The sequence below is a fragment of the Kribbella koreensis genome (assembly GCF_039525325.1).
Taxonomy (GTDB): domain Bacteria; phylum Actinomycetota; class Actinomycetes; order Propionibacteriales; family Kribbellaceae; genus Kribbella; species Kribbella koreensis.
The window spans coordinates 426,990-657,137 of the sequence record NZ_BAAAHK010000017.1 but is presented as its reverse complement, the minus strand read 5'-3'; the positions used below and the strand labels follow the sequence as shown (position 1 = coordinate 657,137).

Here is a 230,148-nt window from a genome sequence, read left to right as displayed (position 1 = left end):
ACGTAGACGGCGGCTTCGATGCCGGCTACTTGGAGGGCCAGGGCTTCGTGGGCTGCGGTTACGCCGGAGCCGCAGTACGCGCCGACCGCCGTCGAGCCGTCGGCGCCCAGGGCGGTGAAGCGGGCCTGGAGGTCTTCGGCGGAGAGGAAGTGGCCGTCGGGGGTGACGTTGGCGGTGGTGGGGGCGTTGACGGCACCGGGGATGTGGCCGGCGACCTTGTCGATCGGTTCGGTTTCGCCGGCGAAGCGTTCGGGGGCGCGGGCGTCCAGGAGGACACCGGTGGAGGCGAGTTTGGCGGCGCTCTCGGCGTCGAGCATCGGGACGTGGCCGGGCGAGGCGGTGAAGGTGCCGTTGCCGTCCGCGGGTACGTCGGTGGCGACCTCTCCCCCGGCGGCCCGCCAGGCCGCGAAGCCGCCGTCGAGGACACGGACGTCGCGCACACCGAAGTACCGGAAGATCCACCAGGCGCGGGCGGCAGCCATCGAGTTCGCGGCGTCGTAGACGACCACCGGGGTGTCCTCGCAGACACCGGCCCGGCGCAGCGCCGCCTCGACAGTTGTTGCTGAGGGCAACGGATGGCGTCCGCCGTCGCCGGGCGGGCCGGCCAGCTCGGCGTCGAGGTCGACGTAGTACGCGCCGGGGAGGTGACCGGCTGCGTAGGCGTCGCGACCGGGAGGCGCGGGCGGGCCGGACGGTACCGAGAGGTTCCAGGTGACGTCGATCAGTACCGGCCTGGTGGTAGCCGCGAGCAACGAGTCGGCAGAGATCAGCGGGTTCACAGTGCGCCTCCGAACGGGAGTACCTCGGGTGACAGGGTGGCACGAGCACGCGCGGCAGTCAGCCGGCGCCGGTGATGGCGACGGCAGAGCACCTCGTAGGCGACCTGGGCCGCGTTGGTGACCATGTCCCCGACGACCAGTTGCTCGCCTTCGGTGACCATCTCACCACCGACCGTACGGGCGTTGTGGGTGGCACGCTCACCGCACCAGCACAACGCCTCGACCTGCAACAGCTCCATCCGGTCGGCCAGCTCGACCAGCCGGGCCGAGCCGGGAAACAGAGTCGCCCGGAAGTCGGTCAGGATGCCGAAGCAGAAGACATCGATCTGCAACTCGTCGACCAGCCGGGCGAGCTGATCCACCTGCTCCGCCTGGTAGAACTGCGCCTCGTCGGCGACCACGTAGTCGATCCGGCCGCCCTGGGTCAGCTCGTCGACGACGTACTGCCAGAAGTCGAAGTCGGGTTTGACCTCGATCGCCTCGGCCTCCAGCCCCAGCCGCGACGACAGTACGGACTCGCCGGCCCGGTCGTTGCTGGTGAAAATCCTCCCCAGCCGCCCACGGGCCGCGTGGTTGTGATCCATCTGGAGCGCCAGCGTCGACTTGCCGCAGTCCATGGTCCCGGTGAAGTAGAGCAGCTCAGCCACGAGCGCTCATCCTGCCAAAGTCGAATGCCGGGCAGGTATGCCGGGGTGCGTCGGCTTTTGTTCTGCGGGGTCGGCGGGGTCTACTTGGGCGTGCGCAAAGCTCTGGTTCTGGTTCTTACGGTGTGGCTGACTCTCGCTGGTACGGCCGTTCAGTCGATGGCGGCTCCACTGCGGGTCGAGGCGGGGCTGCGTGCGTACTTCGTGATCACCGCGCCCAAGCAGACCGCAGCGGTGGCGGCCGGGGTAGCGGCCAACGCGGGGACCATCTACGCGGCGTACGACGCCATCGGCGTGCTTGTCGTGCACTCGGCCAACGCCGGGTTCGCCGGCGCGATGCGGACGGTGAAAGGTGTGCAGAAGGTCGGGGCGACCCGTACGTCGGATCTCCCGCCCGCCGTCGCCAATCCGGCGATCCCGCCGGCGCCGGTCGAGCATCCGGACAACGCGCCCGACCAGGTCCGGCCCGATATGGCGATGATCGGCGCCGACAAGGCCTGGGCGGTGAACCCGGGATCGAAGTCGATCACCGTCGGCGTGCTCGACACCGGCGTTGACGACCAGCACCAGGATCTGAAGGCGAACTTCGACGCGAGCAAGTCGGCGTCCTGCGCCTACGGCAAGGCCGACACCAGGCCGGGTGCCTGGCGGCCGGTCGCCGAGCACGGCACCCACGTCGCCGGCACGATCGCCGCGGCCAAGGACGGCAAGGGCATGACCGGCGTCGCGCCGGGTGTGAAGGTCTCGTCGATCCGGGTCGCCGAGCCCGAGGGGCAGCAGCTGTTCTTCCCCGAGAACACCGTCTGCGCGTTCGTCTTCGCCGCCGACAAGGGCGTCTCGGTCACCAACAACAGTTACTACGTCGACCCGTGGATGTTCCTCTGCCCGACCGACCCCGACCAGGACGCGATCCAGGAAGCGGTACGCCGCGCTGTCGCGTACGCCGACTCCAAGGGTGTCGTCAACGTCGCGGCCGCGGGCAACGAGAACACCGACCTCGCCAACAAGACCACCGACTCGAGCAGCCCGAACGACTCGACTCCCGCCGCCCGCTCCGTCACCACCCAGTGCATCAGCCTGCCGACCGAGCTGCCGGACGTGATCGTCGTCTCCGCGCTCAGCCCGCAGGGAACCAAGGCGAGCTTCTCCAACTACGGCGAAGGCAAGATCAAGATCGCGGCGCCCGGCCAGGACGTCTACTCGACCGTCCCAGGCGGCGGGTACCAGTCTCTGGACGGTACGTCGATGGCGTCGCCGCACGTCGCCGGTGTGGCCGCGTTGCTCCGCAGCGCGAATCCCAAGCTGACGCCCGAGCAGGTCCGCGCCAGACTCGCCGCGCAGGCCGATGACATCGCTTGCCCGGCGGCAGCAGGAGCTGTCTGCAAGGGACCCGACACGCTGAACTCGTTTTACGGCGAGGGCCTCGTCGACGCGGCCAAAGCTGTCGGCGCGTCGAGCAAGGCACCGGCGTCAGGCGTGACCATCACCAAGCCTGGCGAGCAGATCGGGTTCGGCGGCGCACCCGCGGTTCCCTTGCTGCTCAAGGGGATGAGCAGCAAGGGTTCGATCAGCTACACCGCCACCGGCTTGCCGCCCGGCCTCAGCATCGACCGCGAGCGCGGCTGGATCGTCGGCGTCCTGACACCGGGCGCAGGGCGGTACAAGGTCACTGTGACTGCTCGGGATGCCGACGCGAAGACCGCGGAGGCGACCTTCTACTGGAACGTGTGGAGCTTCTAGCCCGCGTCGATCAGCAGCGGGATGAGCATCTCGTCGTCGGTGAGCGATCCGTGCAGGCCGATCAGTCCGGCCTCCTGCGGATAACGTCGTCCGGCGACCAGCGCGATCGGTCCCAGTGAGGCGACGATGACGTCGCCGAGCCGTGGCTCGACACGCTCCTCGACCTTGCCGAACCAGCCGCGTCCGACCGCTTCGTCCCGGCTGAGCACGAGGGCTTTGTCACCCACGCGCTCCCGGTAGGTCGCCAGTACGTCGTCAGCCGCGCCGTCGACGCAGTACAGGTGTCTGAAGCGGGACTCCCCGCCGATGACGCGCACGCCATCCGTCAGCGCCGGCTCGGAGTCGAGGTCGACCCGGTTCTCCGGAGCGACGTCGATCATGCCGTGATCGGCGACGACGACCAGTACTGCGTCACGCGGCAACGCCGACCTGACCTGGCTGGCGAAGGCGTCAGCCGCAGCGAGCTCCTTGCGCCACTGCCACGACTCACTCCCCTGCCCGTGCCCGGTGTAGTCGAGTTGCGAGTCGTAGACGTAGACGAGCGAGGAAGAGCCTTCGCGGCTGGCGAATCGGGTCGCGTCGAGGCGGTCCTCGATGGTGTCGGCGCCGCGATGCTTGCTGCCCCGGAACGCTGCCGCGGTCAGTCCGGAGCTGTCGAAACGCGCCTTGCTGACGTTACGAGTCGCGACACCAGCCGCTGCGACCCGCTCGAACACGGTCTGATGCGGCTGCCAGCGGCGTGGGTCGACCGGAGCGTCCCACTGCAACGCGTTCAGCAGCGCACCCGTCTCGGGCACGATCGACGTGTAGCCGACGATTCCGTGCGCGCCCGGTGGGAGTCCGGTGCCGAGGCTGGTCAGGCTTGCGGCCGTCGTCGACGGGACTCCGGCGGTCAGGCTGCGGGCAGCCAGCGACGAGAGATAGGGCGCCGTCTCCGCGTTGCGGCGGAGGAGGTTCCAGCCGAGGCCGTCGAGGAGCAATACGGCGTACCGGGGTGAGGGTGGCAGGTCGAGCACGTTCTGCTCGCCGGGGACCGCGAGGGCACCGGCGACGGAGGGCAGCACGTCTGCGAGGGACCCGCCGCCGTATGCAGGGAGGACGGGCGTCGGGTCGGCCACTGCACTACCTACTGGTCGTCGCGAACGACAGCGCCGAGGCGAAGTCGAGCACCTGCTGGATCCCCGCCGGGCCGTCCGCGGCGGCCGAGATCCGCAGCGAGATGTCGTCGGCGGCGACGGAACCGGTGTAGCCGTGGTCGGCCTCGCAGTTCGGGTCGGCACAGACGGCCGGCTCGAGGTCGATCCGGTTCACCATGCCCCAGCCGATGGTCAGTACGACCTCGCCGCCCGCCACCGGCTCGCCCTTGCCACCGGCGGCGCCGTAGCCGGCCGGATTCGGCACGACCCGGTTCACCACGACCGCGTTCACCCGGTTGAGCGGGATCGCCTCGGTCGAGGTGGACGCGTAGGGCGCCCGGATCAGGTCGTCGGCGGCATGCTCGTCGGTATGCCCGACGATCAGCCGGCTCGGGGTCAGCGCCAGGATGGTGATGTGGCGCCGGACCTCGTCGCGGTCGAAGGTCGGCTCGTGTTGCAGCACGAAAGCCCGGATCGGTTCGCCGGCGATGGCCACGGCGAGAGAGTCCGTCACAACGTCTGGGTAGTAGCCGCACCGGTCGATCGCGTCGCGAAGGTCGGACGCGACGTCCACGAGCTCCGGGACCGGCGCATTCAGGTCACGCATGACCTCATCCTTGCATGCGCCGGGCCCGGAGCCCGATTGGTGGCTGTGGACAGTTGTGCGTCCGGGGTCAGCCGACGCTGGCTTTGCGCAGTACCGGCGCGCCCGCGGCACCGGCGACGGCGACCAGGACGAGGCCGATGATCACCTGGGCACCGAGCAGGATGACGCCCGAGCTCCCCTTGGTGAGCACCTCGCCACCGCTCAACGCGAGCCCGGTCAGCGCTCCGAATCCGACGACCGGGAGACCGACCCCGATGACCGGTACGACGGCCGCGAGGCGGGCGGATCGTTCGATCACCTTGAGTGGTACGCCGGACCGCCTGAGGGCCTTCGCAGGGCCGGCCTGGTCGAGTGCGGTGCCGACTGCACCGGCCGCTGTGGATGCTGCGCCGGTGACGAAGACCAGGCCGAGCAGGAGGGCGACGCCGAGTCTCAGGTCCTTGTACATCCCGGCGTCCTGCTCGTCGCGCTCGGCGTTGGTGAGCGGGACTTTGCCGGGTACGAGGTTGTAGAGGGCTGTGCGGGCCTTCTCATGGTCGGCAGGTGGGATGGAGATGATCACCGAGTGGTCGTCGGTGGTGACCTTGCCGCCGATCTTCGCGTCTGCCAGCAATTGTCTGGCGTCCTTGGCGACGGCGGCTACTTGTCCTTGCTTCGGGCTGAACTCGAAGGCTTGGTCCGCGGCGGTGCTGTTCATTCCGTACGGCATGAACAGGGCGAGGAATCCGGTGACGAAGCCGCTCAGGACCAGCGCGGCGACCGGGCGGAACGCTGCTTTGGGGTCGTCGGCGAGGCGTCGGCCGGCCAGAAGGGTGACGGGGCCTTTCGCAGTACGGGCCATGAACTTGCCGATGAGCTGTACTGCGAACGGGCCGACGATTCGGACCGCCAGGGCGGCCAGGCCGATGCCGATCAGCAGGGGGATGATCGCGCCGCCGGTGCCGAGGATGGCGAGCATGATGGGGCCGACGACCAGCAGGCCTAGGCGGAGTGCGCTCGTTGCCTTCCTGGTCTGACCGCGGACTACGCCGAGCGGGGTGATGCTGACGCGGCCTAGGCCGATCAGCGCGCTGATCACTGAGAGGACCGGTACTGCGGTCAGGACGATCAGTGCGACCCACCAGCTGGGGGTGAGGTCGTGGACGTACCAGCGGCCGCCGCCTAGCGGGATGCGGGCGATGAGCGGGGTGAGCAGGGTGTAGCCGATCAGGCCGGCGATGGCGCCTAGCAGGCCGAGTACTGCTTGCTCTACTGCGCTCAGCCAGAGCACCTGGCTGCGGGTGGCGCCCGCGAGTCTTAGTGCGGCTAGGCGGTGTTCGCGGCGTTTGGCGGCGACTCCTGCTGCTTGGCCGACCAGGCTGAGGAGTGGGAAGAGGACGAGGGTGATGCCGAACGCCACGAGGACCAGCAGGATAGCCATGCGCTCGTCGAGGGCCTTGCCGTTCCAGGTGTCCAGGTACTTCGGGTGGTCGGTTGGCGCGACGCCGGGTGAGTTCTTCTCGACGCCGTGGATGATCACCCACTCGTTGGGTGAGGACAGCCCTTTGTCGGTGATGACTCCGGTCGGCGTCTTCGTGTTGAAGCGCTCGGCCAGGTCGTCGGACCAGTGCTTGGCGACCTCGGGCGAGACGAACACCTCGCCGGGTTTCGGCGCGGCGGCCAGGCCGGGTGGTGGTGCGACCTGCTTTTGCGGGTTGTTGATGGCGACGTCGTACCGGGTGATCGGGATACCGCCGGCCATGTCCTCGATCTCGTTGACGGCGCCGACGGCGGTCTTCTGGTCGCCGTCGTCGGTGGTACGCCAGCCGATGCGGTCGGAGCGATGGGTCAGGCCGAGCGATCCGGCGATGAGGAAGGTGACGAGGAGAGCGACGATCGCGGTCGCGCCAAGGGCCGCCAAGTTGGCCGCGCGTCCGCCGGGGCCTGGGCGGCGTACGAACCGCAGGCCCAGATCAGTCATCGGATTCATCGGTCGCTCCCTTTGCCGTCGATCCGCAGGTCGGCGCGGCGGCTCATCGGTCGCTCACCCGGCCGTCGACGATGCGGAGTACGCGATGGCAGCGGGCGGCTACGGCGTCGTCGTGGGTGACGACTACGACCGCCGCGCCTCGGTGGGTGGCTGCGCCGACCAGGAGGTCGATCACCTGGGCACCGGTTGCGGCGTCGAGGGCGCCGGTGGGTTCGTCGGCGAAGACGGCTTGGGGTTCGCCGACGAGGGCTCGGGCGATGGCTACGCGTTGGGCCTGGCCGCCGGAGAGTTCGCCGGGGCGGCGGCCGGCTTCGCTGGCGAGGCGGACCTGGGCGAGGGTGGCGCGGGCACGCTTGATGGCCTCGCGGCGGGAGACACCGTCGACCATGAGCGGGAGGGCGACGTTCTCGTCGGCGGGCAGCTCGGCGAGGAGTTGGTTGTCTTGGAAGACAAAGCCCAGGCGGCGACGGCGCAGCACGGTGCGGGCTGCATCGTTGAGCTGATCCACTCGATCGTTGCCTAGCCAGACCTCACCCTGGTCGGGGCTGAGGATGCCGGCCAGCACATGCAGCAGCGTGGTCTTACCGTTGCCGGACGGGCCCATGACCGCCAGGGCTTCCCCTGCACGGACCTGAACGTCAACGCCGGCTAGGCCGACTACGTCGCCGTAGTACTTGACGAGTCCACGTCCGGCAAGCACCGGCGGCTGGGCAGAGTACTGGTCGGCCTGCGGCGCCGGATGGTGGTTGCCCTGGCGAGCAAGCTGCTGCGTGGCTGACTGCCCAGGGTGCGGGTGCTGAGTGGATGCGTCCGCCGCCACAGGCAGGTGCTGGCTGGACGCGTCCGCCGGCGCGGCAGTCTGCTGGTGCGGGGATTGGGGAGTTGCAGCGGCTGCACCGGCGGGCGGTTGAGTGGTTGGGCGTGGGGCTGGGGGCCGGCCTGGGATGGGCTGGGGGTTCTGGTTGGTGCTGGGGACGCCTGGGTAGCTCATACCCGGTAGCTTTCCGGGTTCTGCCTGCTGGTACGTCGGCCCCGGGACCGGTCTTCCCTGCGCCTTTCGGCGCCAGCGAGCCCCGTTCCGTAGTACCGGAGTCGTACACGGCCGTACCCGATGAGCTGTGGCGACCTTGAACACCAACTGGTGGGCGTGAACACGCTATTTCATGTCCGCAGTCACCGGATGGTGTTCAAGGTCGCCAGCGTTGGTCGCCGTCGAGGGGGTGAGGGCTAGGTGGTTGGGAAGGCTGACGGGTAGGCGTCTCGGTAGCTGAGGGTGCGGGCGGTGGGGGTTTCTACCGTTTGGGCGGACAGGACCGCGTGGGCGATGGCTCGGGTGAGGGTGCGGGCGCCGGCGGCGAAGATGGTTTCGAGTTGGAGCAGGGTGGTTGGGTCGGTGACGGCGAGGCGTGGTGTTGCTTTGCCGGTGGACAGGGCGAAGATGCTGTCGCCGTCGACCAGGGTGTGGATCGGGTCGATCGCGCGGGCCAGGCCGTCGTGGGCGATCATCGCCATGCGTTTGGTGGCGGCCTTGTCCAGGGAGGCGTCGGTGGCGACTACGGCGATGACGGTGTTCATGCCGGGCATGCGGCCGGGGAGGTCCGGGGGCGGGTCGGTGGGGGTTCGTAGTACGGGGAATTCGCCTGGGAAGCCGTAGCGCTCGGCCGAGAGGCGTCCTTGCGGATCGACGGCTGAGCCGGCGGCGTTGACGATCACCAGCGCGCCGACCGTCGTACCGTCCGCGAGGCGCACACTGGCCGAGCCGACGCCGCCCTTGAGCCCGCCGACATACGCCCCCGCCCCGGCGCCATAGTTGCCTTGAGCAACCGGCCCGTCGGTGGCTGCCTCGAGCGCCTGGCGTCCCCAGTCCGCGGTCGGCCTGGCCTGGAATCCACCGCCGCGACCGAGGTCGAAGATCACCGCGGTCGGGACGATCGGTACGACGTCCTTCTCCCCCGCCCCGACGCGCACGCCCTGCCCGCGCTCTTCGAGTGCCGCCATCACACCGGTGGCCGCGTCGAGCCCGTACGCGCTGCCGCCGGTGAGCACGATCGCGTTCACGCCGGCATTGGAGTTGACCGGATCGAGCAGGTCGGTCTCGCGAGTGCCGGGGGCGCCACCGCGGACGTCGACGCCGGCTACTGCGGTGTCGGGGACATGGATGACCGTAGTACCGGTCAGGTATGGCGCGTCGGTGCGCTCGACCTGACCGACCAGTACGCCGGGGACGTCGGTGATCGCGTTGTGCGGACCGGGCTGCGGCTGCTCACTCGTCATGGGAACTGTCTAGCACCACAACGAAATTCAGTTGCTGCCGACATTACGTTGGACAGTATGAATGCCGACCTGCTCTGTGGTTCCTTGGCCGAACCGTCTCGCTTGCGCACGTACTCCGCCGTCGTCCTCGGCGCCCGTACGCCGGACCAGATCGCAGCAGCCACCGGCCTCTCCCCCGCGGTCGTCGGCAAGTCGGCCCAGCGCCTGATCAAGACCGGCTTGCTCACAGCGACTGCCGATGGGTTCCATGCGGTCGAGGACGTCTTCAAGGAGGTCGCCCGCAGCGGTCGCCGCGAGGTCGAACCACTCGACCCCGATCCGGCCCGCGACGCCGTCCTGCGCGCCTTCATCCGCGACGGCCGGCTGACCCACTTCCCCACCTTCCCCGCCAAAACCCGCATCGTGCTCGAGTACTTGGTGCAGTCCTTCGAGCCGAACCGCGCCTACCCGGAGTCCGAGGTCAACACGATCCTCAACACGTGGCACGAAGACCACGCAGCCCTCCGCCGCCTCCTGGTCGACAACCGCCTCCTCACCCGAACCGACGGCATCTACCACCGGCCCACCGGATAACCCCTCGGTCGGTGATGTCTGGTAGCTGGCTGGCCTAAAGCTGCTATCGGGCGTTTGCGGGGGTAGGCAGGCGGTTGACTTCGGGGATGGAGAATTCGGCGGGTGTGTCGGGGCGGTTGGTCTGGCGCCGGGTGGTGGTGATCGGTATGGCTGGGCTGTGTCTGCTGGCGATTGGTGGGGGGTTGTATGTCGGGCTGTTCGGCTTGGGTGAGCGGCAGGTCCATACCGTCAGCTACAACGGCACGCACGAGGTGATGTGTACCGACAGCCGTCACCTTGTCTTCAAGGACGGCGGCACCATCTCGCTGTGCGAGGGGAGCGGGTTTGTCGGTGTTGACGGGTTCAGCGGTGACGAGCTCGAGGAGGCCGTCAACCTGGTCACGGAGCTGGCGAGCGATGGCACCGTCGACAAGGCGGACCAGCGTCGGCTGACGGACCTTTCGGAGCGCATCAGCCGGAACCACGGGGAGAGCAGCAAGCCACACAGCACCGCGGGGTTGATCACGATGGCGGCCGGTCTGTTCGTTGGTGGCTGCTTGGTGATCGGCGGATTGATCACCCGCAGCCTCCGTCGCCCCGACGCCGCGGCCCCGCAGGGCTAGGTGGAGCGGACCACGCCGGCGGCTTGCTCGAGCAAGTCGAGGGTCGGTAGCGAGATGAGCAGGTCAGCGACCTGACGAGCAGCGAATGCTCGATGCTCGTCGGCCAGGCCGACATCCAGCGCCGCGCTTGCCTGGCCGTGGAGGAAGTTGAGGGAGATCGCCACGCCGGTCGCGAAACCGGCCGGGCCGTCGAGGTTTGCGGGGCCGCCGGCGGTTCGGTAGGCGATGATGATTTGGCGGAGGTTCTTGGGCTGGTCGAGGTGGTGCATCAGCAGTGCGCCCAGCTCTCGCCAAGGGGCCAGGGTGCCGACGTTGTCCCAGTCGACCAGGTAGTTGCGGGTGGCGGAGCGGAGCACATTCGCGTTTCTGAGGTCGCGGTGACACCAGACCTGGTCGCCGATCGGCGCGGTGTTGACGAGAGCGGTGAGTTCGTCCAGTCGTGGGTGCAGTTTGGTGAGGGCCGCCGCCCACTCGACCTGTGCGGTCTCCGCCGCATCGAACAGCGACGGCCAGTCAACGTCGACCCGGTGGTACCAGGGCACAACCTCAGTTGAGCCTCCGGGCCAGTCGAGAGCGTGGATCACCGCCATCTGCTCGGCAAGCCAAGCGGCTGTCTCGGCATCCTGCCAGTGCGGGACCTCGCCGTCGACCCACTCGTACATCCGCCACCGCTCATCACCGACCTGTACGACGTACTGCCCGTCGACCGCCACCAGCGGCAACGGACTCCGCACTCCAGCCTCCGCACACGCCGCCCGGAAGGCCACCTCGGTCTGAAGAGACGCCGCATCACCTTGGGCCCAGAACAGGTTCTTCGCAGCGAACACTCCGGCTGACGTTTCCAGCCGCCAGATAGCTCCCATCGCTCCACGCGCGACCTCATGCCACCCTGTCACCCATCCGATCTCGAATGACTCGGCAAGGTGAGCGGCGATCTCCACACCACTACCTTCTTTCGTGGCAGGGTCACTCGCCCGGGTGCGGGACGTATCGTGACCGGACCATTGCTCGAATACGCCGGGGGTTGGGTGAAGCGCCACACATGGCAGCACGCGTTGCCGTTGAGGTTTCTCCTGGTCGCCGTCGACGCTGACGACGAGGAGCAGCTTTGGGCGAGTTGTACGGCCGCCGAGGGCCTGTTCGTCGAGCCGCCGTCGCCGCCACGCGAGGTACTTACCGTGCGGGGATGCAAACCTGACGGCGCGTTCAAGGAGGCGCTCGCCGCCGCGGAGGCTTCATACCAAGGACTCGGCGACGTCGGTGTCGATGTCTGGGATGGTGACCAGCCAGTGCAGTGGTGGACGCTCAAGGACGTTGCTGTGCTGGCTCAGCTGCCGGATTCAGGCGACTCGGGCTTGTACGACCTTGTGATCGGAGCGGGCGTCGTTCCCGACGCCGACTCCTGCCGACCGCCGAAGGCCCCAGGTTTCGAACTGTTCGCCCCGGGCCAGACGGTTGGTGGCAGCCGCTGCTCCGCTATCGATGGTCTGTTCAGGTCACGTCCAGATCCGGCGGCTGTGCCGCTGGAACTCATCGGCTGCGAACCGACTGAGTTGCTGCTTGGCCGAGCAGACACGTCGGGTTGGGGTCGTCTCCTGGTGCTGGACCGAGACGGTGCCGTGATGGCAGCCGTCGCCCTGGGGCTGGACATCGCCGAGGTGCGGCCGTCCGTGATCGGAGCGGCGTTCGTCGACATCACGCTCACCGACGGCGGTGATGAGCGGCCGCTGCCGGCGGTTCGCCCGATCTGGGACCGGTGGTACGAGAGCCCACCGGCGGAGCCCAACCTCTGGGCACCGTACGACTCGCAAGGCAGATCCGCGTGGATCGAACTCAGCACCCATGCCTGGCGGACACCGCCGCCAGGTCCCGATCTCTCCGGCGGCGAGTACCACCTCGATGGCCGCTTCGTCACGGATCACCCCGGGCTCCACTGCGCGATGGCGGAAGCTCTGCTCGGACCTGGCAGCTACTTCGGCCGCGAGCGGAACGCCTTCAGCGACTGCCTCTGCGGTGGATTCGGCGTGGTGCCGCCGTTCACGCTCAACTGGCATGACTCCGATGTGGCACGGCAGGCGTTCGCAGGTGGCCGGGGCGAGCGCCTGACCTACTTCGAGGAGGTCGTGCGGCTTCTCGAACGGTACGGCGTCACCGTCGTGCTCAGGTGAGGCGGCGGGCGGGGGTGTCTTGGCGGGGTTTTTCGTTGGGGGCAATGCGGATGGTGGTGTCGAGGACGGTGGCGCCTTGGGCTGCTACCAGGACTGAGCGGAGGTCGCAGCGGACTACCTCTTCGAGTTCCAGGGTTAGGCGGGAGACTCGGTGGAGGAGGTTTTCGATGGCTGGGATGTCGACCGGGTCGGAGCCTCGGTAGCCGTAGAGGAGGGGGGCCGCGCGGACCTCGCGGACCATTTCGGCGGCGTCGGTGGTGGTGAGGGGTGGCATGCGGTAGGAGCGGTCGCCGAGTAGGTCGGTGGCTACTCCGGAGAGGCCGAAGGTGACCACCGGGCCGTAGGAGACATCCTCTAGGGCAGAGATGACTACGGGGACGCCGGGTGGAGCCATCTTCTGGACGACGAATTGGGCTCGGGCCGGGTCGGAGGCTACGCCGAAGGTGCGGGTCATTTCGGCCCAGGCCTCGCGCATGTCGTCTTCGTCGTGGATGTGGCGCCAGATGTCGGCGAGGTCGGGGCGCATCCGCCATTGCTCGGCGGTCGCTTTGAGGATGACCTCGAAGCCGAGGTCGGCGGCGCGGTCGACCGCTTCGTCGGCGGACAGGACGGGGAAGGCGGGCAGCACGCTGATGTCGTAGAAGCTCAGGAGGCGCTGGCGGTCCGCATCGTCCAGGTCGGCGCCATGAGGGTGCCGTTGCAGGAACTCGGCGACGAAGTCTTCCGCGCCGGCCGTGTCGATACCGGGCAGATCGGGAATCCGGCTGTCGGCGCGTCGTCGCCACTCGGCGTACGTCGTCGCCTTCGCCAGTGCGCCCACCGCGTACTGCGGTGAGGAGAACGACGGAATCGAGCCGCGAGCAGCGCCACCGTGCTCATCGGGCACGCGAAGCTGCTCGGGAACGCTGCGCGACGCGAGGAAGGTGGATACGACAGGCTTGTCGGACCCAGCAGCCGCCGCGGCGAGGACGCGCGCGACCTCGGCACCGTTCGACTGGACCGGCGGCGTGAAGATCACCACGACCGAGTGGACCCGGTCGTCCGCGAACACCTCGCTCAGCGCCGCACCGAAGTCGGCCGCCGTCGCCTCGGCGTTGAGTGTCCGCGGCTCCCCCGCCACGGCGAGCCCGCACGCCGCGACCGAATCGAGCGCGAGCAGCGTCAGCGCGTCCGAGTTGCTGACGATCGCCACCCGGCGACCCTTCGGCAGCGGCTGGTGCGCGAGCAACTGGGCGACGTCGAACAGCTCCCCCGGCGTGTCGACGCCGATCAGCCCGCTCTGCCGGAACAGCGAATCGACCGTTGCCGGGGGCAACGTGCTGCGACGGACCGTGTGCCCGAGCGGCACGCCCTGAGTGGCCCGGCCGGACTTGAGCGCGACCACCGGCTTGCGGCCCGCCAGCCGCCGCGCCACCCGGCTGAACTTGCGCGGGTTGCCGAGCGACTCCAGGTAGAGCAGGACGACCTCGGTCGCCTCGTCGGAGTACCAGAACTGCATCAGGTCGTTGCCGGAGACATCGGCACGGTTGCCGGCCGAGACGAAACTCGACAGCCCGAGCCCGCGCCCGACCATGTCCGCCAGGATCGACACGCCGAGCGCTCCGGACTGGCAGAAGAAGGCGACCCGGCCCCGGCTCGGCATCAACGGCGAGAGCGTCGCGTTCAGGCTGACGCCGGGCGCCGTGTTGATCACGCCGAGCGCGTTCGGGCCGATCACGCGCATCCCGTACGACCGGGCGAGGCCGACCAGGTACCGCTGTCGCTTGCGCCCCTCGTCACCGATCTCGGCAAACCCGCTCGAGACCACCACCAGCCCGCGCACGCCCTTGGCCGCGCAGTCCAGGATCACGTCGGCCACCATCTCGGCCCGCACCGCGACCACGGCCAGGTCGACCGGCCCGTCCACGTCCCGGATCGTCGGGTACGCCGGTACGCCGTCGATCTCACTGGCCTGCGTGTCGGTGTTGACCGCGTACAGCCGACCCGGGAAACCCCCGTCCCGCAGGTTCCGCAGCAACGCGTTGCCGATCGTGCCCTCACGACGCGACGCGCCGATCACCGCGACCCCGGCCGGGGTCAGCAGCCGGGCGATCGAGAGCGCCTCGGACCGCTGCTCGCGCGCCTGCATCACCCCGAACGAGGTGTCGGTCGGCGCGATGTCGAACTCGACCATGATCACGCCGTCCTCGAACTCCCGGGCGACCTTGTAGCCGGCCTCGGTGAAGACGGTGATCATCTTGCGGTTGTCCGGCAGCACCTCGGCGATGAACCGGGCGATGCCGTGCTCGCGGGCCGCCTGGGCGAGGTGCTCGAGCAACAGTTGCCCGAGGCCACGGCCCTGGTGCGCGTCCTCGATCAGGAACGCGACCTCGGCGGTCCGCCGGCCGGTGCGCTCGTACCGGCCGACGCCGATCATGTCGTCGCCGACCGTCACGATCAGCGCGAGCCGGTCCACGTAGTCGACCTGGGTGAAGCGCGCCACGTCGCGGTCGGACAGCTGCGGGTACGGAGCGAAGAACCGGTAGTACTTGGACTGCTCCGAGACACGGCCGTAGAACGCCACCAGCAGGTCCGCGTCACCAGGCGTGATCGGCCGCAAGTGCGCTGTCGCCCCGTCGCGCAGCACCACGTCCGCTTCGTACACCGCTGGATAGCCCTCTGGGTACTCCAGGACATACTGGGCCGGTCGCTGAGGCTGGTCCGGCACTGTCACGCGGCCAGCGTACTCACTCACCGGACTTCGGAGGATGGCAATTCCATGTGGTGGCTGAGTGCGCTCGGTGGCATCGTCGCGCTGGCCACCGGTCTGCTGGGCCCGTCGGACGCGCTCGACGTGATCGAGCGGATCGCGCCGGTGCTCGTCTTCCTGATAGCTGTCACGGTGATCGCCGGGCTCGCCGACGCGGCCAAGGTCTTCGACGTGGCGGCACGTGAGGCGGCCCACCTCGCTCGCGGCCGGATGTGGCGGCTCTGGCTGCTCGTGGTCGTGCTCGCGACCGCGCTGACCATCGTTCTGTCGCTGGACACCTGCGCCGTGCTGCTCACCCCCGTGGTGCTCGCGATGGCGCGCCAGCTCGAGATCCCGCCGAAGCTGTTCGCGTTCACGACCGTCTGGCTGGCCGGCACCGCTTCGATGCTGCTGCCGGTGTCGAATCTCACCAACCTGCTCGCGCTGCACCAGTTCGACCGGCTCGGTCTGGGGCTGCGCGACTACGTCGGCCTCAGCTGGCGACCGGCGATCGCTGCGATCCTGGTCACGGTCGCCGTCCTGGCCGGGCTCTTCCACAAGGATCTGCGCCGGTCGTACGACGTGCCGCCGACGCCCGCCCTCGACGACAAGGTGCTCTTCTGGGGCTCCGCGGCGGTCTGCCTGGCGCTCGGCCCCGCCTTCGTCACCGGCATCGACGTCGCCTGGCCGGCCGGCGCCGGCGCGCTCATCCTCGTCGTGCTCTTCGCCGTCCGCCGCCGAACACAGCTCACCTGGGCCCTGGTGCCGTGGCGCCTCGTCATTACGGTGGTCGGACTGTTCCTCGTCGTCGGCGCGCTCACGGCCCACGGCCTCGAAGGCCTGCTCATCGACATCGCCGGCAGCGGTGGAAACCTGGCCGCACACCTGCGACTGACCGGCACGGCAGCGCTCGGCGCGAACGCCGTCGACAACCTTCCGGCGTACCTGGCGATGGAGCCGGTGGCCTCGGCGGACGGCACCCGGATGATGCTGCTGCTGATCGGGGTCAACTGCGGCTGCCTGCTCACCCTCTGGGGCTCGCTCGCCACCCTCCTGTGGCGGGATCGCTGCCGTGCCGCCGGAGTCCACATCTCCTGGTGGTCGTTTCTGTGGCGCGGCCTGATCCTGACCCCCCTCGTCCTCACCGGAGCAGTGCTGGCCGTCAGCCTCGGCTGACGGCGGACAAAGCCACGGGAAAGACGCTGGATCGAACATGCGTTCGACTTTAGTCACTTCGGGGAGCGTTGCGCAAACCGGATGTCGCGTTGCCGATCTCGGTGCGCTCGGCAATAGTGCGGACCATGAGCGAGGAACAGAGCACCTCGGACAACACCCGCACGTTCCGTGAGGCGCGCGACTTCCTGGTCGCCCATCGCGAGGACTACGACACCGCGTACCGCGAGTTCAACTGGCCGACGTTCGATCACTTCAACTGGGCCCGCGACTGGTTCGACGCGCTGGCCGTCGAGCAGGCCGAGGTGGCCGCGCTGACCATCGTCGAGGAGGACGGCGAGGTCAACTCGCTGACCTACGCGGAGATGGCCGAGCGCTCCCGCCAGGTGGCCGGCTGGCTCACCGAGGCCGGGCTGCAGCCAGGCGATCGGGTGCTGATCGTGCTCGGCAACATCGTCCCGCTCTGGGAGGTGATGCTCGGCTGCATCCGGGCCGGCGCGGTGATGATCCCGGCGACCACGCTACTCACCGACGCCGATCTGGCCGACCGGATCGCGCGCGGCGCAGTACGGGCCGTCGTCACGACCGCGCAGGACGCACCCAGGTACGAAGGTATCGCCGACCACTGCCTCCGGGTCAGCGTCGGCGGAGCTGTGGACAACTGGCTCGACTACGAGGATTCGAAGACCTACAGCGGCCCAGTTCCCGCGCCGGACACGAAGGCCGACGACTCGCTCCTGCTCTACTTCACCTCCGGTACGACGAGTCAGCCCAAGCTCGTCGAGCACACCCAGGTCAGCTACCCGGTCGGCCACCTCTCCACGATGTACTGGATCGGCCTGCAGCCCGGCGACGTGCACCTCAACGTCTCGTCCCCCGGCTGGGCCAAGCACTCCTGGAGCAACGTCTTCGCGCCCTGGAACGCCGGCGCGACCGTCTTCCTCTACAACTACACGCGCTTCGACGCCGAGAAGATGCTGCAGGTCCTGCAGACGTACGGCGTGACGACCTTCTGCGCGCCGCCGACCGTCTGGCGGATGCTGATCCAGGCCGATCTGTCGGTGGTGGACATCAAGATCCGCGAGTGCATCTCGGCCGGCGAGCCGCTCAACCCGGAGGTGATCGATCAGGTCCGCCACGCCTGGGACATCACCATCCGCGACGGCTACGGCCAGACCGAGACGACCGCGCAGATCGGCAACCCGCCCGGCCAGCCGGTCAAGCTCGGCTCGATGGGCCGGCCGCTCCCGGGGTACCGGATCGCCTTGGTCGACCCGACCACCGACGAGGTCGGCGACGACGGCGAGATCTGCATCGAGCTCGCGCCCGCGCCGGTCCCGTTGATGCGTGGCTACCGCGACGCCGAGGAGATGACGGCGGAGGCGATGCGCGGCGGTTTCTACCACACCGGCGACGTCGCGAGCCGGGACGACGACGGCTACATCACCTATGTCGGCCGCTCCGACGACGTGTTCAAGGCGAGCGACTACCGGATCTCGCCGTTCGAGCTGGAGTCGGTGCTGATCGAGCACCCGGCCGTGGCGGAAGCAGCCGTCGTACCGTCACCAGACCCGGTCCGGCTGTCGGTGCCCAAGGCGTACGTCGTACTGGCGGCCGGGCGTGAGCCGTCGCGGGAGCTGGCCAAGGAGATCCTCGAGTTCTGCCGCGAGCACCTGGCGCCGTACAAGCGGATCCGGCGGATCGAGTTCGCGGAGCTGCCGAAGACGATCTCGGGCAAGATCCGCCGGGTCGAGCTGCGCGCGGACGAAGCCGCCAAGGTCGAGAACGGCCGGCCCACCGAGCACGCCTACGACGAAGCGGACTTCAAGACGGGCTGATCCCGGGGTTTGTCGGTACGCCGTGCTGCAATGGCCCAATGTCTACCGACACGGGCCTCGGCATCGCGGCCGTCGTGGTGCTGCCGCTGCTGGTCGCGATCGCGGTGGTGGCATCACGGCTGGCCTCCCTGCGCCACGAGAAGGGCATCGTCACAGCCGCCCTGCGCGCGCTGGTCCAGCTGGCCGCGGTCGGTGCCGTCGTCGGTTTCGCGCTGCAGTCGATCTGGGGCACGCTCGGCTTCGTGCTGCTGATGATGGTCGTCGCCACGATCACGAGCGCCCGCCGCCTGCGCCACGTCGCCGTGGTCCCGCGTCAGTACCTGTACTGCGCAGCCTCGATCGCCGGTGGCGCAACCCTGGTCCTTCTACTGCTCGTCCTCCCCGGCGTGGTGCCGCGCAATCCCGGCAGCATCCTGCCCATGGGCGGCATCATCGTCGGCGGCGCGATGAACGCGACCACGCTGGCCGGCCGGCGCCTGCTCTCGGAGTACGGCAGCCGGTACGGCGAGTTCGAGGCCGGTCTGTCGATCGGCCTGATCCAAGCCGACGCGTTCAAACTCGTCGCCGGCCCGGTCGCCGGCGACGCGCTGCTGCCGTCCCTCGACCAGACCCGCACGGTCGGCCTCGTCACGCTCCCCGGCGCGTTCGTCGGCATGGTCCTCGGCGGCGCATCACCGACAGCTGCCGCGGCGTTGCAACTCGTAGTACTGATCGGGCTGCTCGCCGCGGGCTCGATCGCCATCCTGACCACAACCGAGCTCCTTGCCCGCTCATCCCTTCCGGACGGGCGTACCGTTTCCACATGACCGACGACAAGAGCCTATTCAGCCGGATCGACGAGCTTGTTGCCGAGGAGCACGAGCTCCGCAGCAAGCACGCGGCCGGTGAGATCAACGACGCCGACGAGAAGGACCGCCTGCGCAAGCTCGAGGTCGAGCTCGATCAGTGCTGGGACCTGCTGCGCCAGCGCCGCGCCAAGCGTGAGTTCGGCGAGAACCCCGAGGACGCCCAGGCCCGCTCGGGCGAGATCGTCGAGGGCTACCTCAACTAGGACAACACCGGGGTGGGCCCCACCAAGGCCCACCCCGGTGACGAAGTCAGAAGCCGCGGAGGCTGTCCGGGCGGATCCGGATCAGCACCGAGTAGTCGGCGTGGAACGCGTCCGCGGTCAGATCGAGGCCGGACAAGCCGTCCGCGTACTTCGCGTTGTACGCGGCCAACTCCTCGTCCGTGGCCGGCTTGCCGTCGAGCACGGCCTCACCGGTGATCACGCCGACGTCGCCGCCGGTGTGGGTCGCGTTGAAGTTGAGGGCCACCCGGGACTGCCCGGCGATGTTGTGCACCTTCGCCTTGCCGGGCTGACTGAAGACGAGGATCTCCGAACCGTTCCAGCTGAACCAGACCGGGTTGGGCTGCGGCGTACCGGACTTGCCGACGGTGGTCAGCCAGATGACCAACTCGTCGTTCAGTTGGCGCTCGATCCGCGCGCCGAACTCGGTGGAGTTGTCGATGGTGAACATATGGGCCCCTCAGGTCTCGCCGGAACGGGTCAGGACGGACCCAGCCGGCTCCACTCGATCGCCGGGCAGCGGTTCATCACCATCGTCAGACCCGCGGCCGTCGTCCGGGTGTAGGCGTCCGGATCCACCACATCCAGCTGGAACCAGACCGCGCGCGCGTTGATTCCCACCGCCTGGTCTGCCACGGAGCCGGCCAGCTCGGACCGTACGAAGACATCCACGCAGTCCACCGGGAACGGGATGTCGGCCAGCGACGCATACCCCTGCTCGCCGTGCACGGTCTCCGCCGCCGGATGCACCGGCACGATCCGCTTGCCCCGGCTCTGCAGGAACCGGGCCACCCCGTACGCCGCCCGCTGCGTGTTGTTCGACAGTCCCACCACCGCCCACGTCTCGCAGTCAGCCAGCACCTTCCGGATGTCACTCTCATCAGCCCACGTCACGGCACAATCCTCCCCCGCCGGACAAGCCGGCCCGCACCGGTCAGCACCGGCAGATCAGCACCGGCAGGGTCAGCTCCGCAGATAGGTCAGCACTGCGGATACCCGCCGGTCCCGCCCGTCGTCCAGCCGGAGTTTGGCGAAGATGTTGCCGACGTGTTTGCGGACTGCTGCTTCGCTGACGACTAGTTCTGAGGCGATCGAGGAGTTGACTCGGCCCTCGGCCATCAGGGCCAGTACTTCGAGTTCGCGCGGGGTCAACGCTGAGAGCGGACCGTCGTCGCGGCGGCGAGCGAGGAGCTGGCGGACTACCTCGGGATCTACGACGGTTCCGCCTTCGGCGACCCGGTCGAGGGAGGCGAGGAACTCGGTGACGTGGCCGACCCGGTCCTTGAGGAGGTAGCCGATGCCGCCGGTCGTTGTCTCCAGCAACGAGGAGAGGTAGGCGTCGGCGACGTACTGCGAGAGCACCAAGATGCCGATCTGCGGCAACTCGGCCCGGATCGCGGCTGCCGCACGCAAGCCTTCGTCGCTGTGGCCGGGTGGCATCCGTACGTCCGTGATGACCACGTCCGGCGGCTCCTTGCGGACGACGGCCAGCAACGTGTCCGCGTCGCCGACGGTGTCGCGGACCTCGTGGCCGGCCCGGTCCAGGATGCTGGCCAGCCCTTCGCGCAACAGCAGTGAGTCTTCAGCCAGGACGATGCTCAGTCGTCGAGCCGGCACGGGCACTCCATCCTCAGTCGAGTCGGCCCACCGGGTGGGCTGGACAGGTCGAGTGTGCCTCCCAACGCATCCAGCCGCGTCACCAGCCCGGTCAATCCAGTCCCCTGCTTGTCCTCGAAGCTCGCGCCACCGATCCCGTCGTCGGTGATCGTGACGACCAGGCGGTCGCCGGCGATCCAGCCCTCCACCTCACATCGCGTCGCCTGGGCGTGCTTGGCGACATTGCCGAGGGCCTCGCTCACCACGAAGTACGCCGCCGCCTCGATCGGTGTCGGGAGCCGGCCCTCCAACGCCATCCGCACGCTCACCGGCAGCGGGCTACGGTCGGCAACCTCTCGTACCGCAGCCTCCAATCCGTGGTCGACCAGGACCCGTGGATGGATCCCGCGCACGGCCTCGCGCAGATCCGCCAACGCGGCCTCGGCCTCGGCATGCGCCTTGATCACCAGCCTGCGGCCCTCCCCCTGGGGCAGGTCAAGTTCAGCGAGTCCCAACGTCATCGTCAGCCCGACCAGGCGCTGCTGTACGCCGTCGTGCAGATGCCTCTCGATCCGCGCCCGCTCGGTCTCGAACGCGTCGACCAGATCGAGCCGGGACCGGCGCAGCTCGGCCACGTTGCGCCGCAGCTCGTCCTCACGCGGCCCCAGCAGTGCCTTCGCCAACTCCGCCTCAGCCCCGGCGAGCGCACCGAGGATGTACGAGCTGACAACGTAGAAGGGCGGAGCGAACAAGACCAGGAACAGCCAGCCCTCGCCAGCGGTGTCCAGCGTCCACGGCCCCATCCCCATCTCTTCGTGCGCGGCGATCCAGGGCGCGCCCAAGGACAGGACGAGAGCGGTCGCGCTGATCCCGGCGAACATCGCGCTCAACGGCCAGACGAAGACGCCCAGCAAGAGCCCGTACCCGAGCGCCCGCACCGACGCCTGTTCCCGGCGGCGGAAGGTCAGCCGGGCCCGGACCGTGAATCCCGGCGGAATCACAGCATGCGGCGACCGCACCCCACCCGGGATCATCAACCGGACCCGCCACCGCTCGACAACGCCGATCAGGGTCCCGGCCAGCGGGAACGCCATGAGCATCATGATGCCGATGATCAGTGGGCTGAGCAGCAGGCTCAGACCAGCTGCAGCCATCAGCAGGACGATCGTCACGGCACCGAAAGGAACCGAACTGAGCAGGTAGGCATAGCTGCGCCACGGCCAGGACGAGACGAGGAACCGGCTCGATGCCAGGGCGGCCCAGGCCGTTTTCGGTTGCTCCACTTGCTCAACACTAGGTCCGCAACAGGCCCCAGGTCGGTAGCGTGCGCGCTACTCCAGGTGTCCCGCGCAGGCCAGGGTGCAACGGCTGCCGACCACGTTTGCTGGAACCATGACCAGCACCGCGCCGATGCGCCCCTCCGTCGTACCGAGTGAACCGCCCGCCCTGCTCCTGGACGGGATCACCAAGACGTACCGCTCCAAGGCCGGCTCGGTCGAGGCGCTGCGGGGCGTCACGTACCACTTCGTCCGCGGCTCGTTCACCGCCGTCATGGGGCCGTCCGGCTCCGGCAAGTCGACCCTGCTTCAGTGCGCGGCCGGGCTCGACCAGCCGACCTCCGGCAACGTGATGCTGGGTGGGAACAGTCTGCGCGGGCTCAACGAGGTAGCGCTCACCAAGCTGCGCCGGGAGCAGATGGGCTTCGTGTTCCAGGCCTACAACCTGCTGCCGTCGCTCACCGTCTACGACAACATCGCGCTGCCGCTGCGGCTGACCGGACGCAAGCCGCGCCGCGACGAAGTACACCGTGTACTCGACCAGGTCGGCCTGGAAGGCAAGGCCCGGCGGCGCCCGGCCGAACTCTCCGGCGGCCAGCAGCAACGCGTGGCGATCGCCCGGGCCCTGATCACCCAGCCCGCCGTCTTCTTCGCCGACGAGCCGACCGGGGCCCTCGACAGCAGCACCAGCCGGCAGATCCTCGGGTTGTTGCGCGAGGCAACCGATCGCGCGGGCCAGACGGTCGTCATGGTCACTCACGACCCGGTCGCCGCGGCGTACGCCGAACGCGTCCTCTTCCTGTCCGACGGCCTCGTTGCCGGATCGATCGACCGCGGCACGCCCGCGCAGATCGCCGCGGCCATGAGCGAGCTGGAGCGCTGATGTTCTTCCTCAGCCGGCAGACGGTCCGCCGCCATCTGTCCCTGTACGCCGGATCCTTCGTCGCCCTGGCCGTCGGCGTCTTCCTCCTCGGGCTGGCCGCTACCGCAACCGCCGCCACCATCGCCTACCACGGCCCGGGCATGGAGACCATCACCGTCAACCTGCCCAACGCAGACCCGCCGACCACCGCGAAGGTGCTCACTTCGGGTGCGGACGCGTCCGGGCTGCAGGTCGTCCTGAGCATGGTCGGAGTGATCTGTGGCTTCATCACCGTCTTCGTCATCGCGAGCACCTTCGCCTTCGCCGTCGCGTCGCGGCGCTGGGAGGTCGGCCTGATCCGGCTGATCGGCGCGACTCCGAGGCAGGTCAAGCGGATGGTCCTCGGCGAGGCGTTGGTCGTCGCGCTCGCCGCGTCGATCACGGGCGCGATACTGGCTCAGCTGGTTACTCCTCTGGTGCTGGCCAAGGCGTCCTACACGGAGTTGGCGCCGGTGAAGCTCGAGCCGGCCAGCCCGTGGGTGCCGTTGGCGATCGCCGTCGCGGCCGGGCTGATCGTCGCGATGCTCGGCGCCCGGTCGGCGGCCAGGCGCGCCGGCCGGGTCGGTGCCGTGGATGCCCTGCGTGAGGCGGCCCTGGAGCCACCCCGCATCGGACCCGTCCGGGTGGTCTTCGGCGTACTGGTCCTGGCCGGAGCCATCGTCCTGCTAGCCCTGATCCGCCCCGGCACCGGCGACGCGGTCGTCCCGCTGGCCATGTTCACGCCGATGCTGCTGGTCGTCGCGCTGACCCTGCTCGCACCCCTCGTCGTTCCGCTGATCGCCCGGCTGCTGGCGACGCCGTTGATCGCCTGGACCCAGGTGTCCGGACGACTCGCCCGCAGCAACGTGGTCGCCGCACCCCGCCGCAGCGCGTCACTCGCTGCCCCGATCCTGGCCATCTCGGCGATCGCCGGCTCGATGGTGCTCACCCTCAGCTTCGCCGCCGACGCCTCCACCGCGACGATCCGGGAGACCGTTCGAGCCCCGATCGTCATCACCGCGCCGCCGGACACCCCGGCAGTCGGAGACCAGATCCGCCGTACGCCGGGAGTCGCGCTGGCCGACGGCGCGATCCCGGTCCAGCTCATCCGCACCGACACCGACAGCGCCGAACTCGAGGAGGCCGAAGCGATCGACCCGGCCGTCGCCACCAAGACCCGGGCTATCATCCCGATCACCGGGGACCTGACGAAGCTGACCGGCAAATCGGTTGCCGTGAGCAATGAGTCGGACGGCCACAAGTACCGGGTCGGCGACAAGATCGGCGTCACCTTCCTCGACCGGAGTACCGACCAGCTCGAGGTGGTCGCGATCCTCAAGGCCGCCCCAGAGGTGAACCCGCTGATGTTCGTGTCGACGGACCTGGCCCGGGAGCACGCTGCGCAGGCCACGCCGGCCCGCTGGTTCGTTCAGCCGGCTGACGGGGTCGGGGCCGCCGCGCTGATCACAACTCTCGGCGAGAGGCTCACCGGCACCGGCGCGGCCGTAGTACCGGCTGCCGACTGGGAGCGGACCGAGAGCGAGGGCCTGCGCAAGGGCAACCAACTCGGCCTGATCCTCCTACTGGGCCCAGCCGCGTTGTACAGCGCCATCGCGATCGCCAACACCCTCCTGATGGGCAGCCTCCAACGCCGCCACGAGTTCGTCACCTCCCGCCTCCTCGGCGCCACCCCCGCCCAGATCCGCCGCATGGTCCTCTGGGAGTCCACCCTCGTCGGCGCCGTCGCCCTGACCCTCGGCACGGTGATCACCGCCACGGTCGGCCTGCTGATCCGACACGCCATGACCGTTGACCTGTCAGCAGTCCCGGTCACCGTTCCCTGGGCCACGCTCGTCAGCATCGGAGTCGTCTGCCTCGCACTGGCCGTCGGAGCCGCGCTCGTGCCGACCGGCTTCATCCTCCGCCGGTCTCACCCGTCCGGCGCCGTCGACTAGGCCCGGTACGGCGTACTCTGGGCGGTCAAATCCGGTGGATACCCGGGTCGGTGCTGGGTTCCGGTGCCCGGGACAGTGACAATGGCCCCAGCCGCCAAGCAGCTCGATCGTGAGCTGAGTCGATGAGGAGTACGTAGACCCGCATGGCACGCCGTACCAGCAGCACCGCCGAACCCGAGGACTTCGAGGAGCACATCCTCGATGTCGACGTCTCCGACGAGATGCGCAGCAGTTTCCTGGAGTACGCCTACTCGGTGATCTACTCCCGGGCCCTGCCGGACGCCCGCGACGGACTGAAGCCGGTCCAGCGCCGGATCCTGTTCTCGATGGCCGAGAACAACATCCGGCCCGACCGCGGTCACGTCAAGAGCGCCCGCGTCGTCGGCGAGGTGATGGGTAAGTACCACCCGCACGGTGACGGCGCGATCTACGACGCGCTGGTCCGGACCGCGCAGCCGTGGTCGATGCGGCTGCCGCTGATCGACGGCCACGGGAACTTCGGCTCGCTCGACGACGGCCCCGCCGCGATGCGGTACACGGAGTGCCGGATGGCCCCGTCCGCGATCGCGATGACGAACGGCCTGGACGAGAACGTCGTCGACTACAAGCCGAACTACGACGGCCGCGAGGAAGAGCCGTCCGTACTCCCGGCCGCCTTCCCGAACCTGCTGGTCAACGGCGCCGCCGGCATCGCGGTGGGCATGGCGACCAACATGGCCCCGCACAACCTGGTCGAGGTGATCCAGGCGCTGCGGCACCTGATCAAGACGCCGGGCGCCGATGTCGACGACCTGATGCGTTTCATCCCCGGCCCGGATCTGCCCACCGGCGGCAAGATCGTCGGCCTGGAAGGCATCAAGGACGCCTACCTGACCGGCCGCGGCAGCTTCAAGATGCGCGCCACCGCCCGGATCGAGAACGTCACCCCGCGGCGCAAGGGCATCGTGGTCACCGAGCTGCCCTACACGGTCGGCCCGGAGAAGGTGATCGAGAAGATCAAGACGCTGGTCCAGGCCAAGAAGCTGCAGGGCATCGCCGACGTCAAGGACCTGACCGACCGGGCGCACGGCACCCAGCTGGTGATCGAGGTCAAGAACGGCTTCGTGCCCGAGGCGCTGCTCGAGCAGCTCTACAAGATGACGCCGCTGGAGGACTCGTTCTCCATCAACGCCGTCTGCCTGGTCGACGGCCAGCCGCGCACGCTCGGCCTGAAGGAACTGCTCGAGGTCTACCTGGGCCACCGCTACGACGTGACGCGCCGGCGCACCGAGTTCCGCCGCAAGAAGGCGCAGGACCGGCTGCACATCGTCGACGGTCTGCTGGTCGCGATCCTCGACATCGACGAGGTCATCCAGATCATCCGGACCAGCGACGACGCGGCCGCCGCGCGGACCCGGTTGATGGACATCTACGACCTGTCCGAGGTGCAGACCAACTACATCCTGGACATGCCGCTGCGCCGGCTGACCAAGTTCTCCAAGCTCGAACTGGAGACCGAGAAGGGCGAGCTCGAGCGCGAGATCGAGAAGCTGTCGGCGATCCTGGACGACGAGACGCTGCTGAAGAAGACCGTCTCCGAGGAGCTCGCCGACGTCGCCAAGACCTACGGCACTCCCCGGCGGACGGTCCTGCTGGAGTCGTCCGGCGCGACCAAGACCGCCGCCGTGCCGCTCGAGGTCACCGACGACCCGTGCTGGGTGCTGCTGAGCTCCACCGGGTTGCTCGCGCGGACCAACGGCGTCGAGCCGTTCGGTACCGGCGAAGGCCGCGCCAAGCACGACGCGATCGTCTCCGCGATCAAGAGCACCGCGCGCGGTCAGTACGGGCTGATCACCAGTGCCGGGCGGTTGATCCGGTTGGAGTCGCTCGACCTGCCCGGGATCCCCACGACCGCCTCCGCGCCGAACCTGCAAGGCGGTGCGCCGGTTGCCGAGTTCATCTCGCTGGACGCGGGCGAGAAGGCGCTGGCGCTCACCACGATGGACCCGGAATCGGTCGGCGTCGCGCTCGGTACGGCGACAGGTGTCGTCAAGCGGGTCACTCCGGATCACCTGAGCAACCGCGACTCGTGGGAGATCATCCGGCTCAACGACGGCGACGAGGTCGTCGGCGCGGTCGAGCTGACCACGGGTGAGGAAGAGCTCGTCTTCGTCTCCAGCGACGCGCAACTGCTGCACTACAGCGCTTCCGCGGTACGTCCGCAGGGCCGGACCGCGGGCGGTATGGCCGGCATCCGGTTGGCGGCCGGCCAGAAGGTCGTGTACTTCGGCGCCGTCGACCCGGCCAAGGAGTCGGTCCTGGTCACCATCTCGGGCTCGTCGTCGGCGCTGCCGGGCACCGAGGTCGGCCAGGTCAAGGTGACGCCCTTCAGCGAGTACCCGGGCAAGGGCCGGGCGACCGGCGGTGTCCGGTGCCACCGGCTGCTCAAGGGCGAGGACGGGCTGCTGCTCGCCTTCGCCGGCGCGGCCCCGGTCAAGGCCAGCGCCAACAGCGGCGCCCCGGTCGACCTTCCCCCGCTGGACCCCCGCCGCGACGGTTCCGGCGTACCGGTGGCTCAGCCGATCGCGGCGGTTGCCGCAGACCTGGCAGGCTGACCCCATGAAGAAGCTCGTCGCGCTCGGCGCGGCCCTCGTGCTGACGGTGTCACTGGCCGGCTGCAGCGACAAGAAGGACGATGCCGGGGCCAAGACCGGTGACGACGCGGTCTCCCTGCTGACCGACGTCAAGAAGACGATCGACGACGCCGCGAGCGTGCACATCGTGATCACCGGACGGGATCTGCCGAGCACCGGTCAGGTGCTCGCCAGCGGCGACGGCGTCGCCACCCACGCTCCGGCGTTCAAGGGCAAGCTGACGGTACGGACCGCAGGCTCGCCGATCGATGCGGAGGTCGTCGCGGTCGGCAGCAAGGTCTACGCCAAGCTGCCGTTCCTGCCGAAGTACACCGAACTACCGCCGTCGCAGCTGGCGGGTCTGGGCGCGCCCGACCCGGCCATCCTGCTCGACCCGGCCAAGGGCCTCACGTCGGTGCTGCCGACGCTGAAGGACGCCAAGATCAAGGGCGAGACCCGCGACGGCGCGAAGGTGCTGACCGAGGTCACCGGCTCAGTCGAAGGCAAGACGCTGCAAGGCATCTTCCCGAAGGCGCCGGGCGACCAGGACTTCCCGAGCACCTTCAAGATCGACAAGGACACCAAGCAGCTGGTGTCGGCGACGATCACCGGCCCGTACTACGACGGCGCCACCAGCAGCTACGACGTGACCTTCGACAAGTACGGCGAGCAGGTAGAGATCACCAAGCCGTGACGGCGAGCCCCAGGGCGCGGCTGACTCTCGCGTCGGTCGCGGTCGCCTTCGCGGCGGCGGACACCTACGTCGTCGTCCTGGCATTGCCCGACATGATGTCCGGGGTCGGCCTGTCTGCGGACGAACTGCAGCGGGCCGCCCCGATCCTGTCGGGCTTCCTGCTCGGCTACATAGCAGTACTCCCCCTGATCGGCCGGATCGCGGACATGGTCGGCCGTACGCCGGTACTGGTCGGCGCGCTGGTCCTCTTCGCAGTGGGCTCCCTCATCACCGCCAGCGCCTACGACCTGTCGTTGGTGGTCACCGGCCGCTTCCTGCAAGGCGTCGGCGGCGGTGGTCTCGTACCGGCGACGCTTGCCCTCGTGGCCGACCTCTGGCCTGCGGAGAAGCGAGGACTCCCACTGGGCATCGTGGGAGCGGTCCAGGAGCTCGGCTCGGTCCTGGGTCCGTTGCTGGGTGCAGCCGTGCTCGCTATCGCCGACTGGCGCTACATCTTCTGGCTCAACCTCACAGTCGCCGTCGTCCTCGCCCTGCTGCTCCGCGGGCTCCAGCGACCGCCGCTGTCGGCCGCAGTCGGGTTGCTGGCCTGCATAGCGCTCGGGCTCACACTGACGGCACCAGAGCGACTAGCCACCGGCATCACATTAGGCCTGCCCTTCGTACCGTTCACTGGCGACTCCCGGCTGCTTACGCCCATCGGTGTCGTCTCACTCGTACTGCTGGTCCTGTGGCTCGCTCTGATCCTCTTCAAAGCGCGCGGGAGCCTGAAGGACCTGGTGAAGCGCGTGGATCTGCTAGGCGCGCTCCTCCTCGCCTGCGCGTTGGCGGGCGTCGTGCTGGCCTTCGCTACCGCTGATCCTGAGCGTGAGGTCATGGCACCCGCCGGACCGTGGCTACTGGCCGGCGCTGCAGTCTTCGCCGGCCTCTTCGCGCTCTGGCAGCGCCGCAGCCCACTGGCGATCGTCCCGCCCGGTCTGCTCAGCGCCAGGCCGGCCTGGGGTTCACTGGTGGTCAGCTTCCTCATCGGATCGGCCCTGATCGCTGCATTGGTCGACGTCCCCGTCTTCGCCCGTACTACGCAGCGCGGCGGCCAGCTCGCGGCCGCGCTCGTCCTGCTGCGCTTCCTGATCGCCTTGCCCATCGGCGCAGTAGTCGGCGGCTGGCTGACCCGTCGGTACGGACTAGGCCTCATCACGGGCGCAGGACTCAGCCTGGCCGGGGCCATGTTCGTCCTGATGGCGTTGTGGGACAAGGACGCGCTCAAGCACGCACCGGCCACCATCGCGCTGCTCGTCTGCGGCTTCGGCTTCGGTCTCGCCCTGTCACCGGTCAACACCGCCATCCTCGGCGCCACGAGACCAGACAGCCACGGACTCGTCAGCGCCCTGGTCGTCGTCGCCCGGATGGTCGGCATGCTGATCGGAGTCTCGGCGCTGACCGCCCTCGGGCTACGCCGCTACTACACGATCGTCGACGACCTGCCGGCACCGAACGACCTGTGCCCGGGCAAGGCCCCGACCAGCTGCCGTCCGTTCATCGACGCACTGCAGGACGCCGCCATTTCACAAGTTCACACGATCTTCACCGGAGCGGCGGTCTGCGCGTTCGCAGCCGCGGTATTGGCCGTCCTTCTGCTCGGGCGGCGCGGCACTGTCCACAGGTGACGGTGGTCATGGGGACAAGGTGTCCGCTCGCGTACCGTGATGCTTGTGAGTGCAACAAACAGCGGTAGACCGGGCCTGTGCTCGACGTTCTGCCGTGACCTGCGGGAGCCGATGCCCGGTACGGCGGTGGTCGCCACCGGCTGGCTGGTCGTCGAGCAACCGGGCCCGTGGGGTAACAAGGCACCCACCCAGAGCCACCTCGATCCGGGGTTCGGCGCCAAGATCGACGCCGACGCCAAGAAGGCGGACCTGCGCTTCGGGCTGATCCGCTCCCCCGGCAGGCACGCGGACGCCGTACCGCGCTCACACCAGGTGTACGTCGCGAGCACGGTGCCGGGCCAGACCTGGCTGCTCGGCGGCTGCGTCGCCGACCCGAAGCAGCTCCTGGCACTCGACCTCCAGGCCGTCAGCCGCGGCGACCGCGACGCGGCGATCCGCTCGCTGCCAGAGCTTGCCCCGGTCAACGAACCGATCCTGCTGGTCTGTACCAACGGCAAGCGCGACGAATGCTGCGCCCTGCTCGGCCGGCCGATCGTCACGGCGCTGGCCGCCCAGGCGCCCGGCCGGGTGTGGGAGGCGAACCACCTGGGCGGGCACCGGTTCGCGCCGACCGCTACTCTGCTGCCCGCAGGGATCATGTACGGCCAGCTCGACGTGGAGACGGCCGGAGCCATTCTCACCGCGGCCGACCGCGGTGAGACCGTCCTCGAGAAGCTGCGCGGCCGGTCCACCTGGACCAAGCGCGGCCAGCTCGCCGAGATCACTGTCCGCGACCTCATCGGCGAGGCCGGACTCGACGCCCTCCGCGTCGTGGCGGAAGACCTGGAGACCGTGACGGTCAGGCACCGCGACGGGCGGCTGTGGACCGTCGAGGTGATCAGCGAGTCCGCCGATCCACCCCGCCCGGAGTCCTGCGGAAAGGAACCCTTCGCCATGTCGATCCTGCGTGCCGCATCTGTCACCCCCGGACCTGCCCGATGAGCCCGACGCCCCGCGACTTCGACGATCTGCTGGCCGCCAACGCGGAGTACAGCAAGAACTTCCAGTACAGCGGTTTCGACGGGATCGCCCACGCGGGCATCGGTTTCGTCACCTGTATGGACTCCCGGATCCCGCCGCTGGAGCTGCTCGGCCTCAAGCCGGGCGACATGAAGGTACTGCGCAGCGCCGGCGCCCGGGTCACCGAGCTGACCCTGACCGGCCTGGTGCTCGGCGTCCAGCTGCTCGGCGTGAAGCGGATCATGGTCGTGCCGCACACCCGCTGCGCGATGGCCTCGATGACCGAGGACGAGATGCGCGCCAAGGTCGAGCTGGCGGCCGGCAAACCGGCTGGCTACCTGCCGCTCAACGTCATCCCGGATCAGCTCGAGGCGCTGCGCCACGACGTCGCCGCCGTCCGCGAGCACCCGCTGATCGGCGACGACATCCTGGTCGGCGGTTTCATGTACGACGTCGACACCGGCCTGCTCGACCAGATCACCTGATTCCAACGCTTAGACCTGGCTCGAAACGCCTCCCACGCATCCGGACCAGCTGGTTACAGTCTGTCGACTTCCCAGCTGGAAAGGTGCATAGGTGGATTCCCAGGTTCTAGCGGCGCAGCAATGGCTCAACCAGACCTACGGCGGCGTCGATGGGTGGGTGACCCTGGACCAGGACGGACAGACCGGCTGGCCCACGATGTACGGGCTGACCCGCGGCTTGCAGCACGAGCTCGGCATCTCGCCGGTCACGTCCGGGTTCGGGCCGACGACGACCGCGCGGTTCAAGTCCCAGATCGGCCGGATCGACGGCGGGACGACCAACGAGAACGTCCTGCGGCTGCTCAGCGCGGCGCTGTGGTGCAAGGGCTATCCGGGTCTGCCCGGCACCACGGTCAGCTGGGGGCCGCTGGCCCAGTCGGTCGGCTGGGTCCGTGACGACATCGGTCTCGGCGACTCGAACCCGTACGTCGACGTGAAGCTGATGGCCTCGCTGCTGACGATGGACGCGTACATCAAGCTCGGCCCGGGCAGCGCCTCGGTGCGCGACGTCCAGCGCTGGCTGAACGGGACCTACCTCGATCGGGCCGACTTCGCGGTCGTGCCCTGCGACGGGATCTACGGCCGCGCGGTCCAGACCGCGATGCTGTACGGACTCCAGTACGAGATCGGGATGGCCGACGGTGTTGCCAACGGCAACTTCGGGCCGGGGACCCGGGAAGGCATCCGGACCAAGGCGACCGTCACCCCGGGCGCCACCGACGGCCCCAAGCGGTTCGTCCGGCTGTACCAGGCGAGCCTGCGGTTCAACGGGTACGACAGCCCCTTCAACGGGACCTTCGACAACGCCACCCTCGAACACACCCGCAGCTTCCAGTCGTTCATGGAGTTGCCCGTCACCCTGGCCGGCGACTACAGCACCTGGTGTGCGCTGGTCGTCTCCTCCGGCGACACCAACATCGCCACCAAAGGGTTCGACACCAACCAGCAGCTCACGCCGTCCGAGGCGGTCGGCGCCGTGCAGGCCGGGTACACCACGGTCGGGCGCTACACCGTGGGAGCGGGCAAGTTCATCACCGCGGCCGAGCTCGACGGGCTGCGCGACGCGGGCCTCACCCTGCTGCCCATCCACCAGCGCTTCAACGACTCACCCGCCGAGATGAACTGGATCAACGGCCATACGCACGGCATCGAAGCGCTCGAGCGCTGCCGCACGCTCGGGCTGCCGGCCGACAGCCTGGTGTTCTTCTCGGTCGACTTCGATGCCCTGGGCGAGACGATCCACGGACCGGTGGCCGACTACTTCCAGGGCGTCAACGACGCCTTCGAGACCTCGCTCAGCATGCACCTGCGGGTCGGCGTCTACGGCACCCGGAACGTCTGCTCGATCATCATCGATGACAAGCAACTGGCCGAGGGTGCTTTCGTCGCCGGGATGTCCACCGGCTTCTCCGGCAACATGGGCTTCCCGATGCCGGCCAAGTGGCACTACAACCAGATCGTCGAGATCGACAACAACTTCCCGGGCAGCCGGCCGTTCGGGATCGACAAGGACGTGGTGTCGAACCGGGCCACCCCGATCAACCTGTCCTCGGTCGTCTCACCCCCGATCGAGCGCGACGGCTCAGCCAGCCCCACCGGCTTCGACGCCTTCTTCGAGTGGGTCTGCCGCGCGGAGGTCGCCTGCGAGCGCGCCCTGATCGAGGGCAGTACCCCCGGGCAGGACATCAAACAGTTCGCCCACCGGATCCACGACTACATCGCGCACTGGATGCAGAAGCCGCGGTACTGGGGCGGCGCGCTCTGGCCGGTCTACACGGCGACCCAGGACGACGGCCTCGAGGTGCTCGCCCGGTCCGCGTGCGAAGCGGAGCTCGGCCGGCTCAGCCCGAACAAGCCGGCCACGGCCCGCGATTTCGAGCATTTCGCGGCGACCCTGCGTGGGTACACCAACTGGGGAGTCTCCACTGCCAAGGACGACTACAGCTATGGCGACCTGGGCGGCTGGCCGCTGGATCTGCTGCAGGTCTGGGGATCGTACGACCGGGACCGGAAGACAGACCCGGGCCTCGACCTGGCGCAGTATCTGACGGCACGGATCGGTGTTCCGAAGGGCGCCGGCGGGTTCGAGTGGGCGGACGTCGTCGCCGATTGCGACGCGTACCTGATCGGCCGCCCGATCGTCGAACACAGCCAGGGGTTGTCCGCGGCGTCGCGCGAGGTGCTGAAGCTCGGTGCCGGCGCCCGGGTCGCCAAGTTCTACGCCGATCGCTTCGACCGGTCGGAGGCGAACGTGATCGCCGCCTTCAGCAAGGTGGCCGACGGCATCGACCTCATCGGGCACAACTTCCCGGTCACGGATTTCCTGCTGCTGCAGGCCGCCGGCGCGGACTCCCTGCCTACTCCCGAGGAAGCGCGGATCTGTGGACAGGTGTTCGCGCGGATGCTGGCGGCGCAGGGATGACGACGACGATCCACACGGAAGGCTGCTGATGACTATTTCTACCGATGGAGTCCAGCGCCGTACGGTTCTGGCCGGCGCGCTGGCTGGTACTGCGGTGGTTGCCGTGCCTGTGCTCGAGCCGGCGCTCGCCGCGGCGACGGCTGTTGCGGGGCCTGGCGTGAATGGCCTTGGCTCGCAGGCTGCGGCGCTGGTTCACAGCAAGGACGGCTCTGCTGTCCGGATGCCGCCTGAGCTGGGGGCATTGCTCACGGTTGGCGCGAGTGGTGTAGCCGCGGGCACGGCCCTCACGATCACGTACGACAGCCGCCTCTACTCCGCCGCGCCGAGTGCCGTCCTCGTCAGTGGTGAGCGGGTCATCCCGGTGCGGGCTCACCCTGTTGCTTCCAGCACGGCCAGCGGGCAGCTTGAGCTGCGTCTCCCTGAGTTGTCGGCGGGTATCTACACGGTCCGGGCCGGCGGGCTCGTTCGCGACCGGTACCCCACCGACCTGATCACGGACCCACGGCCAACCGCTGTCAAGCTCTCTGAGCCTGGTGGCGCCGTCACCGCCCAGACCCTCAGCAAGCCAGCAGCCAAGGCCGGGCTGCCCTGGGGAGTTCAGCTGGGCGCCGGCTGGCTGCAGGCGACTTGGAGTGACCAGTACTACGCGTGGCACCCGGCAACAATCACCGTCCACTCGGTCGGCCCGGGTGCGATCCCCGCCGGTTCCCGGATTCGCGTCACCCTCGACGGCGCCGTCTTCGAGTCGGTTTCGGTCAGCGCCGCGAGCGATTCACTCGGGCGCAGGGTCAACGGGCTTCCCCGGCGTACCGAGGTGGTCGGCCGTCCGGTCGCCACCTGGACCGCGCCTGCTGCGATCCCGGCCGGCGCACGGATCACGTTGACCTGCACCACGGTCGCCCGCAAGTTGACCGGTGCCCTCGACTGGGTGGAGCCGCCCCTGGTCGACTTCCTGCCACCGAAGGCGGGCAGGGACGCCCAGCGACTCACCACCCAGGAGTCGCTGACCCGGATGGACGACGTGTACTCGGCGGCGACCAGGGCGCGGTTCGGGCCTGTCAGCTGATGATCACCTTGCCGGTGTCGAGTTCGTAGTACGCGCCGGCGAGTTTGAGCTTGCCCGACTTCTCCAGTGGGCCGATGACGGTGGACTTGCGGAGTTGGGCAAGCACGAGTTCTACGTTGGCGTGGATCGCGTTGGTGAGCCGGTCGCCCGGGCGGCCGGCGGCTTGCTGGACGGCCGGCTGGAGTGCTTTCACGAGGTAGCTGATGTCGCCTTCGGCGTCGAGGGCCTTGATGGTGGCGTCGACTGCACCGCAGCGTTGATGGCCGAGCACCAACAGGAGCGGTGTACCGAGCTCGGCGACACCGAACTCCAGACTGCCGGTGACCGAGCGGTCGAGTACTTCGCCGGCGCTGCGCACCACGACGAGATCGCCGAGGCCACGGTCGAAGACCAGCTCGATCGGCACCCGGGAGTCGACGCAGCCGAGCACCGTCGCGAACGGGTGCTGGGCCTGACTCACGGCGACCCGGCGCTCGGTGCCCTCGTCGTCATGTCCGGCCTGGTCGGAGACGAATCGGGCGTTGCCCTCCTGGAGCCGTTCCAGGGCTTGCTCGCCGGTCGTGACCGGTGGCTCGACGGCCGGTCCACCACCTCCGGCGGGCGCTGCAACCGCCGGGGTCTGGGTCGTGTTGCTCTTGGCGCCTTGGTCGTTGGCGGCGCACGCGGTGAGGGCGGCGGCGCCGAGCGTCGTACCGGCGGCGGCCAGGGCGGTTGCCGTCAGGAAGTGGCGGCGGGTCGGGGCAGGTTCGGTCACGGAAAGCTCCTCACAGGACACACGGCGTTGGGCGACGCCATCTCAGACGGTAGTGCGTTGCATACTGTCTGCCATAGACAAGTCTGTTCGGATCTCTCGGTATCGCTCCCGGAATCTGATAGACATCACGTATGAGACTCCGCCCAAGCTCTCTTCCCCGCCTCGTCCTGCTCGGCGCGCTGGCCCTCACGACCGCGCTGACCACCGCTCCCGTCGCCACCGCGACCCCGGTGGCCGACCAGACCCTCAAGCCCACCTGCTTCGACTCCGGCACCGCCGGGACGGTCGAGGAGCAGCGCCTCGGCCGCGGTGTCGCCGGTGGCCCCTCGGTACCGGCCGAGATCCTGGCCCGGTCCGGATTCGACCGCCAGGTGGCCTTGTTCAGCAAGCTGCTGTGCGCAGCGCCGAACCGTGCCGCCGCGAGCGCTCTCGTGCGCGTCCAGGGTGAGGTGCTGTGGCGCACTGCCACCCACCGAGCCCAGCACCCGCAGGCTGCGCCCGCCCTGCCGTCCACCGACGACCGCGGCCTGTACTGGGCCCGCATCTCGATGGCGCTCGCACTCCGCCAGTGGCAGCCGGACCACTTCACCCTCGGTACGGCGGAACGCGCGGAGCTGATCCGCACCCTCGAGTACTCGTCGCGTGGCATCACCAGCACGCGGTTCTCCCCCGGCGTCCAGAAGATCCTGGTCACCGGGTTCGATCCGTTCACGCTCGACGCGGACATCCGGATCGGCAACCCGTCCGGCGCGAACGCGCTCACGCTCGACGGTCAGCGCTGGAAGGTGAACGGCAAGACCTACGAGATCCAGACCGTCGTCTTCCCGGTCCGCTACACCGACTTCGACGAGAACATGGTCGAGAACGCGCTCGCCCCGCACTACCGCGGCGGTCCCCAGCACGCGGATCTCGTGGTGACGATGAGCCAGGGCCGGGTCGGGATCTTCGACCTGGAGGCGTTCAACGGGCGTCGCCGCTCGGTCAGCTCGATCGGCGACAACAACAACCTGTGGGGTGGCGGCACGATCAACGCGCCGGTCGTCTCACCGAGCATGCCGGCCGGACCGGAGTGGCTCACCTCGAGCCTGCCGCTCGCCCGGATGGCGGGCGCGACGGTGCCGGCCCAGTTCCGGACCCGCGTGAACACCTCGGTCCTGGAGATCCCGGCCGGCGAGACTCTCCCGGTACGCCGCCCCGACGGTCCGACCCCGGGCTCGATCGCCTCCGAGGGCGCCGGTGGTGGCTACCTCAGCAACGAGGTCGCGTACCGCAACACCCTGCAGCGCGACCTTCGCGATCCGTCGATGCCGGCCGGTCATCTGCACGTACCGGTGCTCAAGTTCGACGCCGCCAACACGACGGCGATCACCGACCCGACGTACGAAGCCAACCGCGACCAGATCGTCGAAGGCGCCCACGCGGTACTGCGCGCCGCCCTCGGCTAACCCCCGGCGAAACTCGCCTTCGCGGCGTCCAGGGCCTCCTGCCCGACGTCGCGAAGGTGAGTGGCCACCGACCAGCGGATGCCGAAGGGATCGCGCAAGGTGGCGGACCGGGCTCCGAAGAAGGTGTCGGCCGGCGGCTTCTCGATCACCGCGCCGGCCTTCTCGGCAGCGGCGACCGTAGCGTCGACATCCGGGACGTACAGGTTCAACGCATAGGTCGGCAGGCTGTCCGTGGCAGGTGCCTCGACACCGGCTTCGGGGTAGCTGTCGGACAGCATGAAGGCGGTCCCGTCGATCTCCAGCTCGGCATGACCGATCCGGCCGTCCGCACCGACGAACGGCGTCTCGGTCGGCCGCGCGCCGAACACCTCGCCGTACCAGTCGATCGCCTTGGCAGCATCGCGGCAACACAAGTACGGCGTCAGCACACGCCCATGCGGCGGCAGGTAGCTCATGGCGGACATCCTGTACCAGCCGGGCCGCCCTGGGCCACGGCTCAGGACGCGAGAATCACCGGGAACGCCTGCAGCACCGACGCGAAGTGATGCGTGGGCACCCGATCCGGCGTAGCCGCTGCCGGATGATGGTTGCCGATCAGGATCGTGGACAGCCCAGCCGCGATCCCGCCGGCGATGTCATACGCGGGGTGGTCCCCCACCATCCAGCCATCGGCCAGCGTCGCGCCCGTCCGAGCGGCGGCGATCTTGAAGATCCGCGGATCGGGCTTCCGCACCCCGACCGCCTCGGAGATGCAGCAGTAGTCGACGACCGCCGCGATCCCGGTCCGCTCCAGTTTGATCGACTGCTGAGCAACGCCGCCGTTGGTGATCACGGCGACGCGCCACCCCGCAGTACGGAGCGAGGCCAGTCCCGGCACCACGGCAGGGTCGATCGAGGCGAACACCGGGTAATCGCGGTCGTAGGCATCGACCAGCGTGGCGATGTCGGCGTCGAGCCCGAAGCGTTCCTTCACGCTCGCGAACAGTTCTTCGCGCGGCCGGTATCCACCGCCGTCGTGCTCGTGCAGCCAGTCCACCGCCTCCGGCCCGAGCCCTTCGCGCCGCACCCACCACTCGACCCAGTCGCGGAAGGCCCGATCCCGATCGATCAGCGTGTTGTCCAGGTCGAAGCAGGCGAGGCGGGGCACCTGCTCAGGGTTTCACACTCTGTTTCGGGAGGAGCAGGGAGAGTAACGCTGCGACGGCTGTGAAGCCGGTGGCCCACCAGAAGGCTGTGCCGTAGGCATCGGAGAGTCTGGCGGATGTGGTCGCCGCGGTGGTGAGGATGACGGCCAGGACTGCGGTGCCGAACGAGCCGCCGACCTGCTGGGCGATCCGGGTGATGATGCTGGCGTCCGGCATCTCGTCGTGGTCGAGGCCGACGTACGCTCCGGTCATCAGCGGGATGACGACTGCTCCCAGGCCCAGGCCGCGGACGAGCAGGACCACCATCAGGAACCAGGTGTTCGTCTCTTCCGACGCGAAGGCGAACGGCACGGTCGCGATCGTCATCACCACGAAGCCGGTGACGGCCACCCAGCGTCCGCCGATCTTGTCGGTCAGCCGGCCGGCCAGCGAGCGAGAGGCCAGCGCGCCGATCCCCTGCGGCACCAAGAGGAGGCCGGCGCCCAACGCGTCCTCGCCCCGGATCTGTTGCCAGTACAGCGGGAGCAACAGCATCGCGCCGTACAGGGCGATGCCGGTGAGGAACAGCAAGGCGGTCGAGACGGCGAGCGCGCGATGGCGAAACAACTGCAGGTCGATGAGAGCCTGCTCACCACGCCGAGCAGCCCACCACCAGAACGCCGCCAGCAGAGCGACCCCGGCGATCATCGGCACCAGTACTTCGGAATGGCCGAACCCACCGCTCTCGCCGACCTTGCTGAGCCCGTAGATCACCCCGACCACACCCGGCGAGACCAGCAAGAGCCCGACGACGTCCAGCCGCACCCGCCGGCCCGGCTCCCCCGCCGGGAACAACCGGAGCGCGAGCAGCAGACCGGCGACCCCGAGCGGGAGGTTGACGAGGAACATCCAGTGCCAGCTGACGTAGTGCAGGATGATGCCGCCGACCACCGGACCGAGGATCGGGCCGATAGCGGCGGGCAGGCTGACGGCTGCCATCAAGCGACCGAGGTTCCGGCCCTTCGCCGCCTGCATCAGGATCGTCGACATCAGCGGCAGCATCACGCCGCCACCGACGCCTTGCAGAGCGCGGAACACGATCAGGCTCGTCACATCCCAGGCCAGCGCGCACAGCAGCGAGCCGATGGTGAAGACGCTCAGCGCGATCAACCACAGCCGCTTGCTGCCCAGCCGGCTCTGCGCCCAGCCGGTGATCGGCATCGTGACGAACATCGCGATCAGGTACGCCGTACTGACCCACTGCAGGGTCGACACCGACGCGCCGAGCGCGGCACCCAGGTCATGCAGCCCGACGCTGACGATCGTCGTGTCGAGGATGACCGCCATCACCCCCGTCACGAGGGCGATCGCCAGCTTCTTGAGCTGTGGATCGATGCCGGTGGTGGCGGTTTGCTCGGACACGTGGCGGCCCCTATTAGATACGCGACTGTTTCTTATCTCCACGATAGGTCGATGCGATAAGATACGCAAGTGGATCTTGAGACAGAGCCGGTACGCCGCCGCCGTGGCGCCGAACTCGAACAGGCGCTGCTGGCGGCAGCCTGGGACGAGCTCATCGAGACCGGGTACGCCGCGCTGACCATCGACGCCGTGGCCCACCGGGCCGGCACCAGCCGCCCGGTCATCTACCGTCGCTGGCCGACCAAGGCCGACCTGGTCCGCGCCGCCGTCGACCACAGGATGCTGCGCGACCTCCCACTGCCACCCGACACCGGCTCGCTGCGCGGAGACCTGATCGAGCTGATGCATTTCGCCAACCAGCACCGGGCAGGCTTCACGGTGTTGCTCACGTACTACCTCGGCCCGTACTTCCAGGAGACCGGCACCAGCCCGGCCGACCTGCGCGAGAACGCCTTCCAGGACAGGGCGACCGGCACGGACGTGATCCTTGACCGTGCGGCCGCCCGCGGCGAGCTGGACCCCGCCTGCCTCACCCCGCGGATCCGCTCCCTACCCTTCGACCTGTACCGCCACGAAGCCCTGATGACCCTCAAACCGGTCCCGGACGACGTGATCACAGAGATCGTGGACGAGATCTTCCTTCCCCTAGTCCGGTCCATCGAGCGAGAAAGATCCCGATGACTCCCACCTGGAAGCCCGACGTCCTCGGCGACGACTATCAGCAGCACACCATCGCCCTCGGGGCCGACCCGGACGGCGAAGGCGAGGTCGAAGCAACCCTGGTACGACGCACGCCACCGGCCGAGCCCAACCGCGTGGTGCTCTACGTCCACGGCTTCGCCGACTACTTCTTCCAGACCGGCCTCGCCGATTTCTTCACCGACCGAGGTGCGGCCTTCTACGCGCTCGACCTCCGCAAGTGCGGCCGGGCCCGGCGCCCGGGCCAGATCGCCCACTACGTCTCAGACCTGGCCCTGTACGACGATGAGCTCGACCAAAGCATCGAGCTCATCACCAGCGCGCACCCCGAACTGCCGATCACGGTCGTCGCCCACTCGACCGGCGGCCTCATCGTCCCGCTCTGGCTGAACCGCCGACGCCGCAACGGCCGCCCGGCTCCCGTCGACTCAGCGGTCCTCAACAGCCCCTGGCTCGACCAACAGGGCAGCCCGATGCTCCGCGGCCCGATCACCTGGGCACTGATCCCCCTGGCCCGCGTCATCCCGAAGCGCGTCCTGCCCGCCCCCGTCGGCGGCGTCTACGGAAACTCGATCCACGTCTCCGGCACCGGCGAATGGGACTTCGACACGGCCCTCAAACCGCTGATCGGCTTCCCGGTCACCGTCGGCTGGCTCAACGCCGTCCGCCGAGGCCACCGCACGGTCCACCAAGGCATCGACACCGGCGTGCCGACCCTCGTCCTGCACTCCGACAAGACCCACTTCACCAAGTCGTACACCGAGGCCGCGGACCGGGCCGACCTCGTCCTCGACGTCAAGCAGATCGCCCGCTGGGCACCCAGCCTCGGCCCGCGGACGACCGTCGAGGTCGTCCCCGGCACCCGCCACGACGTCTTCCTCAGCCAGCTGGAAGCCAGACAAGCGGCATACGGCGTCGTGACCAGTTGGCTCGACGCCGCACACCGCTCCGAAGACAACGCCTAGGCGTCGATCCGGTTCTCGTCCAGTTCGTAGGCACCCTGGACGATGAACTCCTTGCGGGGGGCCACGTCATTGCCCATCAGCAGGTCGAAGACACCGGCTGCTGCTTCGCCGTCGTCGACGGTGATCCGGCGCAGCGTGCGGTGGCGGGGGTCCATCGTGGTTTCCGCGAGCTGGTCGGCGTCCATCTCACCGAGACCCTTGTAGCGCTGCGGGGGCTCTTTCCACTTGACGCCCTTCTTCATCAGCTCGGCCGACTTCCGCTGGTACTCCGCGTCGGAGTACGTGTAGATGTACTTGTCCTGCCCCTTCTTCGGGTTGGTCAGCTCGAAGCGGTGCAGCGGCGGTACGGCGGTGTAGACCCGGCCCGCGTCGACCAGCGGGCGCATGTAGCGGAAGAACAGCGTCGCCAGCAGGCAGCGGATGTGCGCGCCGTCGGAGTCGGCGTCGGCCATGAAGATGATCTTGCCGTAGCGCGCCTGCTCCAGGTCGAAGCTGCGGCCCGAGCCGGCGCCGACCACCTGGATGATGGAGGCGCACTCGGTGTTCTTCAGCATGTCGCCGACCGAGGCCTTCTGGACGTTCAGGATCTTGCCCCGGATCGGCAGCAGTGCCTGGAACTCCGAGCTCCGGGCCAGCTTCGCCGTACCGAGGGCCGAATCACCCTCGACGATGAACAGCTCGGACCGGTCGACGTCGTTGCTGCGGCAGTCGGCGAGCTTGGCCGGCAGCGCCGACGACTCCAGCGCCGTCTTGCGCCGCTGCAGCTCGCGGTGCTGGCGGGCCGCGACCCGCGTCCGGGAGGCCGCGACGACCTTCTCCATCACCGCGCGCGCCTGGGCCTTCGCCGCGCCCTTGGTCGAGCTGAGGAACGCCTCCAGCTCGGTCTGCACGACCTTCGCGACGATCCGCGAAGCGGCCGGAGTACCGAGTACTTCCTTGGTCTGGCCGTCGAACTGCGGCTCGGACAGCCGGACCGTCACCACCGACGTCATGCCCTCGAGCACGTCGTCCTTGATCAGCTCCTCGCCGCTCTTCAGCAGCCGGGTGCCGGTGAGCGCGCTGGTGAACACCTTCGGCAGCGCCCGCTCGAAGCCGGCCACGTGGGTGCCGCCCTTGGGCGTCGCCACGATGTTCACGAACGACCGCAGCTCGGTCTCGTAGCCGTCGCCCCAGCGGACCGCGATGTCGACCTCGAGGTCGCGCTCGACGTCGGTCGGCGTCATGTGGCCGGCGTCGTCGAGCATCGGCACGGTCTCGGTGAAGTGACCGGTTCCGGTCAGCCGGACCACCTCGGTGACCGGCTGGTCGGTGGCCAGGAACTCGCAGAACTCGCTGATCCCGCCCTCGTGCTTGAACGACTCCTCGGTCGGCTCGTCGCCGCGCTCGTCCCGCACGACCAGCTCGAGGCCGGGCACCAGGAACGACGTCTGCCGCGCCCTGGTGACCAGCTCGTCGTAGTTGAAGGTGGCGTCCTTGGTGAAGATCTGCCGGTCCGCCCAGTACCGGATCCGGGTGCCGACCGAGCCCCGCTTGGCGCGACCCGCCTTGCGCAGGCCGACCGACGGAGTGAAGCCCGCGTTCGCGCCCTCGCCGTCGAACTCGCCGGCCACACCACGGCGGAACGAGGTGGTCCAGGTGACGCCGCCGCGGTCGACCTCGACGTCGAGCCGCGCGGACAGCGCGTTCACGACGGAGGCGCCGACACCGTGCAGACCACCGGAGGCGTTGTACGACCCGCCGCCGAACTTGCCGCCGGCGTGCAGTTTGGTGAAGACCACCTCGACACCGCTGAGCTGCGTCTTCGGCTCGATGTCGACCGGGATGCCGCGGGCCTTGTCGCGGACCTCGACCGAGCCGTCGTTGTGCAGCACCACGTCGATCCGCTCGCCGTGACCGGCCAGCGCCTCGTCGACGGCGTTGTCGATGATCTCCCACAGGCAGTGCATCAGGCCGCGACTGTCGGTCGAGCCGATGTACATCCCCGGCCGTTTGCGGACCGCCTCCAGGCCTTCGAGCACCAAGAGGTTGCGGGCGTTGTACGTCGGGTCGAGCTCGGTACTGCGAGGCGTCGGGGCGGCCACAGGGCTCCTTCTCTGGTTCACAAGCAGAACAGCGTGCGCGGCCCGGGAGCCGTCGCACGTGAACAGCCTACGCAGCCGCGCCCCCAAAATCCGGGAGGGTCACCTTGTGGCGGCCGGTGTATCGGGCCAGTCTCCTGGGTACTGACCCAGCACCAGATACGGTGGGCAGAGAAAGGTGTTACAGCAGATATCGATCCGGACTCGATCGACGTGTTTTACGACACTCCGCTCATGCGCACGCAGTGACGAAGATGTAGCGCACAGTGAAAGAAGACACGCCCGACACCCGTTGGAAACAGCAGATCACCCGAATCCGAAACGATTCCCCGTCAATATGCGTCATAAGGGAACAGGTGGTTCGTCTCACATACGGACACGCTGGCCCTACCGGGAAGCGAACCGCATGTCAGGATGTTGCTATCTGGTGAGTACGGAACTAGATGAGATGAGGCCTCAAGTGACTACAGCACTCGCCCCGAGTTCGACCCTGTCGGCTGCGGACCGTTGTGACCGCTGCGGCGCGCAGGCCTACGTTCGTGTGACCCTGACCTCCGGTGGGGAGCTACTTTTCTGCGCCCACCACGGACGTGAGCACGCGGACAAGCTGCGCAACATCGCGATCACCATTCACGACGAGACGGGCAAGCTCGAAGACAAGCCCGCCGAGTCGGTCCCTGCGGAGGGCGACCGGTAACCCGGCCTCGCGGCGCCAACGAGGGCGCTCCCAACGACTAGTCTTCGATGGCGGTCACCCGGACAGGGTGGCCGCCATCCGTCATTTCTCAGACGATCTCCGGTACTACGTCCGCCGGGCCGTGCCGGCGCAGCTCACGCCAGGCGGACGCCAGCCGATCGACCGCCTCCGACATCACCTCGGCGGAGTAGCTGAACGGCACCCGCAGATGGTCGTCGTGCTCCCCCGTCGGATCCATCGCCCGGCCGGCCACCACCTCGACGCCATGCCGCAATGCGACCTGGGTGAAGATTCGCGCATCGGTATCCGGCAACCGGATCCACAATGCGGACCCGCCGACAGGTTCTTCCCAAACCCATTCCGGTAGGCGCTTTGTCAGCAACTGACCCATCAACTGCTTTCTCACCGTGGCCATTGTCGCGCGGGCCGCGGTGAGTTCGGTGAGCCTCGGCAACAATCGCGCGGTGAGTGCTTGCTCGATCACCGGACTACCGAGATCGGCAAGTGCTTTGTGTCGCGCCAGTCGTTCGGCCAATGGGCGCGGCGCCCGGATCCAGCCGATCCGCAGGCCGCCCCAGACGGCCTTCGACACCGACCCGATCGTGAGGACCTCGGCGTCCTTCGGGGCATACGCGGCGAGCGGCGCCGGTACGTCGGGACCGGCCGGGTCCCACGCCGAGTACGCGTTGTCCTCGACAACCACCACGCCATGCCTGGCCGCCAGCTCGGCGACCTGGCGACGCCGGGCCGACGACATCAATCGACCGGTCGGGTTGTGGAAGGTCGGCATCACGAACAGCATCGCCGGCTGATGTTCCCGGAACGCGGCCGCCAGCAGATCAGGCCGCACGCCGGCATCGTCCAGCGGTACGCCGACCACGCGACCGCCCGCAGCCCCGAACAGGTCGAAGCAGCCCGGCCAACTCGGTTGCTCGATCACGACGGCGGCACCCGTGCGCAGATACATCTGGGTGACCAAGGCAATCGCCTGATGCGCTCCACTCGTCACCACGATCTCGTCGGGGGTGGTCGGCAGACCTGACTCCGCGAAGTGGTCGGCGATGCGCTCACGGAGTACCTGCAGGCCGCGGGGGTGGTAGCCGACTCCTTGGAGGAGCAATGGGAGCTCGGTGCGGGCGAGGTCTTCCACTTCGGCGGCCAGCTCGGGGATGCCGGGGTCTACGGCGTACGTCATCGCGATCACTTCGCTCGGGCCGTGGGCGATCCGGTGGAAGAGCGATTCGCCGTACCCGGTGGGCATCCGTTTGTCGGCGCGCGATCGGCCCTTGGACGCGGCCGGCGCGACCGTCGTACCACTGCCTCGGCGGCTCTCGACGAGTCCGCGGGCGCGCAGTTCGTCGTACGCCGCGACGACCGTCGACCGGCTGATCGCCAACGCCTCGGCCAGCGGCCGTTCAGCCGGTAGCCGTGCACCGACCGGCAGCTCCGCGGATCCGATCAGCGCACCGATCGCGTCGGCGAGGCGACGGTAGAGCCCGCCCGAGTGCTCGGTCAGCTGATGCCCGATCAACGACGCGAGAGCGGCCGGGTCGCCAGAACGGTCCACTTCTCTCCTCATTGGCTCGGGTGGACTGCTGTCGATCTGGTCAGGCTAGTCGCAGGCAGTCCAATTCGAGAGCGGAGGTCAGTGGATGGGGATCGGGCAGGCGCTCGGGTTCGTCGGAGCGACGGTGGTACTGGTCGGGATGCCGGGACCGAACAACATCTACATCTCGCTGCGCAGTCTCACCCAGGGCCGGCGTGCGGGGGTGGTCTCCGCCTTCGCGATCGAGACCGGCTCGATCGTCTACATCCTGCTCGCCGCGCTCGGCCTGGCCGCCGTGGTGCAGGCATCGCCGCTGGTCTTCACGATGATCTCGCTCGCGGGCGCCGGCTATCTGGCGTTCCTGGGAGTGCGGACCCTTCGAGCCTCCGAGTCGCAGGGTGTGGGCGGGATCAAGGTCACCACGCTCGGCCGGGTCTTCCGCGACGGCGTGCTCGTCAATCTGCTGAATCCGAAGGCCGCGCTGTTCTTCCTTGCCTTCCTCCCCCAGTTCACCAGCCGTGGCGCCGGTACCGGGCAAGTGCGCGACGAGATGCTGCTGCTCGGCCTCGCCGTCCTGGTCATCGGCCTGGCCCTCGATCTCTGTTACGCCCTCGGAGCCGACGCCATCGGTCGCCGGATGCGGACCGGCGGACGGTTCGCCGGCCTGCGCAAGTACGTTGTGGCCGGCATCTATCTGACGATCGCCGCGATCGCCGCACTGGGCGTCCTGCGCTAGGCGACCGTCAGTACGCCGTCGTTGAGCTCGATCGACAGGGTGTGGTCGCCGACGCGTACTCCCTTGAGCTTGATGCGCCTCCATGGCAGGACGGTGGCGGGCGTCAGGTCGAGGGTGCACGCGGGGACGTTGGGTTCGATGCCCAGCGCTGCGACGACGACGGCGATCGCTGAGGCGGCGGCCCAGGCTTGCGGACGGCAGGAGAGCGGGTAGGGCGTCGGGGTCAGCTCTTGGCCGGTGCCTTCGCCGCCGTACAGCTCCGGCAATCTGTAGTCGAAGGCTTCGGCGGCGGTGAGCAGGCCCTGCACGTACGACGTTGCGGTCGCGGCGTGGCCTGCGGCGTACAGGCCCTGGACGGCCATGGCGGTGTCGTGGGGCCAGACGCTGCCGGTGTGGTAGCCGAGTGGGTTGAAGTGGGTCATTGCCTTGGACAACGTCCTCAGCCCGAAGCCACTGTTGAGGTCGAAGTCTGCGAGGTGCTCGGCCACTGCGGTCTCCTCGGCCGGATCGAGGAGACCAGTGCCGAGCAGATGGCCCATGTTGGAGGCGGGGCCGGCGGCTGGGCGCTTCTCGGAGTCCAGGGCGATCGCGGGGTAGCCGTCCACCCAGAAGGATGCACGGAAGCGCTCTTTGAGGGTCGCGGCCCAGTCCCGCCAGTCAGCTCCGCCTTCGAGGTCGAAGGCGTCCAGCAGGTCGGCGCCGGCGATCGCGGCGGCATAGGCATAGCCCTGTACTTCGCAGAGCGCGATCGGCGCGGTCGCGATGGTGCCGTCGGGCCATTGGACCGAGTCGCTGGAGTCCTTCCAGCCCTGGTTGGCCAGGCCGTGGCCGGTCTCGTCGATGTACTCGAGGAAGCCGTCGCCGTCGGGGTCCGCGTAGTCGCGGATCCAGGCGAGCGCTCTCTGCAGGTTGGGGAGCAACGCCTGCACTTCGTCCGCGGGCATCCCCCAGCGCCAGGCTTTGTGCAGCGTGGTGATCCAGAGTTGGGTGGCGTCGTGTGTCCCGTAGTACGCCGCGGGCAGGACCAGGCCGCCGCCGTGATCGGCGACTTCGGACCGCAGCTCGTGCGGGATCTTGCCAGGCTGCTCGGCCGCTGCAGGGTCGACCCGGGTGCCTTGGTGTGCGGCGAGCGCTCGCAAGGTGCCGGCTGCGAGTTGCGGGTCGACCGGGATCAGCATGCCGGCGGAGATAAGCGAGTCGCGGCCGAAGAGGGTCAGGTACCACGGTGGGCCGGCGCCGAGATAGCGCTCTCCCCCATCGGCTGACAGTTGCAGCCCGGCGACGTCGTCCAGTGAGCGGCGGATCCAGCGGGTGATCCGCTGGTCGTCGCAGTCGAGTTCGACCTCGTCGTACGCCGGCCTGCTCGCGGGCGGTTCGATGGTGAAGCCTTCAGTGGCCGGGAAGCTCGCGGTCAACCTGAGCGTCACGGTTGCCGACTGGCCGGGCTCGACCTTCAACCTCCAGCTCTGGTTGAGGCCTGGAGCCGGGTCGAAGGTGACGTTCACCCGCGTCCCTGAGCCGTCCTCCCACCGCAGACCGTCACCGTCAGCCAGCGGCTCGAGGCGCGGGAGGTCGGCGGCGGCTCCGGAGCGGACGGCCGCCGTACCGGCCAGGTCGGTGCCTAGGGCAACGACCAGTTCGCAGTCGACGGTCTCGTGAGAGCGGTTCACGAGCGTGATCTCCTCGGTGAGACCGGCGCCGTCCACCTGCCGAGTACGTCGCAGCGTCACCGTCGGGTCGTGGCCGGCGTCGCCCAGGCCGTCGAGCACAGCGCCGTACCGGGTGGTGCCGGTGGCCGGCTCGTCCACGTGCACCGGCTTCGGCGGGCGGCCGTCGACAGTCACCTCCAGCCGCGACAGGATCCGGCGATCGCGGGCGTACACGCCTTCGGCTCCGGCACCGGTCAGCTGCCCCGATCGTGGTGACAACACCACCCAGGGAGCGGCGAGCGTGGTGACGAGATCGTGAAGGTCAGGCATAGGTCCACCCTAAGACCGCCCGACTACGGCAGAGTGGGGGCCGTGAACAGCGTTGCGACGTTCCTGGTCGGCGTGGTGATCTTCGCCGGCATTCTCGGCATCGTGATCCCGGTGCTGCCCGGCGCCATCCTCAGTCTCGCCGCGATCCTGGTCTGGGCGCTGGAGGTGCAGAGCGCGACCGGCTGGATCGTGCTGGCCGCCGCGGTGGTGCTGATCGGGGCCAGCCAGGTGGTCAAGTACATCGTCCCGGAGCGGCGGCTGCGCGAGTCCGGCGTACCGCGACGATCGATGCTGGTCGGCGTGGTGCTCGGGATCGTCGGGTTCTTCGTGATCCCGGTGGTCGGCATGTTCGTCGGCTTCCCGGTCGGTGTGTACCTGTCCGAGCGGCAGCGCCTCGGCACCCACGACCAGGCGTGGACGTCGACCAAACACGCTCTGCGAGCGACCGGTCTCTCGATCCTGATCGAATTCGTCGGTACTTCGCTCGCGGCCGCCGTCTGGCTCGTCGCCGTGCTCTTCCTGGTCTGAGCCCAGGTCCCGGGTTGCCAGGGTTTTGCCAGGTACGGCCAAGGCTCGTCTCAGGTCCGGCGCGGATCGTGGGATGACCAGTGCCAGGTGATCAGCCTGGTACGCAGTCTCGGGAGGCAGTACACACATGGCGTCGAAGCAGAAGCTCACCGACCACCGCTGGCGGCTGGTCGGGACCGTGGCGGCGATCGTGGTCACCACCGGAGCCGGTGGAGTCGCCTGGGCGGCCACTAACGCCGATCCCACCCCCAGCCCGTCCACCTCGCCGTCGGCGCCCGCCGACCCGGCGAACCCGGCCAAGCCACCGAAGCCCGAGGGACCTGGTGGCCCTGGCGGATTCGGGCGGCACGGTGAGTTCGGGTTCGGGAAGGCGCTCCACGGCGAGTTCACCGTGGAGAAGGACGGCGGCGGCTACCAGACCGTCGCGACCCAGACCGGCACCGTGTCGGCGGTCAGCAAGGACTCGATCACGGTGAAGAGCGCTGACGGCTACAGCAAGGAGTACGTGGTCACCGCCGACACGCTCGTCAACGCGACCCGCGACGGGATCACCAGCATCAAGACCGGCAACACGGTCAACATCTCGGCGATCGTGGCCGACGGCAAGTCGACGGCGACCAGCGTGTCCGACGGCACCCAGCGCGACGCGTCGCACAAGAAGTTCGGCTTCGGTCAGCGCGGGCCGCGCTGATCCACGCTGACACTCACAGTCGATTGCCAGGAATCTCCCAGGGTTAGGCAGGGTGCCGGGTTAAGACTGGGACCATGAGCCCGCACCTGCTGGTCGTCGACGACGAACCGAACATCGTCGAGCTGCTGTCCGCGAGTCTGCGCTTCGCCGGGTACGACGTGACCACGGCGACGCACGGCGCCGAGGCGTTGCGCAAGGCCCGCGAGGTCGAACCCGACCTCGTCGTGCTGGACGTGATGATGCCCGGCCTGGACGGCTTCGAGGTGGTCCGCCGGCTGCGCGGTGAGGACCGGCACGTACCGGTGCTGTTCCTCACCGCGCGCGACGCGGTCGAGGACAAGGTCCTCGGCCTGCACACCGGCGGCGACGACTACGTCACCAAACCGTTCAGCCTCGACGAGCTGGTCGCCCGAGTCCGCGCCCTCTTGCGCCGCTCGGGCCATCGCGAGCAGACGACGACAGAGCCCGCCGTACTCCGGTACGCCGACCTAGAGCTCAACGAAGACTCCTACGAAGTCTTCAAAGCAGGCGAGGCCGTCCAACTGTCCTTGACCGAGTTCAAACTCCTCCGCTGCCTCCTCGAGAACGCCGAGCGCGTCATGTCCAAGGGCCAGATCCTGTCGGCCGTCTGGAACTACGACTTCGCCGGCGACGCCGGAGTGGTCGAGTCCTACATGTCCTACCTCCGCCGCAAGGTCGACACCGGCGACCAGAAACTCCTCCACACAGTCCGCGGCGTCGGCTACGTCCTCCGCACCCCCCGAGGCCCCAACTAATGCACCCCCACCGCCGCATCACCGACCGGTACCCGCTGCGCGTCACGATCGTGCTGGTGCTGGCCGCGTTGGTGACGGCCGCGCTGCTCGCCTCCGGTCTGGTTGCGACGACGATCATGCGGGGCTACCTGATCGACCGGGTCGACGGGCAGTTGCAGGACGCCGCGAAGATACTCAGCAAACCTCCGCGACCGTGGCAGAACGAGGCACAACAGCCCGGCCCGCGCGGCCCGAGACTTCCCAGCGTCTTCCTGGTGCAGCGCTTCGACTCGACCGGTGCCCGGATCGACGATCCGATCCGTGAACCGCTCAACCAGACCGCCGCGCTACCGCAGTTTCCGACGCTGACGCTGACCCAGGTCGAGGGCATCGGCACCAAGGCGTTCAATGCCGCGGCGACCTCCGGCGACGAAACCTTCCGGGTCGTCGCCACGCCGACTCAAGATGGCGGCTACCTGATGGTCGCCCAGAGTCTCGGCGACATGAATCAGACCCTGCAGAAGCTGGTCGGGGTGCAGATTGCCGCGGGGGTGATCTTGCTGATCTTGCTGGCCGGGGTCGGGACGTACGTAGTACGGCGGAGTCTTCGGGGGCTTGAGGATGTGGAGCATACGGCGGTGGCTATTGCGGGTGGGGATCTCAGCAGGCGGGTGCCTCAGCGGGATCCCCGGACTGAGGTGGGGCGGTTGTCGTTGGCGCTGAATCAGATGTTGGGGCAGATCGAGGGGGCGTTCGCGCAGCGGACTGCTTCGGAGTTCGCGGCTCGGCGGTCGGAGGATGCCGCTCGGCGTTCGGAGGAGAACGCGAGGCAGTCGGAGGAGCGGATGCGGCGGTTCATCGCCGACGCCAGCCATGAGCTGCGGACGCCGTTGACGTCGATCCGGGGATTTGCGGAGCTGACCCGGCAGAAGGGCGCGGCGGCTGATCCGGCGACGATGAAGCGGATCGAGGACGAGGCGAAGCGGATGGGGTTGCTGGTCGACGACCTGTTGCTGCTCGCGCGGCTTGACCAGCAGCGGCCGTTACAGCACCAGCCGGTGGATCTGCTGACGTTGGCGGGTGACTCGGTGCACGACGTACAGGCTGTTCAGCCGGGTCGCGAGATGAGGCTGCAGATCCTGCCGGACTCCGGCGCGCCGGTCGTCAGCGGCGACGAGGCTCGCCTCCGGCAAGTACTCGGCAATCTCGTCAGCAACGCGCTGCATCACACGCCGGTCGACGCACCCATCACCATCTCGGTCGGCACCCGCGCCGGCGAGGCGATCGTCGAGGTCGCCGACACCGGTCCCGGTCTCAGTGAAGAGCAGAAGGTGAAGGTCTTCGAACGCTTCTACCGCGCCGACTCCGCCCGGACCCGCTCCACCGGCGGCTCAGGTCTCGGCCTCTCCATCGTCGCCGCCCTGGTGGCAGCGCACGGCGGCAAGGTCACCGTCACGGACACTCTCCCCCACGGCGCCACCTTCACCGTCCACCTCCCCATCATCACCTGACGACAGGGAGGCCGACGCTCCCCACCATCGCCTAGCGGCGGAGAGGCCGGCGTTCCCCGGTCATCGTCTGGCGACAGGGAGCCGGTGACTACAGCCGCGGGAACTGGCGGTTGGTTGACTCGCCGTGTTCGAAGATCTGGGCAGCTGGGCCGAGGATCTTGGGGTCAGCTTGGGCGACCAGCTCGTGGTCCTTGTTGTCGTACTCATAGAGGCTCAGCACGTGGCGCATCGCCTCTAGCCGGGCGCGCTTCTTGTCGTTGCTCTTGACCACGGTCCACGGCGCGTGCGGCGTGTCGGTGTAGTGGAACATCGCCTCCTTCGCCTCGGTGTAGTCCTTCCATTTGTCGAGCGACGCCAGGTCCGTCGGCGACAGCTTCCACTGCCGGACCGGGTCGATCTGCCGGATCATGAAGCGGGTCTGCTGCTCGGCCTGCGACACCGAGAACCACAGCTTCACCAGGTGCGTGTCCGACCGCACGAGCATCCGCTCGAACTCCGGCGCCTGCCGCATGAACTCCTCGTACTGCGCATCGCTGCAGAACCCCATCACCCGCTCGACGCACGCCCGGTTGTACCAGGAGCGGTCGAACAGCACCATCTCGCCGGCCGCCGGCAGGTGCTCGACGTACCGCTGGAAGTACCACTGCGTCTGCTCGCGGTCGGTCGGCTTCTCCAGGGCGACGATCCGGGCGCCGCGCGGGTTCAGGTGCTCCATGAACCGTTTGATCGTGCCGCCCTTGCCGGCCGCGTCCCGGCCTTCGAAGATGATCACGAGCTTCTGCTTGGAGCGCTTCACCCAGTACTGGAGTTTGAGCAGCTCGATCTGCAGCAGCCGCTTGTCCCGGTCGTAGACCTCGCGGGCCAGGCGTTCGCCGTACGGATAGCCCTCCCGCCAGGTGTCGACCGGCGTACCGTCGCCGCGCAGCAGCACCGGGTCGTCGTCTTCCTCGTCCAATACTCGGAACCCGAATTCCTGGACCAGATCAGGGGCGCTCATGGCCCCAACATTCGCCGGACCAGGCGCGTCGTCGGTGAACTTGGACTGGCCGCGGGATGAACACCCACTCCCCGGCGGTGCCTCAGCCCGGCAGACGGCGCGCCTTCACCGTGGAGTCACGACGGGTCAGTGTCTCGCCGTCGACGATCTGCTCGCGGTCGTGGGCACGGCTGACCAGGATCTCCCAGCGGCCGTCGTCCAGCGACAGATCGGAGATCACCTCGTCCGGGGTCGGGAAGTGCACGTCCGGGTGGTCGGTGTGCCGGAGCGAGTCCGGCCAGTCGAGGTGCCCTTCGATCAGCAGGATCCCACCAGGCGCCACCGCCCCGGCCGCCGTCCGCAAGATCTCCTCGCGGGGCAGCTCGACGGTCGAGTGCAGGAACTGCGCCGACACCAGATCGAAGGTGCCCTCCGGGAACGACTTGCCCAGCTCGTGCTGTTGCCAGTCGATCTGCTCCGCCACGCCCGCTTCCACCGCGTGCCGCTCCGCCCGCTCCAGCGCCACCGCCGACACATCGACAGCGGTCACCCGCCAGCCCTGCTTGGCCAGCCAGATGGCGTCGCCGCCTTCGCCGGAGCCGAGGTCGAGAGCGGTCCCCGGCGTCAGCCCGGAGACCTCTTTCACCAGCTCCACATTGGGGTTGCCGCTCCAGATGCGGGTGCTCTCGCGGTAGCGGTCGTTCCAGTACTCTTCGGCGGTTCTGTCGTCCACGGTCATGACTCCAGCATCTGCGGTCGGCTCCGGTCTGACAAAGAAGATTGCTATTCCAGCAACTGCTCGCGGGCGGCCGCGATGATCCCGAACAGCTCGTCGCGATCGCCGGGCTCCTCGGCCAGTTCGGCATTGAGCACCCGCTGCACCAAGGTGTTGACCCGCGCCGTCCCGATCCGCAGCGGGACGGCGAACATCAGCTCGTCGATCGTCGTCCCGGGCAACGGCGGCTCCGGCGGATACTCGGCGTACCAGTCGAGCAGTGCTCGCAGGTCGTCGAGCGATCGCACCATCTCGGTCGTCGCCAGGTACTGCGCGTGCTCGGTGGGGATCCCGGCCATCGGCGCGCCGATCGCGTCGAACCAGACCCAGCCCAGCCCCGACAACTCCTCGGTCACCAGCCACTCTTCGACGGCAGGCGCCGCTTCGAGCCCGATCCGCAGCAGATAGCCGAAGACCGTGTTGAGCACCGCGCCATGCACCTGACTGCCCAGCCGCACCAACTGATACGCGAACTCCAGCGGATCAGCCTGCTCGAACCAGCGCTGCACACTCCACGCCTGCTCGACCAGGCACAGCTTCGACGCCGCGGTCATGAACGCGATCAGATCCTCCGACCGCAGATTCGCCCACCACTGCCCCGGGTCGAGCAGCCAGTACTCCGGATCCGCCCACCTCCCCCGCGTGAACAACCCCCGTACGCCGATCGCCGTCAGCCCCAGTCGCCCTTCGACGACCGTGACCGCCCCCAGCCGCTCGAGCTGCTCAGTCCCCTCCGCAGCAGCCGCCGTGCCATCGCGAAAGGCGGTCAACAGCACATCGATCAACGAGGGCGACTCAGTGAGCACCACCCGATACGTCTCCAGCCAAGCGACCAGCGGCCGCGCCGGAGTGAGCTCCGGGTCGTCGGGAGACCACGCGTGCATCGACGGCCCGTATTGCGGGCTGACCGGGCTCGGGCAGATCCACCCGGCCAGCACCGCGATCCGCCACAACCTGTGCTCGGGCTGCTCCTTCTTGGTCCGGTAGACCTCAAGCGCGAACTCATGCAGATCGCCGAGCAGCTCCGATCCCGCAGCGGCGGCCGCCAGGCGGCTGGGCATCAAAGCAACCGGCGTCGGCGAACCAGGCAGCGGCTCCACTGGCAGTTCGGCCCGGCGCTCCACCGGCAGTTCGGCCCGGCCCTCGACCGGCCCGCCCGATGCGTTCTGCCGGCGGCGGTACCGGCACCAGTCCACCGGATCGGTCCGGCCGAGGCCCGGATCGTTGAGTGCGGCCTCGGCCTCGCCCTCGAGCAGATCCGCCAGCTGGAGCCGCCCGGTCTGGCGGAGGATGGTGACGAACTGCGGGAACGCGGCCCGCAGTTCGTCGATCCAGCCGGGCCGGACGCTGCCGGAGTACGGAAGCAGGTCGTACAGGACGGTCGTCAGCTGGCCGGGCTGCCAGTTGTCGAGGTCCGCCCCCAGCTCGTCCTTGGCCAGGCCGAGCAGCAACTCGATGAACTCCTCATCCACCCCAGCAACGTACAGGCCAACTCACCCAGGCTGGATGTTGTGGTTGCCGGCGAACAGGTTGCCGGCGTCGTACTGCGCCTTGACCGCCGCGAGCCGCTCACGGGTGGTGGCGGGATAGACCGTCCCGACGGCCTCGTCGGTCGCCGAGCTGAGGAAGTTGGCGTAGGCGCCGCTGACGTGCGGTGCGAGCCTCACCCAGATCGCGACCAGCCCTGCACTGGCCGCCTCGATGGCCGGCTTCGGGCCGATCACGGTGGTCGCGAACATCAGCTCCGCTTCCCGATGCGCGAAGGCGGTGGCGTCGTCGGCAACCCGTGCCACCGCGCCGCCGACACTGCGAACGGACATGATCGGCGACCGTCCCATCGCTGCGGCCTCGGCGAGGATCGACAGCACCTCGGGCACCGACTCTGTGTTCACGAAGCCGCTGCGAGTCACGACCTGGATGCCCGGCGGCGGAGTCATGCCATCCACCAGGACGTCCAGGTACGGCTTCAACGTCACTTCGTCGCTGAGCACCGTGCCGAGCCGGCGGATCGGGTCGATCGCCTGTGCTGCCAGCTCCGGATCGTCACCGTCGTACGCGACGCTGATCTCGACCGGCGCGTTCGGCCCGCCGAGGAACGGATTGGCGAAGTCCACGATGCTGGTCAGCTCCTCGGGCGCCGTCCGCAGGTAGTCCGCCCAGCCCTGCAGCACGGTCGTCAACTCCGTTGCAGGGAAGGAGATCTTGCCGAAGAACACGTCCGTGGTCGGATGCGCCGTGAACTCGAAGGAGGTGACGATCCCGAAGTTGCCGCCGCCACCACGGACCGCCCAGAACAGTTCCTGATTCTCCTCATCACTCGCCCGCACAACCTCGCCGTCGGCAGTCACCAGCTCCACGGCGACCAGGCTGTCCAAGGCCAGTCCGTACTTCCGAACCTTCCAGCCGATGCCGCCACTCAAGGTCAGCCCGCCGACGCCCACACTCTTCGTGTCGCCCGACGAGATGGCCAGGTCGTGCGGGGCGAGCGCGGCCGCGACCTGACCCCAGACGGCGCCACCGCCGATTCGTACCAGGTGCCGTTCCTTGTCGACGACCTCGACGCTCGCGAGCCGGCTCAACTCGATCACCACGCCACCGTCGTTGGTGCCGAATCCCGCGAACGCATGCCCGCCACCACGCACCGACAACTTCAGCCCGGTGTCGACAGCGAACCGGACCCCGGCCTGCACATCCTGAACACTCACCGGCCGAAGCACGTACGCCGGGCTCCCCGGCACCAGCACCGACCCACTGACCGCCTCGTACTCGGCCCCGCCCGGCTCGACGATGTCCCCACCAAAGTCCTGACGGAGTGCTTCCAGCGCTGAACTCATGACGTCCTTCCTCACATCTAGAGACCCATTCACACCCCACTGACGATGTAGGCCGGCCAGATGTGACGAAGGGCTAGGAGGTGGTGAGCCAGGTCCTGAGTGCCCACCAGTCGCGAGCTACCTGCAGCGGGCCAGGGTGTGATCCGTCCGGGGACCACCCGGTAAGAGCGGTCAGGCGGCTGAGGCGGTAGCGGACCGTGTTCGGATGCAGATGGAGGGCGGCGGCGGTCTGGTCGAGGCGTCTGCCCGTATCGAGGTAGGTGAGGGCGGTGCTGACCAGCTGGCGGTGGTAGCGGTCGGCAGGGTCGAGTACGCCCATCAGTTCCTGCGCGAGGATGGTGGCCAGGACGGGTTGGGTCGCCAGCGCGGTCTCCACTGCCAGGTCCGTCAGGTTGTGCAGACCCCGGCGATCGCCTGCTGCGGCAAGAGCCGACCGAGCAGTCGAGTAGACCTTCGGGATCTCTCTCAACGGTGCCGGGGGCGCGACAACGACCAGTTCCCGGGTGGTGACCTGGTCGGTCGACGGGCTGCGCGTCACGAGTCCGGCCAGCTTTCCCTCGACGAGTCCGAGGAGTCCGTCCGGGCAGGCGAGGCGTCGCTCGACTGCCTGCGCGTGGCCTGGATCGGCGACGTCGGTCACCAGGCAGCAGTAGGTCCGATCGAGTGACAACCCGGCACGGCCGAGTTCCTCCAGCGGCAGGTCTTCGAGGAAGAGCCGGCGCAAGAGGCGGATGCGGGTGTCGCGTGGTGTGCGGGACAGGCGGAGCTCGGCGGCGTGGTAGCCGCTGACCACGTGGCGTTCGAGCTCACCGGCGTACCGCTCGAAGTCGAGCATCACGTCGACCAGCAGGCCGGCCGGGACTCCTGACGCCCGGCTCCGCTCCATGGTGAGTGCGATGGCCCGGCTCCGTCCCGCGTGCACGCCGCGGAGCAGCTCGGTCAGGCCGATTCCCTGGGCCGCGCGGTCGGCACCCAGTTGGACAGCAGCGGCGAAATCCTCCGACCGTAGGCTCGCCCGGTCGGCGAACGCGGTCAGCCCCGCGGTGACCATCAGCGCGATGTGCCGGCGGTTCTCGGCGATCGGCAGCCCAGCCACCGCCGGCGAATCACTTCTGGCCGCCTCGACAACCGCCTCGATCACCTCCGCGTCGCTCGCCATCGCGCGGACGATCTCCGTGAACAGGGCGCGCCCCTGCTGATCGATGGCCATCGCGACCCCTCACTGTCGATCGGCCCTGTTTGTCGACGAGCCACAATCACGCCCGTCCTCGTTGGCGGCTGCGGCCTAGCAACCCAACGCTACTCGTTGGTTACCTGGTGCCATGCCGAAGCCTCGCCGTACCGCCCTGTGGCTCACCGTCGCCGCCCTCGCCACCACCATGCTTCCGTCCGCCGCCGCCTCCACGGCCGTAGCAACCAAGCCCGTCTTGTTCGTCGGCAACAACTGGGAAGGCACCGCCGATGTGGTCGCGCCGACCGCCGACCTGACCAAGCTCGGCCGGATCAATCTCATCCCGGACAAGGATCAACGCTTGGCCGAGATCTACGCGGACCCGATCCGGCTCGGCTACTTCCTCGGCATTCGCGCCTCGGTCGGCGAGGGCCACGACCAGTACGTCGACGACCTGTACACGACTCCGGACGGCAACTGGGTGGTGGTGTCGCGCCCCAGCTTCGCCGACGTGGTGTCGGTCAACCTCACCACCGGCCAGGTCGGCTGGCGGTTCCCCGTGTCCGGCTATCGCGCCGACCACATGGCCGTCTCCCCCGACGGCGAACGCGTCGCCGTCTCCGCGTCGACCTCGAACACCGTGCACGTGCTCGACATCCGCACCGGACAGCAGCTCGGCTCGTACCAGACCGGCGACAAGCCGCACGAGAACACCTTCACCAACGGCGGCCGGTACCTGTGGACCAGCGCCATCGGTGAGGTCAACACCGCCCTCGACGAGCCCTGGCTGGACTGGACCAAGGGCGACCGCAAGATCACCATCGTCGACACCACCACCTTCCAGAAGGTGAAGGAGATCGACATGCGGCCCCGGCTGGACGCGTTCGGCCGCAAGGACCTGTCCGACTCCGTCCGGCCGGTCGCGTTCACCCCGGACGAGTCGAAGCTCTACTTCCAGGTCTCCTTCTTCAACGGGCTGATCGAGTACGACGTGGCCACCGACAAGATCACCCGGATCAAGACGCTGCCGAAGAACCCCGCCACCACCGAGGACCGGACCAAGTGGGTGAACGACTCCCGCCACCACGGACTGTCGATGAGCCCGGACGGCCAGAAGCTCTGCGTGGCAGGGACGATGGACGACTACGCCACCGTCGTCGACCGCTCGACGCTGCAGGAGGGCCCATTGGTCACGGTGTCCAAGCCGTACTGGGCGACGGTGACCGGTGACGGAACCGCCTGTGTCGTCTCCGAGAGCGGCTCGGACCGAGTCACCTCGATCAGCTTCGCCACCGGCCAGAAGATCGCGTCGATCGTGGTCGGCGATCATCCCCAGCGGGTCCGGATCGGCAAGGTCCCGACCACCTGGACCGGACCGACCGGCTGACTCAGGACACTAACGTTGCAGGATCGTGCGTTCGAGGACGGTCCAGGTGGTTGTCGTCAGCAGGTAGATGCCGGCCGCGAGCGGTACGAACGCGACAGTGAGGATCGTGCCGTACGGCAGGAGCTGCGCCAGCCGACGAGACAGTGGCGTTGCTGTCTCGTCGAGCTGGCGCAGTGCCAGGCGGGCGGAGAACCAGGCGACGATCGCCAGCAAGACGGCCAGCACGAGGAAGGCCGGCGTACCGGTGACGACCGGCCAGTGCAGGCCGAGCTGGGCGCCGAAGAGGTTGCCGCTGATGAGTTGGTTGGACTCGCCGCCGACGACAGCGCGGGAGAACAGCGTGTACATCAGCCAGAAGAACGGCAACTGCGCCAGCGTCGGGAGGAAGCCGGCGAAGACGGTGGTACCGGAATCCGCCTGGAGTTTTGCGATTTCGCGTTGGAGGCGTTCGGGATTGTTGCGGTGTTTGTCGGTCAGCTTCTTCAGTTCAGGCATCAGGACAGCGCGGGCGCGCAGACCTCGATGCGCGCGGAGGCTGAGTGGGATGAGCAACGACCGGACGGCGAGCGTGCAGACGACGATCGCGAGCACGGCCGCGTAGCCGCCCACGAGGGGCTGGATGGCGTCGACGAGGGACGTGAGCAAGTGATAGGCACCGGCGACCGGTGCCTCCAGGAAGGAAGGCACAGCAGGACTCCACGAGTGAGAAAGGGATGGGTAGCGAGAAGAACTCGGCTACCTTCCCGGTGCTCGTGGGCGCGCCCTCCCGGCGGCGTCAGGGTCGCGGAGCAGGAGATACGCGGTACGGCGCGAGTTGGCGCGGGTGGCGCTGGCACGCGCGGGCAACGGCGACGAGAGCGGGCGTTGCGACGCAGTACCGGAGAGCTGGACGACAGCAAGCAAAACGGCCGCCGCCGTGAACACGGCGACGGCCAGTAAGCCGGAGTCCTGACCGAGGACGGGCATGACCAGCATCCAGATGCCGGCCAGTGCCCTCTCGATCATTTGTCCATCATGCCAGGTGATCAGTCCAGGTAGTCGCGGAGCACCTGGGAGCGCGACGGGTGCCGCAGCTTCGACATCGTCTTCGACTCGATCTGCCGGATCCGCTCGCGGGTGACGCCGTAGACCTTGCCGATCTCGTCCAGCGTCTTCGGCTGGCCGTCGGTCAGGCCGAAGCGCATCGAGACGACGCCGGCCTCACGCTCGGACAGCGTGTCCAGGACGGCGTGCAACTGCTCCTGGAGCAGGGTGAACGAGACCGCCTCGGCCGGCACGATCGCCTCGGAGTCCTCGATCAGGTCGCCGAACTCCGAGTCGCCGTCCTCACCCAGCGGGGTGTGCAGCGAGATCGGCTCACGACCGTACTTCTGCACCTCGATGACCTTCTCCGGGGTCATGTCGAGCTCCTTGGCGAGCTCTTCCGGAGTGGGCTCGCGGCCCAGGTCCTGCAGCATCTGGCGCTGGACGCGGGCCAGCTTGTTGATGACCTCGACCATGTGCACCGGAATACGGATCGTCCGGGCCTGGTCGGCCATCGCGCGGGTGATCGCCTGCCGGATCCACCAGGTCGCGTAGGTGGAGAACTTGTAGCCCTTGGTGTAGTCGAACTTCTCGACCGCGCGGATCAGACCGAGGTTGCCCTCCTGGATCAGGTCCAGGAACAGCATGCCGCGGCCGGTGTAGCGCTTGGCCAGCGAGACGACGAGTCGCAGGTTGGCCTCGAGGAGGTGGTTCTTGGCGCGCCGGCCGTCCTCCGAGATCCACTCGTACTCGTCCTTGACCTTCTCCTTGAGCTTGGTCTCGGCGTCGCCGATCTGCTCCTCGGCGAACAGGCCGGCCTCGATCCGCTTGGCGAGCTCGACCTCCTGCTCGGCGTTCAGCAGCGGGACCTTGCCGATCTGCTTCAGGTAGTCCTTGACCGGGTCGGCCGTGGCGCCGGCGACCATCACCTGCTGCTCGGGCTCGTCGGTCTCGTCGGCCTCGGAGACGATGAAGCCCTGGTCCTCGGTGAGCTCCTTCTCCAGCGGCTTGACGGCGTCGGCGGAGAAGTCGGACTCGTCGACCTCGTCCAGCGCGCGCGGCTTACCGGTCTTCGGGTCGATCGCGAGACCCGCCTCGGACACGGCCTTCTTCGCCGGCGCCTTCTTCGCGGCGGCCTTCTTCGCGGGAATACCGTCCTCCTTGGGGGACACAGCAGCCTTCTTGGCGGGAGCGGCAGTCTTCTTCACACTGGCCGTGGTCCGTTGAGTCGTACTGCGGGCGGTGGCGGCCACCGCCCGAGTGGACTCGTCGGGGAGATTCTCGGACGAGCTGGACGACACGAATTACCTCTCGTCTGACGATTCAGTCTGCAGGGTTCTGATACAGCAAAAACGGTGGTGCGGGCACTGCGAGTCGGTGGCCCCGCGCTCATCGGGCGGCAGCAACACTTCATTGTAATCCGGCCACCAAGTCCGGACCTCCCACGACCCCCTCAACGGCGCGCCCAACCGGTACCAGTCCACTCTCCGTACTGGTACCGGTAGTACACAAAGTCCAGTGTTCAACTGTTCCTGGTCTGCCGCAGCGGCCTCGCGACGACCCGCTTCTCCACCTGCTGCTCCTGCTTGAACTGCCGCACCTTGACCAGCGAGGCCACGTCGATCACGTCCGCGACCGACTTGTACGCGCCGTCCTCACCGTACGGTTCGGACGCTTCGCGCCAGCCGCGCGGCCGGACCTTCAGCTGCTTGCCGAGCAAAGCGACGAAGATCTTCGCCTTCTGCGCGCCGAAGCCCGGAAGAGCCGACAGCCTGGCCAGCAGGTCGTCGCCACTCTTCACATCGGCCCAGACCGCCGAGGCGTTACCGCCGTACTCCTCGTCCAGATGCTTGGCCAGCGTCTGGATCCGGGCCGCCATCGCGGTCGGGAACCGGTGCACGGCCGGCGGACCCGCCACCACCTCGACGAAACCGTCCGGGTCGTAGGCGGCCACCGTGGACGGATCGAACGGGCCGTCCATTCGTTGCGCGATCGCAACCGGACCGGCGAAGGCCCGCTCCATCGGGATCTGCTGGTCGAGCAACATGCCGACCAGCAGCGCGAACGCGTCTCTGCTCAGCATCTCGTCGGCGTCGGGCTGCTGTGCGAGGCACAGCTTCTTGCTGCGTGTCGAAGTCACCTCAGTCCTCCCCTTCCTCGGCCTTGACGGCCAGCACCGGACACGGAGCATCGAGCAGCACGCGCTGGGCATTGCTGCCGAGGATGAGCTTGCCGACCGGTGACCGGCGCCGCAGGCCGATCACGATGAACTCCGCGTGCACCTGCTCGGCGACGGCCACCAGGTCCTCCGCCGGATCCAGTCCACGCACCAGCTGCCGCACCTCGTAGGGCACGCCGGTCGGGTCGAGTTGCTCTCGTACCTCCGTCAACGCGGCGTCACTCGCCGCGGCCTCGTCGCTGTCGAAGCTGCGTCCACCCCGGTGCGAGTTCACCACCACCAGCTTGGCGTCGCGCAGCTTCGCCTCCTCTGCCGCCCGCCGGAGCGCCGCGCGCCCTTCGGCCTTCGGCACATAACCCACGACGATGGTCGTCATCGACTTGCCTCACCTCCGGGTGTCCATCACCTGAAACGGTCGACCCGTTCCGAACGATACTGCCCTGAACCCGCTCCGGCATCTGTGGAAATGCACGATCTGTGTCGCGACCGTGACGCATTCGCAGTTGCGCCCGCAATACGGCCGTGGCCGGATCGATGCTCAGCTGCCGGACACCGTCCCCCAACGGTTCACGTCTCCATACCCGCCCTGTCCCGGTCTAACCTTCGTGGCGCACACCTTTGCAGGGTTGCGACCCGGCGCGCCAGCCCCCTTTTTCTCCGCCGGGCAGCAGCCGGTACGCCGTTGCCTTGGGCAAGGGCGTCCTTGGTTCCGCCGGGCTGACCCCGGTTCCGCCTGTGTCCTTCGTTGTCTTGCGCTGACTTACGCGGTTAACCCGCTCAGTCGATCGGCCATTCGTGAACCGGCAGGTTCTCGTGCATGTGGTCGCGGTACCGCCGCAACATGCCCCGCAAAGCGTCCTTGCGACCATGAGAGCCCTTTGTATACAGACGGTGGAACTCGTCCGCCTGCCAGGAGGCTCCGTTGCGATTGGTCAGGCACCGCTGCTCGATGATGCCCAGCAGCCGGTCCCGGACGGCGGAGTCGACACCCCACGAGTCCAGCCCGCGCGATGCCAACGGCAACAGCCGCCGCAGGACCAGCTCGGTCGCCCGCGCCGTACCGACTCCTGGCCAGAACACCTCGGCGTCGATGCCCTGCCGGGCCGCCTCGTGGAAGTTCTCCTCCGCGGCGCTGAACGACATCTGCGACCAGATCGGCCGCTCGTCGTCGGCCAGGGCCCGGACCAGGCCGAAGTAGAAGGCCCCGTTGGCCATCGTGTCCACGACCGTCGGGCCGGCCGGCAGCACCCGGTTCTCCACCCGCAGGTGCGGCTTCTCCCGGACGACGTCGTACACCGGGCGGTTCCAGCGGTAGATCGTCCCGTTGTGCAGCCGAAGCTCCGAAAGAGCTGGCGTGTCGCCGCGATCCAGCACGGCGATCGGATCCTCGTCGGAGGTGACCGGCAGCAAGGCCGGGTAGTAGCGCGAGTTCTCCTCGAACAGGTCGAAGATCGAGGTGATCCAGCGTTCGCCGAACCAGACCCGCGGCCGGACGCCCTGGGTCTTCAGCTCGTGCGTGCGGGTGTCGGCGGCCTGCTCGAACAACGCGATCCGGGTCTCCCGGTTCAGCTCCTTGCCGAACAGGAACGGTGAGTTGGCACCGATCGCGAGTTGCACGCCGGAGATCGCCTGGGCCGCGTTCCAGTACCGCGGGAACGCCTCGGGCGTGACCTGCAGATGGAACTGCGTCGACGTACAGGCCGCCTCGGGCACGATGCTGTCGGCGGTGACCTGCAGCCGCTCGATCCCGTCGATGGCGATCTGCACGTCCTCGCCGCGGGCCTGGAAGATCTGGTCGTTCAGCAGCGCGTACCGCGGGTTGGTGCTGAGCGCCTCGCGGTGGATGTGCTCGGTCAGCAGGGTCGGCAGGATCCCGACCACGACCATCGACGAGCCGGTCCGCTGCGCCTTCTCCTCGGCCGCGTTCAGGCTGTCGCGGATGGACTCCTCCATCCGGATCAGGCCGGAGCCGTCGATCTTGCCCGGCGGCACGTTGATCTCGATGTTGAACTGGCCCAGCTCGGTCTGGAACGCGTCGTCCTCGATCGCGCTCAGCACCTCGGTGTTCTTGAACGCCGGGTCGCAGTTCTCGTCGACCAGGTTCAGCTCGATCTCGATCCCGGTCATCGGCCGCTCGGCCTCGAACCTCGACTCGCGCAGCATCCGCGCGAACGCGTCCAGGTTGCGATGGACCTGGTTGCGGAACGCGGTCCGATCCGCCCGGGTGAACTCGACCCGGTCGACTTCCTCGCCCATCAGCGCCTCCCCTGTCAGGTTCCCTTGCCTCAGTCTGCCCGAAGCGCGCTTGATCGGGGCCGCTTACGGCGTCGCTGTTCACCGGCTGGAACGCCGGTGCGGCTGCTCAGAGCGGTTCCCCGGCCGGCGAGAGCGGAAACACGATGAAGTGGTCGCGGACGATCCGGTGCGGCGTCTCCCCCGCCGCCGCCATCACGTCGGCCAGCTCGGTCAGCACCGCGGGATCCAGCTCGAGCACGTGCTCGCCGGGGTGGACGTCCGACCCGAGACCGAAGTCGACGCCGGGCTCCCGCGTCATCTCGATGTGGGTGCCGAGCACCAGGTCGACCGGATTGCCCGCGGCAACGAACCCGTGCAGCCGGGCGACGCTGGCCCGGAACGCGGGCCAGTCGAAGACGTACAGCCGGCCCGCGTACAAGGAGTCACCGGTGAGCAGCAGCCGGGTCGAGCGGTCGTAGTACGCGACGTGCGAGGGGTGGTGGCCGGGGATCGCGATGATGTCCAGCACCCGATCGCCGAGGTCGAACTCCACGATCTGCTCCGGCCAGGCGGTGATCCCGAAGTACTCCGCGACCGCTTCGGCCGACTTGCCGACGACGGTGTCGAACTGGTCGTCGCCGCCGACGTGATCGCCGTGTCCGTGCGTGTGGGCGACGACCAGCTCCAGGTCCCGTCCGGCCAGCAACCCGTCGACGATCCCGCGCAGGTCGATGTGGCCGGTGCCGGTGTCGAGCAGCAGGGCCCGCTCGGAGCCGAGCAGCAGGTAGATGAACGGGCCCTCGAAGTTGGTGTGCAGGGCTTGCCGGATGATCGCCGTCCGGTCGTCGTACCAGTGGATCTGGTGATCGGGCGTGGTCGTCGTGGTGCCGTCGTCCCAGGCGGGGAAGGTGGTCATGGACCGATCGTGCCAGGGCGGTGGGCCGAATTGTCGGTGCCGCCGGGGAGACTGGGTCCGTGCGTACCGATCCGTCCGTCCTGCACGTCGACCTGGATGCGTTCTTCGCAGCGGTCGAGCAGCGGGACAAGCCCTCCCTGCGCGGCAAAGCCGTCGTCGTGGGTGGCATCGGCCTGCGCGGAGTCGTCTCGACGGCGTCGTACGAGGCCCGCAAGTACGGCGTACGGTCGGCGATGTCGACCGCGGAGGCGCGCTCGCGCTGCCCGCACGCGGCGTACCTGGGACCGCGCTTCGAGGTCTACCGGGAAGTGAGCAAGGCGGTGATGGCCCAGATGCGCGCGTTGTCACCGCTGGTCGAGCCGCTGTCGCTGGACGAGGCGTTCGTGGATCTGGCGGCGGCCGGACTGAGCAACCTGACGGTCGACGACGTCGAGGCGATCGCGAACGATCTCAAGGCGGCGATCAAGGAGGCCAGCGGCGGACTGACGGCGTCGGTCGGGGCCGGCACGTCCAAGCTGATCGCGAAGATCGCGAGTGATCTCGACAAGCCCGACGGAGTCGTCGTCGTGCCGGCCGGCACCGAGGCGGAGTTCCTCGCACCGATGCAGGTGACGGTGATCCCGGGTGTGGGACCGGCGACCGCGCAGCGGCTCAGCATGGCCGGGGTCCGGACGGTCGGCGATCTGCAGCAGCTCGACCAGGACGAGCTGATCCGGCAGGTCGGCTCGGCGCACGGATCGAGCCTGCACCGGTTGGCGACGGCGTCCGACGACCGGCCGGTGGTGAGCGATCGGGAGACCAAGTCGGTCAGCGTCGAGGACACCTTCGAGACCGACATCATCGACCGGGCGTTGCTGGCGGCGATCGGCGACCGGATGGCGCAACAGGTCTCCCAGCGGCTGCAGAAGGCGCAGCTGTCCGGCCGGACCGTGACGGTGAAGACGCGGATGCACGACTTCACCACGCACACCCGCTCGTCGACGCTGGCCGGGCCGACCGACGATCCGCGGGTGATCGGCCGGATGGCCCGCCGGTTGCTCGAGGACAGCGACATCTCCGGCGGGATCCGGTTGCTCGGTGTCGGGGTGTCCTCGCTCGCGGACTGGATCCAGGACGACCTGTTCACGGAGAGCGAGCACGCGGCGGAGATACCTGTCGAGGTGATCGAGTTGCCCGACCGGCCGCGGGACCGGAGGTCGGCCGGGTACTACCCGGGGCAGGACGTCGTGCACACGGAGCACGGGGAGGGCTGGGTCTGGGGTTCCGGGCGGGGGCTCGTGACGGTCCGGTTCGAGACCGCGCTGACGCCGGCCGGGCCGGTCCGGACCTTCGCGGTGGACGATCCGGAGCTCACCAAACGTGCCCTTTCAGGCGGCGAGGACGACAAACCGGGCGAAACCGGCCAAGATGGGCCGAATGACTGACGTCCGCGGCGGGGTGTACCCGTTCTGCCGAGCCTGCACCGCGTCGTCGACAGCCTGGCGAGCGCCGGATGCGGCGACCCGGCTCAGTGGCATGGGCAGTCGCTTCTACGGCCATCGAGACGTCTGCCCGGACTGTGGTTCGTCGGTGCGGACGCTCTACTCGACCTTCCTGCTGATCCCGGTCGCGTTCCGTGGCCGGTTCCGGATCATCAGGACCGGCGGCCGCAGCTTCGTCGGCCGGCGGTTGCTCGACCGGCCGGCTGCCGTCCCGGCGTACTCCGAGGAGCCGCCGCCGTCGGAGTTCAAGGATCACCCCGAGCTGGTCGACGCGACCTACGAGCAGGCCGAGGCGCACTGGGCCGCTCGTGACTCGGCCGGGGCCTTGCCGTTGTACGAGACCTCGCTGGCGGCCTGCGAGAAGGTGCTGCGGGCCGATGATCCGGCGACGCTCCAGGTCCGGCTCCGGGTTGCGCAGGCACTGCTCGCGACCGGCGACTACGCCTCGGCGATCGGCTGGTTCGAGCTGATCACGCCGCAGCTGAACCGCGTCTTCGGCGCCGACCACAAGCTGACCCGGATCGCCGTCGAGGGCGAGACCGGCGCCCAGCTGATGGTCGGCGGGCCGAGAGCCGAGATGAAGCTGCTCAGCGAACTGGTCGAGCAGGACGAGCAGACGCTCGGCCGGCAGAACCCGAAGGTACTGCGGACCCGCGCGGCGCTCGGCCGGGCGACGATGTTCGCCGACCAGCTCGGCGCCGCGGTCCAGGTGCTGGAGATGACGCTTGCCGACAGCATCGAAGGCCTCGGCAACAGTCACCCCGACACCGAGACCTACCGGTCCTTCCTGCTGGAGGCGTGTGAGGCGGCCGACCTCCGCGGCAAGCGGAAGGATCGCGAGCTGTCAGCCGCCGCGCGGCATCGCAGGACGCTAGCTCCGAAGGCGGACTGACAGGCAGGTCACGCAGCCTTCGAGCTTCTCGAACTCGCTGATGTCGACGACGACCGGGGTGTAGCCGCGCTCGCGGAACAGTTCGGCGGTCTTGGGGGCGGAGGCGGCCATCAGGAGCCGGTCCTCCCCCAGCAGGACGACATGGGCGCCGCCTTCCTCGGGTACGGCGAGGAACTCCGGAAAGGCGGCCGGATTGTCGGTCAGCGGTTCGTAGCCGATCACCGTGCCGTCGGGCAGCGCGGTCACCGCCGACTTCAGGTGGAGGACCTTCTGGACCGGTACTGCGACCACCTCCGCACCGAGCGGCTCGAGGTGCTGACGCAGCTGGTCGATGCCGGCCTGGTTGGTGCGGCCGCCCAGCCCGACGTACACGGTGGATCCCACCTTGAGGATGTCGCCGCCGTCGAAGGTGCCGGGGTCGGCGACGTGTGCGATCTCGTAACCCTGCGCGGCCACGGCACGCTCGGCCTCGGCTGCTTCCGGACGGCGCTCGTCGGCGCCGGCCCGGGCGATCACGGCGAGGTTGCCGTAGACAACCATCGTGTCCTCGACGAACACACCGTCCGGGCAGTCGTCGGCCGGCGGCACCTCGACGGTGCTCCAGCCGGCGGCCGTCAGCGCGTCGACGTACTGCTGCCACTGGCGTCGGGCGAGCTCGAAGTCGACGGGGACGCGCTCGAGGTGGGTGAGCAGGCCCTCGGCGAGGCGTGGGCTCGGGCGGCGGACGAGTGCACGAACGGTGACCATCCGGGCAGGCTAACCCGGCCGCGCATGAACGCGGCAGATGCGGGTACCGGGGTCCCACACCAGCTTGGACTTGGAGGATGTGAGCATGCCGAAGATCCTGCAGCAGACCGGCGGCGATGTGGTCGAGATCATCCTCGCCGACCATCGCTGGTTCGAGGAGGCCTTGCGCGAGCTGCGCGACGTAGAGGCTGATCGGGCAGCGGTGCCGGCGGATCTGGCGACTGTGCTGATCGCGCATGCCGAGGCCGAGGAGTCGAAGGTCTATCCGTCGCTGCGCAAGAAGGACGCGATCGACGCCGAAGAGGTCGAGCACTCCGAGCACGAACACGACGAGGGCAACGAAGCGCTGCTCGCGCTGATGGAGGTCGAGGACACGGCGAGCGAGGAGTTCGGCGACAAGACGCACGAACTCTCCGAAGCGCTGTCGCACCACCTCGACGAGGAGGAGCGGGACGTTCTCAACCCGGCCAGGACGGATGTCGATGCGGACGACCGGGCCAAGCTCGGCGAGGCGTTCGCCGCCGAACGCGCCCGGTTGATCGACAGCGGTTGCGGCTCGATCGAGAACGTCCGCAAGCTGGTCGAGAAGGCCAAGAGCTAGCCCGGCGCCCACCGCCGGCTCGGCGGGGTGCCGCGGTGGAGCCTGCCGGCCTTGAGCACGGGCCAGTCGCCAGAATCGGCGTCAGTGCGACTGGCCCGTGCCCAAGGCGGCGGGATCGTCCCATAGGGTCTGCGGGATGGGGCGTCGCCGGTATCCGTTGCTCGAGCATCCCGGGTATGTGCGTTTCTGGACCGCCGACGCGGTGTCGATGGCAGGGTCGGCCTTCACGGCGCTGGCCGTGCCGATCATCGCGAAGCTCACCCTGCACGTCAGTACGACCGAGCTGGGCATCCTGCGCGCCGCTGCCTGGCTGCCCTACCCACTGCTCGGGCTGCTTGTCGGCGTGTATGTCGACCGGCATCGCCGCCGGCCGCTGCTCATCGGCTCCGACTTCGCCCGGGCTGCCGTACTCGGCATCCTTCCGCTCGCGGCCGCCCTCGACGCGCTGACCTATCCCCTGCTGGTTTGCGTCACGCTGGCCTTCGGGTCGCTCTCGATCGTGTACGACGCGGCGCATCAGTCGTTCCCGCCCGTACTCGTGCCGAAGCCACTGCTGACCGCGGCCTACGCCCGGCTGGAGCAGAGCGCGGCCGTCGCCCAGAGCGCCGGTACGCCGCTGGCCGGCGTGATCATCGGCATCATCGGCGCGCCGCTCGCGATCCTGCTGGACGCGATCTCGTACCTCGTCTCCGCCGTCCTGCTCAGCACCGTCCGAACCCTCGAGCCAGAGGTTGCCCTAGGCAAGGACCAGCCCCGGCACCTACGCCGGGAGATCCGCGAAGGACTGAACTGGGTCTACCGCAACCCCGCCTTCGGCCCGGTCACCTTGACCTCGCACCTGTGGTTCATCGGCCAGGGCCTGCTCACCACGGTCTACCTGGCCTACGTCCTCGGCTTCGACCACGGTGCCGTAGTACTCGGTATCACTCTGGGCTTCACCGGGATCGGCTCGGTGCTCGGGGCCGGCGCCTCCAGCTGGTACGGACGCCGCTTCGGTGTCGGACCCGGCATCATCGTGTGCCGCTGGCTCAGCCCGCTCGCCTACCTCACCGTCCCGCTGGCCGGCGACTCCCTCGGCGGCACAGCCCTGCTCTGCGCCGGCCAACTGCTGTTCGGCATCTCACTCGGCCTCGATGGCCCGATCGAGATGGCCTACCGCCAGTCCATCACCCCGTCCGGCCTGCTCGGCCGGATGAACGCCACCACCCGCTCCCTCAACCGGGCGATGATCGTCATCGGAGCCCCACTGGGCGGCGTCCTCGCCGACCACTACGGCATCCACCTGGCTCTCTGGACAGGAGTCGCCATCATGGTCGTCCAAGCCCTCTGGCTGAACCTCAGCCGCTTCCGCCACGCCCGCCTTCCAGACTGAGCCTCATCGAGTGGCGAAGGGCTGGTCCGAGGGGACGATCTCCTTGCCGAGCGGGAGCAGCGAGATCGGGATCAGCTTGAAGTTGGCCAGGCCGAGCGGGATACCGATGATCGTCAGGCAGAGCGCGATGCCGCTGGCCAGGTGGCCCAGCGCCAGCCACCAGCCGGCGACGATGACCCAGATGATGTTGCCGAGGACCGAGCCGGCGCCCGCGCTGCGCTTGTCGACGACGGTCCGGCCGAACGGCCAGAGCGCGTACCCGGCGATCCGGAACGACGCGATGCCGAACGGGATCGTGACGATCAGGATGCAGCAGATCAGCCCGGCGACGACGTAGCCGACGGCCAGCCAGAAACCGGCCAGCACCAGCCAGATCAGGTTCAGAATCGTTCTCATGCCCTCCAGCCTGCCACCCGCCGGGTGTGCTCGAGGGTCAATCGGGCCACCAGTCCGGGATCATTCCGGGGCATCCAGTGGCCACCCCTGACCACCTGCACGCTGAGGTTCGGGGCCCAGCGCGCCACGTCGGTCTGCAGCGGCGTCGTCACGAAGGCATCCCCGTCCGGCGACACAGCAAGCACCGGTACGCCGGTACGCCGCTCCCGCGGCCGCGCCAGCCGCTGGAGCACGTTCGCCCGATACAGGTTCAGCCCGTTGACGTAGTCCCCCAGTGAGCGCTCTCCCTCGGCAGAAGCCGTCCCGCCGGCGCTGCGCTCGAGCCGGCCGAACACGCGATGCGCCCACCCCTTCCGCCAGCCACGCTCCGGCAGCCACGGAAGCTGGAAGTAGAAGACGTACCAGGAGTGCATGAGCTGCTTCAGCCCCTCCCACGACCGCCAGCGGCTCCGCAGGAAGTAGCCCACGTGATCCAGCGACGGCCCGGAGATCGACACGAACGAGTCGATCCGTCCCAGCAACCGCTCACTTGTGACGAAGTGCCACGACTGGATCGATCCCCAGTCATGTGCGAGCAACTGCACCGGCTGCTCCGGCGATACCGTATCCAGCACCGCCGTGAAATCCTCTTCGAGCCGCTCCAACCGGTACGCCGCCCGCTGCCGCGGTTGGTCCGACTCCCCCGCCCCGCGCACGTCGTACGTGATCACCCGGAAGTGCTCGGCCAGCCTGAGCGCGACCGGCTCCCAGAGCGTCGCGTTGTCCGGGTAGCCGTGGACTGCGATCAGCACCGGAGCGGTCGGTTCGCCGTACTCGTAGACGGCGATCCGGGTGCCGTCGGCGCTCGTCACGTACGGCATGGGCTCAGTAGTCCTCGACGCCGAGGATCTCGAACTTGATGCCTGCAGCAACCAATCGCCGACGGAGCGCCGGGCCCATCGCCGAAGCCGTCGTCACCTGACCGGACGTCTCAGGGAGTGAGTCGAGGGCCAGCGAGAGCGCGCATTCACCCAGCATCTTGGCCGTCTCGCCGTAGCCGGGGTCGCCACCGGAGACCTCGGTGACGACGCGCTTGCCGCCGCCTTCGCCGATGAAGCGAGCCTTGAACCAGGACTTCGCGCGGCGTTCCTCGCTCGGCCCCTCGCCGGTCTTGATCCGGCTCAGGATCGCCTTGCGAGCGGGCGGGATCTGCGCGGCGACGGCGAGCAGGCCGATACCGGCGATGCCACCCGCGACCATCGGCAACTGCTTCACGGCCGCGAAGTGGGAGTAGCGGAAGTCGGGTCCGTACTCGTCGAGCAGCACGGCCGAGTTCGCCACGATCTGCGGGTCGACGGTCGGCAGCGGGACGGCCCAGAACCCTTGGCTGCGGTGGATCCTGCCGGTCACGACCTGGACCGACCGGCCCGTGGGACGCGGCTGGGTCCGACGCCGGGCGCGGTGCGCGTCGAGGTTCTGCTTGCCGCGGGAGAAGGCGGTGATCGCGGTGTGCAGGGTGCCACCCGACGGCTTGCCGCCGGCCCGGATCAGGCCGTCGACCTTGATCGGGACGTTCTTCGGCAACTGCTCGACGGTGTACTGGACGCCCAGGTCGTACGGGATCGAGTCGAAGCCGCAGCAGTGGACGATCCGCGCGCCGGTCTCGACCGCCTTCGCGTTGTAGGCGACATACATCCGGTCGACGAACTCGGATTCGCCGGTGAGGTCCAGGTAGTCGGTGCCCGCCTCGGCACAGGCGGCCACCAGCGGTTCGCCGTACCGGACGTAGGGGCCGACCGTGGTGACGACGATCCGGGCGGCCTCCGCGACGGCCTTCAATGAGGCAGCGTCCTCGACGTCGGCGATGAGCAGGTCGACGTCGGCGCCGAGTTTGGACCGGACAGCCTCCAGCTTCGCGCGATTGCGGCCGGCCAGCGCCCATTTCAACTCGGCCGGGGCGTTCTTGGCCAGGTACTGGGCGGTGAGTTCGCCGGTGAAGCCGGTCGCGCCGAAGATGACTACGTCGTACGGGCGGGTCATCGGTTGGCGGCCTTCTCGGAGTCGGCCTTGCCGCCGGCGCCCGAAGCGCGGGAGGAGGCTGCGGCGCCACGGGCCTCGATGTCGGCCAGTGCGGCGCGGTCGGCCTTCGGGACACTGAAGCGGGCGCCGGCCTCGATCACATGCGGCGTCAGCCAGCGAAACACCTTGAGCGCGCCGATCCAACCGGGGACGTGGACAGTGCGAGAGCGCTTCCTGATGCCCTGGGTGAACTTGTCGACCGCGAACTCCAGCGGGTACGTCTTGCCGACCAGCGGGATGCCGGTGCGCACCTTGCCGAACACGGGGTGCTCATCGACACCGCGAACCATGTCCGTGTCGACGAAGGTCATGTGCGCCACGCCCACGGCGACGCCCAGGTGCTTCAGTTCGGGGCGGAGGCTGTCGCCCATCGCTTCGACTCCCGCCTTGGCGACGTTGTACGACGCGAGGCCGGGGATGCGGACGACGGCGGCAAGGGACGAGACGAGCAGCAGGTAGCCCTTGCTCTCCAGGAGGTGCGGCAGCGTCAGCTGTACGGTCCGCCAGACGCCGTACAGGTCGACGTCGAGAACGCGCTCCCAGACGGCCGGGTCCATGCTCCTGGTGAAGCCCGGCGCCGCGATGCCAGCGTTGGCCACGACGACGTCGATCCGGCCGTAGCGCTCGGCGATCGCCTCCACCGCGGTCCGCAGCGAGTCGGTGTCGGTGACGTCGGCCTCCCACCAGCCGGCGTCGGGGCCGCAGTCCTCGGCGACCTTCTTCAGTTCGTCAGGCTCCAGGCCGACCAGCGCGAGCGTGTCGCCCTCGCCCGCCAGCCGGCGTGCGACGGCCGCTCCGATCCCGCGGGACGCGCCGGTGATGAGTACGACCTTGCCAGCCATCGTGACCTCCGACTGTTGAGTGGATACTCAACAGTAAGTGCTTATTGACCTATTACTCAATACACTGGCGCCTGTGAGCCACACCTCGTCCGCCCGGCTGCAGCCCGCCGAGCGCCGCACCCAGATCCTCGACGCAGCGCGCCGGGTCCTCGAGGCCGACCCGCACCGCGAACTGAGCGTCGAGCTCGTCGCGGCCGAGGCGGGCGTCTCCCCCGCGCTGCTGTTCCACTACTTCGGCTCGAAGAAGAAGTTCCAGTACGCCGTGATCGAGGCGGCCGCCGCCGAGGTGATGCTCCGGACGGCTCCTGACCTCTCCCTGCCGCCCGCCGAGCAACTCCGCAGCGGCATCCGGGCCTTCGTCCGGGCCGTCCTCGAGGCGCCCCAGCTCTACCGCGCGACCCTTCTCATGTCAGCGGCCGGCGACCCCGCCGTACGGGCCCTGCACTCCGAGCTCCGCCAGGTCTTCAGCCAATGGGTGATCAACGCGGTCGCCGAGCGCGGGATCGAGATCACCCCGTCGGTCGAACTCGCCTGCCACGGCTGGCAGGGCTACGTCGAGTCGACCCTGTTGAGGTGGATCGACAACCCGACGGTCTCACCCGGCGAACTGGAGAGTCTTTGCGAGCGCTCCCTCGACGCGATCCTGGGTACGACCAGCGAGTAAGGGCCGTCGATTCGAGGTCGGCGCGCCACGACGACTGGGCCACCACCAACTCGGGGCTTGGGGAGGATTCTCCAGCAGCCGGGGAGGAAAATACCCCCGCTCAGGGGCAAAATCCGCCCCAACCCACCGCGACCAGCCCACAACCACGGGATCCCGTCGTTGGCGGCGGGCTGCGGCTACTGCGACACGCCGGGCTTCAGGCCGGTCAGTGCCTGCAGGAGCAGGCCGGCCAGCTGCCCGGCGCCTTCGTTGCCGATGGCATCGAGCAGGCGGCGGTCGGCGGCTCGCAGTACGGCGCGGCCCTTCTCGAGGAGCGCTTGACCAGCCTCGGTGACCTGGAGGTCGGCAGTTCGGCCGCGACCGGGCTCGGTGAGGAGCTCGACGGCGCCGAGGTCCTGCAGCCGGCGCAGTGTGGCCTGCATGCTCTGGGTGGTGATGCCGTCGCGACGGGCCAGTTCGCTGTAGGAGAGGCCGGGCTGGTGGGCGAGATGGCCGAGGGCCGAGAAGTACCGCATCGAGAGTCCCTGCTCGCGGAGCTCGGCCTCTGCCTGCTCGCGGAGCTGACGCCCGAGCATCATCAGCAGCAACGCCGGACTCGTGGCGGCACCGGCCGGCGGCCCCTCTGACGCGTCTGTCACCCGGCCATCATCGCAGGACCGGTTTCAGCCGGACTGACAGTTGAGTTACAGTCTGGCTGAAACTCACGTCCTCAGGGAGAGCGATGAACAAGTTCCTGCTCAGCGTGCACGTGCTCGCCGCCATCATCTTCATCGGCCCGGTGACGGTCGCCGCCAGCATGTTCCCGCCGATCGCCCGCCGTGAGCTGGCAGCCGACCAGCCGCAGACAGCGGTACTGCGGACTCTGCACCGGATCAGCACCGTCTATGCGATCGGGGGGATCGCCGTGCCGGTCTTCGGGATCGCCGTCGGCGCCGGGCTCGGCGTACTCGGTGAGGTCTGGCTGGTCATCTCGATGGCGTTGACCGCCGTCGCGGCCGGGGTTCTCGTGGTCGCGGTGCTGCCGGTTCAGGCCGAGGTGATCGCCGCGGCGGATCAGGATGGCGCTACGCGGACCGCTTTACTGCCGCGGGCTCGCAGGCTGTCGATGACGACGGGGATGTTCGGACTGCTGTGGGCGACCGTCACCGTGCTGATGATCGTCCGGCCCGGCTCGACGACCGGGGTGTGACGAGCAGCTAAGGTGCCGGGGTGCTGAAGGTTGCGACGGTGAACGTGAACGGGATCAGGGCGGCGTACCGGCGAGGGATGGCGGGGTGGCTCGAGCAGACCGATCCGGATCTGTTGCTGCTGCAGGAAGTCCGGGCGACGGATGAGGTACTGCGGGATCACCTCGGCGCCGACTGGCAGATCGCGCATGCGGAGCCGGCGCTGGAAGGGCACAAGGGCCGGGCCGGAGTGGCAGTCGCGAGCCGGCGGCCGATCAAGCAGGAGAACGTCGAGATCGGGCCGGAGCGGTTCAGCGGGAGCGGGCGCTGGGTCGAGGCGGATGTGGTGCTCGACGACGGGTCGACGCTGACGGCGATCAGCACCTATGTGTTCACGGGCGAGTTCGAAACTCCGCCGCGGCAAGCGGAGAAGTACGCCTTCCTCGATGCCTTCACCGAGCGGTTGTCGGTACTCCGCGCCGACGGGCGGCACGTGCTCGTCTGCGGCGACCTCAACATCGCGCATCGCGAGGTCGACCTGAAGGCCTGGAAGGCGAACCGGAAGAAGAGCGGCTTCCTGCCCGAGGAGCGCGCCTGGCTGGATCGTTTGTTCGAGGCCGGCTGGGTCGACCTCGGCCGGCGGTTCGGCGGCGAGGGACCCGGGCCGTACTCCTGGTGGTCGTGGCGTGGAAAAGCCTTCGACAACGACGCCGGCTGGCGGATCGACTACCAGATCGCCTCCCCCGAGCTGGCCGGCAGTGCCACCTCTTGTGTGACCCATCGGGCACCGACGTACGCCGAACGCTGGAGCGACCACGCACCGGTCGTCGCCTGCTACCAGATCTGAGTTAGTCTCCGGACATGTCCGAGTTGAAGCCGCCAGTAGCCGCCCGTAAGCCGATCGAACGCACCCACCACGGAGACGTTTTCGTCGACGACTACGAGTGGTTGCGGGACAAGACGAACGACGAGGTGCTGGACTACCTGCGGGCCGAGAACAGCTACACCGAGGCCCGCACCGAGCACCTGGAATCGTTGCGTGAGGCAATCTTCTCGGAGATCTCGGACCGCACCCTGCAGACCGACCTGAGCGTCCCGGCCCGCAACGGCGGCTTCTGGTACTACGCCCGCACGATCGAGGGCAAGCAGTACGCGCTGAGCTGCCGGGTCAAGGCGACCGGCGACGAGCCGCCCGCGACCGACGGCGAGATCCCCGGCGAAGAGGTGCTGCTGGACGGCAACGAGCTGGCCGGCGACTCGGAGTTCTTCTCGCTCGGCACGGTCGACGTCTCCCCCGATGGCCGGCTGCTCGCGTACTCGGTCGACCTGACCGGCGACGAGCGCTTCACGATGCGGATCAAGGACCTCGACAGCGGCCAGCTGCTGCCCGACGAGCTGCCCGGCGTGCACTACGGCTCCGCGTGGTCGACCGACGGCTCGACGATCTTCTACACGAAGGTCGACGACGCGTGGCGCCCGCACCAGGTCTGGCGGCACACCCTCGGCGCGTCCGACGACGTGCTGGTGATGGAGGAGCCGGACGAGCGGTTCTGGGTCGGTGTCGACCTCACCCGCAACGAGCAGGCCATCATGATCTCCCTCGGCAGCAAGCTGACCAGCGAGGCCTGGCTGCTCGACGCGTCCGACCCGACCGGTACGCCGGTTGTCGTGGCACCGCGGCGGGAAGGCGTCGAGTACGACGTCGAGCACGCCGGCGACCAGCTGCTGATCGTGCACAACGCCGACGCCTCCAACTTCTCGCTGGCCACGGCTCCGCTCGACTCCCCCGGCGACTGGACGACGCTGATCGAGGGCGACGAGTCGAGCCGGCTGCTCGGTGTCGACGCGTTCGCCGATCACGTCATCCTGTACCGCCGTCGCGACGCGCTCACCGAGCTGGCGATCATGCGGCGCGAGGGCGGTTCGTTCGGCGCTCCGGAGGCACTGACCTTCGACGAGCCGATCTACACGGTGTCGCCGGGCCGCAATGACGAGTGGCAGGACACGCGGTACCGGTTCGGCTACACGTCGCTGGTGACGCCTGGGTCGACGTTCGACGTGGACGTGGCGACGGGTGAGCGGCGACTGCTCAAGCAGCAGCCGGTGCTTGGCGGGGTCGACCTCAGCGCCTATACGCAGTACCGGGAATGGGCGACCGCCCCGGATGGCACTCGGGTGCCGATCTCGCTGGTGGCGCGCAAGGACGTGGGCAAGGACGGGAACGCGCCGATCGTGCTCTACGGCTACGGGTCGTACGAGAGCTCGATGGACCCGTGGTTCTCGATCCCGCGGCTGTCGCTGCTGGACCGGGGCGTGGTGTTCGCGATCGCGCACGTGCGCGGTGGTGGCGAGCTCGGGCGGCACTGGTACGACGACGGCAAGATGCTCACCAAGCGCAACACGTTCACCGACTTCATCGCGGCGGCCGAGCACCTCGTCAAGGACGGCTGGACCAAGCCTGAGCGGATCGTCGCGCAGGGCGGGTCGGCCGGCGGGCTGCTGATGGGCGCGATCGCCAACCTGGCGCCGCAGGCCTTCGGCGGCATCGTGGCCGAGGTGCCGTTCGTGGACGCGCTGACCACGATCCTCGACCCGTCGCTGCCGCTGACCGTGATCGAGTGGGAGGAGTGGGGCAACCCGCTCGAGGACCCCGAGGTCTACAAGTACATGAAGTCGTACGCGCCGTACGAGAACGTGACGGCCCAGCAGTACCCGCGGATCCTCGCGATCACCAGCCTGAACGACACCCGCGTCTTCTTCGTCGAGCCGGCCAAGTGGGTGGCCAAGCTGCGCGCGACCGCGAGCGGCAACGTCGACGTGCTGCTGAAGACGGAGATGGACGCCGGCCACGGCGGCCGCAGCGGCCGGTACGACGCCTGGCGCGAGGTCGCCTTCACCCTCGCCTGGGAACTGGACACCCTCGGCCTGGCCTGAGCTCCGGGAAGGCCGCCGGCCTCTCCAGCGTTCTAATCCGTGAGAGCGACTGATGCGTGTGTCCTGTGACACATTCATCGGCCCCGAATGATTGATTCAGCAGGCATTCGGGGCCGTTCGAGGAGAAACCTGAGAATTGTTTCAGGTGCCTTTTCGGGCCGGAAACCCCACGAATCAAGCCGATTGTGCGCACACCGCGTGTGCGGTGCGCAGAACCTGGGCACTGAGCGTGCAGCAGGGGGCGGTTTCGGTGCGGTGAGGGTGCCGGGAAATCTCAGGGAACGTTCAGGCTGTTTACACACTCATCGTGGAATCTTGAACCTCACTCGAGCGTTGCTCTCCATGTAACGACGAAGGGAGTTTCGGTGGCTCGCATGGCTCGTGTCCGGTCCACGGACGACGGTATCGACGGTAAGGACAGCGTCGGTCTCTACCTGGAAGAGATCGCTCGCACTCCTTTGCTGACCGCGGAAGAAGAAGTCGAGCTCGCTGAAACGGTTGAGGCAGGTCTCCTCGCGGAGCAACTGCTGGCCGAGGGGCGGGTTGGACGCAAGAAGGGCGGAGCGCCCAAATATGCGACGGAGGAAGAGCTCGAGTGGCTGGCCGAAGAGGGCCAGCGCGCACAGCAGCGGTTCGTGACCGCGAACCTCCGCTTGGTGGTCTCGATCGCCCGCCGCTACGGACGGTCCCAGATGCCGCTCCTGGACCTGGTCCAGGAAGGCAACACGGGCCTGATCCGCGCGGTGGAGAAGTTCGACTACCGCAAGGGATTCAAGTTCTCGACGTACGCGACCTGGTGGGTGCGGCAGGCCATCACCCGCGGTATCGCGCAGCAGGCCCGAGTGGTCCGGCTGCCGGTGCACGTGGTGGAGCAGCTGAACCAGATCGGGTCGGCCCGGCGGACGCTGGAGCGCAAGCTCGGGCGTGAGCCGGAGATCGCCGAGATCGCCGAAGAGCTGGACCTGGACCCGGAGCGGGTGACCGACCTGATCCGGATCGGCCGGGACCACATCAGCCTGGACAACCCGATCGACGACGAGGGCGAGACCTCGCTGGGCGACCTGATCGCGGCCGAGACCGCGCCGGGGCCGGACCAACTGGTCGCGGACGCCTCGGACCGGTCCGGACTGTTCAGCCTGGTCGACCAGCTCGACCCGCGGTCGGCGGACGTGATCCGTCGCCGCTACGGACTGCACGACGGCCGCCAGGCCAAGCTCGCCGACATCGGCGCGGTGCACGGCATCTCCGCCGAGCGCGTCCGCCAGATCGAGCGCGAGGCCCTCGGGCGCCTGCGCCTGCTGGCAGACCCGACACTGGCCGCCTGACCCGCACCACCAACTCCCCCAAGAACCCCCGAGCCCACCACCGCGGCCCGGGGGTTCTTCACGTCTCCCCCCGGAGTCCCCAGGCCCGCCACCGGTTCCCCGTGGTTCTTCACGTCTCCCCCGAGTCCCCGGTGGCTGCACCGGCTTACGCGCCCCGGCTTACGGCCTCCCGGCTAGCGGGCGTTCCAGGTGTCGACGAGTGGGATGAGGTCGGCGAGGTTCTGGATGGTGGCGTCGGGGACGCCTTCGGTGTGGCCGATCTGCTCTGTGGGGATCGCGCTGTGCGGGATGTGGGCGGCGCGCATGCCGACGTTCTGCGCGCCCCAGACGTCGTCGAACAGCCGGTCACCGACGTACAGGGCGCTGGCCGGCGCGTCCACCTTCACGGCGCGCAGGGCGGCGTGGAAGGCCTCCGGGTGCGGCTTCGAGTACGGGATCTCGCTGGTGTAGACGGCGCCGTCGAGCAGTTCGAGCACGCCGTCGCGGGCGAAGATGTCCTCGTGGCGTTGCCGCGACCAGATCGTGTTGGACAGCACGCCGATCCGGAGGCCGCGGTCGCGGAGCGCGCGCAGGGTGTCGAGGGCGTCCGGCGCCAGCTCGGTGTGCGGTTGCCAGCGCCGCTCGTACTCCGCCAGGGCCGACGGCGTCATCGCCACGTCGGCCAGCAGGCAGACCTCCTCGAGCGTGCTGCTGAGGTGCTCGTCGCGGGATCGCCGCCAGATCGAGTTCTCCGCGTCGAACAGGCGGGTGGCGAGTTCGTCGGCGCGGGGCTCGTCGATCAGGGCGGCGACCGAGCGCCATACGTCGTACAGGTCGATGTCGTGCCAGGTGGCGAGGGTGCCGCCCCAGTCGAACAGGACGGCTTCGAGCGGTTCAGGATGTGGGTTCGTCACGGCGGACACCTTGCCAGAGGCGGCCGACAGAACGCGCCCGGTTTATCGGCTGACCTGGGCGATGTTGTTGCGCTTGGCGAGCCAGAGGACGCCGGCGGCGTACAGGGCGATGCAGGGGAGATCGAGGACGAAGACCGACCAGTGCGCGCCGCCCTGGTCGGACCAGTCGGACAGCTGGCCGAGTGCCGCGGGGATCATGAACGCGATGATGTTGTTGATCGAGTGCAGCGCGATGCCGGTCTCGAGTCCGCCGGTTCTGATCGTCAGCCAGCCGACGGTCATCGCGAACAGGAAGATGTCGGCCATCGCCCAGCCGGTGTACCCATGCCCGAAGACGAACGCGACGCTGCTCACGACGAGCGCCGGCCACGGGGAACGGAAGAGTCGCTTGAGCTGCCGGACGAACGGCCTGCCGTCGGTGTTGTCCGGGCCGTAGGCGCCGACCGCTTGGACCAGCCAGCCGCGGAACACGAACTCCTCGGCGGCCGACTGGAACGGTACGAGGACCAGGATCACCAGCGCCGGTACTACGAAGTGGGCCCAGCCGACCCAGGAGCCGTCGTCGCCGGTGTCCGTGCCGGTGTCGGTGTTCGGGAAGAGGGCGTCGAAGGCGTTGCCGAGGGCGATGTTGAGGACCAGGTAGGCAAGGCCGGGCAGGCAGCACAACGCGAGCCAGCGCCAGCGGATCTTCTGCAGGACGGACGCGACGCTGAAGGCTGGGCGGCGCTGGATCCAGCGGACGGTGAGCAGGACCAGTGGGGTGAGGACGCCGAGCAGGACCAGGTTGGAGGCGATGTCCTCGGTGGGGTTGTTGAAGAAGACGCCTGAGTCGTCGTCGGTCACGTCGTTGGGCGAGATGATGTCCCAGACGACGATGATGAAGATGGTCGTGAACATCGCCAGCAGCCCGAGCACGATCGACCCGACAACCGGCCGCCACCACCGGTGCGCCGGAGTCCGCGCCATCCGGTGAAACGGCGTCCCCACCGGAGCCGGCACCACCCGAGGCTCCTTGACCCCGAACTGCGGGTGCCCGTACGGCTGCGGCGGATACGGCTGATACCCCTGCTGCCCGTACGGCGGGTACCCCGGCTGCCCGTACGGCTGCGGCTGCCCAGGCGGCGGATAGCCAGGTCCCGGCCCGTATGGCCCCACCCCCGGTGCGCCGTAAGGCGGAGCCCCCGGATAAGGCTGACTCCCCGGCGCCGGCCCATACTGCGCCGGCCCCGGATACCCACCCGCCGCCCCCGGATACTGCGCCGCCCCCGGGTACTGCTGTGCGCCCGGGTATTGGGCCTGCTGGCCCTGCGGCGGCGCGCCATACGGCGGCGGCTGCTGCGGCGACCACCCAACCGGCGGCTGCCACCCACCCGGCTGCACCGGCGGCTGCCCCGGCGCCTGCCACCCCACGGAGTCCTGCGGCCGCTCCCCCGGCATCTGCCAACCACCAGTCGGCTGCTGCTGGCCACCATCCTCTGCCGACCGCTGCCTCGGCGGCTGCCAGCCACCAGCCGGCGGCTCTTGCGGACCAGCCTGGTCGGCTGTCGCCTCGGGATCTGGGAGCTCCCGCGGGTCTGCCGCGGCTACGGGCTCGGGAGTGGTGGGCGAGGGCGTGTCCGCGGGGGGCGGGTCCTGGTGGGGATCCATGGGGAGACTCTATGAGATTGGGGCAATGGCGGGTGGGGGCTGGCATGCTTCGGGGCATGGGTGTTGTGGGGGTGCGGGTTCGGGTGGGGTATGCGTTGGGGTCGGTGGCCACCGGGTCCTTCGGGACGGTACCGGGGTTGCTGCTGTTGCCTTATCTGACGGACACGTTGGGGATCGCGGCGGTGGTCGCGGGGGCGATCGTGTTGTTGCCCAAGGCGCTTGATGTGGTGCTCAATCCGGTGGCGGGGCGGATCTCCGATCGGCATCAGTCGCCGCGCGGGCCCCGTCGGCCGTTTCTGCTCAGGGGCGGCCTGTCGCTGGCAGCCTGTTTCGCGTTGCTGTTCGCGGTACCGGATCTGGGTTCGAAGGTGTTCGACGCCGCCTGGGTGCTGCTCGCGTTCGTCGGCTGCGCGACGGCGTACGCGTTCTTCCAGGTGCCGTACATCGCGATGCCCGCCGAGATCACCGACGACTACACCGAGCGCACCCGGATGATGAGCTGGCGCGTCGCCGTGCTGACCATCGCCATCCTGATCAGCGGCGGCAGCGCCCCCGCCATCCGCGACGCGATCGGCGGCCGCGACGGCTACCGCGCGATGGGCCTCACCGTCGCCCTCCTCCTCGCCATCGGCACCTTCGGCGCGTACTACGGAACGCGCAGCGCCCCAACAGGCGCCGTCCGCGAGACCACCGGCACTCTGCGCGAGCAACTCCGCGTCGTCGCGCAAGCAGCCAACTTCCGCTGGCTGCTCATCACCCTCGTCCTGCAGGCGCTCGCGATCGGCTCGATGCTCGCCGGCATCGACTACCTGGCGCGGTATGTCCTGCGAAACCCCGGCGCCGCCACCATCGCCTTCGTCTGCGTCGTCGGCCCGGCGCTGCTCGTCAGCCCGCTCTGGCTTGCCATCGGCAACAAATTCGGCAAGAAGACCGGCTTCCTCCTCGCGTCGGCCGTCCTCGGCCTGGGCGCCATCGCAGTCGTCCCCGCCCAGCACGTCCCCACCTGGTGCGTCTACCTCGCCACCGCGATCGTCGGAGTCGGCTTCACCGGCGTACAGGTGTTCCCGCTCGCCATGCTCCCCGACGTGGCCGCAGTCGACGCGGCGCGAAGCGGCGTCCGTCGAGCCGGCGTCTTCACCGGCATCTGGACAGCGGGCGAGACACTCGGCCTCGCCCTCGGTCCAGGTCTGTACGCCTTGGTGCTGGCCGCCGGCGGCTACGTCTCCTCGACCAACCGCGACGCGAACCAGCCCGGGTCGGCCCTGACGGCGATCGTGATCGGAATGTCGGTGGTCCCTGCTTTGCTCATCGCCGTCAGCTTCTTTGCCCTGAAGCGCTATCGGCTGACCGCAGAAGAAGTCCTGGAGGCCCGATGACCGACGTACTCGCCCGCCTGCGCGCCTTGCAGCAAGGCGACCTGCCGACGCACGGCGGCAGCACGCTCGCATACGTCTATGACTCCGGTCTGGCCGAGGCCGACGAGCTCGGCCGCCAAGCGCTCGCCCTGTACGGCGCGACGAACGGCCTCGACCCGACCGTCTTCCCCAGCCTCCGCACACTGGAGAACGACCTCGTCGCCTGGGCCGCTCGGCTGTTGCAAGGCGACGAGGCTGTCGGCACGGTGACCTCGGGCGGCACCGAGTCGATCCTGCTCGCTGTGCAGACCGCGCGCGATGCGGCACCTGGGATCGCCCAACCGAGCATGGTGTTGCCGTCGACCGCGCATGCCGCGTTCCACAAGGCGGCTCACTACTTCGGGGTCCGCGCGGTGGTGGTCGAGGTCGATGAGGCGACGTACAAGGCGGACCCGGACGCGATGGCCGCGGCTTGCGACGACACGACGGTGCTCGTGGTGGCGAGTGCGCCGTCTTATGCGCATGGGGTCGTCGATCCGATTCCTGAGCTGGCCGCGGTGGCCAGTGCGCGGGGAATTCGGTTCCATGTGGATGCGTGTATCGGTGGTTGGGTGTTGCCGTATCTGCGGGCCGGTGGGGTCGAGGTCGCGCCGTTCGACTTCGTAGTACCGGGGGTGACGAGCATTTCGGTTGATCTGCACAAGTACGCGTACACGCCGAAGGGTGCGTCGATCCTGCTGCACCGGACGGCCGGGCTGCGGCGGCCGCAGTACTTCGCGCACGCGGACTGGCCGGGCTACACGATGCTCAACTCGACGATGCAGTCGACCAAGTCCGGCGCTCCCCTGGCCGCCGCGTGGGCCGTCGTCCAGCACATCGGCGACGAGGGGTACCAACGACTGGCCCGTACTTCGTATGACGCGACGCTCCGACTGGCCGACGCGGCCGAGGCGATCGACGGGCTGAGTGTGCTCGCTCGCCCGGAGACGACGCTGGTCGCGCTGAGGAGCGATGAACGGGCTGATGTGTTCACGATCGCTGACGAGATGGTCGCGCGCGGGTGGTTCGTGCAGCCGCAGCTCAGCTTCCGCGGGCAACCGGCGTCGCTGCATCTCTCGATGAGTGCCGCGACCGCGCCGAGGCTCGATGAGCTGATCGCCGCGCTGCAAGCGGCCGTCGCGCAGGCGCAGGCAGCCGGTCCCGTGCAGGTCGCGCCCGAGCTGGCCGAGGCAGCCAAAGCGATCGACCCCGCGCTGCTGGATGACGCGGCCTTCGACGGGTTGCTCGAGATCGCCGGGCTGGGATCGGGCGAGACGCTCCCTGACCGGATGGCGCCGGTGAACGCGCTCCTCGACGTCGCTCCCCCACGCCTGCGCGAGGCGCTCCTGATCGCCTTTCTCGACCGCCTGATGCGCCCCAGCTGACCACGCTCGGCGAGTGCCTGACCTGCCCGCCTGACGCGCCCTGGCTGACCACGCTCGGCGGGTGCCTGACCCGCCTGCCCGGCCGACGGATGTGACCCACCTGAGCGCCGACCGGAGTGCTTGTTGCATGCTGGCTGCCGTCCGATGACTTTGTTTGGAGGATGTGCTCGATGGTGACCGATCCGACGCCTGGTCCGACCGCGTCGACCCGTGCTCTGCCGCAGTCCGTGCTGACGCCGCTCACCGGGTCGGCGATCTTCCTCGTGGTCCGGATCGATCCGGGCGGCGAGGAGCAGGCGCGTGATCTGCTGGAGCGCGTCACCGGACTCACCCGCGCGGTCGGCTTCCGCGTGCCGGCCGGCAGCCTGTCCTGCGTCACCAGCATCGGCTCGGACGCCTTCGACCGTCTTTTCAGCGGTCCGCGCCCCGCCCAGCTGCATCCGTTCATCGCGCTCGAGGGTGCCAGGCACAAGGCCGTGTCGACGCCCGGCGACCTGCTCTTCCACATCCGCGCCGCCCAGCTGGACATGTGTTTCGAGCTGGCCCAGCAGATCATGAAGGAGCTCGACGGCGCGGCGACGGTCGTCGACGAGGTACACGGCTTCAAGTACTTCGAGATGCGCGACCTGCTCGGCTTCGTCGACGGCACCGAGAACCCGACCGGCACCGAGGCCGACGAGGCGGTCCTGATCGGCGACGAGGACCCGGACTTCGCCGGCGGCAGCTACGTGATCGTCCAGAAGTACCTGCACGACATGAAGGCCTGGAACGCGCTGACCGTCGAGCAGCAGGAGCTGGTGATCGGCCGGACCAAGCTCGAGGACATCGAGCTGCACGACGACAAGAAGCCGACGAACTCGCACATCGCGCTGAACGTGATCGAGGACGAGGACGGCAACGAGCAGCAGATCCTGCGCGACAACATGCCGTTCGGCACGATCGGCAGCCAGGAGTTCGGCACCTACTTCATCGGCTACGCCAAGGACCCCGGCGTCACCGAGCTGATGCTGCGCCGGATGTTCCTCGGCGAGCCCGAGGGCAACTACGACCGCATCCTCGACTTCTCCACCGCCGTCACCGGCACCCTCTTCTTCACCCCGACCGCCGGCTTCCTCGACGACCTCCCGCCGGCGCCCTGACAGCTATTCGCCGAAGGGCGGGATGTCGTAGCCGGCCGGAGCCGCCCAACTGAACAGGATCGGGTCCTTGAAGGTCGTCGGCACCTTGCCGCGGTTCTGGATCACCGTCGATGCGCCGGTCGCATGCCCAACGGCGTACAGATATCCGGCGCCGCTGTCCTTGTCGATGGCGAGCAGCAGTACGCCGTACTGGCCGCATCGCTGTGCCTGGAAGGACTCGAAGCCCTGCCAGGTCGAGGCTCGGAGGTTCTTCACCACCGGCTTCATCGGCAGCGTGGTCGGGATGTGGATCGTGTACAGCCCGCCGCTTCGGGTGTTGGCCAGGAAGGTGTCGTACGTCGGCGTCTGGCTGATCAGCGTGATCGCCTTGACCGAAGCGAAGCCAGGCGCGAAGCCCGCGCTGTGCCACTTGCCGTAGACATCGATCGTCCACCGGTAGAGGTTGCCGTCACCCCGCAACCCGTACTCCGTAGTCCTGGCGTGCCCGCGGTTGTCGTCGAACCGGGAGGTCTCGACGGCGGTGAAGGCACCCCAACCGCCACCGACCTTGGTGGTCTTGAAGCTACCCGGCTCGACGTCGTAGGTCCCGTCGAGGACGAACCAGCGCACCGAGTACATCGCGTCGCCCAGCACCATCCACCCGTACCGCGACGAGCCGTTCTCGTAGTCGGCGTCATAGGCCACCGAGCTGGTGAGCCGTACCTGCCCCGGGCCGAACAGCTCAGGCGTCTCGGTCCGGTCGAGCGTGGTCGTGGGCGGCGTCGTCGCGGTGAGATCCCGCACTTTGACCGAGCCATCAGCCGTCAACGCACCAGACAGAACACTGCAGGCCTGCGTGGTCACCTTGGGCCCGGTGGCGCTCGGCGAGGTCGTCGCGGCGTGCGCGACGCCGACGCCCGGAACCGTGAGAAGCACGGCTGCCAGCAGGAAACCTGTCTTCATTGCTGATCACTCCCCATTGAACTGATCGAGGTCGGAGACGTAGCCCCAGCGGAAATACGTGGACGGATTGAAGGTGCCCGGCAGCTTGCCGCGGTTCTGGATCGGGGTGGCCGTGCCATTGGCGTGGCCGACGGCGTAGAGGTAGGCCACTTGGCTGTCCCGGTTGATGCCGACCAGCAGGACGCCCTTGCCGCAGCCCTGGGCGAGGAGCGTGTCGAAACCCTGCCAGGTCGACCTACGGACCACCTTCACGACCGGCTTCATCGGCAGCTTCGTCGGGAGGTGGATCGTGTACAGCGCCCCGCCGTGGGTGTTCGCGAGGAAGGTGTCGTACGTACGGGTCTTGCTGATCAGCGCCATCGCCTTGACGGCCGAGAAACCGGCCGCCGTCCCGGTTTTGCGCCAAGCGCCCTTCGCGTCGACGGTCCAGCGGAACAGCGTGCCGTCGTTGCGCAGTGCGTACTCGTTGGTGCGGTCGAAGGAGTCGTCGACGTACTGCGATTCCTCGAACGCACGGAACATGCCCCACCCGCCGCCGATCCTGCGGTAGACCGGCCGCCCGACGAGCTGCTGGTTCTGGTCGGTGTCGTACTGACTCCGGTACATCCCGTCGCCCACGGCCACCCAGCCGTCGGCATGGCCGCCGGACGCCGGGCCCGGCTCGTACTGGAACCGGCTGCTCATCCACGGCCCGCCCGCCGTGTAGACGTGCTCGGTGGTCCACGTCGGCGTGACCGACGGCGGGACCGTTGCCCGGATCTCCTGGCGATTGTGCTCGCCGAGCGCACCGCCCGAGCCCAGGCTCAGGCTGCAAGCGGCCGCGGGAGTGGCCGACCCCTCCGTGGCCGCTCCCGCCGCGCTCGTCGTACCCAGGCCCGCCGTCAGCAGCGTCAGCCCGACAACAGCTGAGACGCCCCGAAGTCGCCTCTGCTCGCTACGGATCATGGTCGCTCCCCTTACCTGAACCGGTCTAGACCTGGGCTACGTAGTCAACCCTGTACGAGGAGCTAGATGCGGACGGCACGGCGAAAGTTGCGGCCGGAAATTGTCGGTGCCGTGGGTGAGACTGGAGCCATGTTGCTCGCAGATGTGGTCGCCACCTCGACCTCGCTGAGTCAGACCAGGTCGCGCCGGGCGAAGGCCGACCTGATCGCGACGTTGCTGACCACCGCGACCGAGGCGGTGGAGACGGAGATCGTCGTGACATATCTGTCCGGCGAGCTGCGGCAACGGCGTACGGGCGTGGGCTGGCGGACGCTCGCCGACGCGCCGGAGCCGGCCGCGGAGCCGACGCTCACGATCGAGGAGGTCGACCAGGCGTTCGCCGAGCTGTCCGAGTTCGCCGGGGCGGGCTCGCAGGCGCGGCGGCGGGAGGCGGTCGACGCGTTGTTCGGGCGAGCGACCGCGGAGGAGCAACGGTTCCTGCGGCTGCTGGTCAGCGGTGAGCTGCGGCAGGGCGCGCTGGACGGCGTGATGGCGGATGCCGTCGGCAAGGCGACCGGGATCCCGCTCGAGAAGATCCGGGCGGCCACGATGTTGCGTGGTGCGGCGGCGCCGGTTGCGGTCGCTGTGCTGACCGAGGGCGAGGCCGGACTCGATCAGTTCGGGCTGGAGGTCGGGCGCGGGGTGCAACCGATGCTCGCGCAGTCGGCGACGAGCATCGCGGAGGCGCTCGCGAAGACGGGCTCGCCGGCCGCGATCGAGTGGAAGCTGGACGGGATCCGGATCCAGGTGCACCGGGACGGATCGGACGTCGTGGTCTACACCCGCACGCTCGACGACATCACCGACCGGGTGCCCGAGGTGGTCAGCGCGGTGCTCGACCTCAAGGCCGACAAGATCGTGCTCGACGGCGAGCTGATCGCGCTGCGGGCGGACGGTCGGCCGGAAGCCTTCCAGGTGACCGGTTCCCGGACGGCGACGCGCGCGGCCACCGGGCCCGAGACGGTTCCGCTCACGCCGTACTTCTTCGACATCCTGCACCTCGACGGGCACGACCTGCTCGGGCTCGACTCGACCGAGCGGCACGAATGGCTGAGCAAGGTGGTGCCCGAGGAGCGGCGGATCCCGCGGTTCGTGACAGCCGATGCCGAGGCCGGTGAGGCGTTCTTCACCGACGCGGTGAAGCGTGGGCACGAAGGCGTGATGGTGAAGTCGCTGTCGGTGCCGTACGAGGCCGGCCGGCGTGGGTCCGGCTGGGTCAAGGTGAAGCAGACGCACACGCTCGACCTGATCGTGCTCGCGGCGGAGTGGGGGCACGGCCGGCGTACCGGCTGGTTGTCGAACCTGCATCTGGGCGCGCGGGACGAGGAGACCGGCGAGTTCGTCATGCTGGGCAAGACGTTCAAGGGGCTGACCGACGAGCTGCTGCGCTGGCAGACGGAGAAGTTCCAGCAGATCGAGGAGCGGCGCGACGACTACACGGTCTATCTGCGGCCGGAGGTCGTGGTGGAGATCGCGTTCGACGGCGTCCAGACCTCGACGCGGTATCCGGGCGGGATGGCGTTGCGGTTCGCGCGGGTGCTGCGGTATCGCGAGGACAAGACCCCGGACCAGGTGGACACTGTGCAGGCTGTCCGCGCGATCCACCAACCCAGCGAAGGACCAACCGATGACGAGTGAACCCGTCGACCCCGACCTCGCATCCCGCCGGCTGGCCCACGAAGCACTGGAGCAGGACGACCCGACCGGTTGGTTCGAGCGCCTGTACTCCGCTGCGTCGGAAGGCGCGGCCGTGTTGCCCTGGGATCGCGGCGCCGCGCACCCGTTGCTGCTGGACTGGGTCGCGACGGCCGAGCCGCACGGCGCCGGCCAGCGGGCACTCGTCGTTGGCGCAGGTACTGGCTGGGACGCGGAGCTGGTCGCCGACCAGGGCTATGACACCACCGCCTTCGACATCTCCCCCAGCGCTGTCGAGACGGCCGAGCGCAACCACCCGGACTCGAAGGCGACGTACCAGGTAGCCGACCTCCTCAACCCACCCGCCGAGTGGCACCGCGCCTTCGACCTGGTCGTGGAGATCTACACCGTCCAAGCGCTACCAATCCCTCTCCAACCCGAGGCGACAGCCCACGTAGCCGACTTCGTCCGCCCCGGCGGCACCCTCGTGGTCATCGCCGCCGCCCGCGACGACAACACCCCCGACTCCTCGGTCGACGGCCCACCCTGGCCACTGACCCGCGCCGCCATCGACGCCTTCACCACCCCCGACCTCAAACTGATCCAGCTGGAACGCACCCCCAGCCCCAACGACCCAACCCTCCACCGCTGGCGAGCCGAATACCTCCGCGACTGACGGAGCACGGCGACCGCATGATGCCGGCGGCTCTGTGGTTGCGGGGGCGCTGCTGGACTGCGGATCCCGTAACCGGGGCATCGCGTCACCCGCCCGGCCAGTGGCAGGTTTTGGTGCCGCTGGCGTCAAGCATCAGGCCAGTGGCACGAAANNNNCACCCGCCCCCCATCAGACTCGATGTGCCCATCCGCGCCGATCCGTCGCCGCGCGACAGCACCGACCCCGCCGACACAGCTGTCGCGCCGCGGCCGAGGGCACCGGCCGGATCGCCACGCATACACAACTCTCGCCGGCCGCCCCGGCGCGCCGAGGGTAAGCGATTACCCGCCGAGTTAGGTATGCGCCGCCGTCCGCGATCCCGCCCGAAGCCCGGCTACCGGGCTACCGGGCTACCGGGCTACCGGGCTACCGGGCTACCGGGCTACCGGGCAAGCTATTCGTCGCCGGGTGCGCTGTTACCACTCAAAGCTCTCCGACCCCCGAACCCGGTTGCCTGAGGCACCTAATGCTCCGTCTGAGTATCCGCGGGCGCAGGATCTACTGACGTCGAGCACAAAGTTGGCTGAGAATCACACCAGCATCCGTTGGCCGGAGGTTTCTCAGGGGCGGTACGGGCGGAAGGTGTTGCGGAGGTCGGTGGTCCACTCGGTGGGGATTTCCCAGGGGATGAAGTGGCCGCCGGTGGGGTGGGCGTTCAGGTTGACGTGGTTGTACCAAGGGGCCCGGTCGCTGTCGAGGAAGTGCTGGACTCGGCGGTCGGTGGTGACGCCGGGCGGGTTTTCGTGGGCGACGAAGGTGATACCGGTGGGGGCCTCGATCGTGGGGTGACGGTCGTGCGACGGCGTCCACGGGTAGCGGTTGTTGTTGGAGTAGGTGCGGATCGACGTACCGATCGCGTTGTTGACCCAGAAGATCATCGCGTGGGTGAGCAGGTCGTCCTTGGAGAAGACCGTCTCCAGGTCGCCACCGTTGTCGCTCCAGCTCCGCCAGCGCTGCAGGATCCACGCGAGCATGCCCGCGGGCGAGTCGGACAGACCGTACGAGAGGGTGCTCGGGTCGAGGACGTGCACGGCGAGATGAGTGGCGAAGCGCTTCTCCAACTCGACGATGCGCGCATGGACCGCGGGCGGCAGGCCTTCGGGGATCGGGTGACCGCCGCTGAGGTCCCAGCCACGGTCTCCATTGAAGAGGGTGAGCTTCTGGCCGGAGCCGATATGGATCGCGTAGAGCTCGTCGGCGTACTTGTGACCTAGCTGCCCGGTCACCATCGCACCGACATCGCAGCCGGCCGCGGCGTACTTCGAGTAGCCGAGCGTCTTCGTCATCAGCTCGTGCCAGAGATCGGCGACCTTCCAATAGTTCATGTCCGGGTTGTCCGGCAGCGGCGTCGAGAACCCGAAGCCGGGGAACGACGGCACGATCACGTCGAACGCGTCGGCCGGATCGCCGCCGAACGACGCCGGGTCGGCCAGCGGGTCGATCACCTTGGCCCAGTGCCAGAAGGTCCACGGCCAGCCGTGCGTGAGGATCAACGGGATCGGGTTCGGTCCGACGCCGGGCTTGCGCAGGAAATGCACCGGTACGCCGTCGACCTCGACGCGGTAATGCTCATAGGCATTGATCGCCGCCTCAGCCTTCCGCCAGTCATACTCGGTCCGCCAGTACTCGACCAGCTCCTGCAGGTAGTCGCGGCGCACCCCGTAGTACCAGTCCTCGTTGCCGGCGTCCTGTGGCCAGCGGGTCAGTGCCAGTCGCTGGCGGAGGTCGTCGAGTACTTCGTCGGAGACGTGGATCTGCGTTGTTTCCAAGGGAAAGTCGTTCATTCGTCACCCGATGCTCGATGGAGTTCGACCAGGCGGGTCAGCGCGGGCAGCGCGGCCTGGATCCTGGATCGTTCGGCCTGCGTGAGCCGCTCGGCGAGCTCGGTCAATCGCACCATCCGCTCCTCTTGCCGTCCGCGTACGACGGCCGCCCCCGCCCCGGTGATGTGGACGAGCACAGCCCGCCTGTCCGACGGATCAGCCCGCCGCTCGACCAGCCCTTCCCGCTCCAGCTTGGTCACGATCTGCGTGATCGCCGGCTGCGTCACCTGCTCGCTGGCGGTCAACTCACTGAGCCGCTGAGGCCCAACGGTCGCCAGCGTGTGCAACACGGACAAGGTCGTAAAGCTCAGCCGCTGGATGGCAGGCAACCGGATGTTCATCCGGGTGAACTCCCCCATCACCTCGACCAGCTCACTGATGCTCAGTTCCTGGGCCACACACCTGACTATATAAGAAACTTAGATAAACATCTCATCTATTTTCCCGCCCCGCCCGTACCCTTCGGCGAGTGGACCTCCAGACCTTGATGACTCGCTTCGGCGCAACCAGCGCCGACCCGATCGAGCTCGGCCACTCCGACGCGACGGTGGTGCGGTTGGAGCGCGGCAGCGAAACCCTGTACTACAAGGCGGGTCCGGGAGTCGCGGCCGAGGCCGACCGACTCGGCTGGCTCAGCACGACTGACATCCCGTGTCCGCGAATCGTCGACCGGGGCGAGGGCGTCGAAGGCGAATGGATGCTCAGCACGGAGCTTGCCGGCCGAGATGCCTCGCAGCCTTGGCCGGCCGCCGAGCGTCCCGCCGTACTGGCTGCGATTGCGGATGGGATCAGGCGGCTGCATGCGCTGGCCGAGTGCCCGTTCGAGTCGCCGTATCCGGGATCGCGGGGCGCCGTGACGCATGGCGACTTCACCGCGCCGAATGTGTTCGTCGATCCGGTGACGTTGCGCTTCAGCGGGTTGCTCGATCTGAGCCGGCTTGGGCTGGGTGAGCCGTACGTCGACTATGCGTTGATGCACAGGAGTTTGGCCGGGCCGCTCAATCCGCAGTACGGCGGGACGGCGGCGGCGCGGGAGTTCGTCGTACTGGCCGGCGGGGATCCTGATGATCCGCAGCTCGCGTACTACACCAGGCTCGGTGTCACGGGCGAGTACTAAGCTTCGGCAGATGTTTCCGATGGGGCTTTCGATGCTGTGGGAATCGGCCGAGCCGCGGGAGGCCTTGCGGGAGAGGTTCGGGCTGGAGAGCTTCGGCGATGCGGTCACCTGGCTGACCAAGGTGCTGGCTGAGCGCTGGGCGCTCGAGGTCGAGGCGTGCGAGCGGATTCTGATCAGTGACCAGAACGCGATCGCCTGGGTCGGTACGGACCAGGGCGCCTTGGTGATTAAGTGGTCCCGGGCACAGGAGCGGTTCGCGAAGTTCACCGCGATCGCGGAGCTCCTGCCTGCGCTGCACGAGCAAGGCGTGCCCGTGGCGGCGCCGATTCCGGCTGTCGATGGGCAACGCCGAGTGATTGTTCATTCGGGAGCATTGCCACTGTCGATGACCGTGCAACCGCAGGTCATCGGCGAGCTGTTGGACATCGCTGGCCCGTCGGCGGTTCGCGAGGCCGGCAGTTGTCTGGCCAGGTTGCACGACGCCTTGGCTGAGCGGGATGACAGCGTCCTGCGCGGGGCGAGTCAGGCGCTGGATCTGCGGGAGCGGATCGAGAGTTGGTTGGCGCATGAAGACAGCGGGACGGTGCCGGCTGCGTCGGCGAGGTTGAGAGAGCAATCGGCGTTGCTGCCGCCGATCGACGCCGAGCCTCAGCTGATTCACAACGACTACCGGGCTTCGAACATCCTGATGGACGGCTCGGAGGTTGTCGCGGTGATCGACTTCGACGAGGTCGGCTGGGACTATCGCGTTCGCGATCTGGCCAATTCGTTCGTGGTGCTCGGTACTCACTTCACCAACTGGCAGCCGACGCCGGTGAGCGTGCGCGAGACCTTCCTGGGTGGGTATGAATCAGTTCGGCCGCTCAGCGAGCTTGAAGGCCGATGGCTGGAAGTACTCACGCTCTGGCGCAGCATCACGGCCGGGTGGGCGCGCTAGAAACTCCGGTGCGGTTGCCGGGGGTGTCCGCGAGAATGGCCGGCGTGGATGAGGTCGAGGTTGTTGTCGCGCACAGCGAGCGGGCGACTCTGCGGGTCGGAGACGTCTTCTTGAAGGTCGACGGCAATCAGGCGAACATCGAGGTCGAGGTCGAGGCAATAGCGCTGGCACCGGTACCGACGCCGGAGATCCTGTGGCGGAAGCCACCCGTGCTCGCGATCGCCGCCGTCCCCGGCAAGGCACTCGGTGTTCTCGGCAAGCCGTCGACCGCGTCGCCGGCGGCCTGGGCGGCGGCGGGCGCCGCCATCCGCACGTTGCACGAAGCGCCGCTGCCGCCCTGGCCCAGCAAGAAGAACCCCGACGAGATCGCAGCGGACCTCGACACCGAATGCGAGTGGCTCATCACGAACGGCTTCCTGCCCGCCGATCTGGTCACCCGCAACCGCGAGATCGCCCAGGCCGCGTTCCGGCCGTGGACGCCCAGGTTCACGCACGGGGACCTCCAGATCACCCACATCTTCACCGCCGAAGACCAGGTCACCGGCATCATCGACTGGTCGGAGGCGAGCCAGGGCGATGCCATGTTCGACCTGGCCACCTTGACGCTCGGCCACGAGGAGCGCCTCGACCAGGTTCTGGCCGGCTACGGCACCGATGTCGACCTCGATGCGATCCGCGCGTGGTGGTCGCTTCGAAGCCTGCTGGCTTCGCACTGGCTGATCGAACACGGCTTCGACCCGAACACGCCGGGCTGCGAGTTCGACGTACTCAGAGCCCGGATGACGCACTAGCGCCTACGATTCAGTCCCACTCGACTCTGGAGGTGTTGTGAAGCTTCTACTCACATCCGGAGGCGTCACCAACGACAGCATCCGCGCTGCGCTGGTCGAACTGCTGGGCAAACCGATCTCCGAGTCCCGGGCGCTCTGCATCCCGACCGCGCAGTGGGGCCACCCCAGCCCGATGTTGGGACCTGTCTCAGTGCGGAACTTCGTCTCCGGAGTGCCTCCCTGGCACACGATGACCAGCCTGGGCTGGGCGTCTCTGGGCGTCCTGGAACTCACCGCGCTGCCCAGCATCGGCGAGGAGCGGTGGGTGCCGTGGGTACGGGAAGCCGACGTACTGCTGGTGGACGGCGGTGAAGCGACGTATCTGTACCACTGGATCCGGCAGTCAGGGCTGGCGGACGTCATCCCGTCGCTACCCGAGACGGTCTGGGTGGGACTGAGCGCCGGCAGCATGGTGATGACACCGCGCATCGGTGACGACTTCGTCAAGTGGCCGGCCGCGCCGGACGACCGCACGCTCGGGCTCGTCGACTTCTCGATCTTCCCCCACCTGGATCATGAGCAGATGCCGGGAAACACCCTGGCCGAGGCGGAGAGCTGGGCCGCCCGCACCGGGGGTCCGGCGTACGCCATCGACGACCAGACCGCCATCAAAGTGACCGGCGGCACCGTCGAGGTCATCTCCGAAGGTCACTGGAAGGCCCTCCACTGAACCCGTCCGAACATATGTTCGATAATGAGGTAGAGTGGAGGTATGGCTGGGCGGAGTGAGGCGGGGCCCACCGCGTTGCGAATCATGCTGGGAGCGCATCTGCGGCGGTTGCGCGAGCGTGCCGGAGTGACCCGGCCGGAGGCCGGCTGGGCGATCCGGTCGTCGGAGTCGAAGATCAGCCGGATGGAGCTCGGTCGGGTCGGGTTCAAGGTCCGCGACATCGAAGACCTGCTCACCCTGTACTCCGTGAGCGAGCCCGACGAGCGGGAGCGGTTGGTCCAGCTCGCCCGCGATGCGAACAGCCGCGGCTGGTGGCACCGGTACCACGACGTCACCCCGGACTGGTTCGACGCCTATCTAGGGCTCGAGGCGGCCGCGGACCTCATCCGGACGTACGAGGTGCAGTTCGTGCCGGGCCTGCTGCAGACCCCGGAGTACACGCGAGCGGTCGCGGCGCTCACCTCGGGGACTGAGCGATCGGCGGAGGAGCTCGACCGCGTCGTCGCCCTGCGCAAGACCCGCCAAGCAGTGCTTGACCGAGACCCGCCGCTGCGCCTGTGGGCGGTGATCGAGGAATCAGTACTCCGCCGGCCGATCGGCGGGACCCGCGTCCTCCGCGAGCAGCTGGCCGCGCTGATCGAGGCCGTCCACCGGCCGAACGTCACGGTGCAGGTCATCCCACTCGGCAGCCCCGGGCACGCGGCGACCGCCGGTGCGTTCAGTGTGCTGCGGTTCCCCCAGGCGGATCTGCCCGACGTCGTCTATCTGGAGCACCTGACCAGCGCGCTCTATCTCGACAAGCGCGACGACCTGGACGCCTACACCCAAGTCCTCGACAGCCTCACCATCTCCGCTCCCCCGCCGCAGGAGGCAGAGCAGCAGATCACGGCGATCCTCGCCGAACTCGGTTAGATTTCTGGCATCGGGTTGTCCGTCTGGGCCGTTGCCGTTCGTCGGTCGGGTATGAGGAGGATCGTGTGAAGTACCTACTGATGATCGCCGGCGACGAAACCGCCGCCGAGCACGCCAACGACGGCTGTGGTGGCTGGTCCGAGGAGATGGAGCAACGCGGCGTCGTGCGCGGCGGCGCCGGACTCGCCCCCGCCACCGACGCAACCACCGTGCGGGTCCGCAACGCCGAGGTGCTGCTGACCGACGGCCCGTTCGCCGAGACCAAGGAAGTCGTCGGCGGCTTCGTCCTGATCGAGTGCGCCGACCTCGACGAAGCCATCGAGATCGCCGCCAAGCACCCAGCGGCCGGCTACGGCACGATCGAGATCCGCCCGGTCATCGACGGACCGACCCCCACCGCTCAGTGACCCACCCGCACCCGAAACCCGGCGGTGGCACGCGCGGAAACGGTGAGCCGGGCGACGGGGTGGAGGGGGTTGTCGGGCGGGCGTTTCGCGACGAGTGGGGGCAGGTTGTTGCGACGCTGATCCGGGTCACCGGGGACTGGGATCTTGCCGAGGAGTGTGCGCAGGACGCGTTCGCCGCCGCCTTGGAGCGGTGGCCGCGCGACGGCGTACCGACCAAGCCGGGCGCCTGGCTCACCACGACAGCCCGCAATCGCGCCATCGACAGGCTGCGGCGTGAGGCGGTGGGTGCTGCCAAGTTGCGAGAGGTGGCTGCGATGGCGGAGGACGTAGTACCGGAGCCTTCCGAGGATGACGCCGTGCCGGACGACCGGCTGCGGCTGATGTTCACCTGCTGCCACCCGGCGCTTGCGCTGGAAGCGCGCGTCGCACTCACCCTGCGAACGCTCGCGGGCCTCAGCACCGCGGAGATCGCCAGAGCGTTCCTCGTGCCCGAACAGACCATGCAGAAGCGGATCGGCCGGGCCAAGCAGAAGATCAGGAACGCCGCGATCCCGTATCGCGTGCCACCTGGTCACTTGCTGCCAGAACGCACGCCCGCGGTGCTCGCCGTCCTCTACCTGCTCTTCAACGAGGGCTACGCCGCAACCGCCGGCGCAGATCTGGTACGCCGGAATCTCACCGCCGAAGCAATCCGCCTGACCCAAGTGCTTGCCCACCTGATGCCCGACGAGCCCGAAGTCAGCGGGATGCTCGCACTCATGCTGCTCCACGACGCCCGGAAGTCCAGCCGCCAAGACGACACCGGCCAACTGATCCCCTTGGAGGAACAGGACCGCAGCCGCTGGGACGCCGACCTGATTGCCCTGGGCACCGAGATCCTGGAGCGCGCGCTCCGGCGACGCGAGCCCGGTCCGTACCAGATCCAAGCCGCCATCGCCGCCTGCCACGCGACCGCGCCGGCCGCCCACGACACCGACTGGCCGCAGATCGCCGGCCTGTACGCGCAGCTGACCAGATTCGCCCCCACGCCGGTGGTCCGACTCAACCAGGCGGTCGCGATCGGCATGGCCGAAGGCCCGGAAGCCGGGCTGCTCCTCGTTGACGAGTTGGTTGCCTCAGGCACCCTGTCGGACTACCACCTGCTCCAAGCCACCCGCGCCGATCTACTCCGCCGCGCCGGCCGCCTGGACGAGGCCGCCACCGCCTACCGCGACGCTCTCACCATGGCGACCACCGACGCCGAGCGGTCCTTCCTGCGCAGAAGAATCGAAGAAACCGCTCTCTGACGTGTCCGTCCAGGCCTGTCCTGTTCGTCGGTGAGGTGACCGACGAACGAGAGGACGCGAGAATGACCGACATCAGGCAACTGATCGCCGCGGAACGGCACGAGCTGGCCACCCTCCTGAAGGAGCTGACCACGGGGCAATGGGACGCCCCCAGTCTCTGCGAAGGCTGGCGGACCCGCGAGGTCGTCGCCCACCTGACGATGCCCTACCGCTACTCGACGTCCCGCTTCCTGCTTGAGCTGGCCAAGTCAGGCGGCAAGTTCAACCCGATGTCCGACCGCGTGGCGCGCCGCGACGCCGCCGAACTCAGCCCCACCGAACTCGCCGACTGCCTGGCAGCCAACGTCGACCACCCCTGGAAGCCACCAGGCGGCGGCTTCGAAGGAGCACTCTCCCACGACGTCATCCACGGCCTCGACATCACCGTCGCCCTGGGCATCAACCGCCGGGTCCCCCTCGACCGCATGCGTATCGTCGTGTCCGGCCTCTCCCCCAAACACCTCAAGTACTTCGGCGTCGACCTCACCGGCATTCAGCTGAAGGCCACCGATCTCGACTGGACCTATGGCACCGGCACGCCACTCGAAGCCCCGGCCCAAGACCTCCTCCTCAAGGTCTGCGGCCGACAGCATGCACCAACCGGGTAGCCACCTGCCCACTCTCCAGCAGTACGCCGATCCGCCGACTCTGCTCCTGAGCCTCCCGATAGACGCGGTCCTGACCATGGGCCGAACGAACCAACTCCTCTACCCGGTCAGCCCGTTCGGTCCACGACAGTGGAGTCTCGTCAGGCTCGGCGGTCTGCTCCCGTACGTCGAAACCTGCCTCGTCGAGCACGGCATCCAACTCCACCTGACGCGGGAAGGAGTTCCCCTCAGGCATGGGGTCCAGCGACTCAGCCTGCGCCACCAACACGAGCAACCCGAGCGACCCGCCAGGCGCGATCACCCGGCGCAACTCCTTGAGCAGGGCAACCTTGTCGGTCACCGTGCAGAGCACCCCGAGCGCCCAGGCAGCGTCGACACTGCCGCTCTGCAAGGGGATCGCGAGTCCGTCGGCCGTCACCACCGGCAGGCCGAAGAGGCGGGCCGAGGCGGACGTTGCGCCAGGCATCGGATCGATGAGGATCGGCTGGACGGCGTACCGGCGGTGGGCCCAGGCGGCCGGACCGCCGACGCCCGCGCCGAGGTCGAGCAGCCGGGTGCCTGCTCTCAGTTCGCAGGCCTCGGCCAGCCAGGCGAGTGCCGCTGGGCTGGCGCTGCCGCGACAGCCGGCCGGGATCGCGTGCTCCGGGCCAAGCTGCTTCACCGCGTCCGCGGTCCAGCTCGCGACGTCGTCGAACTCGCCTTCCATCGCCGAATCGGACACCGGCCAAGCCTCCCATTCCGAGGTCAAGAAAGCATCAGGCACTGACAGTCAGCGGCGTGTGCTTCCCCCGAGGAAGTGCACGCCACTAGTCCCACTCCCAGTCGATCCCGACCACACCCCGGTCGGCGGCCGGTACGACGACATGCACCCGGCCGTCCGGCGCCATCATCAGCTCGCGGCGCAGCACGTCGGGACCGCCCGAGTGATGGCGGCGGAACTCGCTGACCCGCACCGGCATCGCCGACCGATGGAACTGGATCTCCAGCACGTGATGCGTGCCGGCCCACTCATGGAACCGGAAGTACTGCGTCGACGGGATCCCGTTCTGATCCGCGATCTCGTAGTGCACGACCGCCGTGTCCCCGACGAGCAGCGTCCGATCCAGCAGCAACTCGCCGAGCACCGCGCCGTCCTCCGGGTCGCGAGCCACCCGCCCGGTACGACAGCCCGCCAACCCGCTCGGCACGATGTCGCGAGCGTCGCAGCCCGGTTCGCCCTGGTGCACGACGATCAGCCGATCCACGTCCTTGACCGCGACCAGCGCCTGGATCACCCGCTTGGTGATCATGCTCCGGTCCGCGCCCATCTCGATCTCCTCGACGACGGTGAGACTGCGCAGCCGGCCGTGGGCATCCCGGCGTACTTCGTCCAGCAGCCGGATCAGGGTCGACCCGTTCGCGACCACGGCGTACGGGCGGGTGGGGGCCTCAGTGGCCGGCACCCGGACAGCGAGCCAGCCTGCCGGGAGGTCGAGCAGCTCCTCGAGCGCCGTGACGACAGCGAGCGAACCGGGCCGCGGATGGCGGCTGCCGCTCTGCCAGGTGCTGAGGGTCGCGACGCCGACATGCAGTCCGCGATCGGCGAGCCTGGCCTGGATCCGGTTGAGGGCCAGCCCGCGGTTCGCGATCGCCGCCCGGAGCGCATCGGCGAACGGCGCCTCCGGGCCGACGTCGGGGACGTGGGTCCGCGCTTCCGTCATCGTCCGCTCCCTCGCCGAGGCCGGGTCGGCGTCAGTGTAAACGTTCACAACGGCGCCGAGCAGTTCCCGCTCCACTGCTGTTCACCTCGTGTCTGCCGTTCACACCGTCGCCGGACGCGCGAGTTGGAGCTTGTCCGGACGTGATCGGGTGATCACGATGAGTGCCCTCACCGCCCCAGTGAAGGAGGCCCCCTATGAGGAGGGTCAGCACACCCCGTCCGAGGTCGTGGCTCGCGGCAACGATCGTCGGTCTGGCGGCACTCTTGCCGCTCGCCCCCGCCGCGTCCGCCGCCGCTCCGGCCGTCCCCGCGGTCACCACAGCCCCGGCCGCCTCGAAGGTGCTAGCCAGCCGGTACCTGAACGTCACCGGCCAGGCCCAGCAGAAGTCGAACTGGTGCTGGGCCGCCACCGGCAACAGCATCGCGGCGTACTACGGCAGCAACTACTCGCAGAACCAGTTCTGCAACATGGCCTTCGGCTACAACCAGAACGGCACCTGCCCGAACGACCAGGCCACGCTGGCCAACGACCAGCGCGCGTTCCGCACGATCGGGATCAGCCAGGGCAGCTACATCAGCGGCACCCTGAGCTTCGCCACGATCCAGACCGAGATCAACGCCAACCGCCCGGTGATGACCCGGATCGGCTGGAAGTCCGGCGGCGGCCACATGATGGACATCATCGGCTACGACTCGTCCGACTCCTCGATCGAGTACTACAACCCGTGGGGCAGCGATCCCCGCTACAACTACTCCACCTACAACTGGTACCTGAACAACTCCCAGTTCCAGTGGACGCACTCGCTCTACCGGATCGGAGCCTGAGCCATGATGCCTGTCAAGAAGCTCGTACTACGGACAGCGGCCGGCCTCGTCGGCACCCTCCTCGCCTTCGCCGCAACCGCGACCGCGACCGCCGCCACGGCATCACCCACCACCGGCCCCGACCTCGCGGCGGCCGCCACCGCCGCCCACTCGGCCGAAGCGACCAAGCTCCTGGGCAAAGCCGCCCAACGCCCCGGCTCGGCCGCCGCCAAGTCCACCGCGAAGCTGGCCATCCAGCAGGACGTCATCCCGGTCTACGCGTTGAGCGCCGACTTCGTCCGCACCGGTGCCGGTGACGTCGGCACGCTCTGGTACGTCGCGACGCCGGCCACCAAGGGCACCGACAAGCTCACTGTCTTCACCGCCCCCGACCAGGGTGGCGCCTGGCACCCGGTGAACGTTGCCACCGGCAACACCGAGGCGACGATGGCCGCTGCCGCCCGAGGCGCCAAGCTGCTCACCGAGCCGCAGCTCGGCGCCTGGTACGCCGTCACCGGCAGCACCCTGCGAGCGCTCAACCCGGAGGCCACCAACGCGATCGGTAGCGCGCCGATCGCGCTGTCGGCGTACCGGCAGCAGGTCAGCGACCGGTACCAGGACAAGCAGGCCGGCAGCACCTACGCCAAGAACGGCACCGCCGGCGGGTACGACGTGGCAGCGTCGACAACCCAGGAGGACACCCCCGGCGCCTGGCTGATCCTCGCCGCCGGCACCGCGGTTGCGCTCGCCCTCGGCGCGGTCACCCTGATCACCCGCCGCCGACGCACCGCCTAGTAGCCCAACTCGCTTGTGTCCGGGACTCCCTGACCCCGGACACAAGCGAGTTGCTCGCCATGGTTAGTGCCACTAACCTGAGGTTAATACAACTAACCTCAGGAGCATCACGATGACCGCCTTCCGGTTCCACCACCTCAGCATCTCGGTTGCCGACCTGAGCAAGCAGGAGGCGTGGTACCGGGATGCCCTCGGGCTGACGACAGTGGAGGAACGGCTGGAGCTGCCGGAGGCGGGGGTGCGGACGGCAGTACTGAGTGATGGGGCCGGGCTGCGGGTCGAGTTCACCGAGCGGTCGGGGTCCGAGCCCGTCGTCCACGCCGACCCGTTCGCCGCGACGGCGAGCCAGACCTTCACCCATCTCGCTCTCCAGGTGGCCGACCTCGACGCGGCCTTCGAGCGGCTGATCGCAGAGCACGGCGCCGAGGTCGTCTCCTCGCCCGCGGCCGGCGTCACGGCCGGGATGCGGTACGCCTACGTGCACGATCCCGAGGGCAATCTGCTCGAATTGATCGAGACTTCTGCCTCCTGAAATATCCAGGCGACCTGTCTGCCGCTAAGCTGGTGGTCAGCACCGAACGTCGGCGACGCTTCTAGCTCCGCCGATCACCTCGTGACAGCTGCGTTCGCTGACTGGGACCGACCATCGACGGCCGGTACCACTCGGTGGCCAGCTCCGCCGGAATCCGACAGCTCGACCGCTCAGACACAGGGCGATCGGGTGGGGAAGGTCAAAGCAGCGGTGCACCCGGGCCGCCTCGGCGATCAGCCGGCCCGGACCGCTGACCGCGACGTCGGATCCGTCCTGCGAGGGTGTGCGGTGCGACGTACCGCCACGGCGAACACGCCGGGGCAGTTCAGAGGAGGAATCGTTTGGCCCGACGAGGCCAGCGCCAGCCCGGCGCTCGGCGTACTGCTGCTGCCCCCCGCCGACGGCGTCCTGCCCGCGATGCCGAGGGCCTGATCCCGGTGCTCGCCCGCGCCGTCCGTGAGATCGAGGCGGCCGTCGAGCGATCGAATGTCCAGCCGTCCGTCCGGACGAAGTTCCAGGTCGTGGCGCTGCTGGTGCGCGAGGAGCGGGCCCGGGTGAACGGCGACGCGAAGGCGACCGAGGCCTACCGCGCGACCCAGTTGCGCCGCCTCGACGGTCTCGCGACCATCCTCGCCAAGAGCGCCGCGCTCGAGCCGTCGCTGCTCGCGCTGCTGGCCGAGGACGCGGTCATCTCCGAGGCCGCCGCCACGCTCAAGCGCGAGATGATGCTCGCGGCCGGCGAAGAGCCGCCGGAGCCGGTCGAGCCGACGGTCATCGAGCCGCAGACAGCCGCCGCTCCCCCGCCACGTCAGGTGGTGCCGCAGTCGGTCGTCTCCCGCCAGCTCGCCAACCCCTTCCTCGCGCCCGACTTCAGCGCGGCCGCCGCCATCCCGAAGCCTCAGACGCGACGTCTGTCCGGCTGGGAGCTGATCAACCCACTGCTCAAGTCGTTCGAGTACGCCGCCGCGTCCGCGAGCAAGGCGTTGCCCGAGCCGACTTCATTACACCTCCCGGGTGGCCAGGAATTGATGCCTCACCAGGCACAACTCGTGGCCGCCGCGGCAGGGGGTCATCGCACCTTCCTGCTCGCCGATGAGCCCGGTCTGGGCAAGACGGCCCAGGCGCTGCTCGCTGCTCAGGCGGCGAATGCTTACCCGTTGCTGGTCGTAGTACCGAGCGTCGTGAAGACGAACTGGGCCCGCGAGGCGGGGATCTGGACGCCGAAGCGGGTCGCGACCGTGATCCAGGGCGACGGCGACACGATCGACGGATTCGCCGACATCGTGATCGTCAACTACGAGGTGCTGGACCGGCACGTCGGCTGGCTCGGCGACCTCGGCATGCGCGGCATGGTGGTCGACGAGGCGCACTTCATCAAGAACAAGAAGTCCCAGCGCTCCCGCAACGTGCTGCAGCTGGCCGAGCGGATCCGGTCCCGGACCGTCCGCCCGCTGCTGATGGCACTCACCGGCACGCCGCTGATCAACGACATCGACGACTTCCGGGCCATCTGGCAGTACCTGGGCTGGATCGACGACAAGGCGCCGACGGCCGAGCTGATGGCCAAGCTCGACGACACCGACCTGACGCCGGCCGACCCCGGCTTCTACGCGGCGGCCCGGTCCTGCGTGATCGACATGGGCATCGTCCGCCGCCGCAAGGTCGACGTCGCTGCCGACATCCCGGCCCGCCGGATCGCCGACCTGCCGGTCGAGCTCGACGGTGCTGCCGGCCGCTCGATCCGGGCCGCCGAGCGCGAGCTCGCCGAGCGCCTGGTCGCGCGGTACGAGACCGCTCTGCAGACCCGGACGTCCGGCGTCACGGTCGAGGGCATCGACCACGACCTGGTCCGCGCGGTGGCCGGCTGGGAGCGGACCGAGCAGGCGAAGGCCAAGAACGGCGACAACATCTTCAGCCTGGTCCGCCGGATCGGCGAGGCGAAGGCCGGACTGGCCGCCGACTACGCGGCGCAGCTGGCCCACAACGTCGGCAAGGTGGTCTTCTTCGCCCGGCACATCGAGGTGATGGACACCGCCGAGGCGCTGTTCGCCGAGCGCGGCATCCGGTACGCCTCGATCCGCGGCGACCAGACCCCGAAGAAGCGCCAGGCCAACATCGACGCCTTCGTGAACGACCCCGAGGTCGAGATCGCGGTCTGCTCGCTGCTGACCGCGGGCGTCGGCCTGAACCTCCAGGTCTCGTCCAACGTCGTCCTCGCCGAGCTCTCCTGGACCAACGCGGAGCAGACCCAAGCGATCGACCGGGTCCACCGGATCGGTCAGGAGGAGCCCGTCACGGCCTGGCGGATCATCGCCGCCCAGACCATCGACACCCGGATCGCCGACCTGATCGACGCCAAGGCCGGCCTCGCCGCCCGAGCCCTCGACGGCTCCGACGAAGAGGTCACCTCCTCGGCCGACCTCCAGCTCGAGGCCCTGGTCACCCTCCTGACGAACGCCCTGGAGTCCTGACGAACCACCTCTCCGGTCCGCCGGAGGGGTGGGAGGTGTTCGTAACGCCGGAGGTCTGTTGACGTCACGGGTGTGTAACCGCGTCGTCATAGGTTCGGCCGGGTGGGCGAACAGGTGCGTACCGTGTGCACGTACTGCGGCGTCGGCTGCGGCGTGCTGCTGGACATCGCGCCGAGCGCCGACGGCGGCAGGCCTGTGGTCAAGGCGTCAGGTGACAAGGCTCACCCGGCGAATGCGGGGCGGTTGTGTACGAAGGGTGCGACCAGCGGGGAGCTGTTCTCGGCTCCCGGGCGGCTGGACAAGGCGCTGGTCCGGTCGGAGCGTGGCGCGGAGCCGGTTGCGCGACCCGTTGACGAGGTGATCGCCGAGACCGGGCAGCGGTTGCGGGCGATCATCGACGAGCACGGGCCGGATGCGGTCGCGCTGTATGTCTCAGGGCAGATGACGCTCGAGGCGCAGTACCTGGCGAACAAGCTCGCCAAGGGGTTCATCCGGACCAACCAGGTCGAGTCGAACTCGCGGCTCTGCATGGCCAGCGCGGGCACCGGCTACAAGCTGTCGCTCGGCTCGGACGGTCCTCCCGGGTCATACGAGGACTTCGATCACGCCGACGTGTTCTTCGTGATCGGCGCGAACATGGCCGACTGCCACCCGATCCTGTACCTGCGGATGATGGACCGCGTCCGGGCCGGAGCCAAGCTGATCGTGGTCGATCCGCGGCGCACGACGACCGCCGACAAGGCTGACCTGTTCCTGCAGATCAAACCCGGTACGGACCTCGCCCTGCTCAACGGCCTGCTGCATCTGCTGGTCGAGGGCGGGTACGTCGACGAGCAGTTCATCTCCGAGTCCACCGAGGGCTGGGAGGACATGCCGGCGTTCCTCGCCGACTACCCGCCTGCGGTCGTCGCCGGGATCACCGGTCTGCCGGAGGAGTCGCTGCGGCAGGCGGCCGAGTGGATCGGCGCCTCGGGCAACTGGATGAGCTGCTGGACGATGGGCCTCAACCAGAGCACGCACGGCACCTGGAACACCAACGCGCTCATCAACCTGCACCTCGCCACCGGCGCGATCTGCCGCCCTGGCAGCGGACCGTTCTCTCTCACCGGGCAGCCCAACGCGATGGGCGGGCGCGAGATGGGCTACATGGGACCAGGACTTCCCGGGCAGCGGTCGGTGCTGGTACCGGAGGACCGCGCGTTCATCGAGGATCTATGGCAGCTACCGCCGGACACACTGCGGACCGAGGTCGGGCGCGGCACGGTGGACATGTTCGAGCAGCTCGCCGAGGGCAAGATCAAGGCCTGCTGGATCATCTGCACGAACCCGGTCGCGTCGGTCTCCAACCGCAAGACGGTACTGGCCGGGCTGGAGGCGGCCGAGCTCGTCATCACCCAGGACGTCTTCACCGACACCGAGACGAACGCGTACGCCGATGTGGTGCTGCCCGCGACGATGTGGGCGGAGTCCGAAGGCATCATGATCAACTCCGAGCGGAACCTCACGCTCGTACCGGCCGCCGTGCCGCCGCCGGGCGAGGCTCTCCCGGACTGGGAGCTGATCGCGCGGATCGCTTGTGCGATGGGGTACTCGGACGCCTTCACCTATGCCGATGCGGAGGAGGTGTTCGAGGAGATCCGGCAGTGCTGGAACCCGCAGACCGGGTACGACCTGCGCGGTGTCACCTACTCGCGGCTCCGAACCGATCCAGTGCAGTGGCCGGCGGCTCCGGACGGACCTTCACGCAACCCGATCCGCTACGTCGCTGGTGCCCGGCTTCGGTTTGCTACCGCCAGCGGGCGGGCGATCTTCTATCCGCGGCCGCATGTGCCGGCAGCGGAGATGCCGGATGACGACTATCCGTTCCTCCTGAACACCGGCCGGGTCCAGCATCAGTGGCACACGCTCACCAAGACCGGAACCGTTGCCAAGCTCAACAAACTCGCACCGGGGCCCTTCGTCGAGATCCATCCGGCGGACGCCGCCCGGTTGATGGTTGCCGAGGGCGACGAATTGGAGATCGCGTCCCGGCGCGGGCGGGCGGTGATGCCGGCGGCGATCACGGACCGGGTCCGGGAAGGCGATCTCTTCGCTCCGTTTCACTGGAACGATCTGTACGGGGAGTATCTGGCGATCAACGCGGTCACCAACGATGCGGTCGACCCGCTGTCGTTCCAGCCCGAGTTCAAGGTCTGCGCAGTCACGGTGACCGTGGTGAGCAAGCAGCCGGAACCCTCCGACGTCTTCGGGCTGCCGGCCACGCGACCCGAGCTGACCGACGACGAGAAGCGTTATCTGGCAGGGTTTCTGCAAGGTGTCGGAGCGCGGCCACTCGACGGGGCGATCCCGGTGTTGCCCGCCGGCGCACCGTTCGCCGCCGATCGCGCGCTGTGGGTCAACGGCGTACTCGCTGGGATGTTCTCACGTCTCCCCGCCTCTCCCGCCCCTGTCCCGACCGGTCGGCCGTTGTACGTCCTGTGGGCCTCGCAGACCGGTACCGCAGAAGAGTTCGCCGTCGACACCACCACCCCGAGACTCGTCGCCGCCGGGCTAGCGCCCACAGCGCATTGCATGGCTGACCTCTCTCTCGACGCGCTCCCCCGCGAGGCCGACCTCGTCCTCATCACGAGCACCTTCGGCGACGGCGACGCGCCGGACAACGGCACCACGTTCTGGGACTCGTTGGAGAGCGCTCCCCCGGGCGCGCTCGCCGGCATCCGGTACGCCGTACTCGCGTTCGGCGACTCCAGCTACGACAACTTCTGCGGCCATGGTCGACGCCTCGACACGCGTCTCGCTGAGCTGGGCGCAGTACAGCTCTTGCCGAGAGTCGATTGCGAGGGCGACGACTCCGGCAGCGCCTGGCTCGAACAGCTCGTCGACGAGCTGAAGCCGGCCCCGGTCGCGGCGACCGCGTCGCGTCGCAAGCCCGCCCAACTCGCTCGCCTCGTGGGGAACCGGCTGCTCAGTCGGCCGGGCGCCGGCAAGGAGGTCCGCCAGTTCACCTTCGACACGACGGGGACCGGGCTGACGTACCAGGTCGGCGATTCGCTCAGCGTGATGCCGCGCAACTGCCTCGACCTGGTCAAGGAATGGCTGACGACCACCGGGATCGACCCCGCGACGGAGGTGGAGCTCAGCGGTACCGCAGTACCGGTTGCCACGGCGCTGCGCGATCATCTCGACATCACCCGGATCACGCCGGACCTGCTGCGTTTCGTCGCCGAGCAGACCGGCGACGTCGAGCTCAAGACGCTGCTCCGGGCGGACAACAAGGGCGAGCTCGCCAAGTGGCTGTGGGGCCGGCAGGCGGCCGATCTCGTTGCCTCGTACAACCTCACGGTCACCGCGCAGGGATTGGCCGACCTGTTGCCGAAGCTCAAGCCCCGGCAGTACTCCATCTCCTCGAGCCCGTTGACCAGCCCGGATCGGATCAGCCTGACCGTGTCCGTCATCCGGTACGCCGGTCCGCTGGGCGTCGGTCGCAAGGGCGTGTGCTCCACCTATCTCGCCGACGCTCCGCTCGATCATCCCGTCGCGGTGACCGTCCAGCCGGCACCGCATTTCCAGCCGCCGGCGGATCCCGGCGTACCGATGGTGATGATCGGGCCCGGTACCGGCGTCGCGCCGTTCCTCGGGTTCCTGGACGAGCGGCGGGCTCGGGGCGACCGTGCGCCCAACTGGCTGTTCTTCGGCGAGCAGCATGAGGCGACCGACTTCTACTACCTGGACGAGTTGACCGCGTTGCAGCGCGACGGCGTACTGACGTCGATCGATGTCGCGTTCTCGCGGGACCAGCGCAACAAGATCTACGTCCAGGACCGGATGCGCGAACACGGCGCCAAGCTCTGGTCGTGGCTGCAGGACGGTGCCCACGTCTATGTCTGCGGCGACGCGACCCGGATGGCCAAGGACGTCGACCAGAGCCTCCGCGACATCATCACCCACCACGGCCACCTCACCCCCGACGAGGCCGACACCTACGTGAAAACCCTGGCCACCAGCAAGCGGTACGTCCGCGACATCTACTGACCAGGTGCGATCTCAGCGGGTCCGGACAGGCATGGTCGTGAGGGCACATTCGATCCACGTCGAGCCCGGCGTCAGCAGCAGCGGCTTCCCGTCGGTGGTGGTGAACTGGAACGGCTCGTTCACGGCACCCTTGCGCCAACGTCCGGCCACCACCTTGTCGCCGGTGAAGACCTTCAGCGTCCCGGCGGAGTCGAAGACATCGAGAATCGTCATCGTGGGCTTGGCCCTCGCGAACCCGGTGTCCCGCTCGGCGGTCAGTACTACGACGTTGTCCGCCGCCACCTGGCCGCCGTTCTCGATCAGATGCGGCGACCAGCTCTCCGCCCGGACCCACCGGCCCGACGCTCGGTTGTAGGTCCAGGTGGCGGTCGCGGACCCGCCGTACCCGACCGTCACCGAGGACACCTGCTTGCCGCTGCGCTGCGCGGTCGACCGGTCCGGGGCGGCCGCGTAGCTGAAGTACGGCGCGGGCGCCGTCTTGCGGTCGCTCAGTTGCAGCAACTTCGCGGGACGGGCGAACACGTGGTTGGGCGCACGTCTCGTGTCGTCGAGCCGATAGGTGCCGGCCGGCACTCGCAGGGTGCCCAGGTCGTCCAGGTCCGCGGCGCGATCGACGTAGTCGAGGACCCAGCGGTCGGCCATCGTGTCCGCGATGATGCCGTGAGTCGGGCCGATCAGCGCCGCGTCCATCGGCCGCAGTGACCGCACCGGCCCGGCCTGAGCCGGCAGCCTGGAATGGAAGATCGCGGCGAGCCGGGTGGTGCCGCCGGTGATCGGTTCGACGAAGACCAGATCGGCGTCGCCCAGTCCACGCTGCGGGTGCGCATCGGGCGTGTTGGAGATCTTCACCGTGACCGCCGGCCGGTTCAGCGCCTCCGCGGTCAGGACGCCGGTGAGTGGCGCACGGCCGGCCATACCGACCGGACCGTCCCCGGCCGGTGCTGACGGTGTCGGTGCCGGGGACGAGGACGGTGATCCTGACTCGTCGTCACCCCACCAGGTGGAGGCGCCGATCGCAGCGACCAGCGCAACCACCAGTACGGCGGCAGCGACCAGGCGCCCTCGACGGCTCAGGAGCCGATCCATGCTGCGGCGAATACGGTTCATGCTCCGAGGATCCTGGCCCGCGCTCTGGCAGGGCACGGCCCAAAGCCACTTCGAGGTCGCCCAACGGACCAGGAAGGACCAGACTTTCGGCCCTGCTGACCAGCGCCTGTCCACCGGTTGGTGTCCCGTCGGCGGTACCGTCAATCCATGCAGTTCGACCGCTACACCGTCATCCTGTTGACGCTGCGCGCCGACGCACCTGTGATGACGGACGAGGAAGCCGCCGACCTCCAGAACCGGCACCTGGCCCACGGCGCCGGCCTCCGCGACCGTGGCCTGGTGCTCGCTCGCGGTCCGCTGACCGATCAGGACGACGAGCGCTACCGCGGCTTCTCCATCTGGTCCGTCGACCAGGAGACCGCCCGCCGGCACGCCGAAGCCGATCCCGCCGTCCAGGCCGGCCGCCTCGCCGTCGAGGTGATGACCTGGATGATGCCCGCCGGCAACCTCCACTTCAGCGACGTACCGTCGCCTAGGTCGGTCGCCGAGGCCACCGCCGACTGATCGCCGTGCAATGCTCGTGAAACGTGTAGTGGGCACGATGGGCCGAACAGAGTCCAGCACGCGGGGAGCACCGGTCGATGAGCATCGAAGAGAACAAGGCCCTGGTCCGTCGTTTCATGGAAGAGGGCCTGGCCGGCAACCCCGACGTGTTCGACGAGATCTGCTGCGCATGCAACCCGACCAGCGGTGGAGCGAGCTGCATGCGATCGCGGAGGGAGACCTCGTGGTCCAGCGCTCCTACTTGCGCAGGATCTGCACCACCGCCTCGGTGAGTGTGGGGAGTGCGGCGGCGACCGGGGCGGACAACTCGGTGCCGAGTGAGGTGTCGGCTGCTTCGACCGCGTAGACGATCAGGCGGTGGGGCAGTCGGTCCAGCGCTCTTGCGAGGCGTAAGGCGTCGGGGATGCCGAGGCTGTGGGAGCCTGCGGAGTGCGAGTGGGTGCCGAGTGCCTTGGTGCCATCGGGTTGCTGGAGGCAGACCTCGGTCTGGTGGATCTCGCCAGGTGACGACGGTTCGCACAGTACGGCGTCGACGACCACCGCGAGCGATGCGCCGGCCCAATCCTCGATCAGCCTGACCGGTTCGCCGTCGGACCTGATCAGCGACACACCGGGCAGCCAGCGGTCCTCGAGCGCAGCGATCAGGGCTGGCCCGATACCGTCATCGCGGCGGTACTCGTTTCCGACACCGATCACCACCGCCCTCGTCACTGCCGCTCCATCGTCAGTTCCAGGAAGTGTGTCGAGCAGGAGATGCAGGGGTCGTAGTTGCGGATCGCCCGCTCGCACAAGCCGGTCAGCGGCTCGTCCGCGAGGTCGAGGTTGGCCGCGACCAGCCGCCGGAGGTCGTCCTCGATCGCGGCCTGGTTCTGCGAGGTCGGCGGGACGATCGTCGCCGACCGCACCAGGCCGTCGGCACCGATGCCGTACCGGTGATAGAGCAACCCCCGCGGCGCTTCGCTGACACCGTGCCCGACGCCGTCCCTCGCCGGTACGACCTCGTGTGGCGGTTCCGGCGGCTCGTACTCGTCGATCAGCCGCAGCGCCTCCTCGACCGCGTAGACGGTCTCGACAGCGCGGACGACGATGCTCCGGAAGGGATTCCGGCACTCGTCGCCGAGGCCCGCCTCGGCAGCCAGCTCGCGGGCCAACGGCGACAGGTGTTCGTGGTTCAAGGTGTAGCGGGCCAGTGGTCCGGTGAGGTACGGACGCCCGTCGAGCCGGGCGTGCAGCGCGGTCGAGTGCTTGACCTGCTCCTCAACCACATGGTTGCCGAAGGCATCGACGCTGAACGCGGGGCCCGCGCTGCGGCGCAGCGTCGTACCACCCTCGATCGCGTACCGGGCCGGGTGGTGGACGGCCAGGAACTCGTGGTCCAGCTCGAGCTGCGGGAAGTCGAATCCGGCCACCCAGCGCACGGTGGCGATCGCCGCGTCGAGAGCAGGTCGGAGCTGGGCGGCGAGCCGGTCGAGCTGATCGCGGCCCGGGGCCGAGTAGAAGCCGCCGACGCGGACGTTGACCGGATGGATCGCCCGGCCGCCGACCAGTTCCAGGATGGCGTTGCCCGCCTTCTTCAACGCCAGCCCGCGCTCGACGAGGTCGCGGTGGGCGGTCGCCAGGGCGACCGCGTCCGGATACCCGAGGAAGTCCGGCGCGTGCAGCAGGTAGATGTGCAGCGTGTGGCTGGAGATCCATTCACCGCAGTACAGCAAGCGGCGCAGGTCGCCGATCGGGCCGCCGATACGTACTCCGCAGGCGTCCTCGATCGCCGTGCAAGCGCTGGTCTGATACGCGACCGGGCAGATGCCGCAGATCCGCGCCGTGATGTCGGGTGGCTCGGTGTAGCGCCGCCCGCGCAGCAGCGCCTCGAAGAACCGCGGCGGCTCGTAGATCCGCAGCTCCGCCCGCTCGACCTCCCCGTCGCGCACCTTGATGTGGAGCGCTCCCTCCCCCTCCACGCGGGCCAGCGAACTGACCTGCAACTGCCGAGCCCGGTGACTCATGACGACCAGCCGCCGCTCGCCGCGTTGAACGTGAGGAACACCCGGTCGACATCGGCTTCGGTCATCCCGGTCTCCCGCAGACGCGGGACCAGGGCCGCCACGTTCGGCTTGGTCATCGGCCCGAAACACCCGAAGCAGCCGCGCCGGTACGCCGGGCACAGCGCCCCGCAGCCGGCATGGGTGACCGGCCCGAGGCACGGCGTACCGTCCGCGACCATGACGCAGGTCAGGCCTCGCCGCTTGCACTCGGTGCAGACCGACGTGTCCGGCAGATCCGGCTTGCGCCCGGCCAGGAAGGCGGTCAGTACCTCCAGCAACTGCCGGCGATCGATCGGGCAGCCGCGGAGTTCGAAGTCGACCCGCACATGGTCCGCGACCGGCGTCGAGGTCGCCAGCGTCTCGATGTAGTCCGGCCGCGCGTAGACGACCGAGGCGAACTCGGCGACGTCCCCGAAGTTCCGCAACGCCTGGATCCCGCCGGCGGTGGCACAGGCCCCGATCGCGACCAGCACCTTCGACTCGGCACGGATCCGGCGGATCCGCTCCGCGTCGGCCGCGGTGGTGATCGAGCCCTCGACCAGCGCCACGTCGTACGGTCCGGGGAGCACGGTGCTCGACGCCTCCAGGAAGTGGGCGATCCGCACCTGTCCGGCCAGCGTGAGCAGCTCGTCCTCGCAGTCCAGCACGGTGAGCTGGCAACCGTCACACGAGGCGAGCTTGAAGATCGCGAGCGTCGGAGTGTCCATCATGAGCGAGGACACCAGCCCGGAGCGGGGTGCCGCCAGGGACCGGGGTCCACTGCCGCCAGGACCTTCGGCCCTGGGGCCGCCCGGGCGGACGTTGGCATCATCGCGCTCATGAGCCAGGCGATCATCGACGGCCTCGACGAATTGGTCGGCCTACTGATCAGTGACGGATACCAGGTCATCGGACCGACGGTGTCCGGCAGCGCCATCGTGCTCGCCGAGCTGACCGGCGCCGCCCAGCTGCCGGCCGGCTGGGGCGTCGAGACCGGTCCGGGCCACTACCGGTTGCGGCGGCGCGACGACGACGCCATGTTCGGTCATTCAGCCGGGCCCCAGTCCTGGAAGACGTTCCTGCACCCCGCGCGCCGCAAGCTGTGGTCGGCCACCGCGGACGGCTCGTACGAGGCTGCTGACGAGGAGCGTCCGCGCTATGCGTTCCTCGGAGTACGCGGGTGCGACCTGGCGGCCATCACGAAGCTTCGCGACGTCCTCACCGGCGGCAGCCACCCGGACGGGAACTTCGCGGCCCGGCACCAATCGTTGTTCGTCGTCGCGGTGAACTGCACCGAACCCGGCGAGGTCTGCTTCTGTGCCTCGATGGGCACCGGACCGGCGGCCGGGCCGGGAGCGGATCTGACACTGACCGAGCTGACTCCCACCGACGGCCACCGGTTCCTGGCCGATGCCGGCACCGAAGCCGGTCGCAGCATGCTCGGGCGGCTCGGTCATCGTGACGCCACCGAGGACGAGGCCGGCGGCGCCTACGCGGCGGTCGAGGCCGCGGCGGATCGGATGGGCCGTGCGATGCCGGAGGTGGACCTGCGCGCCCTGCTGGCCGGCAGCCGCGAGTCCCAGCACTGGGAGGATGTCGCGGATCGCTGCCTGACGTGCGGCAACTGCACCATGGTCTGTCCTACCTGTTTCTGCACGACCACCGAGGATGTCACCGATCTCACCGGTGATCATGCCGAACGCTGGCAGCGCTGGTCATCATGTTTCGAGCTCGACTTCTCGTCCGTCCATGGCGGCAGCGTCCGCAGCTCGGGCGAGAGCCGCTACCGGCACTGGCTCACTCACAAGCTGGGCACCTGGCACGACCAGTTCGGCGCCTCCGGCTGCGTCGGCTGTGGTCGCTGCATCGCTTGGTGCCCGGTCGGAATCGACCTCACCGAAGAGGTGGGCAGGCTCGCTGGTGAAGCCGCCCATGGCTGATCCGGAGGTGTTCGGCGAGCTGGACGCCAGCGAACTGGAGGCATTGCTCAGCATCGCCGACGACGTCTCGTACGAGGACGGCGACAGACTTTTCGATGAGGGTGGGGAGGCCGGGCACTGCTGGCTGATCCGGCATGGCCGGGTCGCACTCGACACGGCAGTGCCCGGCCGCGGCCTGGTGGTCATCCAGACTCTGGGTCCTGGCGATCTCCTCGGCTGGTCGTGGCTTGTACCGCCGTACCGCTGGCACTTCGGCGCATTGGCGGTCGGCACTGTCGAGGCCACCTCGTTCGACGCGGAACGAATGAGAGCGCTGGCCGAACAGGATCCCCGGCTCGGCTATGCGCTCACCAAGCAGCTGCTGGCGATCGCGCTCGACCGGCTACAGTCCACCCGGGCACGGCTACTGGATCTTTACGGCAATGGCGCTCGTGACTGAACCGATGCTGCCGGTCCGGTACCGGGTGATCGACCGGACCATCGAGACCCGCGACTCGGCCACTGTCCGGCTGGAGCCGATGGAGCAGCCCCTGCCGCGGTTCGCGCCGGGCCAGTTCGCCATGCTCTACGCCTTCGGCATCGGGGAGGTACCGATCTCTGTCAGCGGTATCGGTGAAGACGGCACTTTGGTCCACACCATCCGATCCGTCGGTGCGGTCAGCCGGGCCTTGTTCGATGCCCGGCCGGGAACCGTACTCGGAGTCCGCGGTCCGTTCGGTACGACCTGGACGCTCGCCGGCGCCGAGGGGGACGACCTCGTCCTGGTGGCCGGTGGCATCGGCCTGGCCCCACTGCGTCCGCTGCTGCTGGCCGCGCTGGCCCGGCGGTCGGCGTACCGAAAGGTCGTGCTGGTGGCCGGCGCGCGTACACCGCAAGAGTTCCTGTACCGCTCCGAGCTGGATCGTTGGACGGCACGCGAGGACCTTGAAGTCGAGCTCACCGTGGACAGCCCGTCCAGCGGTTGGCACGGCGCCGTCGGGTTCGTCACCGAGCCGCTGTCCCGGCTCCGGCTGACCGCGGACCGGACGGTCGCCTACCTCTGCGGCCCGGAGCCGATGATGCGGTTCAGCGCTCGCATCCTGCTCCACGCGCAGATTCCGGCCGAGCGGATCCACGTCTCACTCGAACGCTCGATGAAATGCGGCATCGCCTTGTGCGGACACTGTCAGCTCGGCCCGCTGCTCGTCTGCCGCGACGGCCCGGTCGTCGACTACGCCATCGCCGAACCCCTACTGGCGATCCCCGAACTGTGAGCTCTCCGCACCCGGGCACCTAGCAGGCCGACGGTTCGCTGCGGCTGCTAGGTCCGGTGAGGGGACCGATCACCTCCCGCCCGCGGCGCTGAACCGGACGGACAGGTCCACGATGATGTCGTGGACCTGTCCGTCCGGCGGTGGGTCAGCTCTCCGGCCTGCTGTCGTGGACGACCGCGACCGGGACCGTTGCGTGGTGCAGAACGCCGCGTGCCACCGAGCCGAGCATCAGCCCGGGCAGCCGGTGACGGCGGCCGCCGATCACGATCAACTGGGCGCCGGCCGACTCCGCGGTCTCGAGCAGCGCCGCCGCGGCGTGCGCCTGCACGAGTCTGCGTACCACCTTCAGGTCGGGGTACTTGTGCTGCCACTGCTCCGCGACCGTGTCCAACCGCTCGCGCGCGAGCCGCTTCCAGTCCTCCCGCACCGCTCCGGCCGTCGCGGCGTTCCAGCTGTACGGGGTGGGAACGTCCCACGCGAGCACCATCCACAGCGGCGCGGCATCGCGAACCGCCATCTCGCAGGCGAACTCCAGCGCCACGCCGTCGTCCTCGTAGCCGTCCAGACCCACGATGACCGGGGCATGGACGTGCTGCACGCGCTTCCAGCCCTCCGGTACGACGACAATCGGTCCGTCACCGTGGTTGGCGACGTACTCCGAGGTCGAACCGATCAGCAGCCGGGCGAATCCGCCGACCCCTCGACGGCCCACCACGGTCAGTCCAGCGTCCGTGCTGAGCTCGGCCAGCCGCTTGTCCGGCGCACCGACCACGACGTCTGCGGCCAGGTCCAGTGACCGGTCGGCGGCCACGAGGTACTCCTCGACCTCGTCGGCCAGCCGGTTGTCGGCCTCGGGGATCACGGCCGGAATGATGACCTGCCCCTCGATCCTGACCGGCGCCGCATAGGCGTGCCGCGTCCGCTCGTCCGCCACGTGTACCGCCCGAAGCGGCACACGACGCCGCACAGCCTCGTGAACCGCCCAGTCCAGTGCTCCGGAGCGACGCCAGGCAGCGTCGACTCCGACGATGATTTTGTCTGTCACGTCGATCAGCTCCTACCTGTTCTCCACTTCCAGCACAACGCGGCCTCCGGCCCGGCGGAAGGGACCAAAGTCCCGGGATCACCCGGTCGACGTCAGCCCTTGCGGGATGTCGTGTCACAGCGCGGCGGCGTACCCGGTCATAGCCGGTGCCGACCGTGATCTGCCGGTCCTCAGCCGCGGAGCGTGAGATGAACCCGACCCTCGAGACCGAACGACTACTGCTCAGGCCTTGGCGTGACACCGACGCTGACGATGCGCTGGGCATCTACGGCGACGAGGAGGTGACTCGTTGGCTCACCCCCGCGATGGCCTGGGTTCCGGATGTTCAGACGATGCGGGACGTCCTGCGCCGCTGGCAGACCGAGGACGTCGTACCGGCCAGTCACTGGGCCGTCGAAAGGCGCGACACCGGGCAGATCGTCGGCGGCGCGGCCCTCGTCCACCTGGCGCCGTGGAAGGACCTCGAGATCGCGTGGCACCTCGGCCGCCGGAGCTGGGGACACGGCTACGCCACCGAGGCCGGCAACGCGCTGACCCGGTGGGCGATGCACCGCGGCGGTGTCGACGAGGTCTTCGCGCTGATCGGACCGGACAACACCCGCGCCGCGGCGACGGCCCAGCGGATCGGGATGGAGTGGCTCGGCGAGACCGACGACTACCACCACCGGCGACTCGAGCTGTACCGCGTACGGCACCAAGACCTCACGTACTGCGACTACGACACCGAAGTAACCGAACAGGAGAATCGATGAGCACCGACGAACAGCAGATCGCCACCTCCGTCCTGGTGATCGGCACCGGCGGCGGCGGACTGCGGGCGGCGATCGAGCTGGCCGAACAAGGTGTCGAAGTACTTGCCCTGGGCAAGCGTCCACGGTCCGACGCGCACACCTCGCTCGCGGCCGGTGGGATCAACGCGGCGCTGGCCACGATGGACCCGGACGACACCTGGCAACAGCACGCTGCCGACACCCTGCAGGAGAGCTACCTGCTGGCGAACCCGGTCACGGTCCGGATCGTCGCCGAGAACGCGGCCCGCGGGATCGCCGATCTGGAGAGCTACGGCATGCCGTTCGCCCGCGAGGCCGACGGGCGGATCTCGCAGCGGTTCTTCGGCGCGCACACGTACCGGCGGACCGCGTTCGCCGGCGACTACACCGGCCTGGAGATCCAGCGGACGCTGATCAACCGGGCCGTCCAGCTCGGCGTACCGATCCTCGACACCGTGTACGTGACCCGCATCCTGGTCCGCGACAACACCGTCTTCGGGGCTTACGGATTCGACCTGACGACCGGTCGCCGCTATGTCATCCACGCCGACGCGGTGATTCTGGCGGCCGGCGGTCATACCCGGATCTGGCGCCGTACGTCGTCGCGCCGCGACGAGAACACCGGCGACTCGTTCCGCCTCGCCCTGCTGGCCGGCGGCCGGATCCGTGACCCCGAGCTGGTCCAGTTCCACCCGTCCGGGCTGATCGAGCCCGAGAACGCGGCCGGCACGCTCGTCTCCGAGGCCGCCCGCGGCGAGGGCGGGCAGCTGCGGAACGCGCTCGGTGAACGGTTCATGACGCGCTACGACCCCGAGCGGATGGAGCTGTCGACGCGGGACCGGGTCGCGCTGGCGGCGTACACGGAGATCAAGGAAGGTCGCGGTACGCCGAACGGCGGCGTCTGGCTCGACGTGTCGCATCTCCCCCGCGAGACGATCATGCGCCGGCTCCCCCGCGTCTACCAGACACTGCTCGAACTCCAGATGCTCGACGTCACCAAGCAGCCGATCGAGATCGCCCCGACCGCGCACTACTCGATGGGCGGCGTGTGGGTCCGGCCCGAGGACCACGGCACCGGCGTCGACGGCCTCTATGCGATCGGCGAAGCGGCCAGCGGCTTGCACGGCGCGAACCGGCTCGGCGGCAACTCCCTGATCGAGTTACTGGTGTTCGGCCGGATCGTCGGCGAGGAGGCAGCGAAGTACTCGATCGGCCGGCAGTCCCAGCAACGCTCCGCGGAGGCCGTCGCCGAGGCACGGGCAGAAGTCGATGCGCTGCTGGCAGACACCGGCCAGGAGAACGTCCGCGCCCTCCAACGAGCGCTGCGCGACACCATGACGTCGCGAGCGGGCGTAGTACGAGACGAGGCCGGCCTCCAGGCGGGACTGGCCGAGCTGACCGAGATCGAGGAGCGGATGACCCACCTGGGCGTCCACCCCGACATCGCCGGCTTCCAGGACCTCGCCCACGCCTTCGACCTCAAAGCCTCCGCCCTCGCCGCCCGGGCAACCCTCGACGCGGCCCTGGTGCGCCGCGAAACCCGCGGCTGCCACAACCGCTCGGACTACCCCGGCCTCGACGAGTCCCTCCGGGTCAACCTCGTCTGGTCCGGCCCCGGCAAGGTCGAGCCCGAAGACATCCCCCCGATCCCCGACGAGTTCAGCGCGCTCATGCGCCACGTCTCCAGCGACGGCAAGTTGGTCGAGTGACACCGAAAGGACGGAAACCACCATGAAGAAGCACTTTCTCGAGGCCGCGGCGCAGGAGTTCGCGGATGCGACGGCGAAGCCGCCGTTCCTGTACGAGCTCGGGCCGGACGGCGCGCGCAAGGTTCTCGACGATGTCCAGGCGGCGCCGATCGCCAAGCTCGACGTCGCCGAGAAGTGGATCACCGTCCCGGCGGAGGCCGGCGACGTAAAGGTCCGGATCGTGAAGCCGGTCGATGCGGCCGGGATGCTGCCGACCGTGCTGTACATGCACGGCGGCGGCTGGGTGCTGGGCAACGCGGGCACGCATGACCGGCTCGTGCGGGAGCTGGCGGTCGGGGCGCGGGCGGCGGTCGTGTTCGTGGAGTACGACCGGTCGCCGGAGGCGCAGTACCCGGTTGCCATCGAGCAGGGCTACGCGACGGCGCAGTGGATCACCAAGAACGGTTCGGACGAGGGCCTCGACGCAACCCGGCTGGCGGTGGCCGGTGATTCGGTCGGTGGCAACATGACGGCCGCCTTGACGTTGCTCGCCAAGGATCGTGGGGACGTCACGTTCGTCCACCAATCGATGTACTACCCGGTGACCGATGCCGGTCAGGACACCGACAGTTACCGCGAGTTCGCCGACGGACCGTTCCTGACCGCGAAGGGGATGGCGTGGTTCTGGGACTGCTACCTACCCGACGTCACCAAGCGCACCGAGATCACCGCCTCGCCGCTGCGGGCCGGCCTCGACCAGCTCGCCGGCCTGCCCGAGGCATTCGTGATCGTCGACGAGAACGACGTACTCCGGGACGAGGGCGAAGCCTACGCGCGCCGGCTGACCGAGGCCGGCGTACGCACCACCTCGCTGCGCTACAACGGCATCCTCCACGACTTCATGATGGTCAACCCGCTCCGTGACACGGCCGCCACCACAGGTGCGGTCGAGCAGGCGATCCACGTACTCCGCAAGGCGCTCGGCACCGACTGAGCCGTCCCGACCACGTAGTCCGGGCGGTACGTGGTGGACCGCAACCACGCGTTCACCACGTGCTTCCCGGGACGCGGTCCACGCGGTCGGCATCGCACTGTGAAAGCAGGAGCAGCCGAAGCGACCGGGAGGCCGGGACCATGAACCTCGACAGGGCGGAACAGAGCTGGGACGACGAGGCCGTCGCGATCTTCGTCCGGGTCCGGCCCCGGCTGCTGGCGATCGCGCACCGCTATCTCCCCGGTACGAACGAGGCCGAGGACATCGTCCAGGAGACCTGGCTCCGCTGGCAGCACACGGACCGTACGGCGGTCCTCGACCCGCAGGCGCTGCTGGCGACGATGACCACCCGGCTCGCCATCAACGTCACCCAGTCCGCCCGGCGCCGCCGTGAGTCCCCGAGGCCCTCCCTCGCCTCCGAGCAGGCCGACCCCGGCAATGACCCCGCGACGAGCGCCGAACATCGCGACGCGCTCGGGCAAGCCGTGCTGATCATCCTGGAGTGCCTGACCCCACGGGAGCGCGCAGCCTTCGTCCTGCGGGAGGCGTTCGACTACCCCTACCCGGAGCTCTCGGAGTTCCTCCACCTCGGTGCGGCCAACACCAGGCAACTGGTCTGCCGGTCCCGTCAGCGGATCGGCGCGGGCCGGCGTACGACCGTGAGCACCGCCGCCCAGGAGCGCTTCCTGCAGGGGTTTCTCAACGCGGCCCGGGCCGGCGACCTCGACGACCTCGAAGAGTTGCTGGCCGCCGATCTCGCTGCTTGAGCCATTTCGTTGCCGCGGGCGCGGACCATGATTAGGCTCTTGGGTTGGACGGTGGCGATGAGGATCCGGGACCAGAGCCTTCAGCTGGAAGGCCGGCGGCGTGAGTGTGAGGCTCTCGATCGGCTGGTAGCCGATCTGGGGGCCGGGCACAGCTCTGCCCTGGTACTCCGCGGCGAAGCCGGCATCGGCAAGACCGCCCTGCTGGACTACCTCGAGGCGAACGCGCCATCCTGCCGGGTAGCGCGAGCAGCGGGCGTCGAGTCCGAGATGGAGCTTGCCTTCGGAGGCCTGCATCAACTCTGTACGCGGCTGCCGGACCGACTGTCCGATCCCCGGCACGAGGCCCTGAGCACGGCGTTCGGTCTGTCCACCGGGACACCACCGGATCGGTTCCAGGTCGGGCTGGCGATGCTGAACCTGCTGGCCGACGTCGCCGAGGACGCGCCGCTGATCTGCCTGATCGACGACGCCCAATGGCTCGACCGGATGTCCGCGCAGACCCTCGCCTTCGTCGCCCGCCGCCTGCTCGCCGAGCGGGTCGCCCTCGTCTTCGCGATCCGCGAGCACGGTGACGCGAACGAGCTGACCGGTCTGCCCGAACTCCTCGTGACCGGACTCGGCTATGACGATGCCCGCGCGCTACTGGACACCACTGTCACAAGGGTCCTGGACGAACGCGTCAGGGACCGGTTCGTCGCCGAGACGCGCGGCAACCCGCTGGCCTTGATCGAGCTCCCCCGCAGCCTGCCGGCCGGCCGGCTGACATCCGGTTTCGGCCGGACCGGACCTGACGGACTGGCCGGCAAGCTCGAGCAGGGCTTCCTGCTGCGCTTCGACGCGCTGCCCGCCGACGCCGGCCTGCTGCTGTTGATCGCCGCCGCCGAGCCGGTCGGCGATCCTGCCCTCCTGTGGCGTGCCGCCGAGCGGCTCGGGATCGGCGCCGAGGCTGCCGCCGATGCCCAGACGGCCGGCTTGATCGACATCGGCTCCCGGGTCCGGTTCCGGCATCCCCTCATCCGTTCGGCCGTGTACCGGGCGGGCTCGGCGGCGGATCTGCGCGCCGTGCACAGCGCCCTCGCCGGTGCCACCGACGCGAGTCTCGATCCGGATCGCCGGGCCTGGCATCGGGCCTACGCGACCGTGGGCCTCGACGAGGAGGTGGCCGCCGAACTGGAGAGCGCGGCGGCTCGGGCCCAGGCCCGTGGCGGCGTCGGGACCGCGGCGGCCTTCCTCCAGCGAGCCACGGAGCTGACACCCGATCCGGGACGCCGGGCCGAGCGGGCACTGGCTGCCGCCGGCGCCAAGTTCGAGGCCGGTGAGCCGGACGCGGCGTACGACCTCCTCTCCGCCGCGGAGATCGGCCCGGTCGACGACCTCCACCGCGCACGCCTCGCCCGGCTGCGGGCCCAGATCAGCTTCGCCCACCGACGCGGCAGGGAGGCCGGTGCATTGCTGCTCGACGCGGCGAACCGGCTCGATGCCCTCCACGATCCGATGGCGCGTGAGGCGTACCTCGAAGCGCTCGGCGCCGCGGTCTTCGCGGGCCGGCTCGGGAGCCACCGCAACGTCCAGAAGGCTGCCGAGGCCGCTCGGGCGGCTCACCCCACGCCCCGGCCGGCCGGGGCCATGGATCTGCTCCTGGACGGGGTCGCGTCCCGGTTCACGGACGGCTACACGGTCGCCGTACCTTCGCTGAGGAGGGCACTCCAGGCGTTCCGACAGGCCGCCGAGCGCGGCGAGGACAAGGTCGTGCAGTGGCTGTGGCGAGGTTGCCCGGTCGCTCCGGAACTCTGGGACGACGAGGCCTGGCACGAGCTGACCGACCGCGGCGTCGAACTGGCCCGCGGCCAAGGCGCGCTCGGCGTGCTTCCCGGCGCGCTGACCTATCGCGCCGTCGTCCATCTGCATGCGGGCGAGTTCGGCGCCGCGGCCATGCTGCTCACCGAATCGGACGCCCTCGCTTCGGCGACCGGCACCACGCCGTTGCGGGACGGCCGCCTGATGCTCGCCGCGTGGCGCGGCGAGGAACGCGCGGCCGCCAGGCTGATCGATGCCGCCGTGCAGGACGCGGTGGCGCGGGGTGAGGGCCGCGCTCTCGGGCTCGCCCGGCACGCGGCCGCCGTGCTCTACAACGGCCTCGGTCGCTACGAGGCGGCCCTCGATGCGGCCCGCAAAGCCTGTGAGCAGGAGGACCTGGGCTTCTTCGCCTGGTCGCTCGCCGAAGCCGTCGAGGCCGCCGCACGGAGCGACACCGGCGCGTCGGACGCCCTGAGTCAGCTCGAGGAACGTGCCCGCGCGGCCGGTACGGACTGGGGCCTGGGCATCTGGGCACGCTCTGCCGCACTTGTTGCCGAGGGCAATGATGCCGACGCCCTGCACCGCGAGGCGATCGAGCGTCTCGGACGCACCAGAATGGTCGTCCACCTCGCCCGGGCGCAGCTGCTGTACGGCGAATGGCTGCGGCGCGAGAACCGGCGACACGATGCACGGATCCAGCTTCGGCTCGCGCACGACAGCCTGAGCCGGATGGGTGCCAGGGCCTTCGCCGATCGGGCCCGCCAGGAACTGGCTGCCACCGGCGAGACGACCAGGCGACAGGTTGCCCACACCGGCGAGTTGCTCACCGCGAAGGAAGCGCAGATCGCCCGGCTCGCCGCGGACGGTCTCACCAATCACGAGATCGGCGGCCGGCTGTTCCTCAGCCCGCACACCGTGGACTGGCATCTCCGCAAGGTGTTCAGCAAGCTCGCCGTCACCTCACGCAAGCAGCTCGACCCGGCCTTGATCGACGCCATCAGTCCGGTGACCGCCGGATGAGCCACCATGCGTGAGGAACTGTTCGGGCGGCTGGCCGAGCGCCAGACTCTCGACGATCTCCTGGCGGACGCCCGCGGCGGGCGCAGCGCGGTCCTGGTGCTGCGTGGAGAGGCCGGGATCGGCAAGACCGAACTACTGAAATACCTGGTGGGGCGATCGACCGGGTGCCGCACCGTCAGAGTCACCGGAGTGCAGGCCGAGATCGAGCTCTCGTACGCCGGACTGCACCAACTCTGCGCTCCCCTGCTCGGCGGTCTCGATCGCCTCCCCGGACCGCAACGCGGTGCGCTCTCCGCGGCGTTCGGGCTGCGTGGCGGCGAAGCACCCGATCGCTTCCTCGTCGGGCTGGCCGCTCTCAGCCTGCTGGCGAACGCCGCCGGCAATCAGCCGGTGGTCTGCGTGGTCGACGACGCGCAGTGGCTCGACCAGGTGTCGGCGCAGACCCTCGGCTTCGTCGCTCGGCGGTTGCTCGCCGAATCGATCCTGCTCGTCTTCGCCGTCCGGGAGCCCAGTCCGGACGAGACCTTCGATGGCCTGCCCGAGCTCCACCTCACAGGGCTCACCGAGAGCGATTCCCGGGCGTTGCTGGAGTCGGCCGTCGCCGGCCCTCTCGACGAGCGCGTGCGGGACCGCATCGTGGCTGAGACCCGCGGCAACCCGCTGGCGCTACTGGAGTTGCCCCATGAGCTGAGCAACGCGGAGCTGGCGGGTGGCTTCGTACTTCCCGATGCGCGGCCCTTGTCGAGCCAGCTCGAGCACGGCTTCCTCCGCCGGGTGCAAGCGCTTCCGGCGGAGACGCAACGCCTACTCTTCACCGCGGCCGCCGAGCCGTTCGGTGACCTCCCGCTGGTACGGCGTGCGGCCGAGCGCCTCGGGATCTCCGTGGACGCCGCCGTATCGCAGGCCGAGGCCTCGGGCTTGATCGCCCTCGACGGCCGGCTGCGCTTCCGGCATCCGTTGGTGCGTTCGGCGGCGTATCGCGCCGCGGAGACGGAAGATCGGCGCGAGGTCCACCAGGCGCTGGCCGACGCGACGGACGCGCGGGTCGATCCGGATCGCCGGGCGTGGCATCTGGCGCGGGCGGCGTCGGGGCCTGACGAGTCGGTGGCGGCTGAGCTGGAGCAGTCGGCGGACCGGGCACGGGCTCGCGGCGGAGTCGCGGCTGCGGCCGCATTCCTGGAGAGGGCCGCAGGGCTGACTCCAGAACCCGTACGCCGGGCAGCCAGGACGCTGGCGGCGGCACTTGCGAAGTACCAGGCAGGTGCGTTCAGCGCGGCGCTCGAGTTGGCGGATGCGGCGGAGTTGGGGCCGCTTGACGAGCTCGGCGCGGCGAAGGTGACGCTCCTGCGCGGGGAGATCAGGTCCATCTCCACGAGTAGCAGCGCGGGTCTTCCGTTGCTACTCGACGCAGCCAAACGGCTTGAGCAGCTCGACGCGGGACTTGCCCGTGCGACCTATCGCGATGCGCTGCACGCGGGCATCAACGCCGACGGGCTGACTGGCAGTGACACCGTCGCGGTCGCCACGGCAGTGCTGGCCGCGCCGAGACCTGCCGTGCCGGCGCCCGGGGAGCTTCTCCTGGATGGTGTGGCGACGGCGGCGACGCAGGGGTATTCGGCCGGCGTACCGATGCTGCAGGAGGCGCTTGCTGCTTTCCGCGCCGGTGAAGTCCCGGCTGAGGAAGCCCTCGGCTGGCTACCGCTGGCCGCCCGGATGGCGGGAGACACCTGGGACTCGACCGGCTGGACCGTGCTGACCACTTCACTCGCCGAGCTGGCCCGCGAAACCGGGGCGCTGTCCGTACTACCGCTCGCACTCCTGCTCCAGGTGCCCAACCGGGCCTTCGCGGGCGAGCTCGACGCCGCCGAGTCCCTTGCCGCACAGGTGGTGGCCGTTGGGGAGGCGACCGGCGCGGGGTTCCTGGGGCCATACGGTTCACTGTTCGTCGAACCGTTCAGGGGACGGGAGGCAGCCACACAGCGTGCGATGGACACGCTCAACCAGACAGTCCGCACCCGCGGGCAGCCGAAGGTCGAGCAGGACACCCTGTGGGCGGCGGCGGTGCTCTACAACGGCCTCGGCCGGTACGACGAAGCGCAACCGGCGGCCAGACGCGCGAGCGCGGACCCGGACGGCCTCGGCCTGTCCGTCAAGGCGGTACCGGAGTTCGTCGAGGCGTCGGCACGACTCGGACGGCCGGGCGATGCGCTCGACGCCGTACGGAAGCTCGGCGAGATGGCCGAGGCGACGGGGACCGACTGGGCGCTCGGTACGGCGGCTTATGTGCGGGCGCTGGTCAGCGAACAGGCCGACGATCTGTACCGCGAGGCGATCGAGCGGCTCGGTCGCACGGAGATGCGGATGGACTTCGCGCGAGCCCGGTTGTGTTACGGCGAATGGCTGCGGCGGGAGAACCGGCGGACGGACGCCCGGGCAGAACTGGGTGCCGCCCACGAGCTGTTGAGCGGGTTCGGCGCGGCGGGTTTCGCCGAACGCGCTCGCCGGGAACTGCTGGCGACGGGTGCGACCGTCCGTCGACGGACACAGACCTCGTACGAGTCGCTCACCCCGCAGGAGGAGCAGATCGCCAGGCTGGCCGGCGACGGGCTGACGAACGCCGAGATCGGTGCCCGGTTGTTCGTCAGCCCGCATACGGTCGACTGGCATCTGCGCAAGGTGTTCTCGAAGCTCGGCATCAGTTCGCGGCGGCAGCTTCGCAGTACCCTCTCGACGCCTGCCTAGTGGACGGACCGGGCCGCCTTCTCGATCACCCGGGTGGTGGTCTTGGCGTCGGAGATCAGGCCGAGGTGACCCTCGTCGAACTCGGTGACGTCGGAGCCGGCCCGCTTGGCCATCGTGCGCTGGACCGTCGGCGGGATGATCTTGTCGCCGGTGCCGATCAGGTACCAGGACGGGATGCTGCGCCAGGCCGGGGTGGCGGACTGATCGGCCAGGCCGCCGAACGCTCCCGGTCGCTGGGTCGCGTAGACCATGGCCTTCTCGTCGTTGTCCAGGCCGGTGGCGAACGACGTGAAGACGGTCGACCTCTTGAGGAACAGGTCAGTGGTCGGCGTGGGCGGACCGGCCGGTACGAAGTCGAACACTGTCGTCGGATCGGCCACCGAGAGCGCGGAGTCCGGCCCGGCCATCTGCAGCGCGGTCTCGCCTTCGTCCAGGGCGAACGCGTTGACGTAGACGAGCGCCTTGACGTTCGGCAGTCCGGTGGCCGCGTTCGTCACCACGGCGCCGCCGTAGGAGTGCCCGACGAGGACAACGGGACCCGGGATCGTCTGTACGAAGGCCCGCACCGACGCGGCGTCGCCCGCGAGCGAGCGCAACGGGTTCGGGATGGCGCGGACCGGGTATCCGTCGTCGAGCAGCTGCTCGATGACACGCTGCCAGCTCGACGCATCCGCCCACGCTCCGTGTACCAGCACGATCGTCGGCTTCGGCGCACGACTGCCCTGGGCATCTGCACTCAACGACGGAGTCAAACTCGCCAACGCAAGCGCGGCAACCAGCACCGCCGCGGTCGAGATCCGCCGCCGGACCCGCCCGGTTACCTGTTCGAGGGGACTGGTCATCATCTGTCCTATTCCGTGCGAAGGACGACTCCACCAACCAGGAGCCGAAGCCGGCCACCTCCCGGCCGACTCACTCCTAAGACCGCGAACCACCCCACCTTGTGACACCTACTCCAAACCCCGCAGGAACCGCGACGACCGCCCGGCCTGGTCGACGTACCCGCGACTCCGGTAGAACACATGGGCGTCTTCCCTGCGATCCGAACTTGTGACCTCCACCCGCACACACCCATGCCCCACGGCAAACGCCTCCGCCGCGCCGACCAACTCACCGCCGACGCCACAACCACGAACCCGCTCGGAGACGACAAGGGCCACGATGCGCGCCCACGATCCGGTGCGCTCGAAGAACGGGCAGACGTGAACCGCGATCAGGCCGGCCACCTCGCCGTCGTCTTCAGCGACGTAGGCCGCACTCGCGGGATCATCAGCCCAGCTCCGGATTCGGGCCGCCGTTTCCTCAGTGCCCTCCTGCGGGTAGCCGAGCTGGTGGAGCAGGTCGTTGACGGTGGCGGCATCGCAGGTGCGCGCCTCTCGGATCAGCATGCCCTCCAGTCAAGACCGTGGGATGTTGTCGCAGCATCTCCGTTTTCAGTGCCGGGCGATGCTGAGGGCGATGGCTTCTTCGAGGGCGCTGAGGATGTAGGCAGGGACTTGCATTCCCTGGTGCCGGGCCCAGAGGAGTTCGCGTTCCACCCAGGCTCACCTGGCGCGCGATCCCGTCCAGGTCGCGGTCGAACCCGAGCGCTCGGGCGACGTCGCCGAAGGCCGCGCGTTGGTGGCGGTTGTTGACGCCGACCAGGTCGAAGGAGTGCCGGCGGAGGATCCGGGTGAGGTGGAGTTGCCAGGGGCTGAGGCCCTCCTCGCCCACGAGAGTCTCGGCCGACATGCGGTAGAAGGCGAAGTGGCCGGGTTCTTGGCGTCTGATCGGTGCGATGACGGTCTCGGCGATCGCGCGCTCCCCCATGGCGCCGAGTCCGTCGAGCAGGCGGGAGTACGCGATGACCGCCGAGCGTTCGGTGGCCGCGCCTGTCAGGTAGTACAGAAGTCTGATGACCCCGAGCATGCCGGGCAGATGCGAGAGCACCCCGATCACCCGGATCCCCGGTCGTAGGTTCGTGAGGTCGGCCGGGGCCGGCGTCATCCCGAAACCCTGCTGGACCGCATCGAGCAGCACGCCGTGCTGCAACTCCTGCGGCGACCACACGTCCTCGTAGAAGAACCGATCCGTCTCCGTCGCATCGGGCATCAGCGCCCGCAACTCCAGCACGTTCCGCTCGACCTCGAGCTCGACCCTCGTCAGGTAGTTGAAGACCCCGCCGTACTTCCGGCGAACCCGCTCAGGATCGAGGATCGTCAGATCCGCCGCCCCGGGCGACAACGGCGGATGGTCCGCCGCGAACGTCTCGACAAACTGCCGGAGCCCATCGCGAGTAGCGCGTCTGGGCCCCGGCCGAATCTGTACCTGGCTCATACCTCCTAAGACCGAACCACTGCCCGGCCTGTGACATCACCCATCCCGGCTAGTCGTTGCAGGCCACCGGGTCGTCGAAGTGGCCGGGGGTGCCCGGGTAGGCGCTGCCGGTGCCGTGGCCGTGGTCCTGGTTGTAGGTCAGGGCCAGTTCCCGGTACGCCGAGGTACCGGAGGTGGTCGCGTCCGTGGCGGCCCGACCGGCGCCCGATCCCCAGGCGAGCGACTGGAGGAAGTTCTGCATCGCCGGTGAGTGCTGCCGGACGTCGTTGAACCCTCCGTACGCCGCGTTGCAATGGCTGAACAGGTTGTATGCACCGTTCCAGTCGATCAGCCGGTCGCCCGGGTTGGGCCCGTTCTCCGCCCGGTCGGCCTGCATGACGTCACGGTCCCAGCCGCCGTAGATCCAGTCCGTGCCCTGGTGGTGCTGGTTGTTGGTCAGCGTCTCGGGCGCGGCCGTGTCGTCGGCCTTGCCGGTCAGCTGGAACCACTCGCACGGGTCGACGGTGACGCCGGCCGTGGTGACCGGCCAGGCACCCGGCGCGCAGTTGCCCGGGTACGTACCGCGCGGGTTGAAGTCGAGGATGTCCGACCCGAGCACATCCTGCTTGGCCGGATCCGACTCGCCCACGCCTCCGAAGGTGTGGTCGACGAACCGGTCGTTCGTCCCCCGCGACTCCGCCTTGAAGACCCCACCGACCAGACAGTCCGGCGTGGCCGCGTCGAGGACCGGGTCACAGCCCTTGCCGCCCCACAGCACGTCCTCGCCGTCGTCGCCGAAGACCTGGTCGCCGCCGCTCTGACCATTGGCCAGGTCGTCGCCGAAGCCCGCATGGATGTTGTCGGCGCCCGGTCCACCCAGCAGCCGATCCCGGCCGCCCTCGGTGATGCCGTCGTGCGGCATCTCGGCAGCTGTCGCGGCACCGATCCACTGGTCACCATCGACGTCGTGCTCCAAATCAGCCCGCCGGTCGTACAGGCCGCGCCGGAAGCCGACGTAGGTCTCGGCCGGTGGCGAGTTCGTGGAGATGCTGAACTGTGCCGGCAGGTCGCCGGTGTCCAGGTACTGGTTCACCACACCACCACGGTCACCCAGGATCGCATCCTCGCCGGCCTCACCGTTCACGGTGTCGTCGCCGAGTTCACCGTAGAGATCGTCGTCGTCCGTACCGCCGAGGATGGTGTCGTTCCCGTCCTGGCCCCAGATCCCATCGTTGCCGGCCTCGCCGTACAGGGTGTCGTTGCCGAAGGCACCGGCCGCCTCACACGTTGCCTGTACCTCCGTACAGAACCGCGTGCTCGGGTCACCGAGATCCGGGTCGTGGGTCCGGGCCACCGTGGCCCCGGCAGGCGGAGTCCCGTTCGGGTAGCGATCGGCGTAGACCCGCTCGGTCTGGCCGGTGATCGTCCGCATCAACGACCCGTTGTCACCCAGCACGACGTCATCGGCGCCGTCGGCCTCGATCGTGTCGCCCGTATCGCGGAAGCCCTTCGCCGAAGTACCGCCGATCAGGTCGTCCTGTCCGTCGGGAGCACTCGCGCCCTCGAGCAGAGCGGCCGCGCTGGGCGTCCCCGGCCAACCGGGATCGGCCAACGGGGCAACGGTTGTGAAGGGCGAATCACCCGCGAGCGAGAGATCGCCGCGCACCACGTCTGCACCGCCGTTGCCCTCGACGTAGTCGGCGTGGGCGCCACCGGAGATGAAGTCGCCACCGTCCTGACCCCAGATCGTGTCGACCCCTTCGCCGCCGGAGAGCCGGTCGGCGCCGAACCGGTCAGCCGGTCCGGGGACGAGCTTGTCGGCGCCCAGGTCGTACAGGTCGACGATCCGGGCGGCCATCGGCGTACCGGCGACCTTCGTGCCCTGCCGAACCGTCGCCCGGGTCGGTGTCTGCCCAGCTCCTGGCCGCCGGACCTGACCATTGTCACCGGTGACAACGTCGTCGCCAGGCCCGCCGAAGATCGCGTCGGCAGTGTCCAGCTGACCCACGCCCGCCGTCAGCTGGGTCGAGCTACCACCGACGAGGTCGTCGTCCGCGGCATCGCCCTCGACCCAGTCGCTCGCCTGACCACCCTCGACATAGTCGTCGTCACCGTCGCCCTTGGCCCGGTCCTCACCGCCCTGGCCGTAGAGCACGTCCTGCCCGTCGCCACCGGACATCTGGTCGTTGCCGGACGTGTTCGCGACCGGCGTCAGCCCGAGGTCGAGCAGCGAGACCGTATAACCGGATTCGAATCCGCGCTGCCTCGTCACCGGCGTGGTCGCCGCCGGATCCGTCGTCAGCCCGAGGACCGCGTTGTCACCGGCGATCAAGTCCGGACCGGCGTCGCCGAACAGCACGTCACCAGTGTCCGGCCGGCCCACACCAGCAGTAGCCTGCTCGAACGAGCCACCGGCGATCGCGTCCTCACCATCGTTGCCATGGACAACGTCCGCGGCGTTGTTGCCTTCCAGATGGTCGTTGTCGCCGTTGCCGTTCACCTGGTCAGAACCAAGACCGCCGTACGCCGTGTCGTCGCCGTCGCCGCCGAAGATCCGGTCGCCGGTTCCGGCCGCCGGAGTCGCCCCGTCGAGGTCGACCGGAACGGCCGGCGGATCGGCCGGGTTGGCCGGGTCGTCGACGGTGCCGTTGTCGCCGATCAGCCGGTCGTTGCCGGTGTCGCCGTACAGGTCGTCGTCACCGTTGTCCGTCCGGCCCGCGGCCCGGGTACCGCCGTAGACGAGGTCGTCGCCGGCTCCACCGGTCGCCCAGTCCTTGCCGTTGTTGCCCTCGATCACGTCGGCGTCCGTACCGCCGTACGCGACATCGTCACCGGCGTTGCCGAAGGCCTGATCCAGCCCGGCGTCGCCGTACAGGACGTCCGTCTCGGTACCACCCCAGAGCTGGTCGGCGTCGCCGCCACCACGCAGGGTGTCCTTGCCCTGTTGACCGCAGGCAAAGTCGTTGCCCCCGGCAAGTTCGGCCAAGTCATCGGCACCACCCGCGGAGACGGTGTCGATGCCGGCGCCGCCGAGGATGCGGTCGTTGCCGTCACCGGTGCCCGCGCTGGTGCTTTCGTCCACCGGGTCGGAGGTCACCGGCGTACCGGGCTTGCAGAGCTCGGCGTCGATGCGCTTGTCGCCGAACATCTTCGCCGGTCCGTCGCCGCCGATCAGGTGGTCGTTGCCGAGGCCACCGACCAGGGTCTTGGCGTTCGACGGCACGCCCGCGGGCAGCGGCAGCTTGGTCACCGATCTGGTGAGTCCGTACCCGTCGTTCGGTCCGTCCGTCCCACTGACCTCGGCCGGCTCGGCGATGACGTAGTCGTCACCGGGACCGCCGTACACCTCGTCCGTACCGAAGCCGCCCAGCAGGATGTCGCGCCGGCCGCCGCCGATCAGCTTGGCGGTCTGGTCACCCTGCGAGTGGCTGGTGATGTTGTCGAAGCCCTGGCTGCCCCAGACCTTGTCGCTACCGGTGCCGGTGTCGACCGTGTTCGTCGCCGGGTCGGCGCCCGTCAGGTCGACCGGGCCGTCCTCGTCGACCCCGAACTCGGTCTCGGTGGCCGTGAAGATGTGGTCGCCGTTCGAGCCGCCGGTGATCCGGTCGTTGCCCTGGCCACCCACGATCGTGTTGACGCCGGCCTTCTTGGAGCCGTCGGGCTGGTCGGCCGCGACCCCGATCTTGTCGTTCCCGCCGTTGCCCACAGCCTTGTTGGTACCGAGTCCGAGCCCGATCGTGTCGTCGCCCGCCGGCGCGACCTCGGGCTGCGTCGCCGGGTCGGCGATCGACTCCCAGTCGAAGACCGAGCTCAGGTCCGACGTACCGCCGCCGTCCTGGGCGTTGTGGGTCACCTGACGGTTCTTGCGCGCGGTCCCCAGCGAGGAGTCGCCGCCGACCACGTCGTCACCGTTGCCGACCGTGATGGTGTCGTTCCCGGATCCGCCCGCGACCGTCGCCTTGGACGTCGCGCCGCCGGTGTCACCGGTGACGATGACGTCGTTGCCGCCGCGGCCATCGACGTACGAGAGTCCGCGGCCGGTGGTGATCACGTCATCAGCGTTGCCGCCGATCACCACGGCGTCCTTGTCGTACACGGCCGGGGTCTTGCCGGCGTTGTCGTCGGTGGTCTTCTTGCCGTCGCCGATGAAGGTGATGTTCATCGGCTTGGCGTAGCCCTCGCCGTCGACGACGACCCGCTTGAGGTTCGGATCGAGGTACTCGCGCCGTTCGCCGAGCATCTCCACCGCGAAGCCGTCGAAGTCGCCGTTGGCGCCGGTCGCGTCGGTGGGCTTCTGGGCGTAGTGCAGCGAGATCACCTTGACGGTGTCCTTCTCCACCGCCGCGGCCTCGTTTCCCCAGGGCGCGCCGCGCTGGGCGTTCTTGCCGAACTGCCCGGCGTACACCACGACGGTGTCGCCGACCGTGCCGCCGAGTTTCGGCGGTGGCGGTTCGCAGTCGGGTTTCACGGAGAAGTCGAGCAGCGTCACATCGGCCAGCGTGAAGCTGAACGAGACCGAGAAGATGCTCACCCCGATGGTGATGTAGACCCGCAGGAACAGCGACAGCCGGCCGCTCACCGTGAACAGGCACAGCGGGTTGTTCAGCGCCGCATGCAGGAACTCGCTGACCCGGAACTTGCCGTCGTCGTTCGGGTCGTTCCAGTAGAAGCCGATGGTCAGCCGCAGGCCGCCCTCGATGCCGACCGTGATGATCACCGCGCTGACCGCGGCGCCGGCCGCGATCTCACCGGTCAACTGGACCACCGGGATCGGCGTACCGGCATCGTCGACGGTCTTGAAGAACAGCCCGTCCATCACGTCGACGGCATCGATCGGTGCGCCGTTCTGCGCCGCCTCGACCGCCTTGCGGATCCCGTACGTGTCCAGGCCAGCCACGATCCGCAGGCTGACGCTGGCCGAGCCGGCGAGCGTCACGAAGACCGGCGGCGGCGCGTACACCGGCCCGAAGGCCTGCCGCCAGCTGAAGCCGAGGGTCAGCGGGCCGGAGTCGAACTCGACCAGGGTGACGTCGCCGCCCATCAGCAGGTTGAACGCCTTGGCCGGCTGCTCGAGGATCGGGAACTTGAAGCCCGACTTCTCCGCGTCGCCCTTGGCCGGCGCCAGGCCGGTGCCGCCGAAGATCTTGTTGTCACCCGCGGCCGGGTTCTGGTTCTTGGTGTTGAGGTTGTCCTTCACCTCGGTACCGGACTTCGCGGTCACCTTCTTGTACATCTTGTCCGCGCGGTGGTCGGCGAGTTACTGGTGTCGAGCGCCTTGTCACCGGCGATCTCGAAGTCGCCGAGTGGGACGTAACAGTCGTTGTCCACGGTCGGACTGCAACTGGGCAGCCGGTTGATGAACTCGATCACCGACTTGATCGTGTCGACGAAGTCGAGTTTCGGCCCGCCGGCGATCGTGCTGAACGACTTGGCCAGTGTCATCAAGGTGACGTCGCCGCCACCGGCCATCCGGCTCAGGTCGGACAGTACCGGGATCGGCGCGTAGAGCGTGTCCATCACCGGCTGCAGCGGACCGGTGACCCGCTTCATCTCCTTGACCACGTCGCCGAGCAGCCCCTCGAAGAAGCTGCCGGCGCTGATACCGACGTCCTTGAAGGCGATGTACGGCGCACCGGAGTCCTGTGGCGCCTTGTTGTCGAAGGCCCAGGTCAGCTGGAAGTTCGCCCGGACGCCCGGGAAGGCGGAGTCCACCTGCGCCTCGACGATCCAGTCGATCGTGAAGCCACCAGCGAGCGAGACGCCGAACAGCTCGCCGCCCTTGCCCAGATCGGTGAACTTGATCTTCGCGTCCTCGTCCGGCGTACAGGCGGCCTCGTCGCCCTTGAAGCAGCTGGCCTCGCCCGGTGCCTTCAGGTCGATCTGGAACGCGCCGGCGAACAGGGACTTGGTCGGGTCGTGGTCCCCGCCGGTCGCCTTGTCCACGTTGATCTTGATGAAGGCCAGCTCGGCCACCATCGTGTCCGGCAGATCGAAGGCGAGGCCGACCTGCAACTCCGGCAGCGCCTTGTTGTCCGGACCCCAGCCGTCGTGAGTATTGATGAAGAACCCGTCGGCCTTGGTCAGCCCGAGCTTGAAGTGGAGCGCGAAGCCGGCGTCGACGGTAATGCCATCGGTGCCATCCTTGCCCTGCCGCAGCGCCAGACCCGGGATGCCGATGTCGAGCGGCAGCGAGGTGTGGAAGCACGGCTTCGGGGCGCCGGCGCTCTCGCAGCCCTTGGCCGAGCTGATCTTGCCGCGCTGGGCGGTGAACTCGAGGAAGACGCCACCGATGTCGTTGATGCCGCAGATCTCGAGGTCGGGTTCGGTGGTCGCCGCGGTGTAGTCGGCTGTCGTGTCCGCACCCTTGTCGTCGTAGGTCAGCGCGTTGCCGACCTTCTTGACCAGCTTGAACGCGCTGTCGCCCGGTGCCTTGCGCAGGATCTTGTACCCCGTCGCGTTCGCCACCGACGCCCAGGTGACGTGGTTGTAGTGGGTGGCGTCGAGAGTGGCAGCGCCCTTGGCCGTCTGGCCCGGATCACTGGGGACGGTGTCGCCCGCAGTACCGTCGCCAGAGCCTTGGTACGCGACCACCTTGTACTCGTACGTCGCCGTACCCGTGTTCGCCGGGTTCTCCGCGACGGTCGGAGCGGCCGCCTTCGCCAGCGTCGCCGTGCAGTCGAAGTCGACGCTCACCTCGGTCGCGGCGATCTGTACCTCGGCCAGCGCCGCCGCGAGCTTGGTGTTGATGAAGTCCTTGAACTCCTTGGAGTTCGCCGGCCGGCCACCACCGGGCAGCTCGTTCCAGATCGAACTGCGCAGCTTCGTCCGCAGGTCCCCGATGAAATCGGCGCCCTGTTGCAGGTCCTCGCCGACCAGCGGCAGCTTGCCCTGGAAACTCGCCGTCCGGAACGCCTGCTCGACGGCGGCGAGATAGCCCTCCAGGCCGTCGCCGAAGTTCTTGAAGTCCAGCAGGGCGTCGGCCAGCCGCTGGCCGAGATCGGCCGGCAGCTCGAGTTCCTTCTTGGCCCCGTCAGGAGCCGGCAGGTCGTCGTCGAGATAGACCAGGTCGGCCGGGTTCGTCGAGTCGGGGACGCGCAGCGCGATCTGGCCGATCGGTACCCAGCCGTTGTCCGCGCCGGAGTTGTTGAGGAAGATCGGCAGGCTGCCGCAGACCATCAGCGGTGTGTCCAGCGTCTCGCCACAACTGACGGTGCCGTTGGTGGCGTTGAAGTTCACTCCGACCGCGCCGATGAAGTCGCTGAACGACACCGGGGTGTCGGCGGTCGCGCCGGACTTGGCCAGCGCGATGCTCAGGTCCGCCTTGGCCTGCGCCTTCTCGCTCGCCGGCGCGCCTGCGGTCGGGTTGCCCAGGGAGATCGACAGCGGACCGACGACGCCTTGCACGGTACCGTTCGTCAGCTCGGCCTTGGCGCCGACGCTGATCGAGGAGTCCTCCAGCACTTTGAGCGCCGTACCGTCCGCCGGACCCGCACCGGGCGCGAGCGGGATGACCAGGCCGACCTTGACCCGGCCGTCGACCTGGACCTGGGCCAGGCCGGTCGCCTGCGCACCGGCGAAGGTCTGGTCACCGCCGTTGAGGTTGCCCAGGGCAAGCTTGATCGGAGAGGCAGCACGGTAGCCACGCTTCCAGTCGACGTCGAGCACCAGGTTGGGCTTGCCGTCCTTGTCCAGGTAGCGGAACTTCACGCTGTCGGTGCCGAGACCCTTGTTCAGCAGGGCGACGGCGTCCTGGATGTTGTCCGGGGTGTTCGCGAGCAACTGATCGGTGACGTCGTCGAGGGCCGAGCGCATCATGTACGGCGTACCGGCGGCTGGTGCCGACTCCCACGCCTTGGTCAGGGTCAGCGTCTTCCCGTCCGGCGAAACGGCCTGGATGATCCCGACCTGGGTACCGACCACGATCGACCGGCCGACCAGCGTGCTGGTGAACAGGTTGCCACCGGCCCGGGTGTTGTCGACGACGGTGTTCGTGCCGTAGCTGACGCCGGTGCCCGCGTTCGACTCGTCGCTCACGAGCAGGTCGCGCAACGACTTGCCGAGGCCCGGGATGTCCTTGTCGAAGACACCACCACCGGCCGATGGGTTGGAGTCGGCGAGCTGCTTCGACAGCGTCTGCAGGGTCTTGATCAGCGCGGTGAACAGCGCCTTCGGGTCGTCGGCGTCGAAGTCCAGCTGGAAGATCTCAGCCAGGTCGGAGGTGTCGAGGTCGACCGAGGTGGGGTCGGTGAGGTCGCCCCACTTCGCGGTGAGCTTCGTGGTCGCACCGGCCGGGAGGAACTGTTCGGCGTCCGGGACGGCCACCGTCAGATCGCCGTACGCGCGGACGTTCGCGTCGATGTCGAGCAGGTTCTGCGGGCTGTCCACGAGTTGCTTGAACAACTCGGACAGGCGCAGGTCGTGCTGGGCGTCGCCCTGTTGCTTCAACGCGACGGACAGCATGTGGCCGGACGGCGTACCGGCTGGGCAGGTGTCGCCCAGAGAGGAGTTGCAGACCTTCAGCTGGCCGGTGAGGTGGACCTTGAAGAAGCCTGCGTTTGCGGTCAGGTCGACGGCGGTGTCGATCGGGAAGTCGGCGGAGAACAGCGAGCCGCCGGTCCGGATCATCACCCGGTCGGTGTTCAGCGGCAGGGCCGGTACGACGATGTCGAGCGGGCCGTTGTGCTGCGTGAACGGGCACGCCTGGGTGGAGCCGAGGAATCCGTTGCACGCGGCACCGGTCTTGGGATCCTGCAGGTCGAGCACCAAGGTGACCGAGGCGGTGAACGACGGCGTCACCTTGGCGAACGTCTGGTCCGCGTTGGCGTTGACGATGCCGTGCCCACCGGAGTCGATCCGGTTGGCCAACGTCACCGCGCCGACGTGCGGCTCCGCGCCCGCGATGACGTACGGCGAGTTGACGGGCGGCTGGCCGCCGGCCCAGTCCGCCTTCAGGGTGATGGTGCTCGCGTCGTTGCTCGCCACCTCGCCGGCGCTCGTACCGGCCACGACCCGACGGCCGAGCCACTGGTTCGGTTGCCAGCCGGCCCCCGCCACGGTCAGCGTCTTCGCACCGTACGCCGCGGTCTTGCCGGAGGCCTCGATGCTCACCGGGTCGAGCTCGACCGGGCTGACCGGGGCGGTCTTGGTCATCCCGACGGTCAGGGCGAGCTTGCTGGTGGTGGCGTCCCAGACCAGATTGCTCAGTGAGATGTCGGATGCGTCGTCGAGCTTCTTCAGCAAGTCCTGCAGCGAGGTGAAGGTCGGCTTGCCCGCCTGGGCCGGATCCTCGCCCGCGTAGTTCGGGTCGGTCGGGCCGGGCACGGTGTTCTTGGCGAGGAAGTCCTTCAGCACGGCGTTGATCTGGATCGCGTCGGCGAGCGTGCCTTTCATGAAGGGCAGGTCGAGGTCGCCGGTGCTGGGCAGTGGCCCACCCTGGTCCGGGTCGAACTTCGCCTTCTGGATCGCGGTGAGGGTGGCGACGACTTGGGCCAGCCCCTCGGCCAGGTCCTGCAGGCTCATGTTCTGGAAGCGGCCGACGGTGCTCGCCAAGTCGGGGGCCGTGACTACCGGCGTACCGGTGCCGATGTCGTTCCAGTCGACCTGGACAGTCGCGCTGATGTCGCTGGGTAGCGCCGCCGGGATGCCGGCCGCGGCCGCGCCGAGCTGGAAGGTCGCGTGCACCGATCCGCGCGAGCCGGCGTCGGTGGCGTCGATCGGCTGCGATCCCTCGGGGTCGAGGCCGACCGTGACCAGGCCGTCGAGCGACCCGGCCTGGGCCAGCTCGCCGTTGCCGCTGAAGAACAGTTTGCCGTCGTTGTCCGGGTCGCTGACCGTGCCGACGAAGTGTGCGTCGACATCGAGTGAGGAGCCGGTCAGGGAGACGCCGAGGATACCGATCGCGGCCTTGGCCGTGGCGTTCTCGATCCCGGCGTGGGCATCGACGTCGAGCCGCGGCGTGGCGGTGGACCTGACCAGATAGACTTTGTCGTCGCCCGTGCCGGTCCACACCAGGCTAAGCGCGAGCCGCGACTTCAGGGCCACCGTCACCCCGTCGGAGACCGCGAGCTCGACCTTCGGCGAGGCGCTGCTGAGTCGCAGGTCCTGACCGGTGGCGGTCTTGTCGACGGTGGCGACGATGTCCAGCTTCTTGCCGTTGCCGAGGTCGCTCACGCCGGTTTTGAGGTGGCCGGTCCGGCCGCCGTCGATGGTGATGTCCTTGTCCACCGACAGATCGCCGAAGTCCGTTGCCGACTGCAACTCGTCCGTGATCGCCTTGCCGAACAGGTCGTTGAGTCCCAGCAAACCGCCGGGGCTCGCACCGACCAGCGGTAGCGGTTCCTTCAGCTTGTCGACAGCGCCGAGACCGGAAGTCCACGCCGCCAGACTGTCCGGCGACCCACCGACCCCCAGCATCTTCAGCAGGTCATCGACACCGTCGTCGGCCGCTCGGGCCGGTTGAGCGGTGTAGACCAGCATCGCGACCAGCAAACTGATGGCCACGGCAACTGAGATCAGCTTCGACGACGCAAGACGCAACAGACCCATCAGAGTCCACCCCCGCGACCCAGGGCCCGCGCTCCCCCCACGGTCGCGCGATGGGCGACCCCCCGGTCACTGCCTCGAAAAGTAAGCCACCCACAGTAACCACGCAATACCTCAGCCGAACTTCAACAACCGTTCACCCGAACCGCACGCTTGATAAGCACCGCCCCGTCCACCCCTCTGCCCTTTCGGGAACCTCGCCCATGCCGCCCACTACTCCCCGACTGACCCGCCCCAGCCGGTCGTCGACGAGCGGTCCAGCGCGGCGAGTACCGAAGTCCCGAGGTCGGCCTGCGACTCCGGATATGCCGTCGTCGACGAATCGGTCGGGTGCCTGACGAAGACGCCCGCTTGCCACGTGCCTTCGTGGGACCAGAACTGAAGCCCACCGTCAGGCGGCAGGTGTTCTACCGTCGCCAGCACCGACTGGCTGTACAGCGTCGGCCAGTCGACCCCGCCGACGAACTCCAGAAACTCGTCCAGCAGATGATGTACCGGTTCGGACGAGTCGTCGGCCTCGGCCAGCTCGGTCAGCATGCCCGCAACGACCGCCCCGATCTCATCCGGCGTACTGGCCACCGGAGTCCGCACGAACGGCCTGACCGCCGGCCAGGTTTCCTCGAGGCGGCAGTACCGACGACCGTGCATCAACAGGTCGCCCCCGTACTGATAAATCTCCACCGACACCTTCGTCCTGGGCTCGACCTCATCCGCCCAGTCACCCTTGGCCCGCCACATCCCGGTGCCATAGCGATCATCAATCGCACTGACCAGCAACGGCCCGCAGTGCGCCGCCCGCGCCCGGCCCGCCGTCTCCCAGACAGCCCGCGGCACCTCCCGCAACACCGCGTCCGTCAGCTCGTCATCCGGACTTGCCAGCACCTCGTCGACCGCCTCGTACCAACGGTCAAGCAACTCATCGTCGGCCGCCTCGACCGCGCTCCGCAGTACGCCGACCAGCACGACCCGCGTCAACGCGTCGGCGACATATCGATCCACCACCCGCGCCCCGACCACCTTGCCGATCGCTTCCCGCCACGCCGGAAACCGCCCGGCCAGATACTCGCCATACCCACCCAACACCGGCGCGACGAACCCGAACCCCTGCTCCCGCAACTCCCCCAGCGTGACCGGACCGGCATACCGGCCAACCATCGACCTCCACGCCGGCTCCAGCAAATACGGAACAACCCGAATGACCGCCGGATCCCTCACCTCGCGATCCGGACAGGACAGCATCGCCTCCACCACCCCGAAACACCGCCCCACCAACTCCAGATCCACCCCATCCCGCAACGCAGGCTCGAACACCGGCCACCAAAACCCCAACGACACATACCCGTACACCCGAACCGCCGGCTCATCCCGATACTCCAGCCGAACCCCCTCAACAGCCTCGGCCGTCTCCGGAGTACCTCCACCAGATAACCCGGCAGATCCTCCGCACTCATTGATTCCAAATCAACTCCGGGGTGAGGAGATAGACAGAGGACAACCGCCCGCACAGCAGCAAAGACAGAATAAGCACCACGCCAGGAAAAAGACGGCCCCTTGGTGACAGCCGGATCGCTACAGCCGCCAGAACCATGGCGGCCACCGATAGCAACGTCGCAACCAGCAACGCGTCCGGATCGACGACCCGCGCGAGCTCAGGAGACTCCATCCCGGAGTACTTCTCCAACGGCAAGAGGAATCCGAGCACAAGCGCAGCCACGGCTCCCACGACAGCGACGTCACTCAACACCCCGCCTGTGGGCAGCCGCCCATCATCCTGCCGGAACTCCCGCACGGCTAGCTACCGCCGTCGGCGAGGAGCTCGCCATGGCCTATCGACCAAAGTCTCACCGAAACCACCGTGCGAGCATCCCGTCGAACTCCTCCGTCGACAGCTCCCCATCCGACAGCCTGCGCCACGCCCCCGCCTCCAGCAGCACCCGCAACGGCGTACCGGGGAACGCACGCTTGAAGTAGAACACCACAGCACTCTGCGTCAGACCCCCGTCCAAGCGATCCGCCAGGATCTCCGCGAGCCCACTCGGCGAGGTATCCCGGCCAGAGGCTCTCAGCAGCGCGACCAACTCATCATCATTCATCGAGAGAACGCCTCGATCTCTATCGCCACAGCACCGTCCTGATCGCCTGGCCGAGGGGACGTCTGTCCCGTCAACCTCGATGGTCATGTCGGCCGCGCCCCACTCGGACCGTCGCGCCGAGAAATGCTCATGCGTTCACCCCAGTGGGCCGCTGGACTCGGCGAGTTCGCAGAGGACGGAGATGAGGTGGCCGCGCCGGTGGGCCAGGATCGGCTGACCGCCAGGCTGGACCGACGAGACCACGAACTCGCCCCTGTCCGCCTCCGACGCGATGACTCCCAGCAGGTCGGTCATCGACCGCGCGATCACCACCTTCCGATCCTCGTCCCGCCCGAAGTTGATCACCTGCCCCCGGACACCACCCGGTCCCGGCGCCAGGTCCAGCCCGATGTAGTTCGCGTCCATGCTCACCTTCAGAACCGGCAGCCACCCAGCGACCGAATACTCCAACTGAACAGCCCCCGGCGGAAACGATTCGGAGCAAGAACTCAACTCCCGCATCTCCGCGTCGCCCGTCTCCGCTCGGAGTGACGACCACATCATCCACTCCTTCAACGACCTCTCCACACCAAGGAACAGCAGCCCACCGATCGTCCCTCCACTGGGCTCTGCACCGGATTCGCCATCATGAACCCTCCAGAGCTCCCTCAACTCACCAGGCAACTCCACCCCAACAGCTTCTTCGTATCGTCCAAGCTCCGCATCAGCCGCCGGCCCCCGCAACGCACCAGCCAAGCTGGGCACGACCCCTTGCAGCCAAGGCCGGTACGACGCAAAGAACCCATCCAGGTTCATGAATCACACCCAGCCAGCCCGGATCGCCAGCGAGGATTCGTCCCATTCCTCACCTCAGCGCCGAGACGAACGCCTTGCACGACGTCCCTCCCGCCTCCGCGAAGATCCCCCGCCAGTTCAGCCAGTTCCGCGAGATGGTCGAGAACCGCCTCGCGCTCGGCCAGTTCGACCGGGAGACGGTCAACCGCGTCCGAAACCAAGCGATCCGCAAGCCAGGATCGGACCATCGAGCGATCGACCGGACCCAGTTCCTCCAGCGAGAACCACCCGAGATTCTCGTCGACGATCTCCCTCAGCGCCGACTCGAGTCGCCGGTCCAGTCCGGCGTCGTCCGCGAGCCTGGTCAGCACCCACCGAAACAACCAAGACGACGCCGACCAGCCCCCGCCGCCCACTCTCATCAAGCCAGCCATTCATGTCACCGTACACAGTCAAGAGGCAAGTTGATCGACGATGTCATGTGACGTATGGGGTGTAGCCAAGAGCTTCGGCGCCGGATCCGTCGCCTACTTGTGCTGAGACCTGCCGCCGGGCGAAGTAGAGCCTTCCGTGGAATCATGCGATCTCATGGACGCGCCGTTCGTGCAGTCGGATCCTGCGACCCTACCGATACCGATTGACTGGGGTGCGGTGGAGTCCTGGCTGGGTCTTCGCCTGCCCGCTGACTACAAGGCCCTGGCTACCGAGTACGGGCCGCTGCTCATCGGTGAATGGCTTTGGCTTCAGACGCCCTGTGCCAAGCCTGGCCGCTTCGACTACGGAGACTGGCTGAAGGAAACCCACAAGCTGTGCCGGGCACGGTCGAAGGACGCTCCGCCACACACACCGCCGCCGTTCCACCCGAAACGAGGTGGACTACTCGCCTGGGGAATGACCCGTTCGGCCAGCTACCTGCTCTGGGACACAGCAGCATCCACCGACCCCGACCAATGGCCGGTGGTCGTCATGGACAGCGACGCCGTCAACAACGGCCTCAACCCCTGGCACAACTACCACATGCCACTCTCAGAACTGATCGCCGCCGTAGTAAGCACCGGCGTCCCCCTGCCCAGCAACCAGCAACTCGGCCCGCTACCACCCACAGCGCAGCGCACTTCGTATCTAGTCGATGCCGGCCCCTGGACCCCGCCGCCACCGGCGCGTCGTACGGCCGTCCCGAAGAAGACCTGGCTCACCGCGCTCAAGCATGGCACTGGCCTGGCCGCGCTCCAGCTACTCGTTCCACCACCGGCCAAGCCGTACCTGGGAGACGGCAGCTGGGACCAGCTCTTCGAGGAGCTAGGCACCCGGCTCCCCACCGACTACATCGAACTGATGGACACCTACGGGGCCGGCTGCTGGTCGGAGTGGCTCACCTTCGTCACGCCGCTGCGCACCAACGGTCGTGGGTTCGCGCACCACGCCGAAGAGATACTTGGCGGGTACGCCGATCTGCGGGCGGAGTATCCGGAATTCCAGCTACTTGCGGTCTGGCCGGAGCCCGGCGGATTCCTGCCGTTCGCCAACTCGGTTGAGGGCGACGTACTGGGCTGGCTCACCCAAGGATCGCCCGACGAGTGGCCGCTGATCGTCTATCCACGCCACGCCGAACAAGGCCCACCGTTGCAGCACACTCTCGTCGACACACTGCTCGCCTGGCTCCGCGGCCACCTCGACACCGCCGGTTTCCCCGGCCAAGACGACGAGGTTGATCCGTTGGACCACATCCGATTCGAGCCAGGCAGCGACAAATCACACTGGTGACGACCATACCCAGCGTTCCTATCGCTCCCGCGACCGGAATCCGTCCCAGCGCTCTACGCGACGCCTCAGCGTGCGAACCTGCTCCTCTGCTGCCGGGAACCACTCGATCAGAACAGACGGCGATCTGCTGACGTCAGCGCAGGCTAAGCGTCCGGCCGTTCACGGTCGCGGTCCGGAAGGCCGTCAGGACTGCTGTTCCGAGGTCGGCCGCGTCACGCCAGTCCGGAACGGACGACGATTCACCCTGGTGTGTGCGACCCCGGTCTTTGTGCATCGGCCAGATCGACAGCGCGTACGTATCCGCGCCGCCCTGCAGATTCACCGTCAGCGACTCCGCGTAGAACGGCGCCCATTCGGCGATCCCGGCGTACGACAAGAACTCGTCCACTGCATGCTGAGGATCCTCGTCCAGCGTCCGCGGCAAGATTGTCAGCATCTCCGCCACCGTGGCCCCGACCCGATACGCATCGCTGCGGGCAGGCAACCTGGCAAAAGGCCGAGTCATCGGAACCGCGGTCCGATCCCGCCGCTGCCGGGCCGAGTGCAGCAGAATCTCGTCGCGGTAGACATATCCGCTCACAATGAGCGGCACCCCCAACGTCTCTTCGTACTCCGGGCCGAAGCCACCAACCTGCCGCCGCCACGGCACACCGACCACCGCATCCAGCCGAGCTCGCAACAACGTCCCCGCCAACTCTTGCGTCCACCGCGCCCGCCGATCGGTGTTCAGCACCACTGGCACGACATGGTCGACGAAGAATTTCTGCAGCATCTCGTCCGGACCGCCGAGCGCCCGCTCGACGACTCCGAACCACCGACCGAGCATCTCCCGGTCTCCCGTGCTCACACCGGTCAGGAAGATCTCGTCCACGAACACCTCGGCAACCACCATGTCCGCGGTCACCACAACGGGATGGTTCCGGACTCGTACGGCCCAGATCGCCGCCTGATACGCGGGAAAGTCCTGCTCCAGGCATCCCGGAAGCGACCGGCAGGTCAGCGGCACGTCCACCGCCGCGATACTACGACGCGCCAGCCATCGACGGCCAGGACGCTCCGGTGCAGAACGCCACCAACCTGCCGGGCTGTCACCTTTCCGCGGATTTCCCGATCGCAGGTGGACGAGGCCCGGGCCAACGGCCATTGGCCGACGCAGAGTAGCGAGGCGGTAACCCAGGCAGACATGGATTTCCTGGCGGTGCCAAGGGGGGCGGCGGGCGAGTAGGATCCCGCGCTTGTGAAGTCTTTCCCCGCCCGGAAGCCGGTTTTCGTCGATTCGTCCGGGCAGCGTCATCGCACCGTCCGCCGACTCGGGGCGATCCTTGCCGTCCCGGCAGGCGGCTATGTCTTGCTGCTGGTGAGCAGCATGCTCGGTGGGCCACAGGTGGACACGCCGTTGATCCCCCTGCCCGAGGCCGTCAAGCACCAGCCGGCTCCGCGGGTCACGAAGACGCCGGAGCGGGCGGCGGAGACCCCGGAGCCCAGCGAGTCGGTCCGTACTCCGGACAGCTCCCTCCGCCCGGTGGTCGCGGAGACGTCGGCGCCCAGCTCCCAGGGGTCGGGCACTCCGACATCGACTCCTCCGACACCAACCCCTCCGGCGTCGACCCCCTCCGCGCCGACATCCACACCGACGACGTCCACGCCAACCGTCGTACCGAGCAGCACTCCGACGACTACCCCCGGCAAGAACCCCGGCCACGGTAAGCCGAGCGTTCCACCCGGGCGAACGAAGACACCCGGCAAGCCGTGACCCGGGCTCGTCGCGCTCGCCAGGTACCGCTCCGGACCCATTGGGTGATGCTGACCGTCCTGCTGGTCGGCCTGTCCGGCGCACTGCTGCTGAACGGCTACACCCACCACCTGTTCGGCAGCGCGCCCGACGGATCGGTGACAGCGACCGGCCCACACGATGGCGTGCCGGCCGCGATCGCCGACGGCGGTCCGGTCATCGACGCCGGCACGGGTGCTCCCCGGGCCGTCCGGCCGAAGGCGCGGACGATCGCGATCACCTTCGACGACGGACCCGATCCGGCCTGGACACCCCAGGTGCTCGACCTGCTCCGGGCCCAGAAGGTCAAGGCCACCTTCTTCGTCGTCGGCACCGAGGTCGCCGCCCACCCCGAACTCACCCGCCGAATAGTTGCCGAAGGCCACCAAATCGGCATCCACACCTTCACCCACACGAATCTGAGCTCGGCGCCGGCCTGGCGGCAGGGGCTCGAGCTCCGCCAGAGCCAGCTGATCCTGGCCGGCGCGACCGGCGTCAGTACGCCGCTGCTGCGACCGCCGTACTCGTCCGAACCCGACGCGCTGACCGATGCCGACTGGGCGTCGATCAAGCGCGCCCGGGACGCGGGCTATCTGACCGTCCTGACCACTCAGGACAGTGAGGACTGGCGCCGCCCCGGCACGACCCAGGTCATCGCGAACTCGATGCCCAAGGGCACCAGCGGCCAGATTCTGCTGATGCACGACGCAGGTGGTGACCGGAGCCAGACGGTGGCCGCGCTGCAGAAGCTGATCCCGGTCCTGAAGGCCCGCGGCTACCGGTTCGCCACCGTCAGCGACGCCGTCGGCATGGCGCAGCCGGTCCACCCCGCGAGCGCGATCGAGCACGGCCGCGGCATGGCCCTGATCGGTGCGATGCGGCTGAGCGACGGCATCCTGACCGTACTCACCTGGCTCCTGTACGCCGCCGGCGCGCTGAGCGTGTTGCGCGCCGTGGCCACCGTGGTCGCGGCCCGGCGCCATGCCCGCGAGCGGTACTGGTCGTGGGGCGACCCGGTCACCGAACCCGTCTCGGTCATCGTGCCGGCGTACAACGAGTCCGCGGGGATCGAGGCATCGGTCAGGTCGCTGGTCGCCTCGGACCATCCGGTCGAGGTGATCGTCGTCGACGACGGTTCGACCGATGGCACCGCCGACCTGGTCGAGTCGCTGGCGATTCCCGGCGTACGGGTGATCCGGCAGGCGAACGCGGGCAAGCCGGCTGCCCTCAACACCGGGCTGCAGGCGTCGTCGCACGAGTTGGTCGTGATGGTCGACGGGGACACCGTCTTCGAGCCCGATGCGGTCCGCATGCTGGTGCAGCCGTTCGCCGACCCGGCGGTCGGAGCCGTGTCCGGCAACGCGAAGGTCGGCAACCGTGGTGGGTTGCTGGGGCGCTGGCAGCACATCGAGTACGTCGTCGGCTTCAACCTGGACCGCAGGCTGTTCGATCTGGCCGAGTGCATGCCGACCGTGCCCGGTGCCGTCGGCGGGTTCAGGCGTGGCGCGCTCGAGCGGATCGGTGGTCTGAGCGACGTCACGCTCGCGGAGGACACCGACCTGACGATGGCGCTGTGCCGGGACGGCTGGCGGGTCGTGTACGAGGAGCGCGCCCGCGCGTGGACCGAGGCGCCGGCCAGCCTCGGCGCGCTCTGGCGGCAGCGCTACCGCTGGTGCTACGGCACGCTCCAGGCGATGTGGAAGCATCGCGGCGCCTGGATCCAGCGCGGTCAGGCCGGCAAACTCGGCCGGCGCGGGCTGACCTACCTGATGCTCTTCCAGGTTCTGCTACCGCTGCTCGCGCCAGCCGTGGACGTGTTCGCGATCTATGGCCTGGTTTTCCTGAACCCGTTGCGAGTCGGTCTGGTCTGGGCCGGTTTCCTGGCTCTGCAGCTCGGCATGGGCCTGTACGCCTTCCGGCTCGACGGCGAGAAGGCCGGGCCGCTGTGGAGCCTTCCGCTGCAGCAGTTCGTTTACCGCCAGCTCATGTACCTGGTCGTCATCCAGTCGGTCTTCACCGCTCTTGCCGGCTCCCGGCTGCGCTGGCAACGGATGGAGCGGTACGGCAGCCTCGGCGTCCCGCCCACGGCTCCGTCCACCGAAGGATTTCCCTGAGTTTCCCGATTTTTCCACGTTATCGCTTCCGAATCAGGAAGAAGGCCCGCATCATTCCGGCAACCGGCCGCCCGCCCAAGCGGCCCGATCCGGAGAGGCGCTCCCGATGCGATCTTTCACTCCCCGTCTCCGCGCGCTCGCCGTCAGCCTGGCCGGCGCCGCGCTCGTCTTCAGCCCGGTCGGCGGCCAGGCGACCGCCAAGGCCCCGGCAGAGCAGAAAGCCGACTGTTTCGTCCCGCCGGCCGGTGCGGCCGCCAAGGGCGGCCGGGGCGCTGACACCCGCGACATGACCGTCGCCGAGCAGAAGGCGATCGAGGCCCGGACGGCTCAGTTGCTGAAGGCCAAGGCCGCCCGCGGCCTCGGCGTACCGAAGGGTGCGCTGGCTGCTGCGACCGTTCCGGTCTACATCAACGTGATGCGGGATGCCGCCGGCAACGGTGACGTCACCGACACGCAGATCTCCCAGCAGATCGCCGTGCTCAACAAGACGTTCGGTGGTCAGGAGTCGTCGGCGGCGGCCAACACCGGCTTCACCTTCACCCTGGCCGGTACGTTCCGCTACAACAACAACAACTGGCACAAGGACAAGCAGAGCTCGACCTACCGCAAGCAGACCCGCAAGGGCGGCAAGAACGCGCTCAACATCTGGCTGGTCGACTTCTCCTACCTCGGCATCGCGACCTTCCCGTGGGACTACGCGCAGAACCCCGGCATCGACGGCATCCGCGTGCAGTACACGTCACTGCCCGGCGGTTCGGCGACCAACTACAACCTCGGCGAGACCGCGACCCACGAGGCCGGCCACTGGTTCGGGCTCTACCACACCTTCCAGGGCGGTTGTACGAGCACGAACGACGAGGTCTCCGACACGCCCGCGCAGAGCAGTTCCACCAACGGCTGCCCGGAAGGCCGCGACTCCTGCTCGCTGCCGGGTCTCGACCCGATCCACAACTACATGGACTACTCCTACGACTCCTGCTACAACCAGTTCACCCCGGGGCAGAGCTCCCGGATCAGCAGCATGTGGACGGCGTACCGCGCCTGACAGTCCGGCCCACAACAGCCGCCCCGGTCCGTACCGGGGCGGCTGTTGTATTTGGCAAGGACTTTCCACATGCGTTGCTAGTTGACCAAGGCAACGAAAAGCGCATACTGCAGTGGAGATCCCTTCCTGAATCGAGGCCGTGATGGCACAGACAGGTAGTCACTCCCGCATGGGCACGATCATCGCCACGGCCGGAGCGTTGTCGCTGTTGTCAGGTGCGACCGCGCTGGCCGCACCTGCGATCGCCCCCGTCGACTCGGGAGCCGTTGCCGCGGCCCCGCAGGCCGATCCGCCCGGGAACAACGGCACGATCAAGATCGAGGGCACCGACATCCAGAGCGGGCCGCCGGACAACAACCCGCACCAGGGCTGCACCTTCGTGGTCGAGTTCTACAACTACGACCAGGGGAACCTGAGCGCGACCGTGCTCTTCCAGGACCAGGCACCGACCGCGAACGGTGGCCTGCAGGTGGAGTCCGGTGACCTGACGCCCTTCATCGGCGGCGACCCGGCCGGCGGCGGCAACGATCTGGACGCGAAGGAGACCTACACCCTCTCGTTCAGCGGCCCACCGCATCCGCAGCAGGGCTACCACGTGAAGATCACCGTGCACGCCCAGGGTTCGATCGGTGCGGACACCAAGCACAAGGTCTTCTGGGTCGAGGGTTGTACGCCGCCCACCACACCTCCCACCACCCCGCCGACCACTCCACCCACTACTCCCCCGACGACACCGCCCACCACGCCCCCGACCACTCCACCCACTACGCCTCCTACAACCCCGCCGACCACTCCTCCGACCAGTCCGCCCACCACACCTCCCACGACGCCACCGACGACGCCGCCCACCACACCTCCGACGACACCGCCGGTCACGCTGCCCACCGACGTACCGAGCTCTCCGGCGACGTCCACGACCAGCGCGCCGGTCGCACCGACCACCACGGCGCCGACGACCGGTGTGCCGACAGCGGTCGACGCGGGTCTCGCCGGTAGTACAGGCGACAACAGCTCAGACGGCAGACCACTCAACGCACTCGGCGGAGGGCTGCTCGCGGCCGGTGGTCTGATGCTGGCAATAGGCGCCGCACTCGTGCTCCGGCGCCGGGGCAGGCACAGTAGCTGACGTGACCAACGCCCGGCGACGCGGACGACCCGCCCCACTTCGGTGGGGTGGGTCGCTCGCTCTCGCCGGGATCGCCCTGGCCCTGACCGGCGCCTACCTGCAAGTCGACGACCGAGCAGGCGCTGTCCCGCCCGACGTAGCGACACCAGCCATTCCCCACCGACCGGCGTCAGCAATTCCGCACCGATCCACCCCGCACACTGCAGCGCCGCCGGGCCGGACCAAGACGACAGCGCCGCCCCGCATACCGGCGGCAAGGCCAGGCAGACCCCTGGAGCTGTCCATCCCCCGGTTGCAGGTCACAGCGCCAGTCGTCGGCATCTCTACCGAGCAAGGCGCACTGATCCCGCCCTCCAACCCACAGAAGCTCGGTTGGTGGACCGGCGGAGCTCAACCCGGAGCCCGCGTCGGGTCAGCCATCATCACCGGCCACACCGTGCACACCGGCGGCGGCGCGTTCGACAACCTGGCCCTACTCCGGCCAGGCGACGACGTCGCAGTGGCCACCTCCCGAGGACAGCTCGGCTACCGAGTCACCACCGTCACGACGTACCGGAAACAAACCCTCGCGAAGAACGCGGCGCACATCTTCGACCAGACCGTTCCGGGCCGCCTGGTCCTGGTCACCTGCGAAGACTGGAACGGCAAGGTCTACCTCAGCAACTCGGTGGTCGTCGCGCAGCGAGTCACCTGACCAGACGGGGCGGAATCCGCTGTCCTGCTAGCTTTGACGGCGTGGCGACCGACCGGCGGATGTGGCCCTTGTACGCCGCCGGCTTCACGACCGCTTTCGGTGCGCATGCTGTGGCGGCGAACCTGGGTGGGTTCTCTGCGGATGCCGTGAAGTCGCTGCTGACGCTCGGGGTCCTGCTGGCCTTGTACGACGGCGCGGAAGTGGTACTCAAGCCGGTCTTCGGCACCATCGCCGACCGGATCGGCGCCCGCCCGGTACTGCTGGGCGGTTTGGTCAGCTTCGCGATCGCGTCCGGGCTGTACGCGGTCGCCGACAGCCCCGGCTGGCTCTGGGTCGCGCGGCTCGGGCAAGGTGCGGCCGCGTCGGCCTTCTCGCCGGCTGCCTCTTCGTTGGTGGCCCGGCTCAACCCGGCGGCCAAGCACGGCCGAGCGTTCGGCAGCTACGGCTTCTACAAGAGCATCGGCTACACCCTCGGGCCGCTGGTCGGCGGCGCGTTGGTGTGGCTGGGTGGGTTCCGCTTGCTGTTCGTGGTGATGACCGTGCTCGCGATATCGGTGGCCCTGTGGGCGTTGCTGGCCGTCCCGATGACGCCGCCGCTGCCCCGGACTCGGCAGACGGTGCTCGATCTGGCTCGGCGCCTGACTGATCCAGTGTTCCTCCGCCCGACCGCTGCCCTGGCCGGCGCGACTGCGGCCTTGTCCGTCGGGGTCGGGTTCCTACCGGTTACCGGCGCGGCGGCTGGGCTCGGTACGGTCGCCACCGGTGCGGCAGTGTCGGTCCTGGCGGCGACTGCTGCGCTGGTTCAGCCACGTGCGGGTCGGGCCCTGGATGCTGGGCGCATCACCGCGCGGGGCGGACTCGGGATCGGATTGCTGGTCGCTGCCGCAGGGATGGGATGCGCGACGCTGCCCGGCCTTCTCGGCGTACTGCTTGCGGCAGTACTGATAGGCGCCGGCACCGGCCTCATCACGCCGCTCGGCTTCTCCGCGCTGGCGTCATCCACCTCTCCGGCACGCCTGGGCCAGACCATGGGAACGGCCGAGCTCGGCCGCGAACTCGGCGACGCGGGCGGACCGTTGCTGGTCGCCGGAGTAGCCACCGCGGCCAGTCTCACCTACGGCTACGCGGTACTGGCCGTTCTCCTCGCGGCCGGCCCGGCCTACTACTTCTGCGCTACGAGATCAAGAGGTGGGCAGGCGAATCGCGAACCAAATTGATTGCCTCTGGCAACTTTAAGGGCTGTGGTCCAGACAGGTAAGCGATTGCTGGAAGATTTCGAGACGAATAGGTCCGTTTGGCCAGTTTCAGTGGGTTGAGGCGGGGGTAGTCGAGAGAGGTCTGAAGATTCGCAGGACTCGGGGACTGGATTGGGAGGGAACCCTTGTCAGCACAGTCGGCATGCGCCACCGACGACGAACGGTTGTACAGAATGCCCAGCGATGGGTGGTCCGGATCTGTCGAGGAGCTGCCTTTCCGAGCCGGATAACGAATCCCTATGGATGCCTACGCCCTGCAGCGCAGCTGGGACCTCGTCACCGAACACGGCGAACAGGTTCCGCTGTACTTCTACTCGCACCTTTTCGTGGCCCACCCCGAGGTCCGGTCGATGTTCCCGCTCTCGATGGCGAATCAACGGGACAAGTTCGTCGGCGCCCTCGGCCGGATCGTCAGCCACGCCGACCAGCTGGAGAAGGACGCGCCCTTCCTGCAACATCTGGGCCGGGACCACCGCAAGTACGCCGTCGTCGCGGAGCACTACAACGCCGTCGGCGCCTCGTTGTGCGCCACTCTGATGCATTTCCTGGGGTCCGAGTGGGACGAGGAGCTCGCCGCGCACTGGACGGCGGCCTACCAGCTGGTCGCGCGGATCATGGTCGAGGCGGCCGAGACCTCCTCGGAGACCACGCCCGACTGGTGGGACGCCGACGTGATCTCCGCCGAGCGGCGGACGATGGACCTGACCCTGCTGACGGTCCGTCCCAGGCGTGCTTTCCCGTTCTTGCCCGGCCAATCGCTGTCGATGGAGATCCCGCAGCGCCCACGGCAGTGGCGATACTTCAGCCCGGCCAACGCTCCGCGTCAGGACGGCTCGATCGACCTGCAGGTACAGCAGATCGACGGCGGCCAGGTGAGTCCGACGGTCGTCCGGTCCCTGAAGGTCGGCGATGTCGTGAAGCTGGGCGCGCCGGTCGGTGAGCGGCTGACCCGGCGAGAAGGCGACCCGAGGGACTTGCTGCTCGCGGCCGGAGGAACCGGGTTGGCTCCTTTGCTGGCAGTCCTGGAGCAGATCGACCTGGAGTGGCAACGATTTCATATTGGACCAACTGTCCATCTGCTGCACGGCGTACGGATGCCCTGGCATCTCTACGACCGGCCGCGGCTGAGGGAGCTGGCCGAGAAACGACCGTGGTTCGAGTACACGGAGGTCGTCTCCGACGACCCGTCCTACCCCGGAACGCGCGGGAAGGTCGGCACGGTCGCGGCCAGGCAGTCGCTGACCGGTCGTACGGCGATGGTGTGCGGCGGACCGCAGATGGTCGCGCACACCCTGGAGCAGCTGGCCGCGGCCGGTATGCGTCCCGAGCACATCAAGTACGAGCACTTCTACTACGCAGCCGCGGGCGAACAAGCCGCCGGCCCGGCGCTCTCAGGTCAGGAGACAGCAAGTGACGATCACCAACCGCCGACACCGCTCTCCACATCAGACACCGCGCTCCATCCGGGAAGAGACGTTCCAGCGGCGGATGCGCGGCCTCGACGCGGGCAAGGTCTACGGCTACCTCGACCTGCTCGCTGACCAGGTGCAGGCCACCGAACTCGAGCTGCGCGAGGCCAAGGCCAAGAACGAACGCCTCCAGGCCGAGCTGCAGCGCGGGAAAGCGGAGTTGCAGCGGATGAAGGCCGAGCTGGAGCAGCACGAGCAGGCCGGCGACAAGGTGAACGAACAGGTCATCCAGATGTTCAGCCAGGCACAGCTGGTGGTCGAGGAGATGGTGCAGGACGTCAGCCGGGACGCCCGCGAGCGGATCGGCCAGGCGCGCGCCGAGGAACGCAAGATCGTCGCGGCGGCGATGGACACGGCCGGCGAGCAGGTCCGTTCGTACGCCCGGACGGCGCACGCGCACATGCAGGAGATCGTGGACTCCTTCGCCACCGAGGTGGACCAGATCCGCCCGGTGCCACCGGCGGAACCAGGCCAGACATTGGCTGACCGCACCAAGGGCTGGCCGCCCGAGTTCGGTAGCGGTCTGGGACCGGCCTGATATGACCGCGTGGCGCAGGACCTCCCCGACTGGCCGGCGTGCGTCACCAGGGCCCGGGCGGGTTCGGGCACGGGTCGACCGCATGGTGGGCGGTGGGCCCGTGCACGAACGTCGTATCGGCCATGCCGAGGCCGAGCTGGTCCGGGCCGCGGCCGAGGAATTCCTCACGCTGTTCTACGCCGAGAATCCGCAGGCCGGCTCGATCGGACCGCGGATGGCGGCGGTGGGACGCGAGATCGATCGCACCGGGACGTACTGGCACACCACCGAGGAGCTGACCTTCGGCGCGCGCGTCGCGTGGCGCAACAACGCGCGCTGCATCGGCCGGCTGTACTGGCACAGCCTGCAGGTGCGCGATCTGCGGACCGTCTCCGGCGCCGGTGAGGTCGCCGAGCACTGCTTCGACCATCTGCGCGAGGCACACAACGGCGGCAAGATCCGGCCGATGATCAGCGTGTTCGCTCCCGAGACGCCGACCAGATCCGCCCCCAGGATCTGGAACGAGCAACTCATCCGGTACGCCGGCTACGAACAGCCGGACGGTCAGTCCCTCGGCGACCCCCGCTACCGAGCCTTCACCAGCGAACTCATCCGCCGCGGGTGGCAGCCACCCGCCATCCCCGGTGCCTTCGACGTGCTGCCCCTCGTGGTGGAGACCTTCGAGGAGGGCCCGCGATTGTTCCAGCTCCCCGACGAGGCGATCAACGAGGTCCACCTCGAACACCCCGAGCTCCCCTGGTTCGCCGACCTCGGTCTGCGCTGGCACGCGGTTCCGGTGATCAGCAACAACCGCCTCGACATCGGCGGCGTCTCCTACCCCGCTGCCCCCTTCAACGGCTGGTACATGGGCACCGAGATCGGCGCCCGCAACCTGGGCGACAACGATCGCTATGCCCTGGTCCCCGAGGTCGCCGAGCGGATGGGCCTGGACACCTCGTCCGAGACAACGCTCTGGCGAGACCGCGCCCTGATCGAGCTCAACCGCGCCGTCCTGCACTCCTTCAGCGCGAAGGGAGTCAGCATCACCGACCACCACACCGAGTCCCGCAGATTCCTCCTCCACCTGGAACGCGAAGAACGAGCCGGCCGCAACTGCCCCGCCGACTGGACCTGGATAGTCCCACCCCTCTCCGGCTCCCAAACCCCCGTCTTCCACCGCTACTACACGACCGAATCCCAAGGCCCCACCTTCACCGCCGACCCAGACACCACCAGCCGAGGACTCCAAGGCACTCCCCCCGCATTCCTCTAGGCTCACGAGCCGCCCGCCCCCTGGCCTACGGGCCGCTCGCCTCCCCTGGCCTACGGGGCGCCCGCCCTCCCCTGGTCCGCGGGCCGCTCGCCCTCGCCTGACCTACGGGGCGCCCGCCCTCCCCTGGTCCACGGGCCGCTCGCCCTCGCCTGGCCACGGGAAGCTGGCCCTCTGCTCTACGGGCTGCGCGCTCGGTGGTCCTCTCCTCTACGGCCTCCGGTGGATGAGGAGGGGAAGGACCGCCGCGGCGCCGGCCTCGCGGAGTTTGGCGGCGGCGACGGTGATCGGCCATTGGGAGGATGAGGCGTCGACCACCAGCAACACCGAGCGGTCGGTGATCGACTGGGCCGTAGTGGCGTCTACCGAGAGGCCGTCTCGCCAGACCTTGGCTTCTTCGGCGGAGGAGAGGTCGTCGGTGTAGGCGGAGTTGTCGACGGTGAGTTCGGCGCGCTCGAGGCGACCGATCTCGGCGAGGTGGTCGGCGACGTCGGTGACCAGTTGGCGATGACCTGCCGCAGGGAGCGTGACGACGACCTCTGGCCGGCGGGACCACGCGTCGCGCCAGCGGGAGAGGGCCGCGACGCAGCCTGCCTTGAGGGCGTCCAGCGAAGCTCTGTCCGGTGTAGAGCTGAAGACCGAGCGGATGACCTCACGCCACTCCGGCGCGTCGGCGTAGACGATGCTTCGGCCGGGCTCGGCCGATAGTGCGGGTGGGATCTTGCCCTTCGCGCCGAACGCGCCGCCCGGCCACATCTTGCGGGGCTCCAGTACATGGGTCTCACCCCGCAACATCCGGGTGATCGCCTCGACGGTCTCCGGCTCGGGCGCTGCGCTCAACGGGTCGGGCAACAGACCGAGGCAGACGGAGCAGCGTCCGCAGCGCTCGGCGGACGGGTCGTCCAGCGACTCCTGCAGTAGTTGCATGAGGCAACGTTCGCCGCGGGTGTAGGCGCGCATGATGTCGGCCTCGCGGCGGCGTACCGAGACGATGCCGTCGTAGTGGGCGGCGTCGAAGGTCCAGTCGGTGGAGGTCCGCACCCAGCCACGCTCCACCCGCTCGACCGCGCCGTCGACCGCCAGCTGCTTCAGCATCAACTCGACGCGCCCGCGCCGCAGCCCGGTCTCCGCCTCGAGCGAAGGCACCGTCGCCGGTTGGTCCGGTCCGTACGCCTCCAGCCCGCGCAGCAACCGGTTGACCTGCTCCGGTACAGGGATCGTCGCGGTCGCGAAGTAGTCCCACACGCCTGCATCTGCGTCGGACGGCAGCAAGGCGACGACTGCGTGGTCGATGCCACGCCCAGCGCGTCCGACCTGCTGGTAGTAAGAAACCGGTGACGGCGGCGACCCCACATGCACCACGAAGCCGAGGTCAGGCTTGTCGTAGCCCATCCCGAGGGCCGACGTCGCGACCAACGCCTTCAACTCGTTGCCCCGCAAGGCATCCTCGAGCCGCTCCCGCTCCCCCGCTTCGAGCTGCCCCGTGTACGCCGCAACGGGAACAGCCGCTCCATGGATCTCCTGGATGGCCGCCGCCAACCGCTGCGCGTCCGCGACCGTCAACGTGTAGACGATGCCCGACCCGGGCAGCTTCGGCAGATGGTCGACCACCCAGGCGAACCGGTCCAGTGGCGACAACGCGTCCAAGACGGACAGCTGAAGGCTCGACCGAGCCAGCGGACCACGGAGTACCAGTGTCGATGCACCTAGCTGGTGCGCCACGTCATCGGTCACCCGGGCGTTCGCCGTCGCCGTCGTCGCCAGCACCGGCGTGGTCGGGTTCAGCTTCTGCAGCACGTCGGAGACGCGCCGATAGTCGGGCCGGAAGTCATGTCCCCAGTCCGAAACCGCATGCGCCTCGTCGATCACCAGCAGGCCGATCTGCCCAGCCAACGCGTCGAGCACGCGCCTGCCGAAGCCCGGATTGGCCAGCCGCTCCGGCGATACCAGGAGTACATCGATCGCACCCGAACGCAGGTCGCTCTCGATCCCCGACCAGTCGTCCACGTTCGACGAGTTCAGCGTCGCCGCCCGTAAGCCCGCCCGGCCGGCCGCGCCCACCTGATCGCGCATCAACGACAGCAAGGGTGAGACGACCAAGGTCGGCCCGGCGCCCTCCGACCGGCGGATCGCCGTCGCTGCCCAGTAGACAGCCGACTTGCCCCAGCCTGTCGCTTGGACGACGAGCACCCGCGCATTCGGCTCGCACAACGCCGCGACCGCGGTCTCCTGGTCAGCCCGAAGACTCGCGCCGTCTCCGGCGATCGCGCGGATCAGTCCCGCAGCGGTCGCCGCCCGATCATCCGACAGCTTGATGTCACCCATGCCGACGACCCTAGACGCCACCACCCCCAGCCCGCTCGGCCGCACTCACAACCTGTGGACAACCCACCCAAGCCGCCGCCCTCTCCCCCACGCCTCATCTCAGGGGTTATCCCCTCAGTTGGTGGGTTGCCACCTCGGAATCAAGGGCGGCAACCCACCAACTGAGGGGATAACCCCTGAGATGAAAGCGTCGGGGGGTGGGTAGAGCGGCGTCGATGTCGGGCGGGGTGGGGCGGTGGGGCGGGTGGGGCGGGTGGGGTGGGTTAGTGACAGGTGGCTGGGTGGCTGGGGGCTCCGGCTGGGTCTATGAGGCGTTGGGGGCCGGGGCCTTTGGTTGCCAGGGTGTCGTACGGGTTGGCTAGCGCGCAGCGGTCGAGGGAGAGGCAGCCGCAGCCGACGCAGTCCTTGAAGTCGTCGCGGAGTTGTTCCAGGTGAACGATCCGGCGGTCGAGCTCGGCCTGCCAGCACTCGGAGATGCGTCCCCAGTCCTGCCGGGTCGGCGTCCGGTTGTCCGGCAGCAGCGCGAGGATCGCGGCCACCTCGGCGAGCGGAATGCCGACCCGTTGCGCGATCCGGATCATCGCCACCCGGCGCAGGGTGTCGCGCTTGTACCGGCGCTGGTTCCCCGTCGTCCGCCGGCTGATGATCAGGTTCTGCCGTTCGTAGAAATGCAGCGCGGAGATCGCCACCCCGCTGCGCTCCGCCAACTGCCCGACCGTCATCTCGCCCGGTTCGATCTCCACCGCGTCGCCTCCCCCGGTCAACCTCAACTAATGTCGAGGCTAACCGAGCGACTCAGGCCACGGCGATCCGGCGTCCGATACTCGCCGACATCAACGCCGCCGCCGCACACAGTCCACCGGCCAGGTACCAGGCCAGGTTGTAGCTCCCCTGCGCATCCCGGATCGCGCCCGCACCGGTAGCCGCGATCGCAGCACCGATCTGGTGCGAGGCGAAGACCCAGCCGAACACGATCGGCCCGTCCGCCCCGAACCACTCCCGGCACAGCGCGACCGTCGGCGGCACAGTCGCCACCCAGTCCAGCCCGTAGAAGATGATGAACACCCAGACACTCGGCTGCGCCGTCGGCCCGAGCAGGGACGGCAGTACCAACAGCGATAGCCCACGCAGCGAGTAGTACGCGATCAGCAGGTACCGCGGGTCCCACCGGTCAGTCAGCCAGCCAGACACGATGGTGCCGCCCACATCGAAGATCCCGACCAGGGCGAGCAGCGATGCGGCAGTGGTCGCAGGCATCCCATGGTCATGCGCAGCAGTCACGAAATGCGTACCAACCAGACCATTGGTCGACGCACCACAGATGGCGAACCCACCAGCCAGCAACCAGAACGCAGGCCGATGCATAGCCTTCCAGAGCGCAGTCAACGCCCGTACGCCGCTGTTGCCGGTCGTCTCGACCCGCTGCCCCGCAGCACTCCCCTCCGGAGCGCCGTACGCCCGCAGCCCGACATCACTCGGGTAGTCCCGCAGGAACAGCAACACCAGCGGTACTACGGCAAGCGCCGCCCCGGCCGCGACCAACGCGGGCACCCGCCACCCGTAGGCACCGGCGAGGTGAGCGATCAAGGGAAGAAAGACCAACTGCCCAGTCGCACCGGCCGCCGTCAGGATGCCGGTCACCAGTCCACGGCGCTCGACGAACCAGCGCCCGGTGATCGTCGCGACGAAGGTCATGGACATCGACCCGGTACCGACCCCGACCAGCAGCCCCCAGCAGAGCAGCAGCTGCCACGACGAGTTCATGAAGATGGTCAACCCGCTGCCCAGCGCGATCAGCACCAGCGCGCCGCTCACGACCTTGCGCAGCCCGAGCCGATCCATCAGCGCCGCGGCGAACGGCGAGATCAGGCCGTACAGCAGCAGATTGATCGACACGGCCGCCGAGATGGTCGCGTGCGACCAGCCGAACTCCTCGTGCAACGGGTCCAGCAGCACGCTCGGCACGGACCGGAAACCGGCCGCGCCGATCAGGGTGATGAAGCCGACCGCAGCGACGGGCCAGGCGCGGTGCAAGCGCCGACGGACCGCCTTCTTCTCTAGAATCTCTGTCACCAGGCGAGTCTGAGGCAGGAATTCGCCGCGAACCAGTGGCCAGACCGCCACCATGTGTCAAGATGTGGCCATGGCTACTCAGCTCACGCCACACCGGGTCGCGGTACTGGCCCTGGAGCCGGTCGTCGGCTTCGACCTCACCATTCCGCCGACCGTGCTCGGTGAGGCGACCACCGCCGACGGCACCCGGCTGTACGACGTGAAGATCTGCGGGCTGGAAGCGGGCAAGCCGGTCCGGGCAGCCCTCGGGTTCACCATCCTTCCCGACTTCGGCGCCGAGATCCTCGCCGAGGCCGACACCGTGATCGTCGCCGGCACGTACATCCCGCAGCCGCGCAACGAAGGGACCCTGCCCGACGACCTGGCCGCGGCACTGGCCACTGTCCGGCCCGACGCGAGGATCGCCTCCATCTGCACCGGCGCCTTCGTACTCGCGGCAGCCGGTCTGCTCGACGGCAGGCCCGCGACGACGCACTGGCAGCGCGCCGACTTGTTCCGCAACCTCTACCCGAAGGTGCTGCTCGACGAGGACCTGCTCTTCATCGACGACGGCGACATCATCACCTCGGCCGGGCTCGCGGCCGGTGTCGATCTCTGCCTGCATCTGATCCGTCGCGACTTCGGCAGCGAGGTCGCCAACCGGGCGGCCAGGCACTGCGTTGTCGCCCCCTGGCGAGACGGCGGCCAATCACAGTTCATCGACCGCGTCGTACCGGACGAAGGCACCGACGGTACTGCGCCCACGCGCGCGTGGGTGCTCGAGCGACTCGCCGACGAGATCACCCTCGGCGCGATGGCCGATCACGCCCGGATGAGCGTCCGCACCTTCAGCCGCCGCTTCAAGGCCGAGACCGGCCAATCCCCCGGCAACTGGCTACTCCAGCAACGCGTCCGGCACGCCTGCCATCTCCTGGAGACGACAGGTCTTCCGGTCGAACGCGTCGCCGAAGCCGCCGGCCTGGGCACGGCTGCCTCCCTGCGTCACCACCTCCGCAACGAAGTCGGTATCCCACCCCTCGCCTACCGCAAAACCTTCCGCGCGAGCTGAATCAGACAACCATCAGTTGGTGCGGACGTTGATTGACGGACTCGACCCCGTCCTCCGTCACGACCACGATGTCCTCGATCCGCGCACCCCAGCGACCCGGCTGGTAGATGCCCGGCTCGATGCTGAACGCCATCCCTGGTTCGAGAATCAGCTCGTTCCCACTGACAATGTACGGCTCTTCATGCACGTCGAGCCCGATCCCATGTCCCGTCCTGTGGATAAAGAACTCACCGAGCCCCGCCGCCGCGATCACCTCCCGCGCAGCCGCGTCGATCGACTCCGCACTCACCCCCGGCCGCACCGCGTCGACCGCAGCCTGCTGCGCCAGCCGCAACACCTCGTACGTCGCAACGACATCAGCCTCACGCGGCTCCCCCACCGAATACGTCCGGGTGGAGTCCGAGCAATACCCCTCCGGAATCGGCCCACCGATATCCACCACCACAACGTCGCCCGGCTCGATCACCCGATCCGACAGCGAGTGATGCGGGCTGGCCCCATTAGGACCGCTCGCCACGATCACGAAGTCGGCCGCGACGTGCCCTTCCTCGACGATGGCCGCCGCGATGTCCGCGCCGACCTCCGCCTCGGTACGACCGGCCCGCAACCACTCCCCGACGCGCGCGTGCACCCGGTCGATCGCCGCTCCCGCCTTGCGCAGTGCCTCGACCTCCGCCGCGTCCTTGCGCATCCGCAGCTCGCGCACGATCGGTCCGGCCAGCACCTGCTCGACGCCGGGTAGCGCGGCCCGCATCGCGAGCACATGCAACGCCGGAGTGAAGTCGCTGACCGCCACCCGATCGGGCTTGCCGAGCCGGTCGACGGCAGCGGCGTACGGGTCGTCGCCGTCGACCCAGGTGACGATGTCGATGCCGAGCTCGGCAGTCGGTACATCGTCGTACCCGGGTGCTTCCAGCTTCGGTACTACGAGAGCCGGCCGCCCGTCGGCGGGGATGACCAGCGTGGTGAGGCGTTCGAGCGAGCCGCCTTCGCGGCCGAGGAGGTAGCGCAGGTCGGAGCCCGGCGCGATCAGCAGCCCGGTACCGGCGGCCGCCTCCCTCGCGCGCTCCAGCCGCGAAAGAAGTACTGCGGAATCTGTCTGAGGCGAGTGCGAAGATCTGCGAGACATGCGTCCGACAGTACTTCCGAAAGGCACGGCGATGGCTCTGCACCACGTCTCCCACGGCGAGGGCACTCCGGTGCTCGCGCTGCACGGCTGGACTCCTGACCACCGGCTGATGACCGGTTGTCTCGAGCCGATCTTCGCGGAGCGGCCCGGCTACCGCCGGCTCTATCCGGACCTGCCAGGGATGGGCAAGAGCTCCGGCGATGGAGTCGACAGCTCGGACGGCATCATGGCGGCGCTCCGGGAGTTCATCGACACCGAGATCGGCGCCGAGCCCTTCGTGCTGATCGGCGAGTCGTACGGCGGCTATCTGGCGCGCGGGCTGGTCGCCGAGCGGCCCGACCAGATCCTCGGACTCGGCCTGATCTGCCCGATCGGGATCGCGCTGGAGCATGCTGAGCGGATCGTGCCCGAGCACGTCGTACTGGAGTCGGATCCGGCAGTGCTCGCGACACTGACCCCGGCGCAACTCGAGGACTTCACCGAGATCTCCGTACTCCAGACGGCCGACGTCCTGCGGCAATACCAAGCGGACGTCGAGCCTGGGCTGGACGCGGCCGACCTCCGGGCGATGGCGCGGATCCGGCGCAACTGGGCGCTGACGACCGCCCCGGAGAGCGGGCCGATCTACACGCGGCCGTCGCTGATCCTCTGCGGCCGGCAGGACTCCATCACCGGCTATGCGGACCAGTACCCGCTGCTCGACCATTACCCTCGCGCCTCGTACGCCGTACTCGATCGCGCCGGTCACAATCTGCAGATCGAGCAACCCGCGCTGCTCGGGGTATTCGTCAACGACTGGCTGGAGAGGATCGCCACAGAGGCTACTAGTGGGTAATGTCGGGGTATGGAGACTGCGAAGCGTCCGTTCGGGTGGCCTCTGCTTGTCGCGTTGACCAACGGGCGGAAGCGGATCACCGACGACCGCTTGGCCTTTGCGGTGCGCGGCAAGGTCGCGCTGGTGACGGGTTCGTCGTACGGGATCGGTGAGGCGACGGCCAAACGGCTGGCGCGCGCTGGGGCGACCGTGCTGTTGCTGGCGCGGACGGCGGCGCAGCTCGAGGTCGTGGCCGAGGAGATCCGGGCTGACGGGGGTAAGGCCTTCGTCTACCCGGCGAACCTGGCCGACCCGGCGGCGGTCGAAGAGGTCGTCGCGAAGGTACTGGCCGAGCACGGGCATGTCGACGTGCTGGTGAGCAACGCGGGCAAGTCGATCCGGCGGTCGGTCGCGGATTCGTACCAGCGGTTCCACGACATCGAGCGGACGAACGCGGTCAACTACCTCGGGCCGGCCAAGCTCGTCCTCGAGCTGCTGCCGTCGATGCGCGAGCGCGGCTCCGGGCACATCGTCAACGTGTCGACTGCGGGGGTGCGGACTCCGCCGATGGCGCGGTGGTCGGCGTACCTCGCGTCGAAGAGCGCGTTCGACATGTGGTTGCGGTGTGTGTCGCAGGAGGTGCGCGACGATGGGGTGACGACGTCGACTGTCTATATGGGGTTGGTGCACACCCGGATGAGTTCGCCGACACCGTTGCTGAACAGTCTGCCCGGGTTGAGCCCGGAGCAGGCCGCCGATCAAGTCTGCGCGGCAGTCGCCGACAAGCCCCACAACATCACCCCACCGCTGGTCCGCCCGGCCGATGCCTTGGGCAATCTCTTCCGGGTGCCGACCGACCGCTTGTTCGAGCAGTACTACCGCCTCTCCAACCGCCCCCGCAAAGAAGACCGATGACGCCGCGGCGGCTGAGGCCGCGGCCGATCGGGCCGATGCGGCCGCCGGACTGGCTGGTGCGTGCTGCTGGTGAGCTCAGCGGGGTGTCCGTCGCGCTGGTGCGGTCCGGAGTCTGGCGGTCGGCGCGGCCGGCGCAGCTTGTGGCGATCGAGCGCGCACTGCGGCAGTGGGGTCAGTCGATGGCGGCGCTGGGTGCGATCGCCGCCATCCGCTTCCCCGACCAGCCGGCGGTGATCGACGAGCGCGGCACGATCACCTACCGCGAGCTCGATCGACGCTGCTCACGACAGGCGGCCGCGCTGCGAGCGCAGTACGGAATTGTTGCCGGCAGCAGGGTCGCCGTGCTCTGCCGCAACCACCGCGGCTTCCTCGAAGCAACCCTCGCCGCCTCCCGCCTCGGCGCCGACGTCCTCTTCGTCAACACCGAATTCGCACCCCCACAACTCAAGTCCGTCCTCGCATACCACCACCCCGACCTCCTCATCCACGACGAGGAATTCACAGCAGCCGCCGGAGACCTCCCCACAGTCATCGCCTGGCAGGCGGATGCCACCGGCCGGCCGGCTGCAGCGGAGAGCCCACGCCCGTCATCTGCGACGCTCGATGACCTTGCCTTGAGCGAAGCGCCGGAGGCGCCGGCACCGAGCACCCCTGGGCACATCACCATCCTCACGTCGGGGACTACAGGGGCTCCGAAGGCGGCGCCGCGCGCGCCTACTGCTTTGGGCCTGGCCGGCCTGACTGCTAGTGCGCTCAATCGGATCGGGTTGCGGGCGGGTGAGCCGATGGTGATCTGTCCGCCGTTGTTCCACGGGCTGGGGTTGCTCAACTCCATGCTCGCGCTGTTCCTCGGATCGCCGCTCATCCTCGCTCGCCGGTACGAGGCTGCCGCGGTGCTCGCGTCCGTCGACAAGCACCGGGCCGGCAGCATCGTCGCAGTGCCGGTGATGCTGCAACGGATGCTCGACGTCGGTCCGGCCGCGATCGCCGAGCATGATCTTCGGTCACTCAGAGCCGTCATCTCGGGCGCCGCCGCGTTGGGTCCGGCGCTGGCCGAGCGGTTCATCGCGCAGTTCGGGCCGATCCTCTGCGACGCCTACGGGTCCAGCGAGATCGGGATCGCGACCATCGCCACCTCGGCCGACCTCCTGGCAGCACCCGGCACAGTCGGGCGGCCCTGCCTCGGCAGCTCCGTCAGGATTCTCGACGACCACGATCAGCCAACGAAGACTGGCGTCACCGGGCGCATCTTCGCGGGCGGCGGGCTCGTGTTCGGCGGGTACGAGGACGGCAGCAGCAAGACGGTCGTCGACGGCCGGATGAGTACCGGCGATCTCGGTCACCTCGACAGCGCCGGACGGTTGTTCGTCGACGGCCGCGAGGACGACATGATCGTGTCGGGCGGCGAGAACGTGTACCCGGTCGAGGTCGAGGACTGCCTGATGAGTCACCCCGGTGTCGTCGAGGCGGTGGTGGTCGGCGTACCGGACGACGAGTTCGGGCAGCGCCTGGTGGCGTACGTAGTACCGGCCGGTGAGGTCACCGAGGACGACCTGATCCAGCACGTCCGCGCCAACCTCGCCCGCTACAAGACGCCTCGCAGGATCGTGCTGGTGGAGGACCTCCCCCGCAACGCGACGGGGAAGATCCTCCGCGACAAGCTCAGCGAGAGCTGACACCCAGAGCAGCGCCGACCTCAGCGAGCCGGTCCGTGTAGACCTTGTCCATCCGCCCGTCCTGGCTCGGCCCGACGTTCAGCAGGTACTGGTAGCCGTGGTCGCGCTCGTACGTCTCCTCGGCCACGATGTCCGCCGTCGACCGCGGCTCGACCGACTGATCGGTGTGGAACCAGTCCCAGTTGCTGGTGCTGATCATGTCCGACATCTGCACCGGATCGGTCAGCCCGGCCGGCGGCCGCCCGTCCTCGTACTCCAGCAGGTCCGACGTCGCGACCGTGTCATTCTTGTCGTTGTTCACGATCACCGTGCCGGGCGAGACGTTGTGCACGAACGCGGCCACCTGCTCGTACGGAATCTTCCCGTACCCCGGCGCGAAGGTCCACGCGTCGAACCACAGCTGATTGACGAACCCGTACTGCGTGAGCAGCTCGCGCAACTGGTTGATCACCAGCTCCGTGGTCTCCCCATTGCTCCGATCCCAGATCGAGTAGTACAGCCCCACATTCAACCCGGCCTTGCGGAACGAGTCGGCGTACTTGCGCACGACATCGTCCCGATAGGGGCTTGAGGCAACGTCATAGCTGTTCGACGCGGTGTCCCACAGCGCGAACCCGTCATGGTGCTTCGTCGTGAGTACGCCGTACTTCATCCCGGCGCTCTTGGCAGCCGCGGCCCACTGATCGGTGTCGACCGTCGTCGGGTTGAAGACGCTCGGCGAGGTGTTCGGCGTCGCCCACTGCTCGTTCGTGTACGTTCCGAGCCCGTAGTGGATGAACATGCCGAACTGGTTCTCGCGAACGTGCTTGGCGACATCCGCAGGGACCAGCAGCTCGTTGCTGAAGATCTGCACCTCGGCCAGCGTGAGATAGCCGGTCAGCGCCGACTGCACCCGGACGTAACGAGCGGTGTTCCCGTTGCCGATCGACGCCGAGCGCCCGATGTCCCTCACCCGGTACGAGTGGACGCCCGGCTGCTTGAGCGTCTTCTTCAGGTCCGTCGAGGTGAACGGCTTGTCCGAGGTGATGACGTAGAAGTCCTCCAGCCGGTCCTGGCAGCAGTCGGTCCGGTTCCAGACGACGACCGACGTCAGCTTCTTGCTCGCTCCGAGATCGGCCTGCCACCAGGGATTGAGCTCCGAGGCCGTATGGCTGAGCGACTTGCTGCTCCAGTTCCCATCGGTGCTGCCGTCCTGGGCACGGGTCGGCACGCCACCGTCGAGGACGCTCGACTGCGTAGTACTGGCTGCCAATGCGACGTTCCGGTACGGCGAAACGGGGGCCGGCGCGGCCTTGCGGACCTCGACCTCGGCCAGGGCGAGTGCGTTGTGGCCGTTGAGCTGGATGCGGACGTACCGGCCGTCGCGACCGATCGGCAGCTCGACCTTACCGGCGACGCGATCGACGTGGTACGCCGAGACGCCGGCCTGGTTGCGCACGTCGGCCAGCGAATCGGAGGTGAACGGCTGGTTCGAGACGAGCACGTAGAAGTCGGCGAGACGGGCGAGGCAACAGTCCGTGCGGTTGTAGATCGTGACACTGCCGAGCTTCTGCTTGCTCTCCAGATCGACCTGCCACCAGGGCTGGTCCTGCTCGGCGGTGTGCGACAACGATCCGTTCCAGAATCCGCCGTCGGTGTTGCCGTCGACGGCGCGGGCGGCGGGCGCGCCGATCTCGTACTCCGAACTCTGGGTCGCCGTTCGGCCCAGCGCGAGATCGTCCCCGGCGACGATCGCCGAGGCCTGCGTGGTGGTGGGGACGGTGAGGGCCGCGGAGGCCAGTGCGGTGATCAGGATGCCGGTGAGGATCCGGCGCCTACGGGTTCGACCTGCTGTGGACACAGCGATCTCCTGCCGTTCGTCGGGGCGATGACGAACGGGAGCGTAGACAATAAATTATGAAAATACTAGATCCTATCGGATCTATGATGTTGCGGAACTCCAGTCTGTTCCTTCGACGACGTGCTGACGCAGCAGGCGCGCCTGGCGCGGGAGATTCCAGGCAAGCGCTCCCACCACTCGGTCGCCGTCGCCATACACAGCGGCGAACCGGCCCTCCACCGGATCACCGGCGACGATCCGGAAGTCGAGGTCCTCACCCGAGCGGCCGTACACCTGGATCTTCACGTCGTACTGGTCGGTCCAGAAGTACGGAACCGGTTCGAACGCGATCCCCTGCCCCAGCAGGTTCTTCGCGGCCGCGGTGGCCTGCTCGGTCGCATTCATCCGATGCTCCAGCCGCCGCCGGCCGATCCCCGGATGCTCCCAAGACGCAACATCCCCAGCCGCAACCACACCCGGCGCCGCAAAGCAGTACTGATCACATTCGATCCCGTCACCGACGACCAGCCCGCTACCCACGAGCCACTCCGTCGCGGGCGTCGCGCCGACCGCCACAAGCACCAGATCAGCACCAACCGTCGAGCCATCGGACAGCTCGACGCCTGCAACTCGATCGTCCTCACCGGCCAGTGCGGTGACGCCCGCACCACAGCGAACATCCACTCCCTGCGATTCATGCAACTGCGCCAGCAAGCCCCCCATCTCGGGACCGAACTGCCTGATCATCGGAGCCGGCAACGGATCGATCATCGTCACCGACAACCCCAGCTCCCGGGCAATCGCTGCCACCTCAGCACCGAGGAAGCCGGCGCCGACTATCGCCACCGACCGTGCGGCTCGAAGACCGTCGCGGAGGGCGAGGGTGTCGTCGAGGGTGCGGAGGAGGTGGACGCCGGCCAGGTCGTGGCCGAACGGGAGTCGCCGGGGCGTCGCGCCGGTGGCGATGACCAGGCCGTCGTAGCCGAGGATCCGTCCGTCGGCGAGGGTGAGTTTGCGCGCCGACGGGTCGAGCGCGACAGCCGCAGTACCGAGGATCCAGGTGGCGTCGAGGTCGGCGAGCAGGTCGTCGGAACGCAGTACGATCCGCTCCTCGTCCCAGACGCCGCGCAGGATCTGCTTCGACAGCGGCGGCCGGTCGTACGGCGATCGCGCCTCCTCCCCCACGATGGTCAGCTCACCCGCATAGCCCTCGCGCCGCAGCGCCTCCGCCGCGGTCAGACCCGCGGCGGATGCACCGACGACGACTATCTGTGAGAGCACGCGCGGCTACTCCGCCACCGTGATCGCGAGCGCCGGGCAGATCCGCGCAGCCTCCCGCGTACCTTCCTCGGCGTCGGCGGCCGGCCGCTCCTCCAGCAGTACGGCGATGCCGTCGTCATCGCGCTGGTCGAACACGTCCGGCGACGACAGCACGCACTGCCCCGAGCCGATGCACTTGTCTTGATCGAGAACAACCTTCATCGCAGTACCCCTCTCACCAGGTGACCGGAAGCGCGTGGACGCCGTAGATGGCCATGTCGTGCTTGAACGGCAACTCGTCGACCGGAACGGCCAGTGCCAGCGTCGGAATCCGCTTGTAGAGCGTGCTGTAGACGACCTGCAGCTCGACCCGCGCAAGTGGTTGCCCAAGGCATTGATGTATCCCGTACCCGAAGGCAACGTGATGCCGGGCCGAGCGGTGGATGTCGAGCTTGCCGGGATCGGGGAAGGCCTCCTCGTCGCGGTTCGCGATCTCGGTCGCGACGATGACGCCTTCACCCTTGCGGATCAACTGGCCGCCGACCTCGAGGTCCTCCAGCGCCACGCGCCGGCGGCCGTTGTGGACGATGGTCAGGTAGCGCAGCAACTCCTCGACGGCGTTGGCGACCAGCTTCGGGTCGTCGGTGTCGCGGAGGTCGGTGAGCTGGTCGGGGTTCTCGAGCAGCGCGACCGTACCGAGGGCGATCATGTTCGCGGTCGTCTCGTGCCCGGCGATCAGGAGCAGCAGGCCCATGTCGACGATGTCCTCGACGCTCATGTCACCCGGTCGCATCTGCTCGACGATCAGCCGGCTCAAGAGATCGTCGGCAGGCCCCTCGTTCTTCCGGTTCACCAGATCCCGGAGGTACGCCCGCAGTTCGTCGCTCGCCGCCTTCGATTCGGCAGCGGTGTTCTCCCGCCGGAGCAGCGTCTTGCCGAGCCGGTGGAAGAGCCCGCGATCCTCGTACGGGACGCCGAGCAACTCGCAGATCACCAGCGACGGCAGCGGCAAGGCCAGCGTCTCGACCAGGTCGACCGGCTTCGGCCCGGCCAGGATGTCGTCGATCAGGCCGTCGGTGATCGCCTGGATCCGCGGCCGCATCGCCTCCACCCGCTTGATCATGAAGTCCGCCGTCACCAGCCGGCGCTTGGCGGCGTGCTCGGGGTCGTCGCGGACGATGAACGCGTTGAACTGACCCCGGTTCACCGCCTGCGCCTCGGTGCTGAACGGGAACCCGTCGTTGCGCGGGTCGGAGCTGATCCGCGGATCGGCCAGCACCTGCCGGCTGTGGTCGTACCGGGTCACCATCCACGGCGTACTGCCGTCCCACAGCTTCACCCGAGACAGCGGTTCCTCAGCCTGCAGCCGATCCAGCTCCGGCGGCGGATCGAACGGGCACTTGCCGCGCGCCATCGGATAGGTCGGTACGTCTTCCACGATCTCGGTCATCGTCGACTCCCCAGAGTTACCGAACGATTGTTTTCTTACTGAACAAACGTTAGGTAACTCGACGCGACGACACCAGACAGTGAGAGTCAGATCACAATTCGTGAGCGGTAGCTGCTGGTCAGACGAAGATGAGCGAGACCAGGTCGTCGAGGAAGTCCTCGGCCGGGTGATTGAGCTGTACGCCGTCCAGCAGCGCCGCCCGGCCGTAGACGCTGACGAAGACCAGCGACGCGGCCCGGCTGCTCGGGACCCGGAGCGGGTGACCGGCCTCGGCGCAGCGGTCGAAGGCCGTGATGAAGCTGGTGAAAACCTTGGTCAGCGGGACGCTGACCGGGCGCTCACCACTGACCGCACTGCGCGCTGCCTTGCCGAACAGCAGCCGGTAGTGCCCCGGCTTCTCGTCGGCGAAGTCGCGGTGGGCGTGCACCTGGGCGCGGACCCGGCCCATCACGTCCGCGGGGTCGAGACTCTCGTCGGCCGCGGCCATCGCCTTGATCAACAGGTCGAACTCGTAGTCCACCAGACCGTCGATCAGCGCGGCCCGATCGGCGAAGTGCTGATAGATGCTGGCCGGTGCGATCCCGACGGCCCGCGCAACCCCGCGGATGGTCAGGCCGTCCTCGCCACCCAGCTCGGACAGCAGCCGGCCGGCGCCTTCGAGGATCTCGATCCGGAGCCGGTCGCCCTCGCCCCAGCGGTTGCGCACCCGCTGTTCGGTGATGGTCTCGTCGTCCGGCATCTGGTCATTGTCTCTCAGTGATGGTCCTGATTCGGTGAACCTGAAGGCAATGTACGCGGTGGCGCGCCGGTACAGGTTGCGGAACGCTCTTCGGCGAGGACGACTGATGTCGGGAGCAACCAGTGGTGATGAGAGAGTGGGCCTCGTGAAGATTCTGGTGGGCTACGTACCGACGCCCGAAGGCGAGGCCGCGCTCGAGGCCGCCGCCGCCGAAGCCGAGCTGCGCGGAGCCGCCGTCCTGCTGCTCAACACGAGCCGCGGCGACGCCTACGTCGACTCCCGCTACGCGAACCAGGCCGAGCTGGACGCGGCCGAGGCCCGCCTGCGGGAGCGCGGCGTCGAGGTGACGATCCAGCAAGCGGTCGGCACCGGCGACGTCGCCCACGAGCTCATCCGCGCCGCCGAGCAGAACGACGTCACCCTCATCGTCCTGGGCCTCCGCCGCCGCAGCCCCGTCGGCAAACTCATCCTCGGCAGCACCGCCCAACGAGTCCTCCTCGAATCCCCCGTCCCCGTCCTGGCAGTAAAGGTCCCCACCTCCCGCGACGACTGAGAAAGCGGTCTCCGGGGTAAACCACGTGAGCAGCTAGGTCCGGGCGCCTAAACTGGTTGGTGACATGCCTGATGCCCGGACCGAATCGCAGAGTCCTACCCCAGCTACCGGTCCCGTCCAGGATCCCGGTCGACGTCCCCGTCCCCGCCGTCGGCGTAAGAAGCCAGCGGGTACTACGGGAAGCGCACGCCCGGGTGGCGACGCGACCGTAGATGGCGCGACCGGTGGCGGCACGACCGGTGGTGGCGCGACCGGTGGGCCGACCGGTCGTGGGGCGGCCGGCGGTGGTGGGGCGAGCAGCGGGATTGCGGAGTTGGCGGGGCGGCTCGAGGGGCTGAGCGTTTCCGATCGGGAGCAGCTGGGGCGGCGGCTCGAGCGGTTGCGGGGGGTGCGGGAGGAGGGCAAGCGGGAGAACGCGCTCTCCGACATCACGGCCCGGATCGAGCAGGCTGAGCAACGCATCGAGCAGCGGCGGCTCGCAGTACCGGAGATCAGTTATCCCGAAGAGCTGCCGGTCAGTCAGCTCAAGGACGAGATCGCGACGGCCATCAAGGACCACCAGGTGGTGGTGATCGCGGGTGAGACCGGGTCGGGCAAGACGACCCAGATCCCGAAGATCTGTCTCGAGCTCGGCCGTGGCATCCGCGGGATGATCGGGCACACCCAACCCCGCCGGCTGGCCGCCCGCACGGTCGCCGAGCGGATCGCCGAGGAGCTCGACACCGAGCTCGGCGACACCATCGGGTACGCCGTCCGGTTCACCGACAAGGTCAGTGACCGCTCCCTGGTCAAGCTGATGACCGACGGCATCCTGCTCGCCGAGCTGCAACGCGACCGCGACCTGAGCCGGTACGACACGCTCATCATCGACGAGGCGCACGAGCGCAGCCTGAACATCGACTTCATCCTCGGGTACCTCCGGCAGCTCCTCCCCCGCCGCCCCGACCTCAAGGTGATCATCACCTCGGCCACGATCGACCCCGAACGCTTCGCCGAGCACTTCGCCGACGCCAACGGCCAGGCCGCGCCGATCGTCGAGGTCTCCGGCCGGACCTACCCGGTCGAGACCCGGTACCGCCCGATCAACGACCCCGACGACCCCACCACGATCGACCGGGACCAGACCCAGGCGATCCTGGACGCGGTCGACGAACTCGAACACGAGGCCTCTGGCGACATCCTGGTCTTCCTCAGCGGCGAGCGGGAGATCCGCGACACTGCCGACGCGCTGAACGAGAAGTACGCCGCCCAGCGCGGCCGGCCCGGCGGTGGAGTCGAGGTCCTCCCCCTCTACGCCCGCCTCTCCAACGCCGAGCAGCACCGCGTCTTCTCGTCGCACGGCTCGAGCCGCCGGATCGTACTCGCCACCAACGTCGCCGAGACGTCGCTGACCGTCCCCGGCATCAAGTACGTGATCGACCCCGGTACCGCCCGGATCAGCCGCTATTCACACCGTACGAAGGTCCAACACCTTCCCATCGAGCCCGTATCGCAGGCCAGCGCCAACCAGCGCAAGGGCCGCTGCGGCCGGACCAGCGACGGCATCTGCATCCGCCTGTACTCCGAGGAGCACTTCGAGGCTCGTCCCGAATTCACCGACCCCGAGATCCTCCGCACCAACCTCGCCTCCGTCATCCTCCAGATGACCTCGATCGGCCTCGGCGACATCGCCGCCTTCCCCTTCATCGACGAGCCGGACAAGCGCAGCATCACCGACGGCCTCCAACTCCTCACCGAACTCGGTGCGATCGACTCGGCCAAGGCGTCCGACCGCACCCGCAGGCTGACCCCGGTCGGCCGGCAACTGGCGCAGATCCCGCTCGACCCGCGGCTGGCCCGGATGATCGTCGAGGCCGACAAGCACGGCTGCGTCCGCGAGGTGATGGTCATCGCCTCCGCGCTCTCGATCCAGGACCCGCGCGAGCGTCCGACCGACGCCGAAGCACAGGCGACCCAGTCCCACGCGCGCTTCCGTGACCCCACGTCCGACTTCCTCGGCTTCCTGAACCTCTGGAACTACCTCAAGAAGCAGCAGAAGGACCTGTCCGGCAACCAGTTCCGCCGGATGTGCCGCAGCGAGTACCTCAACTATCTGCGGGTCCGTGAGTGGCAGGACATCTTCGCCCAGCTCCGTCAGGTCGCCGCGCAGATCGGCGTCACCCTCAACTCCGGCGAGGCCGCCGACCCCCAGGCCGTGCACATCTCGTTGATGTCCGGCCTGCTCTCCCATCTCGGCCTCAAGGATCCGGCCAACCAGCACCAGTACATCGGTGCCCGCGGCGCCAAGTTCGCGATCTTCCCGGGCTCTGGCCTGTTCAAGAAGCCACCGCAGTTCGTGATGGCCGCCGAGCTGGTCGAGACGTCTCGGCTCTGGGCCCGGGTGAACGCGAAGATCGAGCCCGAGTGGGCCGAGGACCTCGCCCAGCACCTGGTCAAACGCTCGTACTCCGAACCGCACTGGGAACGCAAAGCCGGCGCGGTGATGGCGTTCGAGAAGGTCACCCTGTACGGCGTACCGATCGTTGCCCACCGCAAGATCAACTACGGCGCGGTCGACCGGGAGGTGTCGCGGGAGCTGTTCATCCGGCATGCGCTGGTCGAGGGCGACTGGGACACCCACCACAAGTTCTTCCACGAGAACCGCAAGCTGATCGAGGAAGTCGAGGAGCTGGAGGAGCGCACCCGGCGGCGCGACCTGCTGGTCGACGACGAGACGCTGTTCGCCTTCTACGACGAGCGAATCGGCGCGGACGTCGTCACCGGGCGGCACTTCGACACCTGGTGGAAGACGGCGCGGCAGCGCGATCACGACCTGCTCGACTTCGAGCGGTCGCTGGTGGTGCGCGAAGGGGCAGAGGTCAAGGAGGAGGAGTTCCCGCTCACCTGGACGCAGAACGGGATGACCTTCGACCTCACCTACGCCTTCGAGCCCGGTACGGACGCCGACGGCGTCACGGTGCACATCCCGCTCCTCGTGCTCAACCAGGTCACCGCCGACGGCTTCGAATGGAGTGTGCCGGGCTTCCGCGAGGAACTCGTCACCACCCTGATCAAGTCGTTGCCCAAGGCAATCCGGCGCAACATCGTGCCGGCGCCGGATCACGCCCGCCAGATCCTTCCGATGCTCGACCCCGCGTCAGGCCCACTGGTCGACGCGATGGCGCGCGAACTGCGGTCGCTGCGCGACGTACAGATCGACACCGAGGACTGGGACTGGTCGCGGGTGCCGGAGCACCTGCGGATGACGTTCCGGGTGGTCGACGACAACGGCAAGACAGTGGCCGAGGGCAAGGATCTCGCGGCGCTGAAGGAACGGCTGAAGCCGAAGACCAAGGCGGCGATCTCGCAGGTGGCGTCCAAGGCCGTCAGCGGGCTGGAGAAGTCGGGGCTGACCGACTGGACCTTCGGCGATCTGCCGCGCAGCTTCTCCGAGCACCGCAACGGGCTGACCGTGGCCGGCTATCCCGCACTGGTTGACGAAGGCAAGAGCGTCGCCATCCGGTTGCAGGAGACCGAGCGCGACCAGGCTGCCGCGATGTGGAACGGCACCCGCCGGTTGCTGCTGCTCACGATGCCGTCGGTGATCGACGTGGTCCAGCGGAACCTGACCAACCAGCAGAAGATGACGCTGATGGCCGGTCCGCACCGCAACGTCGGCGAGCTGCTCGACGACGCGATCTCGGCGGCCGTCGATCAGCTGATGGCGGCGGCCGGTGGTCCGGTCTGGAATCTGACGGCGTTCTCGTTCCTCCGCGACGCGGTCCGCTCGGATCTGGCCGACACCGTGCTGACGATCCTGCAGCAGGTCGAGCAGGTGCTCGGCCACGCCCGGACGGTCGACAAGCAGATCTCCCGCTCGTCGTCACCGGCCCTGCTGGCGGCGCTGTCCGACGTACGAGGTCAGCTCGAAGGCCTGATCCATCGCGGCTTCATCACCGAGGCCGGCGCCAAACGGCTGCCCGACCTGGCCCGCTACCTGCGCGGGATCGAGCAGCGGCTCGACAAGATCGGCGCCAACGCGATGCGCGACCGGTCCGGGATGGCCGTAGTACAGAGCCTCACCGACGAGTACCAGAAACGGCTCAAGGCGATCCCGACCGGAAAGTACCCGAGCCCGGAACTCCTCGAGGTCCGCTGGATGCTCGAAGAACTCCGGATCAGCCTCTTCGCCCAGACCCTCGGTACGCCGTACCCGGTCTCCGACAAGCGAATCCGCAAGGCGCTGACCACCGCCTGAGCAGTTGGTGCGTCGCGTCCGGAGAGCCCGCCAGCGCTCTCCGGACGCAACGTGTTGCTACGGGTAGCTCACCACATATCGTTGCTGGGTCGCCGCATTAGCGGTCCCGCCGGTGTTGTTGATGACGTTGGCGATCGTGCCGACGCCGCCGAGCGAGACCGAGACCAGGTCGTGGAACTTCACGCCTGGAGTGTCGGGTACTTCGAAGGAACGATCGACGACGAGCGCCGGGTTGACCTGGAAGAAGGAGTAGCTGCCGACTCCCCAGGCCTCACGGCTGGTCACGTTGTTGGCGACCTTGTACGCCGCCCAGCCCCGGGTCCCGCCACCGCTGGTCCACGACGCCTGGTCCGGCGGGTCGTACGGGAACTCGTTCTGGAAGAAGTACGTCTTGCCACCGTTCCCGTTCCAGAGCACCTCGTACTGCTGGTAGTGCTCGACGAACAGCCCGTACATCGTCACGTTGGCGCCGTTGACAACCAGTCCGTTGGCCGCCGTGTTGACGTTCCAGCCGACCTGATCGCCGTGGTCGGCACGCCACAACCACATGTGGTCACCGATCACGTTGTTGCTGTTGACCTGCAGGCTGACCGTCGCCTTGCCGAGGTGCGCGCCGCCGCCGATGCGGACGAACACGTCGTGCAAGGAGGTCGGGTTCGCCGAGTGGTCGGCGTTGGAGCCGGCCGGGCCGATCTCGACCAGGACCGGCGAGTTCACCGGTCCGGCGTCGATCAGCAGGCCGCCGAGCTTGACGCCGTCGACGTCCGCGACGGTGATCGCGGCCTTGCCGTTGTCGGGCGTGAGGGTCGCCATCCCGATGCCGAGGACGACGGTGTTCGGCTTGGTCACCCGGATGGTGTCGGTCAGGTGGTAGATGCCGGGCGTGAACAGCAGGTGCTTGCCCTGGTCGAGGGCCGCGTTGATGGTCGCGATCGGAGTCGACGGCTTGGCGACCAGGAACTGGCTCAGCGAGATCGACGAGCCCGCGGCCGGGCCGTGCGACCAGCTGGTGCCGGACGAGTTCTGCCGCAGCGCCGGTACGAAGACGCTGTAGCTGCCGGCGTTGTCGACGTACAGGAAGGGCTTTTCGCGGATCACCGGCGTGGTGCCGACGACCGTGTGGGACGGGTTCGGGAAGTTCTGCGGCGGTGCGCCGGTGGTACCGACGAACACCATGTTCCAGACCGAGCCGGCCCAGCTGCCGAACTCCGAGTTCCGCGACACCCACTGCTGCTGCGAGCCGGAGACGACCCGGTTGTCGATCTTGGTGTCGGCGAACAGGCCACCGCTGGCCCAGCCGTCGCCACCGCTCCAGAGCTGGATCTCCGGCGCGCCCTTCAGGTGCATCCGCCGGTACGGCGCCGCCTGCGCGACCGCCCAGCGCTCGATCTGACCGGCCGGCGGGGTGACGGCCAGGTTCTCCGCGGAGCGCCAGAAGTTCTGGGTGGCGTTCTGCTTGTTGTTCGGGTTGTCGCCCTGCTGCAGCCAGTCGGCCTCGACCCGGACGTGGCCGTTGAGGTTGACGTCGTCCGGCGAGAGGCCGAGACCGGCCACCTGGGTGTTGAAGCCGAGGTTGACGTCCGCGGTGTAGGTACCCGGCTTGAACAGCAGCGCGTTGCGCTGATCGCCGAACTGGTTGGTGTGCTGCTGCGCCGCCACCTGGTCGAGCCGCGCCTGCAGCTGCGCCTGCGGGGTCGACGGGGTGAAGACGTCGACGTTCGGGCCGAAGTCGGGGTTGGTCGGGTCGGTCGGCGGGATCACCGGGCCGGTGCCTCCATCGGTGGTGTGGACGACGAGCTCCCAGAGCGAGTAGCCGTAGCCGGTACCGCGCTGAGTGCCGTTGACCCGCAGGTACCGGCCGCTGCCGGTCACGTCGAGGGTCTGGTTGCCACCGGTGCCGGTGGTCGTCGTGTAGATCGAGTTCCAGGGACCGCCGGCGTTGTCGGACACCTGGACCTGGAAGGACTTCCCGTACGCCGCTTCCCAGCTCAGGCCCACCTGGCAGACCGACTGGGTCGAGCCCAGGTCCACCTGGATCCACTGGGGGTCGGATGCCGCGCTGGACCAGCGGGTGCCCGGGTTGCCGTCGACGGCGGCCGAGGCCGGAGTACCGCCGTTCTCGACGCTCGAGGCGGTAGCGGTCTTGCCCTGGGCGGCATTGGCCGTGCCGCAAGCGGTTGGGCCGCCGTCGGTACCGCCGTACACCTGGAACTCCCAGAGCGAGTAGCCATAGCCGGTACCGCGCTGGGTGCCGTTCATCCGGACGTACCGGCCGCTGCCGGTCACGTTGAGGGTCTGCACGCCACCGGTGCCGGTGGTCGTCGTGTAGATCGAGTTCCACGGTCCGCCCGCGTTGTCGGACACCTGGACCTGGAAGGACTTCCCGTACGCCGCCTCCCAGTTGAGGACGACCTGGCTGATGGCCGAGGTCGACCCGAGGTCCACCTGGATCCATTGCGGGTCGGACGCCGCGCTGGACCAGCGGGTGGCGGTGTTGCCGTCGACGGCCGCCGCTGCCGGCGTACCGCCGTTCTCTGTACTGGAGCTGGTGACCGGTTTGCCTTGGGACAGCAGCGTGGCGGCAGCCTGAGCTCTGCCGCCCGGAGCGATCACAAGGGCCGTGGTGATCAGGAACGCGGCTGAAACCAGGATCAGCCAACGCCGGAGCAGGGCCGGAGAGCGCGCTCCGGCCGGTCTGGAACTGTGCATGGAGGCACCAATCGAGAGAGGCGGACAGGGGCGGAGAGAGCGCTCTCTCAGAGATTGGGGCGTGCGGGTACGACTGTCAAGGGAACGTTCCCCCAGACTGGTTCCGGAACTTATCGATCGGACAGATCGAGCGCGTCCAGCGCCTCCGACAGCTTCCTCAGCGCCGCGACCGCGTCGGCCAGCTGATCGGCGCCGGCAACGTCCGACAACTCCTTCGCGTGGTGCGCATGATGCGGACCGATCGACTGGTTCGCCGCCAGGCCCTCTGGAGTGATGGCCACCAGCTTGGCCCGGCGATGGGCGGGGTTGTCCTGGTAGTTGACCAGCCCGCGTTCAGCCAGCAGATCCGCGGTCCGCTGGACGGCCTGGCGGGTGATGCCCATCTCGCGGGCGATCGCGGACACCGTCAGCGGCTCTCCGATCACGGCCCCGAGCACCTGCCAGTACGTCGCGGTCAGCCCGGCCGGCCGAGCGAGGTGCTCGGCCAGCTCGAGAAACTGACCATTCAGCTTGAACGTCGTCAACGCGGCCGCGCTGAGCAGTTCCTGCTGGCGCTGCTGGCTCGTCATCAGGCGGACATCAGCTCGTAGAAGCCGGCCGGGTCCTGGTCGCCGTACAGCTTGTACAAGGAGTCGAGCACCGGCTGCTTGTAGACCTCCAGCCGCGCGAAGATCGCCCGCGCGAACTCGACCGGCGCGTTGGCTCCCGCGGTGATCAGGTCGCGATCGATCACGGCCGCCTCCTCCTTGTAGAGCTCGCCGCCCTTGTAGCCAAGGCTGTCCAGGAAGGCAGCCGCGTTGCTCGTATGCTCGCGATCATCCAGCAGACCCGCCATCGCGAGAGCACCTGTCGCTCCGCAGATCGCCGCCACCGGGACACCCGCGTCGAGGAACTCGCGCGCCTTCTCGACGTACGGCGCGTACGCCTCGGTCGGCCAGATGTCGTTGCCCGGCAGGATCAGCATCGCACTGTCCTCCGGCTTGAGGTCTGCGATGGCCGAGTCCGGCAGCACTCGCATCCCACCCATCGTGGTGATCGGCTCGAGGCCAGCGCTGACCGTCTGCATCGTGAAGCGACCGGGCACCTGGTGCCACAGGCCGTTGTTGATGTGGGCAGTGACGAACCCGACCTCCCAGTCGGCGAGGGTGTCGTAGACGGCCAGATGCACAGTGAGCTTCTCATTCGTAGACATGACAACATCTTGTCATTTTGACAAGGTGTTGTCAATGGTTGAGGAACCCCAGTAACCGGTCCGCGACCTCCTCCGGCGCCTCCTCGGCCATGAAGTGCCCGGCATCCACCGGCCCGCCGCTCACGTCATCAGCCCATTCGCGCCAGAGCTCGAGCGGCTCGTACCACGTGCCGACCGCGCCGTTCGGATCCCACAACGCCAGTACCGGACACCCGATCCGGCTCCCCTGCCGTCGGTCGGCCGCATCGTGCTCGTGGTCGAGCGTCGCCGCCGCCCGGTACTCCTCGCAGATCGCGTGCACCGTCGCCGGATCACGGAACTTCGCGATGTACTCCGCTCGCACCTCCGGCGGGAACGCGGCCGACGCCCGTGACCACTCGTCGAGCATGTGGTTCACCAGTACGTCGGGCGCTGCCGCGATCAGCGTCTCGGGCACCGGGGCGGGGGCAGCCAGGAACGACCAGAACCAGTAGCCGAGGCTGAACCGCTTGTCGGCCCGGTCGAACGCGTCACCCGTGGGCACGACATCGAGCACGGCGAGCTTGTCCACCACCCGCGGATGATCGAGCGCGATCCGGTAGGCACACCTCGCCCCACGGTCATGGCCGACCACGGCGAAGGACTCGTGTCCGAGCGCGGCCATCACCTCGACTTGATCCCAGGCCAGCGACCGCATGCTGTACGGCGTATGGTCGGCGTCGCTCGATGGCTTGCCGCTGTCGCCGAATCCACGCAGATCGGTCGCCACGACGGTGAAGTGCCGGGCCAGCGCGGGGGCGACCCGGTGCCACATCAGGTGTGTTTCGGGGATTCCGTGCAGCAGCAACACCGGTGGCCCAGTGCCACCGGTGCGGCCGCGGATCGTAGTACCGGAGGTGTTGATCTCGAAGTTGTCGAATCCTTCGAACATCTCACCCCGATACCCAACGAGCTGTCTGCTAGACGCTGTCCAGGCAGATCCGGAACGGGTGACCGGCCGGGTCGGCGTAGATGCGCCAGCCGCGGTGGTTCTCCGCCGGGGGTGCGTCGACCGGGTCGAGTGGTTCGGCGCCGAGGGCGACGACCGTGGCGTGGCCGCTGGCCAGGTCCTCGACGACCAGGTCGAGGTGAAGTTGCTGTGCATCCGTGCCCGGCCAGGTGGCCGGTACGTAGTCCTCCGAGCGCCGGAAGCCGAGCGTCGACCCGGGGCCGGTCAGGCTCCGCCAGTCGTCGTCGCCGTGCTCGTCGATCTCCAGACCGAAGAGCGTCGAGTAGAACCGGGCAAGCTCGAGCGGGTCCGGGCAGTCCAGCACCACCGAGCCGAGCCGCCCGGCACTGGTGCCCGGCTGCTCTGCCACCTGAGTCATCTGTCCTCCAGCTTCCTGATCAGGAAAGTCCTCTTAAGGCCAGGCCCGCTCCTGCTCGAAGAAGGCCCGGCCGCAAACAATGACAGGTCGGACCGACATTTCGCATCTTTCGACACGCCTTGTTGAGCAGTCATGAATTCCCGCGCCTGAAAGAGTGCGTTTCGTGCAATTCGTCAAGGAACGCCAGGACGCCCCGGCCGGCTTCTTCGAGGTCGAAGCGGCCGGCCTGCGCTGGCTCGCCGTCCCAGGCGGCGTACCGGCCGTCCAGCCACTGGACGTCTCCCCGACCCGAATCGTCCTGCCACGCCTGACTCTCGCTCGCCCGACACCGGAGGCAGCGGAGCAGTTCGGGCGCCGGCTGGCGATCACGCATGCCGCGGGGGCCGAGTACTTCGGGCAGCCGCCGGCGGGGTGGACGGACGACGGCTACATCGGCAACGCCCGGCTCCCCCACCCGCGGCAGCCGATCGAGTCCTGGGCCGCGTTCTACGCGAAGTACCGGCTTGAGCCGTATGTGCGGGAGGCCTATGACGCCGGCGTCTTTGACGACAGCGCCCGGCAAGTGTTCGACCGGGTGTGCGGCAGGCTCGCGGATGACGCACCGGAGCCGCCCAGCAGGCTCCATGGCGACCTCTGGTCGGGCAACGTGCTCTGGACCGTTGACGGCGCCCACCTGATCGACCCGGCGGCGCATGGCGGCCACCGGGAGACCGACCTTGCCATGCTCAGCCTGTTCGGCCTGCCCCACCTGGACCGGGTGCTGGCCGCGTACGACGAGGTGCTGCCACTCGCGGACGGCTGGGAGGGCCGGGTCGGGCTTCACCAGCTTCACCCGCTGCTGGTGCATGTGGTGTTGTTTGGCGGGTCGTATGTCGGACGGGCGGTGGGTGTCGCAGCGCGGTACGGGTGAGTAATGGAGGGAGTTTGCTGAAAGATCTTGACTCCGGCTGTGAGCAGACGAACACTTCCGGTCATGACACGACTCGCCCGCCCTCGTCGTCGGGTCTCGCTGGTCGGCCTCGTCTCGGCCGCTCTGCTAGCGACTCCCCTGATCGCCATCACCACGCCTGCCACCGCTCAGCCGGCGGCAGCCCCCGCGCCCGCGCTGATCCCCAAGCCGACTTCGCAGCAGGCGCTGGCCGGCCAGGACTACTCCCTGAAGCCGTGGAGCGTCGTCGGTGTCGCCACCAGCTCCAAGGAGCGCCGTGCGGCCCAGAAGGTCGCTGAGCAGCTCACCTCACAGCTCCGGCGTACTACGGGCTACCCGCTGCCCGTCGTACCGGTCGTCGCCGGCGTCACCGACATCAGGCTCTCCACCAACGGCCCGTCCAGCCTCGGAGCCGAGGGGTACCAGCTCCGCGTCGACCGCAAGGGCGTCAGCATCACCGCTGCGACCCCTGAGGGCCTGTACCGAGGTGTCACCACCCTCCGGCAGCTACTGCCCGCCAAGGCCGACGCCAGGACCCGCCAAGCAGGTCCCTGGAACCTGGCCGGTACTGCGATCGCCGACTCCCCCCGCTACGGGTACCGCGGCGCCATGCTCGACGTTTCGCGGCACTTCTTCTCAGTGGCCGAGGTCAAGCGCTACATCGACCTCGCCTCGCTCTACAAGCTCAACAAGCTCCACCTGCACCTCGCGGACGACCAGGGCTGGCGGATCCAGGTCGACTCCTGGCCGCGGCTCACGACGTACGGCGGCAGCCTGGAGGTCAACGGGACGCCGGGTGGGTCGTACAGCAAGGCCGACTTCGCAGAGATCGTCCGGTATGCCTCCGACCACTACCTGCAGGTCATCCCCGAGATCGACACCCCTGGTCACACCAACGCGGCACTGGCGTCCTACGCGCAGCTGAACTGCGACGGCATCGCTCCGCCGCTCTACACGGGCACCGATGTCGGCTTCAGTTCCCTATGCGTCGCCAAGCAGCTCACCTACGACTTCCTCGGTGATGTGTTCCGTGAGGTGGCACAGCAGACGCCGGGCGACATCATCCACCTGGGTGGCGACGAGGCCCACTCGACGCCGCACTCGGACTACCAGACGTTCGTACCGAAGGCGGCGGCCGCCGTCACCAAGCAGCACAAGCGGGTGATGGGCTGGCAGGAGATCGGCGACACGGTCCTGCCTGCCGGCAGCATCGCGCAGTACTGGGGTACCGACGACGCCGGCTCGCAGGAGCTGGCTCGCAAGGCTGCGGCTCAGGGCGCCAAGGTCGTCATGTCCCCGGCCAACCGGGCTTACCTGGACATGAAGTACGACGACAGCACGCCGTACGGGCAGGACTGGGCCGGTCTGGTCGACGTGAAGACGGCCTACGACTGGAACCCGTCCACGCTGGTCCCGAACCTGCCCGAGAACGCCGTAGCCGGTGTCGAGGCCCCGCTGTGGACCGAGACGCTGGATGACGTCGACAAGCTCGAGTACATGGCCTTCCCGCGTCTGCCGGGCATCGCCGAGCTGGGCTGGTCGCAGGCTTCGGCGCTCGACTGGACGGCGTACAAGGACCGTCTGGGCGGCCAGGCGTCGCGGTGGGACGCGCTGAGCGTCAACTTCTACCGCGCGCCTGAGATCAACTGGCGCTAGTCATCAACCACGCACCGCCTGGCCCCTAGGACTGCAGCACACGGTCCAGGAGCCAGGCGGTGTCTGCGTCCAGGTCCTGCTCGGCCACCAGGAGCTCTGTGGGCTCTGCGTCGGCAGTGGTGTGGACCTGCAGGCGGTAGACGTACCTGTCGGGCTGCGGGCGGCCAGAGCCGAGCTGTGCCCCGTCCAGGCCGCGTGCGACCTGCTCCAGACGCTCGCTGTCCGGTTGGGCCGAGGTATCCAGCTCACCGCTCGCCGTGAGGCCGGCGAACCCACCGCTGCGTACCACTTTGAGGATCACCCGCCCACCATTTCTCGCCTGGTGTCGGATGTCCAGAGCCGTACGACACGCCGGGCGTAACCAACACGCATGGGCACCGATCACCGGGCGTACAGGCTGCTTTGTCCAACCTTGTCTGGCGCAAGACCCGCTCTGGAGTGGCCGGTCAGGCGTGAATCAGCAGGTCGGCGGGGGTTTCGTTGTCTTCACGCCGGGCTCCGGCGGGGCCGGAGCACCGGGTGAGGTGTTTCACGCTCCGTGGCGGGCGGCAACTTTCCGCGACACGTGTTCCCGATCACCCCCCACACGAGCCTCTGGATCGGCTACAGTTATCGCGTTGCAGTTTTGGACTCCCACTGACTTTTGCTGTGCTGTACGGCCGGTTTCGTCGTCTGGGGCCTTTCGGCGACACGCGGTTCATGAGGTGTGGATCGCGTCTTGTTACAAGCCATCAAGGAGATAGACAACAATGGCTGTCGGTACTGTCAAGTGGTTCAACGCTGACAAGGGCTTCGGCTTCATCACCCCGGATGACGGTGGCGCGGACGTGTTCGCGCACTACTCGGCCATCCAGACCTCGGGCTTCCGCTCGCTGGACGAGAACCAGCGCGTCGAGTTCGAGATCACCCAGGGCCAGAAGGGCCTGCAGGCGGAGAACATCCGCCCGATCTGATCCCCGGATCAGTCCTTCTAAGAACTGAGTAACGAGAGAGCCGTACACCACCCGGTGTGCGGCTCTCTTCAGTCTGCGGCACCATCTACCGCATGACCGACGAACCGCAGCCTCACACCGCCCGCTACCAGCGGCTGGAGGAGGACGCGGGCGAACGCCTGGACCGGCAGTGGATAGAGCTGCTCCAGGAGCTCCGGCTGGCCCAGACGGGCACGCAGATCCTCTTCGCGTTCCTGCTCGGCATCGCGTTCACGCCGGTCTTCCAGGACGCCGACGCGTTCACCCACGACGTCTACGCGGTGACCCTGATCGCCTCGGCGCTCGCGACCGGGCTCTTCCTCGCGCCCGTCTCGTTCGCCCGGATCGTCTTCCGGCGCGGGATCCGCGACAAGATGATCCCGATCGCCGGCCGGATGACCACCACGGGCCTGGTCATCCTGATCGTCGCGATCAGCGGCGGCCTGCTACTCGTCCTCGACGTCGTCCTCAACCGGACGACAGCCATCATCATCGTGGCCGTCGTCGTCGCCTGGTTCCTCGCCTTCTGGTACGTCCTGCCGGCCTGGGTCCGCCGCGCTAGCGCAGGCGAGGAATGACCTCGGCCGCAATTTGCTCCAGGACGTCCTCGCTACCGGCGTAGATGCCCTCGGCTCGGGGCCAGTGGGTGATGACGTCGGTGAAGCCGAGGGCGGCGGCGCGGGCGGTGGCGTCTTCGAAGGCGGCCGGGCTGGACAGGGCGTAGCGCTTGGAGTCGAGGGAGAGGTAACGGTCGAAGGGCCGGCCCTCCAGTACATCGTCCAGCCGGTGGCTGAGATCGCGGACCGTGCCGAACCAGCTCTCGTAATCGTCGGCCTTGCCGCCGGTGGTCACCCAGCCGGCGCCGTACTGGGCGGCGAGGCGCAGTGAGCGCGGGCCGTTCGCGGCCATCACGAACGGGATCCGGGGTTGCTGGATACAGCCGGGCAACGTGCGGCCGTTGCGCGTCTCGAAGTACTCGCCCACGAAGTCGACCTTGTCGGTGGTGAGCAGCTTGTCGAGCAGTTCGACGAACTCGGCCAGCCGGTCCACCTTCTGCCGCGGGGTCAGCTCGTCGCCCCCGAGGATGGTCGAGTCGATCCCGCCGCCCGAGCCGATGCCGCAGAGGAAGCGACCGTTCGAGATGTCGTCCAGGGCGAGCAGCTCGCGGGTCAGCGCCAGCGGGTGGCGGAAGTTCGGCGAGGTGACGAAGGTACCGAGCTTGATCGTCGAGGTCGCCAGCGCCGCGGCGGTCAGCGTCGGGGTCGTGCCGTACCAGGGCGAGTCCTGCAGACCGCCCCAGGTCAGGTGGTCGTAGGTCCAGGCGTGGTCGAAGCCCAGCTCCTCGGCCCGGCGCCATTTCGGCCCGGCCACGGACCAGCGGTACTCCGGCAGGATGGTGATTCCGAATCGCATGATCCGCACCCTAACTCCTGCCTCCCGCGGCGCCTGCTGAGCAGGACCCGCCGGTGTGGCCGAGGCCACGATAGTTGCGTTTCGCCACAATCTTCGGAATGGTCGAAAGGCAGTCCCCCTAGCAAACCGGAAACGGAGGCGCGCCGAAGCGAGGCGTGATTCAGCTGTGGCGATCGATATCGACAGCCGGAAAGCAGACCAGAACCACGCGAGCGAGCACCCTGCTCTTGCGGCGCCACCCCCGCCCGGCAGCCGAAGTACCGGCTCCGGGCTCGACCGGATCGTGTTCGGCGTCACCGCCGTGATCGCCCTGGCCTTCGTGGCCTGGGGTTTCGTCAGCGCGTCCAGCCTCGGTACGGCGTCCACCTCGGCGCTGACCTGGGTGGAGACCAACACCGGCTGGCTGTTCGTCTTGCTGGCCTCCGGTTTCGTCGTCTTCGTCTTGTGGATAGCGGCCGGCCGGTACGGAAACATCCCGCTCGGCACCGACGACGAGCAGCCCGAGTTCAAGACGGTGTCCTGGGTCGCGATGATGTTCAGCGCCGGGATGGGCATCGGGCTGATGTTCTACGGCGTGAGCGAGCCGTTGTCGCACTTCATGGCGCCGCCGCCGGGCACGGTCGAAGGCGGCAGTGACGCGGCCCTGCAGACGGCGATGGCGACGACACTGTTCCACTGGACCCTGCATCCGTGGGCGATCTACGCGGTCGTCGGGCTGGCGATTGCCTATGGCACCTTTCGGCGCGGCCGTTCGCAGCTGATCAGCTCGGCGTTCGCGCCGCTGCTCGGCAAGCGGACCGAGGGGCCGATCGGCAAGGTGATCGACGGCCTGGCGATCTTCGCGACGCTGTTCGGCTCGGCGGCGTCGCTCGGGCTCGGCGCGCTCCAGATCGGATCGGGCGTACGGATCCTCGGCTGGCTCGACAAGACCGGGAACGCGGTACTGGTCGGCGTGATCGCCGTGCTGACCGCGGCCTTCGTGGCGTCGGCGGTGTCGGGTGTTGCCAAGGGCATCCAATGGCTGTCGAACATCAACATGGTGCTGGCCGTCGTACTGGCCGCGTTCGTCTTCGTCGTCGGGCCGACCGTGCTGATCCTCAACCTGGTGCCGACCGCGATCGGCGACTACCTGCGCGATCTGGCCGACATGGCGGCCCGTACCGAGGCCAGCGGCGGCGACTCGATGGCGACCTGGTTGTCCAGCTGGACGGTCTTCTACTGGGCCTGGTGGATCTCGTGGACCCCGTTCGTCGGGATGTTCATCGCGCGGATCAGCCGCGGCCGGACGATCCGGCAGTTCGTCACCGGCGTACTGCTGGTTCCGTCGCTGGTCAGCCTGGTCTGGTTCTGCATCTTCGGTGGCGCAGCGATCGACACCCAGCGGCACGGCGTGGACATCGCCGGCCAGTCGACGACCGAGGGGCAGCTCTTCGGACTGCTCGACCACTATCCGCTGGCGTCGGTGACGACGATCCTGGTCGTCGTGCTGGTGGCGATCTTCTTCGTCTCCGGCGCGGACGCGGCGTCGATCGTGATGGGCACGCTGTCCCAGCGTGGCGCGATCGAACCACGCAAGTCGGTGGTCGTCTTCTGGGGCGTCCTCACCGGCGCGGTCGCGGCGGTGATGCTGCTCGTCGGAGGCGGCGGCGCGAAGGCACTCCAGGGCCTGCAGAACCTCACGATCGTCGCAGCCCTCCCCTTCGCCCTGGTGATGGTCGGGCTCGCGATCGCCCTCGCGAAGGATCTCCGCACCGACCCGCTGATGCTGCGCAAGGCGATCGGCACCGAGGCGGTCGAGGCCGCGGTGATCGAGGGGGTCTCCGCCCACGGCGACGACTTCTCCCTGGTCGTCACCGGCGACTCGGACAAGAAGGAGTAGCCACCCTCTGGGAATAGATTGAGTGTTCAACTACATTGGAGGAGGTACGACCCTCAGGAAGGACTCTCCGATGAGTGACACTCAGCAGCCGGTGCTCTACCTCAGCCACGGCGCTCCCCCGCTGGCGGACGACCGGCAGTGGACGGCGGAACTCGCCGCCGTCTCTGCCGGCCTCGCCAAGCCGACCGCGATCCTGATCGTGTCGGCGCACTGGGAGGCCGCCCCGCTCACGCTGGCGGCGACCGAGACCGTGCCGCTGCTCTACGACTTCTGGGGCTTTCCGGAGCGGTACTACCAGGTGCAGTACGCCGCTCCCGGCGCGCCTGAGCTGGCCAATCAGGTGCGGAAGCTCCTGCACTCCCCTGCCACTCCTGTCTACGACGACCCCAATCGTGGGCTCGACCATGGCGCCTACGTGCCGTTGAAGGAGATGTATCCGGACGCCGACATCCCCGTCCTGCAGGTGTCGATGCCGACGCTCGATCCGAAGCAGCTGTTCGACATCGGCCGCAAGCTGGCGCCGTTGCGCGACCAGGGCGTGCTGATCGTCGGCAGCGGGTTCACCACCCACAACCTGAGCGCGATCAACCTCAGCGGAGCGCCGGACGGCGTTGCGCCGAGCTGGTCGGTCGAGTTCGACGACTGGGCCAAGCGGGCGTTGGCGAAGCAGGACGTCGACTCGTTGATCGACTTTCTGCACAAGGCGCCGGCTGCTGGGATCGCGCATCCTCGGACGGAGCACTTCGCGCCGTTGTTCGTTTCGCTCGGTGCGTCCGAGGATTCACTCGGTACTGCGGAGACCGTGGTGGACGGGTTCTGGTACGGGCTGTCCAAGCGGTCCTGGCAGATCGGCTGACCGCAGCAATTGGCCCGGTCGTGTAGGGGTCGGGAAGGTGGCGAGGTGGGTGGTGCCGATGCTGCTCAGCCACACCTGCCCGTCGCGCTCGCGGACGCCGGTCGGCATCCGGAAGTCGGAGTGCTTGCCACGCAGGTCGTGGACCAGGTTGCCGTCATCGTCGTAGGCCTGGATCTCGATGATGTCGGCGGCCTTCGGTTTGAGCGCGTCGGGCAGGGCCCAGACCACTTTGCGGAGTACCGGTTGTTTGGGGAGCAGCAGGTCCAGCAACGCGTTGCGGGGTGAGCCGATCGCGACCCAGATCAGGCCGTCCGAGCCGCGCGAGATGTTGTCGGGCAGGCCGGGGATCATCGCGACCAGCTCGGGCTCGGCACCCTCGGTGGTGAGGTCGACCTTGAAGAGTCCGTAGCTGGCGGTCTCGACGAAGAACAGCGTCCGGCGGTCACCGCTGAGCGCGACGCCGTTGGGGAACGGGCGGTCCGTGGCCAGCCGGGTCAGCTCACCGTCGGGGGTGAGCCGGTAGAGGCTGCCCGTACTGGAGTGCTCGAGCAGGTCGGCCATCCACTCGTCGACACCGAACCGCGTCGACGAGTCGGTGAAGTAGATGGTGCCGTCGGGCAGTACGTCCGCGTTGTTGCAGAACTTCATCGGCCGGCCGTCGATGTCTGCGAGCAGCGTCTCGATCCGGCCGTCCTGGTCGAGCGTCAGCAGCCCACGATTCGCGTCGCAGACGAGCACCTTGCCGTTCGGCAGCCACTCCAGCCCGAGCGGCCGCCCGCCGGTGTCCGCCAGCACCTCGATCGTCGCGCCGTCCGGACTCACCCGCAGGATCCGCCCGTCGAGCAGCCCCGTCAACACGTTGCCCTCGGCATCGATCAACGCGTCTTCAGGACCTTCCCCCGGCACCGCCACTGCCCGTACTTCGATCCGCCGCGGCTCCCTCGCCGGCGGCACAGCAGGCGGCGTCCACCGAACCGGGGCGATGCTCGACTTGGGACTCATGGCGAAGACCTTAGCCCGTCAACCCCTTCGAGGCTCCTCTAACTGTCCCCGTTGCGCCCCTCCCGGCTGCCCATACTGGCCGCGGCGCTGGAGACCCCGGCGCTGGATGAGGGGAGAGAACTGTGGCATTCCGAAAGACGAGCGTGCTGGCAGCCTTCGGCGCTGTGGCGGTCATGTCAGCAGGCGCCGCTATGTCGGCCTCAGCCGTTCCGACGACCTCCACCGCTGTTGCGGCGACGTGCCACGCGAGCAGCGGCAACCTGTACTGCGGGAACCGGGTCAACGCGGCGATCTGCTGATTCAGGGATGAGCGGTGCCGGCCGAGGCCGGCACCGACTGGTCATTCGCCGGTGGAGCCGTCGAGGCGTTCTCGGAGGAGGTCGGCGTGGCCGTTGTGGCGGGCGTATTCCTCGATCATGTGGACCAGGACCCAGCGCAGGGAGAAGCGGCGGCCTTCGTCCTCGCCGACGGCGTCCGGGTCGAGGTCCGCGATGACGGCTCTGGCTCGCTCGACGGCTTGGTCGTAGCGGTAGAGGTCGGCGGCGTAGTGCCTCGGGTCCAGGCCGATCCAGTCACCCTCGGGGCGCTCGGGGGTCGCGTACGGGTAGACGACGGGCTCGTCGGTGAAGGTGCCGACGAACCAGCCGAGCTCGTTCTCGGTGAGGTGGCGGATCAGGCCGTGCAGGGTCATCGAGGACGGGTCGATGGACGGCGTACCGAGTTGCTCGGGCGTGAGGCCCTCGCATTTCCAGCGCAGGGTGGCCCGCTGGAAATCGAGGAAGCCGACGAGGGTCTCCTTCTCACCGGCCTCCGTCGGCGGGTCAGGTCTGCCGTTGAGGTCCATGTCCGGCAACCTATCGCCTCCCGGGGACAATCCACCTGACGACTGATGCCGGATGACTCGACGATGTTCCAGACTGGCGGGATGAGCCGCCGACTGGGTGTGACCGTAGTACTGGCTGTCGCCGTGCTCGCCGGATCTGCTGCCTGTGGGGACGAGAAACCCAAAGCGGCTCCCACGGTGAAGCCGGCCAAGGACCCGCTGAGCAGTTGCGTCGACCAGCTCGTCTACTGGGGTACCGAGAACCTGCGCGGCGCGCCCGGGCAGGAGGGCGACTACCAGCACATGGGGCTGACCGCGGACAAGTACGACGCGCTCCGGAAGATCCAGAAGAACGCCCGGGTGATCATGGCCAAGGGCGAGCTGCCGCCGACCTGGCTCCAGGAGCAGTCCGAGGCGGCCTGCCGCAAGATCGTGGCGACTCCCAAGCCCAGCAACACCGTCGGCGGCTGGCCGCAGTAGCACCGGCTCAGATGGCGGGCTTCATCCGGAGGATCCTCCGATACGGCGTAGGCTGGCCGGCATGAGTACTGAAGCCCCCCATCCTTACAGCAAGTATCCGGTCCGGATCGGCGTCCAGGTTCAGCCTCAGCACGCGGAGTACGCCGACATCCGGCGGACCGTCGCGGCCGCCGAGGAGATCGGCGTCGACATCGCCTTCAACTGGGACCACTTCTACCCGCTGTCCGGTGAGCCGGACGGCCTGCACTTCGAGGCGTGGACGATGCTCGGCGCCTGGGCCGAGGCGACCGAGCGGATCGAGATCGGCTGCCTGGTCACCTGCAACACCTACCGCAACGCCGACCTGCTCGCCGACATGGCCCGCACCGTCGACCACATCAGCAACGGCCGGCTGATCCTCGGTATCGGCTCGGGCTGGTTCGAGCGCGACTACGACGAGTACGGCTACGAGTTCGGTACGGCGGGCGGCCGGCTGGACGCGCTGGCCGAGTCGCTGCCGCGGATCGAGCAGCGCTGGGCCAAGCTCAACCCGGCGCCGACCCGGGACATCCCGGTCCTGATCGGTGGCGGTGGCGAGAAGAAGACGCTCAAGCTGGTCGCCAAGCACGCGACCATCTGGCACGGCTTCGGCGACGCCGAGACGATCGCGCACAAGCACGAGGTGCTCGACGCGCACTGCGCCGCGATCGGCCGCGACCCGGGCGAGATCGAGCGCTCGACGGCGGTCGGCGACAAGTCGCCCGAGGAGCTCGGCAAGGCGATGCTCGACGTGGGCACCCGGTTGTTCACGGTCAGCACGTCCGGGCCCAAGTACGACCTGGGTCTGCTCCGCGACTGGGTCGCGTGGCGCGACGAGGTCAACCAGGCCTGAGTCGTCGGTGCGCGTCCGTAGTACCGGAGCCTGGTACTGCGGACGCGCGCGTCGGCGTGGCGCGCGGATTCGCTAGGATTTCAGGCATGTCTACGCTGCCTACTGACGGCTCCGTGCGCCCCATGACCCGCTGGGGCACGGACGTCATGCACCACGTGAACCAGCCGGTCACCGAGTTCGGCGAGGAACTGCACACGCTCGTCGCGGACATGGTCGCGACGATGAACGCCGCCGAGGGTGTCGGGCTGGCCGCGAACCAGGTGGGCGTAGACCTGCAGGTGTTCGTCTTCAACTGCCCGGACAAGAACGGCGTCTACCAGTCGGGCGTCGTCTGCAACCCGGTGCTCGAGCTGCCCGAGGGCAAGGACCGGCAGCTCGACGAGGGCGACGAAGGATGCCTGTCGCTGCCCGGTGCTTTCACCAAGTGCGCCCGGCCGGACTTCGCCCGGGTGACCGGTGTGGACGAGAACGGCGAGCCGGTCAGCTACGAGGGTGACGGCCTGCTGGCGCGGTGCCTGCAGCACGAGACCGACCACACGCAGGGCATGGTGTTCGGGGATCGGCTGTCGCGGAAGTACAAGAAGCGGTTGTTCGCCGAGGCCGAGGAGTTCGCGGCGGACTACCCGGACGACTGGCCCGTATCGCCGATGCTCAACCAGGACGAGCACGACCACAGCGACGAGGGGCTCAACGCCTGATCGCGGAGCTCGTCGCCTCGCTGCGTTCTGGGCGGCGTACTGCCGTCGAGGTGGTCGCGGTGGCGCTGGACGGGGTTGCGCGGTGGGATCCGGTGCTGCACTTCATCGACTCGCTCGATGCTGACGGTGCTTTGTCGCTGGCCGAGCGGGTGGACCTTGGGTTGCCATTGGCCGGCGTACCGGTTCTGATCAAGGCCCGTACGCCGGCTGGGTCGCCGATCGTCACGCGGCTGATCGCGGCCGGGGCGATCCCGCTTGGTACGTCGACACGGGCCCGGGCGGATGCGGTGTCACAGACGTTCGGATGGAACGGGTCGGAGTACACGCGGAACCCTTGGGATCTTTCACGCTCGCCGGGCGGATCGTCCGCAGGTGCCGCGGCAGCGGTGGCCGCTGGCGTCGTCCCCCTGGCGACCGGCGGAGACAGCGCGGGCTCGCTACGAATCCCAGCCTCGTTTTGTGGCGTGGTGGGGTTCAAGGGGTCAGCCGGTCGGGTGCCCCGGGCGGACGGGCGGGCGCTGGGTGGTTTGACCATCGGCGGGTTCATGGCGACTTCGGTGGAGGACGTTGCACTGGCCACCAGCTTGGTGAGCGGGCCCGATCGGCTGGATCCGTGGGCACTGCCGCATTGGCCGACGCCTGCGCTCGAGGCCGGCCCTTTCCGAGTCGCCTATCGATCGGCGCTGAGTCCGCTCGTTTGCGATCCGTCGGTCGATGCGCTGGTCCGTGGCAGTCTCGGCGTACCGGGGATCGTCGTCCGAGACGCTCGCCTCGACTGGCTCCCCGTCGACTCGGCCTGGCTCACCCTCCGCGACCTCGACGCAGGCCTGCCCGTCGAACCGGCTGCTGTGCGGGACGCCGTACGGGTGCGAACTCACAACACCACAGCCCTCGCGGACCTCTTCACCGAGGTCGACGTCCTCATCACCCCCACGACTCCGACTGTCGCCCATGGGTATGACCAGCATGAGCAGAACATCGTCGTCGGCGACCTCTGCTGGGGGTTCAACGTGACCGGGCATCCGGCGGTGAGTGTGCCGGTCGGGCTCGTCGACGGACTGCCGGTCGGGGCTCAGGTCGTCGCGCCACCGGGGCGGGACGACCTCGCGTTGTCCGTCGCGGCGCGGCTGATGACGCCGATTTCACCACCGGGCTGAGGCTTCGCCGATAAACTGCCGGGATGAACGGGATGCTGGGTGACTCGGGGGTCAGGCGCCCCGTCACGCTCGACGATGTCGCGCGGGCCGCCGGGGTCTCCCAGCCGACTGCTTCCCGGGTGCTGAACGGGAGTTCGCGCAAGGTCGCCGAGAGCTATCGCGAGCGGGTGCTGGAGGCGGCGCGCGAGCTCGGCTACACGCCCAATCTGCCGGCGCAGGCGATGGCGCGCGGTACGTCGCGGACGATCGCGCTGGTGATCAGCCTGATCTCCGACCCGTACTTCTCCGCGATGGCGGCCGAGATCATGAAGCAGGCCGAGGCGATCGGGCTGCACGTGTCGATCGCCGTCACGGAGCGGCAAGCCGACCGCGAGCTCGACCTCGTCCGCGAGCTACGCGGCCAGCAACCGCGCGCCATCATCCTGGCCGGCACCGGGTACGTCGACCCGCCGTCGGAGCAGCAACTCGTCGACGAGCTGCACCGCTACGAGGAGACCGGCGGCCGCGTCGTACTCATCAGCCGCTCGGACCTCCCCTTCGAGACCGTCGACTTCGACAACCACGAAGGCTCCCGGCAGCTGGCCCGCGAACTGGCAGGCCTCGGCTACCAACGCTGCCTGGTCCTCGGCAGTGGGACTCCCCTGCTGTCCATGCGCCGCCGCGTCGAGGGTTTCGTCACCGGCCTGGTCGAGTCAGGCGTCGCCGACGCGGCCACCCGCGTGCACCACCCCGGCTTCAGCTGGGCCGGCGCCCGAGACTTCGTCCTCAGCCTCACCGACGCCGAAGTCCGCGACCTCCAACTCGTCTTCGCCGTCACCGACGACATGGCCCTGGGCGCCTTGGCCGGCCTCCGCGAACGTGGCCTCCGCATCCCCGAAGACATCGGCGTAGCCGGCTTCGACGACATCACCACCCTCCGCGACGTAGTCCCCAAACTGACCACCGTCCACGTAGCCCTGAACGCGGTCGCGCAGGAGGCCGTCTACCGAGCCACCACCACCGACCCCGACCTGACCCGCCGCACAGTCCCCGCCTACCCCGTCATCCGCGCCAGCACCCCGCCCATCTGACCCTCCCTGCTGGACCTCCGCCCGGTCCCGTCGGCGCACAACCGAGGGGAACTGGGGAGGCTTGTACCCCCGAACCGGCTCGTTTGCCTCCCCGTTCTCCGGGAAAATCCTCCCCAACCCCCATCGGCCTGGCCGGCGACCCCGAAATTGGTTGCCGGCAGCAACGGCCGGCCCGCCATGCACGCACAACTCCCCCGGCAACCGCTTCCCCCGGCGCGTCGGGGCGTTCCACGAGGGTTGTGCGTGCGCGGCGGTCCGGGCGGCGCGCTCCGTCGCGGTGAGACAGGCACCCTAGCGACGGTGCTGTCGCGCGGCGAAGTGTACAAATGCCCGCGCCGGCGGAGGATGTGCATAGCCAGACGTCGTCACCGGTCCCACCAGGTGAGGTGGGCGTCGGCTTCGGCCAGAGGCTCGAGCAGTTCCCAGGCTTCGGTGATTAGGTTGTCAGCCAAGTGGATGATGTCGACGACTGCGATGGACGGGCCGTCGTCGGGGAGGTGACGGTGGGTGTGGAGGATTACGTGGTCGGCGTCGGAGAGGATGTGGAGGATGTCGACTTTCATGTCCTTCAAAGGGTCCAGGGCGTTGCCTACGTCGTTGAGCCACTCTGTCTTGTCGCGGATCAGACCGTCGGGACGGTGGTGACGGAAATCGTCGCTGAGCAAGGGTTCTACGGCGGCGACACCACCTTCGCCGATGAGTTCGGCCAAGGCACGCTGGACCAGTTGCTTGTTCTGTGTAGTCATGTTCAGCAGTGTTGCGGGGCCGGTACCGGTTGTCGATGAACTCCCATTTCATGGGTAGGGTCGGTGACCATGGCAACGGTTGGGGAGCTTTTGCGGGGGTGGCGGCGTCGGCGGTTGTTGAGTCAGCTGGATCTGGCGATCGCGGCTGACGTGTCGGCGCGGCACGTCAGCCTGGTGGAGACGGGGAAGTCGCAACCCAGCGCCGAGATGGTGCTGCGGCTCGCCGAGCAGCTCGACGTACCGCTGCGGGAGCGGAACGTGCTGCTGCTCGCGGCCGGGTTCGCACCCCGGTACGCCGAAAGCCCCCTCGACTCAACTGCGCTGTCAGCGGCGCGCGCAGCCGTCGAGCGCGTCCTGCAAGCCCATGAGCCCTACCCAGCTCTGGCCTTCGACCGGCACTGGGACATCGTGATGACCAACCGGGCTGTCGATCCGTTCCTCACCGGCGTGGCACCAGAACTGCGCGAGCCTCCGATGAATCTGCTCCGCCTCGGACTCGATCCCCGCGGCCTGGCCGCCCTGGTCGTCAACCGCGACGACGTACGAATCGTCTTCCGCTCCCGAGTACGACGCCAACTCGCCGCCGCCCCCGACCCCAAACTCACCGCCCTCTACCAAGAACTCCTGGCGCCAGGCGAGACCGGCGAACCGGTGGAGGCCGAGGTCCTGATCCCGATGATCATCCGCATCGACGGCGTCGAGCTGCGGATGTTCTCCACGATCACGACCTTCGGCACCCCACTCGATCTCACCCTCGACGAACTCGCCGTCGAGTCCTACTACCCGGCCGACGACGAGACCGCCGCCTACTTCACAGCTTCACTCCCCCGCTGATCAGGTCGATCTTCCAGTACCGCTGGAGGCTGAGGAACAGGACGCCCAGCGGGATGATCGACACCAGCACGCCGGCGATGACGATCGAGTACTGCGCCGCCTGGCCACCCGTGATGATCATCAGCCCGTAGAGCCCGAGCGTCAGCGGGTACAGGTGATCGTTGTTGATCATCACGAACGGCAGCAGGAAGTTGTTCCAGATGCCGATGAACTGCAGCAGGAAGACGGTCACCAGGGCCGGCATCATCAACGGCGCCCCCACCGACCGGAAGATGCGCCATTCGCTGCCGCCGTCGATGCGGGCGGCCTCCATGATCTCGTCGGGAACCGAGGCCTCCGAGTAGATCTTGCAGAGGTAGATGGCGAAGGGGCTGACCAACTGCGGCAGCAGCACCGACGCGTAGTTGTTGGTCATCCCGACCTTGGCCAGCAGCAGGAACTGCGGAACGGCCAGCAGGATCTGCGGCAGCAGAACCGCCGCGACGATCGCCCTGAACAAGACGGTGCTCCCGGCGAAGCGGTACTTGCCCAAGGCATAACCAGCCGCCCCGGCGATTGCCGTCGACAACAGTCCGCCGCCGATCGCGTAGATCACCGAGTTCAGCACCCAGCGCCCGAAGATGCCGTGGTTGTAGCTGAACAGCGCGTCCAGGTTGCTCCAGAACCCACCGTTGAAGGCGGGCAGGAACGGTGCCGTCGAGAACAGCTCGTCGTTGGTCTTGGTCGACGCGATGACGATCCACAGCACCGGCAAGACGCAGTACAGGGCGCCGATCAGCAGGATCAGGGTCGGGATCCAGCGGGTACGTTGCCGGGTCATCTGGTGGACCTCCGGGCGATCCGGCGGCCGACCGCCGAGACGAGGACGGTCGCGGCGACCGTCATGGCGATCAGCACGAACGACGTGGCGGCGCCTTCGTAGATGCTGTTGTTGACGAAGGCATCGGTGTAGACGCGCATCAGCGGGACCCAGGTCGACGAGATCGCGTTGGCCAGCGGCTTCAGCGTCGTCGGCTCGTTGAACAGCTGCAGCGAGCCGATCACCGAGAACAGCGCGACCATCGCCACGGCCGGCGCGATCATCGGCAGCTTCACCCGGACGGCGATCTGGAACTCCGTCGCGCCGTCCAGCTCGGCCGCCTCGAACAGCTCCTTCGGCAGACTCCGTACGGCGGTGTAGAGGATCACCATGTTGAAGCCGACCACACCCCAGACGGCCACATTGGCCACGCTGAAGAAGATCCCCTTGGTGCCGAAGTAGTCGACCACGTCACCACCGATCGGCGAGGTCGCGGGCAGGTACATGAAGCCCCACAACAGCGACGCGACCACACCCGGTACGGCGTACGGAAGGAAGATCGCCAACCGCGCGAACCCGACCAGCCTGGCCCGCTTCGCGTCGAGGCACAAGGCGAACAGCGTCGACAGGATCACCGTCAGCGGTACGCCGAACGCCGCGATCAGCAGCATCCGGCCGAGGCTCGCCCAGAACTCGCTGTCGCTCAGCGTCGCGGTGTAGTTGGACAGACCCGTCCACACCTCCGTCGGCTTGCCACCGCCGAGCAGGCCCTTGCCCACCTTCATCCGGCGGAAGCTGAGGAAGATCGCGTAGACCGCCGGGGCGATCGTGAACAGCAGCAGGAGCACGACCGCCGGCGTGACCAGCGCGACGGGCAGCAGCCCGCCACGGCCGCGAGGCTTGCTCGCGGCCGTGGCGGTACGAGGACCGCTCATCTCAGCCGGCTACCTGGAAGCCGAGCTTCTTCATGTCGCTGACCGTTGCCTCTTGCATCGTGTCGAGTGCCGCGGACAGCGAGGTCTTCTTCTGCAGCGCGGCGCCGAACGCGTTGGAGTACGAGTCGAACGTGACGTTCGCGTTCGGGCCCCAGATGTCGAACGTGCGCACGCCCTTGGCCGCGGTCGCCATCAGCGTGTTGTAGTCCGGCTGCGTCGACATGAACGGCGGCGGCGTCTTCAGCGCGGGCAGCTGCTGGCCCTGCGGCGAGGCCGGGAAGGCCTGCACGTTCTTGATCAGCGAGTCCATACCGGCGTCGGACGAGTTCATCCACTCGACGAACTTCGCGGCCTCGGCCGGGTGCTTGGAGTTCGCCGTCACGGCTTCGGTCTCGCCGCCCCAGATGCCGACCGCGGTGTCACCGGCGGTCCAGGCCGGCAGCGGCGCCGCGGCCCACTTGCCGGCGGTGTCCTTCGCGATCGACGGCAGCTGGTTCGGTCCCCACTGCGCGCCGACCCAGCCGACGATGGTGCCGTTGTTCATGTCGGTGTTCCACTGCGCCGACCAGTTCGGCTGCGGGCTCACCAGGCCCTTCTTGATCAGGTCGTCCCAGTAGTCCGCGACCTTCTTGCTCGCGGCATCGTTGATCGCCACGCTCCACGTGTCGCCGTCGGCCTTCCACCAGTTGGCCCCGGCCTGCTGTGCGAGCCCGGCGAACCAGCCCGGGTCGGCGGCGGTGAAGTTGCCGATGAACTTCTTCGGATCCGCCTTGTGGATCGCCGCGGCGACGGTCGCGTACTCCGCCCACGTGGCCGGCGCCTTCAGGCCGAGCTTGTCGAACACGTCCTTGCGGTAGAAGAACACCATCGGGCAGACGTTCTGCGGTACGCCGTACGTCTTGCCCTCGAACTGCACCTGGGACAGCGACGCCTTGTCGTACTTCGCGTCCAGCCCCTTCACGTAGTCGTCGATCGGGACGACCACCTGGTTCGCGATCAGGGCTGGCAACGCCTGGTACTCGACCTCGGTGATGTCGGGGTTGGTACCGGCCTTGTTGTTGGTGATGAGCTTGTTGTACAAGGTGTAACCGGTGCCCGAGGGCTTGCTCAGCTTGACCTGGATGTCCGGGTTGAGCTTGTTCCACTCGTCGACGACCTTGTCCATGCCGCCGTCCCAGTTGACGTAGGTGAGCGTCACCTTCTCGCCCTTGGCGGCACTGCTGCCCGCACCACTTGGACTTGCCTTGTCGTCGTTGCCCGAGCAGGCGGCCAGCGCCAGCACGAGGACCGCACCGAGGGCGGCGCTTCTACGGAGGTTCATCAGGGGTTTCCTCATTTCGACGCCCAGCCGGGGTATTCGGTGGGGGTGGTCTGGATGCCGATCCACTGGCGGTGGGTGTAGCCGGCCAGCTGGCCTTCGCCGCCGTGCCGGGCATACCCGTCGTTCACGTGTACTTCGTTGCTCTTGACCTTCTCCGCGAACGCGAGCCCGCGCATCGGGTCCTTGGTGAAGACCGAGTTCATCAGCGTGCGATGACGGTTGACGAGGTCGAGCGCCTCGGCCTCGCTGTCGACGACGGTGATCGGCATCACCGGGCCGAAGATCTCCTCGGTGAACACCGGCATCTGCGGGGTCACCCCGGTCAGTACGGCGGGCTGGTAGAACAACCCGTCGTACGTGCCGCCGGTCGCCAGCTTGGCGCCTGCTGTGAGCGACGGCTGGACGAGTCCTTCGTGGAAGCGCTTGAGCTGCGTCCCGGTGATGATCGGGCCGAGGTCGACGTCGTCGCGCAGCGGGTCGCCGACCCGGAGCTTGCTGACGCGGTCGACGACGGCCTCGGTGAACTCGTCGGCGACCGAGCGCATCACGATGTGCCGGCCGGCGGTGATACAGGTCTGCCCCTGGTACCAGAGCGAGGACCAGAGCGCGCAGCTGACGGCTTGGTCGAGGTCGGCGTCGTCCAGTACGACGAACGCGTTGTCGCCGCCCAGCTCGGTCGCGGCGGCACGGAAGTTCCTGCCGGCGAAGCTCGAGATCTGCTGGCCGACCTCGAACGAGCCGGTGAAGTGGATCAGATCGAGGTCGGGGTGCTCAGACAACGTCTTCCCAGTTGTTGGACCGTCGCCTGGTACGACATTGAAGACACCTGCCGGTACGCCGGCCGCTTTGGCCGCCTCCGCGAGGATCTGGCCGCCTGCGATCGGGGTGAGCTCGGCGGGCTTGAGCACGACTGCGTTGCCGTAGGCGAGCCCCGGCGCGAGCGCGCGCATCGCCAGGCTCATCGGGTAGTTCCAGGGCACGATCAGCCCGATCACGCCCAGCGGCACCGCCCGCGAGAGCGAGATCTTGCCGCTCTTGTACGGCGGCAGGATGGCACCGGCGTTCTCGGTCAGCTGGGTGGCGGAGTTGAGCAGCTGGTTGATCGACTGCCCGAGCTCCTCCTCCGCCTTCTCCGTCGTACCGCCGGTCTCCCGGACGATCAGTGTGATCAGCTCGCCGTGCCGGTTCTCCAGCTCCCGCGCGAACGCCCGCAGAATCTCGCTCTTGGTGTTCGCGTCCACCTCGGCCCACTCGGCCTGTGCCCGCCGGGCGCTCCGGACCGCCCGGTCCACCTGCTCGGCCGACGCACTCCCGTACCGCGCGAACGGCTTGCCCGCCGCCTTGTCGAGCACCGGCACCCAGTCCGACGCCGGCGGCTCACACCACCCGTCGATCCACACCTGCGCCTCATAATCCCGCAACCCACTCGCAGGAACCGACCTCATCGGCGTACCTCCACTCAACCCACTCAGGAATGCGCTTTCCCGCAGGATTGCGCATTCCCAGCTCCGGGTCAAGAGTCTGTACGACTACCGCCCGCAACCGTCGGGTCGGCGCGGGCAGCTACTCAGGGGCGGCGGCCGAAGGCGTCGAGGAGGAGGGACTGCGCGGAGGCGTCGGGCGGGAGGGTCCCGCTGGCGCCGGGGCCGTAGGCGCCCATGGCGCGCATGGACTCGACGTGGGGTTCGACGATCGTCCAGAGGGCCGTGACGACGGCCGAGTCCAGCGTCGGGTCGACACCGGCGCCGATCGCGATGTCCCAGGCATGGACGACCAGGTCGCCGGCGCGGAAGCGGACGAAGGTGTCGTAGGTGATGTCGCCGCTGGGGTGGTGGAGTGGGATCGTCTGGTCCGCGGTGGCGAAGGCGTGCTGCTGGGCCTCGCAGGAGGTGGTGAGGGCTGCGATCGGGTCGTCGCCCAGCTGGTCCGAGTCCAGACCGGCGACGGAGTCGGCTGCTGAGGCGCCGGCGAGCAGGCGGGTGGCGAAGATGTTGCCTGCGGCCACGTGATCGGCGACTTCGCGGACCGTGAGGTCAGCCGGAGTGTTGTTGCTCCACGCGCCGGACGGCACAGCGGAGACGATCCGGAGGAGTTCGGCGCCGGCGCTCGCGATCAGCTTCACGGGGACGAGGTTAGCGACCTCACGATCCACCGAGCTGCTTCGTCGGAGCGGTATGAACAGCATCGAAGAAATGTCAGCGCAGCGGGAACTGGACGAGAGTGCCATCCGGCGACAGATCGAACAGATCGTCGATGGTATCCGGGCCAGGGACCTCGACGTACTGCAGCAGGTGTACGCGACGGACGTGGTGTCGTTCGACGTGGAGCCGCCGCTTCAGCACGTCGGGGTGGAGGCGAAACTCGCGAACTGGGCGAAGGTCTTCACCTTCCTCGCCGATCCGGCCTACGAGGTGCGCGACCTGCGGCTCGCCGTCGACACCGAGATCGCCTTCGGACACTGCTTCGGCCGGGTGAGCGGGACGCTGCCCGACGGTACGGCGACGGACGGCATGTGGGTCCGGGCCACCTTCTGTTTCCGCAAGGTCGACGGCCGATGGCTGGTCGTGCACGACCAGGCATCGGTCCCGTTCGACATCCGGAGCGGCCGGGGCGTGACCGATCTCGAGCCCTGAGGTCTTGGTCAGGCGATCGGAAAGTCGAAGTACGTGTTCGGAAACGGCTCGTCTTCGAGCGTGTAGTGCCACCACTCGGAGGCATACGGCGTGAAGCCACAGGCGGTCATGATCGAGCGCAGCGCCTGGCGATTGCTTGCCTCGGTGGGGGTGATGCCGTCGGCGTCGTGATGGGAGATCGAGTCCATCAGGTCGTGGCCGCCGCCCATCGCAGCCAGTTCGCCGGTGGCCAGGTGGTAGAGGGTCAGGTCGACGGTGCTGCCTCGGCTGTGGCCCGACTTGGTGGAGACATAGCCCTTGGCGAACATGTCGGCTCGGCTGATGTTCGGGTAGTGGCGTGGCTTCGTACGACCGTCCTCGGGCTGTTTCGACCACTGCAGGAAGCGGTCGACGGCGCGTTGTGGGCGGTAGCCGTCCCAGAGCAGGAGGCCGAAGCCGCGGGGCTCGGCCTTCTCTCGGGCCTCGGTCAAGGCCGCGCACAAGGCCCTGGTACCGACGATCCTGTTGGCCAGATAGCCGTCGACCGGTCTGCCGGTGAAGTTGTCCCAGGTGGCGTACTTGGCGTCCCAGCGGATCCCGGACGCAAACTCGTCCACGAAGACGAAATCGGCCTTCACCGCGCCCCCTCCAACGCCGAGGTCACCAGCCGGTCGATCACCTCGGCCATCGGCAGCCCCGCGGCCGCCATCATCCGCGGATAGCGGCTGTACGACGTCATGCCCGGGAACGTGTTGACCTCGTTCAGCACCACCTGCCCGTCGGCCTTCAAGAACAGGTCGACCCGTGCCAGCCCGCTGCAGCCGAGCGCCCGATAGACGGCCTTCGCGGTCTCGCGTACCAGCGAACGCGACTCCGCCGAGATGTCAGCGGGAACGATCGGCGTCGAGTTGTCCGAACCCAGCTCCGGCGTGCTCTCCTGATGGATCCGGAAGAAGCCGTGGGACAACGCGATCCGGTCCACCTCCCCCACCACCAGATCCGGATCGGTCCCCAGGATCGCGCAGCCGACCTCGTGCCCGGCGACAGCCTCCTCGATCAGCACCTTCGAGTCGTACTCCCGGGCGACCGCCACAGCGTCGGCCAGCTCCGAGGCGTCAGAGACCTTGCTGACCCCGAACGACGACCCCGACCGGGCCGGCTTCACGAAGACCGGATAGCTGAGCCGGCCGGCATCGATGACCTGCTCCCCCGTCACCGTCCAGAAGTTCGGGGTGGCGATACCCGCGTCCCCGGCGACGGTGTAGGCCAGAGACTTGTCCAGGCACAGCGCCGAGCTCTGGATGTCGCACCCCACATAGGGAATCCCGGACAGCTCCAGCAACCCCTGGATCGCGCCGTCCTCGCCGAACCTGCCGTGCAGAACGGGCAGCACCAGATCCAGTTCGACCGTGTCGTACTTCCCTTCGTCCAGCACCAGCAACCCACGCACGGTGCTGTCCGGAGCCAGGACGGCCGGCTGACACCGGCCCGCCTCCCAGTCCGGACCAGGCCCGTCGCACAGCATCCACGCGCCGCTCTGGGTGATGCCGACGAAAGAGGGTTCGTACTTCGAGGGATCGAGGTGTTTCGCGATCTCCTGCGCGGACTTGACCGAGATGTGGCGTTCCTCGGAGACCCCACCGAAGACGACGCCGACCTTCAACCTAGGCATACTGACTCCTGCTTTCGAACTTGAGACAATTGGCGAGCGAGTTTTCGACCGTGTCGCGCAGGGCGCGATCCGTGTAATAGGCGGTATGCGGGCTGATCAGCACGTTCGGCAGCTTCTGCAACCGTCGCAAAGGTCCGGCTGAGATCTCCTTGCCCCGGTGATCGGCGTAGAAGATTCCCTCTTCGCCCTCGACGACATCCAGCGCCGCTCCACCGAGCCGGCCGCTCTCGAGCGCCTCGATCAGAGCCTCGGTGTCGATGAGCGCACCGCGCCCGGTATTGACGATGAGGGCACTCGGTCGCAACTTCTTCAACCGTTGCCGATTCAGCAGATGGTGCGTCTGCGCGGTGAGCGGGGTATGAAGAGTGACGATGTCGCTCAGCCGCAGCAATTCGTCCAGCGAGACATAATCGGCGGACGTCCCCGGCCGGCTGTCGTGCGCCAGGATCCGGCACCCGAAGCCGCGCAGCCTGTTCACGACGGCTGCGCCGATGCGGCCGGTACCGACGACCCCGATCACCAGGTCATGCAGTTCCCGCCCGCGGACCTCGCCCAATCGGTAGTCCTGCGCTTCGGTACGCCGAATCATGGCCCGCGCATTGCGCAGTGACATGAGCATCAGCAGCAGCGTGTAGTCGGCCACGCTGTCCGGCGAATAGCTGACGTTCTCGACGGAGATCCCGAGCCGCGCCGCGAATTCCAGGTCGAGATGGTTGTAGCCGATACTCCTGGTCGAGATGTACTCGACACCGGCCCGGCTGAGGTCGAGCAGCGTGGCGTTCGTGATCCGGCTCTTGTGGCCGACGCTGATACAGCGATTGCCGATGGCCAGATCGGAATTCGCTTCGGAGACCGCCGCCGCGGTGATGGTCGGCAGTACGCCGAAATGTGGGGACAGTTCCCGGTACAGCAACTCCTCGTCCGGCTCACAGCCGTAAACAGTGATTCCGATGGTCATAGCTGACCCCGCGGATCGTGGGTCGGGTCGGCGTACGGCACCGGGCAACCGTGATCGACGGCGTCCGGGCGGAGTTCGTAATGCCAGGCCTCATTGGCATAGATCTGGCACAACCCAAAGGCGCCGCCGTGCTTGGACAACCACCCAGCCGCGTCGCGCCCGAGGTCGATCGCATGCCCCGACACATGCGGCGACTTGTCAGGCGTAGCGACCCAGCGAGCAGCCTCCTCCTTCGATCCGTACTCGGCGACCGCCTCGCTGAGCAGTTCTTCCTGGTACGCCGCCGAGCGCCACCCACTGTTGACCACGAACTCGACCCCGTCGTCCCGAGCCGCCGTCCCAGCCTTCCGCAAGGCATTGAGTAGAGCCGGGTCGAGGTTCGCGACGGCAGGAACCCCCGCGTCGAAGATCGTCACCCCCTCGGGGACGTACCCGTTCTCCTCGCCGAGCGCGCGATGGCGGGCGTCACTGGACGATGCGCTCGACAACAAAGACGGCGCCACCGCCTGCTGGATGAACACGACGGCAAGCGCCGCGTTGGCGAGCACGAACGCCACCCGGACGGTCAGTTTGGTACGGCGGCCCGCTGTGGGCGCCGGTTTGATGGCAGACATAGCACCAGCCAAGGCAATCGCGTGTTGCCGACCGGTTTGGGGATTTCGATATGCCGGCGATAACTGCCGGGTCGTAGCATCGAGGGTGTGCGTGTGCTGATCGTCGAGGACGAACCCGTGATGGCCGAAGCCATCCGCGACGGCCTGCGCCTGGAGGCGATCGCGGCCGACATCGCCGGTGACGGCGACACCGCGCTGGAACTGCTGAGCATCAACGAGTACGACATCGCCGTGCTGGACCGCGACATTCCCGGCCCGTCCGGTGACGAGATCGCCAGGCAGATCGTTGCCTCTGGCAGCGGTATGCCGATCCTGATGCTCACCGCCGCCGACCGGCTCGACGACAAGGCCTCCGGGTTCGAGCTGGGCGCCGACGACTACCTGACCAAGCCGTTCGACCTGCGCGAGCTCGTCCTCCGCCTCAGGGCCCTCGACCGCCGACGCGCCCACAACCGGCCGCCGGTGCGCGAGATCGCCGGTCTGCGGCTCGATCCGTTCCGGCGCGAGGTCTACCGCGACGGCAAGTACGTCGCGCTCACCCGCAAGCAGTTCGCCGTGCTTGAAGTACTGGTCGCCGCCGAGGGTGGCATCGTCAGCGCCGAGGAGCTGCTGGCCAAGGCCTGGGACGAGAACGCGGACCCCTTCACCAACGCCGCTCGCATCACAGTCTCCGTACTTCGTAAGCGGCTCGGCGAACCGTGGATCATCGCGACCGTCCCCGGCGCCGGCTACCGCATCGAAGAACCGTCCGGTACGGGACAGAGCCGTGGCTAGGGAGCCCGGGTGGAGTGTCCGGCTCAAGCTCACCCTCAGCTACGCGGGATTCCTGATGATCGCCGGTGCGCTGCTGCTCGCGGTCGTCTGGGTGTTCCTGCTCCGCTATGTGCCCGATGTGATCGCCAACCCGTTGCCGACGACAACCGGCACACCTCACGTACGCGGGACACCCTCCCCGCCTGGCCCGATGGTCATCCCGGACCGCTCCGACCTGCTGGCGGCCTTCGCGCCGAAGGTAGCGCTCATGTTGGTGTTCCTGCTGGCCTTCGGCCTGCTAGGAGGTTGGATCCTGGCCGGCAGCATGCTGGCGCCGCTGACCCGGATCACTCAGGCCACCCGGCTGGCCACGACGGGGTCGCTCTCCCACCGGATCCGGCTGGAAGGCCGCGGCGACGAGTTCCGCGAACTCGCCGATTCCTTCGACACCATGCTCGCCCGGCTGGAGGCCCACGACGCCGAGCAGCAGAGATTCGCGGCCAACGCCTCGCACGAACTGCGCACTCCGCTGGCGATCACCCAGACACTGCTCGACGTGGCCCGCAACGACCCGGACCGCGACAACGGCAAACTCGTCGAGCACCTGCACTCCATCAACACCCGGGCGATCGACCTCACCGAGGCACTGCTCGTGCTGAGCCGCGCCAACCAGCGGTCGTTCACCCGTGAGCCCGTCGATCTCTCGCTGGCGGCCGAGGAGGCCGCGGAGACCCTGCTCCCCCTCGCCGAAGAACGCGGCCTGACGATCGAGACCGCCGGCGACATCGCACCGACGCTGGGCTCACGCACCCTGCTCGTCCAGCTGGTCACGAACCTCCTGCACAACGCGATCGTCCACAACCTGCCTGCCCGGGGCACTGTGTGGATCACCACCAGAGTCCGCCCCCAGAGCGTGCAACTCGTCGTCGAGAACACCGGCGAGAAGCTCACTCCGCAGCAGGCCGCCACGCTGACCGAGCCGTTTCAGCGCGGCAGCGAACGCGTCCGCACCGACCACTCCGGCGTCGGCCTGGGCCTGGCGATCGTCAAAAGCATCACCGAAGCCCACGACGGAACCCTCACCCTCACGCCCCGCCCCGACGGCGGCCTCCGCGTCACGGTCGAGCTGCCCGCCAAGCCTGCCGAGTGATGGAGTAGATCACGGCGTCGAACGTCTCGCCGTCCTCCTCCAGCCGGGCTTCGTGATCGAAGCGCATGCCGATGCGTTCCATCACGGAAATGCTCTTGGTGTTGGCGGTTTCGGTGGAGGCCAGCACCCGCGGCAGATCAAGCTCGGTGAAGGCGTAGGCAAGCCATGCCGCAGCCGCCTCAGTGGCATACCCATGTCCCCAGTACTCCCGCGCCAGCCGCCACCCGAGCTCCAGATCGTCCGGATGCCACGCCTCGCGCGTCAACCCACCCGCCCCGAGGAACGCCCCGTCCGACCGCCGCTCGATGGCGAGAAAGCCGGTACCTTCAGCCTCGTACCGTGCGTTGACCGCACGAGCGATCTCGTCGGTCTCGGCCCGGCTCAACGGCTTACCACCGAGGTACCGCATCACCTCGGGGTCAGTGTTCAACTCAGCCCAGGCCGGCAGATCCTCGTCGCGAAAGGGGCGCAGGAGCAGGCGTTCCGTGGTGAGCACTCCGGCCTCCCGCTGGTCAGGGTCTGGTGGCGTAGAAGGCCACTGCTGCCGAGGATGCCACGTTGAGGGAGTCGACGCCGCCTGCCATCGGGATCTTCACCGTCAGGTCTGCCCGTTCGAGCACGTGCGGCTTGAGGCCGTGGCCTTCGGTGCCGAAGATCAGGGCGAGCTTTTCGTCCTGGCGGGCGGTCAGCTCGTCGAGGGTGATCGAGTCGTCGGTCAGGGCCAGCGCGGCGCTGACGAATCCGTGGTCCTTCAGAAGGTCGAGCGGGTCCGGCCAGCTGGTCAGGCGGGTCCACGGGATCTGGAAGACGGTCCCCATCGAGACCTTGATCGAACGGCGGTACAGCGGGTCCGCGCAGGTGGGGGTGATCAGGACCGCGTCGACGCCCATCGCGGCGGCGGCGCGGAAACCGGCGCCGACGTTGGTGTGATCGACGATGTCGTCGAAGATCGCGATCCGGCGGCCGGTGAGCAGGGTGTCCAACTCGGGCGCAGGCTGACGCCGGTACGACGCCAGCGCCCCACGGTGGACATGAAAGCCGGTGACCTGCTCAGCCAGCTCCTCGGTCACCACGTAGACGGGTGCCTCAGGCCACTTCTCCAGTACGTCTGCCAGCGAGTCCAACCACCGCGGGGCGAGCAGGAAAGAGCGTGGCTCATAACCGGCGTCGGCCGCCCGGCGAATCACTTTGTCGCCCTCGGCAATGAACAGCCCATGCTCTTCCTCGAGCATCCGCCGCAGATTCACTTCCCGCAGCTGGACATAATCCCCCAGCCGCGCGTCCCCAGCCTCCTTGACCGAAACCAGCGGACTCATGAACCCGCGATCTCCACGACCTGACCGATGATGACGATGGCGGGCGCTCCTACGCCACCAGCAGACATTGCTTCGGCAATACCAGCTAGGTCTGACTTGACCTGCAGCTGGCCGGGCAGCGTTCCGTCGGCGATCGCCGCGGCCGGCGTTGCCGGGTCCTTGCCATTGGCGATGAGCGTTGACGCGATCACCGGGAGGTTCTCCACGGCCATCAGCAGCACGAGCGTGCCGTTCAACGACGCGAGGGCTTCCCAGTTGATCAGGGAGTCTGGGTGGCCGGGTGGGATGTGCCCGGAGACGACTGTGAACTCGTGGGTCACCCCGCGGTGCGTGACCGGGATCCCCGCCGCGGCCGGGACCGCGATTGAGCTGGTGATGCCTGGTACGACTGTCCATGGCACGCCTGCCTCGGCGCAGGCCAGTGCTTCCTCGAAGCCGCGGCCGAAGACATAAGGATCGCCGCCCTTGAGCCGTACGACGACCTTGCCCTGCAAGCCCCGGTCGACCAGCAGGCGGTTGATCTCCTCCTGTGCCGCCGAGCGCCCGCGCGGCAGCTTGGCCGCGTCGATCAGCTCCACGTCAGGATGCAGCTCCTCCAGCAACGGCTGCGGCGCCAGCCGGTCCGCGACGACCACATCCGCCTCGGCCAGCAACCGCCGTCCGCGCACAGTGATCAGGTCAGGATCCCCAGGACCCCCACCGACGAGATACACGCCAGGCTTCTTGGCCAGCGAGTCCCGCGCGCCCAACGCGCCGACCCGCAAGGACTCCAGAATCGCGTCCCGTACCGCCGCCGACCGCCGGTGATCGCCACCACCCAGTACGCCGATGGTCACCTGATCGTGCTGCCCGGAAGCCGGCGTCCAAGCAGTCGCCCGCGACCGATCGTCCGACCGCACGCAGAAGATCCGCCGCGCCTCCGCCTCCGCCGACACCTGATCGTTGACCGCGGCATCATCCGTCGCAACCACGACGTACCAAGCGCCCTCGAGATCCCCGGAAGCGTACCCGCGCTCGACCCACCGGAGATCCGGATTCGTCAGCAACCCCTCGATCGTCGGCGTGATCACCGGCGAGATGACGTCGATCTGCGCACCCGTCTCGAGCAACCGCGGCAGCCGCCTCTGCGCGACACCACCGCCGCCCACGACCACCACCCGGCGGCCGGTGAGCACCAGCCCGGACAGGTACGGCGCCGTCACGCCTCGATCCCCGCATCCTCGAAGGTCGCCATCTCCGCGAGCGCCCGCACTGCACACGTGACGATCGGATAGGCCAGCACCGCGCCCGTCCCCTCCCCCAGCCGCAGATCCAGATCCACCAGCGGCTGCAGCCCCAGCGTCTTCAACGCCACCGCGTGCCCCGGCTCGGCCGACCGATGCCCAGCGATGCAGTAATCGATCACCGCCGGCTCAAGCGCCTGAGCAACCAGCGCCGCAGCCCCCGCGATCACCCCATCCAGAATCACCGGCACCTTGTTCGCGGCCGCCCCGAGGATGTACCCGGCCAGCGCAGCGTGCTCCAGCCCGCCGTACGCCGCCAGCGCACCGAGCGGCTCCGAAGCCGGTACTTCGTGAAGCGCCAGCGCAGCCCTGACAATCTCGGTCTTGTGCGCCAGCGTCGCGTCGTCGATCCCCGTCCCGCGGCCCGTCACCTCATCCGCCGTCCCACCGCTGAAGGTCGCGATCAACGCGGCCGACGCCGTCGTGTTCGCGATCCCCATGTCGCCGGTCAGCAGGCATTGATACCCGTCCAGCACCAGCTGACAAGCCAACTCGAAGCCGACCGCCACCGCGGCCTGCACCTCGTCCGCCGTGAGCGCCTTCCCGACCGAGAGGTCCCGCGTCCCGGCCCGCACCTTCGCGTGCACGATGTCCAGCTCGTCGACATCAGAGGCAACCCCGACGTCCACCACCCGCACGTCGACCCGGTTGTTGGCCGCGAACGCGTTCACCGCGGCACCACCACCCGCGAAGTTCGCCAGCATCGCCGCGGTGACCTCCTGCGGCCAAGGCGAGACTCCCTGCGCATGAACGCCGTGGTCAGCGGCGAAAACCGTCACGACGGCGGCCGTCGGCACCGCGGGCGGGCACACACCGGTCATCCCGGCGACCCGGACCGACAGCTCCTCCAGCACGCCAAGGGAACCGGCCGGTTTCGTCAGCCTCAGCTGACGCTCCGTCGCCGCCCGCATCGCGGCCTCGTCGGCCGGACCGATCCTGGCCAGGTACTCCTCCACCGCTGATCCCTCCACTCGCGACGGCCGCCCGGACGCGACCAGTTCCGATCTTCGCATCTCTGAACCCCGGCCCCTGCCAGGGCGGCTGACCCGAGCGGGGTGGTGGGGTGGGAGTGAGCATAAGTTGAGCCAGTAATGTCGGATTCACCACATTTCGCGAGATCCCAGGAGGATCACCAGATGTCGCTCGATCGACCCGTCGCACCGGACCCGTACAAGCTGCTTCCCGAGGTCGGATCGTTCACGGTCACCAGCACCGACGTCACCGACGGCGAGCCGATGGGCGACGACCAGGCCTACGCCGGGGGCAACAAGTCGCCTCAGCTCAGCTGGGAGGGCTTCCCCGCCGAGACCAGGGGCTTCGTGGTCAGCTGCTTCGACCCCGACGCGCCGACCCCGTCCGGCTTCTGGCACTGGGTCCTGGCCGGCCTGCCCGCCGACGTGACGGAGCTCCCGGCCGGCGCCGGCACCACGGAGCGGCTGGAGAACGGCGCGTTCCACGTCCGCAACGACTTCGGCTCGAAGGACTTCGGTGGCGCGGCCCCGCCGCCTGGTGACCCCGCCCACCGGTACTACTTCGTGGTGCACGCGCTCGACGTCGAAGGACTCGACATCGACGGTGACGCGAGCCCGGCCTTCGTCGCTTTCAACCTGGTCTTCCACACCCTGGCCCGCGCCATCATCACGCCGACGTACCAGATTTCAGGTGGCTGACCTCCCCCGCGATCTTCGCGACGCACTGGACGCGGCGGCTAGCGGCGCGTCCGGTGCGGCACTGAGTACTTCGTTCAAGCGGCTCAGCACCCGGTACCGCGAAGAAGTGGCCGCCACCGCTCCGATCCTCACGTCATCCACAGATGTCGTCACGTATTCGGCGTACCGGATGCCCGCGACGTTCGGAGCGGTCCGGGCGGCGCTCGAGCAGGCCGCGACGTCCCGGCCTGGGTTCGAGCCGTCCAGCCAGCTGGACCTGGGCGGTGGTACCGGTGCTGCGATCTGGGCCGCGTCCGCCGTCTGGCCGTCGCTGAAGACCGTGACCGTGGTCGAGCAGGTCACCGAGGCGATCGCGCTCGGCAAACAGCTCGCCAAGGGCGCCGAGTCCGCGGCGATCCGTGACGCGGCCTGGCAGGCGGGCCGGATCGACGATCTCGGCACGCTCGCCGCGGCCGACGTGGTCACGGTCTCGTACGTCCTCAGCGAACTGTCGGCCACGCAGCAGGAGAAGCTGGTCGGCCAGTTGGCCGCACAGCGCGGTCTCGTCGCCATCATCGAGCCGGGCACACCCACCGGCTACGAGCGGATCGTGACGGCCCGGGACCAGCTGATCGCGGCTGGGCACAGCATTGTCGCGCCGTGCCCGCACAGCCTCGACTGTCCGATCCCCCGCGGCCGCGACTGGTGCCACTTCGCCAGCCGGGTCAACCGCAGCGCGGCGCACCGGCAGACCAAGGGTGCCGAGCTGAGCTTCGAGGACGAGAAGTTCGCGTACGTCATCAGCACCCCGGCGATCCCCGAGCCGGCCGAGAACCGCGTGCTCCGGCATCCACAGCAGCGCAAGGGATTGGTGTCGCTCCGGCTCTGCACCAACGAAGGCAGCTTGGAGGACACCATCGTCTCGAAACGCCAGGGCCCGCTCTACCGCTCGGCAAGAGACACCGAGTGGGGCGACCCCTGGCCTCCTATCTCCACAAGTTAGCGCCACCGAGCCGCGTTGCCTCATGGGACGATCCGTCGGTGGGTGCGTTGGCTCGAGGCGCGATCCTCCGGCGGGCGCCTTTGCCTCCGGGCCCCATCCGCAGGCGGAACCGGCGTACTGGCCGGCCCGGGGTGTCTGCCGGTGTGGTTGCTGGAGGCAACGAGCGGATCCGCGTGCATACCCAAGACGGTGAGCAAACGCTTCCCGCCGGCGTGTCGGCCGCCTGGCGGGAGTTGTGCGTGCGTGGCGGACCGCCCCGGCGCCAGCGGCTCAGCACCGCCCACCTCGCCCTCGGGTTCGTCCGGCAGGCTTGAGGGCAAGTCGGCCATCATCCAGTCGCCGCCGGGCACCACCACCGAGCGTTGCAGCCGGCGTCGAACCGCCGCGACAATCGGGACTTGGGGAGGATTCTGCCGGTTGCTGGGGAGGGTAACCGCCCGATCCGGGGGCATTCCCCTCCCCAGTCGGGTGGAATAGGACGGTTCGGGCCGGGGAGTCGGAGGGTGCTGTGGCGGGAGCCGGTCAGGGACTCCCGCCACCACGACCACCGACGTCTACCGGGTGGACGTCACCACCGCCGCCGGAGCGGAGGCTGTTTGGTCAGTCCTTGATGCCGGACTGGGTGACGCCCTGGATCAGGTAGCGCTGCAGGAACGCGAAGATCAGCACCAGCGGCACGATCGACACCGCGGCCGCCATGAAGAGCTGGTGGATGTTGACCGTCTGCGCGGTGATGAAGGTCGACATCGCCACCTGGACGGTCCAGGACTTCTCGTCCTGGCCGATCACCAGCGGCCAGATGAACGAGTTCCAGTTGCCGATGAACGTGATCGCCGCGATCGCCGCGAAGAACGGCAGCGAGTTGGGCACCACGATCCGCCAGAACGTGGTGAAGTACCCCGCTCCGTCGACCCGTGCCGCCTCCTCGAGTTCCTTGGGGAAGCCGAGGAAGTACTGCCGGAACAGGAAGGCGGCGAACCCGCTGAACAGCGTCGGGATGATCATGCCGCGCAGCGTGCTGACCCAGCCCAATGAGGACACCACGATGAAGCTCGGGATGAAGCTCACCGCGGCCGGGATCATCAGCGTCGCCATCACCGCGTAGAACACCTTGTCGGCGTGCTTGTACGGGATCCGGGCCAGCCCGTACCCCGCCATCGATGCCAGCAGCAACTGTCCGCCGGTGCCCAGGATGCCGATCACCGCGGAGTTGTAGAGCGCCCGGGCCATCGGGACGTTCTCGTCGTCGAACAGTTCCTTGATGTTGCCCCACTGGAGATCGGTGGGGAAGAACTTCCAGTCGACGCCGGTGATGTCGGCCTCGGTGGACAGGGCGTTCCGTAGTACCAGGTAGAACGGGATCAGGAAGAGCAAGGTCGCGAGGATGAGCGCGACCCAGCGCATTACCGACCCGACCACGCCCAGCGGGCTGCGGGTGTAGCCGATCGGTTGCGGCGTACCGGTGGTCCGCTCGATCGCCGCCATCAGTCGTTCGCCTTTCCGAAGCCGAAGATCTTGCTCTGCAGCAGGGTGAGCAACATGATCACCACCGCCAGGATGAGGGCGCCGGCGCTGCCGTGGCCGAGGTCCTGGATGTTGCCGAGCGAGACCTTGTAGAGGTAGACCAGCGGCGGCCGGGCGAAGTTCGCGTCGGCGCCGATCAGGTTGTAGAACTCGTCGAAGGCCTGGTAGGCCGCGATCAGGTTCAGCAGCAGCACCGCGACCGAGGTCGCCCGCAGCTGCGGCCAGGTGATGAAGCGGAACACCTGCCAGCCGGGCTTCGCGCCGTCGACGTACGCCGCTTCGTACAGCGCCGGGTTGATCCGCTGCAGGCCGGCGATGAACAGGATCATGTAGAAGCCGAGCTGCAGCCACAGCCGCACGGTCACGATCGGCAGCCAGTACCAGGGCGGGTCGACCGTCGACAGCCAGGCGATCTGGTCGAGGCCGAACCAGCCCAGCACCGTGTTGGCCAGGCCGAACCGGACGCCGTTGAAGATCGACAGCTTCCAGATCAGCGAGGCCACCACGTACGAACAGGCCGTCGGCAGGAAGAAGACCGAACGGAAGAACGCCTTGGCCACCTTGACCTGGTTGACCAGCAGGGCCAGCGCGAGCGACAGCACGAAGGTCAGCGGCACGATGAAGATCGCGAAGATCGTGAACGTGCCGAGTGCGCTGATGAAGTTGCGGTCGGTCAGCATGTCGACGTAGTTCTGCAGCCCGACGAAGTCGGTCGGGGTGACCGTGTTCTGCGCCGAGAAGAAGCTCAGCACCAGGCTCCACAGGATCGGCAGATAGCTGAAGATCAGCAGGCCGATCACGAACGGACCGGTGAAGATCCAGAACCACAGCGTGTTGTTGCGGGTGGCCGCCCCTCTGCTCACCCGAAGAGCCTCGCCAGCTCGGTGTTCACGGTCTTGTCCAGCTTGGCCAGCTCACCCGTCGGGTCGGCGCCCTTGCGGATCACGTTGTTCAGCAGGTCGGTGAAGCCGGTGGCCATCTTCGGCGTCCAGGCCGGGCGGTCGACGACGCCGAAGTCCTGGTTGAGCTTGACCACCTCGGCGGCCGCGCCGGTCTGCAGCTTGGTCGCCTTGGCGGCCAGGCTCTTGCGCGGCGGGATGTGGAAGCCGTAGTTGAGGTTCCAGTCCTCCTGGTCCTCGGCGTTGTCCACCCACAGCCACTTCACGAACTTCTTGGCCGCGTCGATGTTGGCGCTCTTCGCGGAGACGAACTGGGTCCAGCCGCCGGACGGCAGCGCCTGCTTGCCCTGGGCATCGAGCTTGGGGTAGGCGAAGACGCCGAAGTCGTCGCCGAGCGCCTTCTGGATGGCCGGCATCGCCCACAGGCCGGTCCACTGGATCGCGGCCAGGCCCTGCACGAACGCACCCGGGTCCCACCAGTCGGCCGGGGCCCCGAGCAGCACGGACTTGTCGGCGAAGAACTGGTGCAGCTTGCTGAACGCCTGCGCCGCCCGGGCATTGTTGAAGTCCGGCTTGTTGTCGTCGGTCAGGTACTGGCCGCCGGACGACCACAACGCCGGGCCGCCGCAGATGTTGCCGCCGTCGTTGCCGATGAAGATGCCCTTCACCTTGTCGGTGGTGAGCGTCTTGGCCGCCGCGATCAGGTCGTCGATCGTCTCCGGCGGCTTGATCCCGGCCTTGGAGAACATCGACTTGCGGTAGTAGAAGACCTGCGGGTCGTCGATCATCTTGATGCCGTAGAGCTTGCCGTCGACCGTGTTCGTCTTCAGGTCGTTCGGGTTGAAGTCGGCCTTGGCGTCGCCGAGGATGTCGTCCAGTGGCACCACCTGGCCGCTCTTCACCATCGCGACGTTCAGTTGGCTCTCGAAGACGTCCGGACCGTTGCTGGACAGCAGGCCCGAAGCGAGCTTGGCGCCGTAGTCGCCGGGCACCCAGGTCACCGCGACGTTGGAGTCGGTGTAGGCCTTCGCGTACTTCAGCGCGGCTTCCTTCGTACCGGCCTCGCCGTACTGGTGGTACCACTGCGACAGCGTGACCTTGCTGCCGCCGCCTCCCCCACTGCTGGACGGTCTACCGGTGTTGCCTCCACAAGCGGCGGTGAAGGCGGCGAGGGCCGCGAGGCCACCGGTCCGCTTGAGCAGGTCGCGCCGGGACAGACCAGCGTTCGGGATACGAGCAGGCATACGTGTCCACCTCCAGGGGCTAGCGGATCAGAGTTACTTAACTACGTAAAGCATCTCTGGTTTCGCACACGTTACAACTAAGTCAAACATCGCAACAGCCCTGGCCGGTGACAGTTCGGGCACGACTCCGAGTGTCTTCGATGTAACGCTGAGGTTAATCGTTGTAAAAGATCCTGCAATCCGGACACGATTGTCAACAGTCTGCGCCCAGCCGATCACACACCATCACACAAAAGAGCGCGGTACCGGACAATGCCGGTACCGCGCTCCGTGATCGAATTAGTTGAATTCAGTCGAATTTCTCTCCCAATTCGGCCTTCTTCACCAGTAACGCGGGCGGCTCGAACCGCGCGCCGTAACTCTGCGCGAGCTCCTGCGAGCGGGCGACGAAGCCGGCCAGACCGCCGGCGTACGCGTTGATGTACTGCAGCGCCCCACCGTGCAGCGGCGGGAAGCCGATGCCGAAGATCGAGCCGATGTTGGCGTCGGCCGTCGACCGGAGGACGCCTTCCTCGACGCACTTCACCGTCTCGAGCGACATCGCGAAGGCCATCCGCTCCTGCAGATCGATCAGCGGTACGGCGACGTCCTCGCGGACGAAGTGCTCCCACAGCCCGGGCCACAGGTGCTTCGGCCCGTCCGCCGGGTAGTCGTAGAAGCCGGCCCCCGCCGCCTTGCCCTTGCGATCGAACTCCGTCACCAGCCGCTCGGCGACCGCCATGCCCGGGTGATCGTCGAAGGCACCCGCGCTGCCACCGGCCGCCCGGGCCGCGTCGCGGATCTTCATCGGAAGCGTCAGCGTCACCTCGTCGATCATCGCCAGCGGCGGTGCCGGGAAGCCCATCTGGGTCGCCGCCCGCTCGATCGTCACCGGATTCACGCCCTCGGCAACCATCGCGGCACCCTCCATCACCAGCGTGCCGAAGACCCGCGAGGTGAAGAAGCCGCGGCTGTCGTTGACCACGATCGGCGTCTTCTTGATCTGCCGGACCACGTCGTACGCCTTGGCGAGTGTGCGATCCGAGGTCTTCTCCCCCACGATCAGCTCGACCAGCGGCATCCGGTCGACCGGCGAGAAGAAGTGCATGCCGACGAAGTCGTCCGGCCGGTCGATGCCCTCGGCCAGCGAGGTGATCGGCAGCGTCGAGGTGTTCGAGCACAGCAGCGCGTCCGGCTCGACAACGCCGGCGATCTCGGCGAAGACCTTCTGCTTCAGCTCCTCGCTCTCGAACACCGCCTCGATCACCAGGTCGCACCCGGCCAGGTCGTTCGGGTCGGCGGTCGGCGTGATCAGGCTCAGGAACGCCTCCGCCTTCTGCGGCGTACTCCGCCCCTTCTGCACCTGCTTGGCGAGCAGTTTCTCGGAGTACTGCTTGCCCTTCTCGGCCGCCTCGAGCGAGACGTCCTTGAGCACGACCTCCATGCCCACCTTGGCGCACACGTACGCGATGCCCGCGCCCATCATGCCCGCGCCGAGCACCCCGACCTTGCGGGCCTTGTACGCCGGTACGCCGTCCGGCCGCGACGCCCCGGCGTTGATCGCCTGGAGCTCGAAGAAGAACGCGTTGATCATGTTCTTCGCGATCTGGCCCGTCGCCAGCGAGACGAAGTACCGCGACTCGATCCTGCTGGCCGTCGCGAAGTCGACCTGGCTGCCCTCGACGGCCGCGCTCATGATGGCCCGCGGAGCCGGGTACGGGGCGCCTTTGAGCTGCTTGCGCAGATTGGCCGGGAAGGCCGGGAGGAACGCGGCCAGCTTGGGCGAGGACGGCGTACCGCCCGGGATCTTGTAGCCGTCGCGATCCCACGGCTGTTTCGCGTCGCCGTCATAGGAATCGATGAACCGGTACGCCGCGGCCAGCAACTCGTCGGCGGGGACGACCTCGTCGACGATGCCGACCGACTTGGCGTGCGCGGGCTTCATCCGCTGGCCCTGAAGAAGGACCTTCATCAGCGCGTCCTGCAGGCCGAGCATCCGGACCGTGCGGGTGACGCCACCACCGCCGGGCAGCAGGCCGAGCGTCACCTCGGGGACGCCGATCTCGATCCGGTTGTCGTCGGCAACGATCCGGTGGTGGCAGGCGAGCGCGATCTCCAGCCCGCCGCCGAGCGCCGCGCCGTTGATCGCGGCGACGACCGGTACGCCGAGCGTCTCCAGCACCCGCAGCTGACGCTTGACCTCCTCGAGCGTCGCGAAGACCTCGGCCGCGTTCTCGGGCTGGATCTGGGACAGCATCTGCAGGTTGCCACCGGCGAAGAAGGTGGACTTGGCGCTGGTGATCACCACGCCCTTCAGCGTGTCCTTCTCGGCCTGCAGGCGCTCGACCGTCGAGGCCATCGCGGCGAGGTAGGTCTCGTTCATCGTGTTCGCCGAGGCGGCCGGGTCGTCCATCGTCAAGGTGACGACGCCGTCGGTGTTCTTCCAGTCGATCATGCCGCCAGCCTCTCGATGATGGTGGCGACGCCCATGCCGCCGCCGACACACAGGGTGGCCAGACCGTAGCGGAGCTCGCGCCGCTCCAGCTCGTCCAGCAGGGTGCCGATCTGCATCGCGCCGGTGGCGCCGAGCGGGTGGCCGAGCGCGATCGCGCCGCCGTTGACGTTCACCTTCTCGTGCGGGACGCCGAGGTCGTTCATGAAGTGCAGGACGGCCGCCGCGAAGGCCTCGTTCATCTCGAACAGGTCGATGTCGGAGACCTCGAGCCCGGCCTTCGCCAGCGCCTTGCGGGCGGCGGGCGCGGGGCCGGTCAGCATGATCGTCGGGTCGGTGCCGCTCACTGCCGCCGCGACCACCCGGCCGCGGGGTGCCTGACCGAGCGCCTCACCGGCCTTCTCGTTGCCGATGGCAACCAGGGCGGCGCCGTCGACGATGCCGGACGAGTTGCCGGCGTGGTGCACGTGCTCGATCCGCTCGACGGTCACGTACTTCTCCAGCGCGACCGAGTCGAAGCCACCGTGCTCGCCGATGGCCGCGAAGGACACCGGCAGACCGGCCAGCGTCTCGACCGTCGTACCAGGTCGTACCAACTGGTCGTGGTCGAGGATCTGCAGGCCGTTGCGATCCGTCACCGCAACGATCGAGCGGGCGAAGTAGCCGTTGGCCCAGGCCTTGGCGGCCCGGGCGTGCGACTCCGCTGCGTACGCGTCGACGTCGGTGCGGGAGAAGCCGTCCATCGTGGCGATCAGGTCGGCGCTGATGCCCTGCGGGATGAAGTTCGTCTGCATCGCGGTCTCCGGGTCCATCGCCCAGGCGCCGCCGTCGGAGGCCATCGGCACCCGCGACATCGACTCGACGCCACCGGCCAGGATGAAGTCCTCCCAGCCGGAGCGGATCCGCTGCGCGGCCTGGTTGACGGCTTCGAGGCCGGAGGCGCAGAAGCGGTTGAGCTGCACGCCGCCGGTCGTCTCCGGGTAGCCCGCCGCGAGGACCGCAGTACGGGCGATGTCCATGCCCTGGTCGCCGATCGGGGTGACGACACCGAGCACGACGTCGTCGATCGCCTCCTCGTCGAACCCGGGGTGCCGGACCCGCAGCTCCTCGAGCAGGCCGGTGATCAGCTGGATCGGCTTCACCTCGTGCAGCGCGCCGGCCGCCTTGCCCTTGCCGCGCGGTGTCCGGATCGCATCGTAGAGAAACGCTTCAGTGCTCATGGGGATCCCGTCGGTCGAGTCGTCCCGCTGATTGTGACAGTTCTGGTGTCATGGTCGTCAAGAGGGGGTCGTTATGATCTCGGCCATGCCAGATGCGAGGCCACAAGCAACCGCGGACGATGCGACCCTCACGGTCGACGAGCTGTCCGCCCGGGTCGGGATGACCGTGCGCACGTTGCGCTTCTACGCGGGCCGCGGCCTGATTCCACCGCCGGTACGCCGGGGACGCGTCGGGTACTACGGTCCCGAGCACATCGCCCGGCTCGACCTGGTCCGCGAGCTGCAGGCGCACGGGTTCAACCTGTCGGCGATCGAGGGCTACCTGGATCGGATCCCGGCCGACGCGACCCCGCAGGACATCGCGCTGCACCGGACGCTGCTCACCCCGTGGATGCGGGACCTGCCCGAGACGCTCGACCGGGCGGCGCTGGTACGGCGTACCGGTCGTGAACTGACCGACGACGAGATCGAGATGCTGATCGCGCTCGGCGTGGTCGAACCGACCCCGGACGAGGACGTCTTCCAGGTCGCGACGGCGCACCTCAGCCTCGGCGTGGAGCTGCTCGAACTGGACCTGCCGGTCGATGCGGTGCTCGATGTCGGGCGGATCTTCAGCGAGCACGGGCGGGCGCTGGCCGAGGAGCTGACCGAGGTGTTCCGGACCAAGGTCTGGCCGCACTACCGCGACTCGGGCGGCCCGCCGGAGCACATCCAGCAGCTGGTCGAGCGGTTCAAGCCGGTCACCATCCAGGGCCTGGTGATCGCGTACGAGCGGGCCGTCGGCGAGACGCAGCGCGACACGATCCGCCGCTCCCGGGCCAAGCCTCCGCGACGCTGACAAGACCCTGACATTCCGGCTGACAACCGGTTGTCAGGGATGCGCGTGCGACCTGTATGAGGAAACTGCTGACCGTCGTCGCCACGCTCGCCCTGTCGGGCGCGACATTGGTGCCGACGGCAACCACCGCCCAAGCTTCCACACTCCACCCGGTCGGCTCGGCCACGTACAGCGCCGGCCGTGATCTGACCGCCGTCGTGCACTATCCGAAGGACCTCGACGGTCACAAGTACCCGGTCGTGCTGATGTCGCACGGTCTCTGGATCACCTGCGCGGACAAGCAGGCGTGGGAGGACCAGGACTACGAGAAGCTGTCCGCCTGGCCTTGCCCGGCCGGTACTCCGGAGATCCCCAGCTACAGCGGCTACGACTACCTCGGCCAGGCGCTCGCGACGCAGGGCATGATCGTGATCTCGATCGACGCGAACAGCACGATCGATCTGATGGGCGAGGAGCAGGACGCGGCCCGCGCGTCGCTGATCAACCAGCACCTGGCGATGTGGCAGCAGCTGTCCGCTCGTGGGACAGGTCCGCTGGCCGGCAAGCTCAAGGATCACGGCAAGGCGATCGACTTCCGCGGGCATGCCGACCTGGCCGACGTCGGGCTGATGGGTCACTCCCGGGGTGGGCGCGGGACCTTGCTCGAGGCGGCTGACGTGAACCAGAAGAACTGGCCGGCCGGCGTGCGGATCAAGGCGGTCGTACCGCTCGCTGCCGCCGAGCCGTATGCGCCGGACGACAACCCGGACAACGCGGAGTACGACAACTACCGGATCACCGACATCCCCGTCGCGTCGTTCGTCGGGAGCTGCGACCGTGCCGTCGACGGGCATCTCGCCTATCTCGGCGCGCACAACAAGGCGCCGTACTACGAGTACTACGTGCACGGCGCGAACCACGACTTCTACAACACCCAGTGGTCGCCTTCGAGTGGTCAGGTCGGCGCGTACGACGACGCCGAACTGGATCCGCCCCGGCCGTCGCCGGGTCACTGCCTGGCCGATGACGACCACCAGCGCTCCGACAAGCAGTTGACCGAGACGCAGCAGCGGCTGGTGTCGACGACGTACCTGTCCGCCTTCTTCCGTCGCTATCTCTTGGGTGACACCCGCAGCAACTCAATCCTCAACGGAAGCATCAAACCCTTGGGGGCCTTCTCGACGATCGACGTCCACGTAGACCTCCCGTGATACGCCGCCGGTCCGGTCCGCCCATGCCCGGGTGGACCGGACCGGTCGGTGCTGTTTCAGTCGACCTCACCGTCGTACCGGCCCGCTTTGGTGAGGACGGCGCCGTCGCGGAAGACGAGTTGCAGGCCGTGCTCGGGCTCCCAGTCGCACTCGCACTCCAGCGACACGTAGACCCGCCCGTCCCCGTCGTCGTTGCGGAACACCTCGGGCTCGTTCCCCAGCTCGACGTACTGGAGCACGTCCTCCGGCCCGTCGATCCGGACCTCCAACTCGTCGCCGAGCTCGCCGCGCACCTTGAGGTAGTACCCGTAGATCGCCTGCCGCGCGTCGGTGAGCGCCTCCGGCCCGAGGGCGAGGAATCTGCCGATCGCGAGCTGGAAATCCTCATGGTCGTCCGGCTCCTCGTACCCCTGCACGAGGAACTCGCACCCCACCCCACCGAGCACCGCGACCGGAACGGCTTTGCTCCGGTACCCCTCGAAGGCCTCATCTTCCACGACCGGCCCAAGCCCAGGAATCTCCATGCGCCGGATGCTAGAAGCAAAAAAGCCCACAACCGCGCCGATTCGGTCTGCGTGCAATGTCACTTGCTGCAATCCGGCCCTGCGGCCGGTCCGGGGTCAGGTCTGGTTCGAGAAGCGGAGGTAGGTGAGGCCTCGGAGGTCGAGGTACGTGTCGGTGGGGGTGGTGACTACCCGGAGTAGGACGTCGTCGCACCCGGAGCAGCGGGCGACCAGGCCGGGGGCGTCCATGAAGACGTGGGTCTCGGCGAAGACGCCGGTACGGCCGCAGCCGGCGCACTGGCCGATGGCGGCGGTGATGTCGACGGCGAAGAGTTCGCGCAGCGTTCCTGCTGCGGCGTTGCCATCGAGGTAGGTCGGAACATCCGCGGTCATCGCGGTCCTCCTGTCGGTCCGAAGCGTTCGGTTCTCACCCGGGCCGGGTCGTGGCCGGCCTCGACGAGCAGGTCGGCCACCGCCTCGACGAACGGGGTGGGACCGCAGACATAGACGGTCGGTTGCTCTTCGGGTGGGAAGGCGACCGACTTGAGCAGTTCCGCGTCGACGCGGGCCGGCGGGCGGGTCTCCCCCGGCGGCGCTTCGCGGGTGTAGGCGAAGGTGATGTCGACGTCCTCGGACATCGCCACCTCCTTCAGATCGTGCACGTAGATGACCGACGCGGGCCGGCGTACGGAGTACAGGAGTCTCGCTGGTCGGGTGCTCTCTTCGGCCGCGTGGGCGCGCAGCATCGCCATCAGCGGTACTACGCCCGAGCCGCCGCCGATGAGCTGGATCGGGCCCTCTTGCTCGGGCTTCCAGACGAACCAGCCACCGACCGGGCCGCGGACCTCGAGTGGGTCGCCGACCTTGAGCACGTCGACCAGGTACGGCGAGACCTCACCGTCGGGCACCTGCTCGACGGTCAGCTCGATCGTCGTACCGGTCCACGCCGAGGCGATCGAGTACGACCGGGAGGCGCGGTAGCCATCCTCCGCGGTGAGCCGGACGTCCAGGTGCTGCCCGGCCAGATGCCCCGGCCAGTCCGGTACGTCCACCACGATGGTGCGGGCCGTCGCCGTCTCTTCCCGGACCTCGGTAACGATGCCGACCTGCCAGGTCAGTCGCCGGCGTATCGCTGTTCTTTCCATGGGTCTCCGTACTCGTGATAACCGGCGGTCTCCCAGAAGCCCAGATCCTCGGTGTCGGACAGGATCAGGCCGCGCACCCATTTGGCGCTCTTCCACAGGTACAGGTGCGGCACCAGCAACCGGGCCGGGCCGCCGTGCTCGGGGTGCAGCGGCTCACCGTCGTACTCGTAGGCGACCCAGGCCTGGCCGTCGAGCAGGTCCTCGAGCGGCAGGTTGGTCGTGTACCCGCCGTAGCTGTGCACCATCACGAAGTCAGCGGCGGTCTCCACGTCGGCCAGAAGCAGGTCGAGCGAGACGCCCCGCCACTCGGTGCCCAGCTTGGACCACCTGGTCACGCAGTGCAGATCCTTGGTGATCGTCTCGCTCGGCAGCGAGGTGAACGACTTCCAGTCCCACTTGGTCAGCTCACCCGCCTCGTTGGCGACGGTGAACTCCCAGTGCTCCGGCTGGATGTGCGGCGTCGGCCCCGCCGACAGCACCGGAAACTCATGCGTCAGGTACTGCCCCGGCGGCAGATCGTTGCCACCCCGCCGTCGGCCGGTGAAGCCCGGCGACACAGTGCTCATCGGTGACCTCCTTCAAGCTGAAACCACTCCGGGCAGTCAATCACGAATCACCCCCCGAGTCCCGGAGTACGGCAACAATCGTCAGGTTCACCGCCAACGCCCGACCGACCCGTGTTGAGGCCCGGGGCCAGCCCCGTTGGGTGGGCCACCACCGGACCGGCCCCTCGTCGGCCTGGCCGGGCAGCCCGTCGGCCTGGCTGCTGGCAGCTTTTCGGGCCACCGACGTCAAGCATCACGCCAGCGGCACAAGAACCCGCCAGCCGACTCCGATCAGCCCGGACGAGCCCAGTTTCGCCGGTCCGTCACCGCGCGGATCGCCACGCACGCACAACTCCCGCGGACCGCCCCGACGCGCCGGGGTAAGCGGTTGCCCTGGTGGGTTGGGTAGGCATGGCGGTCCATCCGTTGCCCCCAGCAACCAAATCCGGGGCCGGCCGTCGCCTCGGCTGGAGTTGGGGAGGATCTTTCTGGAGGCCGGGGAGCCAAATACCCCTGGTGAGGGATAAAACCCGCCCCAACCCACGCGAACGTCAGATGCCCATGGTGCGGCCGATGATTTCCTTCATGATTTCGGTGGTGCCGCCGTAGATGGTCTGGATGCGGGTGTCGAGGTAGGCCTTGGCGATGGGGTACTCGGTCATGAAGCCGTAGCCGCCGTGGAGTTGCAGGCACTTGTCGACGACCTTCTTCTGGAGTTCGGTCGTCCACCACTTGGCCATCGCGGCGTCGGAGACCGTCAGGGTGCCGGCGTTGAGCTCTTCGATGCAGCGGTCGACGAAGACCCTGGCGATCTGGGTTTCGGTGGCCAGCTCGGCCAGCACGAAACGGGAGTTCTGGAAGGAGCCGATCGGGCGCCCGAAGGCCTTGCGGTCCTTCACGTAGGCGAGGGTCGTTTCGAGGATGCTCTCGCAGGCGGCGGCCGCGACCACGGCGATGGTGAGGCGCTCCTGGGGCAGCTTCTCCATCAGGTAGATGAAACCCTTGCCCTCCTCGCCGAGCAGGTTGGTGGCCGGGACGCGGACGTTGTCGAAGAAGAGTTCGGCGGTGTCCTGGGCCTTCAGGCCGATCTTCTCCAGGTTGCGGCCGCGCTCGAAGCCGGGCATGCCCCGCTCGACGACGAGCAGCGAGATCCCTTGGTAGCCGGCCTCCGGATCGGTCTTGGCCACGACCAGGACGAGGTCGGCGAGGATGCCGTTGGAGATGAAGGTCTTCTGGCCGTTGAGGATGTAGTCGTCGCCATCACGCTTGGCGGTCGTGGTGATGCCTTGCAGGTCGCTCCCGGCGCCCGGCTCGGTCATCGCGATCGCCGTGATCAGCTCGCCGGAGCAGAACTTGGGCAGCCAGCGCGCCTTCTGCTCCTCGGTCGCGTAGTCAAGCAGGTACGACGAGACGAGGTCGGCGTGGATGGTGAAGCCGGGGCCGCTCGCCCGCGCCTTGGTCACCTCTTCGATCACCACGGTGTTGAAGCGGAAGTCGCGTGCTCCACCGCCGCCGTACTCCTCGGGCATCATGAAGCCGAACAGGCCCGCGTCGCCGGCCGCCGTCCAGAGCTCGCGCGGGACGATGCCGGCCTCTTCCCAGCCGTCGTGGTGCGGGGTGATCTCCTTCTCGCAGAACGCCCGCGCGGTCTCGCGGAAGGCATCGTGATCGGCATCGAAGAGGTGACGTTCCACGGGCGGTCTCCTGTAGGTGATCCGGTACTACGGGCACCGGCTGCTGTTGTCAGTCGGCTTGGACGGCAGCGCCGGAGCCGAGCAGGGAGTCGACGTCGGTCACTCCCCAGTCGGCCAACGCCTCGCGGGTGTGCTGGCCAGGGCACGCGGGAGGCCGGCCGAGTTGGGTCGGGGTGCGGGAGAAGCGTGGCGCGGGGGCGGGCTGCCGGACGCCCTCGTTGTCGACGAAGGTGCCTCGGGCAAGTAGGTGGGGGTGGTCGGCGGCCGGCCGTAGTACCGGCGAGACGCAGGCGTCGGTACCGTCGAACAGCTCGGTCCACTCGGCCTGGGTGCGCTGGGCGAAGGTCTCGGTGAAGAGTTTGTGGAGCTCCGGCCAGTTCGCCTGGTCGTACCGATCTGGGGCTTGTACCCCGAGCAGGCGGACCAGCTCGTCGTAGAACTGCGGCTCGATCGCGCCGACCGCCATGAACTCGCCGTCCGATGTCTCGTACACGTCGTAGAACGGCGCTCCGGTGTCGAGCAGGTTCGTCCCGCGCTGCAACTGCCAATTGCCGGCAGCCAAGGCGCCGTGCACGATCGTGGTGAGGTGTGCAGCGCCGTCGAGGATCGCCGCGTCGACGACCTGACCGCGACCGCTTCCCCACGCCTCGACCACCGCAGCGAGGATGCCGATGACGAGGTACAGCGAGCCGCCGGCGAAGTCGCCGAGCAGGTTCACCGGGACCTGCGGCGGGCCGCCCGCCCGGCCGATGAGGGACAGCGCGCCGGACAGAGCGAGATAGTCGATGTCGTGCCCGGCCGACTGAGCCAGCGGACCGTCCTGACCCCAGCCGGTCATCCGGCCGTAGACCAGCTTGGGGTTGACCTCGTGGCACGCGTCCGGGCCTAGCCCAAGACGCTCCGCCACACCGGGCCGGAAGCCTTCGACCAGTACGTCGGCACGCGCAACCAACTGCAGCACCGTCTCGATCGCCGCCGGGTTCTTCAGGTCGAGCGCGACATTCCGCCGACCACGGTTGAGCAACTCGAACTCGGGCGGCCCCATCGCGAGCCCGCCGCCCGGTCGCTCGATCCGCAGCACCTCCGCCCCGAGCTCGGCCAACATCATGCAGGCGAACGGCGCCGGCCCGATCCCGGCCAACTCGACGACCTTCACCCCGCTCAGTGGACCCATGCGAGTCATTGTGACAGTAGTACTGTCACAGTCGTCAAGTCATCCTGCGACGCGCGGCCTCCTCAGCGCGGCCGGGACCAACGCGAGCGGGAGCAGGACCGACAAGATCGTGAAGGCGAGCAGTACCGCCGACCACCCCGGCGAGTCCGCGTTCAGGTGGTCGGCATGGAAGGCCAGGTGCGTGACGGAGTACGAGAGATAGGCGAGCAACGCGACGAGTACCAGCCGGCGCTCGAGCCAGATCGCGGCGGCCGCGACCACGATGCCGATCCCGATGGTAGTGCTGCCGAAGTCGCGGAAGAGGTGCTCACTGTACGGCGGCGTCCAGTCGACCGTCGGCACGTCGTTGTAGAAGCTCGCCGGGAAGAACAAGGTCCAGCCCCCGACCACCAGTTGAATCAGCGCAAGGACGACCAGCCCGGCCCGCAGCACGCGGCTCATCCCTTCGCCCCGGCCTTGAACCGGTCGGTGAGATAGTCGGCGAACGTCTTCTGCCCGTACCTCGTATCGCCGGTCATCGCCAAGCCGTCAGCGAAGGCCCGGAACGCCTTGCCCGGCAGGCGGATCGGGACTATCGGCCGACGGGACCCGGCTGCTTGCTTCCAGAAGGCCGCCAGGTCGCGGACGGAATGTTGCTCCGGGCCCCCAATGTCAGCGACTCGACCGGCCGGTTGGGCGGCGGCCAGCTCGGCGAGGCGGGTGGCGACGTCCTCGACCGCGATCGGCTGGAGTCGCATCGACGGTGCGAGCAGGAACGGAAGGAACCGCTGAGCGCTGAACACCCTGTCGACGAGGTCGTGGAACTGGGTGGCTCGCAGCAGCGAGTACGGGATCGCCGACTGCTCGACCAGGCGCTCCATCTCCAGCTTGTACCGGTAGTACGGCAGCGGGATCCGGTCGACGCCGACGATCGAGATGACGATCAGGTGCTCGACGCCGGACGGGCGCAGCGCCTCGACCAGGTTCTGCGCCTGCGCGACGTCAGCGCGTCCTTGGCTGGTGGCGAGGTGGAGCACGGTGTCGACGCCGTTGAGCGCCTCTTGGAGTCCGGCGCCTCTGGTGAGATCGCCGGTGGTCAGGCCCGGACCGCGCCGGCGGCTCAGGACGCGGACGTCGTGGCCGGCCGCGCGCAGCTTCGCGGTCGCCGGGCGGCCCAGGGTGCCGGTGCCACCGGTGACGAGGATGGTTCGCATGGGTGATGTCCTTTCGGTCATCAGCCCAGACCGGGCACCCCGCCGATTCGTGACAACTGCTCCCCGACATGGCCGAGCTTGTCCGGATTCATCACGAAGTCGAGGTTCGCCAGTTCGCCGTTCTCGATCGTCAGGAAGACGATCGCGGCGACGGCTCCGGAGTCGGCGACGAGCAACACCGGTTCTCCGTTCGCCTGCGCGAAGTGCGTGGTGAACCCGGCCCCGAACTTCTCCAGTACGCCGGTCAGGTACCGCGCGACGTTCGAGCGACCGACGACCGGCTGGCGAGCCGCCCTGGCCTTGCCGCCGCTGTCGGCCCGCGACACCACGTCAGCGGCGAGCAGCGATTCGAGCCCGGCGATGTCGCCGAGCTGGGCGGCCGCGAGGAAGCGCTCGACGAACACCCGCCACTTGCCCGTGTCGACCTCCTGCGGTTCCTGGTCGGCAGCGACCCGCTTGCGCGCTCGTGAATGCAGTTGGCGGGCGTTGGCTTCCGTCGTACCGATCAGGTCGGCGACCTCGCGATGGGAGTAGGCGAAGGCTTCGCGGAGCACGTACGCCGCCCGCTCCGCGGGAGTGAGCTTCTCCAGCACGGTCAGCAGCGCAAAGGAAACGGACTCGCGCTGAGCGACCTCGTCGAGCGGGCCGAGGTCATCGAGCCTGGCACCGGTCAGGACGGGCTCGGGCAGCCACTCGCCGACGTACGTCTCGCGCCGCGCCCGCGCCGAGGTGAGCTGGTTGAGGCAGAGGTTCGTGACGGTCTTCGCGAGGAAAGCGGCCGGCTCCTTGACGGTCTCGTGGTCGACCGACTGCCAGCGCAGCCAGGCGTCCTGCAGGACCTCGTCGGCCTCGGTCGCCGAGCCGAGCATCCGGTAGGCGATCCCGAACATCCGCCCGCGATGCTCCTGAAAGACCTCCAGCTGCTCCACCCGATCATCTTCGCAGGCGGCCTCAGGCCCGCAGAGCCGTGGTCGCCAGGTCGAGGAAGTCGAGCACCCGGTCGGTACGGCGACTCGTCGCGACGACCAGGCAGGTCTCGTCCGGCTCGTTGTCCAGGATCGGCAGGTAGACCAGGTCGGAGCGCGGATACAGCCTGGCCACGGTGTCCGGCACCAGCGCGATGCCCTGACCGGACGCGATCGCCTCGAACTTCTCCTCCAGCGACGCCATCCGGCGCGGCAGCGCGTTCATCACCGACTCACCGTCGAGATCGGCCAGCACCAGCGACTCCCGCTCCGCCAGCCGATGCGTGATCGGCAGACAGGCGACCCTGTGCTCGAAGCCGATCGGGACGACATGCATCCCGGTCCGGTCGAACGAACCGCGCAGGTAGCCGACATCGGCTCGGCCGTCCCGAAGTGGCGCGTCCTGCTCCCACCAGTTCAGGCCGAGCACGTCGACCTCGATCTCCGGGTACTTCGCTGTAAACGCGAGCACCACCTCGGACACATGCAGTCCGGACGCGAAGCCGACCACGATCCGCTGCACCCCGCGATCGATCTCGTGCACCCGCCGCACCGCGGAGTCGACGGTCGCGAACACCCCGCGCGCCTCTTGCCGCAACGCCTCCCCCGCAGGCGTCAGCTGCACGCTGCGGGTCGTCCGGACGAACAGGTCGCAGCCGAGTTCGCGTTCCAGCGAGCGGATCTGCCGGCTGAGCACGGGCTGGGCGATGTACAGCTCCTCGGCCGCCCGGCCGAAGTGCTGATGCTCGGCGACAGCCGCGAAGTACCGGAGTTTGCGGAGGTCCAGATCCATACCTCAACCGTATCAATAGTCACGGAGAGGTATTGGACCCCTCGCTCACGGTCACGCAGAGTTGTTCC

At 68.4% G+C, this 230,148-nt stretch carries 208 protein-coding genes and 1 pseudogene (1 of these 209 cut by a window edge); 99 read left to right on the top strand and 110 right to left on the bottom strand.

All coding sequences use genetic code 11. From position 1 onward, the window contains the following. Window positions 1-779: the 5' portion of a sulfurtransferase gene (locus ABD116_RS32540; protein ID WP_343979172.1), read on the bottom strand. The gene continues 61 nt to the left of window position 1, outside the view; only the first 779 of its 840 coding nucleotides appear in the window; it begins with the start codon at window positions 777-779; its stop codon lies beyond the left edge, outside the window. Continuing rightward, window positions 776-1,426 carry a thymidine kinase gene (locus tag ABD116_RS32535; RefSeq protein ID WP_343979169.1) on the bottom strand — a complete coding sequence of 217 codons (651 nt, stop codon included), beginning with the start codon at window positions 1,424-1,426 and terminating at the stop codon, window positions 776-778. The genes ABD116_RS32540 and ABD116_RS32535 overlap by 4 nt, the downstream gene beginning before the upstream one ends. Before the next feature lie 156 nt (window positions 1,427-1,582). On the opposite strand from ABD116_RS32535, the gene ABD116_RS32530 reads away from it, so the two are divergent. Then, window positions 1,583-3,163 carry a S8 family peptidase gene (locus ABD116_RS32530; RefSeq protein WP_343979165.1) on the top strand — a complete coding sequence of 527 codons (1,581 nt, stop codon included), beginning with the start codon at window positions 1,583-1,585 and terminating at the stop codon, window positions 3,161-3,163. On the opposite strand, the gene ABD116_RS32525 is transcribed toward ABD116_RS32530, so the two are convergent. The 5 genes from ABD116_RS32525 to ABD116_RS32505 form a co-directional block, all read right to left on the bottom strand. After that, entirely contained in the window at window positions 3,160-4,281 is a 1,122-nt protein-coding gene (locus ABD116_RS32525; RefSeq protein ID WP_343979162.1) for an alkaline phosphatase family protein, read from the bottom strand. The genes ABD116_RS32530 and ABD116_RS32525 overlap by 4 nt on opposite strands. A 4-nt stretch (window positions 4,282-4,285) precedes the next feature. Next, window positions 4,286-4,906: a DUF5998 family protein gene (locus ABD116_RS32520; RefSeq protein WP_343979159.1), complete on the bottom strand. Its 621-nt coding sequence runs from the start codon at window positions 4,904-4,906 to the stop codon at window positions 4,286-4,288. Between the two features lie 67 nt (window positions 4,907-4,973). Then, window positions 4,974-6,875, bottom strand: coding sequence for an FtsX-like permease family protein (locus tag ABD116_RS32515; RefSeq protein ID WP_343979157.1), 1,902 nt, complete (start codon window positions 6,873-6,875; stop codon window positions 4,974-4,976). A gap of 43 nt (window positions 6,876-6,918) precedes the next feature. Further along, window positions 6,919-7,575 (bottom strand): ABC transporter ATP-binding protein, encoded by a 657-nt coding sequence (locus ABD116_RS32510; protein ID WP_343979154.1) that lies wholly within the window; start codon window positions 7,573-7,575, stop codon window positions 6,919-6,921. 527 nt (window positions 7,576-8,102) lie between these two features. Beyond that, complete coding sequence (locus ABD116_RS32505) at window positions 8,103-9,149, bottom strand: P1 family peptidase (protein WP_343979151.1); 1,047 nt, start codon at window positions 9,147-9,149, stop codon at window positions 8,103-8,105. Between the two features lie 57 nt (window positions 9,150-9,206). Here ABD116_RS32505 and ABD116_RS32500 point away from each other — a divergent pair, with 57 nt between their 5' ends. Both ABD116_RS32500 and ABD116_RS32495 read left to right on the top strand, forming a co-directional pair. Further along, a complete protein-coding gene (locus tag ABD116_RS32500; protein WP_343979148.1) occupies window positions 9,207-9,722 on the top strand; it encodes a DUF2087 domain-containing protein in 516 nt (171 codons plus the stop codon). 86 nt (window positions 9,723-9,808) lie between these two features. After that, window positions 9,809-10,324 carry a hypothetical protein gene (locus ABD116_RS32495; RefSeq protein ID WP_343979145.1) on the top strand — a complete coding sequence of 172 codons (516 nt, stop codon included), beginning with the start codon at window positions 9,809-9,811 and terminating at the stop codon, window positions 10,322-10,324. Here the strand turns inward: ABD116_RS32495 and ABD116_RS32490 are convergent. After that, entirely contained in the window at window positions 10,321-11,187 is an 867-nt protein-coding gene (locus ABD116_RS32490) for a phosphotransferase enzyme family protein (RefSeq protein WP_343979142.1), read from the bottom strand. The genes ABD116_RS32495 and ABD116_RS32490 overlap by 4 nt on opposite strands. A 165-nt stretch (window positions 11,188-11,352) precedes the next feature. Between ABD116_RS32490 and ABD116_RS32485 the strand changes: the two genes are divergently transcribed. Further along, entirely contained in the window at window positions 11,353-12,492 is a 1,140-nt protein-coding gene (locus ABD116_RS32485) for a barstar family protein (protein ID WP_343979139.1), read from the top strand. On the opposite strand, the gene ABD116_RS32480 is transcribed toward ABD116_RS32485, so the two are convergent. Beyond that, window positions 12,485-15,205: a bifunctional acetate--CoA ligase family protein/GNAT family N-acetyltransferase gene (locus ABD116_RS32480; protein ID WP_343979136.1), complete on the bottom strand. Its 2,721-nt coding sequence runs from the start codon at window positions 15,203-15,205 to the stop codon at window positions 12,485-12,487. The two genes, ABD116_RS32485 and ABD116_RS32480, sit on opposite strands and share 8 nt — an antisense overlap. Window positions 15,206-15,250: 45 nt before the next feature. Here ABD116_RS32480 and ABD116_RS32475 point away from each other — a divergent pair, with 45 nt between their 5' ends. From ABD116_RS32475 to ABD116_RS32460, 4 genes are all read left to right on the top strand, one after another. Next, complete coding sequence (locus tag ABD116_RS32475; RefSeq protein WP_343979133.1) at window positions 15,251-16,396, top strand: ArsB/NhaD family transporter; 1,146 nt, start codon at window positions 15,251-15,253, stop codon at window positions 16,394-16,396. 125 nt (window positions 16,397-16,521) lie between these two features. Continuing rightward, on the top strand, window positions 16,522-18,231 hold the full coding sequence (locus ABD116_RS32470; protein ID WP_343979131.1) for an AMP-binding protein: 1,710 nt from the start codon (window positions 16,522-16,524) through the stop codon (window positions 18,229-18,231). A 38-nt stretch (window positions 18,232-18,269) separates the two neighbouring features. Then, window positions 18,270-19,037: an ABC transporter permease gene (locus ABD116_RS32465; RefSeq protein ID WP_343979129.1), complete on the top strand. Its 768-nt coding sequence runs from the start codon at window positions 18,270-18,272 to the stop codon at window positions 19,035-19,037. Beyond that, window positions 19,034-19,282, top strand: a complete 249-nt coding sequence (locus tag ABD116_RS32460) for a DUF2630 family protein (protein ID WP_343979126.1) — start codon at window positions 19,034-19,036, stop codon at window positions 19,280-19,282. Before ABD116_RS32465 ends, ABD116_RS32460 begins: the two co-directional genes overlap by 4 nt. Before the next feature lie 46 nt (window positions 19,283-19,328). Here the strand turns inward: ABD116_RS32460 and ABD116_RS32455 are convergent, their stop codons facing one another. The 4 genes from ABD116_RS32455 to ABD116_RS32440 form a co-directional block, all read right to left on the bottom strand. Then, a complete protein-coding gene (locus ABD116_RS32455) occupies window positions 19,329-19,751 on the bottom strand; it encodes a TIGR03667 family PPOX class F420-dependent oxidoreductase (protein ID WP_343979123.1) in 423 nt (140 codons plus the stop codon). Between the two features lie 29 nt (window positions 19,752-19,780). Further along, window positions 19,781-20,194, bottom strand: a complete 414-nt coding sequence (locus tag ABD116_RS32450; RefSeq protein ID WP_343979120.1) for a CoA-binding protein — start codon at window positions 20,192-20,194, stop codon at window positions 19,781-19,783. Between the two features lie 69 nt (window positions 20,195-20,263). Next, window positions 20,264-20,917 carry a response regulator gene (locus ABD116_RS32445; protein ID WP_343979116.1) on the bottom strand — a complete coding sequence of 218 codons (654 nt, stop codon included), beginning with the start codon at window positions 20,915-20,917 and terminating at the stop codon, window positions 20,264-20,266. Then, window positions 20,899-22,179 (bottom strand): sensor histidine kinase, encoded by a 1,281-nt coding sequence (locus tag ABD116_RS32440; protein ID WP_343979114.1) that lies wholly within the window; start codon window positions 22,177-22,179, stop codon window positions 20,899-20,901. Before ABD116_RS32440 ends, ABD116_RS32445 begins: the two co-directional genes overlap by 19 nt. Window positions 22,180-22,288: 109 nt before the next feature. On the opposite strand from ABD116_RS32440, the gene ABD116_RS32435 reads away from it, so the two are divergent. The 9 genes from ABD116_RS32435 (at window position 22,289) to ABD116_RS32395 (ending at window position 35,010) form a co-directional block, all read left to right on the top strand. Then, entirely contained in the window at window positions 22,289-23,056 is a 768-nt protein-coding gene (locus ABD116_RS32435) for an ABC transporter ATP-binding protein (RefSeq protein WP_343979111.1), read from the top strand. Then, window positions 23,056-25,029: an FtsX-like permease family protein gene (locus ABD116_RS32430; protein ID WP_343979108.1), complete on the top strand. Its 1,974-nt coding sequence runs from the start codon at window positions 23,056-23,058 to the stop codon at window positions 25,027-25,029. The genes ABD116_RS32435 and ABD116_RS32430 overlap by 1 nt, the downstream gene beginning before the upstream one ends. Before the next feature lie 143 nt (window positions 25,030-25,172). Continuing rightward, window positions 25,173-27,623: a DNA gyrase/topoisomerase IV subunit A gene (locus ABD116_RS32425; RefSeq protein WP_343979105.1), complete on the top strand. Its 2,451-nt coding sequence runs from the start codon at window positions 25,173-25,175 to the stop codon at window positions 27,621-27,623. 4 nt (window positions 27,624-27,627) lie between these two features. Next, window positions 27,628-28,335 carry an LppX_LprAFG lipoprotein gene (locus ABD116_RS32420; protein ID WP_343979102.1) on the top strand — a complete coding sequence of 236 codons (708 nt, stop codon included), beginning with the start codon at window positions 27,628-27,630 and terminating at the stop codon, window positions 28,333-28,335. Then, window positions 28,332-29,999 (top strand): MFS transporter, encoded by a 1,668-nt coding sequence (locus ABD116_RS32415; protein WP_343979099.1) that lies wholly within the window; start codon window positions 28,332-28,334, stop codon window positions 29,997-29,999. The genes ABD116_RS32420 and ABD116_RS32415 overlap by 4 nt, the downstream gene beginning before the upstream one ends. 39 nt (window positions 30,000-30,038) lie before the next feature. After that, window positions 30,039-30,980, top strand: coding sequence for a ferredoxin family protein (locus ABD116_RS32410; RefSeq protein ID WP_343979498.1), 942 nt, complete (start codon window positions 30,039-30,041; stop codon window positions 30,978-30,980). Then, complete coding sequence (locus ABD116_RS32405) at window positions 30,977-31,483, top strand: beta-class carbonic anhydrase (RefSeq protein ID WP_343979096.1); 507 nt, start codon at window positions 30,977-30,979, stop codon at window positions 31,481-31,483. The genes ABD116_RS32410 and ABD116_RS32405 overlap by 4 nt, the downstream gene beginning before the upstream one ends. Before the next feature lie 91 nt (window positions 31,484-31,574). Next, the gene (locus tag ABD116_RS32400) at window positions 31,575-33,944 is read left to right on the top strand and encodes a glycoside hydrolase domain-containing protein (RefSeq protein WP_343979093.1); all 2,370 of its coding nucleotides are present in this window, start codon (window positions 31,575-31,577) and stop codon (window positions 33,942-33,944) included. A 28-nt stretch (window positions 33,945-33,972) separates the two neighbouring features. Beyond that, window positions 33,973-35,010 (top strand): hypothetical protein, encoded by a 1,038-nt coding sequence (locus tag ABD116_RS32395; protein ID WP_343979091.1) that lies wholly within the window; start codon window positions 33,973-33,975, stop codon window positions 35,008-35,010. On the opposite strand, the gene ABD116_RS32390 is transcribed toward ABD116_RS32395, so the two are convergent. Continuing rightward, window positions 35,003-35,764: a carbonic anhydrase gene (locus tag ABD116_RS32390; protein WP_343979089.1), complete on the bottom strand. Its 762-nt coding sequence runs from the start codon at window positions 35,762-35,764 to the stop codon at window positions 35,003-35,005. The two genes, ABD116_RS32395 and ABD116_RS32390, sit on opposite strands and share 8 nt — an antisense overlap. Before the next feature lie 131 nt (window positions 35,765-35,895). Here ABD116_RS32390 and ABD116_RS32385 point away from each other — a divergent pair, with 131 nt between their 5' ends. Continuing rightward, window positions 35,896-37,209 (top strand): pyroglutamyl-peptidase I, encoded by a 1,314-nt coding sequence (locus tag ABD116_RS32385; protein ID WP_343979087.1) that lies wholly within the window; start codon window positions 35,896-35,898, stop codon window positions 37,207-37,209. Here ABD116_RS32385 and ABD116_RS32380 read toward each other — a convergent pair. From ABD116_RS32380 to ABD116_RS32370, 3 genes are read right to left on the bottom strand one after another with little or no spacing between them, the layout of a single operon-like run. After that, window positions 37,206-37,664 carry a VOC family protein gene (locus tag ABD116_RS32380; RefSeq protein WP_343979084.1) on the bottom strand — a complete coding sequence of 153 codons (459 nt, stop codon included), beginning with the start codon at window positions 37,662-37,664 and terminating at the stop codon, window positions 37,206-37,208. The two genes, ABD116_RS32385 and ABD116_RS32380, sit on opposite strands and share 4 nt — an antisense overlap. 41 nt (window positions 37,665-37,705) lie before the next feature. Further along, window positions 37,706-38,356, bottom strand: coding sequence for an HAD family hydrolase (locus ABD116_RS32375; protein WP_343979081.1), 651 nt, complete (start codon window positions 38,354-38,356; stop codon window positions 37,706-37,708). Between the two features lie 4 nt (window positions 38,357-38,360). Then, entirely contained in the window at window positions 38,361-39,755 is a 1,395-nt protein-coding gene (locus ABD116_RS32370; RefSeq protein WP_343979079.1) for an MDR family MFS transporter, read from the bottom strand. 69 nt (window positions 39,756-39,824) lie between these two features. On the opposite strand from ABD116_RS32370, the gene ABD116_RS32365 reads away from it, so the two are divergent. Together ABD116_RS32365 and ABD116_RS32360 are read left to right on the top strand one after the other, a co-directional pair. Continuing rightward, window positions 39,825-40,436, top strand: coding sequence for a TetR/AcrR family transcriptional regulator (locus ABD116_RS32365; protein WP_343979076.1), 612 nt, complete (start codon window positions 39,825-39,827; stop codon window positions 40,434-40,436). Beyond that, a complete protein-coding gene (locus tag ABD116_RS32360; protein ID WP_343979074.1) occupies window positions 40,433-41,419 on the top strand; it encodes an alpha/beta hydrolase in 987 nt (328 codons plus the stop codon). The genes ABD116_RS32365 and ABD116_RS32360 overlap by 4 nt, the downstream gene beginning before the upstream one ends. Here the strand turns inward: ABD116_RS32360 and ABD116_RS32355 are convergent. Next, on the bottom strand, window positions 41,416-43,500 hold the full coding sequence (locus tag ABD116_RS32355; protein WP_343979072.1) for a DNA gyrase/topoisomerase IV subunit B: 2,085 nt from the start codon (window positions 43,498-43,500) through the stop codon (window positions 41,416-41,418). The genes ABD116_RS32360 and ABD116_RS32355 overlap by 4 nt on opposite strands. Before the next feature lie 445 nt (window positions 43,501-43,945). Here ABD116_RS32355 and ABD116_RS32350 point away from each other — a divergent pair, with 445 nt between their 5' ends. Continuing rightward, the gene (locus ABD116_RS32350; protein ID WP_203590115.1) at window positions 43,946-44,194 is read left to right on the top strand and encodes a DUF7455 domain-containing protein; all 249 of its coding nucleotides are present in this window, start codon (window positions 43,946-43,948) and stop codon (window positions 44,192-44,194) included. Window positions 44,195-44,282: 88 nt separating this feature from the next. Here the strand turns inward: ABD116_RS32350 and ABD116_RS32345 are convergent, their stop codons facing one another. After that, window positions 44,283-45,761: an aminotransferase-like domain-containing protein gene (locus ABD116_RS32345; RefSeq protein ID WP_343979070.1), complete on the bottom strand. Its 1,479-nt coding sequence runs from the start codon at window positions 45,759-45,761 to the stop codon at window positions 44,283-44,285. An 85-nt stretch (window positions 45,762-45,846) separates the two neighbouring features. Here ABD116_RS32345 and ABD116_RS32340 point away from each other — a divergent pair, with 85 nt between their 5' ends. Continuing rightward, on the top strand, window positions 45,847-46,476 hold the full coding sequence (locus ABD116_RS32340; protein WP_343979068.1) for a LysE family translocator: 630 nt from the start codon (window positions 45,847-45,849) through the stop codon (window positions 46,474-46,476). Here the strand turns inward: ABD116_RS32340 and ABD116_RS32335 are convergent. Then, window positions 46,473-48,455, bottom strand: coding sequence for an amylo-alpha-1,6-glucosidase (locus ABD116_RS32335; protein WP_343979065.1), 1,983 nt, complete (start codon window positions 48,453-48,455; stop codon window positions 46,473-46,475). The genes ABD116_RS32340 and ABD116_RS32335 overlap by 4 nt on opposite strands. Before the next feature lie 42 nt (window positions 48,456-48,497). On the opposite strand from ABD116_RS32335, the gene ABD116_RS32330 reads away from it, so the two are divergent. From ABD116_RS32330 to ABD116_RS32315, 4 genes are all read left to right on the top strand, one after another. After that, the gene (locus ABD116_RS32330; protein ID WP_343979062.1) at window positions 48,498-48,983 is read left to right on the top strand and encodes a DUF456 domain-containing protein; all 486 of its coding nucleotides are present in this window, start codon (window positions 48,498-48,500) and stop codon (window positions 48,981-48,983) included. Between the two features lie 127 nt (window positions 48,984-49,110). After that, window positions 49,111-49,674 carry a hypothetical protein gene (locus ABD116_RS32325; protein WP_343979059.1) on the top strand — a complete coding sequence of 188 codons (564 nt, stop codon included), beginning with the start codon at window positions 49,111-49,113 and terminating at the stop codon, window positions 49,672-49,674. A 74-nt stretch (window positions 49,675-49,748) separates the two neighbouring features. Further along, on the top strand, window positions 49,749-50,450 hold the full coding sequence (locus ABD116_RS32320) for a response regulator transcription factor (protein ID WP_343979056.1): 702 nt from the start codon (window positions 49,749-49,751) through the stop codon (window positions 50,448-50,450). Continuing rightward, the gene (locus ABD116_RS32315; RefSeq protein ID WP_343979054.1) at window positions 50,450-51,940 is read left to right on the top strand and encodes a sensor histidine kinase; all 1,491 of its coding nucleotides are present in this window, start codon (window positions 50,450-50,452) and stop codon (window positions 51,938-51,940) included. The genes ABD116_RS32320 and ABD116_RS32315 overlap by 1 nt, the downstream gene beginning before the upstream one ends. An 88-nt stretch (window positions 51,941-52,028) precedes the next feature. On the opposite strand, the gene ppk2 is transcribed toward ABD116_RS32315, so the two are convergent. The 5 genes from ppk2 to ABD116_RS32290 all read right to left on the bottom strand — a co-directional run bounded on the left by ppk2 (window position 52,029) and on the right by ABD116_RS32290 (window position 57,735). Further along, a complete protein-coding gene (gene ppk2 / locus ABD116_RS32310; RefSeq protein WP_343979051.1) occupies window positions 52,029-52,937 on the bottom strand; it encodes a polyphosphate kinase 2 in 909 nt (302 codons plus the stop codon). Between the two features lie 82 nt (window positions 52,938-53,019). Next, on the bottom strand, window positions 53,020-53,655 hold the full coding sequence (locus tag ABD116_RS32305) for a class I SAM-dependent methyltransferase (protein WP_343979048.1): 636 nt from the start codon (window positions 53,653-53,655) through the stop codon (window positions 53,020-53,022). A 44-nt stretch (window positions 53,656-53,699) separates the two neighbouring features. After that, window positions 53,700-55,163 carry a hypothetical protein gene (locus ABD116_RS32300; protein WP_343979045.1) on the bottom strand — a complete coding sequence of 488 codons (1,464 nt, stop codon included), beginning with the start codon at window positions 55,161-55,163 and terminating at the stop codon, window positions 53,700-53,702. Window positions 55,164-55,184: 21 nt separating this feature from the next. Then, the gene (locus ABD116_RS32295) at window positions 55,185-56,525 is read right to left on the bottom strand and encodes an FAD-binding oxidoreductase (protein WP_343979042.1); all 1,341 of its coding nucleotides are present in this window, start codon (window positions 56,523-56,525) and stop codon (window positions 55,185-55,187) included. Window positions 56,526-56,598: 73 nt separating this feature from the next. Continuing rightward, entirely contained in the window at window positions 56,599-57,735 is a 1,137-nt protein-coding gene (locus tag ABD116_RS32290) for a PucR family transcriptional regulator (RefSeq protein WP_343979039.1), read from the bottom strand. A gap of 112 nt (window positions 57,736-57,847) precedes the next feature. Between ABD116_RS32290 and ABD116_RS32285 the strand changes: the two genes are divergently transcribed. Further along, window positions 57,848-59,083 (top strand): YncE family protein, encoded by a 1,236-nt coding sequence (locus ABD116_RS32285; protein ID WP_343979036.1) that lies wholly within the window; start codon window positions 57,848-57,850, stop codon window positions 59,081-59,083. 9 nt (window positions 59,084-59,092) lie between these two features. On the opposite strand, the gene ABD116_RS32280 is transcribed toward ABD116_RS32285, so the two are convergent. The 7 genes from ABD116_RS32280 to ABD116_RS32250 all read right to left on the bottom strand — a co-directional run bounded on the left by ABD116_RS32280 (window position 59,093) and on the right by ABD116_RS32250 (window position 65,436). After that, window positions 59,093-59,770 carry a YidC/Oxa1 family membrane protein insertase gene (locus tag ABD116_RS32280; protein ID WP_343979033.1) on the bottom strand — a complete coding sequence of 226 codons (678 nt, stop codon included), beginning with the start codon at window positions 59,768-59,770 and terminating at the stop codon, window positions 59,093-59,095. Between the two features lie 48 nt (window positions 59,771-59,818). After that, the gene (locus ABD116_RS32275) at window positions 59,819-60,088 is read right to left on the bottom strand and encodes a DUF6412 domain-containing protein (protein WP_343979030.1); all 270 of its coding nucleotides are present in this window, start codon (window positions 60,086-60,088) and stop codon (window positions 59,819-59,821) included. A gap of 20 nt (window positions 60,089-60,108) precedes the next feature. After that, entirely contained in the window at window positions 60,109-61,407 is a 1,299-nt protein-coding gene (locus ABD116_RS32270) for an RNA polymerase sigma factor (protein ID WP_343979027.1), read from the bottom strand. A 221-nt stretch (window positions 61,408-61,628) separates the two neighbouring features. Next, on the bottom strand, window positions 61,629-62,246 hold the full coding sequence (locus ABD116_RS32265) for an HhH-GPD-type base excision DNA repair protein (RefSeq protein WP_343979024.1): 618 nt from the start codon (window positions 62,244-62,246) through the stop codon (window positions 61,629-61,631). Window position 62,247: 1 nt separating this feature from the next. Continuing rightward, window positions 62,248-62,661, bottom strand: a complete 414-nt coding sequence (locus ABD116_RS32260) for a universal stress protein (protein WP_343979021.1) — start codon at window positions 62,659-62,661, stop codon at window positions 62,248-62,250. Window positions 62,662-63,062: 401 nt separating this feature from the next. Beyond that, entirely contained in the window at window positions 63,063-64,541 is a 1,479-nt protein-coding gene (locus ABD116_RS32255) for a glutamate-cysteine ligase family protein (protein ID WP_343979018.1), read from the bottom strand. Window positions 64,542-64,647: 106 nt separating this feature from the next. Beyond that, complete coding sequence (locus tag ABD116_RS32250; protein ID WP_343979015.1) at window positions 64,648-65,436, bottom strand: MBL fold metallo-hydrolase; 789 nt, start codon at window positions 65,434-65,436, stop codon at window positions 64,648-64,650. Between the two features lie 59 nt (window positions 65,437-65,495). Here ABD116_RS32250 and ABD116_RS32245 point away from each other — a divergent pair, with 59 nt between their 5' ends. Continuing rightward, the gene (locus tag ABD116_RS32245) at window positions 65,496-66,860 is read left to right on the top strand and encodes a DNA polymerase IV (protein WP_343979012.1); all 1,365 of its coding nucleotides are present in this window, start codon (window positions 65,496-65,498) and stop codon (window positions 66,858-66,860) included. Further along, entirely contained in the window at window positions 66,853-67,809 is a 957-nt protein-coding gene (locus ABD116_RS32240) for a tetratricopeptide repeat protein (protein ID WP_343979009.1), read from the top strand. The genes ABD116_RS32245 and ABD116_RS32240 overlap by 8 nt, the downstream gene beginning before the upstream one ends. Here the strand turns inward: ABD116_RS32240 and ddaH are convergent. Then, on the bottom strand, window positions 67,789-68,556 hold the full coding sequence (gene ddaH / locus ABD116_RS32235) for a dimethylargininase (RefSeq protein ID WP_343979006.1): 768 nt from the start codon (window positions 68,554-68,556) through the stop codon (window positions 67,789-67,791). The two genes, ABD116_RS32240 and ddaH, sit on opposite strands and share 21 nt — an antisense overlap. Window positions 68,557-68,641: 85 nt before the next feature. Here ddaH and ABD116_RS32230 point away from each other — a divergent pair, with 85 nt between their 5' ends. Together ABD116_RS32230 and ABD116_RS32225 are read left to right on the top strand one after the other, a co-directional pair. Beyond that, window positions 68,642-69,157 (top strand): hemerythrin domain-containing protein, encoded by a 516-nt coding sequence (locus ABD116_RS32230; RefSeq protein ID WP_343979003.1) that lies wholly within the window; start codon window positions 68,642-68,644, stop codon window positions 69,155-69,157. A gap of 136 nt (window positions 69,158-69,293) precedes the next feature. Beyond that, window positions 69,294-70,529, top strand: coding sequence for an MFS transporter (locus ABD116_RS32225; protein ID WP_343979000.1), 1,236 nt, complete (start codon window positions 69,294-69,296; stop codon window positions 70,527-70,529). A gap of 3 nt (window positions 70,530-70,532) precedes the next feature. Here ABD116_RS32225 and ABD116_RS32220 read toward each other — a convergent pair whose 3' ends face one another. The 4 genes and pseudogenes from ABD116_RS32220 to ABD116_RS32205 all read right to left on the bottom strand — a co-directional run. Further along, complete coding sequence (locus ABD116_RS32220) at window positions 70,533-70,925, bottom strand: YccF domain-containing protein (protein WP_343978997.1); 393 nt, start codon at window positions 70,923-70,925, stop codon at window positions 70,533-70,535. Further along, the gene (locus ABD116_RS32215) at window positions 70,922-71,785 is read right to left on the bottom strand and encodes an alpha/beta fold hydrolase (protein ID WP_343978994.1); all 864 of its coding nucleotides are present in this window, start codon (window positions 71,783-71,785) and stop codon (window positions 70,922-70,924) included. Before ABD116_RS32215 ends, ABD116_RS32220 begins: the two co-directional genes overlap by 4 nt. Window positions 71,786-71,789: 4 nt before the next feature. Next, entirely contained in the window at window positions 71,790-72,944 is a 1,155-nt protein-coding gene (locus ABD116_RS32210) for a saccharopine dehydrogenase family protein (RefSeq protein WP_343978991.1), read from the bottom strand. Further along, window positions 72,941-73,828 (bottom strand): annotated as a pseudogene (locus ABD116_RS32205) (SDR family oxidoreductase); the annotation flags it as partial. The pseudogene ABD116_RS32205 and the gene ABD116_RS32210, both read right to left, overlap by 4 nt. A 70-nt stretch (window positions 73,829-73,898) precedes the next feature. Between ABD116_RS32205 and ABD116_RS32200 the strand changes: the two are divergent. Further along, window positions 73,899-74,489: a TetR/AcrR family transcriptional regulator gene (locus ABD116_RS32200; RefSeq protein WP_343978988.1), complete on the top strand. Its 591-nt coding sequence runs from the start codon at window positions 73,899-73,901 to the stop codon at window positions 74,487-74,489. 176 nt (window positions 74,490-74,665) lie between these two features. Here ABD116_RS32200 and ABD116_RS32195 read toward each other — a convergent pair whose 3' ends face one another. Continuing rightward, on the bottom strand, window positions 74,666-75,127 hold the full coding sequence (locus ABD116_RS32195; RefSeq protein WP_343978985.1) for a MarR family winged helix-turn-helix transcriptional regulator: 462 nt from the start codon (window positions 75,125-75,127) through the stop codon (window positions 74,666-74,668). Between the two features lie 83 nt (window positions 75,128-75,210). Between ABD116_RS32195 and ABD116_RS32190 the strand changes: the two genes are divergently transcribed. The 4 genes from ABD116_RS32190 to ABD116_RS32175 all read left to right on the top strand — a co-directional run bounded on the left by ABD116_RS32190 (window position 75,211) and on the right by ABD116_RS32175 (window position 79,914). Beyond that, window positions 75,211-75,678 (top strand): DUF2269 family protein, encoded by a 468-nt coding sequence (locus ABD116_RS32190; RefSeq protein ID WP_343978982.1) that lies wholly within the window; start codon window positions 75,211-75,213, stop codon window positions 75,676-75,678. A gap of 20 nt (window positions 75,679-75,698) precedes the next feature. After that, window positions 75,699-76,502 (top strand): exodeoxyribonuclease III, encoded by an 804-nt coding sequence (xth, locus tag ABD116_RS32185; RefSeq protein WP_343978979.1) that lies wholly within the window; start codon window positions 75,699-75,701, stop codon window positions 76,500-76,502. Window positions 76,503-76,516: 14 nt separating this feature from the next. Then, on the top strand, window positions 76,517-78,589 hold the full coding sequence (locus tag ABD116_RS32180; protein ID WP_343978976.1) for a S9 family peptidase: 2,073 nt from the start codon (window positions 76,517-76,519) through the stop codon (window positions 78,587-78,589). A 365-nt stretch (window positions 78,590-78,954) separates the two neighbouring features. Next, complete coding sequence (locus tag ABD116_RS32175; RefSeq protein ID WP_343978973.1) at window positions 78,955-79,914, top strand: sigma-70 family RNA polymerase sigma factor; 960 nt, start codon at window positions 78,955-78,957, stop codon at window positions 79,912-79,914. A gap of 173 nt (window positions 79,915-80,087) precedes the next feature. On the opposite strand, the gene ABD116_RS32170 is transcribed toward ABD116_RS32175, so the two are convergent. Beyond that, window positions 80,088-80,807: an HAD family hydrolase gene (locus ABD116_RS32170; RefSeq protein ID WP_343978970.1), complete on the bottom strand. Its 720-nt coding sequence runs from the start codon at window positions 80,805-80,807 to the stop codon at window positions 80,088-80,090. Between the two features lie 42 nt (window positions 80,808-80,849). Beyond that, entirely contained in the window at window positions 80,850-82,454 is a 1,605-nt protein-coding gene (locus tag ABD116_RS32165; protein ID WP_343978967.1) for a CPBP family glutamic-type intramembrane protease, read from the bottom strand. 56 nt (window positions 82,455-82,510) lie between these two features. On the opposite strand from ABD116_RS32165, the gene ABD116_RS32160 reads away from it, so the two are divergent. The 3 genes from ABD116_RS32160 (at window position 82,511) to ABD116_RS32150 (ending at window position 86,372) form a co-directional block, all read left to right on the top strand. Then, window positions 82,511-83,830, top strand: a complete 1,320-nt coding sequence (locus ABD116_RS32160; protein WP_343978964.1) for an MFS transporter — start codon at window positions 82,511-82,513, stop codon at window positions 83,828-83,830. Further along, the gene (locus ABD116_RS32155) at window positions 83,827-85,233 is read left to right on the top strand and encodes a pyridoxal phosphate-dependent decarboxylase family protein (RefSeq protein WP_343978961.1); all 1,407 of its coding nucleotides are present in this window, start codon (window positions 83,827-83,829) and stop codon (window positions 85,231-85,233) included. The genes ABD116_RS32160 and ABD116_RS32155 overlap by 4 nt, the downstream gene beginning before the upstream one ends. Window positions 85,234-85,403: 170 nt before the next feature. Further along, window positions 85,404-86,372, top strand: a complete 969-nt coding sequence (locus ABD116_RS32150) for a Dyp-type peroxidase (RefSeq protein ID WP_343978959.1) — start codon at window positions 85,404-85,406, stop codon at window positions 86,370-86,372. A gap of 3 nt (window positions 86,373-86,375) precedes the next feature. On the opposite strand, the gene ABD116_RS32145 is transcribed toward ABD116_RS32150, so the two are convergent. Together ABD116_RS32145 and ABD116_RS32140 are read right to left on the bottom strand one after the other, a co-directional pair. Beyond that, a complete protein-coding gene (locus ABD116_RS32145; RefSeq protein WP_343978956.1) occupies window positions 86,376-87,314 on the bottom strand; it encodes a hypothetical protein in 939 nt (312 codons plus the stop codon). 6 nt (window positions 87,315-87,320) lie between these two features. Then, window positions 87,321-88,259, bottom strand: coding sequence for a hypothetical protein (locus tag ABD116_RS32140; RefSeq protein WP_343978954.1), 939 nt, complete (start codon window positions 88,257-88,259; stop codon window positions 87,321-87,323). Between the two features lie 129 nt (window positions 88,260-88,388). Between ABD116_RS32140 and ABD116_RS32135 the strand changes: the two genes are divergently transcribed. Both ABD116_RS32135 and ABD116_RS32130 read left to right on the top strand, forming a co-directional pair. Beyond that, a complete protein-coding gene (locus ABD116_RS32135; RefSeq protein ID WP_343978951.1) occupies window positions 88,389-89,936 on the top strand; it encodes an ATP-dependent DNA ligase in 1,548 nt (515 codons plus the stop codon). Beyond that, window positions 89,926-90,609: a class I SAM-dependent methyltransferase gene (locus ABD116_RS32130; protein WP_343978948.1), complete on the top strand. Its 684-nt coding sequence runs from the start codon at window positions 89,926-89,928 to the stop codon at window positions 90,607-90,609. The genes ABD116_RS32135 and ABD116_RS32130 overlap by 11 nt, the downstream gene beginning before the upstream one ends. A gap of 599 nt (window positions 90,610-91,208) precedes the next feature. Here ABD116_RS32130 and ABD116_RS32125 read toward each other — a convergent pair. Then, window positions 91,209-92,432 carry an epoxide hydrolase family protein gene (locus ABD116_RS32125; RefSeq protein WP_343978945.1) on the bottom strand — a complete coding sequence of 408 codons (1,224 nt, stop codon included), beginning with the start codon at window positions 92,430-92,432 and terminating at the stop codon, window positions 91,209-91,211. Further along, window positions 92,429-92,869: a MarR family transcriptional regulator gene (locus ABD116_RS32120; RefSeq protein ID WP_343978942.1), complete on the bottom strand. Its 441-nt coding sequence runs from the start codon at window positions 92,867-92,869 to the stop codon at window positions 92,429-92,431. The genes ABD116_RS32125 and ABD116_RS32120 overlap by 4 nt, the downstream gene beginning before the upstream one ends. Before the next feature lie 71 nt (window positions 92,870-92,940). Between ABD116_RS32120 and ABD116_RS32115 the strand changes: the two genes are divergently transcribed. The 8 genes from ABD116_RS32115 to ABD116_RS32080 all read left to right on the top strand — a co-directional run bounded on the left by ABD116_RS32115 (window position 92,941) and on the right by ABD116_RS32080 (window position 99,277). Continuing rightward, complete coding sequence (locus tag ABD116_RS32115; protein ID WP_343978939.1) at window positions 92,941-93,588, top strand: phosphotransferase; 648 nt, start codon at window positions 92,941-92,943, stop codon at window positions 93,586-93,588. Window positions 93,589-93,607: 19 nt separating this feature from the next. After that, the gene (locus tag ABD116_RS32110) at window positions 93,608-94,525 is read left to right on the top strand and encodes a phosphotransferase (protein WP_343978936.1); all 918 of its coding nucleotides are present in this window, start codon (window positions 93,608-93,610) and stop codon (window positions 94,523-94,525) included. Between the two features lie 44 nt (window positions 94,526-94,569). Next, on the top strand, window positions 94,570-95,316 hold the full coding sequence (locus tag ABD116_RS32105) for a phosphotransferase (protein ID WP_343978933.1): 747 nt from the start codon (window positions 94,570-94,572) through the stop codon (window positions 95,314-95,316). Window positions 95,317-95,353: 37 nt separating this feature from the next. Beyond that, window positions 95,354-96,025, top strand: a complete 672-nt coding sequence (locus ABD116_RS32100; protein ID WP_343978930.1) for a Type 1 glutamine amidotransferase-like domain-containing protein — start codon at window positions 95,354-95,356, stop codon at window positions 96,023-96,025. 42 nt (window positions 96,026-96,067) lie between these two features. Then, window positions 96,068-96,937: a helix-turn-helix domain-containing protein gene (locus tag ABD116_RS32095; protein ID WP_343978927.1), complete on the top strand. Its 870-nt coding sequence runs from the start codon at window positions 96,068-96,070 to the stop codon at window positions 96,935-96,937. 65 nt (window positions 96,938-97,002) lie between these two features. Next, a complete protein-coding gene (locus ABD116_RS32090; RefSeq protein ID WP_343978924.1) occupies window positions 97,003-97,344 on the top strand; it encodes a YciI family protein in 342 nt (113 codons plus the stop codon). Between the two features lie 59 nt (window positions 97,345-97,403). Continuing rightward, window positions 97,404-98,630, top strand: a complete 1,227-nt coding sequence (locus ABD116_RS32085; protein ID WP_343978922.1) for an RNA polymerase sigma factor — start codon at window positions 97,404-97,406, stop codon at window positions 98,628-98,630. A gap of 62 nt (window positions 98,631-98,692) precedes the next feature. Then, complete coding sequence (locus ABD116_RS32080; protein ID WP_343978920.1) at window positions 98,693-99,277, top strand: maleylpyruvate isomerase family mycothiol-dependent enzyme; 585 nt, start codon at window positions 98,693-98,695, stop codon at window positions 99,275-99,277. Here ABD116_RS32080 and ABD116_RS32075 read toward each other — a convergent pair. Together ABD116_RS32075 and ABD116_RS32070 are read right to left on the bottom strand one after the other, a co-directional pair. Continuing rightward, window positions 99,240-99,998 (bottom strand): class I SAM-dependent methyltransferase, encoded by a 759-nt coding sequence (locus tag ABD116_RS32075; protein ID WP_343978918.1) that lies wholly within the window; start codon window positions 99,996-99,998, stop codon window positions 99,240-99,242. The genes ABD116_RS32080 and ABD116_RS32075 overlap by 38 nt on opposite strands. A gap of 85 nt (window positions 99,999-100,083) precedes the next feature. Then, on the bottom strand, window positions 100,084-100,977 hold the full coding sequence (locus ABD116_RS32070) for a helix-turn-helix transcriptional regulator (protein WP_343978915.1): 894 nt from the start codon (window positions 100,975-100,977) through the stop codon (window positions 100,084-100,086). A 194-nt stretch (window positions 100,978-101,171) separates the two neighbouring features. On the opposite strand from ABD116_RS32070, the gene ABD116_RS32065 reads away from it, so the two are divergent. The 5 genes from ABD116_RS32065 (at window position 101,172) to ABD116_RS32045 (ending at window position 109,610) form a co-directional block, all read left to right on the top strand. Further along, complete coding sequence (locus tag ABD116_RS32065) at window positions 101,172-101,801, top strand: papain-like cysteine protease family protein (RefSeq protein ID WP_343978912.1); 630 nt, start codon at window positions 101,172-101,174, stop codon at window positions 101,799-101,801. A 6-nt stretch (window positions 101,802-101,807) separates the two neighbouring features. Then, window positions 101,808-102,575, top strand: coding sequence for a hypothetical protein (locus tag ABD116_RS32060; RefSeq protein ID WP_343978909.1), 768 nt, complete (start codon window positions 101,808-101,810; stop codon window positions 102,573-102,575). A 112-nt stretch (window positions 102,576-102,687) separates the two neighbouring features. Next, a complete protein-coding gene (locus tag ABD116_RS32055) occupies window positions 102,688-103,107 on the top strand; it encodes a VOC family protein (RefSeq protein WP_343978906.1) in 420 nt (139 codons plus the stop codon). A 341-nt stretch (window positions 103,108-103,448) separates the two neighbouring features. After that, window positions 103,449-105,578 (top strand): DEAD/DEAH box helicase, encoded by a 2,130-nt coding sequence (locus ABD116_RS32050; protein WP_343978903.1) that lies wholly within the window; start codon window positions 103,449-103,451, stop codon window positions 105,576-105,578. Between the two features lie 102 nt (window positions 105,579-105,680). Next, window positions 105,681-109,610, top strand: coding sequence for a bifunctional nitrate reductase/sulfite reductase flavoprotein subunit alpha (locus ABD116_RS32045; RefSeq protein WP_343978900.1), 3,930 nt, complete (start codon window positions 105,681-105,683; stop codon window positions 109,608-109,610). A gap of 12 nt (window positions 109,611-109,622) precedes the next feature. Here the strand turns inward: ABD116_RS32045 and ABD116_RS32040 are convergent, their stop codons facing one another. Then, complete coding sequence (locus tag ABD116_RS32040; RefSeq protein WP_343978898.1) at window positions 109,623-110,717, bottom strand: DUF3048 domain-containing protein; 1,095 nt, start codon at window positions 110,715-110,717, stop codon at window positions 109,623-109,625. 147 nt (window positions 110,718-110,864) lie between these two features. Here ABD116_RS32040 and ABD116_RS32035 point away from each other — a divergent pair, with 147 nt between their 5' ends. Beyond that, window positions 110,865-111,221, top strand: coding sequence for a YciI family protein (locus ABD116_RS32035; RefSeq protein ID WP_343978895.1), 357 nt, complete (start codon window positions 110,865-110,867; stop codon window positions 111,219-111,221). Between the two features lie 237 nt (window positions 111,222-111,458). Here the strand turns inward: ABD116_RS32035 and ABD116_RS32030 are convergent, their stop codons facing one another. The 3 genes from ABD116_RS32030 to ABD116_RS32020 are packed head-to-tail and all read right to left on the bottom strand — an operon-like array spanning window position 111,459 to window position 113,970. Continuing rightward, on the bottom strand, window positions 111,459-111,932 hold the full coding sequence (locus ABD116_RS32030) for a hydrogenase maturation protease (protein ID WP_343978892.1): 474 nt from the start codon (window positions 111,930-111,932) through the stop codon (window positions 111,459-111,461). Then, window positions 111,929-113,224, bottom strand: coding sequence for a Ni/Fe hydrogenase subunit alpha (locus tag ABD116_RS32025; RefSeq protein ID WP_343978889.1), 1,296 nt, complete (start codon window positions 113,222-113,224; stop codon window positions 111,929-111,931). Before ABD116_RS32025 ends, ABD116_RS32030 begins: the two co-directional genes overlap by 4 nt. After that, window positions 113,221-113,970 (bottom strand): NADH-quinone oxidoreductase subunit B family protein, encoded by a 750-nt coding sequence (locus tag ABD116_RS32020; RefSeq protein WP_343978886.1) that lies wholly within the window; start codon window positions 113,968-113,970, stop codon window positions 113,221-113,223. The genes ABD116_RS32025 and ABD116_RS32020 overlap by 4 nt, the downstream gene beginning before the upstream one ends. A gap of 111 nt (window positions 113,971-114,081) precedes the next feature. On the opposite strand from ABD116_RS32020, the gene ABD116_RS32015 reads away from it, so the two are divergent. From ABD116_RS32015 to ABD116_RS32005, 3 genes are read left to right on the top strand one after another with little or no spacing between them, the layout of a single operon-like run. Next, window positions 114,082-115,182, top strand: a complete 1,101-nt coding sequence (locus ABD116_RS32015) for a 4Fe-4S dicluster domain-containing protein (protein WP_343978883.1) — start codon at window positions 114,082-114,084, stop codon at window positions 115,180-115,182. Further along, window positions 115,175-115,621 carry a Crp/Fnr family transcriptional regulator gene (locus ABD116_RS32010; protein ID WP_343978880.1) on the top strand — a complete coding sequence of 149 codons (447 nt, stop codon included), beginning with the start codon at window positions 115,175-115,177 and terminating at the stop codon, window positions 115,619-115,621. The genes ABD116_RS32015 and ABD116_RS32010 overlap by 8 nt, the downstream gene beginning before the upstream one ends. After that, window positions 115,605-116,435, top strand: a complete 831-nt coding sequence (locus ABD116_RS32005; RefSeq protein ID WP_343978877.1) for an FAD/NAD(P)-binding protein — start codon at window positions 115,605-115,607, stop codon at window positions 116,433-116,435. Before ABD116_RS32010 ends, ABD116_RS32005 begins: the two co-directional genes overlap by 17 nt. 145 nt (window positions 116,436-116,580) lie before the next feature. On the opposite strand, the gene ABD116_RS32000 is transcribed toward ABD116_RS32005, so the two are convergent. Continuing rightward, a complete protein-coding gene (locus tag ABD116_RS32000) occupies window positions 116,581-117,480 on the bottom strand; it encodes a universal stress protein (RefSeq protein ID WP_343978874.1) in 900 nt (299 codons plus the stop codon). A 188-nt stretch (window positions 117,481-117,668) separates the two neighbouring features. Between ABD116_RS32000 and ABD116_RS31995 the strand changes: the two genes are divergently transcribed. From ABD116_RS31995 to ABD116_RS31970, 6 genes are all read left to right on the top strand, one after another. Further along, window positions 117,669-118,232, top strand: a complete 564-nt coding sequence (locus ABD116_RS31995) for a GNAT family N-acetyltransferase (RefSeq protein WP_343978871.1) — start codon at window positions 117,669-117,671, stop codon at window positions 118,230-118,232. Then, entirely contained in the window at window positions 118,229-119,959 is a 1,731-nt protein-coding gene (locus ABD116_RS31990) for an L-aspartate oxidase (RefSeq protein WP_343978868.1), read from the top strand. The genes ABD116_RS31995 and ABD116_RS31990 overlap by 4 nt, the downstream gene beginning before the upstream one ends. 22 nt (window positions 119,960-119,981) lie before the next feature. Then, complete coding sequence (locus tag ABD116_RS31985; RefSeq protein ID WP_343978865.1) at window positions 119,982-120,932, top strand: alpha/beta hydrolase; 951 nt, start codon at window positions 119,982-119,984, stop codon at window positions 120,930-120,932. A gap of 140 nt (window positions 120,933-121,072) precedes the next feature. Continuing rightward, the gene (locus ABD116_RS31980; protein ID WP_343978862.1) at window positions 121,073-121,699 is read left to right on the top strand and encodes a sigma factor; all 627 of its coding nucleotides are present in this window, start codon (window positions 121,073-121,075) and stop codon (window positions 121,697-121,699) included. 57 nt (window positions 121,700-121,756) lie between these two features. After that, entirely contained in the window at window positions 121,757-124,516 is a 2,760-nt protein-coding gene (locus ABD116_RS31975) for an AAA family ATPase (protein ID WP_343978859.1), read from the top strand. A 6-nt stretch (window positions 124,517-124,522) separates the two neighbouring features. Next, the gene (locus tag ABD116_RS31970) at window positions 124,523-127,258 is read left to right on the top strand and encodes a helix-turn-helix transcriptional regulator (RefSeq protein WP_343978856.1); all 2,736 of its coding nucleotides are present in this window, start codon (window positions 124,523-124,525) and stop codon (window positions 127,256-127,258) included. On the opposite strand, the gene ABD116_RS31965 is transcribed toward ABD116_RS31970, so the two are convergent. The 10 genes from ABD116_RS31965 to ABD116_RS31920 form a co-directional block, all read right to left on the bottom strand. After that, window positions 127,255-128,100, bottom strand: coding sequence for an alpha/beta fold hydrolase (locus ABD116_RS31965; protein ID WP_343978853.1), 846 nt, complete (start codon window positions 128,098-128,100; stop codon window positions 127,255-127,257). The genes ABD116_RS31970 and ABD116_RS31965 overlap by 4 nt on opposite strands. A 108-nt stretch (window positions 128,101-128,208) precedes the next feature. Continuing rightward, window positions 128,209-128,646, bottom strand: coding sequence for a GNAT family N-acetyltransferase (locus ABD116_RS31960; protein WP_343978851.1), 438 nt, complete (start codon window positions 128,644-128,646; stop codon window positions 128,209-128,211). After that, window positions 128,561-129,574, bottom strand: coding sequence for a GTP-binding protein LepA (locus tag ABD116_RS31955; protein ID WP_343978848.1), 1,014 nt, complete (start codon window positions 129,572-129,574; stop codon window positions 128,561-128,563). Before ABD116_RS31955 ends, ABD116_RS31960 begins: the two co-directional genes overlap by 86 nt. 49 nt (window positions 129,575-129,623) lie before the next feature. Further along, entirely contained in the window at window positions 129,624-134,786 is a 5,163-nt protein-coding gene (locus ABD116_RS31950) for a calcium-binding protein (protein WP_343978845.1), read from the bottom strand. After that, window positions 134,771-140,098 (bottom strand): hypothetical protein, encoded by a 5,328-nt coding sequence (locus ABD116_RS31945; RefSeq protein ID WP_343978842.1) that lies wholly within the window; start codon window positions 140,096-140,098, stop codon window positions 134,771-134,773. The genes ABD116_RS31950 and ABD116_RS31945 overlap by 16 nt, the downstream gene beginning before the upstream one ends. A 210-nt stretch (window positions 140,099-140,308) precedes the next feature. Further along, the gene (locus ABD116_RS31940; RefSeq protein ID WP_343978839.1) at window positions 140,309-141,406 is read right to left on the bottom strand and encodes a hypothetical protein; all 1,098 of its coding nucleotides are present in this window, start codon (window positions 141,404-141,406) and stop codon (window positions 140,309-140,311) included. Window positions 141,407-141,542: 136 nt separating this feature from the next. After that, window positions 141,543-141,809, bottom strand: a complete 267-nt coding sequence (locus tag ABD116_RS31935; RefSeq protein WP_343978836.1) for a hypothetical protein — start codon at window positions 141,807-141,809, stop codon at window positions 141,543-141,545. 127 nt (window positions 141,810-141,936) lie between these two features. Further along, window positions 141,937-142,188: a hypothetical protein gene (locus ABD116_RS31930; RefSeq protein WP_343978833.1), complete on the bottom strand. Its 252-nt coding sequence runs from the start codon at window positions 142,186-142,188 to the stop codon at window positions 141,937-141,939. Between the two features lie 135 nt (window positions 142,189-142,323). Next, on the bottom strand, window positions 142,324-142,983 hold the full coding sequence (locus tag ABD116_RS31925; RefSeq protein WP_343978830.1) for an SMI1/KNR4 family protein: 660 nt from the start codon (window positions 142,981-142,983) through the stop codon (window positions 142,324-142,326). Beyond that, the gene (locus ABD116_RS31920) at window positions 142,980-143,396 is read right to left on the bottom strand and encodes a hypothetical protein (RefSeq protein ID WP_343978827.1); all 417 of its coding nucleotides are present in this window, start codon (window positions 143,394-143,396) and stop codon (window positions 142,980-142,982) included. The genes ABD116_RS31925 and ABD116_RS31920 overlap by 4 nt, the downstream gene beginning before the upstream one ends. A 457-nt stretch (window positions 143,397-143,853) precedes the next feature. On the opposite strand from ABD116_RS31920, the gene ABD116_RS31915 reads away from it, so the two are divergent. Continuing rightward, window positions 143,854-144,726 (top strand): SMI1/KNR4 family protein, encoded by an 873-nt coding sequence (locus tag ABD116_RS31915; RefSeq protein ID WP_343978824.1) that lies wholly within the window; start codon window positions 143,854-143,856, stop codon window positions 144,724-144,726. A 133-nt stretch (window positions 144,727-144,859) separates the two neighbouring features. On the opposite strand, the gene ABD116_RS31910 is transcribed toward ABD116_RS31915, so the two are convergent. Then, complete coding sequence (locus tag ABD116_RS31910) at window positions 144,860-145,738, bottom strand: hypothetical protein (protein WP_343978821.1); 879 nt, start codon at window positions 145,736-145,738, stop codon at window positions 144,860-144,862. Between the two features lie 329 nt (window positions 145,739-146,067). Beyond that, window positions 146,068-146,520, bottom strand: a complete 453-nt coding sequence (locus ABD116_RS31905; protein ID WP_343978818.1) for a hypothetical protein — start codon at window positions 146,518-146,520, stop codon at window positions 146,068-146,070. Window positions 146,521-146,526: 6 nt separating this feature from the next. Here ABD116_RS31905 and ABD116_RS31900 point away from each other — a divergent pair, with 6 nt between their 5' ends. The 8 genes from ABD116_RS31900 to ABD116_RS31865 all read left to right on the top strand — a co-directional run bounded on the left by ABD116_RS31900 (window position 146,527) and on the right by ABD116_RS31865 (window position 155,991). Then, window positions 146,527-148,611 (top strand): bifunctional polysaccharide deacetylase/glycosyltransferase family 2 protein, encoded by a 2,085-nt coding sequence (locus ABD116_RS31900; RefSeq protein WP_343978815.1) that lies wholly within the window; start codon window positions 146,527-146,529, stop codon window positions 148,609-148,611. A gap of 106 nt (window positions 148,612-148,717) precedes the next feature. Beyond that, complete coding sequence (locus ABD116_RS31895) at window positions 148,718-149,656, top strand: zinc metalloprotease (RefSeq protein ID WP_343978812.1); 939 nt, start codon at window positions 148,718-148,720, stop codon at window positions 149,654-149,656. A gap of 169 nt (window positions 149,657-149,825) precedes the next feature. After that, window positions 149,826-150,782, top strand: a complete 957-nt coding sequence (locus tag ABD116_RS31890; RefSeq protein ID WP_343978809.1) for a hypothetical protein — start codon at window positions 149,826-149,828, stop codon at window positions 150,780-150,782. A 244-nt stretch (window positions 150,783-151,026) separates the two neighbouring features. After that, window positions 151,027-151,476: a class F sortase gene (locus tag ABD116_RS31885; protein ID WP_343979495.1), complete on the top strand. Its 450-nt coding sequence runs from the start codon at window positions 151,027-151,029 to the stop codon at window positions 151,474-151,476. Window positions 151,477-151,517: 41 nt separating this feature from the next. Beyond that, on the top strand, window positions 151,518-152,693 hold the full coding sequence (locus tag ABD116_RS31880; protein ID WP_343978806.1) for an MFS transporter: 1,176 nt from the start codon (window positions 151,518-151,520) through the stop codon (window positions 152,691-152,693). A 278-nt stretch (window positions 152,694-152,971) separates the two neighbouring features. Continuing rightward, a complete protein-coding gene (locus ABD116_RS31875; protein ID WP_343978803.1) occupies window positions 152,972-154,273 on the top strand; it encodes a globin domain-containing protein in 1,302 nt (433 codons plus the stop codon). Next, a complete protein-coding gene (locus tag ABD116_RS31870) occupies window positions 154,221-154,739 on the top strand; it encodes a hypothetical protein (RefSeq protein ID WP_343978800.1) in 519 nt (172 codons plus the stop codon). The genes ABD116_RS31875 and ABD116_RS31870 overlap by 53 nt, the downstream gene beginning before the upstream one ends. A gap of 100 nt (window positions 154,740-154,839) precedes the next feature. Next, on the top strand, window positions 154,840-155,991 hold the full coding sequence (locus tag ABD116_RS31865; protein WP_343978797.1) for a nitric oxide synthase oxygenase: 1,152 nt from the start codon (window positions 154,840-154,842) through the stop codon (window positions 155,989-155,991). A 207-nt stretch (window positions 155,992-156,198) separates the two neighbouring features. Here the strand turns inward: ABD116_RS31865 and ABD116_RS31860 are convergent, their stop codons facing one another. The 3 genes from ABD116_RS31860 to ABD116_RS31850 all read right to left on the bottom strand — a co-directional run bounded on the left by ABD116_RS31860 (window position 156,199) and on the right by ABD116_RS31850 (window position 160,386). Beyond that, complete coding sequence (locus tag ABD116_RS31860; RefSeq protein ID WP_343978794.1) at window positions 156,199-158,313, bottom strand: RecQ family ATP-dependent DNA helicase; 2,115 nt, start codon at window positions 158,311-158,313, stop codon at window positions 156,199-156,201. A 263-nt stretch (window positions 158,314-158,576) separates the two neighbouring features. Further along, window positions 158,577-159,056, bottom strand: a complete 480-nt coding sequence (gene soxR, locus ABD116_RS31855; RefSeq protein WP_343978792.1) for a redox-sensitive transcriptional activator SoxR — start codon at window positions 159,054-159,056, stop codon at window positions 158,577-158,579. Between the two features lie 52 nt (window positions 159,057-159,108). Further along, window positions 159,109-160,386 carry an MFS transporter gene (locus ABD116_RS31850; RefSeq protein WP_343978790.1) on the bottom strand — a complete coding sequence of 426 codons (1,278 nt, stop codon included), beginning with the start codon at window positions 160,384-160,386 and terminating at the stop codon, window positions 159,109-159,111. Window positions 160,387-160,456: 70 nt separating this feature from the next. Here ABD116_RS31850 and ABD116_RS31845 point away from each other — a divergent pair, with 70 nt between their 5' ends. Then, window positions 160,457-161,434 (top strand): GlxA family transcriptional regulator, encoded by a 978-nt coding sequence (locus ABD116_RS31845; RefSeq protein WP_343978787.1) that lies wholly within the window; start codon window positions 160,457-160,459, stop codon window positions 161,432-161,434. Window position 161,435: 1 nt separating this feature from the next. On the opposite strand, the gene ABD116_RS31840 is transcribed toward ABD116_RS31845, so the two are convergent. Beyond that, the gene (locus ABD116_RS31840) at window positions 161,436-162,563 is read right to left on the bottom strand and encodes a M24 family metallopeptidase (protein ID WP_343978784.1); all 1,128 of its coding nucleotides are present in this window, start codon (window positions 162,561-162,563) and stop codon (window positions 161,436-161,438) included. Here ABD116_RS31840 and ABD116_RS31835 point away from each other — a divergent pair. The 3 genes from ABD116_RS31835 to ABD116_RS31825 are packed head-to-tail and all read left to right on the top strand — an operon-like array spanning window position 162,562 to window position 165,968. Further along, a complete protein-coding gene (locus ABD116_RS31835; RefSeq protein WP_343978781.1) occupies window positions 162,562-163,398 on the top strand; it encodes an alpha/beta fold hydrolase in 837 nt (278 codons plus the stop codon). The two genes, ABD116_RS31840 and ABD116_RS31835, sit on opposite strands and share 2 nt — an antisense overlap. Before the next feature lie 9 nt (window positions 163,399-163,407). Beyond that, on the top strand, window positions 163,408-164,292 hold the full coding sequence (locus ABD116_RS31830; RefSeq protein WP_343978778.1) for an SDR family NAD(P)-dependent oxidoreductase: 885 nt from the start codon (window positions 163,408-163,410) through the stop codon (window positions 164,290-164,292). Continuing rightward, entirely contained in the window at window positions 164,289-165,968 is a 1,680-nt protein-coding gene (locus tag ABD116_RS31825) for an AMP-binding protein (protein WP_343978775.1), read from the top strand. The genes ABD116_RS31830 and ABD116_RS31825 overlap by 4 nt, the downstream gene beginning before the upstream one ends. Here ABD116_RS31825 and ABD116_RS31820 read toward each other — a convergent pair. The 5 genes from ABD116_RS31820 to ABD116_RS31800 form a co-directional block, all read right to left on the bottom strand. Further along, window positions 165,955-167,808, bottom strand: coding sequence for an alpha-L-fucosidase (locus ABD116_RS31820; protein ID WP_343978772.1), 1,854 nt, complete (start codon window positions 167,806-167,808; stop codon window positions 165,955-165,957). The two genes, ABD116_RS31825 and ABD116_RS31820, sit on opposite strands and share 14 nt — an antisense overlap. Before the next feature lie 81 nt (window positions 167,809-167,889). Then, the gene (locus ABD116_RS31815; protein ID WP_343978770.1) at window positions 167,890-169,068 is read right to left on the bottom strand and encodes an NAD(P)/FAD-dependent oxidoreductase; all 1,179 of its coding nucleotides are present in this window, start codon (window positions 169,066-169,068) and stop codon (window positions 167,890-167,892) included. Between the two features lie 6 nt (window positions 169,069-169,074). After that, window positions 169,075-169,269, bottom strand: coding sequence for a ferredoxin (locus tag ABD116_RS31810; protein WP_343978767.1), 195 nt, complete (start codon window positions 169,267-169,269; stop codon window positions 169,075-169,077). Between the two features lie 13 nt (window positions 169,270-169,282). Next, window positions 169,283-170,497: a cytochrome P450 gene (locus ABD116_RS31805; protein ID WP_343978764.1), complete on the bottom strand. Its 1,215-nt coding sequence runs from the start codon at window positions 170,495-170,497 to the stop codon at window positions 169,283-169,285. Window positions 170,498-170,615: 118 nt separating this feature from the next. Beyond that, the gene (locus tag ABD116_RS31800; protein ID WP_343978761.1) at window positions 170,616-171,236 is read right to left on the bottom strand and encodes a TetR/AcrR family transcriptional regulator; all 621 of its coding nucleotides are present in this window, start codon (window positions 171,234-171,236) and stop codon (window positions 170,616-170,618) included. A 145-nt stretch (window positions 171,237-171,381) separates the two neighbouring features. Between ABD116_RS31800 and ABD116_RS31795 the strand changes: the two genes are divergently transcribed. Beyond that, complete coding sequence (locus ABD116_RS31795) at window positions 171,382-171,789, top strand: universal stress protein (RefSeq protein ID WP_343978758.1); 408 nt, start codon at window positions 171,382-171,384, stop codon at window positions 171,787-171,789. 64 nt (window positions 171,790-171,853) lie between these two features. After that, window positions 171,854-176,026, top strand: a complete 4,173-nt coding sequence (gene hrpA, locus ABD116_RS31790; RefSeq protein WP_343978755.1) for an ATP-dependent RNA helicase HrpA — start codon at window positions 171,854-171,856, stop codon at window positions 176,024-176,026. Window positions 176,027-176,083: 57 nt separating this feature from the next. Here hrpA and ABD116_RS31785 read toward each other — a convergent pair whose 3' ends face one another. The 5 genes from ABD116_RS31785 to ABD116_RS31765 form a co-directional block, all read right to left on the bottom strand. Continuing rightward, entirely contained in the window at window positions 176,084-178,735 is a 2,652-nt protein-coding gene (locus ABD116_RS31785) for a discoidin domain-containing protein (protein WP_343978752.1), read from the bottom strand. A gap of 110 nt (window positions 178,736-178,845) precedes the next feature. Further along, window positions 178,846-179,304 (bottom strand): MarR family winged helix-turn-helix transcriptional regulator, encoded by a 459-nt coding sequence (locus ABD116_RS31780; protein ID WP_343978749.1) that lies wholly within the window; start codon window positions 179,302-179,304, stop codon window positions 178,846-178,848. Then, entirely contained in the window at window positions 179,304-179,927 is a 624-nt protein-coding gene (locus ABD116_RS31775; RefSeq protein WP_343978746.1) for a DJ-1/PfpI family protein, read from the bottom strand. The genes ABD116_RS31780 and ABD116_RS31775 overlap by 1 nt, the downstream gene beginning before the upstream one ends. A 31-nt stretch (window positions 179,928-179,958) precedes the next feature. After that, on the bottom strand, window positions 179,959-180,837 hold the full coding sequence (locus ABD116_RS31770) for an alpha/beta fold hydrolase (protein WP_343978743.1): 879 nt from the start codon (window positions 180,835-180,837) through the stop codon (window positions 179,959-179,961). Between the two features lie 28 nt (window positions 180,838-180,865). After that, a complete protein-coding gene (locus tag ABD116_RS31765) occupies window positions 180,866-181,273 on the bottom strand; it encodes a VOC family protein (protein ID WP_343978740.1) in 408 nt (135 codons plus the stop codon). A gap of 163 nt (window positions 181,274-181,436) precedes the next feature. Between ABD116_RS31765 and ABD116_RS31760 the strand changes: the two genes are divergently transcribed. Together ABD116_RS31760 and ABD116_RS31755 are read left to right on the top strand one after the other, a co-directional pair. Continuing rightward, complete coding sequence (locus ABD116_RS31760) at window positions 181,437-182,183, top strand: fructosamine kinase family protein (protein ID WP_343978738.1); 747 nt, start codon at window positions 181,437-181,439, stop codon at window positions 182,181-182,183. 63 nt (window positions 182,184-182,246) lie between these two features. Continuing rightward, window positions 182,247-183,857: a beta-N-acetylhexosaminidase gene (locus ABD116_RS31755; protein ID WP_343978735.1), complete on the top strand. Its 1,611-nt coding sequence runs from the start codon at window positions 182,247-182,249 to the stop codon at window positions 183,855-183,857. A gap of 25 nt (window positions 183,858-183,882) precedes the next feature. Here the strand turns inward: ABD116_RS31755 and ABD116_RS31750 are convergent, their stop codons facing one another. Beyond that, the gene (locus tag ABD116_RS31750) at window positions 183,883-184,158 is read right to left on the bottom strand and encodes a protealysin inhibitor emfourin (protein ID WP_343978732.1); all 276 of its coding nucleotides are present in this window, start codon (window positions 184,156-184,158) and stop codon (window positions 183,883-183,885) included. A gap of 448 nt (window positions 184,159-184,606) precedes the next feature. Here ABD116_RS31750 and ABD116_RS31745 point away from each other — a divergent pair, with 448 nt between their 5' ends. Both ABD116_RS31745 and ABD116_RS31740 read left to right on the top strand, forming a co-directional pair. Then, window positions 184,607-184,810: a cold-shock protein gene (locus ABD116_RS31745; RefSeq protein ID WP_012921273.1), complete on the top strand. Its 204-nt coding sequence runs from the start codon at window positions 184,607-184,609 to the stop codon at window positions 184,808-184,810. Between the two features lie 92 nt (window positions 184,811-184,902). Continuing rightward, entirely contained in the window at window positions 184,903-185,406 is a 504-nt protein-coding gene (locus ABD116_RS31740; RefSeq protein ID WP_343978729.1) for a DUF6328 family protein, read from the top strand. Here ABD116_RS31740 and ABD116_RS31735 read toward each other — a convergent pair. Further along, window positions 185,387-186,241, bottom strand: coding sequence for an LLM class flavin-dependent oxidoreductase (locus ABD116_RS31735; protein ID WP_343978726.1), 855 nt, complete (start codon window positions 186,239-186,241; stop codon window positions 185,387-185,389). The genes ABD116_RS31740 and ABD116_RS31735 overlap by 20 nt on opposite strands. A gap of 166 nt (window positions 186,242-186,407) precedes the next feature. Here ABD116_RS31735 and ABD116_RS31730 point away from each other — a divergent pair, with 166 nt between their 5' ends. Together ABD116_RS31730 and ABD116_RS31725 are read left to right on the top strand one after the other, a co-directional pair. Next, window positions 186,408-188,120 (top strand): BCCT family transporter, encoded by a 1,713-nt coding sequence (locus ABD116_RS31730; protein ID WP_343978723.1) that lies wholly within the window; start codon window positions 186,408-186,410, stop codon window positions 188,118-188,120. A 70-nt stretch (window positions 188,121-188,190) separates the two neighbouring features. Then, window positions 188,191-188,976: a dioxygenase family protein gene (locus ABD116_RS31725; RefSeq protein WP_343978721.1), complete on the top strand. Its 786-nt coding sequence runs from the start codon at window positions 188,191-188,193 to the stop codon at window positions 188,974-188,976. On the opposite strand, the gene ABD116_RS31720 is transcribed toward ABD116_RS31725, so the two are convergent. After that, on the bottom strand, window positions 188,902-189,978 hold the full coding sequence (locus ABD116_RS31720; RefSeq protein ID WP_343978718.1) for an SMP-30/gluconolactonase/LRE family protein: 1,077 nt from the start codon (window positions 189,976-189,978) through the stop codon (window positions 188,902-188,904). The two genes, ABD116_RS31725 and ABD116_RS31720, sit on opposite strands and share 75 nt — an antisense overlap. Window positions 189,979-190,100: 122 nt before the next feature. Between ABD116_RS31720 and ABD116_RS31715 the strand changes: the two genes are divergently transcribed. After that, window positions 190,101-190,277, top strand: a complete 177-nt coding sequence (locus ABD116_RS31715) for a hypothetical protein (RefSeq protein ID WP_343978715.1) — start codon at window positions 190,101-190,103, stop codon at window positions 190,275-190,277. Between the two features lie 41 nt (window positions 190,278-190,318). Here the strand turns inward: ABD116_RS31715 and ABD116_RS31710 are convergent, their stop codons facing one another. Beyond that, entirely contained in the window at window positions 190,319-190,822 is a 504-nt protein-coding gene (locus ABD116_RS31710) for a DinB family protein (protein WP_343978712.1), read from the bottom strand. 81 nt (window positions 190,823-190,903) lie between these two features. Here ABD116_RS31710 and ABD116_RS31705 point away from each other — a divergent pair, with 81 nt between their 5' ends. From ABD116_RS31705 to ABD116_RS31685, 5 genes are all read left to right on the top strand, one after another. Then, window positions 190,904-191,281, top strand: a complete 378-nt coding sequence (locus tag ABD116_RS31705; protein WP_343978709.1) for a hypothetical protein — start codon at window positions 190,904-190,906, stop codon at window positions 191,279-191,281. 61 nt (window positions 191,282-191,342) lie between these two features. Next, window positions 191,343-192,152, top strand: a complete 810-nt coding sequence (locus tag ABD116_RS31700; protein ID WP_343978706.1) for an LLM class F420-dependent oxidoreductase — start codon at window positions 191,343-191,345, stop codon at window positions 192,150-192,152. 86 nt (window positions 192,153-192,238) lie between these two features. Continuing rightward, complete coding sequence (gene def / locus ABD116_RS31695) at window positions 192,239-192,850, top strand: peptide deformylase (protein ID WP_343978702.1); 612 nt, start codon at window positions 192,239-192,241, stop codon at window positions 192,848-192,850. 59 nt (window positions 192,851-192,909) lie between these two features. Further along, on the top strand, window positions 192,910-194,007 hold the full coding sequence (locus ABD116_RS31690; RefSeq protein ID WP_343978699.1) for an amidase family protein: 1,098 nt from the start codon (window positions 192,910-192,912) through the stop codon (window positions 194,005-194,007). A 23-nt stretch (window positions 194,008-194,030) separates the two neighbouring features. After that, window positions 194,031-195,077 carry a LacI family DNA-binding transcriptional regulator gene (locus ABD116_RS31685; protein ID WP_343978697.1) on the top strand — a complete coding sequence of 349 codons (1,047 nt, stop codon included), beginning with the start codon at window positions 194,031-194,033 and terminating at the stop codon, window positions 195,075-195,077. A gap of 365 nt (window positions 195,078-195,442) precedes the next feature. Here the strand turns inward: ABD116_RS31685 and ABD116_RS31680 are convergent, their stop codons facing one another. Then, entirely contained in the window at window positions 195,443-195,823 is a 381-nt protein-coding gene (locus tag ABD116_RS31680) for a nuclear transport factor 2 family protein (RefSeq protein WP_343978694.1), read from the bottom strand. Between the two features lie 69 nt (window positions 195,824-195,892). On the opposite strand from ABD116_RS31680, the gene ABD116_RS31675 reads away from it, so the two are divergent. After that, window positions 195,893-196,657, top strand: coding sequence for a helix-turn-helix domain-containing protein (locus tag ABD116_RS31675; protein WP_343978692.1), 765 nt, complete (start codon window positions 195,893-195,895; stop codon window positions 196,655-196,657). Here ABD116_RS31675 and ABD116_RS31670 read toward each other — a convergent pair. From ABD116_RS31670 to ABD116_RS31650, 5 genes are all read right to left on the bottom strand, one after another. Next, a complete protein-coding gene (locus ABD116_RS31670; RefSeq protein WP_343978689.1) occupies window positions 196,635-197,477 on the bottom strand; it encodes a carbohydrate ABC transporter permease in 843 nt (280 codons plus the stop codon). The genes ABD116_RS31675 and ABD116_RS31670 overlap by 23 nt on opposite strands. Further along, entirely contained in the window at window positions 197,474-198,391 is a 918-nt protein-coding gene (locus ABD116_RS31665) for a carbohydrate ABC transporter permease (RefSeq protein ID WP_343978687.1), read from the bottom strand. Before ABD116_RS31665 ends, ABD116_RS31670 begins: the two co-directional genes overlap by 4 nt. 1 nt (window position 198,392) lies before the next feature. Further along, window positions 198,393-199,712 carry an ABC transporter substrate-binding protein gene (locus ABD116_RS31660; RefSeq protein WP_343978684.1) on the bottom strand — a complete coding sequence of 440 codons (1,320 nt, stop codon included), beginning with the start codon at window positions 199,710-199,712 and terminating at the stop codon, window positions 198,393-198,395. Between the two features lie 11 nt (window positions 199,713-199,723). Continuing rightward, a complete protein-coding gene (locus ABD116_RS31655; protein ID WP_343978681.1) occupies window positions 199,724-201,157 on the bottom strand; it encodes an aldehyde dehydrogenase family protein in 1,434 nt (477 codons plus the stop codon). Between the two features lie 122 nt (window positions 201,158-201,279). Next, window positions 201,280-201,834, bottom strand: a complete 555-nt coding sequence (locus tag ABD116_RS31650) for a maleylpyruvate isomerase family mycothiol-dependent enzyme (protein ID WP_343978678.1) — start codon at window positions 201,832-201,834, stop codon at window positions 201,280-201,282. Window positions 201,835-201,904: 70 nt separating this feature from the next. Between ABD116_RS31650 and ABD116_RS31645 the strand changes: the two genes are divergently transcribed. After that, on the top strand, window positions 201,905-202,345 hold the full coding sequence (locus ABD116_RS31645) for a YybH family protein (protein WP_343978675.1): 441 nt from the start codon (window positions 201,905-201,907) through the stop codon (window positions 202,343-202,345). 8 nt (window positions 202,346-202,353) lie between these two features. On the opposite strand, the gene vanX is transcribed toward ABD116_RS31645, so the two are convergent. From vanX to ABD116_RS31625, 4 genes are read right to left on the bottom strand one after another with little or no spacing between them, the layout of a single operon-like run. Next, window positions 202,354-202,962, bottom strand: coding sequence for a D-Ala-D-Ala dipeptidase VanX (vanX, locus tag ABD116_RS31640; RefSeq protein WP_343978672.1), 609 nt, complete (start codon window positions 202,960-202,962; stop codon window positions 202,354-202,356). Beyond that, window positions 202,959-203,996: a D-alanine--(R)-lactate ligase gene (gene vanA, locus ABD116_RS31635; protein ID WP_343978669.1), complete on the bottom strand. Its 1,038-nt coding sequence runs from the start codon at window positions 203,994-203,996 to the stop codon at window positions 202,959-202,961. Before vanA ends, vanX begins: the two co-directional genes overlap by 4 nt. After that, window positions 203,989-204,954 (bottom strand): D-isomer specific 2-hydroxyacid dehydrogenase family protein, encoded by a 966-nt coding sequence (locus ABD116_RS31630; protein ID WP_343978666.1) that lies wholly within the window; start codon window positions 204,952-204,954, stop codon window positions 203,989-203,991. The genes vanA and ABD116_RS31630 overlap by 8 nt, the downstream gene beginning before the upstream one ends. Further along, entirely contained in the window at window positions 204,951-205,568 is a 618-nt protein-coding gene (locus ABD116_RS31625; RefSeq protein ID WP_343978663.1) for a M15 family metallopeptidase, read from the bottom strand. Before ABD116_RS31625 ends, ABD116_RS31630 begins: the two co-directional genes overlap by 4 nt. 87 nt (window positions 205,569-205,655) lie before the next feature. Here ABD116_RS31625 and ABD116_RS31620 point away from each other — a divergent pair, with 87 nt between their 5' ends. Further along, window positions 205,656-206,342, top strand: coding sequence for a response regulator transcription factor (locus tag ABD116_RS31620; RefSeq protein WP_343978660.1), 687 nt, complete (start codon window positions 205,656-205,658; stop codon window positions 206,340-206,342). Then, window positions 206,335-207,471 carry a sensor histidine kinase gene (locus ABD116_RS31615; protein WP_343978657.1) on the top strand — a complete coding sequence of 379 codons (1,137 nt, stop codon included), beginning with the start codon at window positions 206,335-206,337 and terminating at the stop codon, window positions 207,469-207,471. Before ABD116_RS31620 ends, ABD116_RS31615 begins: the two co-directional genes overlap by 8 nt. Here the strand turns inward: ABD116_RS31615 and ABD116_RS31610 are convergent. Genes ABD116_RS31610 through cobT form a run of 4 tightly spaced genes read right to left on the bottom strand, consistent with a single transcriptional unit; the run spans window position 207,437 to window position 211,083 of the window. Next, the gene (locus ABD116_RS31610; protein ID WP_343978654.1) at window positions 207,437-207,967 is read right to left on the bottom strand and encodes a GNAT family N-acetyltransferase; all 531 of its coding nucleotides are present in this window, start codon (window positions 207,965-207,967) and stop codon (window positions 207,437-207,439) included. The genes ABD116_RS31615 and ABD116_RS31610 overlap by 35 nt on opposite strands. A 16-nt stretch (window positions 207,968-207,983) precedes the next feature. Further along, a complete protein-coding gene (locus ABD116_RS31605; RefSeq protein WP_343978651.1) occupies window positions 207,984-208,787 on the bottom strand; it encodes a TrmH family RNA methyltransferase in 804 nt (267 codons plus the stop codon). Beyond that, on the bottom strand, window positions 208,784-209,989 hold the full coding sequence (gene cobA, locus ABD116_RS31600; RefSeq protein WP_343978648.1) for a uroporphyrinogen-III C-methyltransferase: 1,206 nt from the start codon (window positions 209,987-209,989) through the stop codon (window positions 208,784-208,786). Before cobA ends, ABD116_RS31605 begins: the two co-directional genes overlap by 4 nt. Further along, window positions 209,986-211,083: a nicotinate-nucleotide--dimethylbenzimidazole phosphoribosyltransferase gene (gene cobT, locus ABD116_RS31595; RefSeq protein WP_343978645.1), complete on the bottom strand. Its 1,098-nt coding sequence runs from the start codon at window positions 211,081-211,083 to the stop codon at window positions 209,986-209,988. Before cobT ends, cobA begins: the two co-directional genes overlap by 4 nt. Window positions 211,084-211,206: 123 nt before the next feature. On the opposite strand from cobT, the gene ABD116_RS31590 reads away from it, so the two are divergent. Beyond that, on the top strand, window positions 211,207-211,740 hold the full coding sequence (locus ABD116_RS31590; RefSeq protein ID WP_343978642.1) for a YbhB/YbcL family Raf kinase inhibitor-like protein: 534 nt from the start codon (window positions 211,207-211,209) through the stop codon (window positions 211,738-211,740). Beyond that, the gene (locus ABD116_RS31585) at window positions 211,733-212,722 is read left to right on the top strand and encodes a small ribosomal subunit Rsm22 family protein (protein ID WP_343978639.1); all 990 of its coding nucleotides are present in this window, start codon (window positions 211,733-211,735) and stop codon (window positions 212,720-212,722) included. The genes ABD116_RS31590 and ABD116_RS31585 overlap by 8 nt, the downstream gene beginning before the upstream one ends. 600 nt (window positions 212,723-213,322) lie before the next feature. On the opposite strand, the gene ABD116_RS31580 is transcribed toward ABD116_RS31585, so the two are convergent. The 5 genes from ABD116_RS31580 to ABD116_RS31560 form a co-directional block, all read right to left on the bottom strand. After that, window positions 213,323-214,207: a carbohydrate ABC transporter permease gene (locus ABD116_RS31580; RefSeq protein WP_343978636.1), complete on the bottom strand. Its 885-nt coding sequence runs from the start codon at window positions 214,205-214,207 to the stop codon at window positions 213,323-213,325. Continuing rightward, entirely contained in the window at window positions 214,207-215,109 is a 903-nt protein-coding gene (locus ABD116_RS31575; RefSeq protein WP_343978633.1) for a carbohydrate ABC transporter permease, read from the bottom strand. The genes ABD116_RS31580 and ABD116_RS31575 overlap by 1 nt, the downstream gene beginning before the upstream one ends. Then, entirely contained in the window at window positions 215,106-216,389 is a 1,284-nt protein-coding gene (locus tag ABD116_RS31570; protein WP_343978630.1) for an ABC transporter substrate-binding protein, read from the bottom strand. The genes ABD116_RS31575 and ABD116_RS31570 overlap by 4 nt, the downstream gene beginning before the upstream one ends. Before the next feature lie 289 nt (window positions 216,390-216,678). Continuing rightward, a complete protein-coding gene (locus ABD116_RS31565; RefSeq protein ID WP_343978627.1) occupies window positions 216,679-218,823 on the bottom strand; it encodes a 3-hydroxyacyl-CoA dehydrogenase NAD-binding domain-containing protein in 2,145 nt (714 codons plus the stop codon). Next, complete coding sequence (locus ABD116_RS31560; protein ID WP_343978624.1) at window positions 218,820-220,040, bottom strand: acetyl-CoA C-acetyltransferase; 1,221 nt, start codon at window positions 220,038-220,040, stop codon at window positions 218,820-218,822. The genes ABD116_RS31565 and ABD116_RS31560 overlap by 4 nt, the downstream gene beginning before the upstream one ends. A gap of 85 nt (window positions 220,041-220,125) precedes the next feature. Here ABD116_RS31560 and ABD116_RS31555 point away from each other — a divergent pair, with 85 nt between their 5' ends. After that, window positions 220,126-220,878 (top strand): MerR family transcriptional regulator, encoded by a 753-nt coding sequence (locus ABD116_RS31555; RefSeq protein WP_343978621.1) that lies wholly within the window; start codon window positions 220,126-220,128, stop codon window positions 220,876-220,878. A 56-nt stretch (window positions 220,879-220,934) separates the two neighbouring features. Then, window positions 220,935-222,068 (top strand): alpha/beta hydrolase, encoded by a 1,134-nt coding sequence (locus ABD116_RS31550; RefSeq protein ID WP_343978618.1) that lies wholly within the window; start codon window positions 220,935-220,937, stop codon window positions 222,066-222,068. Window positions 222,069-222,124: 56 nt separating this feature from the next. Here the strand turns inward: ABD116_RS31550 and ABD116_RS31545 are convergent, their stop codons facing one another. From ABD116_RS31545 to ABD116_RS31500, 10 genes are all read right to left on the bottom strand, one after another. Beyond that, window positions 222,125-222,592 (bottom strand): DUF6985 domain-containing protein, encoded by a 468-nt coding sequence (locus tag ABD116_RS31545; protein ID WP_343978615.1) that lies wholly within the window; start codon window positions 222,590-222,592, stop codon window positions 222,125-222,127. A 96-nt stretch (window positions 222,593-222,688) separates the two neighbouring features. Next, entirely contained in the window at window positions 222,689-222,964 is a 276-nt protein-coding gene (locus ABD116_RS31540; protein ID WP_343978612.1) for a DUF6510 family protein, read from the bottom strand. Beyond that, on the bottom strand, window positions 222,961-223,716 hold the full coding sequence (locus tag ABD116_RS31535; RefSeq protein WP_343978609.1) for a ferredoxin reductase: 756 nt from the start codon (window positions 223,714-223,716) through the stop codon (window positions 222,961-222,963). Before ABD116_RS31535 ends, ABD116_RS31540 begins: the two co-directional genes overlap by 4 nt. Next, entirely contained in the window at window positions 223,686-224,282 is a 597-nt protein-coding gene (locus tag ABD116_RS31530; RefSeq protein WP_343978606.1) for a molybdopterin-dependent oxidoreductase, read from the bottom strand. The genes ABD116_RS31535 and ABD116_RS31530 overlap by 31 nt, the downstream gene beginning before the upstream one ends. Before the next feature lie 530 nt (window positions 224,283-224,812). Then, window positions 224,813-225,955, bottom strand: coding sequence for an acyl-CoA dehydrogenase family protein (locus ABD116_RS31525; protein WP_343978603.1), 1,143 nt, complete (start codon window positions 225,953-225,955; stop codon window positions 224,813-224,815). 49 nt (window positions 225,956-226,004) lie between these two features. Continuing rightward, window positions 226,005-227,129 (bottom strand): CaiB/BaiF CoA transferase family protein, encoded by a 1,125-nt coding sequence (locus ABD116_RS31520; protein WP_343978600.1) that lies wholly within the window; start codon window positions 227,127-227,129, stop codon window positions 226,005-226,007. Between the two features lie 39 nt (window positions 227,130-227,168). Next, entirely contained in the window at window positions 227,169-227,570 is a 402-nt protein-coding gene (locus ABD116_RS31515; protein ID WP_343978597.1) for a hypothetical protein, read from the bottom strand. Beyond that, the gene (locus ABD116_RS31510) at window positions 227,567-228,322 is read right to left on the bottom strand and encodes an SDR family oxidoreductase (protein ID WP_343978594.1); all 756 of its coding nucleotides are present in this window, start codon (window positions 228,320-228,322) and stop codon (window positions 227,567-227,569) included. The genes ABD116_RS31515 and ABD116_RS31510 overlap by 4 nt, the downstream gene beginning before the upstream one ends. A 20-nt stretch (window positions 228,323-228,342) precedes the next feature. Continuing rightward, window positions 228,343-229,251: an RNA polymerase sigma-70 factor gene (locus ABD116_RS31505; protein ID WP_343978591.1), complete on the bottom strand. Its 909-nt coding sequence runs from the start codon at window positions 229,249-229,251 to the stop codon at window positions 228,343-228,345. A 22-nt stretch (window positions 229,252-229,273) separates the two neighbouring features. After that, window positions 229,274-230,080: a LysR family transcriptional regulator gene (locus ABD116_RS31500; RefSeq protein WP_343978588.1), complete on the bottom strand. Its 807-nt coding sequence runs from the start codon at window positions 230,078-230,080 to the stop codon at window positions 229,274-229,276. Window positions 230,081-230,148 lie beyond the last annotated feature (68 nt).

Coding starts and splice junctions, on each gene's coding strand:
- ABD116_RS32530 (WP_343979165.1), top strand. CDS start 1,583: ATGGCGGCTCCACTGCGGGTCGAGGCGGGGCTGCGTGCGTACTTCGTG.
- ABD116_RS32520 (WP_343979159.1), bottom strand. CDS start 4,906: ATGCGTGACCTGAATGCGCCGGTCCCGGAGCTCGTGGACGTCGCGTCC.
- ABD116_RS32515 (WP_343979157.1), bottom strand. CDS start 6,875: ATGAATCCGATGACTGATCTGGGCCTGCGGTTCGTACGCCGCCCAGGC.
- ABD116_RS32505 (WP_343979151.1), bottom strand. CDS start 9,149: ATGACGAGTGAGCAGCCGCAGCCCGGTCCGCACAACGCGATCACCGAC.
- ABD116_RS32500 (WP_343979148.1), top strand. CDS start 9,207: ATGAATGCCGACCTGCTCTGTGGTTCCTTGGCCGAACCGTCTCGCTTG.
- ABD116_RS32495 (WP_343979145.1), top strand. CDS start 9,809: ATGGAGAATTCGGCGGGTGTGTCGGGGCGGTTGGTCTGGCGCCGGGTG.
- ABD116_RS32490 (WP_343979142.1), bottom strand. CDS start 11,187: ATGGGAGCTATCTGGCGGCTGGAAACGTCAGCCGGAGTGTTCGCTGCG.
- ABD116_RS32475 (WP_343979133.1), top strand. CDS start 15,251: ATGTGGTGGCTGAGTGCGCTCGGTGGCATCGTCGCGCTGGCCACCGGT.
- ABD116_RS32470 (WP_343979131.1), top strand. CDS start 16,522: ATGAGCGAGGAACAGAGCACCTCGGACAACACCCGCACGTTCCGTGAG.
- ABD116_RS32465 (WP_343979129.1), top strand. CDS start 18,270: ATGTCTACCGACACGGGCCTCGGCATCGCGGCCGTCGTGGTGCTGCCG.
- ABD116_RS32460 (WP_343979126.1), top strand. CDS start 19,034: ATGACCGACGACAAGAGCCTATTCAGCCGGATCGACGAGCTTGTTGCC.
- ABD116_RS32455 (WP_343979123.1), bottom strand. CDS start 19,751: ATGTTCACCATCGACAACTCCACCGAGTTCGGCGCGCGGATCGAGCGC.
- ABD116_RS32435 (WP_343979111.1), top strand. CDS start 22,289: ATGACCAGCACCGCGCCGATGCGCCCCTCCGTCGTACCGAGTGAACCG.
- ABD116_RS32430 (WP_343979108.1), top strand. CDS start 23,056: ATGTTCTTCCTCAGCCGGCAGACGGTCCGCCGCCATCTGTCCCTGTAC.
- ABD116_RS32425 (WP_343979105.1), top strand. CDS start 25,173: ATGGCACGCCGTACCAGCAGCACCGCCGAACCCGAGGACTTCGAGGAG.
- ABD116_RS32420 (WP_343979102.1), top strand. CDS start 27,628: ATGAAGAAGCTCGTCGCGCTCGGCGCGGCCCTCGTGCTGACGGTGTCA.
- ABD116_RS32410 (WP_343979498.1), top strand. CDS start 30,039: ATGCTTGTGAGTGCAACAAACAGCGGTAGACCGGGCCTGTGCTCGACG.
- ABD116_RS32405 (WP_343979096.1), top strand. CDS start 30,977: ATGAGCCCGACGCCCCGCGACTTCGACGATCTGCTGGCCGCCAACGCG.
- ABD116_RS32395 (WP_343979091.1), top strand. CDS start 33,973: ATGACTATTTCTACCGATGGAGTCCAGCGCCGTACGGTTCTGGCCGGC.
- ABD116_RS32385 (WP_343979087.1), top strand. CDS start 35,896: ATGAGACTCCGCCCAAGCTCTCTTCCCCGCCTCGTCCTGCTCGGCGCG.
- ABD116_RS32380 (WP_343979084.1), bottom strand. CDS start 37,664: ATGAGCTACCTGCCGCCGCATGGGCGTGTGCTGACGCCGTACTTGTGT.
- ABD116_RS32360 (WP_343979074.1), top strand. CDS start 40,433: ATGACTCCCACCTGGAAGCCCGACGTCCTCGGCGACGACTATCAGCAG.
- ABD116_RS32350 (WP_203590115.1), top strand. CDS start 43,946: ATGAGGCCTCAAGTGACTACAGCACTCGCCCCGAGTTCGACCCTGTCG.
- ABD116_RS32340 (WP_343979068.1), top strand. CDS start 45,847: ATGGGGATCGGGCAGGCGCTCGGGTTCGTCGGAGCGACGGTGGTACTG.
- ABD116_RS32335 (WP_343979065.1), bottom strand. CDS start 48,455: ATGCCTGACCTTCACGATCTCGTCACCACGCTCGCCGCTCCCTGGGTG.
- ABD116_RS32325 (WP_343979059.1), top strand. CDS start 49,111: ATGGCGTCGAAGCAGAAGCTCACCGACCACCGCTGGCGGCTGGTCGGG.
- ABD116_RS32320 (WP_343979056.1), top strand. CDS start 49,749: ATGAGCCCGCACCTGCTGGTCGTCGACGACGAACCGAACATCGTCGAG.
- ABD116_RS32315 (WP_343979054.1), top strand. CDS start 50,450: ATGCACCCCCACCGCCGCATCACCGACCGGTACCCGCTGCGCGTCACG.
- ppk2 (WP_343979051.1), bottom strand. CDS start 52,937: ATGAGCGCCCCTGATCTGGTCCAGGAATTCGGGTTCCGAGTATTGGAC.
- ABD116_RS32305 (WP_343979048.1), bottom strand. CDS start 53,655: ATGACCGTGGACGACAGAACCGCCGAAGAGTACTGGAACGACCGCTAC.
- ABD116_RS32295 (WP_343979042.1), bottom strand. CDS start 56,525: ATGAGTTCAGCGCTGGAAGCACTCCGTCAGGACTTTGGTGGGGACATC.
- ABD116_RS32290 (WP_343979039.1), bottom strand. CDS start 57,735: ATGGCCATCGATCAGCAGGGGCGCGCCCTGTTCACGGAGATCGTCCGC.
- ABD116_RS32285 (WP_343979036.1), top strand. CDS start 57,848: ATGCCGAAGCCTCGCCGTACCGCCCTGTGGCTCACCGTCGCCGCCCTC.
- ABD116_RS32275 (WP_343979030.1), bottom strand. CDS start 60,088: ATGATCGAGAGGGCACTGGCCGGCATCTGGATGCTGGTCATGCCCGTC.
- ABD116_RS32260 (WP_343979021.1), bottom strand. CDS start 62,661: ATGACGACCATCGTCGTGGGTTATGTGCCGAAGGCCGAAGGGCGCGCG.
- ABD116_RS32255 (WP_343979018.1), bottom strand. CDS start 64,541: ATGGGCGAGGAAGTCGACCGGGTCGAGTTCACCCGGGCGGATCGGACC.
- ABD116_RS32250 (WP_343979015.1), bottom strand. CDS start 65,436: ATGACCACCTTCCCCGCCTGGGACGACGGCACCACGACGACCACGCCC.
- ABD116_RS32240 (WP_343979009.1), top strand. CDS start 66,853: ATGACTGACGTCCGCGGCGGGGTGTACCCGTTCTGCCGAGCCTGCACC.
- ddaH (WP_343979006.1), bottom strand. CDS start 68,556: ATGGTCACCGTTCGTGCACTCGTCCGCCGCCCGAGCCCACGCCTCGCC.
- ABD116_RS32230 (WP_343979003.1), top strand. CDS start 68,642: ATGCCGAAGATCCTGCAGCAGACCGGCGGCGATGTGGTCGAGATCATC.
- ABD116_RS32225 (WP_343979000.1), top strand. CDS start 69,294: ATGGGGCGTCGCCGGTATCCGTTGCTCGAGCATCCCGGGTATGTGCGT.
- ABD116_RS32220 (WP_343978997.1), bottom strand. CDS start 70,925: ATGAGAACGATTCTGAACCTGATCTGGCTGGTGCTGGCCGGTTTCTGG.
- ABD116_RS32215 (WP_343978994.1), bottom strand. CDS start 71,785: ATGCCGTACGTGACGAGCGCCGACGGCACCCGGATCGCCGTCTACGAG.
- ABD116_RS32210 (WP_343978991.1), bottom strand. CDS start 72,944: ATGACCCGCCCGTACGACGTAGTCATCTTCGGCGCGACCGGCTTCACC.
- ABD116_RS32190 (WP_343978982.1), top strand. CDS start 75,211: ATGAACAAGTTCCTGCTCAGCGTGCACGTGCTCGCCGCCATCATCTTC.
- ABD116_RS32180 (WP_343978976.1), top strand. CDS start 76,517: ATGTCCGAGTTGAAGCCGCCAGTAGCCGCCCGTAAGCCGATCGAACGC.
- ABD116_RS32165 (WP_343978967.1), bottom strand. CDS start 82,454: ATGGATCCCCACCAGGACCCGCCCCCCGCGGACACGCCCTCGCCCACC.
- ABD116_RS32160 (WP_343978964.1), top strand. CDS start 82,511: ATGGGTGTTGTGGGGGTGCGGGTTCGGGTGGGGTATGCGTTGGGGTCG.
- ABD116_RS32155 (WP_343978961.1), top strand. CDS start 83,827: ATGACCGACGTACTCGCCCGCCTGCGCGCCTTGCAGCAAGGCGACCTG.
- ABD116_RS32150 (WP_343978959.1), top strand. CDS start 85,404: ATGGTGACCGATCCGACGCCTGGTCCGACCGCGTCGACCCGTGCTCTG.
- ABD116_RS32145 (WP_343978956.1), bottom strand. CDS start 87,314: ATGAAGACAGGTTTCCTGCTGGCAGCCGTGCTTCTCACGGTTCCGGGC.
- ABD116_RS32140 (WP_343978954.1), bottom strand. CDS start 88,259: ATGATCCGTAGCGAGCAGAGGCGACTTCGGGGCGTCTCAGCTGTTGTC.
- ABD116_RS32135 (WP_343978951.1), top strand. CDS start 88,389: ATGTTGCTCGCAGATGTGGTCGCCACCTCGACCTCGCTGAGTCAGACC.
- ABD116_RS32130 (WP_343978948.1), top strand. CDS start 89,926: ATGACGAGTGAACCCGTCGACCCCGACCTCGCATCCCGCCGGCTGGCC.
- ABD116_RS32125 (WP_343978945.1), bottom strand. CDS start 92,432: ATGAACGACTTTCCCTTGGAAACAACGCAGATCCACGTCTCCGACGAA.
- ABD116_RS32110 (WP_343978936.1), top strand. CDS start 93,608: ATGGGGCTTTCGATGCTGTGGGAATCGGCCGAGCCGCGGGAGGCCTTG.
- ABD116_RS32095 (WP_343978927.1), top strand. CDS start 96,068: ATGGCTGGGCGGAGTGAGGCGGGGCCCACCGCGTTGCGAATCATGCTG.
- ABD116_RS32080 (WP_343978920.1), top strand. CDS start 98,693: ATGACCGACATCAGGCAACTGATCGCCGCGGAACGGCACGAGCTGGCC.
- ABD116_RS32070 (WP_343978915.1), bottom strand. CDS start 100,977: ATGACGGAAGCGCGGACCCACGTCCCCGACGTCGGCCCGGAGGCGCCG.
- ABD116_RS32065 (WP_343978912.1), top strand. CDS start 101,172: ATGAGGAGGGTCAGCACACCCCGTCCGAGGTCGTGGCTCGCGGCAACG.
- ABD116_RS32060 (WP_343978909.1), top strand. CDS start 101,808: ATGCCTGTCAAGAAGCTCGTACTACGGACAGCGGCCGGCCTCGTCGGC.
- ABD116_RS32055 (WP_343978906.1), top strand. CDS start 102,688: ATGACCGCCTTCCGGTTCCACCACCTCAGCATCTCGGTTGCCGACCTG.
- ABD116_RS32040 (WP_343978898.1), bottom strand. CDS start 110,717: ATGAACCGTATTCGCCGCAGCATGGATCGGCTCCTGAGCCGTCGAGGG.
- ABD116_RS32035 (WP_343978895.1), top strand. CDS start 110,865: ATGCAGTTCGACCGCTACACCGTCATCCTGTTGACGCTGCGCGCCGAC.
- ABD116_RS32025 (WP_343978889.1), bottom strand. CDS start 113,224: ATGAGTCACCGGGCTCGGCAGTTGCAGGTCAGTTCGCTGGCCCGCGTG.
- ABD116_RS32020 (WP_343978886.1), bottom strand. CDS start 113,970: ATGGACACTCCGACGCTCGCGATCTTCAAGCTCGCCTCGTGTGACGGT.
- ABD116_RS32015 (WP_343978883.1), top strand. CDS start 114,082: ATGAGCCAGGCGATCATCGACGGCCTCGACGAATTGGTCGGCCTACTG.
- ABD116_RS32010 (WP_343978880.1), top strand. CDS start 115,175: ATGGCTGATCCGGAGGTGTTCGGCGAGCTGGACGCCAGCGAACTGGAG.
- ABD116_RS32005 (WP_343978877.1), top strand. CDS start 115,605: ATGGCGCTCGTGACTGAACCGATGCTGCCGGTCCGGTACCGGGTGATC.
- ABD116_RS31995 (WP_343978871.1), top strand. CDS start 117,669: ATGAACCCGACCCTCGAGACCGAACGACTACTGCTCAGGCCTTGGCGT.
- ABD116_RS31990 (WP_343978868.1), top strand. CDS start 118,229: ATGAGCACCGACGAACAGCAGATCGCCACCTCCGTCCTGGTGATCGGC.
- ABD116_RS31985 (WP_343978865.1), top strand. CDS start 119,982: ATGAAGAAGCACTTTCTCGAGGCCGCGGCGCAGGAGTTCGCGGATGCG.
- ABD116_RS31980 (WP_343978862.1), top strand. CDS start 121,073: ATGAACCTCGACAGGGCGGAACAGAGCTGGGACGACGAGGCCGTCGCG.
- ABD116_RS31975 (WP_343978859.1), top strand. CDS start 121,757: ATGAGGATCCGGGACCAGAGCCTTCAGCTGGAAGGCCGGCGGCGTGAG.
- ABD116_RS31970 (WP_343978856.1), top strand. CDS start 124,523: ATGCGTGAGGAACTGTTCGGGCGGCTGGCCGAGCGCCAGACTCTCGAC.
- ABD116_RS31965 (WP_343978853.1), bottom strand. CDS start 128,100: ATGACCAGTCCCCTCGAACAGGTAACCGGGCGGGTCCGGCGGCGGATC.
- ABD116_RS31960 (WP_343978851.1), bottom strand. CDS start 128,646: ATGCTGATCCGAGAGGCGCGCACCTGCGATGCCGCCACCGTCAACGAC.
- ABD116_RS31955 (WP_343978848.1), bottom strand. CDS start 129,574: ATGAGCCAGGTACAGATTCGGCCGGGGCCCAGACGCGCTACTCGCGAT.
- ABD116_RS31950 (WP_343978845.1), bottom strand. CDS start 134,786: ATGTACAAGAAGGTGACCGCGAAGTCCGGTACCGAGGTGAAGGACAAC.
- ABD116_RS31945 (WP_343978842.1), bottom strand. CDS start 140,098: ATGGGTCTGTTGCGTCTTGCGTCGTCGAAGCTGATCTCAGTTGCCGTG.
- ABD116_RS31930 (WP_343978833.1), bottom strand. CDS start 142,188: ATGAATGATGATGAGTTGGTCGCGCTGCTGAGAGCCTCTGGCCGGGAT.
- ABD116_RS31925 (WP_343978830.1), bottom strand. CDS start 142,983: ATGAACCTGGATGGGTTCTTTGCGTCGTACCGGCCTTGGCTGCAAGGG.
- ABD116_RS31920 (WP_343978827.1), bottom strand. CDS start 143,396: ATGGCTGGCTTGATGAGAGTGGGCGGCGGGGGCTGGTCGGCGTCGTCT.
- ABD116_RS31915 (WP_343978824.1), top strand. CDS start 143,854: ATGACCCGTTCGGCCAGCTACCTGCTCTGGGACACAGCAGCATCCACC.
- ABD116_RS31905 (WP_343978818.1), bottom strand. CDS start 146,520: ATGGGTCCGGAGCGGTACCTGGCGAGCGCGACGAGCCCGGGTCACGGC.
- ABD116_RS31900 (WP_343978815.1), top strand. CDS start 146,527: ATGCTGACCGTCCTGCTGGTCGGCCTGTCCGGCGCACTGCTGCTGAAC.
- ABD116_RS31895 (WP_343978812.1), top strand. CDS start 148,718: ATGCGATCTTTCACTCCCCGTCTCCGCGCGCTCGCCGTCAGCCTGGCC.
- ABD116_RS31890 (WP_343978809.1), top strand. CDS start 149,826: ATGGGCACGATCATCGCCACGGCCGGAGCGTTGTCGCTGTTGTCAGGT.
- ABD116_RS31875 (WP_343978803.1), top strand. CDS start 152,972: ATGGATGCCTACGCCCTGCAGCGCAGCTGGGACCTCGTCACCGAACAC.
- ABD116_RS31870 (WP_343978800.1), top strand. CDS start 154,221: ATGCGCGGCCTCGACGCGGGCAAGGTCTACGGCTACCTCGACCTGCTC.
- ABD116_RS31860 (WP_343978794.1), bottom strand. CDS start 158,313: ATGGGTGACATCAAGCTGTCGGATGATCGGGCGGCGACCGCTGCGGGA.
- ABD116_RS31845 (WP_343978787.1), top strand. CDS start 160,457: ATGGCTACTCAGCTCACGCCACACCGGGTCGCGGTACTGGCCCTGGAG.
- ABD116_RS31835 (WP_343978781.1), top strand. CDS start 162,562: ATGCGTCCGACAGTACTTCCGAAAGGCACGGCGATGGCTCTGCACCAC.
- ABD116_RS31840 (WP_343978784.1), bottom strand. CDS start 162,563: ATGTCTCGCAGATCTTCGCACTCGCCTCAGACAGATTCCGCAGTACTT.
- ABD116_RS31830 (WP_343978778.1), top strand. CDS start 163,408: ATGGAGACTGCGAAGCGTCCGTTCGGGTGGCCTCTGCTTGTCGCGTTG.
- ABD116_RS31825 (WP_343978775.1), top strand. CDS start 164,289: ATGACGCCGCGGCGGCTGAGGCCGCGGCCGATCGGGCCGATGCGGCCG.
- ABD116_RS31810 (WP_343978767.1), bottom strand. CDS start 169,269: ATGAAGGTTGTTCTCGATCAAGACAAGTGCATCGGCTCGGGGCAGTGC.
- ABD116_RS31805 (WP_343978764.1), bottom strand. CDS start 170,497: ATGACCGAGATCGTGGAAGACGTACCGACCTATCCGATGGCGCGCGGC.
- ABD116_RS31800 (WP_343978761.1), bottom strand. CDS start 171,236: ATGCCGGACGACGAGACCATCACCGAACAGCGGGTGCGCAACCGCTGG.
- hrpA (WP_343978755.1), top strand. CDS start 171,854: ATGCCTGATGCCCGGACCGAATCGCAGAGTCCTACCCCAGCTACCGGT.
- ABD116_RS31785 (WP_343978752.1), bottom strand. CDS start 178,735: ATGCACAGTTCCAGACCGGCCGGAGCGCGCTCTCCGGCCCTGCTCCGG.
- ABD116_RS31780 (WP_343978749.1), bottom strand. CDS start 179,304: ATGACGAGCCAGCAGCGCCAGCAGGAACTGCTCAGCGCGGCCGCGTTG.
- ABD116_RS31775 (WP_343978746.1), bottom strand. CDS start 179,927: ATGTCTACGAATGAGAAGCTCACTGTGCATCTGGCCGTCTACGACACC.
- ABD116_RS31770 (WP_343978743.1), bottom strand. CDS start 180,837: ATGTTCGAAGGATTCGACAACTTCGAGATCAACACCTCCGGTACTACG.
- ABD116_RS31765 (WP_343978740.1), bottom strand. CDS start 181,273: ATGACTCAGGTGGCAGAGCAGCCGGGCACCAGTGCCGGGCGGCTCGGC.
- ABD116_RS31755 (WP_343978735.1), top strand. CDS start 182,247: ATGACACGACTCGCCCGCCCTCGTCGTCGGGTCTCGCTGGTCGGCCTC.
- ABD116_RS31745 (WP_012921273.1), top strand. CDS start 184,607: ATGGCTGTCGGTACTGTCAAGTGGTTCAACGCTGACAAGGGCTTCGGC.
- ABD116_RS31740 (WP_343978729.1), top strand. CDS start 184,903: ATGACCGACGAACCGCAGCCTCACACCGCCCGCTACCAGCGGCTGGAG.
- ABD116_RS31735 (WP_343978726.1), bottom strand. CDS start 186,241: ATGCGATTCGGAATCACCATCCTGCCGGAGTACCGCTGGTCCGTGGCC.
- ABD116_RS31725 (WP_343978721.1), top strand. CDS start 188,191: ATGAGTGACACTCAGCAGCCGGTGCTCTACCTCAGCCACGGCGCTCCC.
- ABD116_RS31720 (WP_343978718.1), bottom strand. CDS start 189,978: ATGAGTCCCAAGTCGAGCATCGCCCCGGTTCGGTGGACGCCGCCTGCT.
- ABD116_RS31710 (WP_343978712.1), bottom strand. CDS start 190,822: ATGGACCTCAACGGCAGACCTGACCCGCCGACGGAGGCCGGTGAGAAG.
- ABD116_RS31705 (WP_343978709.1), top strand. CDS start 190,904: ATGAGCCGCCGACTGGGTGTGACCGTAGTACTGGCTGTCGCCGTGCTC.
- ABD116_RS31700 (WP_343978706.1), top strand. CDS start 191,343: ATGAGTACTGAAGCCCCCCATCCTTACAGCAAGTATCCGGTCCGGATC.
- def (WP_343978702.1), top strand. CDS start 192,239: ATGTCTACGCTGCCTACTGACGGCTCCGTGCGCCCCATGACCCGCTGG.
- ABD116_RS31685 (WP_343978697.1), top strand. CDS start 194,031: ATGAACGGGATGCTGGGTGACTCGGGGGTCAGGCGCCCCGTCACGCTC.
- ABD116_RS31680 (WP_343978694.1), bottom strand. CDS start 195,823: ATGACTACACAGAACAAGCAACTGGTCCAGCGTGCCTTGGCCGAACTC.
- ABD116_RS31675 (WP_343978692.1), top strand. CDS start 195,893: ATGGCAACGGTTGGGGAGCTTTTGCGGGGGTGGCGGCGTCGGCGGTTG.
- ABD116_RS31670 (WP_343978689.1), bottom strand. CDS start 197,477: ATGACCCGGCAACGTACCCGCTGGATCCCGACCCTGATCCTGCTGATC.
- ABD116_RS31665 (WP_343978687.1), bottom strand. CDS start 198,391: ATGAGCGGTCCTCGTACCGCCACGGCCGCGAGCAAGCCTCGCGGCCGT.
- ABD116_RS31660 (WP_343978684.1), bottom strand. CDS start 199,712: ATGAACCTCCGTAGAAGCGCCGCCCTCGGTGCGGTCCTCGTGCTGGCG.
- ABD116_RS31655 (WP_343978681.1), bottom strand. CDS start 201,157: ATGAGGTCGGTTCCTGCGAGTGGGTTGCGGGATTATGAGGCGCAGGTG.
- ABD116_RS31645 (WP_343978675.1), top strand. CDS start 201,905: ATGTCAGCGCAGCGGGAACTGGACGAGAGTGCCATCCGGCGACAGATC.
- vanA (WP_343978669.1), bottom strand. CDS start 203,996: ATGCCTAGGTTGAAGGTCGGCGTCGTCTTCGGTGGGGTCTCCGAGGAA.
- ABD116_RS31630 (WP_343978666.1), bottom strand. CDS start 204,954: ATGACCATCGGAATCACTGTTTACGGCTGTGAGCCGGACGAGGAGTTG.
- ABD116_RS31625 (WP_343978663.1), bottom strand. CDS start 205,568: ATGTCTGCCATCAAACCGGCGCCCACAGCGGGCCGCCGTACCAAACTG.
- ABD116_RS31605 (WP_343978651.1), bottom strand. CDS start 208,787: ATGAGTCCGCTGGTTTCGGTCAAGGAGGCTGGGGACGCGCGGCTGGGG.
- cobT (WP_343978645.1), bottom strand. CDS start 211,083: ATGCGAAGATCGGAACTGGTCGCGTCCGGGCGGCCGTCGCGAGTGGAG.
- ABD116_RS31590 (WP_343978642.1), top strand. CDS start 211,207: ATGTCGCTCGATCGACCCGTCGCACCGGACCCGTACAAGCTGCTTCCC.
- ABD116_RS31580 (WP_343978636.1), bottom strand. CDS start 214,207: ATGGCGGCGATCGAGCGGACCACCGGTACGCCGCAACCGATCGGCTAC.
- ABD116_RS31570 (WP_343978630.1), bottom strand. CDS start 216,389: ATGCCTGCTCGTATCCCGAACGCTGGTCTGTCCCGGCGCGACCTGCTC.
- ABD116_RS31565 (WP_343978627.1), bottom strand. CDS start 218,823: ATGATCGACTGGAAGAACACCGACGGCGTCGTCACCTTGACGATGGAC.
- ABD116_RS31560 (WP_343978624.1), bottom strand. CDS start 220,040: ATGAGCACTGAAGCGTTTCTCTACGATGCGATCCGGACACCGCGCGGC.
- ABD116_RS31555 (WP_343978621.1), top strand. CDS start 220,126: ATGCCAGATGCGAGGCCACAAGCAACCGCGGACGATGCGACCCTCACG.
- ABD116_RS31550 (WP_343978618.1), top strand. CDS start 220,935: ATGAGGAAACTGCTGACCGTCGTCGCCACGCTCGCCCTGTCGGGCGCG.
- ABD116_RS31545 (WP_343978615.1), bottom strand. CDS start 222,592: ATGGAGATTCCTGGGCTTGGGCCGGTCGTGGAAGATGAGGCCTTCGAG.
- ABD116_RS31540 (WP_343978612.1), bottom strand. CDS start 222,964: ATGACCGCGGATGTTCCGACCTACCTCGATGGCAACGCCGCAGCAGGA.
- ABD116_RS31535 (WP_343978609.1), bottom strand. CDS start 223,716: ATGGAAAGAACAGCGATACGCCGGCGACTGACCTGGCAGGTCGGCATC.
- ABD116_RS31530 (WP_343978606.1), bottom strand. CDS start 224,282: ATGAGCACTGTGTCGCCGGGCTTCACCGGCCGACGGCGGGGTGGCAAC.
- ABD116_RS31520 (WP_343978600.1), bottom strand. CDS start 227,129: ATGGGTCCACTGAGCGGGGTGAAGGTCGTCGAGTTGGCCGGGATCGGG.
- ABD116_RS31515 (WP_343978597.1), bottom strand. CDS start 227,570: ATGAGCCGCGTGCTGCGGGCCGGGCTGGTCGTCCTTGCGCTGATTCAA.
- ABD116_RS31510 (WP_343978594.1), bottom strand. CDS start 228,322: ATGCGAACCATCCTCGTCACCGGTGGCACCGGCACCCTGGGCCGCCCG.
- ABD116_RS31500 (WP_343978588.1), bottom strand. CDS start 230,080: ATGGATCTGGACCTCCGCAAACTCCGGTACTTCGCGGCTGTCGCCGAG.